We start from the raw sequence: 230,686 nt of genomic DNA, 5'->3' as shown, positions 1-230,686 counted from the left end.
ATGGTAATAACCCAGTACGGCTAATTGTACCCAGTTTCTTTTCATCAGATACTCGCTCTCATAACTCAGAACAATATTCTTCTCATCCATAAAGTTTGTAAATACGGGCTTCTTTCCTTCCGGAAGTACGATAGTCAAAACTTTTGAATGGCGATCACTGAACGGTACTATACTATATTGATGCATGATGTCATAATACTTATAGCTATACTGATGAATCATGTTGGTATGTTCTGCTGTATGCTTTTGCATGATAGCAGTATGCAGCGCATTAATCAGATTGGAAGAAATAGTAAAAGGAATATTGTTTTTAAGGGAATAATTTGCCAGATCAAGATAAGTAGGAGTAGAATTGCTGGATAAAGGAGTAGTATTGGAAAATACCAATGCTAATCCAGGGTAGGCACCAAGACCTTTACCTGATGAAGCTGTGGCCATGGTAATTTTCGACAGATTTAGGGTAGTGGTTCCAACAGAACTCATACAATCCGCAAAACATTGAACATGATAAGCAATGCATAGATCCGCAATCCCATCCAGGTTATTAAGAACACCGGTTGATGTTTCACAATGACAAAACAGTACCCAATGTATTTGACCGGAAGCCAATATAGTCTCAAGTTCCTGAAGCTCAAAGCGTTGCCCCCATTCCTTTACATGGGTAGTAAAACTGATTCCGATTCGTTCGGCCTGATTGATCAACCGGGAGCCAAATTCTCCGTTAGAAAGGATTAATCCTTTAGTTCCCAGGGTCTTTATCTGGTGCAACATTGCTTCATTGGCGAGTGTACCGCTTCCATTCATCACAAAAGAGTGACGAACAGATAACATATTGCATAAGGCGGACAGTGTATCGTCCAGGAGCTGACGGAAATGTAGTGACCTGTGAGAAATCGTTGGTGCACTAAGAGCATTTCGTACTTCCATAGAAATATTCACGGGTCCGGTACTAAGATTAATTTGTTCCAAAGTCATTGCGTAGGTTAGTTACAGTAATATACATGGGTTGAAAAAAGGCACCTTCAGTGCCAACCAATCCACCAAAGGGAACAAAGCCCAATTTGGTATATAATTTAGTTTGTCTGGTAGTTCCTGAAATCACAGCAGTATCGATGCCCTGCTTCAGCAGTTCGTTACACAGATGTTGTAGTAACCGGTAAGCTATAGAGATCTTCCTTTCAGCTATTTCTACACCCAATAATCTAATTTCAGCAAGCCGGGTATAAGGTGGGATTAGTTCATCCAGCTTCTCTACTTTTCCATCAAGAGAAAATGGTCTGATTTCATTATAGCAAACCATACCAATCAGATGGTTATTTTTCAATGCAATCAGATAGTTATTCTTAAAGTGAAATTTGTCTATCAGTTTTTTATCAGTATTAACGGGATGTTGAGGAATCTCTTCTACGAATAACCTGTAGTTTAATTCATGAATCTGTTCAAATTCATTTGGCTTATCCGCAATTTTAAAAATCATTGGGAATAAAGTTGTGGTATAGGTTATACAATAATAGTTGTAACAGTTTCACTATTGGCTATAGCTTAAATTTAAATAGTGCTAGGCAGATGCAGTAATTAAATTACAAAAAATTACCCTGACTGACAATTAAAATAAATTAATTCGGAAAATTTCAGTATTTCAGGCAATTAAAATAGCCTGAGAAGCATTTCCTTAATAAAAAATTATAGGCATTTTATCCTAACGTTACCCTCCTTTAATAATTCATTTTCACCCCTGAGTTGAGCTCTTATTTCTTTAAAGGTTTTTCTAAAAGATGAAAACAATCAAGCTTTTTTTCAGAAAGAAAAATAAGGAGATCGCCTAATTGTTTATCTGTTAATGTCTTTATATCCTGAAAATTACATTTCTTCTCAAGCAGGTTTACAACACAATCACAAAATTCCGTAGAATGCAGATAGGTAGATGCGACTGCTGCATAAGTAGTAATCCATATCTCGTTCTTCTCCATTTCTGTCCATTTCTGAGGTTGAGCCACAATAAGCCGGGAAAGATCTTCATTCTGAGGCTTAATTGTTCCATCAGGATTATAATAATGGTAATCCACCAGCTTATCATTAACATACATCCCTTTCTGTTCAACTTCTCCAGATTCATAATACGTCTGGTAACTTCCCATTTTCCTTCCAGACATAAATTCCCCATAACACTTTTTGTTTCCCGATTGATAAAAATACATCCACTTGCCTTCCTCTAAATTTTTTTTAAAATAACCTGTTTTCCAAACCTTTCCGTTTGGATAATAGGCACAATAAAAAGCATCTAACAGGAAGGTGGTGTCTCCCATAAAAATCTTGACCGTCGCCTGTTTTTGTCCACCTGGCCATTTCGAAAGAATTAATTCCTTAGGTTGACAGGCGCTTACTCCTATTACAATCACAGAGAAAATAAATAATTGCGATAAATACTCCTTCATGGCCTGATTTCTTACATTAACAAATATAATATATTTATATTGTAGAAAATACGTGTATACATTCTTGTTAGTTGTCCATTAAAAAGTTTTAATCCTCTGTAGAATGGTATTTATAGTTATCCTGTTTGTTTTAATCATATTTATGGTTGTGAAGTTTCTGACAGTATTCTTTCACGAACTAGGACATGCACTTCCAGCTTTAAAGTATAGCAGGATGCCAGTCATCATTTATATCGGTTCCTGGGGCGATCCAAACGGCTGCATCTACCTGAGTAGCAGAAACCTGGACATTTATATAAAGCGTAATCCCCTGGCATGGTTTCGGGGTTTATGTATGTTTGATCCAGAATATCTGACATTGAAGCAGCATATTATTTTAGTATTGGCCGGCCCTATTTTCTCTTTTCTGGTTGCTGGGGTCGCAACTACTATCGCTATATTATTTGATATGCATGGTTCTTTGAAACTTATCTCCGGATTATTTTTGTTATCTGCTATCATCGATCTTTTTCATAATTTATATCCAAGAACAATTATCCTTTCAGATTATAGAATAATAAGAACAGATGGCAGAATATTGATAGACCTTCTCCATGATTATTTTTCGGAAAAAGCTATGATGAAGAGTAACAAAAAGAGGAAAAACAATATTAGAAGAATGTAGACATCAACAAAACTATTTCCGGTATTATTAAAACTGAGGGTATTCGAACAATAGTATTTTTATTGTCGTTAATATCTGTATGAAATTAATAACTACCCCAAGCAAACTTGGCTTCATTGACACAGTGACCAAGATTAAGCAGCTCATAACAGACAACGGAGTAAAAGCTTTTGCTGTTATTGATCACAGTGCTGCCGCTGCAGATGCAGGTCTGCAATTACAACCTACTACCGTACTCATTTTCGGGAATCCTGCCGGTGGCACTCAACTGATGTACAGGAACCGCGAAATTGCATGGGCACTTCCTCTGAAAGTGCTCATATGGGAAGACGAGAAGAAGGTTACATTTGTGACTTACAAAAATCCGGAAGAGTTCAATGAGGAATTTAATTTACCTCCGGATGTACATGGTATTACAGCTGATCAACACAGATTTATACAGATGTTGGTCTCCAATGTGGCCTCTTAAATAAACAGAAATTGCTTAACACAATACAGCACTAAAGGCTAATCGCTCAAAATTAAAGCGTTTAGCCTTTAGTGTTAGATAGAAATTTTTTAATGCAGGATTGAAGAGGACACAATCTGAATATCGGCAAACTGCCATGCTTTATCAAAATCTGCTTTCGCTACTTTAGCCTCACTGTCTTTCTTCTGAGCTATTAATGAATTGTGTAGCCCTATCAACGCCCATCCATTCCTTCTCCAATTTTTCAGATCCTTACGATAAACTTTCTCCGCTTCGCTAAACTTGCCATTATCCATCAATATAGCACCAAGGTAATGCCTCACAGAAAAAAACCAATCAGGAGGTTCGTTATAATTTAAACCGTCTTCAATTGCAACCGCTTCGTTTAGCAGGGCTATGGAATTATTATACTGCTTTTCTTTTGCCGCCACTTCAGCCGATAATACTTTTATGGCTATTTGGGCCAGGTCGGCAGTTGTATTGATCTGCCAGATGGTAAGCTGTTTAAGGGTAGTATCTGCTCCCAATATTTTAAGAGTATCCAGCTCTTTTTGGGCATTGGAAGTATTATTCTTACCCAAATATGCTAATCCACGTGCATAGTGCCAGATTAACTTAGGATATACAAGGTCTTGTGCCGGGGAAGGAAGGGAAAGAATAGTATCCCACATACCAAACTTAGCAGCAATGTAATATGGAATTGTATAGTAATGCTGCAATGTGCCCCAACCCGGTAAACGCATTATTTCTTCAGATGTATGTTCCTGAAGTTTCTGAGCCGCTTCCCAGGCTAGCTTAGAATTTCCCTCCAGTGTGGCAGTAGCTGTGAGGAAGTGGTAATTATGCGGAAAATAACCAAGGGGATATGCTCCTTGAGCATGACAGGCAACCGTATACACACTATCTATCTCTACTGCATTTATATTGGAAAGAGAGCCTAAATGATAGTCGCCTGTATTAATATAAATATGCGAGGGCATATGCGCCAAATGTCCTGCACCTGGCACTAATGTATCCAACAATCGGGCACTTGCCATTGCTTTTTCAGGCGTGGCGGATGCTTCCATGGCATGAATATAGAAATGATGTGCTCCGGGATGCAGCGGATTGATTTTCATCAGGTGTTCAAGAACGGCCAGCAACTCCGGTGTCCAGGCTCTTGGTTTCTTTGTATCCTTGTCATATAAATCCCAGGGATGCAGATCCATTAAGGCTTCAGCGTACAAAGCTCCGATATCGGGGTCGGATTGAAATTGATTGTAAACCTTTTTCATAGCAGCAGCAAAAGCAATATCCAAAGATTTCCGATCTGCCGGAGCCGGCATTGCATAGCGCGTACTCAGCGCATCGATAAGCGCTTTTTCCTTTTGAGTACAGTTGGCCGATAACGATTTTGCTTTAGCAGTTGCTTCAAAGGCACGTTGGAAATTATCCTTTTCCATGCCTCCGTTATAATTAGGACCTAATACATAGGCAAATCCCCAATATGCCATCGCACAGGTAGAATCCAAGCGGGCGGCTTCAAAAAAAGACCGTGCAGCTTCTGCATGATTAAAGCCATATGTCAACATCATTCCCTGGTTAAAATACTCCTGCGCCTCTTTATTGTTGGTAGAAATTGAAAAATTAATTCCTTCCAATCCTTTTAACTTTGGCGCTTTTTTACCTGAAGTATACCAGGCTTTATCTGTTATTTTGGAAGTATAACAGCGAATATCCTCTGCTTTTGGCCCGGTTGATTGTGTTTCTCCTGTATTTGTATTGTTATTACAAGCAAGGAGGAATAAAATTGAGATTAAACAAAGATTGTTTGATTTCATTAGAAGCTTATTTGATTGATTTATTGAATAATAAGCTCCGCACTACAAAGAAATAAATATAGGTATTAGCGTGATTTTAGCAACACTAATATACAAAATATTTTACATCTTAATTGTATTAATAATGGCTGATTTTTTTCAAGCGTTTACCCCCGACCTTTTTATGGGGTCAGGGGATAAAAGTCATATTATTTACCTTCTGTGGATTTGGTTTGTTCCCAGTGAAATGGTTCAAACTCAGAGTTTTTATCTGTCCAGGATGGCTTCTTAACAGCGAAGATGATAAAAGGAGCGGCAACAACCACAATACATCCCAGAATCAGCACCAGGAACCAGACAGTATTATTACCGGTTTTAATCTGGCTGGGAGGAATGAAACTTAGTACAAATGCGAGTAATGATCCGCAAAAGCCCAAACCAGCTATTACCCAGATAAGGCCATTTCCGGTTTTTCCAATCCGGAATGGACGTACAGTATTTTTCATCTTATATCTCAGGGCAATTCCTGCTGCAAACATCAACAAATACATAATCAGATAAAGCAGTACGGTAAGCTGTGATAATATCTGATAAAAGCTTTGTACAGATGGCATTACAACGAAGAGCAAACTTAGTAATGTAACAGCTAACCCCTGTAGGATCAGAATATTTTTCTGAACTCCTATTTTATTTGTTTTTTGGAAAAAGGGAGGTAGATAACCTGCTTTTCCTACCACAAAAATACCTTTAGAAGGACCGGCTACCCATGTCAATACTCCTGCCAACACCCCGAAAGCCAATGCAATAGCAATAATGGGCGAGAACCATGACATGCGGAGGTAGTTAAAATAATTATCAAATCCTTCCAATAAACTTTGGGTAAGATTAATATCCTGCCTTGGAATAATAATCCCCAATGAATAAGTTCCCAGCACAAAAATGAGCACAGTAATAGCAGAGCCTATAAAGATCGCTTTAGGATAATTCTTAGATGGATTATTCATGTCTTTTACGTGGATACCACTCATTTCCATCCCTGCATAAAAAAGAAAAATTCCGGAAGCGAGCACCAGATTACTGAATTTAGAGAAATCGGGAAGAAAGTTGCTATGGAAGTCCATCTGTGATTCACCGCCAGTTAGTAAATATGCAATAGCCAATATAATAAGAAGTGCAGCAGGGATTATAGTACCAACCAACCCTCCTATTTTGGCTATCTTACCTACCCATCCCAGCCCTTTTAATGAAATAAATGTGGCCAGCCAATAAATGACTAAAACTACGGCGAGTGTGTAAAATTTATTTGATGCAAGCGCCATATCATTTGTATGATCCATTCCAATAAATGCAATGGCTACCGCTCCAAACGTTAATACTGTTGGATACCAAATAGTACTTTCTATCCATTGCAGCCAAATGGCAAGGAAGCCTAGTCGTTTTCCGAATGCCTCTCCTACCCATCTGAATACCCCTCCTTGCTTATCCTGAAATAAAGCCGCCAGCTCGGCAGCTACCAGCGCAGTAGGAATCAGAAATACCAATGCTGCAAACAAATAATAAAAGGCAGAACTCATTCCGTATTCAGCCTCTGCAGGAAGCCCTCTGAGTGAGACCACTGCCGTTACGTTCATAATAGCAAGTGTAAACACTCCCAATTTCACAGTACTAGTGTTTGCCATAATTTATGGATTTAAAAATTATTGCCAATTATTCAGACAAATAGTTAACAAATTCATACCCTAATCGCTTATTATAAATAAGGTTAAAATAAATTGAATGAAAACAGCAACTGCTGCTCCTGCTAATAAGCATCAGGGAATATATGAAGCATTAAATATCCTTGTTCTGCTTTTATCCATAATATTGGTTATTAGTATTTCCATAGATGCTTTTAAAAACCATTCTATTATTATTAGAGGTGTATATCTACGAATACAGCTATGGGTATGCCTGCTTTTTATTCTTGTATTCGTACTTAAATTAATCCTGACCAATAATAAATGGCGTTATCTACAGACCCATCTAATCTTCCTGATCATATCCATTCCTTATAATTATATTTTTTACCATTACCACATTAGCTTTAATCCGGAGATCACTTATCTGATACGTTTTATACCATTGATCCGTGGGGCTTATGCCCTTGCCTTAATAGTAAACTGGATATCAAATAATACGATAACTAGTCTTTTTACTTCTTATATTATCCTTTTAGTTGCAACCGTATATTTTTCCAGTCTTATATTCTTTGTTTTAGAACAAAATACCAATCCACTACTGACTAATTTTGGGGATGCATTATGGTGGGCATGTATGAATGTCACCACAGTTGGGTCAAATATTATTGCTACTACTACAACCGGAAAAGTGTTGTCTGTACTTCTATCAGCGCTGGGTTTGCTGATGTTTCCCATCTTTACAGTATTCCTCAGCAACATCATGAAAAATGCCAATAAGGATAAACACAATACAACAGACCTGGATTAGGTTTTATCCAGTAATAGTTACCTTATCCCCACTAAAAACTGAGAGTTCCAGCTTGTTCATAATATATTTTATGGCTAACTGTGCTTTCACAGAGTTACCCGCATCATCAATTGGAGGAGCAAAAGCAGCAATACCAAACAATCCCGGAAGCGTACCCATAACTCCACCTCCTACTCCGGTTTTTGCCGGAATACCGGAAGTATAAAGCCAATCGCCGGTATGTTCATAGAACCCTACCGTTGCTATCAGGGAAGTAATTTTAGAGGATGCTCCTGCATCAAAAACCTGTAGTTTCGATACCGGATTTAATCCTTTATTCGCAATCGTGGCACCACATATAGCTAGTTGTTGAGCTGTTATTCCCAGTGAACACTGGCGGGTATACAGATCCAGGGATTTATCAGGGTCGTCATACATCCGGTTATAATTTTTCAATAACCATGAAATGGAACGGTTATTAAAGTTAGTAGCAGATTCTGATTGATATAGTTCGTCTATCAGTTGTGGAGCACTGCCACAGAGTTCTGTAATATTTGAAACAATAGCTTCCCACTTCTTATCTGCATCCCCAACAGGCTGAATCATACTGCATGCAGTAATAGCACCAGCGTTAACCAGTGGAGTGGATGGGTGGTCCTTTTCAAGGAGTATCGCAAAAATTGAGTTAAACGGTAATCCGGTAGCATCAGCCCCAATTTTATTCAGCAGCTCATCTGTTCCCGATTGGCGGATTACAAGAATAGCTGTATGTACTTTGGAAACCGATTCTATTCCGAATTTATATTGTGTATCCCCAAATTCTATTGTTCTTCCATCGAGTAAACAAATGCTGATTCCAAACAGATTTTTATCTATGTTCGCCAAATACGGAATGTAATCTGCATTCTTCCCAGCTGTATTATTCCTGTACAACTGGTATGCCTCCTCTGCTGCAGCTTTGATCTGGTCTATAGTAATTGTTTTATTCATGTTGGATGAATTTCCGATGATAGCAGAAAAATAATTCACAACAGCATACGATAAGGTATGCTGTTGTGACAGACTTCTATTTTTTCTTTTTGCGGGAGCCAGTATGATCAAATACGTGTGAATCTACCGGTGTCTTTTTTTCCATTGCAACCCTTGTAGGAGTAGGATAAGTAAGCTTTTCCAGGTCTGCAATGGCGCTTTTCATATCATTAAGTAACATATCGGCCATATCCCGGCTGAAACCCTGTCTTACCACAATACGCATTACTACATAACTTTCTATATTTTCCGGAAGCGTATAGGCAGGAACCATCCATCCGTTTTGTTTTAATTTATCCTGCAGATCATATAATGTCCATTTTGCCGTTTTATTATAAGCAGGTTTCATATACCATATGAATAAAGGATTTACGACATCCTCACTATAATTGATGAAAGGTTTCATCTTTGCTATCTGATCGTGCAAATATTGAGTGATCTGCATACTATTTTTTTGAATTTCTCTGTAACCTTCGAATCCAAGACGGATAAATTGATAATATTGCCCCAGGATTTGTGCTGCAGGCCGGGAAAAGTTCAAGCCCACTTGTGTAATATCTGCTCCCAGATAGTTAACACTGAAATTCATCTCTTTAGGCAGATATTTAGCATCTTTCCAGACTATCCATCCGAGTCCGGGATACACCAACCCAAATTTATGGCCTGATGTGCTGATAGAAAGTACCCACTTCAGGCGGAAGTCCCATTTCAAATCTGGTTGAATAAAAGGTAAAATAAATCCACCAGAGGCAGCGTCTACATGAATGGGTATTTCGAGTCCACTATGTTTATTAAAATCATCCAGTGCTTTATCCAGTTCTTGTACATCATCATTTAATCCGGTCCAGGTAACACCTTGAATTGGAACAATACAGATAGTATTTTCGTCACACATTTTTAATGCTTCTTCCGGATCCAGCGTTGTTTTATCGATAGTTAGCGGAACCTGTCTCATTTCAATTTGCCAGAGTTGTGCAAATTTTTCCCACACTACCTGGAATCCTGCAGAAATAACAAAGTTGGGTTTGTCTGTAGGTTTATTCTGTTCCTGCCGGCGTTTCTTCCAACGAAGCCAAGCGGCAACACCACCTAACATACATGCTTCTGATGAACCGATTGCTAATGCTCCACATTTATACTTAGCTTGCTCGGGTGTATTCCACAAATTCGCAATGATATTAATGCATTTGGCATTCATTACAGCAATACGCGGATACTCAGTTTCATCGATGTAGTTGATATTTATTGCCTCATTCATTAATTTAGTGGCATATTCATCCATATAGGTAGTTACAAATGTTGCCAGGTTTAGGCGAGGTTCTGTTTGTGCATATGTTTCATCTTTAACCATCTGATATGCAATTTGTGGAGTAGTTGGCCCATCTGGAATCCTATCTACTGGTGAGGGTCTCAACATCTCATCAGAACTGTAAACTGCTGTTTGGGCATCGCCCTTTCTGAATTTGGAGTCTTTCATCTTTAATTGTTTTAAGGGTTTGTATTCACTACCACCTTCACCCTGGTAGATAGTTTATATTTATTCATGGGGCCCATTGGAGCATACAAAAGAAGAAAGAATTATACCAAATGAAAAGGCAGAGTATTAAATCATATAAAGACGTGCCTGGTCAAATCCGAACTATTGGGGGATTTTCTTCAATATTAAAAATACAGGAAATAAAAAAGAGGTTGCCTCATTATTGAGACAACCTCCAGGATATGGATTTATTATATTTAATTTATTTAATTAAAAGAATAGGTAAAGAAAATACCTGCAGGAAACTTAGTACTGTTTTGATAGTTTGCACTTAAGGCAACTCCATTACTAAAATTAAAGATACTAATGTTATTAACCAGGTAATTCAGACCAAATCCTTTAAGAGTGTTCATATAAACTTCTCCAGTAATCGGGTGTACTGCTATATTATTGTAGACGATACCGGCATTTTCAACCATTGTTTTGGCATCTACCATAAATTCGGTTGTTCCCATACTGAAAATATGACGGTATATTTTAGTACCGGCTCCACTGAAATAAAGAGTATCACCTTTTGCAGTAATTCCTGGAGTAGCACCAGAACCAGCGCTCACGCTACCAGTAGTGATGTCATTGGCTTTAATTAAAGAATAATCCCTGAAATTGATTTTCGAAATTTTAGCAGGTGAACCTACAGTAGAAATCCAGATATTTCCATCGCTGGCTTTTACTACACCACTAACATTTGCTTTCATATCCAGTGCATAGGTAATTGAATCCTTGTTCTGCTCTATTACATATACCTTTGAACCTGCGGCAGCAAAGATTTTATTATTTGAAACAGCCATGGTTAGCTTTGCAGCTGATCTGGAACCCTTGATATAGGTAAGCTCTTTGGTATTAGAGTTAAACCTGTATAACCCCGCATTATCACGAATGATTAAATTTTCATCGTTTAGTACGGCTATATGAGTTGGCCAGCTAAGTGTGGCTAACTCACTGTTATACGAAGCCTCTTTTTTAAGTGTTTCAGCATTCGCTACTACTAGTAGTCCATCATTCGCAAAAGCAGTTCCTTCTGCATTCTTATTTCCATTCTGGGAAATAATGTACATCTTGTTCTGACGAATAAATAAATCCTGAGTCACATTACCCAGTTTTGTACCATTTACTTTAAAATAGGCATCTTCAGTAATTGCACCATTAGGGCTGATAAAAATCAATGATCCATTATCTGAAGTCATGTTTCCTTCATTCAGAATAAATGTTCCATACTTGTATTTACCATATACTGTAACATTTGTCTGAGCAGATGTTTTTCTCTCATTCCTGGATGCACTTACAGTAATAGTATGACTACCTAAAGCATCAGAATAAAACTTAAAAATGGAATCTGCGATTCCTGCATCTTTTCCATCAACTGCCCATGAAAAAGTACTTCCTTGTGAAGCTTTCACTTTAAAGATTAAGGTATCTTCCTGTGCTACACTATTTTGAGAAAGCATGTTCTCAATTGTTACCTCCGGCGCAGGTAAAGACTCAATGGTATCATTTTTCGAACAGGATGCTGCTACGATGGCGATTCCCGCCCCTAATAATAAAACACTTTTTTTCATATAACTCTAAGACTAATTGACTATTCCCTTAACTGTATTTTCTGTTGCTAATTTCATCTGGTAATACAGAAGAGTACTGGTTTCCGTTTCCATTATTAATTTACAGTAGCGATGTTGCTACCCAACATATGCAGATCCTCTCCTTTTCCTACTTCAGTGGAGTTTTCTCCGAGCCAGCCATTTTCCTGATCAACTCCGGTATATATTTTTACAAAGTCGATACCCGGCAGATTCACTTTGTTACCATTTTTATCAATGGCCCAGTCGATATCGATACCTGAATTATCGTGAGGATTAGGGTAATTGTCGACATACCCATATTTATAGGCATACAGCACAAAATAGCTTCCCTGTCCGCTCTCTTCTATTCCATTTTGTGCCATACGAATACCTTTGAAGGTTATTTTCTCATCCTTTACCCATAAAGGATAATAGCTCTGTGCATGGTATGTATTCTTGATTTTATATCCTCGCTGGCCCTGATTATTTGACCACTGGATATAATTGTTGATACTGATAAACCCATCAGGAGTACCTGGAGTTTCAACAGTTGGACGGTGGTAGGTCATTTCGTAATTACGAATCGTACGGGTATCATTTTTGCTATTTACAGCAGAACTATACCAGAGTTCATTTTCAGCTGAAAAATTTCCACTTCCTTTAATCTCGTACCATTCATCATCATCTGGTTTCCCGTTTTTATTTTTATCATATGCAACCAATACAATTCCTGGTTCACAGCTTCCACCAAACGGGGCATTAGGGCGCGGGTTGGCATTGGCACCAAAAGCATTTCCATAAATCCTGAAATCACGTCTGCCCGCAACGTTTACAATGGTATGATCAAATCCTATTACTACATAACCGCCCCAGCCACCTAAGGTAATCAGGTTAGCATCTTCGCCTATCAGCTCTTTACCTACTTTGGTAAGCATCGTTTCATAAGTATCTCCGGCATTGTATTTCGGCAGCTCATTTACAAACTGGCCAGGTGCAGGCAGGTAATCAAATACTTTGTAGATAAATGGAGATTGTGGTTTAGCTGTTTGTCGTACCGTGATAAGTAATGTATCAACTAAATCTGCAGAGGAAACTTTCAACTTGTAAGTACCTCTGGATACAGAAGTAAATTGTGCTGTTGCATTATTAGCAGACAATCTGTAGAGATCTGAGGGTGCTGAGAGGATTTCCCATTTTACATCAGTCTTATTCGTAAATTTCTGAGATGCCTCCAGGGGTAGGATCGTGTTGGTAGTTGTTTCCCAGTTTAAATATTGTCCGGTTGTAATTTGAATTACTTTTTGAGAGATGTTTCCACGATTGTAGACCATAACTATCAGGCTAAATGTTCCCGGAGCTGCAGGGGCCTGAAAATTATATTGCAATGCATTGGCAACTCTTTGACCGTTAACAACCCATACAATGGAATCTGCTACATTCTCAATGACAGGTTTAAGCAACAAGGCTTCTTTTACCACTACATAATAATCTGCTTCAAGTCCGGTGATAACCGGTGGGGTATCAGGAGTTTCCACCTCTTTTTTACAACTGCTGATTAAAATCAGGATGCAGGATAAGTATGTAAGAAATTTAAATTGATTATTCATTTGTCAAATAAATTTATAAATTAAGAAAGCCGGGCACTAAATATGATTTACACTACTACAACGTCACCTTAACATTATCTATACACACATAGGCCGGGGTATTTAATCCATAGGTACCAGAATCGTTGCCTACCAGGTTGAATTCAACCCGCGTAACAGTACCTAAATCCGAAAGATCGAAATAAGTCCATGTAGTAACCGGGCTTACAACAGGTAAATGGTTATTGTATTTTGCCAGAAATATTTCAACAGGAGTACCACTATTAGTAGGTGTACTTCCATTATATCCATAAGCCAGCAATTTGAAATACCCGGCTCCTCCTGCTACATCTTTAAGTGGAGTTGCCACACCTACTGAACCAAATTTGTTTCCATTCATAATTACGCCATACGTATAAGAGGAAAGACATACATACATTCCTTCCACTGTTCCGCTACCACTCGTGAAATTCATTGTAGGACGGGTAGCATAACTAGAATTGTAGGAATCTACATAGCCAAACATTACAGCAAAATTGCTGCTACCATTGTAGCCGCCATTTTTGGCGCCACTTGTGCCAGAATAAACACTACACTGATTGAGGTAGGAATACCACCAATCACTGGTATCTGGCGGGGTGTTTGCTTTATAGTTCCAATCGGAAATTACAAATCCACCATCCCAAAAATTAACTCTGGAAGTGCCACCTGCTCCTTTGATGGCAAATCTAAGATTACTCGGAGAGTGCGTATAGGGAGCAATCTGGGTACCACCCCAGGCAGCATAGGTATTACCACCATAAGAATTAGTATCAGCCATATAGCTGCGACTTAAACCCTCAAAAGTGATGGTATAGGTTGTCGACAATAAGGATTTTTGGTTTGCTTTCAATGTTTCCGCCGGCTGGGATTGAACCGGCACCAAATCATTTTGTTTGGAACATGAAGCAGCTACAACAATACAAAGGATTGCGGCTATTGAGGTTTTGAAAAGGGTCTTTTTCATTAGACGAAATTTTTTGGTTAGATATTAAATCGGTTGCCCGGCTTTCTTCTAATTTTTGAGGGTTTTGTCTAAAATGGTTGATACCTGCAACATTCTTCCTTCATCCATGTTATAATCCACTATTTTTCCGCCAGCATTGATGAAATCCTGTTCAATAGGATAAACTACCTTTACAACTTTTACGAAGTCTATTCCTGGTAATTGAACGCTTTCTCCTTTACTGTTTACTGCCAGATCAATATCAATATTCAGCTTTTGAAAAAATGGAGGGATGCCAGTCAGATTTTTGGTAATACGCTTCCCTTTGCGTGTAAATGAGCTTTTCCATCCATCCAGGATCGCTACTTCTTTAGTATTGATATTTGTCATATTTAAACCCGGAAAAAACCCTCTGGTAGAGAATGTTCCTTCATAAGTCATTGCACTGGTGAATGTTTTGTTGGTTAAAATCTGGCCAGCAAAAGCTGAGTCCTGATTATCCTTCCAATCGAAATAGGTATATATTCTTTTAGCATCTGTAGTGGTTGAATCGTAGGTAAAGGTTATTGCATAATCAGGCATATCTTCCAATCCATAATCATCGTTTTTGATTTCATACCATTCGTCAGCATCCGGTTTCCCATTTTTATTACGATCGTATGCTACATAAACTGTTGGAGGATCAAGCCTTGAATAGGTACCGGCAATTTCCAGGTCTGGTTTGCCTGGTGCATTGGCAACGGTATGATCAAATTTGAAAGTTGCAGAACCACCCCAGGAACCAATAAATAATCCGGCAGCATCATCTTCTTTTCTTATCTCGGTAGCTTTAGCTAAAAACTCATTATAAGATAGTGGATGCTCGTCTCCAAACTTCCAACCATCAGCAGAACCAATAATAGACCAGTTGTGGTTTTTACCTGGTGAAGGAGCATATTCATAAACCATATAGGCATTTCTGATATACTGTTCAGGCTTTACAGTTATAGTGCGGGAAACTGTTGCCGATTGTTTACCTGCAATTGCACGGAAATTAAGCACATAAGTTCCTGCTGCCGGAGAAATAAAGCTAAGATTGTTTTGTTTTCCAATAATAGAATCACCAATAGACCACTCATACTCGAATCCTGATCTTTCTGGTCCGGAAACCGTAGGGGTGATTTCAATTACATTACACATAGAAACAGAAAGCTGATCATTCAGTGAAATAGCGATGGGTTTCTCAACAAATATTTTGAAAGATTGCTCATCTGTACCACCCTTATTATCCGCCTTAAAAGTAACTGTGAAATCACCAGACGTTGCAGCTTCGAAAGTATAGTTAACTTCTCCAGCAGCTGCCTGCTTTCCATTTATTAACCACGTATAGCCATTACCTTTAAGGTTAGTAATATTGGGTGCTAAAATAATTTTGTCTCCAATATTCAATACAATAGTATCTGTATTCACACCGGAAATACTTGGGGCCCGGTACTGTTCTTTTGTGCAGGAATATGCAACGAACATTACGACAATCAGAAAAAGGATTTTTTTCATATGTTAGATTTCAGTTTATCCTGGAATTTTGATTTATGATTTTGGTAGTAAGACAAAATGAGCGGGTATATCACCGGTACGTACACTCCATTTCTTTTTACCAGCTTTCGTAAAACAGTACAACATGCCAGGCGTCACATAATTACCTGCATCCGTTACATAAATATTTTTGGTAACCGGATGCACCATAATTCCATAGGGGATTTCAATTTCTTTATCTGTTCCATCAGTAATAAAAGATCGGCTTACAACCTTATGTGTACGTGTATCCACAATCGCATAAGTGACTACGTTGGAATAGGTTATATAACTCCATTCCGTACTGTATATATATAATGAGTCTCCATCCAGATAATAATTACTCACTGCAATAGGGATTGTATCCGTCACCTTCTGTGCTGCATTATCTATAAAATAGAGCCTTGATGGCAGCTGCTTATAATCACCTCTTGAGGTTACCCAGAGATCCCCTCGTTTATCCGCTATAATGTGGTCGAGATTATATGCTACATCAATTCGTTTATCTTCTTTAAAAGTGGCCACATCAATCACAGAAACAGTTCTTTCATACTTTGCTGTATTCCCGGCCCCCATGTAGCCTCCTGAATTAGCTACATATATTTTGCCATTCGTAATTTCAAGACCATCGGGTTGGAACCCAACAATACATTTATCTACAATTGAAAGTGTTGTAGTATCTACTTTGGCAACATATCCCTTTTGAGTATAATTCGGATTTATTTGAATTGGCCCGGCATAGGAAGTGATATATGCAAATCCTTTATCGAATTTGATATAACGGCAATTCGGAATTTCAATCTGTCCGATTCTTTTGGCGGTAATTGCATCCATAACTTCCACTTTATTGGAAGCATTTATTACTGCATAAAGTCTGTTACCATAAATAGCTATATCATTGCCTACATCTCCCAGTTCTTTAGGTACTGTGGGATTAACAGCAGCATAAATATTTCGTTTATACTTGCCGGTAGTATAATCGAAGTAATCCAGCGTACTTTTATTGCTCCCCATGTTTCCTTCATTAAGCAGGTAAAACCCCAGAAAACCATTTTGTGTAGAAGTATCAAGGGATGTATCTTCATTAATAAAGACTTCTACATCCTTTCTGCAGGATGAAGCCACGAAAATCAGCAACAGTAATATGTTCAGGAAGAGGTAACGCTTTCTCATAGTTCAACGGCTAAAATGATTTTAAAATTTCGTTTAGGCATTGGATAGTTCAATACCACTTCATAATCCTGGTTGAAAACATTATTAAGCTCTCCTGAAATTCTGCACCTGTAGCGTTTAAATTGAAAATTTCTGGTAGCGGACAAATCGCTGGTATACCAAGGCTGTTCGTAATTTTCCGGGATATTAGCCGAATTCTGATAACGATTCCCCACATAAATAAAGCTGTAGTTGAGTCGCCAGCTTTTATACTGAATACTTGAAATGAAGGATCCACTGTTCCATGAAATATAAGGGATCTGCCCACCATATGTGGTCTTTTGGAGTTCGGTACTCTTTCTCGTTGTATAATCCTGAGCTGCCTGATAAGTATAGGCAGTTCTGAAATTCAATAAAATTTCCTGAGGAAATGTGAAAACAAAATCAGAAACAATTTCTATTCCTCTAATCTCCACATCTCCAATATTCATCATCATCCAACGATACATTCCACTCCCCTTCGGAACGGCTACTATTTTATTGGTTACCTGGTTATAATAGAAATCTGTTTGCAAATGCCATTCACTAAACATAGAGCCAGTAAAACTCTTACGATAGGCAAAACCTAAATCATATTGGTATGTAAATTCCGGCTGCAGACTAATATTACCGATATCGGTATAATAGAGGTCGTTAAACGTTGGCATCCGGAAAATGTTTTTGTAAAATGCCCTTATGTTGAAATCTAGTTTGGTAAAGGGTTTATATGAGAGAAAGAATGCAGGAGTGACTTCATTCTTAGAAGGAGCTGCTACAGCAGAATCGCCAGTAGATGTATTTCCTCTGGTAACCCGCTCATTTACAAAGGTGCCCAAAACACTTCCCTGCATCTTCAGCTTCCCAAATTCCGCTGCTCCTGCCAAGGCCACAAGAGAAGTAAATCTTTTCGGAAATACAAATCCATCTAAATTAGAATTCAGGGTATTATATTGGAAATCTGTTGACAGATTGATATCAATCTTTTTCGACAAACTATATTTATTGGCGATAGATCCGTACCATTCCTGTTGATGAAAATTATTATCGATATACATTAAAGTGGTATCGGGGTTCAGGTAACGCATATAATCATTTGCATACTTAGCATTCACCTGGATATCGTACCCTTTAACTACGTTCTTTTGTAAAGAACCCTGTAAAAAGAAGTTTCTATCCCACTGCCTTTGAGAGCGTTTCCAAACATTATTGACAATAGCTCCCGGTATTCCTCTCTCTGAACCGTAGTAGTAGGCCTTGACATTCCACAAGCCTTCTTTCAGCGTTCCATATAGTCCACTTTCCAGTCTGAGGGCATTAATATCTCCATTTTGCCTTATAGCTGTAGTATCCCAGGCAATGGCTTTAGAGTCATGAAATATTCTTTTATATCTGAAGGGATAACGACCACTGGATTTTATGTATTCACTGCTGAAGGAGTAATTAATATTGTCTGTCAACTTTTTTTCGAGCAATATTGAGGGATTGATTAAATCGAATGACCCTGTTTTAAAAACACCTTTAAAGTTTGTAGTTTTTAAGGAATCAAATACTGGTTTCCTGCTCCGAAGATAGATAGTACCGGAAGATCCGTAGTCTTTGGCTGGTTGGAAAATCTCACTCTTCTGCCCATTATAAATAGAAATAGACTCAATATTATCCATTGAGAATTTACCAAGATCTATCTGCCCGTTTTGAGCATTTCCCAGTTGAATGCCATCATAGAATACCCCCATGTGGTTAGTTCCCAGGCTACGCATATCTACTGTTTTCAATCCACCAACGCCACCATAATCTTTTACCTGAACACCGGCAAAATAGCGTATTGCATCTGCTACTGAGAAGCTGTTTAAACTTTTCAAGCTTTCACCGGCAAGTTTTTGGGTAGGAATAACTTCTTTATATCCGGTGCCAGAAACAGTAACCCCACGTAAGGTCTTAACCCCTGCCGTATCTATGTGTGCAGAGTTACGGTAAGCTTTCTGTCCATACAGCTTGGGGCAAATAAATGCCAAAAACGTTATTAGCAACGTTTTTAATGCGTTTGACATATCAGGTCGATAATTGATTCCTCCGGTCAGTGACCAGACGATATACGAAAACAATAACGCTGAAACAATTTCAGTGTAAGCTTATTCAAAGCTTCATCCCTCGAAAGCCTTAAAATTCATCTGCAATGGCAGGTCTCCTGACTTGTTCTCACTTCGGGTAGCCTTCCCATCTTTACCTTGTAGAGACAGTGGCAAGAAGAAATCAAAGTGTTGTAATAGAACTTACAGTAGCGGGTCTGTTCAGGATTTTCACCTGATTCCCTATTAATCAACTTTTACAAGATTAATAAAAGTTGAACCATTACAATTTTGTGTATATAATTCCAAAGTGTAACGACTTCCGTCTAATACCACCCGAAATTTTAACAGGGCAAATATATAGATAATATTATTAAGGTTAGAATCTAATTTAGTTTCGATGGATTGATTTAAGCGTCTATCCTCCAATCTCCGTTGACTGGTTCTAAATATGATGGATGAACAATTGATGTAATTAAGCAAATAACAAGCAGTGTAAAAGAAAGGTATGCTCAGATAGTTAATTTCTTAAAAAAGTATTATTTTTCAAAAAAATATAATATGTAAATTATACCTAGCATATCTATATATACAAATTATTATCCTATATCAAGCTATATTCTTATTATGAAGCATATTTTACTTATATCCCTATTTTTCATTATTTCCAAAGAAGCAGTTTCACAAAAAATAACGTTAACTGATATATCAACTTTTTTTAAAGACACCGATGCAGGAGCCGAACGTTTATTATCGAAGGCATTTGATGTGGATATTTACAAAATTGAATCAGGATTTAAAAATTTTACATTTAAAGATGGCGATGAATCTATTTTACTGGAGGTTACAGAATCCCGTGAAATTGAAAAATCTCTGCGTAGTTGCTACAGCAAAAAATATCATTCTGATTTTGAAAAACTTAAACAGGAGGTTATTTCAAAAGGAAAAAAAATTGATTTCTACCTATCAGAGCAATATAGAACTTACTATACTGTTTATCTCTATAATTCAATTTATTTCCATTTTGGCAAAGGGGTTTGCACCAATAAGGACTTTACATATAAATACGATAGCTATTTTTGTACAAAGAGTGATATAAAATTTTGATCTTTAACTTTCTTAACTGTAACGCAGCAATCATAGGTTTACCATACCCTTGCAAGGCTTTGTTTTAAACAGAATTAATACCACATATAAGAATCTATTTCTGTATAAAAAATAATCATCAACCAATAAAATCGACCAAAAAGACCTGCCAAAACTTCTGCAATCGTTGAAATTTTAGGGCTTCCAGCAGTGTTTAATGCTAATTAAAATGCCGTAGATTTACAATACAGATATTATGTACGTATAAATAACCAGTACAGATATGAAAGTCTATAAATTCGAAGCCTTTACCAATGTCATTGAAAAGAATATACGCGAGGGTGTTTTCAAACCAGGTCATAAACTGCCGTCTGTACGCGATCTGAAAGAACAATATCAAACCAGTATAAGCACCATTCAGCACGGATATGAGTACCTGGTGGCCAGAGGACTAGTAGAAAGTGTGCCTAAATCGGGTTACTATGTGAGTAACAGACCAGACTTACTGAATCAGCAACCAAAGACGAAACATAAGCCGGTAGCAAGAGATGCTATTTTTAAACAACATCTCGGACTAACTACCTCTCAGAAAGCCGGACGCAATTTTTCTGAATTTAATGTAGCAGCACCCGGTGATCTGCTTATGCCCCAAAAATTATTGCTTCGTACCATGCAACAGGTCATCAGGGAGCAGGGAGCCGGTTTATTACGTTACTACCCTCCAATCGGATCTGGTGAGCTAAAAGAGAATATCTTAAAAAAAGCGGCTGTTCATCAAACGATTATTAATTATGATGAGCTACTGATTACCGATGGTGCATTACAGGCCCTTTACATCGCATTATCTGCTGTATGCAAGGCCGGCGATGTGATTGCCGTTGAAAGCCCCTGTGTTTTTTCTATCCTGGAGGTTATCAGGGTTCTCCAACTCAGGGTAATTGAAATCCCGGTTTCTCCGATAATTGGACCAGATGTTGATTTCTTGAAGAAAGCATGTCGCAAAACCACAATTCATGCTATCGTAGTAACACCCAACTTCCATAACCCAACTGGAAGTTTAATGACAGATGACCAAAAGCTGTCATTGTTGTCTGTGGCTTATCATTATAATGTTCCAATTATTGAAAATGATATTTATGGAGATTTGAATTTTCATGGGCAGCGACCTTCCACTATTAAGAAATTTGATGAAGGTGGATTAGTATTAACCTATTCCTCCTATTCGAAAACATTGGCCCCGGGAATCAGGCTTGGATGGCTGGCAGCCGGCAAATTTATGGAACGCGCAGAGCAGATCAGGTTTGCACTGGGAAGTACCGTCTCACCCTTGTACCAGGAAACTGTAAACCGTTTATTGGCAGGTAACAGTTATGACCGGCATGTACGTTCCCTAAGAATGCAACTGGCAAAGAACGCACATCTTGCAATCAATTTATTGTCTGACTTTTTTCCAGAGAATACAATAATCTCCAGACCGGCAGGTGGCTATAATCTCTGGGTAAAGATGCCTGATGCTACTGATATGCCCCAGTTCTACGACCAATGCGAGAAAATTGGTGTAAGATTTACTCCTGGATATACGTTCTCTTTTTCCGGAATTTTTGACAAATATTTCAGGCTGGTTTTTGCTGAAAAATTCTCCCCTAAAAGAATAGAAGCCCTCCGAATGGCGGGTAAAAGTCTCAGATAACATCTGTACTGCTTGGATTTTCAAATTGTGTATCATGTATGATTGAAAGAAGCATAATAGCTTTGCCGGTATAATTACGACAGGCTATGAACATCATCACGAAATTTACAGTGGTTACCAAACAGGGAATGGAAACGCTTTTAATGCTTACAAAAGACCTGGCTATAGAGAAGTTTTCATCTCTTATTAAGCAAAATGTATTGGAAAATTATATCCTTAAAAACTTTAATGAACAGGCTCTTGTTGCCGAAGTAAACAGTATTTCCAATCAATGGCTGGTGGTGTATGTTGATGATCAGCCGGCCGGATATGCCTGTATCACGTCGAAGGGTAAACGGCCAGAGAACCTGGAAGGTAAAAGGGCAGCCCGCATCCTCTATTTTGGTGTGTTGAATAAATATCCGGCCCCGGCGGTTAAGGATGCACTGCTGGAAAAATGTCTGAGTGTTTGTAAATCATATGAAAATATTTGGATAGATGAATATATTGATAATCCGGTCCTTGAACTTTTTGAACACAAAGGATTCATCAGGCAACCGGGAACCGGGAAGCTTGATGGGTTACCTTTAACCTCCGTATGTTTGATAATGTAATACCGGTATCTCTAAAATTTCACACTAACTTAATACACCAATAACTCTTAATTAACCATTTTTGTAGCAGCATATTTTCCTTTTATAAGCCTACAAACTATGAGATTATTAATTATTGAGGATGAGAAGCCTCTGACCAAAAGCATCCATAGTTACCTATTACAAAGCAATTATTTATGTGATGCCGCCTACAATTTTTCTGAAGGGCGCGAAAAACTGGAAACCAGTGCATATGACTGTGTGGTTTTAGACATCAATCTGCCAGGAGGAAGCGGGTTGGAACTTTTACAACTGATGAAAAGACGTAAGGTTGATGCTGGTGTAATTATTATTTCTGCCAGGAACTCACTAGATGATAAAATCAATGGATTACAACTCGGTGGGGATGATTACCTAACCAAACCTTTTCATCTGGCAGAACTAACCGCCCGCATTAACTCTATTATCCGCAGAAAAAATTTCGAAGGAAATAATATTGTAACGTTCGACAAACTAACTGTCAACCTTCTGGATAGAACCGTCAAATCTGGTGCGGCAGAAATCCATCTCACTAAAAAAGAGTTTAAGCTGTTATTGTATTTTATCAGCAATAAAAATCGTGTTGTTACCAAAGAAGCTATTGCTGATCATCTCTGGGAAGACTATGCCACTCTAGGATACAGCTATGACTTCATCTATTCACATATTAAAAATCTCCGAAAAAAACTGTTGGAAAAGGGCTGCCCGGATTATATCAAAGCGCTTTATGGTATGGGCTATAAGTTTTTGGCCGAAGAAAATCCGATGGCATGAAGTTGATCGTGCATTACAACAGGCATAATTTTATTATCCTGACACTCCTATTCATTCTTTCCGGTATTGCGAGCTATCTTCTAACCAAAAATGTGTTGCTCAGAGAGCTGGATGAGAGCCTGGAAGACTCCATGGAACAAATCAGCAATTACGTACAAACGCAGCACAAACTACCCACCCATACAAACTTCGATAATCTACTGATATCAACAGAAGTAACAGACAACCCGGTAAATAGGCCGATATTGACCAATGCCAGCGAAGATATCTCCGTTAAAGGGAAAAAACATCTTGGCCGTACGCTTACATTTGCTGTCATACTAAATCAGCAACACTACAACATCACCATCAGTAAGCCACTGGAAGGAATTAAACATATCACCCGGGCTGTAATGCTCATTACTATGACCATGATCCTGTTATTGGTGGCTATACTGGCACTCATGAACAAATTTGTTGTATCTCGTTTATGGCGGCCGTTTTACAGCACCCTTAACAGTCTGAAGTCCTTCCGGCTGAATAATACCAGCGCAGTAGAATTCAAAAAAAGCAACATAGATGAGTTCAGTATAATGAACGAACATCTTCAACTGGTGACCTCCAATGCCAGTAAGGAGTATAGGCTGCTCAAAGAATTTACTGAAAACGCTTCCCATGAATTTCAAACACCTCTAGCCATTATCAGATCCAAACTGGATGTCTTGATTCAGCAGGATAATTTCACTGAAGAACAAACAGAAATACTGGCAGAAGCATATAGTGCTGTTACCCGGTTGTCTGGATTGAGTCAGTCTCTGTTACTACTCACAAAGATTGAGAACAACCAGTACAGTGAACAACAGGAACTTGCCCTTCATGACATTCTGCAACGTAAAACCAGTCAGTTTGAAGAAATATGGGAAGAGAATGATATTTCGTATAGTCTGCAGGTTTATCCTTCAATTATCAGAATGAACCCCGATCTGTTGGAAATACTCCTGAACAATATTTTTAGCAATGCTGCACGGCATAATAAACCTGGGGGTGTAATTCATATCATTCAAAACAATACTGCCCTTCACATTTCCAATACTGGCACTAACTCCGCCTTAGATGGTGAAAAAATTTTTTCGAGGTTTTATAAAGAGGCGGTAAATAATACCAATAACGGTCTAGGGCTCTCCATTGTCAAGCAAATATGTATCTCCTCCTGCATCTCCCCTTCCTATGAATATAAAGATGGTATGCATCTATTTTCCTTTCATTGGAAATAACACTCTGCTTCTCCAGAAAGCACCCAGAATTGGATTCTAACTTGCGACACACTCAAGTCAGTATTATGAGCTTAAAACAAACAATTCTGTCAGCAATCCTTCTACTTGCTGCTCAATTCAGTTATGCACAAAACGCAGCCTCGCTCAAGGCTGTTGTTAGAGATGCAGACAACCGCCGGCCTCTGGAAAGAGCAACTGTAATCCTTGCTGTAACAGGTGCTTCCAAAAACTATGCTACAGGCCTTACCGATAGTACCGGCACGCTACACCTAAATGCACTGCCGGCAGCTAATTACCAATTAACCATTGGTTATGCCGGTTTTGAAACCTATCACGAGTCGATTATTATTAAAGCTACAGATAAAGGCATTATTGCAAAGGAAATACTACTTCGTACCAGTAGTAAAACTTTAAATACAGTTCAGGTAACAGGTAAAAAAGAACTGGTAGAAAACAAAATCGACAGGCTGGTATATAATGTGGATCGGGATGTCACCTCCCAGGGAGGTATGGTTACCGATGTATTACGCAAGATTCCGCAAGTAACTGTTGATGCTTCCGGCAATGTGGAGCTACTTGGAAATCCTAGTGTTCAGTTCCTGATTAACGGTAAGCCCTCTACTATGTTTGGTGCCAGCGTTGCCGATGCCTTACAATCTATCCCTGCTTCCCAGATTCAGAGCATTGAAGTAATGTCGAGCCCCGGCTCCAAATACGATGCAAAAGGAACCGGAGGCATTATTAACATCATCCTGAAAAAAAATAAAACTCAGGGGTTTGGTGGTACTATCAATGCTACCGCCGGTACACGGCTCGAAAACGGAGCGATCAATCTTTATTATAAAGGCAGTAACTTGTCTGTTACCGGTTATTTCAATGGTAGTGCACAATTGACAGCCAAAACCAAAACGGAAAATCAGCGCTTTGCTACAGATTCGTTTTCTACCAATAAGTACTATCTGCAACAAAATGGAGTGAATGACTTTTACCGTAACAGCTACCAAACCGGCCTGGGTATTGAATGGGATGCATCAGCGAAGGATAATATCTCTTTTTCATTAAGCTACAACCACTTTGGGAATAGCAATGATGGTATTATTCAACAATATAATAATACTAAAGACCTGAATGAACATTTAGTTTCAGAGGAGTCTGGCATCCGGAATGCCCTTACTAAGGTCAACAACGGATCACTTGATCTGTCGCTCGATTACAGGCATAAGTTCAGACGCGATAAACAACAACTCTCTTTCGTATTGTATAGCAGCTTGGGTACCAATCAATCTTCCTATTCCCAGACTCAACATAGCTTAGATAATGAAATTATTTCCGGTGGCTCCAGAAGCTATAACCCAGGTACAGACAGAATCTACAGCTGGGCGGTTGATTATGCCCACCCCATTACCAAAAATGTTTTACTCGAAGCTGGATTAAAAACTGAACAGGAAACACTTTCGAGCAGTGCCCAGGTTCTTTCCTATAATGTAGCTGATGAAAGTTTTATACCAGATGGACAACAATCCTATAGCTCAGTTTTTAAACGTCAGGTATATGCCGGCTACGTTTCCAGTACAATGAACCTTTTCGATTATTTAAATGTACTTGCCGGTTTCAGGTGGGAATACACCACCAACAATGCAAATTATGATAAAGCGCCCAATACATCGATTCCCGATTATAGCAATGCCGGTCCTTCCCTAACCCTTGCGCATACATTTAAAAATCAACAGACCCTTTCAGTAAGCTACTCCTACCGGTTGGAAAGGCCTGATTATCGGGATCTGAACCCCTTCGTGAATCTTGCAGACCCACACAACATTACAATGGGTAATCCTTTCCTTAAACCAGAAATCGGAAACGAGTATAAAATCGGATATAACCGAAATTTCAATGGAGATAATAACCTGAACATTGTGTTGCTATACACACATAACAAGCCGGACATTAAGTCTTATACTACTTTCCATCCGGAATATACCATTGGTGATGTGGTTTATCAAAATGTGAATGTTATTCAAAGAGATAATATCGCTTCAGAAACACGTATTGGCACCAATATTTCCGGGAGTCTGGCCCTTGGACGCGCAATTACCCTCAGACCAAATGTACAACTGTTCAGACGTGAAACCAATAACATCTATTCAGTTCCAAACAGGATTAGTGGATTCGAATATCGGGTTAACCTGAATACAAGCTGGCAAGTTACAAAAGACCTGGTTGCCGAAGCATTTGGTAACTATAAATCGGGTATCAAATGGCAGGGCAGACAAGCAAACTTCCTGACCTATACCTTCGCAGTTAAAAAACAATTGTTTAACAATAAAGGTAGCATTGGCCTGGTCGCTGTAAATCCTTTCACGCAGTATCTGAAACAGAAAACAATCCAGGAAACGGCTAATTTAACCGCCAGCAATGTGTTATACATCCCTTATCGCTCCTTTGGTGTAAACTTCATGTATAAATTCGGAAAAATGAAAGTGGCTAAGTCAAAAGATGCAGAAAATCTTCTAACCAAACCACCTGTAGAATAATTGTTCACTAAAAAAGAATCCCCGGAACAAGTTCCGGGGATTCTTTTTTAGCGCTCTTATAAAAATATCAGATGCTTTTATTTAGTAATGGTGAAAGTATCCAGTTCTTTTCCTTCTTCTGATATCTGGCGGAAAATTATTTTATTTCCATCTACATCAGCTACGGTAAAAGAGTGAATAGTAGAAATAAATTTGTGAGTGAATTTCTGCCAGGAATCTGTATCCTCCTGCTGCTCTTCATTGTAGAGCTCCTGACCACCAGCTCCGGTAACCAAATAAATAACTCCATCAGGTTTGGTGTGCGATTGCCCGTCGAAATTTTTATCCAGCGTCCATTTGCCCGGAACTACGCGACCGCGGATAGTCTTATTGTCTTTACCCCCTACCAGCAATGTACCTTTTTTCTCAGGTGCAAAATGCATTGGGAAAGTACGCTGATAGTTGTGTACGTGACCATTTAGTACAACATCTACCTGTCCTGCTTCCAGAACGGGCGATAATAAACGCATCTGTTGCTGTTCGAAATGATCTATGGAAGAACTGAATCCAGGGTGATGAAACACTACTATTTTCCATGCAGCGTCTTTAGCAGATTTCAAATCATTGGTCAACCATTTTATTAAAGTACTATCGGTCCAGTCAACATAGGTATCTGAATCGATAAACGTCCAATGGATATTTCCGTAATTAAAAGAGAAATTGCTCATTACAGGGTATGCTTTCCCTGCCGCAGTTTCAAAAGCAATTTTATTTTCAGGAGTTGCTTTGATAAAAGGTACAACGGCACTACCTTCTGCCGCCTGTAAACCATTCAGCGGCTGATCCCAGAATGCATAATAAGCAAGAGCATCCGGATAACTATTCAGATCTCTGGTATCTCCATCGTGGTTACCCATTGCTGCTACAAAAGGGATAGAACGCATAAGAGGCGCACCTTCAGCGTTGGCTGAATCGGCATTGTATACCGGCCAGAATTTAGTCCGGTATTCTGAAATCAATCCTCTTTCATAAACTATATCTCCGGGTACTACTACCAGGTCGGGTTTAACATCATAAGCCTGTTTCGCAAGTGCCTTAGCACTTGGAGTACCTGCACCGATATCACCGAATGCAACGAAGCGGAAAGATTGATTTTTTTCCTTAGGTGCTTTTCCTTTGGCAGTAAAAACTACCTTTTTATTTTTTAGTACACGATAGTCAAATTCATTCCCGGCCGGCAAACCACTAATAAGTGTTCTGTAAACATAGTGTGTACTTACATTTGCCACTGCCACCCGGGTAGCTTCCGGGTGGGTGGTTTTTCTCCAGTTGGCAGAACCTACAGTTTTCAGCTCTACTTCCCAATTGGCGCTGCTATCGCTATGCCACAACAATTCCAATGAACTGGCAGAAGGCTGATAACCTATCTGTAGGTAAGGTGGTGTAATAAAAGGTTGGCTGTTTTGGGCTTTCATTCCCTGGTAACCCAGGGATAATCCCAACATTAAAAAATAAGTCTTCTTCAGCATGATTTGTTATTTATTATCAATGTTTGTTGCCGTAGCCATTCAATTGGTAGCAACCCATATCTTTTCCGGGAGGTGTAATCTCTGTAGCACCATAAATTGGATCTACCGGCACATCAGATCTCGGTGTAAATCCTGTATAGCCTTTGCCCACACAAGGAGATGAAGGCTTCAGATGGAAATCATATTTTCCCACGAAAGAAATATCCCTTAGGTTAAGTCCGGCTGGCATAGGACAAGGTCCATTTACAAACTGCGGGTTATTAGCTCCGAGTATGGCAGCATTTGCCGTATAGGCGGTACCGGGAGTCCAATTTGCCGGTAAAAAAGTAGCAGGTGAAGGAATATCGGTAGCCGGAGCTTTGCTGATGCAAACGCTGATGGCAAGAGATGGATAGATATTGTTGGCAACCGACATTGAGTCGGTATACGTATAGTTATATCCGTAGCTCAGGTTGGCAGTATCTGCAATGGGGTTCTGTACTACGCGCAGGCCAAATTTACAGTTCACAATCAGGTTATTGTACGCCATACCACCAGCTCCTTCTTCAAAATTGACAGAACCTCCACGGCCAGCGGATGATCTTCTGTAACCACAGTTCACGATGGTGTTATTGTACATCCTCATGTTACTGTTAGGAACTCCGGCTATAGCACCGGCATTTGATAATTTCGGCCCGTTGGTTGCCATTCCGATACAAAGGTTATAAGCAAAATCTCCTCTTAATCCGGCCTTTCCGTTCATAGCTTCTCCACCGGTATATCCGCATTTTTCAAAGGTATTACGCATGATAGATACCTTACCGCCCAGGATACGGAGTGGATCGTCTACACTCCCATAGATCCATGAATCCTCCAGTACAAAAACGCCGTTAGGGTTCTGGAAGAACAGCGGGTAAGGACTGGTATAGATCTGACGGATACCACTGGCAGCCGGAATGGCTGCACCTCCAAACTCAATACGGGTCCATTTCATCACCATCAGCGGACAAGTAGGTCCTCCGATGATACCTACCCATTTACCACGTAAAGCCGGATCGTCGTTCGGGTCTGCACCATAAGTATCTGTTTTCTGCACACCCGGATAAGTGAACAGGTTTGGTTTTTCCTGAGTACCCAGTGAGATCAGCGTTCCTCTGACACCCAGACCGTAATTGCCGGTGAACTTAATAGTTACTCCCTCCTGAATAATGAGGGTATCATGTTCATTCACAAAAATATCTCCGCACACGGTGTAGGTTTTCCCTGCCAGCATAGTGCCTTTGATAGCATTGTTCAATGGATCGGAACCCAGACAAACGGCATCACTCACCGGAGCGGCAATAGCCAGAGGCGCTTTATACAGGTCTTTTTTATCTACCACCTTGTTACATGCAGCGAGGCCTGTCAACAGCGACAATAGAGCAACAATATTATAAATGCGATATTTCATACAGCTTTTTTTAAAGTTTGTATCTGAACCCAAATAAGAAGGAAGTTTTGTAATAGTCTTTTTGTACCACAATCTTGTCATTAGGCGTAGACTGCTGGCTCAACGGAACGCTGGTTTTTTCCAGATAGCTGTTGTAAGCCAGATGCATAGCGGTAACATTAGGAGTATTTGTCAGGTTATTGATCTTTCCGTAGAAGGTGAACTTCTTGTAAATACGTTGTTCGAAGGAAAGATCTAGCTGGGTAGTTGGTTGCAGCCAGTAGTGCAATCCGGCATAGGTATTCAGAATGGCGAGTCTTTCACCGGTATAAACCACTGCTACCTGGAGATCGGTACCTGTTTTAGTGTTTTTGTATAACAGGGAGAGATTACCGATATGGTTTGCCTGCCCTTGCATTGGTCTTGTTTCAGAGATATATTTATCGGTAATACCCAATTGCGGATCACGGTATTTATACAACATACTGTCGTTGGTAATACGGGAATGGGTATAGGTATAATTGGCAGAGATACCGAAGGAACCAATGTATTTGATAAATACTGCTTCAAAACCATAGTTGGTAGCGGCAGTACCAATATTAACCGGTTTAAATACCTGGGTATTGTAGCCAAACTTCCTTACAGACAATTCGATCGGGTCATCAATTCTTTTATAGAAAACACCCAGTAACAACTGATCTGCCTTACCAGGGAACAGTTCATATCTGAAATCAAAATTATTGGCAGTTGAGTGCTGTAATCCTTCAGGATTACCTCTTTCCTTAAACAGCTCATAGTTATCCGGCCCATCAGGAATCAGTTCGGAGAACTGTGGTCTTGCGATCGCTTTGTAATAAGACAAGCGTAATGTTTGCTTGCGGAGCAGTTGATATTTCAATTGCAAGCTAGGCAACAGATCGGTGTAAGTAATCTTTCCATCTTTATAATCTGCCGTTGCCGGTAATTGCGTATTGTATTGCTGATAGGTATGTTCTACTCTCAGTCCGCCCAATGCTTCGAGTTGATTCGTCAGTTGCCATTTACCCTGTAAGTATGCAGCAGAGATATCTTCGTTGAACGTATAGTTGTTACCGTTTAACTGGGCGGTAGCATCAGATCCGATGAAGGTAAACTTCGCGGCATCTACGCTGGTAAATAACTGGTTATTACCATTAATACGCAGTGGATTTAGGGTATAGTAGTTATAAAAGTTATCACGGTTTTTATGACGGTATAATACACCACCTTTGAGCTCAAAAAACCTGTTCAATAATTTTGTTTCTTTGGTATAGTTGGCATAAAAAGACAGATCCCTGTCGCTGTTTTGCATCCAGCTGCGATTCATAGAACTTAAGATATCATCTCCATTCAGTTTCACCGTACTTCCTGTTCTATCAACGCTTAAGCCCCCATGAGAGAAGGACGTTTGGTCAGGAATACTATTCTTTGCAATGGAGTAGGCAGCAGACCAATCGAACTTGCTGGTGTTGTTTAACTGGTGTTCACCTTGCAGCGTAGCATTATAGATAGACTGATACTGCCAGGTGGTTCTGCTGGAATAAGAAAGGGTTTGGTTTATGGCATTGGTAGTGTCGTACGACTCTCTGACCTGCCGATCGTCCAGATTCACATATGTTGAGAAGAGGGAGATTTTATTCCGTTGATTGAAGCGGTAATCAACCTTTCCACTAACCCCAATACGTTGGGTTTGAGTAGAATATTTTCTTTCTCTGAGATATTCAAAGGAAGGGATATTATCTACGTTTGGAGTGGTGGCCGTACTAAATACGGAAGTAGCTGTTCCTCTATATTGGTTTTGATAGCTACCAGATAAAATCACGCCCAGTTCTTTGTTCTTACCAAAGCGGTTACCAATGGTAAGTCCGGCTGTGGTATTGATTGGTGTGGATTTAGAATTATAGTTCATATGTCCGAGCGGGAACTCCGAGTCCTTCGCTGCATAGGTAGCACCATTGATCTGATTGGGAGATCTTTTGTTCATGGTACTGGTAGAAAAGGATTGAAAAGGTTGTTCACCGAAGATATTATTATACCCTCCGGAGAAATTTACCTGTAATAATTTGGAGGCAGGGGCATCTTTCATCACCAGGTTAATGGTACCGCCAATGGCATCGCCTTCCATGGAAGGAGTAAGACTTTTACTTACTTCCAGTCTTTCAAGTAATTCTGATGGGAACAAATCTAATGGGATGAAGCGACTTTTATTGTCGGGGCTTGGGATCTTAATATTATTCACTAAGGTATTGATATAGCGTTTGTCCATACCCCGGATGATTGGGTAACGGCCTTCCCCAGAGCTACCTTTTTCTATAGTTACACCACTGACTCTTTGCAGCGCATTGGCAACTGTGATATCTGGTAATAGCTGTAATGTTTTGGAAGAAAGGATATTAACAACCTGATTAGCATTTTGCTCGAGGTGCCTGGTACCTGATTCTTCGTTTTTGCTACCTACTACGGTAATGGCAGATAAATCGCTATACAATGGTTTAGCCTGAATATCGACGACTTCAATATCATTATCTGATTTAATGTGAATTGGACCAGCCTTGGCTATTGAATAACCTATATAAGTGGCCATGAGTTCATAGTCACCAGGTTTCAGGTTTTTAAAATGGAAAGATCCGTCCAGTTTTACAACTGCTTTGCCGGAAATTCCTTTCAGTACAACGGTGGCGCCTACCAGCGGTTCACCTGTTGCGGCATCTGTTACCCGACCTTTAATCGTTTGCGAGTAGGCCTCCATTGTAACAGTTGCAAGAATTGCTGAAAAAATTAGTTTGGTAAATTTTTTTGCAGTGGCCATAAGTAAATTTTAGCTCTGCAAATGTGATGAGTAATTAGCTCAGAAGCTAGAAGGGGCAATGGATTTCACGTAAACATAAAGAATTCATCATACTAGGTTAACAATTTCCCCAGAATGTCTCCAAAATTATTATTTAGAGTAATTAAGGTTGTCTATTATTCAATAAAATCATGGAACCAGACATATAATATTGTAGTTCAAACAACTTGGACAAAAATCAATCGATTACAAATATCAAAGTCTAACTTATCTACTTCTAAATGTTGTAATTGTTTGTTTTCTCAGGAATAATAACCGTAAATGAATTTCGTTTTAATCACCTAACAAAAGATGTTTCAACCAAAGTAATGTTATCTATCTAAATAAACCTCATGAAAATTTTATCCACGTTTCTTATTCTATGTTTTGTATGCCTGTTAACCGGCCCTCCTAAAGGTAATCCGAATTATGACTTCAAAGCATCTATCATCAATGCGCTGGAATTCAGACATCGCGATACTGGTGTATACAATTCTATGGTTGCCAATAGTCTTTGTACGTCGGGTTATTATCAGGACGCAAGACATTATGATTCATTAGGACGAACATTCAGATCAGTGAAAGATCTCTATTTTTCTGAATGGGATTTTAAAGAAGCTGATAAAATTATTCTTGAAAACGCTGATAAATACAGGGTAACTATGTTTAATGAAGAACACATGCGCCCTGAACACAGACTGTTTGTTAAACGTATGCTGGCCCCACTACGCCAGAAGGGCTATAGTATCCTTATGGTAGAAGGATTAAAATATTTCAATGAATTATCTAAAAATCCCTGCCCGGTGAGTACTGACGGGAAATACATCAACGAACCAAATTACGCTCAGCTGCTACGTTATGCAAAACGATTGGGTTACTCTGTTTATGCATATGAGGCGCACACCACCACAACCTGGGATGACAGTATAAAACTCGATAAGTATGGATCGATGAAATATATAGCATACAATCCACCAGATTCAATGTCTAAAATTTATGATCAGAACGGGTTGAAAGAATATATATTTTCAGGGGAAAGAGAAAATCAGCAGGCATTAAATGCGTATTCTGTGATTCGACAACATCCTAATGCAAAAGTTGTGATGATGGTAGGTGTAAAACATATCAGTAAGGACGAGACGATGATGCAGGGTCAACTGAATAAAATGTTACACGATTCTATTATAACTTTCGACCAAACGGATCTTAATAACACTGCCAATTTTATAAATGCCGGTACTAGTGATACCCTGAAAGCCCGAATGCCATTAATTGCCATGAATAAGGCTACAGGTAAAACATACCATATTCCTTCAAGCTTTCCACCGGATGTAGATTTTAATATAATCAACGAAATGGTATATGATTCGCTAGGTAGGCCAAGCTACCTGTTCAAAGATCCGGAGAAAAGGAAAACCTACTATTTACCTAAAACAATACTTAAAAAATCTCCGATTCTGGTAACAGCTTATTACACTAACGAACTGGAACAATTTCGAGAAAAGGCCATTGCAGTTGATATTTTCCAATATGATAATGCTGATCAAAAAATACCATTATTATTATTTCCGGCAGATTATACAATTGTATATAAAGAATCGAATGGAGAATTTCATCAATACCAGGTAAAAATTAAATAAATATACTAAGCATTAAAGTATCCCTGCAACAGGAAATAGAAAATTCCAATAATTAAAAGATCTGCTGCTACAGCCATCAGGCAGAGTGGCCACCAAAATACTGTCCAGAAGTTGAGGATTCTTATGCTATCAGGATTATCTGATTTAAATATAAATGTAGTAGTTTTTCCTAGTGTCCATTTTGGGTTGGAAGAAGCAGTAGAATGTTTATAAGTAATTATTTCATTTCTGCGGGTACGAATCTCGAAAACAGGATAATACAAAATTCCGTCATCGTCATTTGTTTCTACAAGCTCAATAACGGTTCCTACAGCTTGCTCGTTACTTTTTACAAATTCCCGTAAATTATTCAAACTATTAATTCCGCCTACTAACAGTAATATACCAACGATAATAAAAATAAGATATATGGTCATCTTCTTTGTTTAGTAAATAAGTCAATTAAGTTAGTTTGCTCTGGAGGTATTGAGGTCATTTGATCTTAACATTGGATTTAATAAAAAATAACCAGAACCGAAAATAATCAATGGAATAGCTATGGCTATAAAGAATAACGACCAACTGAAAATCCAGAAATAGCTCATCATTCTGGGGGAATCCGGATGTTGGGGATCGTATAAAAAAGTAGCTTTTTCTCCTACTACCCAGGCAGAAGGATTACTTGCAGCGGGAAGGCAGTAGGTGACAGGATTATCATTTTTAATTTCTATTTCAAAAATCGGTGAATAAGCACCATCATTTTCTTCCAATGAGGTAACAGTACCAATAGCACGCGTACTTTTGCCAAGGAAATCTATTGTTCGTTTAAATTCATATATTGAAATAGCAAGAAAAATTACTCCAACTACCAACATGAGTTTATACACCATAGGATAATTTTAAGTCGAAAAGTGAAAGATAGCTTAAATGAAAATACCAGGATTTTTCATTTAAATTTAAACCGATTAACAACTGTAGCAAAATTATAACTAAATGAAACCTCTCTATACCACTATTTTGACCTTATTTACGGGCTTATCGGCATACCCTCAGAATTACTCAAATCATCGGCTTCTTCAAAGCAAAAATCAATCGCAACTATATTATGTAGACATAGAAAACAACGAAGCAAAAGTATATCCGACCATCCGTTCTATTGATGTCAAAAAAGGAGTTTTGATGACCACTGATACTCTTCAGCAACAAGCAGATGGTTCCTTTACTGGCAGACGATTTCGTATTATGCATGAAAATAATGAATTGTTTCTGGTCAATCTATTAGGAAAGATTCAAAAGCACCGGTTAGATTCCGTTACGGAACCGAAAGTTGCTTATAACAAGCTAAACAGGGCCTATTACCTTAATCATTATTCTGCTATGAGTGAGCGGTTGAACAATGCATTTCCATTAAACCACATTAACTTCAGGGAGGCATACTACACATGGGAAACTATTCCCACGGAATTAAAGGAAATGGAATATAGGCAGTTCCGCACCTTTACAGATAACCGGTTAAAGGAGATTGAAGATAGTAGTTCTACAGTACATGATAAATATACCAGAGTTACCAATCATATTATTGAAAATATCAGGCAACTAGACTATACGGCATTAAAAGACAGTATTGCTCAACTACCCGTAGTGTATCCGAACGAAAGCAAATATTACGGAAATGTGATCAATGCATTAGTCGTTTCACAACCTGAATACTTTCTCCGTCTGGCTGAAGACCAACCCGAAAATCAGTCATTAATGTTTTTCTATGCAACAGACAACAAACAGGCGCGGGCAAGCATCGATAGTGTTACAGGTCATGAAAAAATCAGGAAGGCTTTTATTAAGGAGCAGAGGTCAAAAAAGCTATTTCCTTATACTTCTGTTGGAATAGCAGCGCTGGGAGCCGGACTGCTGGTATATGTAATACTGATCCTATAATTAATGCTATGGTAATTTGGCTGCAATTTTTTCGGGCATATACTTTAATATCTGATGAATAAGTTTCCATTTTATTCCCGGTACAATTGTGAATCCATTTCTTGCATTGATGATGGCTCGTGCAATAAATGATGGTTCCATAATTAAAGATTCCCGGAGTTCTAGTCCGGCTGTCATCTTACTACGAATATAACCAGCTACGATTACATTCACAATTACTTTTCTGTCAAACAAATATTGTCTAAGTCCAGCCAAATACTGTGTGAATGCAGCTTTAGTGCTGCCATAAACAAAATTACTTTTACGTCCACGTACCCCGGAAAGAGAAGATAATCCTATGATCCGTTCGAGATGATTATTGTTTTTATCTTTTATTATTAGGTTGATAATAGATACTGCGCCTGCATAGTGTACCTGCATCATGCGATAACTACCTTCCCAGTCGACCAATGCCTGTTCATTTGTTACCTGGAATCCTGCAGCATAAACAACAATATGGGGTTTGTAGGGTAATGCGTTATAGAAATTTGCATGTTCTTCAAAAGCAGTGGCATCGAAGTAGCAGATTGTAAGCTGTTTTGGAGGAGCATTTCTCGAGTCCATAAATGATGCTATCTCTGAAGTGCTGCGGGATGCTGCAATTACATGATATCCTTTTTCGAGATAAAGTAAGATAGCTTCTTTTGCCACATCGGAATTGGCGCCGAGTACCAGAACAGTTTTGGACATATGGTGAGCGTTTATTGTTAAATGTTGTACTGCCCTGGTTATGTTTAATCTATAAGATTTATAAATAGTAAATAATCCACCCTTGCTGGCAGAAAGCACTGAAATTATGCTTTTGTTTTTGATCTGGATATTTTACGATCTTTTTTAGATACAGAGGAGGAAGAAATTTTTTCTTTTGTGTGCTTTCTTGCTTTTATAAAATCTGTTATTGCTTTTTCATCTTCTTTCGTTAAAGGTCCTAACCCTCCAATAAAGTCAACATCCAATTCAGCTTTACGTTGTTTCATCTTTTTAGTTTTTGAAATATTTATCAATTAGCTTTAATGCTGCTTTCGTTTCAATAATCATACGTTGGCCACCAATATGAATAGCGCCTAAACTTTCTATATAATGATCGATTAACTGAGTCTTTGACAGAAAAGAAATAGTACCGTCAAAGCCCCTTCGAAAAGATACGCGACAAACGAATGCGACGAGATTTCCAGGAACACCTGCGTACACTTTAGCTTTTCCTTTGTTGAAGGGGGCACTTTCGACCAAATGCATATAAATATGATCACTTTTCACCTCCAAACTAACCAACCCTTGAACTATTGTAATATTGTTTACAATTGTTAACTTATATACTTCACGAGCAGGCTGCCTAAATTCATCTTTCCAATCGAATTGCCATCCGTTCTTCTTTTAAACTGCCTTTAAATCTTCCTTTGTAACCGGCAAGACGTCTGTAGGAAAACTGTCTTCTGTAATAACATTTTGAATTGAATTTGTAAGTTTATCAATCTCAAAATCTAAATGAATTACCTGTTTTCTTTTCATTAAGCGAATTTACGAAAAAAAATGCCTTGTCCAATATTCATTGACAAGACAAACGATGCGTTCCATTGCTATTTTGGGTAAAATGCAAGGCAAATTTCCTATGGCTATCATATCCAGGTAAAACCTTAGAAAAGGTCACATACATTAAAATATTTAATTATTTAAATTACAAATGTTTTAGCCCTACAATTTTGACCAAATCCACACTTTAATAAACAAATCCAAAATAAAAAGAAGTGTATCAAAGTAATTTCTACCCTATTTCGGGTATTTGAACGGAAAATACTTGTTTAGTTAATTTTCACGGCTTTTAAACTCCATTTGATACACTTCTTTTTATTACTATATCAATCAATAACCCGGATTCTGCAGGAACTCATTCTTTGTTCTGTCGATCTGATCCTGTGGAATTGGTCGCAATACATGCGCGGATTTAATATTAGCACGAGCTTCATCATTATGTAGCCGCACCCTTTCCAGGAGTTTATGGGTTCTGACAAGATCAAACCAGCGGAGCTGCTCTCCTACCAGTTCACGTCCTCTTTCATCGAGCAGAAAATCTATACTCATGTTGGCGGGCCCTACTTTCATGGCGTCGCGGTGCGTCTGAGTTTCTGTATCTGTAGTTCCAACTCGTGCTGCTCTTAACCGCACTACGTTCACCAGATTGGCTGCAGTTTGTGGGTCGCCCTGCATCAGCATCGCTTCAGCCTCAATCAGGTAAGTTTCCGCCAGCCGAAATGCGATAAAGGGCCTTACTCCCGAAGCCTGGTTATCTGGTCGTAGAGCATCTGCAAATTTGTTCAGAGATGGGTAGAGCTTTTCTGTATATAATCTGGGTGGTACCAGCATATATTTTTTGCTTGCAATTTCCGCCGCTGATACGTCAAATCCCGGTAAATAAATGGAAGTATCACCAAGATTCAGTGTAGAAGTTGGAGCGTTGGTAAACCATACAGAAGTGAAGAATTTTTCATAGCGGGTATCGTGTACACGCTCCTTGTACAGCGTATCCAACAGGAACTTGGTAGGTCTGAAACGCTTCCATGGAGTGCCATTGGGCAAATCGCGTTTCATACCTGGTAATACATCGTATTGCATCAGGAAAAACCGACAGGCATTATTATCCGGATAATTATAAAGCGGATCGGTGGTAAACTGTGCAGCCCAAATAGTTTCGCTATTGTTTTCCTTTCCCTGCGCCCAAACTAATCCAGGATCGTCCAATAATTTAAATCCATAGTTTTTAATCACCATATCGGCATATTTAGCTGCATTTTCGTAGTCGGTTGCCTGTGCGGCCGCCGAAGATGCCCGGGTGAGATATACTCTTGCCAATAGATGTTCCGCTGCCGGCCTGGTAGCTCGCCCCCATTCCGATTGGGAAGCCGGCAAATCCTTTTCAGCATCCAGCAAATCATTGATCACAGCAGTAAATACTGCCGATACCGAGTCGCGATGCGCTTCCCGTAAAATATCGGTATTTTCTTTCAGACTTAAAGGGATAGCTCCAAACATCTCCATCAATGTAAAATGATAGTGCGCACGACAGAACTTAGCCTCAGCAATTCCTTTCTTTTTAGTAGCATCATCCAGATCTTTGATTTTATCTGCCCGGCTGATTACAACGTTGCAGGTATTCAATGTCTGATAAAAACTATTCCAGACTTCTCTTACATGATCATAACGTGAATCGAGTTGTGAGGTATATTGACTTGTAAACTTATAGTTACCATCCGAGCCGTTGGTTATGATATCGGTACCAGTTTCAGTTAGTGTCATTCCTCTTTCTGAACTATAGAAGTTGCGCATCGACACATAGGAACCATTCACTGCAGTCAGGAAACCAGCCTTTGTATTATAAAAATCATCTGTTGCATTGGTTACTACCTTTTCATCCAGCATTTTATTACAGGAGATAGTAGCCATCAACAGCAGCAGCATAACAGGAAATATATATTTCATAACGTTTTTCATTTTAATGATTAAAACTTCGCATTAATACCGAATTGCAGCATCCAGGTGGCAGGAGCATCGATCCCTATTACAGTTACATCTTCCGGATCAATACCTTTCCATTTCTGACGATAAGGAGCTAAGATCAATGGCTGCTTTACCCCTACAGTAAATCGTAATTCCTGCATCTTCCAGTCACGTATCAGCTTCTCAGGTAAGGAGTAGGCCAGCGTTACATTACGAATTTTGAAGAATGACCCATCAAAGTAGCTGAGTGATTGGAAATTACTGGGCCTTTCCTGATTGGCATTCGGGCGCGGAAAATCGTTAGAAGGATTAGCCGGGGTATTATAAACAACATTCAGGTTGTTATAACGGCCAAACAATGTGTTGTAGTTAGAATAGAAATCGCTACGGATCATACTACCCCAACGTGCAAACGCCACTACAGACAATTCAAAACCTTTATAGGAAAAACGCTGGGTAGTTCCCGCCTGCCATTTGGCTTCAGGAGTTCCCAGAATCTGCCGGTCGTTCTTCGCGTCTATCACTGTATCTTTGTTTACATCTTCCAATCTGATCTCTCCGGGTTTTACACCATATTTGGCTGCTAAAGCAATGTCTTTGTCCTGCCAGATTCCTATCTTTTTAAAATCGTAATACACAATAGTAGGCTGACCAACAAACCATGCATTTCCAATATCTGCAGTTCCACCTTCTCCCAGCGACAAAATCCTTGAGCGGTTACGTGAATAGTTAACATCCATTTTCCAGGAGAAGCCCTTAGGATTATCTATCACAGTAGCCGAAACTCCTATCTCCAGCCCTCTGTTCCGGCTGGTTCCCAGGTTCATTAACACCTGATTGAAGCCATTACTATAAGGCAATGCCTGTGGCATCAGCAGGTCGGTGGTATGCTGATTATACCACTCAATTACCCCACTGATACGGCCATTGAAAAAGCCAAAATCAAGTCCTATATCTGTTGATGTAGTAGTTTCCCAGGTAAGGGTAGGATTACGCAGGTCGGAAGGTACATAGCCCAGAACCCCTTTATTTCCGAAGGAATATGGAATCCTTTGCAGAGCACCCTGCGTAGCATAAGGAGTGATACCGGTATTGCCTATACGACCATAGCTGGCACGTAGCTTCAGGTTATCTATCACTTGTATTCTTTTAAATGGTGCTTCGTTCATGATGTTCCACCCTACTGCCACAGAAGGGAAATAGCCCCATTTTTCTCCGGGAGCAAAACGGGAGGAGCCATCAGCACGTAAAGTGAGTGTTAACAAGTAACGGTCGTCGTATCCATAGTTCAGACGCCCCATGTAGGAGAGGATTGTCCAGGTACTTAAACTGCTGCTCAAACCGGTAACATTCAGTGCCTGCCCCAGATTAAAGTATTGCTGGGATTCTACCGGGATTCCTCTTACGTTGGTACCTCCCATATCGGTAGTTTGTCGTTGCACACTATATAAGCCAGTTACACCGATATTATGTTTCTTCACCAGTTTATTGTAAGTAAGGAGGTTTTCGATGGTATATGCAACTACTGAAGCGTTATTTTTGGTAGCAGTGGCATCACCACCACCGATCAGAAGGTTCGTATTATTTTTCCCCTGGAATAATCCATAATTGTAGGATTGGATATCCGGCCCTACGTTGAGGCGATATTTTAATCCATTGAGAATTTCTACTTCTCCGTATAAGCTGGTGAATACACGCAAACGTTTCATCAGTTCGATGCGATTACCATCTACGTAATCGAGTAATGGGTTGGGTTGCTGGTTATCGCCTGTTGGGTAGGTAATCAGCTTACCATTATCATCATATGGAGCTGCAATAGGTAACATTTTAAGGGCATTATCAATGCCATTGTAGGTTTCACCAGTGCGAAGACTGTATGAACCCAGAATAGATGCGCCTACTCTAACCCTGTTACCTATACGCTGATCCAGTGCCACATTAAAATTATAACGTTCAAAGCTTTGTAGTTTCAGCACCCCCTGGTCTTTAAAATAGCTCAGCCCCATGCTATACCTGGTATTTTCTGTACCACCCGAAACATTAATACCATGGTTGTTTTGGTAGCCAGGCGAAATCATGAGTTTTTGCCAGTCAACATCCACCCCTTTCTTGATATTGGCATATTCTGTAGCGTTGAAAATCTTCTGATCTGAAGCGTCGGGGTTATTATCATCGTATTTTCCGATGGTGCGGTTAGCATCCCGTCGCATTTCCGTGAAGCGTGCGGCGTTCATCATATCGGTTTCGCCGAGTTGATGTACGATGCCATAGGAGCCACTGTAGGAGACTACTGCTTTTCCTGTTTTACCTCTTTGTGTGGTAACGAGGATGACACCATTTGCACCTCTGGAGCCATAAATAGCTGTAGCAGAGGCGTCTTTCAAAATATCCATCGATTGTATTACACCCGTACCGATATCGTTCAGGCTACCGGAATAAGGAATTCCGTCAACTACATAGAGCGGATCGTTTCCGGCATTGAGGGAGCGTGACCCACGAATCCTTACCTGTGGCTCATCTCCGGGCTTAGAGCTGTTATTTATAACTTCTACCCCAGGTGCGCGGCCTTGTAAGGCCTGTTGCGGATTAGTTACAGGTACATCCTGGATCGACTTTGCATTTACACTGGAAATGGCTCCGGTTACATCCGTTTTCCGCTGTTGGCCATATCCGACGACTACAATTTCGTCGAGTTTTTTGCGATCGACTTCCAAAATAATGGAAACGATTGCACGACTATTGACAGGTTCTTCATGTGTAACAAAACCAACAAAAGTATACACCAATACTGCGTTGACAGGATCGTTTACCTGCAACCTGTAATGTCCTTTCAGATCGGTGACTGTACCAATATTTTTGCCTTTAATGGCAATGGTAACTCCTACCAATGGTGATTTTTGGGCATCGAGTACATTTCCCTCAATGGTAATAGGCTTTGTTTGCCCCCCGGTAAATTGATACAATAGCAGACATGCTATCAGACATAGGAAACGTGAAATGGGTTTCTTCATAACGTTAGATTGAGGATTAAAAGTTGGGTTTAAGTCAGATTTTGGATACAAGTGATGTTAATGGGTTCACTACTCAGGTTCTTCAGGGAACAAAATAGTAAAACTTTAGAATTATGCAATCGTTTGCATTGATTTTTATTTTGAAAACCTATAAAAGTTCGTGGCCGGCAAGGAATATCAATCAATTAGGAGTTTACAAATGGAATCATAGATTGATTATTTATTACTGAAACCTATTATTATGTTGATGAAGGATGATATTAGGAAAGGAATTTCAGCTTCTATTTTGGTTTGGTGACCAGACAGTATCTAGGTGAGAAGGTTAGCAGAGATATCTATTATCAACCTATAATAATATCTATAAGGTTATTCCAATAGAAACAGGAGAACATCAATAATTCATGAACAGTGATTGTTCAGGTTATAATAAGAATAATAACGAAAATGATAACCAGGGAGTTTTCAAATAAACAAATTAAAACCTGCTACCAAAGCAGGTTTTAATAGATGAATGATCTTAAGAATGATTATGTTTTTCAGGAAAATAATATTATTTAAAAAATGGATATCACACGATCAAACAGAACCTTATAATTTATAAATGTGTAGGGTTGTTCCTTTAGGAAAAACTTTGACATCTACTAAATTCAGATAAAGAGGATCTTCAATCCCATCAAAAATTCTCAATCCACTACCTAATGCCACCGGATGAATAAATAAGTAGAATTCGTCGATAAGTCTGGCCGCAATCAGGCTCCTCATAAATTCTGCACCTCCTATTGCTGAAATAGGCTTTCCTTCTTCCGCTTTAAGCTCATTGATTCCCTGTACCAGGTCTCCTTCAAAAATCCTCGCATTGGCCCAGGAAAGTGCAGCAGGTGATGGATCAGGACCCGGATCATAGCCCTTATAACCATTTTTGGTAAATACAGCTTTGGGAATTTCGTTCATAGGTCTGGCAAACGCATCGGTAGAAGTTGGCCAGTAGGATGCCGTACCCTCAAACGACTTTCTACCCATAATAATCAATCCGGCAGCACTACACTGCTCCAAAGCCATAGCCTTCGACTGTTCATCACCGGTTTTGAAAATCCAATCGAGCGATCCACCGGGGCCGGAAACAAAACCATCAAGCGACATCGACATCTTCATCTGTAACTTGCGCATAATTTTTTCTTCAAATGTAAAGCCCATCACCAAACCTGGGGATGGGCCAATGCGACAATCACAGGGGAATTTGCGTCAATTATCTGTGATCAACTCCTTTTATAACAATCCTGTAATTAATGTTGGTATTATTCTCAAATAAATATTTGTATTACAGAATCTTTACACAGAAAAAACCAGCAAGCGCTTCTGTTCAAACTACTATCCTATGCTTCTACAGCTCTGCTGATTTTGCGATACACAAACTCATGGTAGATATGCCGGCGGCAGAATCTTCCTGGTGTATCAGAGTTAACTAATTTCACATATAATGCCTTAGGTACATCCAGATATTCATAGCTACTGCCATCCTGAAACTGAATTTGCAGGGTTGTTTTACTATAACTAAAATCATGGATCATGCTGGCAGTGATGGTTGCTGTATATTCAGGCAGCGCAGCTTCAATAGTCTCCGGAGCGATGCTTACCAGAAAATGATATGCCTCAATTAATGCTTTACTCTTTGCTTCTGCTTCTAATTTCTTCTCCTCTTCCAGCCCCACGAATTTATCGGGATGCCATTCCTTCATCAGGTTTCGGTAAGTTGACTTTAATTCTTTTAGATCTGTAGCTTTGGTTACGCCCAACAGTTTTCTGTAGTCTGCTATTTTACTCATTATAGATTGTGTTAAAAAATAAACAGGCTGATCATAATGAGCAGGCCACTATTTATTATGAATTGGCCGCAAAATTATGGCAAATTAATGTAATCTCATTGTCAGATTGCCCAAATGGTACGTAATACATAACATATAATGGTGGAATTCAATTTCAGGTGGATTTAAATTTTACAATCATCAACATGATTCTGAAATCACAAACACTCGAGACAAAGAGTTACAAAAATTATTGCGCTATTACCAAGGATTCAACAATAGTTTCTCCTAACTACTTATCATTTTAATTCCTATCTTTAGCCGGATTAATTCAGGAAATACTATTCACATACTTCTAAATAGTAGCAACTTAGAGGTGCAATAACATTATAAAACAGATCCTTTAAATACTGTTCTGTCAGATTGTAGCAGCTGACAGAAAGTCGATGACGTTATATCCGTCCTTCAACTTTTCTCCAAAAACTAGTGAATATATTGGAAATCGTGATACTACTTAATAGTAACTGATTTTCGGTATAAGAATTACTAATGTAAATACTATGCAGAAAAAAATTGTTTATGCGCTGCTACTGTTCCTTGTGATTCAACTTAGAGTATCAGGTCAAATACAAGGTTCGCAAACAAATGTAAAGTTCGATATTGCCAAGGCTCCCGCTCCTTTGTTCAGAGATCCTGTATATGATGGAGCTGCTGATCCAACAGTCATCTGGCATAGCGCTACAAAGAAATGGATAATATTCTATACTGCTCGTAGAGCTGCTTTAGATTTAAAGGGAGTTGCCTACTGTTACGGAACCTCTATAGGCATCGCTGCATCCGCGGATTATGGCAAAACCTGGACCTATGAAGGCACAGCAAACCTACCGCAACCCGATACCGGGTTAAATTCATTTTGGGCCCCACAGGTATTTCAAAATCCCGACGATCAGCTTTATCATATGATTGTTACCTATATCAAAGGCGTTTATGATTATTGGGGCGGAGAAGCACAGGTATTTCATTATACCAGTAAGGATTTAAAAACCTGGAAGAAGCTTAATGATATAGGGTTAAGAGGCTGCATTGATGCATCTGTTTTCCGGTTACCCGATCACAGTTGGAAAATTTGGTACAAAGATCAGCAAGGCGTTACATCCTCCGGCACAAGTAAAGACCTTAGTCACTGGACTTTTAATAATACAGCCGAAGTAAAAAACAGAGGACATGAAGGTCCGGTAGTGTTTTACTTTAATAATGCCTATTGGATGATAACTGATCCTACCTACGATGATTATACCGGACTTGACGTTTTTCGTTCTGTTGATGCTACTCACTGGGAATACAATAACACTATACTCAACACACCAGGAATAAGACCAGATGACATTGATCAGGGCAGGCATGCAGATGTAAAAATTGTAAATAACAAAGCATACATATTCTATTTCACTCACCCAGGCCGTGTATACCCGGGAGAAAAAGAAGAAGATAATGATAATAATCGCTGGAGATATCGCCGGTCGTCCTTGCAGGTTGCCGAGCTGGAACTGGAATCAGGAAAAATGATTTGCGATAGAAACAAATATGCCCTTTTAAAAAATATTCCGGCAAAAAAAATACCTCAATAATTAACCTTCGATAGAAATAAATCGCTGAGCAGATAAAACCCAAGCTCAGGATAAAATAAAAATAATATGCGCAAAAATTGGATTAAAAACTCGGGTCTGTGTTTATCAGTGGCATTTGGCTGCCTTTTCTTAGCTATGGATCGGCCTAAGCCCGATGAAAATATTACAGTGATTGACAATATACCACGAAAAGACAATAATAGATTCTATCCGGGTAACCGAAAACCTCTGCAGCCCGAAGCACTAATCAAATTACCTGTAACAGCTATTCAACCAAAAGGATGGCTTTTAGAATACCTTAAACGGCAAAAAAGCGGACTTACCGGACAATTAGGACATATTAGTGCCTGGTTACAAAAAGAGAATAATGCCTGGTTATCTAAAGAAGGGAAAGGAGAATTTGGATGGGAAGAAGTTCCCTACTGGCTAAAAGGCTATGCTAATATTGGTTACATTTTACGCGACAAGGAAATAATTGATGAATCCCGCGTTTGGTTAGAAGGTGTATTGAACAGTCAGAGAAGCGATGGAAATTTTGGGCCTACTACAGTAGATAGCAATGGGGCGGAAGATTTCTGGCCCAAAATGATCATGTTGTATTGCCTACAATCGTACTACGAGTATTCGACAGATAAACGTGTAATTGAATTCATGAAGAATTTTTTCAGGTACCAGCTCAACTATCCTGAAGATAAATTTATCAGGCAGTTTCATTACTGGCAGGGCCTGAGAACAGGCGACAACCTACATAGTGTATTATGGCTTTATAATATTACCGGAGATACCTGGTTATTGGATCTGGCAAAAAAAATACATCGTAATTCTACTAGTTGGGCAAATCGGAATAATGAACACGTAACTGGTATTGAGGGCAGTGAACGACCAACATGGACGCATTTGTTACCTGATTGGCATAATGTAAATATTGCCCAGGGATTCAGGGAACCAGCCATATATTATCAATTATCCGGAAATAAGGAAGATTTGAAGGCAAGTTATGATGTTCATAAAATAATCCGCAACTATTTTGGACAGGTTCCAGGAGGCTTATTCGGCAGCGATGAGGTGGCAAGGCCTGGCTTTATTGATCCACGTCAGGGAACCGAAACCTGTGGGATGGTGGAAGAGATGAATAGCGATGAAGAAATGCTAAGAATCACAGGAGATATCCGCTGGAGCGATCAGGCAGAAAATGTTGCCTTCAACTCCTACCCTGCTGCAGTAATGCCAGACTTCCGTTCGCTTCGTTATATTACCAGCCCCAATATGGTGGTGAGTGATGCTTTAAATCATAGCCCGGGCATTAATAACTCCGGTCCATTTCTAATGATGAACCCATTCAGCTCCCGTTGTTGTCAGCATAATCATTCTCAAGGGTGGCCATATTTTAGCGAAAATTTATGGATGGCAACTCCTGATAATGGAATTGCGGCCACATTATATGCCTCATCGGAAGTAACTGCAAAGGTAGCAACAGGAGAAACAGTACAGATCGACGAACAAACGAACTATCCATTTGATGATCAACTGATCTTCACCATAAAAACCAGGAAAAACTCGAAATTTCCACTATATCTACGTATTCCGTCCTGGTGTGAAGAAGCGAAACTGGAGATTAATCATGTACAAAAATCGATTAAGTCTAAGGGTGGACAGTATATCAGGATTGAAAGAACCTGGGCCAACCAGGATCAGGTAATACTCCATTTACCTATGAAAATAGGTATCACAACCTGGAAAGAGAATAAAAACAGTGTAAGCATTAACTATGGGCCATTGACGTTTTCTCTTAAAATAGCGGAAACTTACCTGCGAAAAGAAAGTAATGCTACTGCAATTGGCGATTCGAGATGGCAAAAGGGAGTAAATGCAGAAGCCTGGCCTTCTTTTGAAATACACCCTTCTTCCACCTGGAATTATGGTCTTAACTTAAATACAATTAGCCCATTAGATGGAATTGTAATAGAAAAGAAAAACTTTCCGGCTAATAACTTTCCATTTACTATAAATGATGCGCCAATTCAATTGAAAGTGAGTGGCAGAAGTATACCTGAATGGAAAATTGATAAGTATGGTTTGTGTGGCGAGCTGCCTGCAAGCCCTGTTCGCAGCGCTCAACCTACTGATACAATTACGCTGATACCTATGGGGTGTGCACGTTTGCGTATCAGCCAATTTCCGTTGATCGATGCAGAATCCGCGAAAAAATAATTAATACTAATATTACAACAGCGGATTGTAAATAACCGGACTATAAATGTAAAATCTTAGGCCGTCCTCTGTATACCTTGGGATAAATTCATACAGAGGGCAGCCAGTTTTTGAACTGCAACTACATTTATAAAAAACAGATATAAAGGTCGATAAAGAATATAACAATTATTGATAACTAATTACCTTCCACTATCTCCTTTATTCTATTTGTCAATAACACTTCTCGCTGTTGTATAAAATTTCCGAATTGGTTAAAGGATAAATCAACATTTTGGGGTATTAATAATTGTTCCCTAATGCCAGCATTAAACTTTTCCTGTTGCTCAATCCAACCTTTCAACGCACTCTTATTTTTCGACTTATTTTGTTCTTCAGACAAAATTGTTAAATTCAAAACTGAATTTTTATATTCATTACAATAATCAATATTTAATTCAGTACAATTTTCATAATTATAAGAAGCGAATGCTTGAATAGGATGGAGATGATCGATATTAGGGTTTTTAAATTCAAAATTAAACTTTGGGAAAAGCAATGAAAGCACATAAAAACTATCCATATTATCATATGTAGTTCTCAAAATAGTACTTATCCGTTCATCATCAATATGAAAATTTTTATTCGATCCTTTAAAACCTTCTTTAATAAACGAAAGCGGGAATGCTCCACTAACATTCTCTGTAATAATTTTTTTTAATCTCAATAGAAACCCATCGGTACTTCCACTAAATAATTTATTTAATAAAATAATATGTAAATATTTTCTAATCAACTCTTTGTTTTCATTATGTTTATTTTCCTTGTTTATTTGGCTTTCCAGATTATTGAGGTATAGATAATAAATTACAGGTATGACTGCATTTTTAGCTCTCAAAGAATAATTATTAAATGATAGTGACTTTGCCAGCTCAAATGCTGATTTAATACAATTTGTTATTCTACCCCAGTTGATCTTTATCTTGTTAATTGTATTCGCACCAAAATTATTTAATACGAATCTTATATCGCCCGAAACAAGTACCAAACTAGTTTTTAAAATAAAATCCTGATCAACTTCAAAGCCAAATTCCCTGATCTCACGTATTACACTATCTATCTCTTCTCTGGCACCTTTAGATGAATATTCCTGATCCCAAGATGCCGAAATTATCGACATTAACAGATCTGCAAATGACAACTTTGTACCACCAGAATTGGTTCTAATAAACTCATATAATATTTTATCGAAATCCTGTTCTTTCTCCAGATAATAATTAATCAGAGGTTTGTCATTTATCAAGCTATACAATTTGATGAGAGTCTCCCCGGGAAATCCCGAAACATCAAGTTTCTCATCTGTAAGGTATTTAACAACGTCGGCTAGCTTCGTAAATCCCAATATCTTACCTACTTCAAACCAGTGGCATAATACTTCAACATCATTACCCGTAGCACCCTCTACTTGTTTTATTTTATTTTCATTTTCTCTTTGATCATTATTGTGAATTAGAAATCTAAAATCGTAAACTTTCTTATCTTCATCATTATCCAGAGGATTCAACAAATCCAAATACAGCTTCCTTGAAGGGTAGTTCTTTTCGTCTTCATGATAATTCTTTTTTCGATATACATACTGCTTAAATGCATAACTTCCCTTTAGCCCCATGTACAAACTATTCAATCTCTGCTGTCCATCTATGATTGCATAAAAATCTTTATAGCCAATAGTTGCTCTCTCTTCATTGTTACCTCCTCTATATTCCACATACTTCTTTAAGAAGTCATAAAACCGAAATTGACTTTTTATATTCTGATCAGTGACTGACCAAAACATAAAAGTGTTTATTGGATACCCTTGCATAATCGAATCGAAGAGAAACTCGATTTGACGAGTACTCCAAACAAATCGACGTTGAATAGATGGTAAAAGATAATCTCCATGATCTATATGATCAATTGCAGCTTTGATGGTTAGGGCTTTTTCTAATTCGTTTGACATCTGTTTATTCTTTTTATAATCAATTAATTTTGAATACATTCATTTAACAATTCACGGCCAAATTAAACTCCGACAGATTTTTTCATTGGGCAATTGGTATCGTGATATTCATTACCAAATTAGTAAGTCTTTTAAGATCCTTTCCAGGCTGCCCATTTCCCAAAACTCCTCTAATCACCAAGTGGCCAAATGCCTCATGTAATCTGCTCCCCAGTAGTTGGTATGAAATTTTGTTTTCAGGATCAGAAATCTCTTTTTCGTTTATACTATACAGTGTTCCAATATACTCTGAAAGCAAATGCTTAGTCAAATCATTCAGAGAATCGAAATATTCTCGGACTCCAGATTTATTAAGGATAAAATCCATGGCCATAGCAGTGTTAATTTTATTTGGTGTCTTCTTGGCGATCATATAGGCATCACTATTTTCAATAATGGAATCTATCTCCCCAAGAGTTTTTCCAGCAGGTTCATTTAAATATTTAACTGCTCTTTCATTATGTGCCACAGGGTGACATGAGTAAAATGCGCTAATTAAAGCGACTCCTATAATAATTAATTTACTTTTCATAGTTATTGCTAAATTATTCTGGACTTTTATCTTTAAGCATATAATTCCTTTAACCTATCTTGCAACCCTAAAAGGGTATTAAGGTTATTTTGCCTGTCCTCTCCTTCTGTTAGCAAATCCGCTGCTGTTAACTGTAAAAACTGAGCATTACATTCTTGCAAAAATTCTTTCAGATCATCCAGGTAAAGGGTTGCGATCTGAGTATAACTATTGACATAATCTAATAGCCATTTCAGTTTTGCTCCACAATTAGAAATCAATTTGCTTTCTGAATAGGTTGGTATTTTGAGGTTTTCATATGTTATATTGTATGAACTATAGTATTTATCCTTTAAGAAACTGAAAGACTGCCCATAAGTTGTATCTGGAATTATGTATACGATGCGACTCATACGTGTAACTAATAAGGCAGATGTACAAAAGGGACAGGGTTCCAGCGTTGTATAAATCGTCGCCCCCATAGGTATTTTTTCAGTTTTATTTGGCTGATTGAAGAGCATATCGCGATAATAACTCTCTACTGATTGTTCATCAGAGTTTCTTGGGCGTTTTATATTAATTCTTTGGATAGCCTCTTTAAGTGTTAATTGCTCTGCATGTAACATTGGATTGCATTCGGCATGAATGTGATTTTGCTTCTGCCCTATGACCTCTCCATCACAGTTATCTATGATTGCAGCAAAAATATTCAAGCCGTTGGAATGTGTAGGCTTGCCATCTTTGTGAATAAATTGGGTATCAAAATTTTTATAACCAATTGCCAGAAGGCCTAAAAAAACAATTGCATCTTTTTCAATGATAGGGATAACCATATTTTTAACATTAGAATTAACTGTAAATAATTATTTGGGTATAAAGAGTTCAATATTATTGGAAATAGAGATATTTCTAATAATAATCAATTAGAACATTTTTTCAAAATTTATTATTAAATTATTACATAATTTTAGTCATCATTCTTTCAATTGCATATTCTAACGATACTATATTAGCTATAACAATTGATATTCAGCAAGTTTGAATAAAACATGAAAAAAAACTATTCAAGACTTGCTTAAGCCCATTTTTTACTGTAAACTTGTATAGAAAGGTATTATTATCAACCCTATTTGTATTTAAAATTATTATTGAACTAATAATTACCTCATTAACAGTCGATAGTACGTGCACCTGGCCTCATAATTAGCAATCTTTTAAATCGGTAAATGTAGCTCCTTCCACATTATTGAAGTTTTAGCCTAAAGGATTTAACCTTCATAAATGGCGAGATAGATTCCAGTTTGAAAAATCGATTTTATAACATTCAACCAAAATCAGAAATAGCATCCTTTGTGTTTTTTGAAAAAACGATTTAGTAAAAAGATTCAACCACATAAAACCCATTTATAAACCTCTTTTCCTTTTTATTTAACTATTAAAAAAAGAACTATGAAAATTTCAGTGTTCGCCCTTGCCTTAGTTATGCTTGGGCTATTCTCAGGATGTATTAAAGAAAATTCTGAGAACAAACTTCAATCTATCCAAACAAATACCTTAAAAGCCAACCTACTGGCCGATCCTGTTACTACCTGGCAAGAACATTGGTTTGAACATCAGCAGTTATTAAATCGTGTATTTTTTGATACTAGTGTAGCTGTCTATTTCGATAATGATGTAAACAGCAGTATTACCTGGCCTAATTCCTATTTAGCACAGGTATGGAATTATACTAAAAACACTTATGGTGCTTTTGGAACCGAATCACGCCTTTATGCCATATTTCACAGTGGCAAGTATTCTGGTGGTCACCCTTCTACGTATATGGATGCCAGTCATGATTACAGAAATGTAATTGATGTTGGTTCTTCAGATCCCAATGCCTGGATAAGTGGCACTGGTAATGATATTGATCTTACTACCCATGAAGTTGGACATATAGTGGAAGGTGCTTCAAAAGGAGTCCATAATTCACCAGCCTTTAGTATATGGCATGATAGCAAATGGATGGAAATATATCAGTATGATGTTTATATAGGTCTTGGCCGCAGTAGTGATGTTACACGCTGGTACAATATGAAGATCACACAAACAGACTCCTATCCCCGCGCCGGCACTTATTGGTTCAGAGATTGGTTTTATCCAATTTATTCCAACTATGGCGGTAAAGTAGCCCTCAACCAATTCTTTAACTTATTAGCCCAGTATTTTCCAAAATCTAATTGGAATAATGGTGTAACCACCTATCCTCAGTATACCAGGGATATGAATTTTGGGGAGTTTGTACATTTCTGGAGCGGTGCTGCCGGCGCGGATTTAAAACAACTGGCTCTGAATGCCTTCGGGAATAAAGATGAACAAGGAAACGACTGGACAGCGCAATTAATCCAAGCTAAATCGACTTTCTCCGGGATTACATACCCTTCCAATGATATAACTAATCAGGGAACATTAACAGTAAGTAAAGAAAATAATTCCGGCGCCAGCTCAACAGAAGGCTCCTCCAAGTTGATTGATAATAACTACAGCACGAAGTTCTTTGTCAACAGTGTAACAACCGTTTCATTGCAGCTATTGTTTTCAACTGCACAAACAGTAAAATCATATACCTTAACTTCAGGTAATGATGCAATCGACCGTGATCCTAAAAACTGGGAATTGAGAGGATCTAATGATGGTAATACCTGGACTACCTTAAATACCCAAACTAATCAAACATTTTCTGCCCGAAATCAAACCAGGCAGTTTACTATCAGTAATTCAACTGCCTACAAATATTACGGCATATTTGTTTCTGCTACCAACGGTAGCCCGGATTTTCAATTAAGTGAGTGGAGATTGTTTAAATAAAAACAGAAAATCCGTCTCTACTCTGTAGAGGCGGATTTTTTTAACATTATATAATTATTATTTAGCTCTGTCCCTCTCCTCTTCATTTCCAAAATCACGCTGCTTTAACGTGATACTGTTTCTACCAAACTTATAGCTAATAGAAACTCTTACTCCACGGCTATCGCCATAGCTCCTGATGCTATTTTTTATTCCATTGGAAAAGTAAGTTATAACCGGTCGTTGCGCATTCAACAAGTCTTCGCCTGTAACTGTTAACGTCAGTTTCTTATTGGCTAACAGACATTTCACTGAAACATCCAGAATATTTAATGTTGAAATATGAAAGATCTGGTAACGGCCTGCCAATTGCAAAGCATAATTGACACCCAGAAAAACTGATTTCTGGCGATTCAAAGTAAAATCATTATTGCTGAATAAATATCCGTTATATCCATCAATCGATCTTACAAAATCCACTTTCGACTTAACATTCTGATAGTTTACATTGAATCCGGTCAGGCTATTCCACCACGCATATTTATTCAGATTGTAAGACGTTGAAATCCCAATCTGATAAGTATTTGCATAATTTAAAGGCGTTTTCCTGGTGATATTGGTTACATCATTTGTAATAGCTAGATCCTGGCCAAAATCTGTCACCCGGGAATAATAAAGGGAGTTAACCCATTGTTGATTCTTTACATATGACAACTCGATATTATTGATGTACGAAGGTTTTAGAAACGGGTTGCCTTCTGCATAAAAATATGGGTTGCTGCGAACAACAAATGGATTGAGGTAGTCAAATTCCGGACGGCGAATCCTGCGGCTATAATTAAGAGAGAAGGAATTATTCTCATCAGGCACATAAGTTAAATAGGCAGTAGGGAATAATTTTATATAATTGTTTGTATTGATTTGATTCAGATTTTCAGAGTACCCTTTTGTCTGTGTAGCTTCTACACGCATACCAGCCTGGGTTTCCCATTTGTCGGAAATTTTCCTGGCAGCAGAAAAGTATAATGCCTCATTATATTCCTTGTAATTAAAAACATTGGATTGATTGGTATTCAAAACCGGGGTTCCGGTATGATGATCGTAGACCACCAAATCATTATTGGTGATTGTATAGGAAAATCTGGCACCGGCAGTAAGGTTAGCCCATTTATACGGGAGTGTTACATCAGTTTTGGCTGCATAATTTTTAATTTTGTTGATGTTATTATTTTCGGAAGAAAAGAATGATCCGGGTATAATGCCTTTATGTTGATCCAGTTCATTACCTGAAAAGAACCGGAAATCGGTCTTTTGGTAGTCGAAATAATCCATATCTATTGTTATCTTCTTCCCCATTGTATCCAGAGAAAAAGAATGGTACCAGTTTAGAGAGCTCATTTGGGGCTTGCTGGCTGCTTTTACATCCGATGCCACAAAACCATCCATTATTGAAGTTTCACTATTAAATCGGGTCGTAAATGGCTGATTCGTTGATTGTCTATCTGTATAACTACCGAGATACTTGAATCCGGTTGTCCATTTATTCGTCAGTTTATAGTCTATCCCCCAGCCAGCGCTCAATATATCCCTTTGCGACCGGTTACGTGTTTGCTGTTGCCAGCGTTCTTTGGTATAAAATATCTGTTCGTCGGCAGTTGTCAATAGTTCTTGTTTTCCTTTGCTTACAGAGGCTTGAAGAGAAAGCCTGTTATGGTTATAATTGAACAATCCCTGCAGGTTTCCACCGGCATATGTCTTCTGCGTATAAGATGCTCCGATGCTGGCATCCCATGAATTAGTCCTGGCTTTTTTCAGTTTAATATTAATTAATCCACTATTCCCCTCTGCTTCATATTGTGCCGGAGGCGTAGTAATGACCTCTATGCTCCTGATATTATCTGCCGGGATAGATTTCATAAAATTGGCCAGGTCCTCCTTCGACATTCTCTGCAACCGTTCGTCTATCATTACCATTACTTCTCCTTTACCAACAATAGAAATAACATCATTCTGAATTCTGACACCTGGGGTAGATTTCAGTGCATCCAGCGCCGAACCACCTGTTGGCATAACAGCATTTTCTATATTAAAAACCAATCTGTCTACTTTTTGCTCAAAGATTTTCTTCTTGCCGGTAATCGTAATTCCCTGCAACGCTGTAACATCTTCAATTTCAATTACTCCCAAATCTCTATCTCCATCTACCAAAATCTCTCTATTCAAATATTCTTTTCCAAATTGTTTTACTATTAATCGATAAGCCTTCTTATCGGCTTTCATGGCAAATTGCCCCAAGGTATCTGTTATTGCCTGCTGAACCAGCACAGAATCACTTTTAAATAAACTGACATACATAAATTCAATGGGGGCGGCTTGTCGACCTACCAATTTCCCTTTAATGGTAAACTGTTGGCCCTGTGTATAGGAGTAGTGTAAAATTATTGCCAGTAAAATAAAAATCCGTTTCATGTGCTTTGAGTTAATGTGGCACAAAAATCAATGCAGCAGGGGTTATAAACTAGTTTTATCGACAAACCCCGTTCGTTTATCTACCAACCCGTTTTTACACCTTTTTCAAAATCAATACCTTTGTAAAAACAATATAATGCTGCATAAAGGGATATTATCGAAAAAGGCCGAACTACTTATCCATCTCATATTTTGGGTACTGGTAGCCTATTTTACCTTTGTAAAAAATCCATTCCATGCCCAATTATTCATCCCTAACCTGTTTTACATAACTTACATGATCGTGTTTACAGGCACCTTCTATTTTCATTATTTCGTTGTGATGAAACAGGTATTCAGATCATTTCAGTGGAAAAAACTACTTGCAGGCATCTTCATTTCTTACCTTTTTTTTACTGGTTTTAGATGGCTGACAGAACAGAGAATGACAGATATATTGCTTAACAAAACAAATTACATTAACCCCACCTTACTGAATTATATGCTCGATAATATGCATTATAGCAGTATGCCGATAATTCTTAGTTCATTTCTTTGGCTGGGGATTTACTTCATTCGTCTCTTGGAGTACAATAAAATCATCCTTGAAGAAAATAAGAATATCGAAATTAAGTTTCTAAAAGCACAGATAAATCCACACTTTGTATTTAATACATTAAATAATATTTATTCAATGGTGTATTTTCAATCAGATAAATCCCTGACCGCCATTGAAAAGTTAAGCCAGGTGATGCGATTCACCACCTACGAATCACAAAAAGAAAAGATTCAATTAGCCGATGAAATCAATTACATCAACGCATATATAGAACTGGAACAATTGCGACACCAGGAAACCGGATACATTAATTTTAGCAGTGAGATTGAAAATAAAAGCATTCAAATTCCTCCATATATATTATCCCCTTTGGTAGAAAATGCATTAAAACATGGAACAACTTCAAACCAAAACCCAATAGATATTACAATCACGGCCGATAATAATCAGGTTAACTTTAGGATCAAAAATGAAATTGGTATACAAAAGAAAGATAAACTGGGTGGAATCGGACTCGAAAATCTGAAAAAAAGGTTGGAAATTCATTACCCTAATGCCCACCAATTACAATTTACCAATGAAAAAAACTGGTTCACCGCTGAATTACTAATAAAACTAAGATGAAGAAGAAAATTAACTGTATCATACTAGACGACGAACCATTCGCTGTAAAGCTCATTGCAGATTATGTCTCAAAATTTCCGCAATTTAATGTACGCTATGCCGATAGTGATGTATTTAAAGCAATTGAAATACTGAATAAAGAGGCAATAGATCTTATCTTCCTGGATATACAGATGCCACAGCTAACAGGCATTGAACTAATGCAGTTGTTTAACCAGAAACATAACTTTATCATCATTTCAGCCTATCCCGAATATGCATTGGATTCGTATCAATTTCATGTAATTGACTTTTTGTTAAAGCCAGTTACCTTCAACCGCTTCTATCAAAGTATTGAAAAGTATAATCGCTGGCAGCAAACATTCCAAAACAGCGAATCAGATAATTTCCTGTTTGTAAAAGCCGACAGGAAACACTACAAAATTGCCCCTGATTCAATTTTATACATCGAAGGACTAAAAGACTATATCCGAATTCATACCAACGACGAAAAAATCATGGTACTTGAAAACATGAAAGACATCCTGGAAAAACTTCCTCCAAATCAGTTTGTTCGTATACACCGCTCATATATTATTCCTCTGAATAAAATCAAAATAATTGAAGGGAACCAGATTCAGATGATTGATGGCACATGCCTGCCTGTTGGAGAAACTTATAGGAAATTGGTAAATGATTGGGTGAGTAGGTTTTAGGAGGTTATGGTTTTCGCTTCTAACTTCTGTTAGTCGTGCATTACCAAACAATTACCGATTCTGTCAGGCGTATATCAGTTAACTTTCCGCCTTTTAGTAGTAGTTCGTTTATAGCATGGAACTCCGCACTTCGACCTCCGATTTTAATTACAGCATCTGATGTAGGACTATTACTAAAATAATCTTTTGTCACTGCCATTATTACAAGAAAAACCGGGGTTTCCCGATATCGTTTGCGCATGAGATTACCATTATCACAACGTTCTAAATAAGTCTCCAGCCATGCAACCTTCGGTAACCAACATCTAACAAAAGTAATTGGAAGGAAAATAAAGAGTAAAGGAGATAAATCTTCAGGAATACCGTTATTTGCAAATAGGTCCAGAACTTCTTCATCTTCCAATGATCCTGGATTGCTTTCCAATAATAAGATAGCTTTTCTGGCATAATATGCTACTACATCTTCATCAAATTCAATATTTTTATCCGAACTTTCTTCTTCAATTATTCCATAGGCTTGACCTTTACGGCCGAATAAGGATTTAAAGAAATTCATGTTATAAGTTTCATTATTAGATATCAATTTGCTTTAAATATATGATAAAACCAAATAGATAGCTAAGGCTTTCAGGCAAAGCTTGGAATTAGTTAAACAAATTATGCAAATATTCTAACGCATTCTTATCTTCAAAAAAGTAATAACATTTATAATCCAGTACAGTAAAATACAAAAATTATTATTATACCTTACTCGTTTCAGATATGATGTTATACACTGCAGCCCTTTAGTACTCAACTTAAAAAACAAATCCTATAAAACCTTAAACTATGAGTGTAGTTATTACGATTAATGCTTATCAGAAAGAGCCAGGCTGCAGGTATCTATCATCTCAACGGTTAAAATAATATCCTGCAATGAGCAGTGCAGGCAATAAATCTTTCTTTCATATTCTAAAATAATGAATTTTGTATTGGTAAGCTGTTTCAATAACACTGACCCTGGTTTTCGTATAACCTTTTTTGTTGAACTTGGGTTTGGGAAAATTGTTTGTAAATATAATGGTAAGGGAAGAACTGAAGTTATACAATCGGAACTCAACTAAAAAAGAAAAACCTGCGCCAGGCACAGGTTTTAAGACTTATTGCGATCCCGTTGAGATTATATCAAAGGCTCTATCAGAGCCACTTATCACGGATTTACAACCTTTCTATTGTAAATAGGTTATCTAATTATTTATATTTATGCTTAGAAATGACGATACAGAGAGGCAACCATATAATTGGATAGCCTCCCTGTTTTAAGTATATCTATCAGGAAATGTTATTTGTTAACCCACAGAGTCCACTTACTATCAAATTTATACCACTTGCCATCTGATCCTTCCCATTTCCATTCAGGCACCTCACTCCACTGCTTTCCATCAGTGCTCCATACGAGTTTACCTTCATGAATTTTCAACCATTTTCCATCTTTATCAGCCCACATGCCATCTTTAACCTCTTCCCACTTCTTTCCGTCTGTACTCCACCATAAGCTTGCTTTCTTACCAAGTTTGTACCAGTATGTTTTACCATCCTTCATACCTGGCCAGGTACCAGTAGCAGATTTCATCCATTCCCGTTTAATAGATACCGAAGTATTTACTAGTGTGTTATTATGTGCCTTCACAGTAATCACATTACTGAATGTTAGGAGCAATAACATACCGGCACTAATGAATCCAGATAATTTTTTCATAGTTTTCTGATTAAATATTAATGATGATTATATAATAAAAGGTTCAACAATTGAAAGTAGCAACATGCCAGTAAGTCACTAACTAATCAACGTTTTCATTTATAGGCTATTCGTTTAGCCGGTTAATATTTTAAGCTCAGGTCGATTCTGTCAATATCTTCATTTTACTATATAGCAATTTTGGATACTGTTCTGAATATGATTCCATAATAGACCAGATGATACTTTTTATCTGTTGGGGATAATATACGAGAAGACGGTTGGAATGGTTTGATTTTTCAAGAAAAATAACTGACAACAGTATGCCGAAACAAATGTTTTCCGAAATATTTATTAAATTCGTTATCATGCTAAAAAGGAAAGTATTATGATTGTCAATACCTTCAACGACCTTGTTTCTGCTATTCAGATGGGAGAAAAGGTAATTAGCATTACCCGAAGCATTTTATGCGATTACAGCATCTTATTGCCGGAAGGCGTAAGCCTAAACGGTAAACCGCAAGAAAATGGTGAATTACCTTTGCTTTCTTTCCAGCATTCCGATGGAATTGGTGTAAGTGTAAACAATTCAATTAGAAACCTCAATATTGATGCTCCTTCACATCACAAAGCCATTTTTAATACCACGGTAAAGCAAGATCTTGGTACGTTTATCTTTGAAAATCTGTTGGTAAAAGGCCAGGTTTCCGTTATCACGAGGGTTGGCGTTGAGAAAGCAAGCGTAATAATTAATGATGTGGACATTCATTCTGCGGATGCCCGACACTATTTAGAGCAACCACAGAAATATGGTGTAAATGTACTGCAAGGTGCATTGACGATTTACAATATCAATCCCAACAGTGACAGTCTTGTTTCGGTTGCGGTAAACAATTTAAGCATTGGCAGAAAGAATGCGCCCGTTTCGGGGAGTGGTGTTTTTATTTCGGGCTTTGGTGACCAGGGAGGCAAAACATTAATTTCAAAACTGCATACAAAAGCGGTATATTCTAATGGCAAAATACCTTTAGGTGTAGCAGATTATATCACAGCTGGTGTATTTGTGTTGTACGGAGCAAACGCCACTGAAGTAATAACTGATGGCGAAGTAATTACTTATGGTGTAAATGATATGGTTTTAGACGTTTGGGGAAGTGTAGACAACTGGACAAGCAACGCTCCTGTAATTTCTTACGGACCGAGTGGTGTGGGTTTTGTAAACTTTGGCACTGTAAAAAACTTTACTGTAAATGCACCTTTACAAACCTACGGGCTTGGTGCGAGAGGCTACAATCAATATGACGGTACGGTAGAGAATATTTACTTTCAATCTATTGAAACATTTGGAGATGGTTCGGTTGGTATTCAGATAAGTAAAAAAATTGGTAATCTTACCGTAAATGGAAATGTAACTACTCACGGTTCTATTGGTGCTTCATTGGTAAAAGGTGTATATTTTGACTTGCCAGCTTATGCGTTGAGTATAAAAGATGGCGGAGGAGCAACAACCATCACCATTAAAGGAGACATTTCTACTTATGGCGACAACGTAACTTCATATATAGTTGAACAAGGAGGCAGCCCGGGAGTATTAACCGTAGAAGGAAAAATTACTGCCAGTGGGAAAAATTCTCAAATAAAAAAGATATAGTAGATATACTTATTTATCTCAATAAATATCAAAGAAATTATTTCTTAAGTAGGTTATTATTTCAATAAACAATGAAAGCGGCCTGCCCAATGGCCAAGCCCCACGGAACAGAGGGCTTTTCTTTTATGAATAATCAGTAGTCATCAGGTTTATTGAACGTGTGGCCAAATGAATTGCTTCTGCGCTGATTATTTTCGGGCTGTTATAGTTGTGGGTTTACTCTAGAGAAAAAATGCTTCCAAAAATCCCTAAGTGCAACAGCCTCGATAAACAATATAATTTTAAAACGGTACAAGCTTCGAAAAGTTTGTGCCGTTTTTCTTTTGTGTCAAGTCTTAGAACGGAATTACATTGACGGTTGATAAGCACGTAGAAATGTAAATGGTTTGTTGTGCAAAAGGGCTAACATTGCTCTCTTTGCAATGTAACATATTAAAATCTTAAAGTGTTTTTGCTTTAAGTCCTCTTTGAAGAAGGTTGCAAACATTGACAGGCGTTATGAGAATGGAGTGGTAGAAGAAAAGAGGACAATAATAAGTTCGATGTTCCCTGAATTTTTGGAATTTGACGAAACACGACATCGAACTCAAAGAACTAATTTTGCGATAACTCTTATGTATCAGAATACCAGCAAATTAACGGAAAAAAAAAATGGAACAAGTCTTTCTTTTTTTGACTTGTTCCAAGAAGTGATCCCGTTGGGATTAGCTTCATAGAAAACAGTCTTACTTCCTCTTATTTAGTTTTATTTTAAATAGTTGATTTTCAAAATTTTATAACAACAACCAATTTTCTATCTCATTACCTTTATAACGGTTAACAGCATCGAACTCGACTAAAAACTCGACTAAAATTTTTTAGCTTATGCTGTTACCAATCAAATTAATCTGTCCAAAGAGCAAAGTGCGCAGGGATGGAACCTGCCTGATTTTTATCCAGTATTGCGGAAAAGCTGGCAAATCAACGTTATTAAACACAGAAATCGCCATCCCTCCAAAGTTCTGGAATCGTAAATTTCTCCGAATCTCCCCCGATCTCCCTGAAACATACGGGCAACCCCAACACCTAAACGAACAACTGGCAACGGTTTTGCGGCTGGCAGGTGATATTATTGCCCACGCAACAAAAGAGAAAATTGCAGATGTAGGCCAATTTGTAAAGCAGACCTTCTGCGCCGGCTTTGATGTAAAAAAGCTGGAATTGCAGGCCATTGCCAACGATCCTAACAGAATATGGATATACTTTTCCAGTTAGACGATTACATAAAATGCAAGACTGGCAACGTTTCAGACGGAATATTGAAGGTATTTAAAAACATGAAAGACCATATTGCAGCCTTTCAGGACTACCACCAAAAGCCCGTCACATTTGACTCTTTCGACTTTAACCTATATGATAGCCTAATTAAATTTCTTACCTATGAGTATATCCAGCGGCGAAGGTCTGAAGTTATTGATGGGAAAAAGGTGTAAATAAAAGGACTTAAAACCGCTACCGTAGGGAAAACCATTAAGCAACTACGTATATTCCTACGTGATAGGATGCGCCGCAAAATCATACCTATCATAGATTTGACTGATTTTAAGATACCAGATGAAGTAGCAGATGCAGTATATCTGACATGGCAGGAAATAAGCCGCATATACGCTATAGACCTTTCCGAACACCCACATCTTACTAAATACAGGGATTTATTTGTTCTTGGAAGTCTTACCGGGCTTAGGTTCTCTGACTTTTCAACCATTCAGCCGGAAGATATAAGACTTGGCACACTTTATAAGAAACAGGAAAAAAGCGACCAGTGGGTCGTTGTACCGTTAAGGGATGCGGCGGCAGATATTCTGTATAACCGCTTTAACCGCCAGATTCCAGCGGTCACCAATCCCGAATTTAACAGGAATATTAAGGAAGTAGCCCAACTGGCGGGGATTTGCGAGCTAATAAAATTTAGCCATAAGAAAGGAAACAAAGATATAGTACAGGTAAAACCAAAGTACGCATGGATTACATCGCACACCTGCCGTCGGTCTTTCTGTACCAATTTATACCACGACTCTATTTACATTAATAAAGTTATACACTTCTTCATAACCGATGCGTCCAACCATACGATTTGTAGTTCCATTGGCTGCATCCGTATTTAATCCGCACTTCAAGTTATTTAACAATACTCTTTCTGTAACCTCGTATGTTAGTACAGTTGCATAGCCATTTCCACGCTGATCTGGAACTGTATATAATAATCCTAAGTGAGGAACATCTTCAGAATCCAATATTTGGATGATGGTAGTAACGAGATTATTTGCTTTCCAAACAAAAGTATTTTGCATGGTACGAATTAACATTTCCTTATAGTATTTCACATCTCTATTGATCACTCCTGCATATTCTTCTAGTTGATAATTGCGACTCATATCAGCTAACAAGTCTAAATCTTCTATCTTGGCAAGTTCACATTATCCTGTTACCAAAGGCTTAGTAATCGCTAGTTTAGAGCACTCATAAATAATCCTTTCTTTTACAATTATATATTTCTGATTGGCTTTTTGTAATACCTGTTTGACAACAAATGATTGTCCAGCAAAATCACATGCTCCTATTTTATCCCACTTTATACTTTCAGCTACCAACGCTATCGCGTCATCCGTGTAATGATCTGAATAGATTAAAAAATTATTATCCACCCACAAACAAAGTATATTAGCTCCATTGTCATCGATCACGTTTTATCCTTCATAATATCCAATCTCTCCCTTATATACCATGTCTATTATAGTTATTAAATGTAATTGAGATAAGGGTGATTTTAGAATAAATTCATGATTTTTATTAATAAATATTTCAGGTCTGGTATATGTAATAATTTGAGCCATTTCAAGGTTTTATGAAAATAAGAATTTACTATCACCAACGTAATTTCACGAATATACATTTTATGTAATACATTTCAAATAATATCCATTTAAAAGATGATGAGAATAGACTATTTTCAAACTATAAAGGAAGTAGAGAGAAATTTAAATAATGGATGCAAGTGCGCAACTAGGCTGCGCACTTGAAAATATATATTTGTGATGTAGCTTAATATAGATTCACAATATCTTAATTTCAAAAGATGTCTATAGGAAATAAGAAACCGATTATTCAATCATTTCATCTGGAAGGTATTTGTAAAGTCATTGCAGATACAGATCAAGGCTTAAAAGGAACCGAAATTGGTCAAATATTGGCAGATTCTAATATCTGGGATACAGACCCAGGTATCACAAAGTGGAAAAGGCTTTATAATGCTTTTGTTTACCACATGAATACTTGTCAAGATTCAACAAAAATCCTTGTATTTCTATGCCGGGCAATGCATCCTTCAAGATACTTAAACAATACAGAATTATATCAATTTAGACTTAATGAATTAAATAAACAGTTATCGTTTATTGGTTATGAAATAACCAACACTGGGAAATACTCACGTATAAATGCCACTACTACTTTAACAGAAGCTCAACATAAAGCATCTCACTTTAAAAGCAAACTTGAAGCAAGAAATGTACATAAGGAAATCATCAAATTTTGTAATGCAGAGTTACTAGTAGAAAATTATTTCCATGCAGTCCTAGAAGGTGTAAAAAGTGTTAATCAACGCTTGCGTGAATTATCAAATTTACACGCAGATGGGGTTGAACTTGTTGATACGGCCTTCAAGGTAAGTGCCCCCTTAATAAGAATTAATTTATTACAAAATGATAGTGAAAAAAGTGCACATACAGGACTTGCAAATTTAATCAGGGGAATTATGGGTTATATTAGAAACCCGACTGCCCATTTACCTAAGGCATTATTTGTCATCGAGGAAGATGAAGCTTTAGATATGATGACAACAATTTCAATGATTCATAAAAAGCTAGACAAAACATTGTAGGAATTTAAAGGTATTAGGCAATACAAACATTTAAGTCCAATGGGAAAAAAATTATTTGAGAAAGGAGACAATTGGGTCACAAACTGTTTAATTAATAATTCTTATACAACCCAAAACACATGGGAAAGTTACGCCTATGGTTACAAGTTAGCCGCAGAAGCATTAGCCTTAAAGGTTCTTCAAGAGGATAATTATAGAGATAAATTAATTTTTCCGATAATATTTCTTTATAGACACTATATAGAATTGCGGCTCAAAGAAATTATTGAATATGGCAGTAGCTTAATTGACAAACCTAAAAAATTTCCTAAAACTCATGCTTTGTCTCATCTATGGAAGGATGCAAAAATAATTATAATAGAAATCTGGCCAGGTAGTCCTGAGGAACGTTTTACCGAAATTGAAAGAGCTATCGAGGCAATTTCCGAAATTGATAGACAATCAGATGCATTTCGTTATCCGGTGGATAAATCAGGAGGCCCTTCATTGGAGAATATAACAGTAATTAACCTCACGAATTTTGTTGAGATTATCACACCAATAGTAGAAATACTGGAAGGAATAGTTTGCGGCATTAGTTCATATCGAGATGATAAATATGATATGATGGAGCAATTATGGCATTACTTTCACTAGTATTAATTAAGTATTTGCAATAGAACATAAATAGATAATTATGTATGTTAGTAAAAGCGCGTTAATCTGTATAAAGTACGGGAAGAAAATTGAGGTTATACAATAGGAACTCGACTAAAACCTCGACTAAAAACAAAAAACCCGCGCTAGGCGCAGGTTTGTAAGTCTTCTGTGATCCCGTTGGGACTCGAACCCAAGACCCATACATTAAAAGTGTATTGCTCTACCAACTGAGCTACGGAATCTTTCCTTGTTAAAGGGAGCGCAAAGGTAGGAATTAAATTAAATATTCCAAATATTTCTTTAAAAAATTATTACCCAACGTACATACACGTAATAAAAATAGTTACTTTTATAGATATGGAACAACCTATCGTATCCTTTACTACTGCTGCCGAATGGGATAAATGGCTAGCCAAAAATCATGCTAAATCAGATGGTGTCTGGCTAAGAATTTATAAAAAAGATTCTGGGGTAGAAACTATTTATTATCCTGAAGCACTCGACGAAGCCCTCTGTTATGGCTGGATTGATGGCATAAAAAAATCCTACGACACAGAATCTTTTCTGCAAAGGTTTACTCCCAGGCGAACTAAAAGCATCTGGTCGCAGATGAATACGAAGCATATAGATCGACTCACCGCAGCCGGTAAAATGAAGCCTGCCGGCATTAAAGAAGTGGAGGCAGCTAAAGCCGATGGCCGTTGGGAAAAAGCTTATGCTTCCGGAAAGAATGCCGAAATACCGGAAGATTTCCTGAATGCCTTAAAGAAAAACAAGAAGGCTAAAGCATTTTACGAAACGTTGAATAAACAGAACCAGTATGTCATCTATTTTCGTTTACATAGCGCAGTGAAACCTGAAACCAGGGCAAAACGATTAGCAGCAATATTAGAGAAGCTGGAAAAAAATGAAAAATTTCAATAAAAAAGCCATCTGTTTATATCATACAGATGGCTCATACAATAGCTTTGTTAATATCAACCCATCGAATTGCTATAGATATGTTTTCCATCTTTTTTTGATTTGCGAACATACTTGCGTATAGCATCCTGAGCTTCCTGGGCTGCATCTGCTCCCTGTTCCAGCAAACGGCGACCTTGACGGGTTTTACGAAAATACATGGCAAGAGAAGCAGCCGCTCCTACTGCCGCTGCAGCGATTAATAACTTTTTCATATAATCCACAGTTTTGGTATGGACTACCCGACCCAATAGTCATGCCAAGGGAAACATCCTCTGCCGCAAATCAGCTGTAGCTCAAGCCTAATGAACTTCTTTCCCAAATGGAGTGAAGGCAAGTGACATCAGTTTAAAATGCTGACGCGCGAACGGAATCCCTATTATGGTGAGCGTTAATAACAATCCGAAGAAAAAATGTGTCAGTGCTATCCCCAAACCCGCACTTATTGCCCAGATAATATTCAAAATGGTAGATAAGCACCCCACACTGGATGGCATATGCCTGATTTCCCGGCCAAACGGTAACAGGATAAAAAACGCTATTTTAAAACATTGAAGGCCAAAGGGAATCCCTATGATTGTCAGGCACAATACAAAGCCGGCAAGCATATATTGTATAAATGAAATGAAACCTCCAAAGATCAGCCAGATAATATTTCCAATAAAATTCATAAAACAAAGATAATCTTCTATACAAATTTTAATAACTCTACTGATACCACAATGCATAAAAACAGGAAGCCCGGAAGTCGGGCGACTTCCAGGCTCCTCACCTTTTGACTAATACAGCTGTTACTGCTTCTTAAATTGCTTTCTGGTTAACTTCAGAAATAAATCCCCATAAAATGAAGAAGGTTCCAGCTGACTACCTTCTCCCCAGTTATTCCACGAATCAATTAACACCATTCTCAATTGCGGATTTACATTCTTCTTAGCCACATTACACAATGTCTGATACAATGCGCCACTATCTGCCCTCGCATAGGTTGGGTTGGTAGTGCTGGCATTCGAAATGGTTGGATCATATCCCGGAGAAACATTCGGGATATAAGCCGCCTGGAAGTTATCCTTAAAATATTGTGCTGAGTAAATCCATGCCTGATCCATCATCTGTGGTAACAGATAAAATCTGTCCCAGTTGCTGATCTGTGTACTGTATGAACTATGATATAGCGCATTAACCGTACCTCCTCTGAATCGAATATCATATCTGGCTGGTGGTGTCCATCTATCCTGCATACCTACAATGTAGGCGTCTACTCCCTGTGCCTTCAGCCTTGAACGTAAGGTATCATATACTTTCTTACTGCTGTCGGAGTTCAGGTTCATTGCATTCTGAATAAACAACATAGGCTTACCATCTACCTTCATGATATTGGCATCCTTGAGGTAAGGTGCCATTCTCACAAAGTCGTTGCAAAAGGCATCCAGGTTCGCTGCGCTCTTCTCTATTGGATTGGTAGCGCTTAAGCCGAACTGACCGGTATTCAGATTATATTGAAGTGCAAACTTCATTTTTCCTTCTGCATTGTTATCCAGGAAGTTTCTTACTGTTGCAGAATCGGAGCGATAGTTTCCATTGTCTTTGTTGGCTGAACGAATGCTGAAAACAAAATAATCGATACCTGCCTGAGCAGCAAACGCAATTTGTTTGGCCATTATTCCGGCCGGTGGATTTCCGTTGCTATAGTTGTATTTACCCAACACCGGATTATCTTTAACCTGTGTATTAAAGCCACCAAAAGTGTAATAGAAGCAACCTACTGTATAGTCGGCCGTTACTGGTATTTCCTCAATTTTATAGTTCAGAAAATTATCCTCCGCTGAAGGACCTGTTAAATCCTTCTTACAGGAAAATACAAATGCACTGATTGCAGAAATTGCAAATAATATTTTGAGACGTTTCATTGATTACGGTTTATAAGTCTGAGAAATCCTGAGTGGAATTTTTTGTTTCACGCATTCCTGTAAATAAGTTTCCCAGGTATTAAAAGGAAATGTAGCTCGCAGATAGGTGTTGTCATAAGCAACATCCGACCTGTTATTCCAATCTTTTGCCGCTCTGTTATCATCAATTGCAAAATGCAGTTTTGTATAGATGTCGAAATCATTTCCTCCTACTGCATTTAATAATTTCAAACCGCTATTATAGCCTTCCGGATTTAAAGTTGTTACTGTTGTTGGATAGGATCCCCTGCCTGGAATATCGGCATAGGTTGGTGTTGAAGAATAGGAAGAATATCCACCCGGATTAGTATGCGGTGGCAACTGCCATATCTGAGTTCTGCGTTGCAGGCACCAGCAATCAAAACCTCCGTCAGGGAAGTAGTTCAGCCATCTTTGTGCATATATTTTGTTGAGATTTCCAGTGCGTATTTTTGTATTTACAAGATGTAAATAATTCCAGTATGCATTTCCTTCTGTACCCCATTTAATACCATCTACCTGCATAAATGAATTCAAGGTTCCTGTTGTAATTCCCCAAACAGAGAAATTAGCAGCAATACCCTGGTTGTAATAGGTTTCGGCAGATCCGCCTCCTAATCCCCGCTCTGCTGCTTCTGCTTTTAAAAACAGTACTTCAGCATACGACATAAGAACAAAAGGCCTGGTAGCTTGCAGAATAGCAATATTTACATTGGAATAGGATTTCTGGTCACTTCCCCCTAAATCTACTCCCTGTGCAGCATTCAGGAAAGCATTCCAACCCGTTAATTTAGTATTGGCTAAAGGCATTCCTAAATAATCGATAGGAAACTGTACAATTCTCAATGAATCATCCGCAATACTTGGCAATGTGTCGGTAACAAATACACGATACGCTAAAGGAACTGTATCATAATAAGCCTTCATTCTGGGATCTGAGTAAGAGCGGAAGTAAGTACTGAAGAACTCACTCATTTTTGGTCCTGCTGAAGTGGAAGCCTGGTTGTAAGGCCAGGTATTATTATTTTTGATGTACTTCTGATAGTATGGGTTCTCATTCCCTGAAACTGTTTCAAATGGCATTTTCGCGGTTTCCGACTCACTGCCGATCAACAAACTTTCGTTGCTCATCACATCCCTGATATGTTCTTCTGCCAGCGATTTCAGCTTTTGATTTTCTATTATGTTCAACGCAATTTTCAACCTCCAGGAATTAGCCAGTTTTATCCATCTTGAAATGTCTCCATTGTAGATCACATCATATGTCAGTTTATCTCCGCTGGCATTCATTTTAGAAACAGCGTCCTTTAAGGTGCTCAATGCGTATACGTAAACTGAGTCTTCATTATCGAATAATACATTGCTTAGATAATCCAAATTGTTGGCCTGAGTACGAGGTACCGGGCCGTAAATTCCGGTAAGTATGGAATAGGTATATGCCTTCAGGATTCGTGCAATCTGTACTCTGTTACGGAATGCGGAATCACTGCTATAATTAAGTTCTACCTGGTTCAGGTTTCCCAGAACACCCTGATAAACATTTCCCCAGAACCCATTATCTGTTACATCATATCTGGATCCTGCTATCGCAAGGTGACTTAAATCCCAGAATCTGGTAGTATTCATATTCCCCAGTTGCATAACCAGTGTTCGTGAAGCCGCGAGTATCGAGGCTTCAGGGGTAGAGCGACTAAACTGCGAGTTATCGATATTCATCCCGGCAAAGTCTCTGGTACATCCCCAGCTTAGCATCAGGATCGAAAAATATATAAATAGTCTTTTCATGATTGTCGATTAAAAGGTAAGTTTCAGGTCAAAGCCATAAGTTGAGAATGGAAAGGAACCACCTAGTTCCAGCCCTTGAGCATTACCGGTAGACATAGAAGATTCTGGGTCTATACCTCTTGGTGTATTCTTGAAGATAGTCCAGAGATTACGACCTACAGCGGCCAAACGAGCCGATTTAATTGGTGTAGATTTTATCAGATTAGTAGGTAATGAATAACCAAAGATCAACTCGGAGAGTTTAATGCTGGATGCATCAAAAGTTACAGCCGGTGTATTATTGGTAACCATATCTGATTGGAAGGTCGTTGGGTTCATCCAAATGGTGCTTTTAGCACCCGGATACATTTTCCCATCTTTGTCTGTAAGGCCGTAATAAGCATTAGGATAAGCAGCACCTTTTGCTCTGTCCGGATCGGCATATTGCGTATTACCTTTAGAGTTGGCAAGCCCCTGCCCCATTCTTTCCTGATCATTTTCACCTAAAACTATAGCACTCATTAACCATTCATCTCTGCCATACAAACTTGAAACTGTTGATCCTGCAAAGTTTGCACGGGCATAAGAACCTGAATATAATTTACCACCCCATTTAACTGTTACGAGGAATGAAAGGTCAAAGTTTTTATACCTGACTCCGGAACCGATTGATCCCAGCCAATCCGGGTGGAAGTTACCCAGGTATACATTTCTATCGACAATCGTACGGCCATTACTTGAATTCACCAGCACAGTATCCCCGATTTTGGTTGGGCCCCAACCTACGATCTCTCCATATGGTCTGTCTTTCATTGCATAAACAACTGTTTCCAATGCTCCTCCTAATCTTACCTTATCCAAACCCGGCGTAATTGAAATTACTTTGTTACGGTTTAATGACCAGTTAGCTCTTAAGGTCCATTTCCAGTTTTTGTCCTGATACGGAGTTCCATTCAATGAAACTTCAATACCCTTATTCTGCATTTCACCAGCATTCATCATCCTGGTAGTATAACCTGTTTCGGTAGGCAGATTTGCTTCGATGATCTGATTGAAGGTATTTGACTTATAGATGTTGGTTGTTAACTGAATACGACTTTTAAAGAATGAAAGCTCTAACCCAACTTCTCTTGAAACGGTTTTTTCTGGTTTCAGATTCGGGTTCAGCAATTTAAAGTTTGAGCTGTTTGGCTGCTGTGCATAGCTCAAATATGGATTACCCATATACAATCCACCAACATACATAGTGTATAACATCAATGGAGGCGCAGCATTACCTACCTGAGCATACGAAGCTCTCAACTTTCCGAAGTTCAGAATACTTGATTCAGGCAGGAGGTTTGAGAATACAAAACTACCACTGACAGATGGGTAGAAGAAACTGGAATTACTTACCGGCAAGGTAGAAGACCAATCGTTTCTGCCGGTTGCCGACAAGTACAAAAGCTCTCTGTATCCGAGAGTTAAGTCTCCTAAAATCGATTGCACATTTGATTTTAAAAGAGATTCTCTTGATATAGGAGGAGAAGTAGTATTCTGGATGCTTGGCATGTCGTGAGTTAGCAAGGCATCAGTAGAAGTATATTTTGTCTGATTATTGTTCAACACATATTCAGCACCCACATTTGCACGAAGGGAGAAGTCTTTTCCAAATTTATCATTGTAGGACAACATACCCTGATAATCCCACATTTGATTGGTTTGGGTATTGGTATTATAGGCTCCTCTGGGAGTTTTCAAGCCACCAAGCTCAAGATAATTATAGGCATTAAAAGAAAGGATATCGGTAGATGCCTGTGTTTTGAAACTGAGTTTGTTGGTGAAGTTGATAGTTGCGGCTATACCGCCAATAATTCTGTTGCGCTTATCCTGGTTCGAATTTTCATACAGCATCCAATATGGATTCTCGGTGCTATTGGATGATCCTAATGTTGTTGAATTTCCATTGGCATCGGCCCAGGGAGTCATAGCATTCAGATCGAAACTTCTTGGCAGGTAAACATAAGCGGCCATAGGGCTGTTCTGATCCAGGTTCCGCACCATACGGTTACGGGTATTCTGGGCGGTATACATTACACGGGTTTCTATGTTCAGCCAATCCACTACTTTACGGCTGGCATTCATCTGCAAGTTATGCTTTTGAATAAGGTTGGCATTTTTCAGCACATCATTACTATTCGTATAGCCGTAAGACAAACGGAAGGATGATAAAGCATCAGCTCTGCTGATAGCCACGTTGGATGAATTTGTAACACTGTTCTTATATAAGTCGGTAATATTATTAGGTTTAGGAGAATATCCGCCTGCTAAAGGTTTGCCATTGAAGTCGTTATATGGTTGTCCGAGCATGGGCATACCCCAGGTGCTACTATTCTGACCCATTCTAACAGCACCGGTTCCTTTTATGATATTGTTTCCATTTCCAACCAGTTGTCCGTTTCCTCCTTCACCATATACATTCTGATAAGCCGGAAATTCTGCAATACTATTTACCTGCATGTTCTGGTTAAGGGAAAGCCCCAGGCTTCCATCACCAATTTTACCTTTTTTGGTAGTAATCAATACTGCACCGTTGGCAGCACGGGAACCATATAATGCGGCAGCATTAGGTCCTTGTAAGATGGTAAGGGTTTCGATATCATCAGGATTAATATCTGAAAGACCCATTCCATAGTCCAGCTTATTTTCATTTCCATCACCCATATCGTTATTGATAGGTACTCCATCAATTACATAAAGAGGCTGGTTGTTCTGGGTAATTGAGTTCTCACCTCTGATTACTACACGGGCCGAGCTACCTGGTTGCCCCATGTTTGTAACCTGGAGACCTGCAACTTTTCCTGATAATGCATTTGCAAGGGTCAGGTCTCTTGCTTCAGTAAGATTGTTGGCATCTACAGTTTGAGAGGCGTAGCCTATTTCTTTCTGAGTTTTGGTAAGCCCCATCGCACCTGTAATTACCACATTATTAAGGTTAATTGGTGATGGTGCCAGCAAAAACTGAACGGAAGTTCTGCCATTGAGTGGCATCTCTTTAGCCTCATATCCTGTCATCGTAGCCCGAAGTACGGTAGTGGCCGGATCATTTACATTGAGCGAGAAAGTACCGTCAACTAACGTGGCCGTACCATTTTTGGCACCTTTTACCAGGATGCTTACGCCTGGAAGCGGATTGTTTTTGTCGTCTGTGACCTTCCCCCTGATAAGGGTACGCTGGGCTATTGCCTGTGTAAAACAACAAAGCAATAGTAAGACTGGCAAGCAGAATCGAATCATTGATTGATAATTAATGGTTTAAAAAATTCGTGGAACTATATTTTGATCATATGGAGCTTAGCGGATTTGTGCTACTAGGAATTGTTAGGAAAGGGATAATACTTTCAAAATCGTGGAATCCAATAAGCCTTAATAAATCATGTTGCAAATCAATGAGGTAGGCGCTAATAAACTTATTAACGTTCGCATTAACGCCCGAATTAATTCTCAGAATTCCCTAAAAAAGTGGAAAATGATAGTTTAAGAAATGACTTCCTGGAAACTTGTGACAAATGTTTCTCCATAGATATGGAGATAATCCTTGCAGAATTTCTCGTAAACAGATTTGGCTAAAGTCAACCTATTTAACTGTATTAAATTCTTACATTTCCACCGAAGTGCATCTTCGTGAATCGGATCAAAAACAAAAATTGCATTGGCAATCTCAATATAGGTATCCGGAGAAGCTGAGGATGGTAATGAATTGATTTCAAAAAGTAAGATATCTAGGGCCTGGGAAGAGATTTCCGACTTTATATCCTCTAACCATGGATATTCTGTTCTGAAAAGGAAGGTTCCATCCTTAATAATAGCCAGTAAGGCCTGCAGATTGTTATAGTCTAATTTCTCTGCTCTTATCAGTGAGTAAAAAGTCTCGAGATCTACCCTTAATAAGGTAGGATCATATTCAAACTTCCATCTGTTATCTTCCCGCAGGATAACCCCTGTTCCCAACTTTTCAAGTACACCTTTTAGCTTCACCATATTAACAGAACGATTATTCCTGGCATCACGTTCCGATTTATCATGCCATAGGATCTCGTATAGCTTTTCTGTAGAAATTCCCTTACCTGTTCTGGCCGTATGAATTACAATCAACAAAAACATTTCCTTCACTAGCGGAGAGAAAAGATGTGTAAGGGCATTCTGATTCTTATCTGCCACTCTAAACTCACCAAACAGATGCAATTGTGCCTTAACTTCAGTTTCTTTCTCTTTAGGAATAACCATTTCAACTTCTCTGAATGCCTCTGGAGGTTCATTTACCATTACCTCATCGGAGATAACTTTATTGACCGAATGCTTTCTGGTTCTGAGAAAAAAATACAAAACAGGGATTGCTACGATAACCAGTAAAATCCAACCGATTGCAAAAGAAGTCCGTTGTTTAGCCACTTGTTCGCTCAACAATAATTGTTGAGGAGGGAAGGCCAGGGAGTAGATTTTTATATCAGTGGATCTATCTTTATTGGTAAGTTGAGTAATCGCCAGTAGTTGGTTGCTACGTGGACAATAAAATAAATCGGCTGTAGACAGGTTGTCAGCGAACGCATAGGGAATGGTATCTGCTGCCTTTTCGTAGATTGGTTCATTTAATGAACCTTTAATAAGCTGCAGGGCCGATTTATAACGATCGTTAGGGAAGATAAGTGCATAATAACTATTATCGGAAGTATCTATCACCATTGAGGTGGCAAATACAAATGCCTCACGGGGTTCGGGCAATGTGTAAATTTTCTTTATTTCTTTATTCCTGACATCAAACAGCAATAAATCATAGTAATACTTTGGATTAAGCATCTGCTCTCCGGAGTTACTGCCATAGCCTCCTAGTATGTAAGCCGTATCACCATTAGCCGTTGTACCTAAGGCAGCCAGATATCGGGGTTTGTAATCAGTTTGTTTGACGGTTATATTTTCCCAGGTTCTGTTAGTGAAAAGGCAGCGCTGTACCAGATTTTTATAGGTAAGCTGCCCATAACCACCAAGGATATATAATGCATTTTCACGTTGATTAATAAACTTATTGGATTGCCAGAACTGAGTTATATCGCCGGAATCTATAGGCTTATCCCAGGCTTTATTACCATACTGAAAACCAATAATTTCTCTTTTATCGATATGTACACTGTATAAAGTACGATTAGTAGGATGATAAACAGATTGAAAGCCCCTGGAAAGAAATACCGGTTTGGACAGCGCATCAGCAACGAGGGAATGATTCCTCAATAAATAGCGATGTATACTATCTGAACCTGTCATGTATACCTCTTCCTCTGCCGGGTTAAATGTATAACTGGCATTCCCCTTCACAGTAATAGCTTGTAATAATTGCCATTGCTGATGTAAGGGAGTTTCCCAAATCGGGTTGCTCACTTCAGCTCTACGACCTCCGATACTATCTGTAGCCCTGTCTCCTTTCAGCTCTCTTAACGGCCAATAAGCCCAAAGCTTATTTTTTTGATAAAGACTAATATCCTTGATTTTCATCGGGGGCAGGTCGCTGCTCTTAAAATTATTTACCTGGCATGCCCCAAAAGAAATATGGAAGCAGTGATCCTGTAACGTCAATTCGGAATTTCCTACGGCTTGTTCATTTACTTCTACGCTTAGCCTGGAACCATTGAATTTTAGTTTACAGGTGTTCCAGTCTCTGAACAAAAGATTTGAATCTATCTGAAAAGATATATTTAAATAAGTTCCACCCGAAACAACATTAAACTGCCGATGCAGGTGATTGTAAATAAGATCTATGTTCTGCCCATGATTATTGATCATTCTTAACAAATACCCGTAGTAAACAGACCTGTCGGGGAAAAAGCTAAACTGGAATGCAATAGCTGCATTCTCACTCAAACACAGCGGTTCGTTTTCATTAAGCATTAGAGAGGTTCTCTTCTCCTGAACCTGTTCAAAGGAAGAGAAAACCAAACCCTGTGCTTGCACGGGTATATGCGGAACAGTTAGCAGAAGTATAACGCCCCACAAAATTATCAGGACTTTTGAGGAAATATTCATGTCGGAATTCACTAAAGGGCACAGCTATCTTTAAATTTAAGCAACATTATCGCTTCATTTCATAACATGCAACAGACCCCGTTCTGGTTGATCAAAATTAACTTAAACTCATTTATTATTCGGCGGGGTAAAATTACGGGAAAAAACAGTAAGGACAAAGGTTTATAACGGATGTTTAATTTGAAGAATTTTTAAGAAGATTTTTGAAATAGTCTGATCAAAAATCTTCTTAAAAATCCATTCTTTAAATACTTATAAAGTTATTGTATTATCCTGCTCTGTGGCATCCATAAACAGATTGCCATGCAATCTTACTTCCTTTACCGGCTTATTTACAGGCAGCTTTAAATTCACTGCTGCTTTATCTTTCCAGATAACAGGTGTATGATGAACGCTTGTAGAACTTCCATCACGATAAGTAATCACAACATCAAAAGGAATAGCAAATCCACCTACGTTTTTAATAGCCAGATTTAACTCATTTTTTTGCTGCTTTGCAGAAACAATGCGCAAATCGATGTAATTATTACTGAAAAACCAATTATTCCAGAACCAATTAAGGCTTTGTCCATAGGCCGTATTGAAAGAATAAAAGAAATCCCATGGCATAGGGTGTTTTCCATGCCAGTTATTCATATAGGCATGCAAACATTTACGGAAATCTCTATCTCCCAGTAAATCCTTTAATGCCAGATAGGCCAGGGATGCTTTTCCATAGGAGTTATGGCTATATCCCGCACCACTAACCTGGGTTGACATAGAATTAATTGGCTGATCTTCTTCAGTTGCCGGATTATTGATATATCCGGCAACCCTGAACTCTCTATATGCTGCATCTGCCGCCTCTTTACCTTTTTCGGCAATAGCAATCAGGTATTCAAAAGTAGTGGCCCAGCCTTCATCCATAAAGGCATACCTGGTTTCATTGGTACCCATATAGAACGGGAACCAGGTATGAGCAATTTCATGGTCCTGTACAAATTGAGCAAAAGGCAGGTCATCACCTACCGACTCATCATTTACCATCATCGGATATTCCATATCCGCGAAACCTTGCACAGCTGTCATAACCGGGAACGGATATGGCACTCCAGGCCAGTTATGCGAAAACCAGTTCAGGGCGTGCTGGCCAAAGGTGACTGAATGATGGAAATCTGTTGCCGTATCGTTATAAGCAGCCTGGACACTTGCTCTTCTCATTGTGCTGCTATCTACAACAGTACTTGCAGCATCCCATACATAGTTTTTACTAACTGCATAGGTAACATCAGCAATATTATCAGCTGAAAAATGCCAGGTATTCCATTCCTGTTGGCGGGTCACTTTCCCTTGTGCCATTTCGGACCTGTCTGCAATATGTATTACCTTATCTGAGGTATATGAATTTTTCAGTCGGGTAGCAATTTCAGGTTGTAATACCTCTGTGAGGTTCAATAGATTTCCTGTTCCCCAAACAACATAGTCTTTAGGTGCCGTGATATTAACATCATAGTCGTTGAAATCGCTATAAAACTCAGCTCTATCTGAGTGTTCGAGAACATCCCAGCCATTATAATCGTCGTATACCGAAATTCTCGGATAAGCATAGGCGAGGAAAGCAGTAGTTGCATCCAGCATACCTTCACGCCCACTTAATAACGACAAATCGTAATGGTATTTAATGGCCAGCTTTACATGATTACCATGTAGTAAAGGTTGCTTCAGTTTTATATTGGCAACTGTTCCAATATCGTTATCGAAAGGTATAGTCTGACCGTCTATTACCAGGCTATCTATTGTCATCCCATTAGTCAGATAATCCTTTGCAACATAGCCCGATCTTGTGGCCTGTGGCTTGTGAATATTGACAATCATCCTCAATACTAATTTTCTTAAGGTATCCGGACTATTATTGACATAATCAATAGTAGTGAGACCTGTTACTTTTCTGGTAGGTGGATTTACATTGATGTTTAGCTGGTAGATTCCTTTATTTTGCCAGTAATTCTTTCCGGGAGCGCCGGTTAATGATCTTGTATTTTTCTCATAAGCCTTACGAATATTTCGGGGCATGTACAGTTCCTGGGCACTGGAAATAATGCCGGTTAAGCACAGGAATGCCAGTAAACATGGTTTCTTCATATAGCAGTTTATAGATTATTGGGGTTAAATTTATACAAACCTCCTCAATTAACAATTACCATTCATCCTAAACAAAATGGCATAAATACCCCCATAAAAAGGCGCATTCACAGACATACAAAATCAAATGAACTTATGACATTTGTATTATATCAAAAATGCAAAAATCATGAGTAATAATCTTGCGACTGGTTTTATAAATGAAAACGTTAAACCCAGTCAAACCCACCAAACAGTAACACAATCCGAATGGCTGGAAGCCAGAAAGAAACTGTTAATAAAAGAAAAACAACTTACCCGGCTTCATGATGAAATAGCCAAAGCCAGACTGGAGCTCCCTTGGGTAAAAATACAAAAGAACTATACATTCAATAGCCCTGATGGTACTGTTGGTTTAAGTGATTTATTTGATGGTCGCTCTCAACTGATTGTTCAGCATTTCATGTTTGGCCCCAATGATGCTGAAGGCTGTGTTGGCTGCTCATTTGGTGCAGATAGCATTGATGGAATGTTGGCACATCTGGAAAACAATGATGTTTCAATTACCGCCATCTCCAGAGCTCCATTAGCAAAACTCAATGCCTATAAAAAGAGAATGGGCTGGAAGTTCAACTGGGTATCGTCTGAGCACAGTGATTTTAACTATGATTTCAATGCTTCATTCCGGCCTGTGGATCTTGCCAAGGGTAATATTATCTATAATTATGAAACTATTGAAAATCCGTCAATTCACTGGGAAGACCTTCCAGGCATAAGTGTCTTTTATAAGGATGAGAATGGTGAGATCTATCACACCTATTCTGCATATGCTCGTGGAACCGAGTTTCTTGCAACTGCATTCGACTACTTTGATGTAACACCTTTAGGCAGGAAACCTGGCGATTTATCCAAGTATATTAAACGGCACGACAGCTATAGCAAAATGAATTCAGACAGTTCCTGTTGTAGTTCTAAATAATCACAAAATGAAATCATCCTGCGCTTGCCATACGAAAACGGGCATACGTAATAGCAAGCCCACAAGCACCACAGGCGCCAACGGTTTTGTAAAGCGGGTAAAGAAATCTGTAAGCTGGCTAATCCCGGGAATTACGCTGGTATTGATTCCTAAATGCCCAATTTGCCTGGCCGCCTATATTGCAATTGGAACCGGTATAACCTTATCGATAACGGTTGCTACTTATTTACGAATAGGGCTTGTGGTCTTGTGCATAGGAGTACTTGCCTGGGCATTGGTACGTACGCTGAAAACAAAAAATTCATCTTCAAATATCTGAATAAATTAAAAATGGTCTCGGGTTTACGAGATCATTTTTAATTATAGCTGTACGCCTTCAAATAGCAGTTTTCTGAATAAGGAAAGGGGTGAATCTTCACCCGGAGGTTGAATAGTACCATGCTGAGCAAAGCCTAATCGATTCAATAAATTTACAGACCTTTGATTTTCTGGCTGAGTGATAGCATAAACCAACGGTAGTTTAAGCTCCTGTTGAGAATACTCCAATGTGGCCTTGGTGATCTCATAGGCATAACCTTTACCTTCAGCTGATGGGAGAAAAGCAAATCCCAGATCGGGATGCTCCAGGTATCTACGTTTGAAAAGGCCACAAATTCCGATAGGTGTATTTGTTTCCTTCAGTACTACAACCCAGGCACCATATCCCTGCTCCTTGTACATTTTGAGCAGGTTATTCATAATGTAACGCTGAGCATCTGTTAGGGTTCTCACTTTCCTGTCACCAATGAACTTCAGCCAGGAAGGAGTATTGAGTAACGTTAAAACAAAATGATCATCGGAAGCCGCAAAGCTGCGCAATTGCAAAAGTTTGGTTTCTGTTATAACTGTCATCTTACTCTGAAAAATACTCATTTTGATTTAATGCTACAAATCTGTATCTAACTGATTTACCATTTTAATATAATCGTATTGCAGATCGGCATGCAAACTATCTATAGCTTTAACAGATTTCTTTAGCAGTTGCATATAGAGATTTTGAATCTGAACATTTCTATTGTTTACCATCCCTGATGCTTTCATCTTCTGACAGATGTATAACAGTAACTCTGCGTCCGTTTCCTTATTACCTACATAGCGTATATACTTGTTGGTTATACGGATGGTTTTTCTTAATTTCTTCTTCGCCAGGTAAGATTTATCGTGACTTATCTCTCTGAATGCTTCATCAATTTCTGTTTTAATAGATTCTACATATGTTGGTAAATCATCAGCTTCAAACAGAAGATAGGATAGTAATTCTTTATTATCCGCCTTAAATTTTGCCAACCGCAAACATAAAGCCATCAAACTGGCTGGTGGTAAAGTCTGTAATTCTTTTTTTATATCGCTGACCGATGCGGCTTTCATAATTACTCAATTAGTCTGCTGACTGGGGTTCGCTTTTACCCGCCAGCCAGGAATTAAATACGGTATAGAATACGGCCATAATTATGGCTCCTTTAAAAATCCCTGTAAATCCCCAGGCCGCCAGGCCACCAATCACCCCCAGAAACAAAACCAGAAATGGCAATTTACCACTTTTAGCAATCAGTAAAGGCTTTAAAATAGCCTCCCCTATTTGTAATCCAACCCCGTAGATGATTAAAAACAAGGTCATACCCGGATGCCCCTGGGTTGCCATCCAGATCATTACCGGAATCCAAATGATAAGCGGGCCTATCTGTATTAGTACAACGAAGAATACAAGTGCTGATAACCCTAATGCAAAAGGTACTCCGCCAATAGCAAATCCAATCCAAGATACAATTCCTGTAATAAATGCTGTTCCCATTACTCCAATAGAAACTCCTTTAACAGCCATAATGGTAGCATCCAGCAGCTCTTCTCCATCTTTCTTTCCTAATAAATGCTGAATAGTGGACTTAACAGGTCTGACTGCACTCTCACCTCCTACCAGGAAGAAAGCTGAAATAATAATCCCTATTACCAATTGAATTGCAGCGCCTATAATGCCGGCACCACTACTAATCACATGCCTAACAATGACGCCTACTTGTTTTTCATGGCCCGTAATAGTAGCATGCGGACTCTCCCGCAAATTCTGCCAGAAGGAATTAATATCCGGTCCCAGATAAGGAATATTTATTAACCAGGAAGGCAAAGGCGGCAAGCCATTCTGCCGGGTATCATTGATCCAGTCAACAATATCCCGCATGTGTGTGCTTATGGCACTGATGATATAAGTAACAGGTAGAGCAATGATAGCAACGAGAATAATTGCATATAATACAGCTACCAACTTCCGCCTTCCCTGCATCTTCACAACCATTTTTTCGAATAATGGGTGGAAAGACACTGAAAAGATCAATGCAAAGGTTAGTACTCCGAAAAAAATATGTAATACTTTATACAGCGCTATCAGCAAGCCTAGTAACAATAGCAATACCAGAATCGTTTCGATCAGATTTCTGGAGCCCTGGCGAAAATGCGCATTCATAAGCGGTACTTTTCAGTTATATGAATTTACTACTTATCCCTTATCTGTAACAATATGGGAACTACCTTGTTTAATTTATGAGGGCTCGTTTAAGAAAGACAGTTACTTCTTCATTTACATCGTCTAACTGGTACATCCTGAAATGGTGATTATATTGTTGCTGTCCAGGCACTTGCGCAATTTTTGTAAAGCAAAGATTGTCGTGATACGGTTCCTTAAACGGGAAAATAATATGCACAAAGTTCTTTCCTAACTGTGTTACCCAAACCTGACCAGAAGGTGTACCTATGCTAATCATTGATTTAGTAGTTCTTATAGCTACGGGAGTTAAATTGGCGCAGGCGGTATAAAACCCTTTAAGCAGAGCTAAGGTTTGATCTGACTTTCCTTTAAGGAAAGGGCTAAGTTGTGGGTCTTCAATGCTGTCAAATGGGTTCTCTGGCATTTTTACGGAAAGGTAGCTAAAAAAAATATGCCAGCCTGGAAAGGCCGGCAATACATATCAGGTCGAATAATAAACAATTATGCTAATGCAGCACCATCTCTGTGCGCTCGACTGAAGAGAGGTGCTGCGTATAGTGAACTATTTCTTTCTGGTAAATATGTAATCTCTTAAGTTAGTATCTCCTGTTTCCCAAACAAATTTCATCAGATGTTTACCTGCTGTCATTTTCAATGTGCCATGCAGGTAAGTCCAGTTACCCCAGCCACCAGTGCTGGTAAATGGAATTCTGCCTGTCTGGTTTACATCATCAATTTCAACATGCAATCCTCTGTCGCCGCCATTAGGAGTAGTAATAGCGATGGCGATATCCCACTCTCCATCTACCGGGGCCTCGATGGTATATTTTAACCACTCTCCATTTTCTGTAAAACCAATGTTGCCTCCGTTATTTTCAATATCTACACCTTCATTCGGACGGTATGTTCCCGGAATGTTATTAGGGGTACCATCATGATATCCCCAGCCTTCACCACCCAGATCGAAATCTGCGGCCTTCAGTGTAACTGAGCTACCAATGGCAGCAGGGAGCTGCAACGGTGTTCCATAGTAAGGGTTATACTTCAACCCTTCGGGATCTACAACTACAACCATTGTACGCCTGGCCGAGTCGAGCTTATAAACACTCGGATCTATAAGGTCTATTGCCAATGCTGCTTTCTTCCCGGGATTTACCAATAGGGATGATAGATTTACATTTACCGGGAAGCTGAGTGAATTATTAAAGTCTTTGAAGGCAATGGAATCTGGAAGGGTGATGTCGGCCCCCGTAAGAGCTACTGTATTGGGTAGTGCTCCGGCAGTAATCAGTTTTGAAACGGTATCCTGGTTAGGGCTTAATTTCAAATAAAACGATTTTCCTGCTGTACTGGTATAACTCACGCTTAATGGTACCTGCAGAATGCCTATTCCTACGGTGTAGTTTTTAGGTTTATCTACTGGTACGCTAATCGTCTTACCATAATCAGTAAAGTAGACATAATGGATCTGATCTATTGGTACAATGGCGGTTGTACTGATCTGAACAATTACTGTTTTCTTCTTTTCATCCAGTGCATTATTTTTTGATGGATCTTTCAACTCTACTGCCACCACCAGATTTTTACCATAATATTTTTCAAAAGCTCCCAGATTAACTTTTAATGAGAAGGTTGCTTTGTCGACCCCAAATGGGATGTTAATCAGGTAAGGCAAGGAATACTCTTCTGCTGAAAGTAGCACAGCATTGTTGAGCGTTCCGTTAGCAATCATATTGTTAATGGTATCGTTGTTAACACCAATACCAATATCAAACCTTGAAGGGGCAGCATCAGAGAGCTGTATACTCATGGGAATATCTACCGTCAGTGCATCTTTTGTGTAACTGGTATCTCCTGCCGGGATGCTAATTACGCCATTGTTGCTTGACAGGGCAGCATTAACCTTTTGTACATTAATTTGTTCTCCCTTGATATCATCCCTTTTACAGGATTGGTTAGCTATAGCAACAAATGCCAGTAGCAATGGTAAAGAGAATATTTTAGTATTTATCATCCTGATATCTTTAAGGTAATCTGGTTAGTTATTATTCATACTTACATAACGGGTAGTCCATACCTTCCCATCTAAATTCCAGCGTGGATCTACGGATACCTGCAACCAGTCCATTACCTGGCGGCATACATCTATAGACTGTGGCATAGTTTGAGCTACGTTATTTGGAGCGGCAGGACAGATGAGGTTATTAAATCCAAGCCAGCTATAGGTTCCATGAATCTGCAAATTAGCCACCGAACCACTTTGATCTTTCAGTATTGCGCCCTGCCCATCGGTTGCCGGCCAATAGCCGATCGACTGATCATACAACGGATGGCTTTTTGTCATAAATGTCTGGCAGGCATAATCTGATATAATCTTATCAGTTGCTGCAGCCAGGAAAATCTTAACTTCTGTAACATAGGCATCCGGAGCAGGATAACTTCCTATGTAAGGAAGGTACCCCAATGTAAGGGGAGCTGTATTATTTAGATTGCCGGAACCGGTAATATCTGAGGTATTATTGGCCTTTCCATCTGTATATGTTCTTACAGTACGTGAATTATTATTCATCGTATCCGTTACGATAGCTACCGCGATATCGTGCCAGTTTCCATCACTTATATCAGCACCACCTACAATAATATTATTGGTTCTTCCTGGCGCATTCTGCCCAATGTTTATTTGCCAGCCTTTCTGATTCAATACAATCGCCCATCCTACAATTCCTGCATCAAGTGAAGCTCTTTTAGCCAGGATGGAAGTATTGGAGTAACTATAGTCTCCATTTGCCCCTGGCATCACTTTAATCTTCATTTCTATAGTCAGGCTTTGTTTTTCACTAAAGTCAAAGTTTTTTGTATCATTAACTGTTGCATATACAGCATTCGCATCATTCCCAACTAAGTGTACCGCTTTACCGATATATCGATTTCCGGTGTAAGGCTTATCTATAAAGGATGGGAGATAATCCTGGGTATAATAAAGCACAAAGTTGTTGACAGCAGGATTACTTAAAATAGTATGGTCATCGTCGTCTGGTGAAATAGCAAAAGGTCCGCCATGGCTCGACATTACAACCACCATCCATTTCTCCTGAAGATAGGATTTACGCGCTTTTATGATATTCAGCATCTTTCCTAAATCATCATCAGCCTGTAACAAAGCGTTTTTATATTGGGGAGATGATAAGTCATACCCAAACTGCTTTCCTTGTTTATTAATGTTACTGTACTGTACCACCACTACACCGGCACTATCATTTCCCAATTCCGTGAGTGCAGCCTGGGTTGCTCCGTTATCATCATTAGCAAACAGCCTGTTATCATCTGAATCAGTGATAATTTTATCTCCGATTCCATCAACCGTTGTATAAGTGGCAATTCTTATGGATGGTTGACGGGCTTTAATATATTTAAAGAATGAAGGGAAATTCTTTAAGTTGGTATTATTAAGATCTGCCCCTACTGAGTGCTTATCTTTTGTAACACCAGTAAATATATCTGCGTAGGTAGTATAGCTATTGATATCTGCATCAGAGATAGAATTCCAGGCATAGATGGAATGATCTGTAAGTGCTGAGATATTAGTGCTGTTTAAATCGCGAACCGATTGTCCTCTTGCTCCATCGAGTATCACCATCAAAACTTTAGCCTGTTTGATGATCGCTCTGGTTGTATCATTGTTATTGCCTGGGGGCAAAACTCTTTCAAACCCTTTATTACAAGCCATCCAAAGTACGGAGCTTAGTGTAAGCAACAGCAGTGTTCTTCCTTTCGATATCCAATTATATTTCTGCATGTTCTGGGAATTAATCATTTTAATAAAAGCCTGGTAATGTTACCTACAGGTTGTTCATCCAATTTGCTAAAACCACCTGTGAGCAAGAGTTGTATCTGACCCGAAAAATTCTTTGTTTCCAGTACGTTAGTTACAACACCTTCCAGGTCACCGTTGGTATTATATCCTTTCAATAATGCACCTTGCTGATCGAGGATCATAAAGTTCCCTCTATGAACTCCGCCATAACTTCTGAAATAACCACTAACCACAAGCCAGCCATTCGAAAGCTGAGAGGCAAAAACATAAGAATCTATATTATTCTTCGTCGCTCCTTTAAATGTATTATCCAATGAACCATCTTCATTGATCAGGGCTAGGCCATTCTGTTCATGTCCGTCGAAGACATTAAAAGCTCCCGCCAGCGTAAAGCGGCGGGTAGCTTTATTATATTTGATAGATGAAATGTACTGATCTGCGCCGTTACCGGTTTTAAAAGTGCGGTCTATACTCCCGTCGTCATTGATGCGCACAATATTATTTACTGTCTCATTATTATACTTAGTAAAACGACCTACTAATATTACCTTCCCGTCATCCTGCATCAATGCATCGATTATTGGCCCATTTGGTCCGTCATAGCTTTTATGTGTTAACAGATTATAATTAAAAGAGGAATCCAGAGACCCGTCGGCAAAGAATCGTACCATATTCTTAATTCTAACTGAATCTATTGCCAGTGAGTCGCGTCGTCCTCTATAATCGCCATATCCGTACACCCTTTGCAGATAGTAATTAAAACTACCGACCGCCGTTATCATATTCCCCCGGGTAAATAATTTAGAGATACTTCCATCCACACCTCCATTGAAAGCAGGAACCGTATCCTGATCCATAAAGGTTCTTACAATCATACTATCCAAAGTACCATTAGTGTTAAGAACTGTTATGTTACTAACTTCACCCAGATGGATATTGTAGGAAGAAAAACCACCTCCGATTACAAATTTTCCATTAGGCAGGGTGGCAATAGTGGTCAGGTAACCACCTACACCATTTTCTGTAACGAGGGAACGATCCAGCTCTCCATCTTTAGAAGTAAGCAGGATACGGTTCAGAGGCTTTACTGTTCCTTTCTTTTCATAGTCGGAAAAACTTCCTACTAAGATCATGCGCCCATCTGGTAATGGCAGTACCCCACTGATATAATTATCTGCTCCAACCTGAGCTTTAAATGTATTATCTGCAGACACATTACCTGTTACCCGGAATACAGGTCCGAATACCACTCTATCGTCAATTGAAATTGCACCAACGCCGGTGCTGGCATTTTCCGGCACCTTGATCTGAATACCTGTGCTATCGATGCCTACTATTTCAGCTACCTCATTATTCAATAAAAAGGTGATGGAATTCTTATAAGGCACCAGCCCTGTAGCTTTATATTTTACGATACTTCCGGGAGCTCCCAGTCTGGGTTCCGGATAATCTGTACTCATTTTAATTCCCAATGCCGGACGGCCACCTGCATACGGATCTGAATAAACTTTATCTTTTGTTGTACAACTGCTGTTTAGAATGAGAAAGCTCAACACCATCAACAACAGGTAACAATTATTACGGCTCTTTTGCATAACGTTTAATAAATTATTTACCAGATGAATTAATTGCAGCCTGTACATCCAATGCAAACTTAATAGGGTCAAAACCAAAGTAAGCGTGTTGGGAACTAAGTACATGTACTACTCCATTATCTGTTAATATATTGCAGGATGCTACGTAAGAATATTTCCATCCCTGCGTTGGATTTGATATATCAGGTATGTATGCCAGACTCAGCTGCCTGTATCCCACATATTTCACACCATTGGCATCATTATAAATCACTCCGATATTCATTGGTTGTTTATCCCAGGAATAATAGGTCTGACCCGGATAATTGATTAATAAATTGTAATCGATCTGTGGATAATCTTTAAGCTGATTTGCACCATGAAACAGATAGCAACTCAAATATTTTCTCCAAATTGGAGCTGGTATCTCATTTAAAGCACGGATAGTGTCATATCCATTAGTATATAAAACCTGATTTGTGAAAATAATCAGATTGCTAATGCTGTAATCAGTTGGTGAAAAGAAAGTAATTTTATCAGATTTAAAAAGACTATCCATACCTGCCAGATTCACAACCGTAGCTACCGAATCGAACAAAAATGGTTGCGCATTCAGATAGTCTAGCACCGATCCTTTAAAATATGGATTTGCAAGTCCGGAATCGAGATAATAATCCTTCTCTTTCTGACAAGCTGAAATGCCCGCAATTGCAATGATCAGGATTAATAGATATTTTTTACGTAAACGCATAGTTGCTGATTTTTACTTTAACCAAAAGGTGTTAAGTTGGATAAACGGATTTTGATTTTGCACAGAAGCATCCAACGGCCAGGTCCATCCTCCCTGATCAAATTGCAGCTGGGTAAGTGGATAATAGCACCATTTTGCACTGAAGATTCTACCGGTTCGGAGCAGATCAAAGTAATAGTGCCCTTCTCCCATTAATTCTCTGGCTCTTTCAGCAAAAATGGCTTCTTTAAGTTCATCCCCTGTTACTCCGGTTACCGGAGAAGCTAACGCACGTTGTCTCACCAGGTTCATTTTTGCCATTGCCTCATCATCTCTTCCTCCTACTTCAGCCAGGGCTTCTGCCAGTAGTAATAACGCATCAGCATATCTGAAAATAATTACATTACCATCCGGGTTATAATCTTCCTGATCTGTGATTGCATAGACATTAATAAACTTCAGATATTGGAAATCTCCATTGTCTGCAAACATATTTTCATCAAACCAGGCCTGCACTCTACCATCTGGTAATCCGGGAGGGAAAAGCATTGTCAGAAAAGATGCCCTGTAATATGAATAGCTCCATTGGTGGGTTGCCACAGGTCGTTTATACGGGAAGTGTAACACCAAATCTGAAAAAGTATTATAACGAATAATTTCATTATAGTTTGAGTTCTGTGCTATTTCAAACAAACTTTCTTTAGTACGACCTTGAAACAACTGGCGATATTCGCTTAACTGGAGCAAATCATACTGTTTGCTATTTACCAGCTCTGTTCCGACATCAACTGATTGTTGAAAATATTTTTTAGCATTTGCTTTATCAAATCCTGCATTCCAGGCATCGAGCTCCATAATTAAAGTCAGCAAGGCCCCTTTAGTTGCTCTTACACCAACATAGGCTGCATTATTATAAGTCCATGGCAAATCATCTTTTACTTTCATCAGATCATCCAAACAATTTTTTGCCACTGTAACCATCTTTTCTCTGGGTAATGGATCTATATGATAGGCATCAGTAAAATAAGGAACATCTCCCCATACTCTGATCATCAACCAATAAGAGATACAACGCAGAAATACAGCTTCAGCTTTAAATCCTTTAATCTGGGCATCCGTTGCGCCCCCAATTTTTCTGACTCCCAGCTCATAATAAAGGTTATTGGCTGCCTGAATCACTTTATAAAACCCTTGCCATTTTGTAAGCTCTCCCCAATGATACAATCCGTCATTACCGCGTAGAGCAATAAATGTGGCCAGGTCGTTTTGCGAAACAAAGTGTACGTAGTTACGATCTTTAGTTTCCGGCGCTTCCGCCATCATTCCGGATCTGACATCACCTGCATTTGGCAGAAAAGGACAGGACCCTAATTTATCACGTAGTAATCCGTAAGTATCCCAAAGATTATTTTCAACATCTTCCTTTGTTTGTAAAAAAGCATTTCCTGAAAGTTTGTCCAATGGTTTTACGTCCAGGAATTTCTTGCAACTGCTTTGTCCGATCAGCAGCAGTGCTAGTAAACAGATAATCTTGCGATGCATGTTCAATTTCTTTTAGGTAAAAATTATCTTAAAACTGTACGTTAAGCCCAAAGTTCCAGGAACGAGGGATAGGATAACCATTAGACTGATCTCTTCCCAACGCAGATACGTTTTCAGGGTTAGGACCAGAATAATTGCTAAACGTTTTTACATTATTACAAGTCAGATAAAAGCGCACAGTATTGAGTCCATATCTGTGCGTCAGATTTTTATTCAGTATATATCCAATTGTGATTGTGTTGATTTTGAAGTAAGAACCATCTTCCTGGAATAATGTCTGATCTCCTCTGAATGGTTGAACGGCACCAGCTCTTGTATAATCGAAAGGATTAGGGTAAGATGCATCATTGCCATATGCTTTCCAGTAATTAATGGAATTGAAATCAACAATCGAACGTTGGTCAAATGGCTGGCCCAGATACTGTAATCTTTGTACCAATGCATCATTGATGATATCTCTTTTTGCAGTATAGGATGCATTGATAGTAAAACTGAAATTCTTATAGTTAAGTACCGATTGCACACCACCTGTTATCAATGGTTGTGAGTTACCGGCAATTGTGTAATCATTGTTATCCAGAATATAGTTGCCGTCTCTGTCTTCCCAGTATGGATCTCCGGCTTTAAAGAATACTCCATCCAAAGTATGATACCTTAATCCGGTTGCCGGATCAACTGGTACCGCATCTAAATTGGCATATACTCCTTTAGTAGTTAACAGATAATTGCTCAATGAATTTCTACCAACCCGGTAAACGATGTTTTGATTATTTTCAGATTGAATCAACTGACGGGCATCACCAGGCAGACGGGTTAGGATGTCTTTATTCATTGCACCATTCAGGCTGATGCTCCATTGAACAGTACTAACAATAGGTCTGAAAGTCAATGCCAGCTCATAACCATAATTCACCAGCGAAGTTTCATTGGTAATTACACTTTTGAAACCGGTTATATCAGGCAAATCCTTCCTACGAAGAAGATTGAGCACTGACTTGTAGTACATATCAAATATTACTTCAATTCTGCTTTTGAAGAATCCTGACTCTAAACCTAGATTATACTGAGTTGTGGTAGTAGGTTTCAGATCTGGATTAGGCATCTGATCGAAGTTGGAACCAATTCTTGGATTTCCGTTATAAGTACCATTAGGTGCATATGTACCATAGATTGCAAACAGATCTGCCATTGGTACAATGTTTTGCCCCCAGCTTCCGCGCAATGAACCATACGACAGCCAGTTTTTGTCTATCAACGCATTTTCCTTACTAAAGTTCCACCTCAGACCAATAGAAGGATTTTTAGAATAAGGATCCTTAAACCCGGTAGCCGAAGTACCATCCATACGATAACTTGCATCCAATACGTATTTCTGCTTAAAGTTATAAGAGAATGTACCGGCAAACGAAGCTGTATGGCCCTGAGAATAGTTCCCTAATAATCCACCTCCTTTTGATGCATCCTTACCATAGCCTAAAGGCCCCTGGTACTGATCGTTAGGCATACGTTCCTGGCGTATTATTCTGGCCTGCATACCTCTGTTATATATTTCATTAAAGCCCATTAACGTGAAGTTGTGCTTCTTGTTGATGCTTTTGAAATAGGTAAGGCTATTACGATTATACAGCGTAAAATTTCTGTCGTCATATGCTTCTACCTGTGAGTAGTCGCTATTTGCGGCGGCAGGAGTAAATTTATCGGTGGTATTGGAAGCGTAAGTATAACTAATGTTAGAGCCCATACTAAGTCCATCTATCAATTGATAACTGGCATCTATAGTAGTGGTAACATTCAGGGTTTTGTTGTTATTCTGTACTTCCAGTGCACCTAACAGGTCAGACGAACTTAAGAAGAAAGATGGATCAGGCATCAGTGAAGAAGTTTGCCCATTGTTGGCAACTCCGGTTTGTAATAATCCATTACCACTACCTAACTTCCTGTTACCAACCTGCGTGTTTAGCATAGCAAAAACCTTCAGTTTAGGAGTTGGCTGATAATTCATATTAGTGTTAATAGAATATCTGTCGAACCCTGTATTTCTGATAACACCGTTTTGGTGGAAATAAGAAAGATCTGTTTTGTAATTGAACGTTGGATCACCACCGCTGATATTTATATCATGTGTTTGGTTATATGTAGTACGGTAAAAAATACCCTGCCAGTTAGTTGAGCTATTGTAATAAGGATTCAGACTATCGGCCAGGAATGGAGTTTGAGATATTTTCAACCAATCGCTATAATTTCCATTCTGCATAATCTCTTTAATCCTGATTTGTCTTTCCATGTTACCACCCACTGTTTCTCTTAACTTCGGAGGAGTATCCATAAAGTAGTTACCCGTGTATCGTACTACCGGAACTTTGGAGCTACCACGACGGGTAGTAATAACGATAACACCATAAGCCGCCCTGGAGCCATACAATGCAGTAGCCTGGGCATCTTTAAGTACTTCAAGGGTTTGAATATCTTCAGGCGGGATAAGAGACAGAGGGCTAACCCCAGGTCCGGGAGTCTGGAATCCGTAGGTAAAGTTAGCATCTGCATCAACAGGCACACCATCAATTACATAAAGAGGAGAAGTTGGCGAAAGGAAGGAATTGCTACCACTACCGGTAACGGTAATATTAGAAAGACCACGGATTGCAACCATACCTCTACCACCGGGAGAACCTGTATTATTCTGAATATTCAGCCCCGGTACTCTACCTTGCAATAATTGTTCTACGTTGGATACCGGTACATCCTGCAGATCTTTACCACTTACCAGAATAGAGCTACCAGTAGTAAGTTCTCTGGTTTTACTCTGATATCCGATGATTACTGTTTCTGTAAGTTTGTTTTCTTTAACAGACATGCGAATATCCAGGCGCCTGCCTTGTCCGACTTTTATAGTATATTCCTTATATCCTATAAAGCGGAATACAAGGGATGCATCAGGGGATACCTGAACGGAGAAATTTCCTTTCGCATCTGTGACTCCTATCGCTTTAGTTGTTTTTCCAACCACCTCTAAGATACCCACCCCCATCATTGCTTCAGTTGTTTCCTTTTCGCTTACGGTACCAGTAACTGTAACTTTTGCCTGCTGCGCAGATCCCACCAACGTAAGTAGCATCATTGTAAGCATCCAGCATACAATTTTGGCAGATAAGCGGATTTTATAAAGAATTGTAGATTTATTTGGTTTCATAACACCAGATCATTTTTTTCAGAATGTAATTCAATATAGATACCTGGATCATTCATCTCTGAATCGTGGAGTATCACTTGCAAAGAAGAAGATCACTTCCCAATCTCCTTTCTGATATATGGCGAAGGAGAAATCCAGATATCCCCTTTGAATACTTCCACCAAATCCTTTTCTATCAAATGCAAATTCAACCTTGGTTTGTCTGCCATCTCCGGTTGTCCAGCGAGTAGGATAATTAACTACCGGTATTGGATAAGCTACATCGTAACGGATATACGTAGAGGTAGCTTTAACATTGAATCCGTGTAGCAGACTATCTAAAGGCCCGGTTCTGTTAAAATTGGCAGGATTCATTAGAAGCGAATCCTTATTTAAGAACTTAAAGGTTAAGGAACTTCCATCCCCGGTTTTCCGAAACATCACCCTAACACTATCGCTCTTGATTGGCAGCTCTGTACTATCCCCCAGCATATTGAAGACAACAGGATGGATATACTTCAATTGAGTTTTAGTGGTATCACTGCTACCCTTAATTTTTTCTTCCATTGGTTTACCTGTCAGTGGATTTACATCATCATCCGGACTATAAGGAATTCCCCATTGTGGAGTAAGGGTCAGGTCTTTGTACGTATTCGTACCACCAGAGTTGGATACTACCACATCAAATAAGTAACCTGGATCTGGTAACTGACGGAGCATTGTGCTATCTGCAGCATTCCATAAAATGAAATCACCGGATTTCTCTCTGATCTCAAAAACCTGATGGTTTTCCAATTTTCTCTTAGCATCTATCTCTGCAACAGATTTCTCATCCCCAGTGTAAGACCTGGTCCATACCCATACCGGAACCGTTTTCTCGAAGTCGTGTGTAGGTTCGCCTGTACCGCGAAGACGAACATTTACAATTTTGAACGTCAGGGGCGTTGTTGAATTATCTGTATTAAATACACGTGAATACACGGTAGTACGGCCCAAGGTTGGATTAAAAAGTACTTGAACAAATCCTGCTTTGGGGCTGATATAATCCAAATCCTCCGGCAGCCATTTTTTACAGGCACCCAGTGCTACTACCAATGTAGTAAGCAGACCGATGAAACTATATTTTTGGAATCTTGACATAACTTTCATCATTTAAATTCGCTAATCGTAAAAGACCTGATATTATAGTTGCCATTCTCCTCAAAGAATCGCATTACATGAATTCCTTTTTCCAGATGTATAGTTTGGTTAGTGGTAACATTTGTCCATGCATCCCATCCACCGGTATTAGGACAGGTCATTGAACCAGTTACATTTTGTCCATCTATTTCGAAATGGAAACGGTTATTACCATTCGGAGCATTAGGACTCGCCACTCTTGCAGTGAAGTAGTATTCTCCGGTTTTTAATACATTTATGGTATAATTCATCCACTCATTATCGTTAGTCCACCCAACGTTATAGCCACCACCTTCTTTATTTTGAGAGATATCTACCCCTTCATTAAGCCTATATTTACCGCCATTATTACTAGCGTCGGAATCATGGTATCCTACTCCTTCTCCTCCTTCGTCAAATTCTTCAACCGGTATGGTACCCGGAACCGGATAATGCTTACTTAATGGCAGGAAGCGCATAAAGCGGAGATTAAAACGAGCAAGGTCATAGCTTACTTTCAGTACGTGTTTTCCTGCGGGTAAGTCTCTCGTAATAATTTCATTTTCAACCCAGTTCTGGTCACCGCCGGTTCCTTTGATCTTAATACCACCAGTAACAGGATTATCGTCTATCTCGAGGTGAAGCGTACCACCACCTTCGGCAGCCGATCTGTTGGCAGCAGCGCGGATAGACAGTCTGTATTTTCCAGCTTCGTTGATGAATACAGTATATTTCAACCACTCGCCGGAGTTGGTCCATCCAACATCATAACCATTTTCTCCATTTCCTGAATCCTCAATATCTACCCCTTCACGTGGTCTGAATTTTCCTCCATTATTCGTAGGGTCGTTATCGTGATATGCAACGGATTCACCACCTTTGTCGAATATTTCAAACCCGATTGTACCAGGTATTGGTAACGGATAGCCATAATATGGAGAAGGCAACGTTGGATTAATACGGCCAATAAATTCATCAAAACCAAAAATGTGATTCCGGTCCATTACGTTTACCAATCCATTGGAAGTTTTGATATCAACAGCCACGGTATTACTTGTACTCCATTGGCGGATATAAATCACTCCTTTGGTATTACTGAATTCAATAACACCAGGGCCACCTTCCACATAGCCTTCCGAACGGGTACTTTTATATCTTCCATGCATCATAAAGTTGTATCTGCTATAGAAATCAATCCCATCCTGCCCCGACATGCTATCTGAAGGGATAATTCCTGGAATCAGATAGGTGGAAACCATAGAGTCTAACTGATACAATGGAGAAGTAGAGAGATATAATAACGGTCTTCCCTGGGCTTTCCGGAGGTTATTCATATTTGAAATAGCTTCCTGGAAACTTGCATTGGTAGGGGCGAATACAGTATATATACCTTCCTTCAAACTATCTGTTAATCCAACTTTATCAATAACGTATAGAAAAGAATCATAAACACCAGGTTGACTCTTCAACAGATCGTAAGTGTTACCGGCAAATTCGCGGACAATATTCTGGTGTTCATAATATCCGCTATCTTTCTTACAGCCAGCATACAAGAACAGTATTATCATTACTGCTACCCCACTTAATCGAAAGAGCATCTTTTTCATGAGAAATAATTTGTTCATTTATGATTGGTTATCTGTTTAGCCAGTAAGGCTGTTGTGAGATTAATTTATTCTGAGACAGTACATCATCAGCTATTGGCCAGTATATTCCGCCCTCCCTGATAAGTTTGAGGAAAGCCGCGTCATCATACTTCAGTTTATGATACCTGATCAGATCAAACCATCTCCACCCCTCTCCCATAAGCTCTTTACGACGTTCTTTGAAAATGGCGTCGATCAGATTACCTTCAAGAGTTGCGTTATATCGACTCAATTTTCTCAAGTCACGGATCTGATTTAATTGTTCAATGGAGCCGGACTGATTACCCAGCACTGCCAGTGCTTCAGCTCTCAACAAAATCAGCTCTTCAACCCTTGTAAAAATGATAGCACTTCCATATATGCGGAAGTCAGGATCCACAGCCCCTCCATCCTGTAATACTTTAATTTTAGAAAAGACAGGAATATGACTGTTGAAGTTTGTAAAGTATCTGTCGGTAGTTGGAGCACCTGTAATACTATCCAGCGCGAAACGCTCATCTGTCAGCTGATCAAATAATCCTAACACTGTATCTTTAGGTACATAGATTTCAGGAAGGTTTTTAGAAACCAGTGGAGCAGCTAATGTTAAGGCTTCAATATGGCCGGAATAGGAAGCCTCACCGTTAGTATATTCGGCGTTCAGATTCCAGATTGGAATGGGTTTATCATTCCTGTTTGAATGCCCGGTAAAGATGCCATCTGAGCTAGTAAGGTCTTCTGTTTTCAGAACGTTATGAGGCACTTTACCGGCATTATCCAATACGAATCTTGTATACGCTTCTACCATTGAATATTTAGCCTGCCATGCGGCAACGTGTGCCATTACTGCATAAACACCCAGTTTTTTAATCAACACATAATTCCATTTATCGCCACCTGCATTGTAATAGAGCCCCTGTTGCAGCGGATCATCATTGCTATATTTATAGGGAAGTCTATCTGCAGCAGCCTGCAATTCCTGTTCTATAAAAGCAAGTACTTTTTGCTGGGTTTCTCTGGGTTTGTTGGCAAATTCGCCATCATGAGAAGCCGTAATCAATGGTACATCTCCCCAAAGCCTAACCAGCCAGAAATAAGAGAAAGCACGTAAAAATCGAACCTGTGCCATATCCACATTCATGTTCTGTTCACTATACTTAGGATCTCTTGCTTTTACATCTCCTACATGCTCCAGGAATAAATTTGCAGCATTAATAACTGCATAGAATCTACGCCAGTTAGAAAGATCTTTCAGAAGATCCATTGGTGCATGCAGGTTATTCTTAACAATAGCTTCCAGATCTTGTCTGTTTACTGAGGCAAAATCACCATTTCTCAATTCACCATACATCCAGTAGGCATTGTTATTTGCCAGTGCAGCACGCATTAATCCATACACTCCGATCAGGGCAGACCTGGTATCTTCATGCGAATTCCACATATTTGATTCTGCAACAGTATGGTTAGATTCTATATCTAACAGTTTCTTACATCCTGCAAGGGGCAGGCAACATAAGAGCATCAGTGTGCACCATTTCGTTACTCTGCTACTGCTGATTGAAGGAGTTATATTCTTCATCCGAATTTATTTTTGCAGTACTTTAAAAATCCATTTTTACTCCAAGTGTGTATGTCTTGGCATTTGGTAAACCATATCCGTTATCTACTCCATTGAAGTAAACCAATTCAGGATCACGACCGCTATAAGGAGTAATGGTGAACAGATTGCTTGCCGTACCATAAACGGTAAGTCCGTGTATTGGAGAACGTTTGCTCCAGCCACGCAGCTTTGTCAGGTCATATTGCAGGGAAACATTTCTCAGCTTGAGATAAGAGCCATTTTCCAAAAACAGATCCTGGTCTACTCTGTAAGGCACTACCTTGCTCCATGGATCATAAAGCGGATAACGATTGTAATCCCCAACTTTTTGCCAGAAGGTTATTTCCTTAATGGCCTCCATTGAGATCTGTCCTTCATGGTTAACAAAATCGAGTCTGTTTGCCATATCCTGATTGAGGATTTGTCTTCCCAGTGCGAAGTAGAAAGAGAAACTAAAAGTAAAATTGTGATAGGTCAGATTACTACCAAATCCGCCACTGATAGTAGGGAGGTAATGACCTTTCATTACTTTATCATCATCGGTTATACTATAGTCGCCATTTGTATCCTTCCAGATAGGATCACCTGCTGAAATAGGCATGCTTTTATAGTTCAGTCGTCGCTGTGTTTTAGGATCAACCGGTATATCTTTTTCTCTGTTATAAATACCATGATTTTCTAAAAGCCAGAATTGGTCAATAGCTTTACCAACCATAAGCTTACGTGCATTAACACCACTTCCTACTACCATTTCCTGTACTCCACCCGGCAATGCCAACAGGGTATTCTGATTGTAATTTAAATTGGCATAAGGTATCCATTGCAGAGCACTGGCAGATGAAAGTGCATTTACCTGTATGCTTACATCAATACCTCTGTTCCTCACCTTCAATCCATTTTTGTAGAATGAAGTATAACCATATTCATAACCACCGGGAATATTTAAGAGCATATTGTTATCGATCTTATTATAGAAGTCGAAAGCCAGATTAACGCGATGATTTAACAAAGCAGCATCCAACCCGAGATCCAGTTGATCAGAATAAGGCCATTTTATGCCTGTACCAATGTAGCCGGTACTATAAGGTCTGGAAATTGCCGGTAAGGCATTATAGCTATACAAATACGTATTGTTGCTGTAGAAAAGGTCGGAAGTATATTGAGGACCTTCACCAAATTTATCGTCCGTAAATAACCTGGCAATTCTTCCCCAACTTGCATGAAGTCTTAGATCACTTAACCAGTTGATATCTGGCTGCAACGCATTTTTAAGATTATAACCCAGTGAGAAAGTTGGTGAAGTATACCACCAATTATCCGGTTGGGCGCTGGATGATCCATCGGTTCTCAGTAATACGGAGAAATCGAGATACTTATCGAATTTGTAAGCTGCACGTCCATAAAACGATAGTAAACGGTGACGTTGTTTATCCAGGAACATAGAGGTAACAGCAAACTTGTAAGCTACCGGATTTAAATAGTTACCCTGATTCGGATCAGAATAAACAAGGTTTAGCTTTATCTGATCATTAGGACCATTATAGGCATAACTGTAGTTATAGCGATTGTAGTCTGATTCAAATATCTGACCGGCTTCAAGAGATAATTCGTGCCTGTTATTGAAGAGGTGATGAAAATTAAGTGAATTACTAATTCCTACTCTTTGGTTATAACCAAAGTAGTTTGAAACGTAGTTTACTGTTTCCATGATAGTTCCAGGGTAGAAGAGATCTCTTGTACCTTCATTATAATCGGCATATAAGCTGGAGGTGAAATTCCAGTCTTTGGAGAATTGGGCTTTTAATCTAAAAAAGCCATTCAGCACATTCACACGATTATTATCGAAGCTCTGGTTGAACTCATTCAGGTATGCGGCGTATGCTGCCTTATTTGGAGCCAGTGGGGAAGTAAGATCAGGCAAATATTGTACTTCATCAAATCTATCCCTCAAAGAACGGTTACGCCGGCGTTCGAGCCTGGTAGCATTAATCATGGTCGACATCGTAAGCCAGGGAACAGGCACCATGTTAATTTCAAACATAGCATTATACCTGTCTAACCTGGTATTGTCGCCCGGATTTTGCGTCTGTTCATTTCCTGCAGCAAATCGAAAGTTGGCCAGTTCAGTACCACTCGACAAACTTGCATTGACACCACGGGTAATTTTATTCTTATAATACAGATCAGACCAGTTAGCAGGACCATAATATGCAGCATTTGCGGAATCTCTCAGGTACATTGGATAAGTAAGGATTCCCTCCAGGGCAGCATACCGATCATAATACGGCTGTCTGAAATTATTTTCGTATTGGGCATTGGTAGTAAAAATATGCGGCTTTTGAGCAACGCCCATCCAGCTGTTAAAAGCAATTTTTCTACCTCCGATAACCGGGGCTTTTGTTTTAATGGAAATAACACCCCCATTAACAGCTCTCGGGCCATAGATAGCAGCATCAGCATAATCCTTCAGCACTTCAATAGAAGCAATGTTATTAGGATCAATTGCTGCGAGTAAATTAGTATTAGGACCAATACGATTGAAATCATATTGCTTGATATCATAGGCAAATGGATGGTCCATAATTAGTGGAATACCATCGAGCACCACCAGTGGTTGTGCATCATTTACATCTTTGTGTGACAACATAGGGATGGCGGTTCCTCTGATCAGCATACCCATTTCGGTTCCCGGTTCACCACTGGGTTCCTGGATATAAAGACCGGATACCTCGCCTTTTACCATTTGTTGTAAAGAGGAAAAGGGATAAATAGCTGCTTTTTGCAGATCTATGCTTTGTTTTCTGAATACAGTCAGTTTATATTGATTGGTATCCACAGGTATATTTGCCTTACGGATACTGTCTTGCTTTGCCCTACCGGTCAATGGCTTCACTGTTGAATCTTGCATCCCCTGAAAGGTTCCGGATATTGACACATCAACTTTCATTAACGCGCTTTTAGGAGAAGCCGAAGCAGTGCCAACCGCACACCCTATCAGAAAGCCTAACATGCAACGTTGCACGATGAAATGCATATAGAAATATTTTGTGTATGAGAAATAATTATACAGCCTGCTTTACCAGGTTACATTAACAGAAACTCTTAATGTATTGGCTAGCGGATGAAGCGGATCTCCACCTGCCGGAATCATATATGAAAAGTCTAATCCGGCTATCTTATACTTAAGCCCAAATCCGGCTGTCAGGTATTTTCTGTTGCCTTTCGTTTTATGTTCGTTGTAATACCCTGCACGAATTGCGAGCAGATCTCCATACTTATATTCCGCACCAGTAGAGTACATTAGTTCATGTAACTCTTCTTTAAACCCACCGGGAGCATCACCAAAAGAACCAAATACACCGCTCAATAAACCTTTTTGCCTGTAGTCTGGAATCCCGTCTTTATTATTATCTACAGTATCCGGAGTTGGAGCCAATAGTTTGTTTATATCGATAGTAAGCCCCAGGGAATTCTTTTCATCGAACTGATAAGTGTAACCAGCGCCGATGCCCAAATTGGCAGGCAGAAAGTATTTATCGTGCGACTCTTTACTATAAGATATTTTAGTTCCTATATTGGAAATTACAGCACCGAACCTCCAGGTTCCCTGCTGATCTGCATCATATTCCTGGGTAGAGGTATAAGCAATGCTTATATCGCCGGCAAAGGCATTTCCCGGCCTGTAGCTTCCAGAGCCTCCGGGCTTAGCACCAGTTGCAAGCTTGGAATGTATATATCTGAAACCAACCCCTATTCCCCAATTGTCTGTGAGTTTACGGGCATAACCAGCTTCCAGTGAGAATTCTCCCGGCTTCACAGTTCCCTGATCCTGGCCCTGAAAATCCTGTAACTGAATACTACCCATATTGAAATAGCGGAAGCCTGCACCAATTACCTGAGTTTCATCCAATCTTTTAAAAGCAGAAAGATTTGCCAAATACACATCACTGGCCATAGATCTTAGCCATGGAGTAAAATTGGCAGCAACTCCTCTCTCTTCCTTTATAAAAGCAAGTGCCGACAGGTTATGGAAAACAGTATTTGCATCGGGCGATAAGGCAATGCCAGCATCTCCCAATGCCGCACTGCGGGCATCAGGTGCAATCCTTAAGAAAGGAACTGCTGTACTGATTGCATTGGTACGCCCATCGGTATTCCCATACATTATCTGCGCTGTTCCTGACCGAGCTATTAGTAACAGAGAAATACAAACTATTCCCCTTACTATTGGTTGATAAAAACCTGCATACATCATTTCAAAAATTTTAGAAATCATGACTCTCTGACATTAAATCTCTGAGCCTATCTGGCAACAATCATTTTTCCTTTAGCAATAGAATTTCCTGATTCTACTTTTACATAGTAAATACCCTCTGCCAGTGTACTGGTATTAAACTGATAATATGTATAACCACCCTGCACTACTGAAGTATTTACTACAGTTCCCTTACTATCAGTAACAACTACACGAAATCCTGTCTTTGTTGTAATCATTCCCGTCCAGCTAATGCGTACTACATTAGAAGCAGGATTTGGAGTGATTGAAAGCTTAGGAATTGGCAGATTGGTGTTGATTAAAGAAGTATCTCTGGCTTCCTCACTGATAATATATTTACCAGTAGCTATGGCAGATGGCTTCATTCCGGCTTTATATGCAATGGCATTAATAACGACACTATCTTTCACTGAAATCAGCATATAGAATACCTGTGAATTTTCGTCGGGAGTGGAGCCATCAAGGGTATAATGAATAGAAGCATCCTTTGTATCGGTATACAAACCCACTTGTTTAACCCCTGTATAAGTACCAGGAGCAACACTAAATTTTGGAGTACTTACTGTAGCATCATTTCCTATTATATAAGTAGCTTGTGTAGCTTTCGAATCTGTAAGTCCATCCAGTGTAGCATAAGCTTTCAATGTAGTACTGCTATTAATTTTCACAGGAGTAGAATACACCGGTGAATTGGAGTTCAGTACTTTATCATCAAACGCATAATAAATAGTTGCACCAGGCGTAGCAGAAGTAATAGTAACTTCCTGTGCACTATTATAGGAACCAGCAGCAAGGCTGAATACAGGATCCTTTACTCCTTCAGGCAATATGGTATAAGTGCCTGCCACCACCTGAGAAGGGGAACGACCTTCCTTAACGGCAAACACTTTAATTCTGGTAGTAGTATCGAGATGTAACTTACCAGTATAAAGAGTTGATGAAGTGGTAGGAGTACTACCATCGGTGGTATAGTAAAGGGTGGAACCAGGAACATTGACACTGATATCCAGATCTACCGATCCGGTATAGAGCCCCGCAGACGGAACGAAAACAGGCTTTGGCAAAGCCGGAGGCATTACAGTTATGGTAGATGTTGAAACCTCAGACACAAACATGCCTTCTTTATATGTACTGGCTTTGATTACAAAAGTATATGGAGCGGTAGTTGATACAGTAAGTTTCCCACTGGGGTCATATACTGGCGAATTTATTGTTGGGATGGTTCCATCTAAAGTGTAATGTATTACACCGCCCTCAGTATTAGTGGAGAATTTAATTTCAACTTCCCCTTCAAACAATCCCTTATCAGGAGTGATCTTTGGTCTTGCAGCTTCAGGAGGTTGCATGGCATATAAATAATTAGCCAATACCTGTTGCTGTGGCAAGCCAGGAGCCTGCCATTTAAAATACATGATATTTGCACCACCTGTATTTTCAAAATACTCAATTTCTATAGGATAGAGTTTTCCTGCTTCCAGATCAACCGTACCAGAAAAATCATGACAACAATTTCCATTATTGTCCATAATTACTTTTCCCTTATCTGCACTTCTGTTTGCAAAATCCTTAATACTGAATTTCAGGCCATCATCGGCATTCGAATTAAACGTATATGTTCCCGTAACAGGAGCTTTGAGCATTCCAATCCAACGAATTGAAAAATAATCATCACTCAGGCCATAACCAGGATTTCCATTGCCCCAGTTAACAGAAAAGGTAGTATCATAAACACCTCCTTGTTTCAGTGTGGTAAAATGATTATTATCATTTTTATCCTGATAATAATAACCAATTAAGCCCCGCACTGTATCGGCAGGTGGCGCCGGAGCATATTTTAATACGCTCGTTGCCGATGGCCTTACTTTAGCATATGCCATGCAAACCAGCAGGCACAAAAGCATAAACAACGCACATTTAAATTGTTTCATATTCAATGAAGAATTTTTAATTCAGAAATCATACAACACATACAACTTTTATTAGCATTCCTAACAAATAAAATGACATGCGATATCCCGCACCTATCGGATAGGTGAAAAAAAACAGACAAAAAGCTCCCTGAAAGGCATTAATGTCCTTTCAGTACTGATAAATGCTTTTATCAGTGCAGTGAAATGCTAAGAGAAATTCATTTTAGTATTTGGCTATTAGGCATGAGAATGCCACTTCCTCTTTAATGGATCAATTTTAGTTGATAAAATATTGCTCTACGCCAAACTTATATTACCGGATAGGGGTATCCGTAAATAATGCCGCCAGCACAGGAATAAAAAGGGGTATAGGAATAACCACCTCAGTATATCCTGAGCAAATAAAATGAAATACAAATAGCTGATTTGTTCAACAGTCATTCATGGAGAGTTCTACTGTAAATATTTCCGGGATTCTTGCATATTGCAGCATGGTAGGAAACTGCAAAGCATTAACATAATGTGGAACCTGAGGAAAACTTGTACAATTGAACCTGAGTAATGAGCGCAACAAATGCCTAAAACGTGGAATCGTGGAATTTTTCTGTCGTCAAAAGTAATATTATATCATAGTCTTAAATAACAGCTTTTAATTTTTTTTACTAAGTGAATGCTAAAACGTTTTAACAATACTAAAGTACGATGTGTTATTTAAATTCCAAAGTTTTTATAAAAAAATTTTGATCATGAAAAAAGAAGTGCGTATAGTCTGTAACGTGACTATACGCGACCAAATGCATTATTTCCGCAGCGGTATATTCTCATCAAATTCTTTCTTACCATGAAACCATTTCGCAGCCTGACCCGTTAACCATAAATAATAATCGCTGCCCAAATCATCATCAATACCAACAAAACCAACTTCTCCATTCAATGGCAGATTTGAAACCGTAGCACATTTAAATATTGCAGTACCTTCATTAACTTCATCAAACATTGCTACATACAACATTTCAGCTCCTGCTTTCTTAGCTGCCGCAATCTGTTGCCAGTAAAATGCACCCCTCTCCCTTGCTGTACTATTGGCACGTGGACCATTCATGTTCTTCCAGGAAAATCCGGGAAATGCTAATGGTGCATAATCTACTCCGGCTGCTTTACACCAGGCTACATCAGCTGCTAACAGACCTTTAAACTGGTTATAACTACCCCCGTTATATCTGCCAACAAACCATGGCATTAGTATATCCGACTGTTTAATCAGTTCATGCAAAACGGGATCACTAACTGCATCCTGCCTCAATTCCCTCCAATATGTTGGAACTCCTAACATTACACTAAATCCTTTTTCCTTCAAAGCCTTTACTATTGTTTCTGCTTCTTTTAATCCATATGCCCTATGATCATTAAACCCAACTCCCCAGACTACTACCAGGGGTTTATTATTATGATGCAAATATGTTGGCACTTTACTTCCCTTTAACAATCCATATTCGGCATCCAGCTCGTCAATATCCTTAAGCAAGGTTTGCTCTTCCCCTGGTCTCATTCCACTTAAATCATACATAACACAGATAGCGCGATCATATTTTATTGCCGCTTTCATTGCATGTTGTAATACTGTATTAAAGTGACGTTTACCACTTGGATTTCTGATCTCCGCAATAAATCGTTGCATAAATACTCCATCCAATCCGTATTCCTTCATCCATTTAAAATGCAGGTTTACAGTGCTTTCGTCATTTGCGCTAAACACAGATGCGGGCTTTCCATCGGCATAGCTAAATGCTGTCTGATAGGTTTTGGAATATTCTCTTACATCTGGCCAGAAGTCGATTTCACAGGAACCCGGAGCAAAAGTTCCTCTTCGCTGATAATGATACCATCCTCTGCCGGCACTATCGCCCGGCGCATTAAACCAGCCCTGATAACCAGCCATCACTAACCCTTTATAAGATGGGTATCGATACTTGTTTTGAGCTAAAGATGTACCTGAAAAAAATGTAACTAAAAGTAAGGTGATTACTAAATACCTGATTGCCATTTTAACTTTTTTTTGAACTATGAGTCGTGGAACTAATAAGCGTTATGCAACGCAACCGGGGAATAAAGATATAGGTTTGGCAATACGTGTAGGCGTAATTGTGAGCAACGGCAAAAAGCAGGCAGCGAAATGCTACCTGCCATCTGTAAAAGTTATAAAGATAAAATCCAGTCTTTGGTACTTGTTACTTTTGCCTGTTTTGGAAAGATGCGGTTCACTAAAAACTCATGTATATCCGTGTCTCTGTCGCCACATGCATCTGCAATAACAACCATGTTATAATCTTTATCAAATGCCTCTCTCACTGTACTTAAAACAATTCCGCTGGTACTGAGTCCGGTTAGTACCAGTTGTTTAATACCTTTACTCCTGAGAATAATATCCAAACCACTGCCAGCAAATGCGCTGAATCTTTTCTTACTTACAACTATATCACCTGGTTGCGGAGCGATGGAGGGATGAAAATCAGCAGTTGGCGTTCCTTCAACAAACGCACCTGATTTTGAGATCATCCCAAATGTTTCATTAGCCGGATTAATTTCAGGGTATCCTGGTCTGAACGCTAATCTCACATATATTACCGGAATATCAGACTTCCTTGCTGCTGCAATTAATTGCTGAAGGTTCTCCAATAAAGCAGGTGCATCTTTATAGGTTTCAATCATTGGTTGTTGTATATCCATTATCAACAACGCCGTACCTTGATGAATTGTAGACATATTATTTAGTTTGTTTGTTTTTAAGAATTGGAATTAATAACAGTATAATTACCATAGCTGCTATTAAAGAATAGATGGCTAATTGGTGCAAGCCAACATCTGTTGCGCCGGCTTTAAACTCATGTTTCAACCTTGATCCAGCGATAATTGCACCGAAATATCCTACTGTTCTGAAAAGACCAAAAGAGATACCCACCTGATCCAATGGTGCTGCTGCATATAAGGTAGCCTGGTTCGCTATTGTCATCACTCCAATAGCTATCCCAATCAGAACAGAGGTAATTAATGCAATCCAAAGAGAAGCCTGTGCATTGATCAGAAATAAACCACTGGTTGCAAAGGCAATACTAGCCGTTCCGATAATGAGTAATTGCTTATAATTTCGATTTTTAGATGCCAGTAGGCTGGTGACCATAGCCGCCAGGGATAGTGGTAACATCATTAAACCTACTTTAGATGGATTGATGTGTTTAGTTTGTTCGAGCCATTGGGGTAATCCGTAGAGTGTCAGATACATGACGAAGGTAAGAGCTACCTGCCTTAGAAAGGTTGTACTCAGTAGTTGATTCATTACCAGCAACCGCACATTTATAAATGGATTGGTATGTCTTAACTCTATTCTTATGAAATAAAATAATAGTATAACAAGCGCTGGAATCACCAACCATAATTTAACCGGATAGAGTAAGGTCAATAAAAATGAAATCAGTAATACAGTAAATACAATTACTCCTTTTATATCTAAATCACTTAATGTAGTATTATGCAAAATTTCACCAGCCACATTTCTTTTATTCTCCACTACCAGCAGTAGCATGGCCAATAATACTACCGGGATATTTACCCAAAAGATTCCGATCCAACCATAATGCTCTGTTAAAATACCTCCCAGAAAAGGACCAAACACTAAAGAAACCTGTGAAGCTATTGCTATCACACCTAAAATGACTCCCGGTACTTCTTCATTCTCCTGTGCATATCGTTGTCGTATCAACGTCATAGCAGAAGGGTAAGCGGCGGATGAACCTAGCCCCAATAAAATGCGGGAGACGATCAACCAATTAAAATTTCTAGCAGAAATTCCAATAAGTGCAGAAATTAATATGAGTATGAACCCGGCATAATTCACTTTTCTTGCACTATATATATCGGCTAGTCGCCCCATCAAAGGCTGCCCGATTGCCGATGTAAGATATAGCGGCACAATTAACAAGGCACCTGAACCAACGTCTTTACCAAAGGCAGCACATACGGTAACAATAGCAGTAGCAAGCATGGTGGAGTTCAAAGGATTAAGCATATTGCCTATTACCAATGGCGCCATAAACCATACCGTACCACTTCGTTTGCCTTCAGTCATTTTATAAATCTGTTAATGTTGTCAGATAGGTCAACGCTTCTTTCATTACTTTTTTCTGTGCAGGAGTAAAGCGTTCTGATATCGTTTCTGCCAGCCACGCTTCACGGGCTTCCCTGCTTTCCAATACTATCCTTTTCCCTTTGGCCGTTAATGAAACAATCGTTTTTCTTTTATCTTCTGATGCACTATTTCTTGTGATATATCCCAGTCCTTCCAACCTTTTTAATATCTGTGACAGGAATTGGGAAGAGAGATTGAGCTGTGCCCCGATTTCAGATGGATAAAGTGTTTCATGGGTCATCAGCATACTTAATACATTTCCTTCTGCAATAGATAATGCATCAGGAATATTAGCCTGCTTACGTAATCTTCTACCCAATAAAGTAATTAAATGCCGCAAGGCTTGTGCTATTTCCTGATCCTCTTTCGAAATCATTTTATCAAAGTTATTTTGCAAAGTTACTTTGGTAATTTCAAATAAAAAAATTGCTGCCAAAAAAACCTTGACAGCAATTTTAATTAGTTGGTAATCAGTTGAATTGTCCTCTTACTTCTTTTAAATGTAACACAACCCGTTGCCCTTTTTCTATCAACCATTTATCGTACTCTGCTATAGCCTGCAACCGTAATGCTTCCGTTATAAATCCTGCCTCAACTACCTGCGGACCGCGCAAGGCTGCAACCTTTGACCAGATCCCTGCTTTATCAGTAAAATTAGCCGATGATCGCTCATACACTTCGTTGGATGGGAATACTTCAACATTGGATAATCCTATTTCATGAAAAATTTCCGGCAAATGATCGGCAATGGCATTATCCATACCTGCATCTTTTCGCCACTCAAGAAAAGCCGAGTAGAAAAGCTGCATACTTTCAGGAACATCAGGTTCCCATTCCATCTCCTCATGATTATAGTCGAGAATCGAAATACTTCCACCGGGCTTCAACCATTTCAAAAAATGTTTTAAAGCTACAGCCGGATTATTTAGCCATTGTAGCACCCTGGCTGATACCAGTAAATCGAATTGCTTTGCTGGTTGAAAGGTAAAGAGATCTGTCTCCAATAGTGTCAGATTAGGAATATCTGCAAAATCTTCTTTGCCCTTTGCAATTAAATGCGCACTATTATCGATACCAGTAACAGTACCATTCTCTCCTACTTTCTCTGCAATTCCAGCCGATATGGCGCCTGTACCACAGCCAATATCCAATACGTGCATACCTGTTTGAATAAACGGAACAAGTGTGGGGTAACTATTTGTCAGGGTTCTGCTATCAAGCACCGCATTTGTACCAGTTGGCATCTTAGCTCTTTCATATGCTTTTTGGGTCATTATTTCTTATTTTTGAATAAGATAGAATTAATATTTTTATAGTCCTACACTCCCCAATATTTCTTCATCTTCAATCATAAAAAAATGGACGAGTTTATTTTGCTTTTCAGGCATCAGGATGGTAACAAAATTGCTTCCCCGGAACAAATTCAGCATTGGATGCAGCAAACTAAGGAATGGGTAGATGGTATTGTAGCACAGAATAAATTTGTTGGAAGCAATGGTATATTATTCGACGACAGTAAGGTGGTCAGGCATAACGGTGTAGTAACTGATGGCCCTTTTGGAGACACCAATGAAACTATTGGAGGCTACGTTATTGTAAAAGCCGATTCAATTGCTGAAGCTGTAAGCTTTGCCAAAGGATGCCCCGTTTTACAGGGCGAAGCCAATACAGTAGAAGTAAGGCGATTAGCAAAATCTAAATGATTACTTTTATAACTCACTAACTTACAAATACTTATATTATAACCTCAAGGTAGATTGACTAAACAATTGGCTCATCAGAATGTTAAATAAATAACATTTTAGCCACTAGTCAATCAACAGCTCATGTTACATCATTTTTTCCGAGCCTTCTTATTATGTTGTTTAGCACTTTCTGTTAATGCACAACAAAAAACATGGCCCAAAGAAATACCTGTTTCCGGTGGAGGAAAAATCACTATCTATCAGCCCCAGGGAGAAAAACTGGAAGGGAATCGTCTCTCTCTGAGAGCAGCGGTTTCTGTGCGTCAGACTTCTAAAAGCGAACCCGTCTTCGGCGTTATATGGGCAGATGCATTGATAGAAACTGACAAGGTTGATAGAACCGCTACGCTTGAAACACTTAAGATAACCCGAATCAAAATTCCGGATATCACAGACAACAATAAATTAGCTCAGTTTTCTCAATTACTGGAAACTGAATTTCCCAAATGGAACCTTACCATGTCGCTGGATCAGCTGCTTACCTCTATTAAAGCAGAGCAACAAATCCGCGATGATAACCTGAATAATAATCCACCTGAAATTATTTATCGAACCAGACCTGCTATGCTGGTAGTACTGGATGGAGAACCCAAAGTTGAAATGGATAAAGATTTACAGATGGAGAGAGTGGTGAACTCACCCAACCTGATCATCAAAAATCCAAACGACAAACAATACTACCTGTATGGGGGCGACTTCTGGTATTCATCCAACAGTATTACCTCCGGATATCGTGTGGTAAAGAACTTACCTGCTAATATCCGGTCTGTTGATCAGCAACTTAAGGAAAAAGAAAAGGAAAATAATGACCAGGAACGTAAGCTCACCAATCCAACCCCCATGGAAATTATTGTGCGTACACAACCTGCAGAATTGATTCAGACCGACGGACAACCGACGTATAAAAACATCCAGGGAACATCCCTGCTGTTTGCAGATAATACATTGGATGATATATTCAAGGATATTACTGACCAGAAAACATATGTACTCTTAGCAGGAAGATGGTATAGTGCACCTTCCCTCGAAGGAAAGTGGACTTATGTGCCTAGCGATAAATTACCTGCCGATTTTGCCAAGATCCCGGATGGTTCGGATAAGGATGGAGTACTTGCCAATGTTGCCGGTACTTCTGCGGCCGAAGAAGCTGTTGCAGATGCACAAATCCCACAAACCGCCAGAGTTGAAAGAACCGCCACCACTAATGTTACGTATGATGGCGCTCCGCAATTTACAGGGATCGAAAATGCCGGGCTTTCCTTTGCCGAAAACAGTAACATCACTGTTTTAAAATCAGGCGATCTTTACTATGCTGTAGATAACGGTGTCTGGTACGTTAGTAACAGCCCTAACGGCCCCTGGAGCGTTAGCACAGAAAGGCCACCGGGAGTTGATAATATTCCTCCTACCAGTCCGGTTTACAATACCAAATACGTGTACATCTATGATGTAACTCCGCAGTATATCTATACAGGTTATACACCGGGATACCTCAATTCCTATATTTACGGCCCTACAGTTGTGTGGGGTACCGGCTGGAGATACAGACCATGGTTTGGACACTACTTCTATCCACGTCCTTTAACGTGGGGTTTTGGAGTTAGTTACAACCCGTGGACCGGTTGGAATCTGGGCTTTAACTGGACCTTCAACTTTGGGTGGAGCAATTTTTACTATTACTCAGGTGGATTTTACGGAGGATGGTTTGGACCTCCTCTCTATCGTCCACCGTACAGACCATGGGGCTTTAATGGTGGCTACTATGGCAGACCGCGCCCCCCTCATTGGAACAATAACAGGCCAAACATTAATGTAAACAGGCCTATTAACCAGACGAGACCCAATCGCTTGCCTCCGGGGGCAACAAATAATCTGTATAGAGATCGCCAGAATATTCAGCCTCAAACAAGGCCTAACAGGTTGCCTCCCGGAACTAATCCTTCATTGCCTAACCGTGGTAATAACAATACTACATTCCCTAACAGGGGGGATAATAACAGATTACCTAACAGAGGTGATAACAACAGGTTGCCTAACAGAGGTGATAACAACAGGTTGCCTAACAGAGGTGATAACAACAGATTGCCGGGTGGTAATAATCCTTCATTGCCTAACAGGGGTGATAATAACAGGCCTGGTGGCAATAATCCTTCATTGCCTAACAGGGGCGATAACAACAGGTTGCCGGGTGGTAATAATCCTTCACTCCCTAACAGGGGTGATAACAACAGGTTGCCGGGTGGCAATAATAATTTACCACAGCCCAACAGGCCTAATGCCAGACCTTCAAGGGGGCAGAATAATATCATATCTGATGGGGATGGAAATATTTACAGAAGGAATCAGGGTTCCTGGCAACAACGGCAGAATAACAGATGGCAGCCTGCAGCTCCTCAGCAGCAGCAAAATATGAATCGCATTCAAATGCAACGTGATCGCGGTGGTATGAGAGATCAGAATTTTAGCAGGCCACCTCAAATGCAAAGACCATCAGGTGGCGGAGGTGCAAGACCATCAGGTGGCGGGGGCGCCCGACCTTCCGGAGGCGGCAGACCTTCAAGGGGAGGTAGATAAAAATCAATTACTTATAACAATTAAAATAATCGAAGCGAGTGGAAACATTCGCTTCGATTTTTATTTTATATCAATAGGTTGCTAAAGTTTTCCGGTAAAAAGTTTTTTAGTGTCAATATGACAATTGTAAAAATAATTACTACATTTGTTTACGATGCAATCGATAGTATTATTACTCGTTATGAATATTATCAACCAAAAAAAACTATTCAGCGCCTTTGGGCGAACTATGCACAATGGCATTCAGGTCATGCCATTACTTGATCTAACTTGATTTGTAATAGAATAAAATCATTTTCCGGGAGCCAGTCCATCAATTACTGGCTGGAGAAGTTATGCCAATTAGCACTATTTAATTAAATCTCACTGTTATGAATTTCATCAACCAAATTAACTATTCATTGCCTGGTCGCATTCCATGATTAATGGCACCTATGTTGTGCCATTAATCAATCTAAAAATTTCTAATTATATCAAATTCACATTCCGGGAATTGTACATCAATTACCGGCTGGAAATGTTATGCCTTAAATCTCATATTTATGAATGTCAGTAACCAGATAAATTATTCAGCTCCTTAGTTGCTTTCAATGTTTGATGGCTGCTATGTTGTACCATTATTCAATCTAAAACTTCTAATCATAATCAAATTCACATTCCGGGAATTGTATATCAATTACCGGCTGGAATTGCTATGCCAGTAACAATCAACTTATCTTAAATCTCACAGTTATGAAAATCAAAATTCCTTTTGTATCGCTGGTGATTTTCCTTGTGTTGAGTATAGGTAACACTATCCTAGCTCAAACTGGTCAATACACTATCAGAGGAAAGGTGGTAGATGATAAGGGCAATCCACTGCCTGGAGCTACCATTAAAGTAAACAACACGGCACATGGTACAGTAACAGATGCCAATGGAACGTTTACAGTTGCTATAGATGGTAATACTTCTATTACCGTTTCATTTATTGGTCTTTCTCCCAAAACTATTCAGGTAAGCAAGGAGGGAGAAAAATTATTTCAGATCACCCTGAATGACAATGGTAAACAATTATCAGATATTGTGGTAGTTGGTTACGGTACTCAAAAACGTGCTGATATTACCGGTGCAGTAGTTTCAGTACCCAAACAAAGACTTTCTCAACTTCCTGTTACCAACGTAATGCAGGCTTTGGAAGGTGCTGTTGCCGGTATGAATATTACTACTACTTCTTCCGTTCCAGGCCAGCAACCTACCACCCTGATTCGTGGCCAGAACTCCATCACTGCCGGTACCGGTCCTTACATCGTAGTAGACGGAATTCCATTCAGTAAACAAGGCGGTACGATGAACGACATCAACCCAAATGATATCGCTTCAATTGAAGTGCTAAAAGATCCTTCTGCTGTTGCTATTTACGGAACAAACGGGTCAAATGGAGTAATTCTCATCACTACTAAACGCGGCGCCAACGGCAAACCAATAATCAGGTACAATGCCTACGCCGGCAGAGAAAATATTGCTCATATTCTGAAACCAAGAACCGGTGAAGAGTATACTCAAAAGTATGCCGACTATCTGAAACAAACCGGTCAAACTCAAACCAATCCTGTTCCTAACTACGGTGAGCTGGAAAACTACAATGCCGGTAAAACCATCGATTGGCTGGATGTAACTACTCAACCTGGTATTCTGCAGGATCATAACCTTTCAATTTCTGGTGGTACTCCGGATGTTAAATACTATGTGTCTGGTGAATATATGCATCAGAAAGGTGTGATTAAAGGCTACCAGTACAAACGTGTAAACGTACGCTCCAATATTGATGCGAACATCACACCATATCTGAGTGTGGGGATGTCGAGCTTTCTGACCAACAATAATATGGACGGAGGTCGCATAAACCTGTTATACGCAACGGCTATGAGCCCTTATGGCAAGCTCTATAATCCTGATGGTACTTATGCCATTTATCCGATGAATCCGGAGCAATTATATACCAATCCAATGTTGGGATTATTAACGGATCGCATAGATCGCAATACCAATGTTAACGGTAACGGATATGCGGAAGTTAAATTCTCCGGTATTTTAAGCGGATTAAAGTATAGGTTGAATGTAGGTTATACTTATCTGCCTGCCTCTACTGGCAGCTATATTGGAAGGGCTGCAAATGATATGGTAGGCACAGCAAGCTTGTATAATGCCGAAACAAATAGTTATACAATTGAAAACATTCTCACCTACAATAAGGACTGGCAGAAACACCATATAGATTTTACAGGTTTATATAGCTCTCAGGAAGCTAAATTCCGCTCTACTACCAGCGGTGCTGTTGGGTTTGTAAATGATAAGCTTGGATTTAACAATTTAGGAGCTGGCGCTACTCAAACCAGTAACTCGCTGGCCAACAGAAGAGCGCTGATTTCACAGATGGCACGTATCAATTACTCCTACGATAGCCGCTATTTAGCAACATTCACCGCCCGCAGGGATGGCTCCTCTGTATTTGGTGCCAACACCACAAAATTTGGAGTCTTTCCAGTAGTGGCATTAGGATGGAATATCAGCAACGAATCTTTTATGAAATCAATTTCTGCAATCGATAACATAAAAATTCGTGGTTCTTATGGTAAATCAGGAAATGAGGCTGTGGATATGTATGGAACAATTACAACAGATAATACCGGCCGCTCACCCTTCAACGGAGTTAGCACCATTGGCGCATTTCCGGGCAATCTAGGTAATGCCAATCTGCAATGGGAAACAACTACCGGTACTAACCTGGGTATAGAATTCTCAGTACTTAAAAACAGATTATATGGTAGTATAGATGTTTACGATACCAAAACAAGCGGACTCCTGTTGAAGAGAAGTTTACCTATTATCACCGGTTATGGAAACGTATTGGATAATATTGGTAAAACGGCCAACAAAGGACTTGAAATATCATTGAATTCCCGCAACCTCACCAACACGGCTCTTACCTGGGAAACCGCCCTGGTATTTGCTACCAACAAAAATAAAATAGTAGATCTCTATGGCGATAAGAAAAGCGACCTGGGTAACAGATGGTTTATTGGTCAGCCTATCAGCGTAATCTACGATTATAAACTGCTTGGTGTATGGCAAACCGGGGAAGATCCTTCCAAACAAGATCCCGGTGCTAAACCCGGTGATCTGAAATTTGAAGATATTAACGGCAGCGGAGGTATTACCGCCGATGATAAAATTATTTTAGGTCAGACAGCCCCTAAATGGACAGGTGGTATCACCAATACTTTCCATTACAAAAACTTCAACCTGAGCATCTTTGTACAAACTGTGCAGGGTGTTACCAAAAACAATCCTGATCTCAATTATGGAGATGAAACAGGTCGCAGAAATACACCGGCTGAAATTGGCTACTGGACTCCGGAAAATAAAAACAATTCACGTCCGGCCCTCTCCTATAACAATACACGCGGATATGGCTATGCATCTAATGCAAGCTATACCAGGATCAAGGATGTAACAATCAGTTATGTATTCTCACAAAAGCTACTTGATCAGCTACATCTGGGTAGCCTTACCATTTATGCTAGTGGTAGAAACCTGTATACATTCACCAACTGGATAGGTTGGGACCCTGAAAATAATTATGCAACAAGAGGAGTTGGCGAATGGGTTAACAACTATCCTACTGTTCGCGCTTTTGTAATTGGTGCTAATATTTCACTTCGTTAAACTATGCTGCTATGAAAAAAATATTCATTACTACTTTTTCCCTGGCTGCCTTTATACTCTTTTCTGGTTCATGCAGTAAGAGCTTTCTAAATGAAAAGCCTTATTCTTCTTATACTCCGGTTACGCTAAACGATTCATTAGGATTTGAAGCATCACTGGTAGGAATCTATAATCATATAAGTACTATCTTCTCCTGGTCTGATCAGCAGGGCTGGCCAAGTGTATGGCAGGTAGGTACAGATGTGGCCAATGCTACTGCCAATCAGCAGGGTATAGAAATCCCCTATTACAATTATGCACAACTAACGTCAACGGATGGAGCTGCCGCAAGAATCTGGAACAGGTATTATATACTAGCCAATCTTACCAACACGATTATAGATGGAGTTGAAAGTCCAACTCTTACCAGCATCAGCGATGCCGGTAAAAAAGCGATAGATGCAGAAGCAAAGTTTTTTAGAGCCTATGCATATAACAACCTGGCTACATTGTTCGGTAAAGTTCCTTTAGTATTACATCCGCTTACCGGGCCTAAAACAGATTTTACCCGCGCTTCACTGGATGAAGTAAATAATGCCATCATTAGTGATCTGACATTTGCTATCACCAACCTGCCGGATATTGATGCCGTGAAGTCGAATTCCAAAGGAAAAATGTATGGCAGAGCCAATAAGTATATGGCGATGCAGTTACTTGCCGAAGTTTACCTTCGTGCCGGCAAAGGTGCTTTAGCAGAAGAACAGGCAACAAACATTATTAAAAGCGGCAGGTTCAGTTTAATTAATAAACGCTATGGAGCTAAAAGTAATTTACCCGGCGATTATTATTCTGATATGTTCCAATATGGTAATCAAAGAAGATCTCAGGGAAATACAGAGGCCATTTGGGTGCTGGAGCAGGAAAATCCTGCAACCGTAGTTGGTGGGATTACCGACAACCCTCAGCAAAGAAGGGTCTGGGGAGCAGCCTACTACAATATTTCAGGTATGGTTATCTGCGATTCGTTAGGTGGACGTGGAATCGGGCGCTTGCGATTAAGCAACTGGGTACTGTATCACTTATACGACCACGGGGATATTCGTAATTCTGAATATAACATCCGCAGGCAGTATTATTATAATGATCCGACTAAACCTACTCTTTTCGGAAAACCTGTACCATTCACTGATCCGGATTCATTGTATAAAATTTGTCCGAGTACCACTAAATGGGGGCAGTTCGATCCGAATGATACGTTTGGTTATGCGATGATTAAAGATTTTATGTTGATGAGGTTGGGAGAAACTTACCTATTGCTTGCCGAAGCACTGGTAGCACAGGGTAAAACCCAGGAAGCAGCAGATGCCATTAATGTGCTGAGAACCAGGGCGCAAGCACCTGATGTAAAAGCGGGTCAGATGACACTGGACTTTATACTGGATGAAAGGGCCAGGGAACTGATAGGAGAAGAAAATCGCCGGGCTACTCTGATGCGTACCGGAACCCTGGTCGACAGAGCGATTAAATTAAACAGCGGAGATGCGCAGAAACCAATCACTGGTTTAACTGCTACCAACCTGTTATTGCCTATTCCTTTGTCTGAAATTCAGCTGAATAAGGATGCAGTATTAGACCAGAACCCGAACTATAAGTAATCCCGGGTTTCTCGCAGAGAAGCAAAGATTAATATTAAGGGGCAAAGATTTTATTAAAGAAAATAAGGATTAAAGCTGATATTTTAAGAATTTTGATTGTTTCCATTTATAACGGAAACATCTCAGTAACTCTTTAAAAATCATTATTCCTTATTTTCTTTAATAAAATCTTTGCCCCTTAATATTAATCTTTGGGCCATTGCGAGAAAAAATTTCACAAAATACTTGCAAACTTAAACGTTTAAGCATACTTTTAAAAAATGAAGAAGGTATCACTAAAAGACATTGCTACTGCGGCAGGCGTTTCCACGGCGCTGGTGTCTTATGTGTTGACCAACAAGGAGAAAGAAGCCAGAATTGGCGAGGAAATGGCGAAAAAGATCCGTGAAATCGCCCGCCAGTTGAATTATCAGCCTAATCATATAGCCAGAAGTTTGAAAAGCGGAAAGTCTTTTACTATTGGGTTGATTATGGCCGATATTTCCAATGCATTCTTTGCCAGCATTGCCAGGGTCATTGAAGATGAGGCAAAACGTAACAACTATACGGTAATTTTCGGCAGTTCCGACGAGAATGTAGACAAGTCTCAGGATTTGATCAATGTATTGCTCAACAGGCAGGTAGATGGACTGATTATTACCCCCACAGAAGGGTCAGAGAAACAAATAGCCTGGTTACAGGAACAGAAGGTACCGTTTGTACTGATAGACCGTTACTTTCCAACTTTTCCGACCAATCATATTGCAGTCAACAATTTCGAATCGGCCTATGAAGCTGTGGCACATCTGGTACATGCCGGCAGAAAGCGAATTGGGATGATTGCCTACGAAACCACCCTGCATCATATCAGTGAACGAAAAAGAGGTTACCTGGAAGCGATGAAAGATCATCGCATGGAAGGTGCAGAAAAGCGGCTTAAAACCGCCAGATATGCCCACCTGAAAACCGACATCCGTGCAGCTATTGATCAGCTTTGTACGGGCCCTGAACGTGCAGATGCTATTTTCTTTGCTACAAACAGTCTGGCAATTGAAGGACTGAAATACATTAATGAACTGCGTATACGCATTCCCGATATTCTGGCAGTAATTGCATTCGATGAAGGCGAAGCATTCGATTTATTCTATTCGCCTGTTACCTATATCCAACAGCCAATTGAACAAATGGGGAAAGAAGCTGTAAGAGTGCTGCTGGAACAAATCAAAGATCAAAAGAAAATAATTGAGAACATCTATATTGATACAACACTGGTAATTCGCCAGTCCTGTGGTACCAAGCACTAATATACCGGGCAACCCGCTTGCCCTCCAGTTAAATGCTTGATTTCCCAGGAAGGTAAAACCAGGATGATGATTATTGAATTACTATTGCTTAAACGTTAAAGCACCTTATTAAGTACACGCATTATGAAAAAGCTATTTCTGCTGACTTTATGTGCCAGCCTATGTACAGCGCTGTATGCACAACAACCATTTAACGGCTTGGATATGAATATGGGTAACATATTCCGTCTTTCAGACGCGAAAACCCGTTCTATCAGCCCTGAAAACTTTAGCGGTCAACCTGGTAAAGGTGGTATGGCTACCCTCGAAGAAGGTACCGCCAGAGGCGCTGCCAGAGATTTAGGACAAGGCTGGAAAGTAAATCCATACATCAACATCGAACCAGGTAAAACTTTTACCCTTGCCGAAATCACCGGTCCTGGTTCTATTCAGCACATCTGGATGACTCCTACCGGCAATTGGCGCTACTCTATCCTCCGCTTCTACTGGGATGATGAAACCACTCCTTCTGTTGAAGTACCGGTTGGTGATTTCTTCGGAATGGGCTGGGGCGAATATGCTCCTCTCAACTCCCTGGCGATCTGCGTAAACCCGGGATCTGCATTCAACTGCTATTGGCCTATGCCTTTCCGCAAAAAATGTAAGATTACCATGGAGAATATTAATACGGAAAGAATGACACTGTATTATCAGGTAGATTATACCTTAACCAATGTACCAGATGATGCAGCTTATTTCCATGCACAGTTCCGTCGTAGTAACCCGGTTCAGGGAGCTAATTTTACATTGATTGATGGTATTAAAGGTAAGGGTCAGTATGTTGGTACTTATCTTGCCTGGGGCGTGAATAACAACGGCTGGTGGGGAGAAGGTGAAATCAAATTCTTTATGGATGGTGATACCAAATTCCCAACTATCTGCGGCACAGGTACTGAAGACTACTTCTGTGGCTCCTACAATTTCGATACTAAAGGCCGGTACCAGGAATTCTCTACTGCCTATGCCGGATTACCACAGGTAATTCGCCCGGATGGACTCTATAAATCCCAGCAGCGCTTTGGCTTATATCGCTGGCATATTATGGACCCCATCCGTTTCGAAAAAGAATTGAAAGTAACTATCCAGGATCTTGGCTGGCGCAGTGGTGGCAGATACTTACCACAACAGTCTGATATCAGCAGTACAGTTTTCTGGTACCAGCGCGAGCCTCATGCTCCATTCCCTGCCTTACCGGCAAAGAATGATCTTGAAGTGAATTGATCTCATTAAAAAATATATTTCATGTCTACAGGTTTACAGTTGATAGGAAACCAGTTTTCAGGTGAAGGCGCGCAAACATTCCGCGCCTTCAATCCGAAAGCTCAGCAATGGTTAGAACCTACCTTTAAAGAAGCTACTACTAAAGAAATTGATCAGGCAATGCACCTCGCTGCAACTGCCTTTTCGCAGTACAAAAAAACAACAGCGCAACAGAGAGCCGGTTTTCTTTATGCGATAATTGAGGAAATCGTGGCATTGGGCGATGAACTAATTAATACTGCCGCTAATGAATCAGGCCTTCCCCTCGCCAGACTGCAGGGAGAGCGCGACCGCACCACCGGCCAGCTTAAACTCTTCGCTGATCTGATCACTGAGGGTTCCTGGGTAAATGCACGTATCAATTCCGGTACTCCGGATATCCGTCAGATGCAAATACCCATTGGCGTTATCGGCATCTTTGGCGCCAGTAATTTCCCGCTGGCTTTCTCTGTAGCAGGAGGCGATACCGCCGCTGCACTAGCTGCTGGTTGCCCGGTTGTTTTTAAAGCACATCCTGCACATCCTCATACTTCTCATCTGGTAGGAACTGCCATCATTGCAGCTGCAAAACGCAGCCAGATGCCTGAAGGCGTATTTTCACTAATTCATGGTGCTACCAATGAAACCGGCCAGCATCTTGCTGCTCACCCTTCTCTTTCCGCCATAGCATTCACAGGTTCTTTCAGAGGTGGTAAAGCACTATATGAAACGGCTACACGCAGGCATACTCCTATTCCTGTATATGCCGAAATGGGCAGCGTGAACCCTGTCTTCTTCCTGCCTGGTATTTTGGCCGAAAAAGGACAGGAATTAGCTACTCAATTCCTCCAGTCAGTTACCCTGGGAGTAGGACAGTTCTGTACTAATCCAGGCCTCTTCCTTACCTATGGTAATGCACAGGAATTCTTAACGAAGCTACAGGAGAACATCACCAGCATTCAACCTGGTGTAATGCTTACCAATGGCATTCTTCAGGCATATCAGACTGGCACGCAAAAACTAAAAACTGAAGGCGCAAAACTATTTGCAGCTGCTCCTGAAGCGGCACACCAGGCCAATGCACAGCTATTCGTGATAGATGTACCACAGGCAATAGCCCAGCCTGAGCTATGCAGCGAGATATTTGGACCTTCCTCGGTTCATATCACTGCTTCCAGCCAGGAAGAACTATATCAGTTTGCAGCTTCACTGGAAGGACAGCTCACCGTTACCATTCATGGAACCGCGGCCGATCTGGAACAACATGCCGGTTTAATAGATATCCTCAGAGAAAAGGCAGGCCGATTAGTTATAAACGGATTTCCTACAGGCGTTGCCGTTAACCATGCGATGGTTCATGGTGGCCCTTGGCCAGCATGTACTCCTGCTGCCGGCACTTCTGTTGGCACGATGGCGATCTACCGCTTTTGCCGGCCGGTTTGCTTCCAGGATTTCCCTGCATTTCTTCTGCCAGCCGAATTAAAAACTGAAAATCCATTGGGCATATGGCGTTTACTGAATGGTGAATTCTCCAAATCTAATGGTTAGCATCTTATCAAATAATCTCTCATCTTATGGAACTTGGCTTAAAAGATAAAATCATTATAGTAACAGGTGGTGCTAAAGGAATTGGAGCCGCCATAACATCTATCCTCGCACAGGAAGGCGCCTTTCCTGTTATCATCGGCCGTAGTGCTTCCGATAACCTTCAACACCTCGAAACCATCCGTAAGGCGGGCGGAAACGGCGACCAGGTGGCTGCTGAACTTACAGACCCACTGGCCTGTGAACAGGCAGTAAAATCAATTGCAGAGAAATATGGAAGAATAGACGGACTGGTAAATAATGCCGGTATTAATGATGGTATTGGACTGGAAAAAGGTTCCTACGAAGGCTTTATGCAGTCGCTGCACCGGAACCTCGTTCATTACTACCTCATTGCACATCATGCCCTCCCCTATCTGAAAGTCAGCAAAGGAGCTATTGTGAATATCAGCTCCAAAACAGCCGAAACGGGGCAGGGAAATACTTCTGCCTATGCTGCCGCAAATGGTGGAAGAAATGCATTAACAAGAGAATGGGCCGTAGAACTGCTTCCCTACAGTATTCGTGTAAATGCCATTATCGTTGCAGAATCATGGACCCCATTATACGAAAGCTGGATCAATACTTTCGCAGATAGAGATGCCAAACTAGCCAGCATCGTTCAACGTATTCCGCTGGAAAAAAGAATGACACATCCGGAAGAAATAGCACAGATGGCCGCTTTCTTACTGTCGTCCAAATCGAGCCACACAACCGGGCAACTAATCCATGTAGATGGCGGATATGTGCATCTCGACAGAGCTTTGGTTTAAGGATTAAAACACGTGAAAATGAAACAATCAATTTTAAGCATCCAACCCACCGATAACGTTTGGGTTGCACTTCAGGATATTCCTGCCGGAACAATACTTACTATCAATAATCAATCTGTAACTGCCTTACAGGCAATTGCTGCAAAACATAAAATTACGGCCAGAGATATTGCCAAAGATGGCCATATCATTATGTATGGTGTACTCGTTGGTATTGCCAATGAAGATTTACCGGCAGGTACACTCATCACTACAAAAAATATTCGGCATGCTTCCGATCCGTTTGCCGTAAAAACAGACAGAAAGCTGGATTGGACGGTACCACAGACCGAAAAATGGAAGGATAAAACCTTCATGGGTTATCACAGAACTGATGGTCGCGTTGGTACAGGCAACTATTGGGTAATAGTTCCGCTGGTATTTTGTGAAAACAGAAATGTAGAACTGCTACACGATGTACTTACCAAACAATTGGGATACCAACGCCCACATCCATACGAAAAAATGCTGGAAGAATTGTTGGCTGATTTCAAAGTGGGAAAATCTACCAGCTACCAAACGCTTACCGAAACACTTATCACTCCTACCCGGACCTTCGAGAATATCGACGGAATAAAACTGCTTACACATACCTTAGGATGTGGTGGCACGAAATACGATGCCAGAACCTTATGCGGGCTCCTGGCGGGTTATATTACACATCCTAACGTTGCCGGAGCAACGGTACTGAGCCTGGGATGCCAGAATGCTCAGATATCTATGTTGAAGGAAGAAATTGAAAACAGAGTTCCGGGCTTCGACAGAACAGTAATATATGCAGAGCAACAACAGGTTGGTACAGAAAAAGAACTGATGGCACAAGCCTTGCAACAAACCTTTGAAGCACTGGCAAAAGCCAACAAACAGGTAAGGCAACCTGCTCCCCTCAGTAAACTTTGCATAGGCATGGAATGCGGTGGCAGTGATGGATTTTCCGGGATCTCCGCTAATCCGGCAGTAGGGCTGGTAGCAGATAAACTCATTGCCTTAGGAGGAAGTGTTATCTTATCGGAATTCCCTGAGTTATGCGGAGTAGAGCAGGAACTGAGCGATCGTTGTATCAATACAGAACTAGCCTCCAGATATCTGCAATTAATGCGTGATTACGCCAGCAGAGCAGAAGCATTAGGATCCGGATTTGATTCCAACCCTTCTGCCGGCAATATTCGTGATGGACTGATTACTGATGCAATTAAATCGGCTGGTGCAGCCAAGAAAGGTGGCGCATCTCCGGTGACAGATGTATTGGATTACCCTGGATGGGTACAAAACCCCGGATTGGCATTGCTCTGTACTCCTGGTAGTGATATAGAATCTACCACTGCCGAAGTAGGAGCTGGTGCAACAGTTGTATTATTTACAACAGGACTGGGCACACCAACCGGCAATCCTATTACTCCGGTTATTAAACTTTCTACCAATAGTAAACTGGCTGCCAAAATGCCCGATATCATTGATATAGATACCGGTAGCATTATTGAAGGAACCAGTACATTGGAGCAGATGTCTGATCAAATCCTGGAAATGGTTATTGCAACCGCCAGCGGACAATATCGTACAAAAGCACAGGAACTGGGGCAAGACGACTTCATTCCATGGAAAAGAGGTATTTCTTTATAAAAATATTCATCTAACAATTAATTCTACGCTATGAAATCTATGCTAATCGCTGGTTGTATTACCGCTGCAGGTCTAACCGCCTGTAACAGTAGTACAGAATCTAAAACCGCCAATACTTTTGGAGAGGATGTAGCTTTTCTGAAGCAACATTTACAAAATGTAATCGTACTCACACATCCTGATGGTAAAAGCCAGGTAGTAGTAACCGGCGATTATCAGGCAAGGGTTATGACCAGTACTACCGGTGGTAATGATGGTAAAAGTTATGGATGGATCAACTACAATCTTGTAAGTGCTCACAAACTGAATCCGCATATCAATGCATTTGGTGGTGAAGAGAGATTCTGGCTTGGACCTGAAGGTGGGCAGTATTCTCTCTTCTTCCCTGCCGGTAAAACATTTGAATTTGATAATTGGCAAACGCCTCCGCTGATAGATACTGTGCATTATCAGATGACTGCCCATAGCGATACTTCTGTTACCTATGAACAAAGTGGTGTATTGCAAAATTACAGTGGCAGCAACTTCCCTGTAAAAATCACCCGTTCTGTGAGATTACTTGGGCAGGTAGATATCAACACGGCTTTAGGTTTTACATTACCACAGGGAGTAACAGCTGTAGCTTATGAAACAGATAATGCAGTTACCAATGTTGGCGACAGTGCATGGCAACAACAAAATGGATTACTGAGTATTTGGTTATTGGGGATGTTCAGACCTTCGGATCAAACCGCTATTGTTGCACCTTTCAAAGGGATCGAAAACGCTAAGGGATATATTACAGATGATTATTTTGGAAAGATTGCAGATAAAAATCTGCTTGTTAAAGATAGTTTGCTTCTCTTCCGTGCAGATGGAAAAGCCCGCGGAAAACTAGGGCTCTCCCCTGTTGTGGCGAAATCAGGAGCAGGAAGTATAGACCTGGAACATAATACCCTTACAGTTCTTTTTTATGAAGTCGTTCCTACAGGAAGTTATGTTAATTCTAAATGGGAACTACAGAAAGAACCATTTAAAGGCGATGCCGTAAACTGCTACAACGATGGGCCACTAGCCGATGGAACACAAATGGGGCCTTTTTATGAAGTAGAATCCTCCTCTGCTGCCTTACCATTAAAACCAGGTGAATCATTAAAATATCGTCAGACTACCATGCACTTCGAAGGTAGCAAAGAAGCTTTGCAATCGCTGGCTACACAATTATGGCAACTGTCGCTCGACGATGTTCAACATTTCCTAAACAACAAATAACAATCATGGATATCATTCGTTTATATAAGACTAAAAGCAGTATTATAGCCAGCTATCAGGATGCCTATTACCTGTTAGATGGCTCCTGGAACGAATTAGTAAATCGTTCATCTTTATTTCAATTCCTTCATTCTTCAATTCAAAATAAAACTGCTATCAATAAGGCAGATGCAGAAAAATTGCTGGCCACTGAACTACTGGCTCCCATTGGTTCTCAGGAAGTATGGGCAGCCGGAGTAACTTACTACAGAAGCAGAACAGCCAGAATGGAAGAATCGGAAGATTCAGGAGGTGCTACTTTTTATGACAAAGTATATATCGCCGAACGCCCGGAACTTTTCTTTAAAGCTACGCCACACAGAGTTTCAGGGCATAACGATATAGTATATATCAGAAAAGACTCGTCCTGGGATGTTCCTGAACCAGAGCTTACTTTGTTCATCAACAGTAAAGGAAGCATTGAAGGATATACAGTTGGAAATGATATGAGCTCACGTAGTATAGAAGGCGAAAACCCTTTGTATCTGCCACAAGCCAAGGTATATGAGAAATGTGCTGGTATGGGTCCATGTCTGATGGTGCCTTCCACTCCTATTCCGGCGGATACTCTTATTAAAATGTCGATCTACCGTAACGATCAGCAGGCGTATTCAGATAGTGTTCCTATCAGCCAGATGAAACGCAGCCACCAGGAGCTGGTAGATTTCCTTTACAGAGGATGTGCGTTCCCGGATGGATGTTATCTGATGACAGGTACCTGCCTGGTACCCGATAACAGCTTCACCTTACAGGACAACGACAGAGTAGAAATATCAATTGATCATATCGGGCAATTAATAAATCATGTAGAGACTTATCAAAAATAACAGGATATTATAAAGTAATTCAGGGGTTGACCAAAAGTAATTGATGGGGTTTGTAAAAAACAGGCTGATTATTACTTTGTGTCAGCCCCTGAATAATTAAGTAAAGAGGTTATTGTTGAGAAACAATTTATGAAGAACGAACATTACCTTAATCTTACACTTCTATTTGTGTTATAAGAAGGAAAATATTTGCCGTGTTTATCTCCAAAAATATTTTTGCCATTATCTTTGATAAGACTCTTTAAAGCTGAATAAAATGCATTCAAATCATTTTTAGATGTTCCTATTTTTGATTGAGCTGGTTTTATTCCTTCCACATTATATATATAATTACTATCATAATTTACAGGTTGGTATTTTCCAACAGAAGCATATTCGTACAATGAACTAGGAATCAATATTTTTGGAATAAAATCCAGATATGAGTTTGGAAGCTTATACTCATCTTTATAAAGTGGTAAATGAGGTATTAAATCACCACAAGATTCGACTCTCAAATGATCTATCTCATTTTTATCTTCATATTTCAATGCAAATTGACTACTTCCTACCCTAGGTGAACCAAATGTAAATACTTTTAATTTTTTCCCAGGTTTATTAATAGTGATCATTCGAGCTATTAAAGTAGCAATGGCCCCACCTTTACTATGCCCAGTAAGATAAATGGGCTTATTATTATTTAGCGCATCTTTTACAATTTCGTCTCTCACAATATCAGGATAAAATGCATTAGCAGCCTGATAGAATGCAGTATGAACATCAGTTCCATCCAGAAACTTTGTCCAATTGGCTTGTAGATTATTAAGCCCATCTACCCCTCCATCTGTTCCTTTAAATGAAATAACCGGGATTTGTCCAGCTTCAGTTTCTGCTGTTGCCACGAATCCGGTATGTGACACAGGAAAATTTGGGTGGCCAAGATTAACGTTTTGACTATATACTTTCAAATTCGAATATATTGTCTTAATTGTCGAACTATTACTAATACTATGCTTATTTGCGTCAATAGTACCATTATTAATCGCTCCTGCTAATGAGGATGCATCCCACATATGTAATATCATCTTTTCCATGATAATTTGAATTTGACTCTTATTTTATTTAATAAATTCCAGTTAATGTTACTTTTCCTCCACCTGCAATAAAATACCCCACAACCAGCAAAGTTTCTTTTGCATTTATATCATAAGTATACTTTCGAGAACCTGTTCCAAACAATTGATCAATCTTCGGCTCATGATCAACTAATGATCCATCTTTTATTAATTGCAGACTAAAGTGATTCGGGGTATTTGGCTTGCCCTCAACCAGTATCTCGCATTTTTTCCAGGTTTCTGTGGCATCAAGAAACAAGCGTTCCATGATCGTTACAAAACCACCATCACTCCATGATACAGATTTGGATTTAAGAACACTAGACTCTTTATAGGTACATTCAACTGTGATAGAACCAATTGCGTCATGAGCTACAGGTATGTCACTCGACATCGTTCCTGTAACACTAAAGCCTTTATCGGAATTTATAGATTTTGTTTTCACTTTTGTACCATGAATGTACTCATCAAAAATTTTTTCATCATTAAGATAAATTGTAAATTTTTGCGCAGCACCTGTAGGGAAATATGAATTCTTCCCATTAATTGTTATGGTACATTCTTCCCAATACCGGTCCCCATCAAAATTTAGTCTTTCGATCTTAGACCAGCCATCAGTACTATCCTCCCATGTTTTTTCTACTGTTTTCATACTTTTTATGTTTTAAAGATTAAGAAATTATTAATAATGAATCATTACTCAATTCAAAATACCGGCTTCTTCTAACAACATAATCACTCCCTCCGAATAAGAGTTCCTAAACTCTTATAATAACTAACTAACTCAATCTGCCGGGTTATTCTATGTATTGCCAGTTATCAATACCTCCTAAAATTAATTAGGTACTTCAATACACTTTTGAAGTGCCCATATATAATCGAAACTCATTTTTCTTATAGTAAAAGTCAGGGAAGTAGAATTTTTTGGGGTTCTATTTCCTATAATAGTACACACATCTTACAAATGCGCGAGTCCTTACTAGTATTATAAATACCAATAACAAAAGGAATAAATATCTTTAATAAATTTAGATCAGCTGTGCTATTCCAACGTACCGGATATATGGGGTAAAACCTGAATGCCTGGATGACACTCTAAGTACTCACCGAGTACTTAAAATATTGTGGCAGTTATGATCTGTTTGAATGATTAGTTGATACCATTATGTAGTTGCAACCAAATTGCTCCTACTCTTTATGGTCACTACAGAAAATATTGAACTGAATCGCTTCATCCGGGCAATAGAATGAAACACTCTGCTCAGGACACACGAAAATCGAGAACATAAAATTACAGTTGGAAAATTTCGATTTTCTTTTGGGGGATTAATGCCTTCAAATGTACAATCACAGGATACTACAGAGACATCAAACAATATAAGGATTTTGCTCATGTTGCTTTTATACTATGAGAAGAATTATATCAGGTATTTATGAGATAATCGTTATTTCAAAACGTTCAATAAATACTTCTTTTAATACTCTCCTATTAATACTGTTTATTTTCTACCTACTTGATAATTAGAGTTGCAAGTATACTACTAATGTATTATTCCCCAAAAAAAATATTAGGAATACTAATTAAAATCAGATTAAAAATAATTACTAAAAACAGTTATCTATTTTATAATTGATACCAGTCTTGAATAGAATATTAATAATTCTTTGAGATAAGTAATAAATGTAAAATAAGAATTGATGTATGAACGCAAACGATTCTCTGGAACATTATGAAGAACTAGTGTGCACAAAAAAGTGCTGAAAATATCACATCTGATAATTTGCAGCACTTCTCAATATTAATGTTTTATCAAACCTTTTGAATACCTAATGCTTTTCCCGCTACCATAGCCCGTTTTACTGCTATCTCACCTTTTGCAACTTTCAGTGATACTATTCCTTTTTGATAACTTACTGTTCCAAAACCTGTGTTCGTAGATATAAAGCTGGTAAAATCTCCAACTTTTGAATCAATATATAAAGTTTTATCTACCGCATCGTATCGCATACCTGTTAAGGCCTGTAACAAACCATAGCTCGACATAGCTCTTGCATACCAATGGCCGCATTCATATTCATTAAACGGATTGCGTACCGTACCATCATAACGCTGACGGCAGGCTTTTACAATTTCAAGGCCCTTATTTACTTCTCCGTGAAAAATCAGATGCGACGCCGCCTGATATTCGATACCTGTCCAAACTTCATTACTATAAACAAATGGCAATGAAAGTTTACCTCCTTTAGGCCAGGAACACAGTAACAATCCACCTTCTTCACCTAACGCAAAAGTGGGGCGTTGAGGATTAGAATGTTTACTAAGATCTTTTTTGAAATTGTATTTATGTACCGCAACCAAATGACTTTTTATTTTATTGGTATCAATTGGTTCATCCAGTCCGCATACTTTTGCGATCCATGATCCTAAAATACCGTCGGATAAACATCCTTTGCCATATTGATATTTAGGTCCTTCCTTTTTCAGAAGCTCCACTGCTTCAGGAGCATACTGTGTAGCGAATGATTGTGCCTTTACCGGGTCAGGAGCCTGTAAGCCAGTCCATTTAATCTGCTGAATAAAGAACTCACCATTATACAGCTCCTGCTCCAGGTAAAGCTTTCCATTGTTCAATAACGTCTGATAGGTAGCAGCATCCTGCTTCAGATGTTCGTTCATCCGAATAAATGCAGTAAGCGCACCCAGATAAAAAGAGGTAGCCATACTGGTTGGCCCCCAGAATTCAATGTCGTAAGTATTGTGATGTGGCTCTTCTATAACCCCTTTTCGTTTAGGGTCCCAGGTTTTAATACAGTAATCCATACTTATCTTCACCAGTGGGAAAATCTGAGCCAACCAGTTATTATCACCGCTAATACGCCATTCGCGGTATACTTTCATAATTCCACCCAGTTGTCCGTCTGCGGCCGAATGGAAATTATGCACTAAGGGAGAGATTGGAATGTTAGCACGAAAGCCCTGATGTCCTTCTGCGTTTTGGTTTTCATTAAATTCGGTATGTCGTAGGCTTCTTTCCAGGGCCGGGAACAGATGAGGCACAGCCTGCGCATAATTCCACACGTGTGTGCAGGAACCATGGCAGCTTCCCCAGTTATCGCCGCTACCTTCCCAGCACCAGAACCTACCATCTGCCTGTCGCATGACGGTGGGCGATTTCAGGATAGTAAGATTTGCGGCTACAGCTTCGAGTACCTCGGCGGGTAAAGAACTTTTATAAAATGTATCAGAGAATAATTGAGTGTTACTTTTTAGTTGATCGTATTGTTGTTCCCAGTATTGTGCTACTTCTTCTATATTGGCGAAACGTTTGCTATACCAGGGTTTATAGAAGGTAGTAGCACTGCTTTTACCGCTGGCATCATCTCCGATCCGTAATCTCGAATCCGGAACATACCATGCCATTAATAGCCTGATAGTCTTTTGTTCTCCAGGTTTCAATTTAAACGATACATATAAAGATCCGCCAGGAGCATCATTTTCAACGGGTGCTGAATTTCTGGTTTCAGCATCTGAAATAGTATTCCATACCATCGTGAGTGGATCAAACCATCCACCTCTGAACCAGCAGTGATCTACTACTGCTTCACTGGTTGTATAAATAGCAAACTCTCCTTTCTTCTCGGCAGCATTGGGCATAGCATCCTGCGACAATACAAATCCGTTTCGTATAGGCTTTATAGTATGTCCATTGTCTGCCTGCCTCATAAAATTACGGGCATGATAGGAAAATATGAATTCTTCAGTTTGCAAACCTTTGTTGGTTATCTGATATTCTAATCCACCTACCGGCATACTTGCATGGTCTTCATCGCCCGGAATAAATGGGCTCCAGCCTTTTATTGTAACTGCAATTGGTACATCGGGGTCCTGCAGCTTAACTTCTGCAAACGGGAAGTGGCTGGAGAATTCAGCGGAGTGGTAGCGCGGCAAGCCCCAGCTTGCACCGCCGGTACCACCTAAGCCAGTATCGCGCTGGCCGAATTTTTTCCAGTCGGGCACCAGTCCTTCCAGTACTCTGGCATAAGCAGGTTTCCCTTTTACAGATAAAGCGGCAAATAGAGTTGGTTCGTAAAAGATTTCCGGGTTATGGCGAATAGACATATGTGAGATAGCACCAGTTCCTTCCAGGCAAAACATGCCGGTTCCTATTCCACCAATTGGAAATGCTATTCTATTATTGTTTTTTCCTTTGTAAGTATCATTGAAGCGTCGTGGAGCTATGGGCTTTTCAGCATTCTTCTGCTGAGTTGCAGCGCTGGCCACGGCGGGTATGGCGGAAGCTCCTAAACAGGTTACAGCTACATTTCGTAAAAAAGAACGTCGGTTATTGCGTTTGTTCATACTGATAGTAGTTTGCTTTGTATACCAGCGGTACTAGTATATCTACTTACTGGCATAGTGTTTTCATTCGTGGAAATCAAGGCTTAAACGATTAAGCTACAGTTAGTGATAAAGCTATAATAATTTCTGAGAGAATCAAAACTAATTTTGGAGCATTGATTGAATTTTTAGGCTAATAGTATGGGCAGCTATTAATAAACAATTGTTCTTCAATTTAATAGTTAAAATCGAATGAATAAAAAAGATTGGAATACTATCTGTGAACACATCTATACATGCACTAAACCAAGATTATCAATAAAAGAAAAAAATGTTTGTCTGCATTATTAAATACCAGAAAACCGAAACTTCTTACTATCATATTTAATCATCTACCTAAATAATTAAGTATACCAAAGTTTCAAAGACAATTGGATTCTTCTTCCATCCATCATTTCAATAAAATAATTCTATTCAAATTTCATATAACCCTTCTATGCTTTAAGTCTTTGCCTGATAAGCATCGACAACTGTTTCAGCGGTTCATTTACTTCTTTATGAGTACAGGCATACCAACGGCGCTTACGAAGTGGAGATTCGAGTGGTACAAGGGTAAGCTGATCGCATAAATAAGGTTGTACAGCCCATCTGGCCATCACAGTGATACCCATATTAGCTTTCACCATTTCAATAATTGCCTCTGTTAAAGGAACTGCCATAATTTTTTTAGGTGGACTCAGTTGAAGATAACTTTCCAATACTGAACCAGTGTTATTTCCAAAATTGTATACGAGAACGGTTTCATCTTTTATATGAGAATTCTTAATTTTTTTCTGAGCAGCTAAGCTATGTCTGGGGCTCATAACTGCCACTAATTCGTCATCAAACAAGGGAGTATACCGGAAATTATCATTAGTCTTGGTTCTGCTAACAATAGCAAGATCCAGCTGTCCGTCTTCCAGGCATTTCATGGGCCGCTGAGTTGCCGGTATTACTATTTGCACAGTTACCTCAGGGTGTAATTCCTGAAATATCTGCAATATTCCTGGCAACCAATGGTAAGTGGTATAACACTCCGTGCTGATTCTGATGGTTTGCTTTCGACCCTCTTTCAGCATTTGTAATTCGGTCTTTAGATTATCCATCATTGGCAAAACTGCTTCTGCCTGTTCAAGTACTTTTCTTCCCGCTTCCGTGAGAATCATTCTTTTACCGGAACGATAAAACAATTGGAGCCCCAACATACTTTCCAGATCCCTGATCTGATGACTGAGAGCAGATTGTGTAAGATGCAGTTTCTGAGACGCCTTAGTTACTGAGCCCTCTGTAATAATGCGACGAACAATTTGAAGATGCTGTAAGGTAATCATTAGAAATACTCATTATTATATCAAAAATAATTCACTTTTCTCATAATTCAGTGCAGTGTACTTTTGATTCAACAAAATAAACTAACTATGAAAGTTCAACGTTTAGGATGGGCCGGCGCAAAAATCACCACCGCCAATCGCACTATTCTGATTGATGCAGTCGAGAATTTCAGCAATGGAAAATACTTTGTAATTGATAATCCGGATGCCAGCTATCGCTTCAGCCATGAAGAAAAGGCAGACTATATCATGATCACACACATACATAAAGATCATTACGATAAAGACCTGATTCTTAAAATGCTAAAGCCAGATGGAAAGATCATCGCTTCTTCATCATTTGCGGATATATTGAAAGAAGACGGGCTTACTCAAATTCTATCTTTAGAACTGGACGAGCCATTTACAGATGGCAAAGTATCTATTACTCCAGTATTTGCGATGGACGGAATAGGAGAAAAACAAGTTTCATGGGTAGTTGAACATGGAAACCATCGCATTTTACATGGCGGAGATACCATATGGCATAATCAGTTCTGGGCCATTGGTAAAAAGTATCAGTCCTTTAATGCCGTACTACTACCTGTAAATGGAACCATTATGCGTTTCGTGAAACCAGCCAGCCCCGTGCCAGGCACCTTAACTCCTTTACAGGCTGTAACGGCGGCGCATATACTAAATGCGGCTACCTTAATTCCAATACATTATGGCTTCAATAAGCCAGGAGTATATGAAGAGTACCCTGATGTGGTCGGGAATTTAAAAACTGCAGCCAGTGAACAATCGGTAGATATAAGTTTTCTAAAAGCTGGCGAAGCAATGGAATGGAATTAGCTTTTTTCCTGGGTTCTCCTGATAAATATGAAGCCGGTGAGTCCACCTGCATACCCCAATATACCAGCCAGCAGCATAATCTTCTGATAGGCATTAATAAAACTTTTATGGTACGATGTAACTATCGCGGCATGTTCGCTGGCTGGTATATTATCTGGTACTTTGGCATTACCGAGATTTGCTGCCTGCGCCATAATTTCATTATAGGCAGTAGTATCGAGATTTAGCACATGCAATTGTTGCATCAACGTATTGATGAAAAACAAGGAGACCAAAGCTCCAAATATTGCCACGGCAAATACCCCGGCAATTCTGCTTATCGCATTATTTGTTCCGGAAGCAATTCCCGAAAGATGATCTGGTAACGACCCCATAACCGTAGCAGTTAATGGAGCAACGGTGAAAGACATTCCCAGCCCAAGTACACAGATACCGGGAAAAAAGGTGCTCCAATAATCGCTATATCCATTTGTCTGGTCTACCAGGGAAAGCATCAGCAATCCAGTTCCCGCTATCATTGGTCCGAAAGTCAGAAATAAGCGTGGCCCCCATTTATCAGCCAGCCCTCCTGCTACTCTGGCTATCAGGATCATTAATACTGTAAATGGAAGAAACGACAGGCCCGACTGGGTTTGGGTATAACCCTGCACCTGAATCATATTCAATGACAAAAAGAGCATCCCTCCATTTAACCCGGCGTATAAAAACAGGGTAAGCAGATTGCAACCGCTGAAGGTTCTGTTACGGAAAAGCGATAAAGGCATCATTGGGTTTGAACTTTTCTGTTCTGCCCGGATAAATGCAAGCATAAAAACGATTCCACCTATAATTGATCCATAAACGAAAGGATCCCTGAACCCTTTCTCCGGCATTCGCAGAAATCCGAAGGTTAGTAAGGCGAGTCCGCATGCTATCAGCACAGCGCCGAGATAATCGATCTTTCCATTATCTTCTTCATCTTTATTCTCAGCTACCTTAGTGGCTAAGATCAATAATGCAATGATACCTATGGGCACATTAATAAAGAAGATATATCGCCATAAGCCGGCATCGGCTAAAACACCGCCCAATATTGGTCCACCCATCGTAACCAGGGTTGTAACGGCCGACCAGGTGCCAATTGCACTACCTCTTTCCTTGTCATTAATTGAGGAGGTAATTAATGATAAACTACCAGGTATCATTAAAGCCCCACCAATGCCCTGAATTACTCTGAATATGATTAGTAATGCAATAGTTCCGGATAAGCCACAGGCGGCTGATCCAAAAATAAAAATGGCAATACCAATCATAAAGATTTTCTTTCTACCCAATTTATCGCCCAAGGCACCGCCTATTAGAATTAAGGCAGCCAGCATCAGCAAATAGGCATTTAATACCCAGAATAATTGAGCGCCTGTGGCGCCCATACTTCTTTGGAGTGCAGGTAATACAACATTCAATGCAGTAGCATCTATAAAGGCCATGGCAGATGCCATGATGGTAGAAGCCATCACCCATCTGCCTGCCGCACTATTTAAAGCGATATTACCCATCAGGATTAATTTTTACCAAGGAACTGGAAAGGCTTAGATGGTACAAATGATGCCACAGCATTGCCGGCATAAGTTTCCCCATTCACCAGGCTCAACTTCTTTACACCACCAGCCTCACTAAAATCTATATCCTTAAAGTTTACCCAAAAGGTATTAGGCGTCAGCGCTGTTTCAAAGAAATATACAAGGTTCTTTTGATCTGATACAGAACGCCAGCGGGTAGACGAAATATTTGGTTGCCCCGGAGTTGAAATACCATAAGGTACTGAGCAATTACGGATTACACTGAAAACACTAGCCACGGTTACCCTGGTATTATCTGTACGCGGTATAGCATTAATATAAAATGATGCTCTTACAAAACGATCAGCAGCCCTGTTGGTACCCGGCAGAAAAACAGTACCGCCTATTTGTTTCCAATATTCGTTTAAAGCCAGTTGCTGATCATAAGTAGGTGAATTGGTCATTACAATATAAGAGGTATCGTGATGAATAACCACCTTCCCTTTTATAAACTCAAAAACTGCATTATCTCCTGAAGGATCTGAGATCGATAAATGCAGGGTAGCTAACCGATTCTGACCTGGAACATCATCAGAAATTATCTGGAAGGTATTTCTTCTGGTAGCATCTACCACCTCGCTGACAGTAGCAAAGTTATCTAAAACATATTGCACCCAGGCTGCAATGGTTAGTCCAGGGATTTTGGTATCTCTTACCGGAAATTCGGATTCTCCTAACCATAATAGATTAGCTACCAGGCCTTTTTCATTCATGCCATCTGAACTACTGATTTCATAAGCACTTGCAATTACACTTCCGTATTTGGAAGTCCATTTGATAGAATTGGTTCCTGCCTCTCCATTGCGTTGCATTCCTCTGGGAAAAATCCATAAGTTAGTGCCAATATCCTCACTCCAGTCCATGGACCTTGCTGTTAGTATTTCATGATTTAGTCCTTTGTATACGACTCTGGTACAGGCAATACTAATAGCAGAGGCTAACATTAATGCAACAGTGAGAATAACTTTTAAACGTCTCATATCCTTATTTTTTGATAAGGATAACACACTACTTCTGGTAAATGTTGTTTAAAGGCAGAGTGGGTTATTAACAAAAAGGGCAGGAAATTAATTCCTGCCCTGAAATGATTTTAAGAAGGTAACTGTGGAGGGGTATTATCTGATTCTGTTGATGGTTTCTCTTCCGAAGGTAATGAAGCTTCATCACTAGCTGGTGTTTCTTCACCAGCTGGTACTTCACCTGTAGTAACAACCTCTTCAGAGGTACTTCCTTTACGCTTGAATAATTTCTTAATAAAACCAAAACAAGCTGCAATGCCTAACAGGATGAATTTCCAAAAAGCACCTAAATACTTTAGGATAATGACAAAGAACCCTGCTTTTGCTAATACTTTACCAGCTACCAGTCCACCAATTGTCCATGCTGCAATCTTATCTACTTTGGGATCAAAATCGGCGTAGGCATTACCGTCAGTAAACTGGGCCATGGTTAATACTTTGTTGATATTGGCTTTTACCAATGGTAGTTCCTCCATAGTACATACTGCATTCAGGGAGAGTACTCCATGTCTTCCTAAAATTCGGATATTGTAATTAAGGGTATGTACTTCTTTACCGTTACCGAATTCGATTTCTTTAGCCCAATGCAGTACTTTTTTCTCTTTATCATAGAATGGTTTCTGAGCCCAACCAACGAGGTGAAATCTTGAATATCCGGCTGCCTCTCTGGCTTTATTCTCTTCAGCTTCACCGTCATGGATATTCTTTAGCATCTCGTCATAATCAATCTTCTCTGCATCATCATCTTTAATAAATCCAAGGTCTTCGAATTTTACTACAAAAGCGTAGGTACTATCAGTAAGCGGACCGGTATTTTCAGGAAAAATCATTCCCAATACATTTTTGGCCTGGTCTGGCGGATTATTCCAGATTTGTACCAATACCTTCTCACTTTCCTGACTGTTTAGAAATCTGAATCCCGGAGGGATATTGATGGTAGCTTTTCCTCCGGCTAATTGGATGATTCCTTTTTCAAAGTGTAATGAATTGTTCACTGAATCAATGTATTTTTCATACAGAGCTTCAAAAATTTCGGTGCTGTCTTTGACAGGGGTAGCCTTAGTAACAGAACTGCATAGTAATGTTATTAGTGCCAGGTACAGGAATTTGCGCATAGGTAAATAAGGATTTGAGATATCAAAGTTGTACAAAAAATTAAAAAAAAGAAACTTTATTTAAGGTATTGAAATCAAGGGTAGCTTTGCATTATAAGCCAGTTCTTTTGATAAACTTTTATGAAAAATGCTGGATAATAAAGATTGTTGTTGTGGTATGGTAATAATCATTGAGATTTTTTGCTCACTTGCAAACTCCAGTGCTCCTTTTACAACATCTCCGCCCTCAACATAATAGAACGTTGGATGATAAGGCTTTAAGACATCAGGAATCCAGTCATTGCTTCTTTTATCATTTGCCATATCTACCACATATACGGTAGGTTTTAATTTACTAAGAAGAAGTTCCAAACGTCCAAGCGTTTTTTTGGAAAATACTTCCTGGTCGGTGGCAAAAACCACGCTGTTTATTGATCTGCCTACCAATGTTTCCTGAGGTACGATCAGTACAGGGTATTCGCTTACCTTCAGTACCTGTGAAGTATTACTACCCATGAAGAGGGTTTCCAGACTTGATTTACCGGAAACTCCCATGGCAATGATATCTATACCTTTTTCCTTACATAATCCATTGATTCTTTCTGGCAGATAAACATCTTCAGCCAATACTTCTACCTGGATATTATTGTTGGTCATCATAACTTCCAACTGATCATGTACCAGGCCTAAGGCCTCCATAGTTTCAACAAAAATCTCATTATCTACCTTCGGGGCAGGCACCCAGAAATCGGACCCCTGGGCAATAGTACGATAGGCATTATATAAAATTACCTTTTCAATCCCTACCAGACCAGCAAAGTTTACTGCATATTCAGCAGCTCTGAATGCTGCCTCTGAAAAATCGGTTAATAGAAGCATGGATTTCATGGAGCCATAATATTTATTCCATGAATACACGAAAAGAGAGTCTATTGTTTAGGAAAGGCAGATTTACACTTACTTAATGCGGGGTGAACAAAAACAGAAGCCCCGCGTTGCCGGGGCTTTGGGTAGATTTATAAGAATTTTCTAAGTCCAAGTATACAACCCATATGCATTCCATCATGATAAGCAGCAAAAGCCAGCGCATCATCAATAGAATTGATCGGAATACCGGTGCCGGTAGTCCACGGAGTATAATGAACAAAAGCGTCGGCTGTATAGTCTTTCTCAATCTGATCTACAGAAGCAACCAGTAATGCTTTGATTTCTGCAATTTCTTTTTCATCAGCGTCTCCCAATGGAGTAGTACCGTTTGCATATCGCGATACCAGAATAGGATCTACGCACATAGGCATCCCGGCTCTTTTATAGCATATTGCTTCCATTGACACCAATACATGCCCGATGTTCCAGATAATATTATTCTTAAAGCCTTCCGGGATCTTATTTAAGGTGGCGGTAGAATTACGGTCGATCATTCCGATCAATTGTGTTCTGGATTGACGGATGATGCTGATAGAAGCGTTCATAATCTGATATTTATTTAGGATTTACAGGAGTTATTGCGTAGGAACAGCGATGTTGGCCGCTCAACATATGATCTACTCTGGTAACTGTAACACTTTTACCAAATAAGGCCTGGAAAGTATTCAGTTCGGCATGACAAAATCTGGGGCAATTCATTGCTGCGCCGCCAATCGGGCAGTTATTTTCGATTAGTAGAAAGCCATTTTCAGTTGATTCGTAACTGGCCATATATCCTTCCGCTTCTCTTAAAGAGGCCAGGCACTTAATCTTTTCTTCCAACCCACTAATTCCTTCCAGCTCTTTACGGTATTTATCCTGGGCATCCTGACAGTTGGCATCTACCAGGTTTTTTACGGCATCTTTGCCCATGATATGCTCCATTTTCGAAAGCAGTTTCTGAGCCAGTTCGGCATGTTTATCAGGAAATTTTGATTGTCCGGCCTCACTGATAGACCAAATCTGCTGTGGGCGGCCTCTTCCTTTGCTTTCGCTTCGAAAATCAACCAGCCCTTCACTAGCCAGCTTTAAAAGCTGATGCCGCGCGCCTTCCATCGTCACATTCAGCTCCTCCGCTATATTGCATAGGGGCTGTGGACCGTTAATTTTCAAAAACAATAAAGCTTTATTCACGTCTCCCATCAAATTTCCCATAATAAACAAAGTGTTTATTGTGTTTACAACCTCAAAAATATCCAATTTATCGCGTATATCAAAATGCCGGCCCCTAGATTAAGCCCCTTTTATAGGCCTCTCTTACCAATCCTGCTACGTTTTTGATCCCTAGCTTCTGAATTATATTTGAGCGGTGTTTTTCGGCGGTACGTGAACTAATCGATAATCGTTCTGAAATTTCCTGGGTGCTCATTTCTTCCGCAATAAGTTTAAGGATTTCCGCTTCATTTTCGGTAAGCGGAACCTCGCTATTACTAATACGTTGACGGGTAATCGCTTCCAGTACAAGCCTTTCCTCCAACTGGGGGTCTATAAACCTGTTTCGTTCACTAAGAGCCTGAATCGCCTGTCTGAGGGTATTAATATTAGTATTCTTCAACAGGTAACCTAATGCTCCGCTTCTTAACATCTGCCAGACCAAATGGGAATTATCATGATTGGTTAACGCAAGAATCCTAAGATCAGGATAATATTTCAGAACCTCCCGACTAAGCTCTACACCATGAACATCAGGCAATTGTATATCCAACAATAATATATCGGGTTGTTCATGTTGTAATAACTCCAGTAAAGTGGTTCCATTAGCGCATGTAAAAAGCACCTGGATTTCCGGGATTTCGGCTAACATAGTTTTTAGTCCATCAATGATCATAGGGTGATCATCTGTAATAGCAACCTTAATAGACACTTTTTTTATTTTAGATTGAATACCATATTCACTTTGGTTCCCTTATTCAACTGGGTTTCCCATTCAATTTGTCCATTTATCTTAAGCACCCTGTTTCTGACACTTTCCAGTCCGATTCCTTGTTTTACATTTCCTAATTCAAATCCGCATCCATCATCCTCCACCTGCAGGGTCAACATATTGGGGCTAGTATTTAAAGTAACAGTAATCAGATTGGGTTGTCCGTGCTTTATTGCATTATTTATCAGTTCCTGGGTAATCCTGTATACTCCCAGTTCAAATTCCGCCGTATATCTTTCTGGTAGCGCATTGCCCTTGTACACCACCTTAATCTTCTCATTTTCTATATTCCGGCAGTAGCGTTGCAATGCTTCATCTAAACCGTAGTTTAGCAGAATTTCGGGCATCAGGTTGTAGGCTGTTTTACGTACTTCACTGGTTGCATCATCCAACAGCGATAAAGCCTGATCGTAATGGCCTGAATTCTGAAAATCCTGATGCTTTTCCTGTATTGCGCTGAAATGCATCTTTGCAGCTGCCAGCAATCCGGAAACTCCATCATGTAATTCACGCGCTATTCTGCTACGTTCCTGTTCCTGAGCGCTGTTTATTAAATGTAAAGATCTCCAGTTTGTACGGCTGATAGCTGCCTGAATCTTTTCATAGGACGTATTTTCTTCGGCCAACAAACGTTTAAGACTACTGGAAGAAAGCCCCACCTTTGCCGCAATAGCTTTGGCAACTGGTTTGACTTCATTATGCATATTTTCAATAATAATACTCCTTACAGTTGCGGTATAAGGACCATCACTATGAATTCTTTCTAATTCCTCCTGTGCAAATTTTTCGAGTCCGGCTACCAGGGTAGGATTGTTAAAAATATGCACCATATCAGCTACCGACTTATCATAAACCAGACTATTGGTCTTTGAATTAGGTCTTACCTCACATTGTAATGCTTCTTCATAATGCCTTAGTAAAGAAGGAGATATATTATGCCGGATGGTAACCATTTTAGGATTCACGTCGCTCTGTGTAGCATGGCGGATACCCTGGCGATTATAGGTTAAAGTCAGGTCGATCAGCTGTTTCATGCCTACAGCATGAACCGGGGAAGTTAAATTTGGCTTATAAACGAGGTTAAACGTGTTTTCATCTTCTTCTACCAGGTAGGTAAATAAAGTATGAAATACTGGTAAGTACTTTTCAATCTGTTTGCTACCTTCACGCACAGTTTTGCTATACCTGTAGATCTGGCCAACAACACCCAATGAATCCAGATTAGATTTTTCCCCGATATGTAATCCCAGTAATTCATCACCAATAAACTTAATTCCTACACGAAGCAACTTAGTGAATACTAACGGGGAAATATGATGATGATTGTTTTCAAGACATGAAATATCTATCCCTGCATCACGCATCAGATCTGCAGTTGAGAGACCCAATTGCTCATAGTTAATTAGCAATAACTTAATTCCTTCAATGGTCACGGTAGGGTGACGCATTGAGGGGAGGACGGATAATCTCATACAATTAGGCAAAGCCGAATAATAGGTTCTACAGGCTACAATATTAAGAATTGTTGACCAGATTTAAAAGGTGAACATCCCCAAAACTATATCAGTCTGGCCGGTAACTGCCGGATATGTTATCAATATTTAATTTTATTACTTTTGCAGAATGAAAATAACATTGTTTAGACCCGTAAATGCCCAGGAATTAGCATTAATTGAAAAATCAGGATTTCGTGCCTTTCCACCACGTCTTACAGATCAACCCATTTTTTATCCGGTTTGTAATTTTGAATATGCCAGACAAATTACTGTAGAATGGAATTTTCCTGCCTACGGAAATGGTTATGTAACTGAGTTTGATGTAGATTCAAACTTCCTTGCTAAATACCAGGTAGAGAATGTTGGTGGAGTTATTCATAACGAATATTGGATTCCTGCCGAAGATCTGGAACAATTCAACCAACATATTATTGGCCAGATTCGCGTTGTATTTAAGAAGGAGGATTAATTAATTCTTCAACCAACGCTATAGCTTGCACTAAAGGCTGCTCCCAGTTCCCGGAAATTTCATGTTTTTTTAATATTCACTCAATATTCTGTTTTAAACAAGAACTGGGATCGGGATATTTATTGTAAAAAAAACGAATTTACTTTCCGAATGAAAGTAAATAGAGAGCATCATTTTCGATTTTTTCAAGTAGCTTAAAATAAGCCACATGAGGAAACTCCAACTGGGCAATTTAATACCGAAGATGCAGTAATCTGGAAACTTGATTCCTTTAGGATAAAGGTAAATGTTGTCCAACCAACCTTAAATCAATTTTTGTCAGCGCCATTATTTTAAGTTAGAATTAGACAATTACTGGATAAAAATTGAAAACCTATCTATTATACTTATTCGTCATGATTTACCATTTGCCGGAATAACTTCCATTGACCACTATCATCTTTCTTCCAGATATTTACACTCTTTCCCAAGTTAAGCCCCCCATGGGTATCAGAACGCCAACGAATAGCATAATATCCATGCTCCAATACAATATTGTTTCCTAAATCGATTATATTTGCCGCACTTATTACCAGCGAATCAATTGCTACCCCAGGCCCTTCATGATCTACGAAATATGCTTTCACATTTTCAATTCCTTTTTTCATTGGTTGAAAATAAGGCATATAAATCGCGTCTTTAGTAAATAAGGTGGCATGCTCCGCTCCTTTTCTTTCTTTAACACAATCAGTGATAGTCTGATTTCTTAATCCTATTTCCTTTTGAACAGTTGCAGAAACTGTGGATTTAGGCAAAGCGGCAGGTTGTATCTTTATTTCAGGGAGCTTAGCTTTTTCGATATAATCATTGGCACCCCAGATTTCAGAAATAATGTTCATCCTATCAGGACCCTTTTTCCAGACTCTAAGGTACTTGCAATCGTAGTTCATCGAATCCTTTCCTTTTTGAAGATATCTGTCTGTCAGCGTTCCAATTTCAATTACATAATGAGGGGTAGACTGAACATCAATAACTTTTCTGACTTGCAGTTTCTTCCCGGTAGCTTTCATCCATTCATTAAAATACTGTCTGATTACCGGCTTCCCGTAAAGTGGTTTATGATATTCAGGCATTGCCACAGCTTCCTCTGCATAGTAGCTCAACAACTTTTCTGTATTGCCTTCTGCAAACAATTTCGCTATTTCATGATTTACTTTTTGGAGATCATTGAGTTGTTGTGACTTTCCTTCAAAGGAGAAAATGATGCAATGGCAGAATATTAAAAGAGAAAAATAATTTGGCATATCTGATTGCTTTTATAGAAATATAAATAAAAAGAGGCAGATATGAAGTTTGATGCAGTAATACAACAGTATAATACAAAATTACATCCTAAGAGGGCAATTTAGACACAATTAAGTATCTTTATAATCAAAGCTTTTTCTATGAAACATCTAACTATTCTTGTTCCGGATGGGAAAAACAATCTTAGCAGTATTATAGGGGCTTACCAGCTATGGATGAAGGCCAATGAATATTGGAAACAAAAAGGGAAACAAACACTTTATAAAATTGAATTGGCCGGTATTTCAGAAAATATAGAGTTTAATGATGGTTTATTTACTGTTAAACCTCATACAAATATTATCAACCTAAAAGAAACAGACCTGATTATCATCCCTTCATTGGATCATAATTATGAAAATACAATTAGTAACAATGAACCCTTAATACAATGGCTTTCTGACCAATACCAGAAAGGATCAGAGATTGCCAGTATTTGTACCGGAGCTTTTCTGCTGGCAGCATCAGGACTATTGAATGGCAAAAGCTGCTCTACACACTGGATTGTAGCTGATAGCTTCAGGAATATGTTCCCTGAAATCAATTTACAAGCCGATAAACTCATTACCGATGAAAACGGACTTTACACTAATGGTGGAGCCTATTCATTTTTAAACCTGATGCTTTATCTAATTGAGAAGAAATATGATAGGGAAACAGCTATTTATTGTGCGAAGGTTTTTCAGATTGAAGTAGACAGGCAAAGTCAATCCAGCTTTCTGATTTTTAAAGGTCAAAAACAACATACCGATGAAGTGGTGAAAGCCGCACAAACTTATATAGAAGATAATCTGCAAGAAAAAATTTCTGCAGAACAACTCTCCTATCGATTTGCTGTAGGCCGCCGGCAATTCGACAGACGTTTCATCAAAGCAACCGGTAACACTCCACTTGAATACTTACAACGGGTAAAAATAGAATCTGCCAAACGTACTTTTGAATCGAGCAATAAAAGCATAAACGAAGTCATGTACGAAGTAGGTTATTCTGATGTAAAATCTTTCAGGGAAGTATTCAGAAAAATCACCGGTATGTCGCCACTCGAATATAAAAACAGGTATAACAAAACAGCGGTGGTTTAGACATTCAGTCTATTTCCGGTAGTAATGTAATTCAGCCATCCTCTACCGAAATTGCTTATCCATCCCCCGGAGCAAGCATTGTAGCATTCAACTGAAGGCACTAATCCTTTATGCGTAAGGCGAACTTCCGTTTTGCCGTCTTTGGGTGTGATATCAAAAATCACGTGGTGCCCCGTCCACTCATTTTTATCTTCAACGAAATTCAAAAAACTATCAGTGATCAGCCAAACAATTTTTTGGCCAGGAACTATCTCCACCAATTTTTGTTTGCTGTAGTGGATATCCTTAAACCGATAAGAAAACTCTTCGTTTAAAGTTTTCGTATCCCCCTCAATTTCTCCATTCCACCAACCACGAACATCCATTATTATATCAAATACTTCGTTGGGCGACTTATCAACTAAATGACTAATCGTAAAATCCTTTTCTTTCATAAAATTCAATTTTTATAGTAATAAAATTACTATTGGCAATACTAACAGCCGGGGGGCAAATTGGACTTTATACAGGCGAAAATCGGACAAACATTCTTTTTATTATGAACTTAAATTTCAGATACAAATTCGATCCATTACTTAAAATCCTGCTACTATGGGGTAAGGTCTGCCAGGAACGTCGGTGGAGCTATTAAAAATAAGCCGGTCGACCACTAATCTTCTGGCTGGCAGCTATATATAAAATTTAAATCTGATAGTGGCCATGCCTATAGCAACTGGGATCCCCAACAACCTGATAATTTTAACTGGGGAATAGGGATCTTTATAAAATGATACTACATCTTATTTATAGTGCTGCTTAAAGCCGCAGACTTATTGAAACATCCCCTCCATCAAGATCCCAAACATGGGATATTTCAATATCAATATTCATTTCTTTCAATGCCTTATCAATTTCAGGAATTAAATTACTACGTTTAAAATAGTGCCATTCATCTATTACACTATCAGACGCTTCCGAACCAAAATAGAAATCGAATCTTTGTGTTCCATCCTGGTTAAGCATTCTTTGATGAAGAACATCATAGAGATTTTTGTCTGTTATTCCGGTAAGAAAGGTACTCATGATTATTTTACGATGTTTAACACTTAATGCGGGTATTTCCAGAATATCCTGATCCTTATTTTCCTCCCTGATTATTCTGTCGGATATTAATCTCATTATTCTATCGGGGTAGGAAGTTTGAACATTTTCCCTTAATGTGAAGTCGTCATTTAACATGGCAACATCACAAATATGAATAGAATAGAACTCGTTGTCTCTTCTGTCATAATAATAGGATTCTTCAGAAAAACCCGGCCGGCTAAACGCCGAAATCAACCAATCGTATATTTGTTCTTTATCCATTGTCTTACAAATTAGCAAATTTGTAATAATGTTTAATCAATAATACCTTCTTATCAAAAACTAATTCAATTTTATCAGAAGCTAGTCAATCTACCTATCCTGGCCTATTTTAATCAGCCTATATTCGAACGTTATGGAAAACAACCTGTTTCAATCTAAAAAACACTATGAGGTATTAGATGGACTAAGAGGATTTGCAGCTCTGTCTATAGTTATATTTCACCTTTTCGAGTTTATTTCGCCCGATTATTCTAAAAGCCCAATAGGACACGGTTTTTTGGCTGTAGATTTTTTCTTCTGCCTCTCGGGTTTTGTTATTGGCTATGCATATGATGAAAGAGCGCCTAAACTTGGTCTTAAAACATTTTTCCGCAATCGTCTGATCCGCTTACATCCTATGGTAATCTGGGGTAGTATAATCGGACTACTAGGATTTCTATTTGATCCATACATTGGTGCAGAATCTGTTGCGCAGGCCGGAATTATCAATATTCTGGCGGCCTTTATCTGTTCACTACTCATGTTACCATATCCATGGCTACCAGGAAGAGGAGGAGGATTGTTTCCTTATAATACACCTGCCTGGTCATTATTTATGGAATATATCATCAACATCGTATATGCTTTTGTGTTGTTACGCCTTCCTAAACGCTGGCTACTTGTTTCATTAGCTTTCTCGACCATCTGGATAACCGCAGTCGCCAGGTACAGAGGATGGATTATTACAGGATGGGATGCACCTACTTTCTTCGATGGTTTCGCCAGGGTATTCTTCTCCTTCCTTGCCGGGTTAACGATTTTCCGCTTTAACCTCGTTATTAAGAACAAACTGAATTTCCTTATTCTTGGTGCTTTACTAATCGGGGTGCTGATTTTCCCTCACAAGGAAAACGATTGGGCTACCGAAATGATCCTGGTAATTATTGGCTTTCCATTCCTTCTGTCACTGGGTGCTGGGGCACAGGTAAGCGGATGGTTAAAGAGCCTGTGTATATTTACCGGTCGACTCTCCTATCCGTTGTATATGACGCACATTTGGGCATCCTGGCTATTTGGCAACTATCTTTTCAAAGCCAAACCCTCAACTACTGAGATTTCCGTTGTTGCCACCATAATATTTTTTGGTTCTGTAGCTCTAGGATATATAGCACTGCGATTTTATGATGAACCAATAAGAAAATGGTTGACAGACCGTTGGGGCAGGAAAAAAGAGGAAGCATTACCAACTAAAGAATTAACTACTTCTGAAGTATAAGAAATTTATAACCTAAAAAACCGTTTCCATCAGGAAACGGTTTTTTAGTATTAGAATGACGGAAGAATCGCTATTTATTCTCCGGTAAGGCCACAAAGCGAATACAATTAGTTCCGCTTAGGTATTTTTTAGACGCTGCTTTTATTGAATTGCCAGTAATCTGATCCAATCGTTTTTCAATATCTGGTAATGCTTTCAACTCTTCTTTTCTTTCCACTTTTCCAACAATATACTGCATCCAGAATTCATTGCTTTCTATCGTTAACTCTACCTGCTTGCGATTTCCAGCTTTAAACTTCTGTAATTCATCACTGGTAGCTCCATTTTTTTGCAAATCTGCAATATCCTGACTAACCAATCCAACCAGATGTTCTACATTCTCAGGTGCGCACCCGAAAGATACATTAATAGAAAAACGCTGATCCGGTTCTCTCGACATTCCTCCCTGAACTGATGGCGTATAAACTTCTCCGGCCTTTTCTCTTAAACTGGTGAGCAACCTGTATTGCAGAATTTCCGATAAAGCCTGTAACTGTAAGCTCTCTGTTTCGGAATATTTACAGTCACCATTATACACCAGCATAACTGTAGCCTTATTTTCTTTCCCTTTTCTTACAGTCTTAATCAGTTTTCCTTTCGGTAATTGTGTATGAATTACAACTGGTTTCTCATTTCTATTCAATGAAGGCAAAGCACCCAGATATTGTTCCAGTAATGGCAGAATACTATCTGTATTGAAATTACCAACAAAAACAAAATTCGCTTGTGATGCATCTGCAAATCTGTCTTTATAAATGTCGAATGCTTTATCAAGACTGATACTATCCAGTCTTTCGAGCGTAGCCGGACTCGTTCGATAATGGTAACTACTCAATACATTATTGATGGTATCTCTAAATACCACACCAGGGTTTTCGTACTTGTTCTTAATTTGTTCTCTCGACTGTGCCATAGCATTTTCGAATAACACAGTGTCTTTACGCGGAGCAGTATATCGCAGGTAAACAAGTTGTAAGGCTGTCTCCAGATCATCCTTGCTACTACCACCATTAACACCCTGATTTCGGCCACCGATATAAGCACCAACTCCAGCTGTTTTACCATTCAATATTTTTGACAATTGAATTGGTGAATAGTCGGCCAGGCCACTACCTCCAATAATTCCGATTGTATTTGAAGCAGTCGGGAAATCCTCGTTGGAATATTTATTTATTCCTCCGGGAGCAAATGATACAAACTGAATCTGATCGTTCTTATAAGAGGTAGGTTTAAGCCAAACTTTCACTCCATTGCTCAAGGTAAGCTGTTCTACACCAACAGCAGGAATACTGGTACGAGCAACTACCTTTCCTCCTTTCGGGATATTTTTAAGCAGAGAATTATTAACGGTAGAATCTTTATACTGCACCAATGTTGATGAAGCAATTTTCGCTAACCAGTTATCTATCGTCTTAGCATCCGGCAGATTATTTTTTTCCTTCTCAGGTGCTAAGATTAAAATATCTCTGTTTATATTTTTGATATATTGATTGGCTACCTGGGTCAGATCATCAACTGTGATACCGGGTAATGACTGTTTTACAAAGTTGTATTCCCAGTCAAACCCCGGAGCGGCAGTTCCGTTGAGGAACAGCTGCTGATATTCGCTAACATAGCTATTTGATGGTACTTTGCTTTTTTCGCGCAAAGATCTTTCCATGCCGGTCATATAGCTTTGTTTGGCGCGATCCAGTTCGGCTTGTGTGAAACCGTAGCGTTTCACCAGCTCGATCTGTGACCAGGTTGCAGCAAATGCTTCTTCCAGCTTACCCGGCTTGGCGGTAACGGCAAACCCAAATTGTTCGAGGCCACCGGTTAAGCCCCCAATACCCGCTTTAACTCTAAATGGAGGATTAGCCTGTTGGCTTAACTCACCCAGGCGGCGAGACAATACCTGGTTAAACAATGCTCTTTTAATCGCATTCAGGTATTCTGTGGTTGTTTTCAATTCAGTTCCGGGGTGCTTTACAAGCAACTCCAGTTCTGTGCTTGTTACTTCCGGATCTGTAACAACGAGAAACTGATTCTTACCGGTAAGTTCTATTTTATAGGCTGGTCTCGGACGTTCGTTTGGTGGATTTTTCAAATCAGCGAATTGTTTTCTGATTTGTTGTTCCACCAGATCAACATTGATATCTCCAACTACGATAAGCGCCTGTAAATTTGGGCGATACCAATCCTTGTAAAAACGCCTGATTACATCTGTATCGAAATGTTTTAGTATACTATCTGTACCGATTGGAAGTCGGTATACGTATTTCGAATTATTGAGTAACAGCGGCATTGTTTGTTTCTGTATCCTATCTGCCACTCCTTCACGTAAACGTTTTTCTTCCAGAATAACACCTCTTTCCTTATCTATATCATCTGTTTCCAATGAAGCTTCCTGGGCCCAGTCGCGCATGATATCAAGCCCTTTGCTGATCAGGGCAGGATTATCAGTAGGAATGGGTAACTGGTAAACCGTTTCGTCGTATGACGTGTAGGCATTCAGATCGGCCCCGAATCTTACCCCTATTTTCTGCAAATAATCTATCAGGTCATTTTTAGGAAAATGAGTGGTTCCATTAAAGTTCATGTGTTCCATAAAGTGAGCCAGTCCTTGCTGGTCATCATCTTCCAGGATAGAACCCACTTTATTGACCAGGTAGAATAGAGCACGTTTTGCCGGTTCATTATTCTTTCTGATATAGTATGTAAACCCATTGGGTAACTGCCCTGTTCTTACGGCTGTATCTAATGGTATAAGCTGAGCCTGTGCGGTACATTCATTTGCTAACATGAACATCAAACCGGCAGCAAGCCAATGACGATAATGCATAGTTTATCTTTTTGTTGTAACGTATTCCTTAAAGCATTTCCAGTATTCCTTCATTCTCGATGATGATCATTCCCTGCCTGTCGGCGGTAATACCTTTTTCGAGACGATAGGTATACTGGGGAACATTTGCTTTCATAACAGTAGGGAGAAATTCGAACTGGATCTGACTGCCTTTTTCCATCAGCGCATGTCCTGCTTCAAAAATATGAGTTGATATAATGAAGAAACAGTCTGTAAACGCGGTGAATGCGTCGGTTACAGCCAGAGTGGCATCATAGGCATCCTTGACATTAGTTCCTTTGAAAAGTTCATCGAAAATGACAAAGATCGATTTACCTGCTGCTACTTCTTCTGCAACCTTTTTTACCCTCAGTACTTCTGCATAAAAATGGCTATAACCCATATTTAAATCATCCGGTACATTCACAGAAGAATAAATTCCGTCCAATACAGAGAACTCCAATTCCGAGGCAGCTACCGGAAAGCCCATATGAGCAAGATAGATCATGATACCGGTGGCTTTCATCAGGGTCGATTTTCCGGCCATATTTGCACCGGTAAGGAATAAGATATTGCTCTTACGATTGAAAGAAAGCGGGTTAGCCACAGCATTGCTGAGGCCAGGATGTCTTACATCCTTTGCAATCAGGATATTTTTCTCTTTTGGCAGTGCTTTGGCATAGGTGAAATTCCTTTCATTTGAGACTTCTGCTACTGTGATGAATAAATCGATTTCGTAAGTCAGTTCCAGTAACTGCTTTAACTGGTCACGAAATACTCCAGTGAGCAAATGATGCAACTTTACTGTTTGCAGAAAAGATCTATTTTCAGTTGCCAGGTTTAGTCCGGAGTCTTTTAAAATATTCAGGAGTATAGTTACCCATTTGCTCCAGGGAGAATTTTTATCGCGCCCTTCTAACTGAAGTCTGGCAGCTAGTTCCTTGCTGGTTTTCAGCATCTGTATGCTGCTTTCAATACCTGTCAGCTCTAATTGATAAGCATCATCTTTCACCAGTACTTCAGCCACTTTCTTTCTGCCGGTTTTAAGCAGAGCCAGAAAATAACTGTCATCATTGCCCTCATCCAAATAAGATTCCATACGTTGGAGTACGGAATCTTCAAATGGGAAGGATATTTTACTGGCGCTGAAATAACGGAAGGTTGCACTTCTGCTGTTAATTTTATCAGGATCGGTTAATGGATGCTGAAACATTGAATCCAGTAACTTCTCGGCTCCTCTTGTTTTTACCTTGTTAAAAAGGTTAAACACAGAAGCGGGATTATATTTTCCGAGAACAGATAAATCGTCGAGCGTTTGTTTGTCGGCTATCAAGTTCATTATATGCTTCTTTACTGATTATTTCCTGGATAATATATCCAGGATGCCCTCATTTTTTATAATTATCATACCATGCCTGTCGGCTGTAATACCTGGTAATAGCTTGTGAGTATATACCGGCTTATTTCCTTCCATTAACGTAGGTAGATATACGAAATTGATATTCTCACATTTTTCTTTAAGCACCTCTCCTGCCTCTATAATGTGAGTAGACACAACAAACATGCAGTTTTTCCTACGTGCAACCGCACTGGTTACAGCAATTGTAGCTTCATAGGCATCTTTTACATTGGTACCTCTGAATAACTCATCGAAAATTACAAACAGATATTTATCTCTGCTCAATTCCCTGGCAATATTTTTAATCCTTAATACTTCTGCATAAAAATGGCTGGCCCCGAGGGTCAGGTTATCTGGTAGATTGATGGTAGTAAAAATTCCATCTCTTACAGAAAATTCCATCTTCGATGCGGGTACCGGAAAGCCCATTTGCCCCAGGAACATAGCAATACCTAATGCCTTCATGAATGTTGACTTCCCGGCCATATTAGCCCCTGTCAGGAAGATAACATTACCATCAGGAGTGATTTTGAGAGAATTCACAACCGGCTTTGTTAATCCGGGATGATAAAAATCTTCCAGTACAACAGTCTGGAGCTCACGCTCCAGAGCCACGGGAAAAGTAAACTGTCGGCTTACCGCAATCCTGGCAACTGATAAGTATACATCTGCCAGATATATACGCTGCAGCAATTGCTTCAAACTATCACGATGCCTGAAGCGAAGTACTTTATCGTACTCCGCTACTTGGGCAAATGACAATTTATTTGATGTAACGACCTTTAACAAAGGTTGCAACTCTTCTATTTTCAGTAACTGATCAATAGTTTCCAGTTCCTTACTATAAGGTATTTCAGTAACGCGCTGTCTGATGCTATCAGCAAAATTTACAGTGGTCTGCAATATATTAATAAGGCTCTCAACCCCTTTCTCAATAGCCTTAAACGCCGTGTCTCCGGTGATAAGGCTATTGAGTTTTCGACTTAGGGTATCTGGCTGATCAGTAAGCCGGCTACGCTCATCTGTATTTTGCAGGTACTGTTCTGCTGCATCAAACCAGGTTGCATCATAGGGGAATGAAACATCTTTTGATGCAAATGCCCGAATAATAGAACTCCGGGCATTGATTGCCTTTACATCTGCTAATGGATAACGGAACATTTCTTCCAGGAGCTCAGAAGCACCTCTGGTGTAGGTTCTGTTAAAGATCGCGTATATGCCATCATCATTTCTCTTCCCGAAAATATTCAGGTCGGTCAACGTTTGTTTATCGGTCATCAGGCTCATACCAGCTAATTTTATTTTCTTTTTCTCCTGATCAATAATATAGTGCTGCCAATCAGCAAAATTCCAGGTATTACCCACATTAGCCCATATCTTACAACTTTCAGGCTTTCCTTGGTAAGTTTAATTTCATTGTCGGAAGACGACGGGCGGCTTACATCTACAGGTACAGTACCATAGGATAGCCAATGGAACATCCCCGGAATCAGGGAGAAGTTAGATGCACCATAATACTTAATTGGTGGTTTCATACCGGCATTGCTGATACAATCTGCATCTCCAACAATCATGATACGTTGTTCCTTACTTCCTACGTTTCGTGACAATGCCATGGCGGTTACAAAACTATCTACTCTCTCACCGGACGCAACATCCACAGTTGCAGAATCATTTACGAAATCTATAGTTTGCAATTCATTCCATGTTTTCATAGTATCTACCGTCTGCAGTACTGGTATGGCCTTGAAACCTTTATTTTCAGCCAATTCGAGTCCGGCTGCTTTAACCATTCCCACATATCTGCGTTGTTCTAACATCATTCTATATACTTCAGCCAGTTCTTTGGCAGCAGCAGTTGGTACGCACATTACAGCATTGGCTGCAATATCCTGTTTAGGTTGTACAAGTTGGCCTGGAACTGTTTTCACTCCAAACTGATTGATGAAAGATTCCATAACAGCAGAACCTGGCTTCAGTGTTACCACCAGATTTCCTCCATTGGCAATGTAGGTATCGATTTTCTTTTTGGTAACAGAATCCATTGCCTGTTGCATATCGGCAATAACAATGATATCTACTTCCTTAGGAATTTGTTTATCTCCTGTGAGGTCCAGATTTTCTACATCACAACCCTGATTGGTAAGTGCATAGCGGAAAGTTTTTACAGAAGAAAAGAGTGTATAGTCTTTGTTTCTTTCTCCTTCGATCTTTCTTTCACCTTGTCCTTGCAGGAATCCAATTCTTGGCAGTTTCATTACCATTCGTTTGAATACTGCGGTAACTTCTGCTTCGTCAGGGAACTTCATCATATCGTCATAAATCCTCAGGAAGGCTTTCTGACCATTTTCTCTTTCAACCAGGCGAACGAAGGTGTTTCCTTCATCGGTAAGGTTGATTTGTTTTTTAATCTGTTCCGGAGTCAGGAAAAGATTGATATCCAGATCGTGGAGCTCAGCTTCTTTCTTAGCCATTTCGGCCAGTGACTTATTCTTATATACAAAGTCGAGACGTGGATTATTACTTGGTTTATCGTAGTAATAAACGTATTTCAATTTTGTTTCAGGCTTAAAACGGATATATTGTTTTAGGCGTTGTTTATCTTCATTTACCTGAGTAGGTGCGCCATTATAATATTCTCTGTCGAGCAGGTTTACGTAGGTAGTAATGGTTAGTCCACCGTCTAGCTTTGCCATCACCTGCTGACTTTTTGGAGTCAGTGTATTACGCTTGGTTTCAGTAGTATCGTAGTAAGCCATAAATATTGGCCTGGATGTTACGTATCCGAGCATCATAGCTGCGAGTACAACAACTAAATATTTGCCCCATACCACTGCGAAGGATGAATGAGTGCGGTTTGCCTGTAATTTTTGGATACTCAGGGTAAGGAACATGCATATTACAATCAGGAAGTACAACACATCTTCAGAACAGATCAGCCCATAAACCATTTCATTGCAACGGCCCGAAATTGATAGCCAGTAAGTGATATCACGTACAAAGCTGATATCCTGCCATACTTTATTCATGTAGCTGAGCATAGCCAGTAATACCAAAGTACCTAATGCTGCAACTACCTGGTAAGAGGTGAGGCTCGACATAAACAAACCTATGGCACTATATGCGCACATCAGTAAGTAGATAGCCAGAAGGCCAGACCATACGGAAGGGAGATCAAAATTAGGAATTGTGCATAATCCGATTATTACATAAACCATGATTACACCTGTAAGTATCAGGCTATAGATCATCATCGCCAGGAATTTACCACGGATGATCTGCGAGGAAGTTACCGGAGAGGAATAGAGTAATTTGATAGAACCGCTGCTTAGTTCCCGGCTCATAAGCCCCATTGTAAGTAAAGGCATATAGAGGTACAGATAATTCTGAACGGCAGATAATAAGCCAAGATTGCCCGTGAATATATTGGCAGTAATAAATCGGTTAGCGAAGCCCATGTTCTGAGCTCTCAGAATCTCCTGAAGGCGGCCTGCAAACATCATCCCAGTCTGGAAGGTAAAGACAATCAATATCATCCAGGCAATAGGCGAATAAAACAAGGTAAATAGTTCGGCCTTGGCTATTTTATAAATTCGTCTCATTTAATATCTTATTATCAGATTTTTATTTGATTTGTTTTTTCGACAAACGAGCAAATACTGCATCCAGAGAGCTTTTCTCTATCATCAGTTCCATAAGTCCCCACTCATTGCTTACGCTGGCATTTGCCAGTCGCTGTGCTGTTTTCTTCTCTCCATCATAACCTAATCTAAAGCGGTAGGGAGTTAACTGTTCTACAGACCGGATACCTTCTATCTGCTGTAATACCTCATTTAATGGCGGCGAATCAAGGGTCACAACAATGGTATTAGGTTCGATATAGTTATTAAACATCTCTATACTTCCGGAAAACACCATTTGTCCTTCTTCAATCATTTTGATCTCCCGGCATGCAGCCTGTACTTCTGTAAGGATGTGAGTCGATAACAAAACAGCTCTATCAACTGCGATTTGTTTGATCAGGTTACGCACCTCCACAATCTGGTTAGGATCTAATCCGTTGGTAGGTTCGTCGAGCACTACAAATTTTGGATTATGTACGATTGCCTGTGCAATGCCTACACGCTGCTGATAACCACCAGAGAGGTTACGTAACAAACGATCTCTGAAATGCGCAACTCCACAGCGTTCCAGTGCTTCCTGTACGGCTTTCTTCACCTGTTTTTTTTCTACCATCCTCAGGTCGGCACAGTAGGTAAGATATTCTTCAACAGTAAAATCCTGATACAGCGGTAATTTCTGAGGCATAAAACCAATATTTCGTTTAGCCTCTACCGGATTATCTTTCAGGTTGATCCCATTGATATATACTTCACCTTTCGATTGTTTCAATACTCCACAGATAATGTTCATGGTTGTAGACTTACCGGCTCCGTTAGAACCTAATAAGCCAACCACTCCCTGACTGCTGATTTCAAAATTTATATCTCTGACTGCCCACTGGGAAGCGTACCGATGAGATAAGTTTTCAACTTTTACGATGGTGTTTTCCATTCATTACGGATTGTTTATTAAATAAAATAGCAGGCGTAAGCTTCTGCTTACACTAATAATGGATTGTATTATGATTTGTAATTGCTATTGATATTTCCGTCGCCCGGCCCTGATAGCCGGACGACAGAAATAATCAGGATCAATAGGTAGCATTAGCTATAGCACGTACGTCTATCTGATATTTTGATTTGAAATAATTTACAAGGATGTCGAACTTCTGCTTAACTAATGGGTAAGCCAGGTAAGACTGCATCTGAGCATCCGTGCGTGAAAGTATATGCAGGAGGTAAGAACTCAGATCACTCGGCTTTGCATTTGGCCATGAGTAAGTACCATAATACCATTCAGAAGCAACGGTTCCTGTATAGGAAGTAGGTAAAAATCCACGCTTTCTGAATGCATCTACGTTTGCCGGGTTAGCAGCATTAATAGGAGAAGTCGGATACGTTACATAGTCACTTACTTTATAGAAAGCATCCGGAATATCAAGGATTTTATTCTGCAGATAATAATTCCATATAGCACCTATAATTACATTTCTCTTGGCTATTTTCTGGTCAGACGTCATCGTACTTAAAGATGCATTCATACCTGCAAATGTTATAGATTTGCCTACAACTTTATAGTCGAAATACAGATACTCCATACCTGGAGGATAGCCTGCACCACGATATTGCTTAATACTATCTGCCATTAATACACGATAGGGAATACCTTCAGATTTTTTAAAATTATCCGGTAAAAACTTCAACCAGATATCATTTAAATAATTCAACATATCCATTGTATAGGCAGGATTACCCAATACAACTGTATCGATTTTAGAAGATGCAGTACCAGCAGATTGCATCCACTCAAAATCTTTCTGCGTGTATATATACAGGAAATAGGATCCATAGCTTTTATAAAGCTCAATGATCTTATCGTTGGCTTCCTTAGGAGCATTTCCCTGTGGTAAGGTATAATCTTCCCTGATCGGAACAGGAGGCCCGATCTTTACATCTTTCTTACATGAAAACAACATCATGCAGAAGATGCAGTTGATAATGAATATATGCTTCATGTTATGATTTATTACTTGTTAAAGAATTAATGACCAACTCTTTCCGGCATTGTACCGGAAGCGTTTTGTTTCAGTTCAGGATTTCTGATCAGCAAACTGTTTGGGAATGGCAGTGTATACATCGGATCTTTTGCCGCCAGCTTGAATTCCTGTATGGATTCACCCAAAGCATTCTGATAACGATGCGTAATTTCAGGCATGCCATAACGGCGCAGATCGAACCAACGGAAACCTTCAAAGCAAAACTCCTTACGGCGCTCTTCTCTGATAGCCTGCAACAACTGATCTTTATCCGTAATATTTACATCAGTATAGCCGATGATACGGTTACGTCTCAAATCATTCAGATCTTTCAGTGCTGGTCCGGGATTATTCAATTTAACATTTGCCTCTGCCCTGTTCAGCAATGCTTCCGGAGTACGAAGCGTTTGCGCCAGGTCTAAACCAATCGGAAGTTTTGAAACTAACGGAGTAAGGCTTCTGTCCTGTACCTGAATACCTACATTAATGCGTACATCCTTTGGATCGAACGTTGCACGGAATGGGATAGAAGGAACATAAGTAGTTTGATTTGGTTGGGTATTACCTCCAAACAACCATTCAACTTCCGGATTATTGTAATTCAACCAGGTAGTTGTATATCCGGTTAAATTAGCAATCTGGCCTCCCTGTTCAAATACTTTATCTGCTTCTGCACGACTTTCATCCCATTTCTCCATATATAAATAAACCCTTGATAAAAGAATATGAATCGCAGGTTGATTAATATGATAATCCTTACGTACAATAGGTAATGCGTCCATTAACCGGGAAGCTTCTTTAAGATCAGCAACTACCCTGTTGTATACTTCTGCAACAGTAGCTTGTGGCATAGAACCAGCCACAATACCTGAATTAAGCTTTAACGGGATACTTAAAGCCTGAGGATTTTGAGTATAAGGCTCTCCGTACAGATTCACCAATCGGAAGTAATACAGCGCGCGTACAGCTAATGCTTCTGCCTTAACCCTGTCTTTCTCCTGTTGACTACCAATCGACTGATCAATATTTTCCAGAACAGCATTACAGCCCATAATCCATTTATAATATCTGAAATAAGCTGTAGATCCCGGATCTTCAGCAATCAGATCGCCCAATCCATTTCTATCTGCCAACCGGGGTTGCCACGTAAAAAGCGGGAAGTATTGAATTGCAGGATTTGTACCTATTACCGTGGCTTCTCCGTTTGCATATTCCCAAAACAGATCTACATCATCATCCAGGAAATAAACAAAACCCATAGGCTCAGAATTATCCATATATCCCGAACCCATCAGCAATTCTCTGTAGTCAATTGCCGTTTTAGGAATTACATCACTTTGTGACTTCTCCTCCAGAAATTTTTTACAACCGCTTAAGGTTACTAAACCTGCAAAAGCAGTAATCATGAATATTTTAAGTCTCATACGCTTCATTGTTAGAATGTCATGTTAAAAGATATTGATGTCATTCTGCGGGCTGGCCATCCGGCTGTTTCAGGATCATATCCTCTCCACTTTTTATCAAATGTTATGAGGAAAGGATTGGTCAGACTAAGAGAAGTACTTAAACGCTTAACGTGTACTTTCTTAAGTAATTTCTGATTGAACTCATAATTAAGAGAAAGCTGGCGGCAACGAATAAAATCAGCGCTGGCAACCATATAATCAGACTGATTAAATAAATCGTATGGCGACATATAAGCAGGCGTCAGTAAAGGCAATGTAACTTGCATTCTATTAGGATTACCTGTTGGAATTGCAGGAACGTTGGTAAACTGCTCATCTCCCGGTTGTTTCCAACGATCATTCAAAATACGAGGTACATTTTGTTCCGGAGTTGGAGCCCCACTTTTGTTGTAATAAACAGGAGTGCGCTTGCTGGCTCCGAAAGCCATTGCAAACTGAGAATAGAACGAGATATTCTTATATCTGAACATGGTATTGAAACCACCGGAGAAATCAGGTTCCAGTTTTCCCGATTTTACCAGGAAATCCAGTTGATTGGAGGTTGGTTTAATGTCCAGATTATTGAAAGTAGGTCGTCCAGTCATATGATCTAACCCTTTATATGCATAGGAATAAAAAGTAGAATAGGCTTCACCGTTAACAATTGCAGAACCATTCAGAAAATCGGCCAGCGAATTAACTCTTTGGTTCTCCTGTAGTTTGTTTCTTGCCAGACCGGTATTCACAGAAAACTGCCACATAAAATCTTTGGTACGTACAGGAATTAAGTTGATGATCAGATCATAACCATAGTTAATCATCTGAGATCCGAAGACAGTAGCAGCGTTCATTCCATTTTCAACCGGAACTTCTCTTGAAGCCAGGATGTTACTGTTTTTCCTGTACCAGTTGGCAGTGGCATTAAAGCGACCATTCCATACAGAGAAATCGATCCCCAGATTCCAGGATTTAGTTTTTTCCCAACCCAGATCTGGATACGGCAATGATTTAATGTTGAGTGTATATTGTTTGAAAATGCTGCTCAAACCACCATCAGTTGCAATCAGATAAGGAGAAACTGCTTCCACCGCATTACCCTGGAAACCATAGGTAGCATAGAGATCAAAAGCATTCAGCCATTTTTGTTTGCGCAGGAATTCCTCATTTGCAACGCGCCATCTGCCACCTACTGACCATGTAGGTTGGAAGCGTTTATTTTTATCCTGTCCGAAACGGTTGGAAGCATCCAGACGCGCATTGAAGTTGAAAATATATCGTTGATCGTAGCCGTAAACTGCCGAGAAATATTCGCTCAGGTAATTACTCTGCTGGTTTACAATCCTGGAATTAGTGCGCATCAGTTCATTGAGGTTCGTAGCCCCAAAACTGGAAAGCATAACAGGGTTTAACGGAACCGGTGCAAAACTTTCTCCGCGATAGCGCAAATAACCGTAACGGGTATTGGTACTTCCTTCCTGTAAAGAAGACCGGGCCTCTATACCACCTTGTAAAGTGGTGTTGTGGCGGGTACCAAACAAGCGATTATAAATCAAACTATTCCTGAAAGTATATCCTTTATTGGAAGCATTTTCCAATTGTACTAATCCTCCGAAAGGTATACGGCTGGCTAATTCCTGAGGAGAATTCGACAATACACTTCCGAATTCATAGCCTCTTGTTTGCGTAATATAGTGAGTTAACTCAGTTGCATATGACTTAACATTAGAGGATGCAGAAGTATAGGATAACAACCCCTGGTAGTCTAATCCCTTAGCTATTTGGTAACGAACATCTACTGTACTGGCGAGTGTTGTAGATAAATTTCTGTTGCCTGAGTTATTAATTTCATTTTGAATATTATAGAGGTATGAAAATTTGCTAGGAATAACCGTGCTGGATTCTCCAAGTTTCTCATGGTAGAACAGAGTTCCATCATCATTATACATAGGAATAGTCCTGGAAGTTTTATAGGCATAATCAAAAGGATTTACGCCATATGCAAATCCATTTGTTTCACGTATAGTTCCATTCAACAGGAAGTTCACAGTCATACGCTTTCCGAATCTGAGCGTAGTATTGGAAGATGCAGAAAAAGTACTGAGATCATTTCCTTTTGCCTCGCCTTTTTGCTGTTGCATGCTGAAGGATGTTCTGTTAGTAATCTTTTCAGTACCTCCTGAAATGCTTATGCTATGGTTCTGATTAAATGAATTACGGAAAAGCAGCCCAAACCAGTCGGTATTTTGCTGTTCCATTTTTCTATATTTCTCAACATACGTTGCATAATCTATTTGCTTATTCTGAAGTTGCTGGATTAAAGCACCGTAGCCAATCGGTAATATGGTATTGGTATAGCTGTCGCGAGCCTCGTAAATATCTTTAGACAATTGCATTAGTTCCTGGGAGTTCATCAGGTCGTACATGCCATAGGAAGGTCTTTGACCCACAGACAGATTGGAAGTATAGGAAACTGCCAATTCGCCCGGACGTGCTTTCTTGGTAGTAAGTACGATTACCCCATTTGCAGCCTGAGAACCGTAGATTGCTGTTGCGGAAGCATCTTTTAAAACGGTAATAGTTTCAATATCGTTTGGATTGAGCCAGGAAATTGCGTTGGATGCAATTAGTCGAAGCTCCTTCACATCACCGGCCAATGATCCGTTTCCATTGGGAATGGGTAAAGGATCGCGCTGAATAACTCCATCCACTACCCAAAGTGGTTCCTGATTACCTAATAAGGTAGAAGTACCGCGGATACGGATTTTAGGATTAGCACCTACCTGACCAGATTGCACCATTACAGACATACCAGGCACTACGCCCTGTAACATCTGATCGATACTGGTTTCACCTGCGACTTTAATATCATCAGCTTTTACTGAGAATACAGAACCTACATAACTGCCTTTATTTACGTTCATGTATCCGGTGATTACTACGTTGTTCATTTCATAATCCTTGCGGTTCAACGTAATATTCATCACCAGGTTATTTCCTTCGGTAACTAATAAGGAACTAGCCTGAGTCTTATTAATAGCATAGGCTGTATAAACACTACCTGAATTTTTCACCCCTATTTCCATTGATTCGTAACCAAGAATAGAAAGTTGAAGTACGGTTTCTTCGGGCAGGTGAGTAAAATAGAAAGTACCATCAGCAGTAGTAATAGTACCTCTGACGGTATTTTTAATACGAACGGAAACTCCGGGAAGTGGCTCACCGTTGGAATTTTTGATGGTACCTGTTATGCTGATAGGAGGAGCATAATTGTTTGAAGCCTTACGGGAAAGAACTATGGTTTTATCCTTAATAAGATAAGTAACCGGAAGATCTTTAAGCATGGCGTCAAGTAAGTCTTTCAGCGGCATATCTTTGGCTGAAAGAGAAACAGTAGCACCTTCACCGATAGTATTGGTATTACTAAAAACTACATAACCTGTTTGTTGCTTGATGGCAGAGAATACGTTTTTGAAAGGTATAGTTTTCCCGGATATAGTAACAGTTTGCGCGTTTCCCGCTGCGGCAGCCTGCAGGATAACAGTTGTTAATAACAGTACGGTTAGTCTCATGGCGAGATAGATTTTGGTTAGGCCAAATTGCTTCCCCTGACAATCGGGGGGCCAATAGCATTTTTTTTGCATAAATTGCACAAGATTTGGTTGTTAATAAATGAGAATTCCAATAGACCATTTAAATACAAACCAGGTCAAATCCACCGTCACGGCCGCAATCCGTGACGGTTTTTTTTAGTGGTTGGTCTTTTTTTACGATATATATAGCCGGGCCGGATTATTCCAGCCTTTAATATTTTATCCTTAAAACCTGATTTTATTTGTTTAACACAATTAATTTCCGACCTTCTACACGAAAGTCAACTTCTGTTTTCTTTAATATGTCCAACAGATCTGTCAAAGGAATCTGTCTACTCATTTCCCCGATAAATCGGGTATTAGGTATACCATTTTCGTATACTACTTCTATATTATACCATCGCTCTAATTGTCGCATAACCTCCTCCAGGTTGGCACCATCAAAATTAAACAGGCCATATTTCCATGCGAGGATCTTATCTAAATCTTTAATTTCTGCTACTGTTATCTGTTTGTTGACAATCGTTGCCTGTTGGCCAGGATTTAATATTTTACTCTGATTGGCTATTGGCACCCCTACTCTTACACTACCATTTACCAGGGTAGTTTGTATAGAATGCTCATTCTCATATGCATTTACGTTAAATGAAGTTCCCAGTACTTCTATAGCTGCTTTATTATCTATACTAACAAAAAATGGTTTGTCTGCATCCCTGATTACTTCAAAATAGACTTCTCCCGAGACCGTTACTTTTCTTTCCTTACCCGTAAAGGCAGTAGGATAGCGGATGGTACTTGCAGCATTGAGCCAAACCTTTGTGCCATCCGGCAAAGTAAGTTCAAACTGCCGTCCCTTAGGGGTAGTCATTATATTATATTGTACCTCTGCGTTGCCGGCTGAAGTAGGATCATATACCAGTTTCCCGTCTGCCAGGACTATGGAGGCGCCATTTTGACTGGCAATCAGCCCCCCGGATAATGTATCCAATACTACCTGACGACCATCTGCCAAGGTGAGTATAGCGCCTTGCTGACCAGGCATTATAGGTGATTGATTTGTTGCCAGGTTAGTGGGTTGTTCCTTTGTATGAACACGGTAATAATAAGTACCTCCAAGAACCAATACAGCAACAGCAGCGGCCCATCCCCATTTTTTCAGGAAGGATACTGGTTGTAATTCTACTATTTTAGGATCTCCGAATGCAGGGATCTTTGCACTTATTTTCTGAGCAATTCTGTCGGAATCGTAAGCATAGATTCGTTGCAGATGAGTAGTCAACTGCTGTTTATCAGTCATTTCTGTAAAGAGATGACGGTTGTTGTCGGAAGCGTTAATCCATTCCGTTAATTCTATATGTTCTTCAGCACTCAGGCTGTCTTCTAAATATTTGCCTATAAGTTTGGCAATGTAATTATTGTATTCAGTCATACTATCCACTCCTACTAAAACAACTAACTCTTTCTTTTATACCGGTCAGTCCTAATTTTTTTTTACCGGTTCAATATTGTAAGGGCGGAAATCAATACAGGTAAGGAAAGTAACTCATTTTTAAGGATGGCTATACGTAATAAAGAGACGCCTTTTGCTTTTTGATTTAGGACAGTCTGATAAGCCATTTTCAATTCTTCGGCGATTTCGGGAGCGCTTTTACCATCAATGATGGATAGTCGCACTACCTGCCGGCATTGGGGAGGAAGTTTTTCTATTTCCCGGAGGATCATTTGCATAACCTCCGTTTTGATGTAGGCATTTTCTACATTCTCGGAAAACTTATCGGCTACTCTTTCGATAGAATGATGAATATCGTCATGCCGCTTCTGGGCTTTGAGATAATTGAGTGCCTTATTTTTAGCTGCAGTAAATAAATATGATTTGAGCTGGCCTAGCGAAGGGAAATCCTCTTTTTTCTCAAAAGCATTTATAAAACATTCAGAAACAATGTCCTCCGCTGCCATAGTATCTTCTACCAGCTGTTCTGTAAAAAAACAAAGTGTTCGCTGGTATAGCGCATATACCTGGTGCAATGCTTTACGCTCCCCCAGCTGAAAGGAATTAATCAGCTCAAATTCTCCGTATGCTTCGATTGTCGACAATGCGTTTGTTTAGATTCAATTGGTACCACAAACTATGGCAAAAAATTTCAAAGGTGCAAGACCATTGGTCAAATAATTAAAATATTAATTTATTACATATAATATCAGATGCTCAGAATTCCTACTAAAAATACCCTGCTGGCGCTTTCTCAAATATTTTATTACATTTACCACCGTTTATGAATTTTTGAATACGAAGAGAACTTTTGCGATGGCCTTGCCTCCTCATATTAATGAATCAACCATACTGCTTGATGCGGCTGCCGGAAACGAACGTGCCTTTGCCACTCTATTTTATTGGTACTACCAGGAACTTGGCAGATTTGTAGGTAAGATGACTGACTCACAGGAGTTAGCTGAAGAAATTGTGCAGGATGCATTTGTTAAAATCTGGCTACGCCGCGAAACCCTTGCCCAGATCGATAATTTCGGAGCATACCTCTTTACCATCTGCAAACACGATACTTTTGCCGCCTTGAAGAAAATTGCCGCAGAAAAAGTCTTACGCGTTGATCTCGAGAAACATCTGACCGAAGAAAATGATCCGAGCCAATGGGATAAACCTACAGATGAATACAGAGCCTTAATCGCCGAAGCCGTAGCCAAACTACCTGCCCAACAACAAAAAGTATATATGATGAGCCGTTACGACCGGCTTAAATATGAAGAAATAGCCCATCAGCTTAATCTTTCTGTCGTAACTGTCAAAAAGCATATTCAACTCGCCGTTCAATTTATTCGTAAAGATGTAGCTGCCCGGAAAATAAGCTCAGGTATTGTTCTGATTTTAACGACCCCGCTTATTCTGAAATAAATTTTTATTTTTTTTCTTCCGCATTACTACCTTTTTCGTCTTTTTCCCCTCATTACTATAAACGTCCTTTAATTGTAACCATGCTTATGCAGGATAGGTTTAAATATTTATTTGATCAATTCACCAACAAACAAGCCACTGATGAGGAATTAGCAGAATTCTACCAGCTGGTCGACCAAGGGAAGCACGACGATCTCCTGCAGGAACTGATGCAGGATTTCTATCATCAACATCCCAATAATGAATCAACCGGGGATTTTTATCTGCCAGGGGCAGATAAAAGAATGCTTGAGAATATCTTTCAGGCAGCAGCAAATCCTGCACCTAAAAAATTATCTGTCAAATATATTCGTATCGCCGCCGCTGTGGCAGCCATAGCGCTTATTCTCATCGTTTGCCGGATTTACCTTATTCATCCAACCCCTCCTCAGGCAAAGTCAGAACAGCCTGCAAAACAGGATATTGCCCCCGGTAATATGGGAGCCACTCTTACACTTGCCAACGGAAAAACAATCAGGTTGGGAGACACACAAAACGGAGAAATCGCCAAGGAAGCAGGTATTGTAGTACGTAAAACCGCAGATGGACAATTGGAATATGATCTTCAGAATTCAAATACCAATGAGCATACATTAAATACATTATCAACCAGCCGGGGTGAAACCTATGCCGTTATTCTTCCGGATCATTCTAAAGTTTGGCTCAATGCGGCCTCAAAGCTTACTTATTCATCGCAACTACTGGAAAATGGTTTAAGGAAAGTAAAACTGGATGGAGAAGCCTATTTTGAAATAACAAAGGATGCTGCACATCCCTTTATTGTAGAAACCAGAGAACAAACACTGAAAGTACTGGGCACCAACTTCAATATTAATAGTTATGCCGATGAAGCCAAAACCAGTACAACTTTGCTGGAAGGCAGCGTTGCCATACAATATGGAACAGAGAACAACGTAATATTAAAACCAAATGAACAAGCCATTTTAATCAACCAAAAAATTACTGTTAAAAATGTGGATGTAACTGATGTAACAGCCTGGAAAAATGGACTCTTTGTTTTCAATAATGAGAGTCTTGAGAGTATTATGCGCAAAGTATCCAGATGGTATAATGTGGAGATAGTATATCAGGGCAACCTGCCAGCACTCCAGTTTACCGGCGCACTCTCACGTTCAAAAAATCTGTCTACCCTGGTTGGCATTCTGGAAGCTCCGGGAGATATTCATTGTAAAATCGATGGAAGGAAAATAATAATATCTAAATAAAAAATTGTCATTCAATCACCAACCAAAAAAACGGTTCCCGACGGCCATCGGGAACCGAATAATAATGGATTGCCAATTAAATAATGTGTCTTACAACATTCAATCACAATCAACCAAATGTATGAAATTTTACCAAGTATTTAGACAGGGATACGCCAGTAGTACCATTCTCCAAATTTTGCGTATTATGAAACTCACAACGCTTTTTACACTCTCTTTGCTAATACAGGTGCATGCCTCCACCTATGGGCAAATGATTACGCTTAAAGAGAAAAACACACCTTTCGAAAAGGTCATTAAAAAAATCAGGGAACAAACCGGTATCGATTTCTTCGGAAATGCCCGATTAATCGAAAATGCCAACCCGGTGACCATCGATGTAAAACAAGCCAATATTACAGAAGTACTGAAACTTTGCTTCGCTAATCAACAACTCGATTACACCATTGCCGATAATACGGTAATTGTGAAAGAAAAAAAGACAGAGGAAGCTGCTCCTTTATTTAAAGTGATTTCAGGAACCGTCAGGGATGTAAAAGGAAATCCACTTCCCGGAGTGAACATTAAGATCAAGGGCAAACAAACCGGTACCATCTCCAACAACGATGGTACGTTTAAACTGAATGTAGACGAAGGTGATATCCTTATCTTCAGTTTTATCGGGTTTAAACCAAAAGAAATTGCTATAAGATCGGGAGTTCCCGCCAATGTAGTACTGGAAAATACCGAAGAAGCTATTAAAGATGTAGTAGTAACCGGGTATTTCGACCGCGATAAAAAGAGCTTCTCAGGTGCCTCCCGTACTATTACCCGGGCCGAAATACAGAAATATTCCAGCGCCAATATTTTTGCTATCATTCAAAATATAGACGCAGGCTTTAAAGTACAGCAGGATAATAACTTCGGTTCTGATCCAAACCGAATCCCTGAAATGACTATCCGTGGCCGCGGTAGTTTCCTGAACGAATCAATTGCCCCGGTATTTATAGTAGACGGATTTGAGATGTCGATTCAAAAAGTATTCGACCTCGATGTAAACCGTATCGAAAGTATTACCCTGTTGAAAGATGCATCTGCTACCATCCTGTATGGTTCCAGAGCTGCCAACGGAGTTGTTGTACTGGAAACACGCGCACCGGCAGCCGGCAAGCTAAGAGTAACTTACGACCTGAAGCCAACGATGGCCATCGCCGACCTGAGCGACTACCACCTGATGAATGCTTCTCAAAAACTGGAATTCGAAAAATTTGCAGGATTATATACTGCAAAAGATGCCGATCTCAATACCCGAATCAAAAACCAAAGAGCCCTGGATGCCAAATACAACGACAGATACCGTGAAATAACCAGAGGGGTAAATACCGACTGGCTTTCTCAACCTACTCAAAATGCACTTTCAGCAGCTCATTCATTATTTGTGGAAGGAGGAACCAATGAGCTTCGATTTGGTATTGACATGAACTACAACAATGCCAAAGGAGTAATGAAGCAATCCGGGAGGGATCGTTACGGCCTGGGCTTCAACCTTAACTATCGTATAAAAGATAAGATCACCATCCGCAACTATGCATCCTATAGTGGAGTAAAAGCAACTGAATCACCATTCGGAGCTTTCTCTCAATACACTGTCCTCAATCCCTATGAAACACCTTTTGATACCTTAGGTCGTTACAGACCATTCCTTTCAGATAATATTGTAAACCCACTTTACAATGCATATCTGCCTTACAGGAACTGGACTAAAACACAAACATTCAGTGATCAGTTAAACCTGGATTGGTTTGTGAACAACGATTTCAGAATTGGAGGATCTTTCAAAATCCAGAAAGACAATATCAATTCAGAGTTATTCAATTCGCCCCGTTCATCTATCTACCAAACAATTAAAGCAGTAGGAGAAAGAGGCCAACTGGCCCTTAGTAATGGCGAGGCGATAGACATGACAGGCAATATTAAGGTATCCTATAAAAAGAAAATTGATAAACATACAATTCTCTCTGCTATAGCAGCTGAAATGGCTCAATCGCAAACCTCCTCCTACAGTTACCAGATCACAGGTTTCCCTGATGACCGTTTTTCAGATCCTTCCTTTGCCATTCAATTTAAGAAAGATACCAAACCGGTCAGCGACGAAGGAAAAACCCGTTCAGTAGGCGTGCTGGGAAATCTGAACTATATGTATGATGATCGCTACTTTGCCGACTTCTCCTTCCGCACAGATGGTTCTTCACGCTTTGGAGCCAATAACAGAATTGCACCTTTCTATTCTGTAGGTGCAGGGTGGAACATCAATAAGGAATCTTTCTGGAAGACCAATAAAGTACTTAATGAGTTAAGGATCAGAGGATCATATGGAGTAACCGGTAACCAGGAATTTTCGGCATATCAGGCCAGAACTACTTATCAGTTCTTAACAGACAGGCTTTACTATAATACAGTTAGTGCTACATTACTTGGATATGGCAATGAAAACCTGCAATGGCAAAAACAATATATGACCAATATAGGTACTGATATGGTTTGGTTGAATTCGAGAATCAGAATGAGTGCAGAATATTATATAAGGAAAACAGATGGTTTACTTACCGATATCACTGTAGCTCCCTCTCTGGGATTTCCTACCAACTCCTATAAAGAAAACCTGGGAGAAATTCAGAATACCGGTTATGAATTCAATCTGAATGCCATCATCTTCAAACAAACAAATAACAGACCAGAATGGGCTGTTTCACTCATGGGTGCCAGCAATAAAAGTAAGTTGCTGAAGATTTCTAATGCATTGAAACAAACCAACAAGGATAATAACGCACAACTCTACATCCCTAAAAATGTATATGAGGAAGGCGAATCTATGACCGCTATAAAAGCTGTACAGTCATTAGGTATAGACCCAGCTTCAGGTAAAGAAGTATATCTGACCAAAGACAGACAGATTACCTATGCCTGGAATGCAAACGATAAGATCACTTCGGGAAATACCGAACCTACCTTATTCGGAAATATTGCCACCAATCTTGCTTTCAAAGGATGGAACCTGAATATGACCTTCCAGTATCGTTACGGCGGGCAGATCTACAATCAAACACTGGTAGACCGGGTAGAAGGCGCCAATCCAACCCAGAATGCAGATATACGTGTGCTTGAAGAACGTTGGAAAGCAGTGAATGACTGGTCATTCTACAAAAATATTGCAGAAAGAACCCAGCCATATATTTCAAGTCGCTTTGTGCAAAACGAGAATACACTCACACTCACGAACCTGTCGCTTTCCTATGATTTCAGCAGGGCATTAATCAGGAAGATTGGCCTTGAACGAGCCAGATGCAGTTTTTATATGAACGATGTATTACGCTTCTCGACCGTTAAACTTGAAAGAGGACTTACTTATCCTTTTGCAAGAAGCTTTGTATTTGGTTTAAATGTATCATTCTAATCTCCTTCCGTCATGAAAAAAACGATTATACTCATACTTACCGCAATAGGTACCCTTTCACTACCTTCCTGCAAAAAATGGCTGGATGTAAATCCACATGCCCAATTGGGAGCAACAGACCTTTTATCGACCAGCGAAGGATATCGCTCTGCCCTGGCAGGGGTTTACTATAACCTTTCACAGAATAGTTTATATGGAGTAGAGCTTGAATTTGGGATGATAGATGCTCTTGCCCAATACTGGAATATCACGGCTCCTACTCATAATTTATATGAGGCATCCAAATTCAATTATAAAAATGCTGCTGTAAAAACCAAAATCAATGAGGTATGGAAACAATTGTATACTGCAATTGCCAATACCAATTTTATTTTAGCCAGCCTGGAAAGCACCAATGCCGCTAAGATTACCCAATATAACCTGATCAAAGGAGAAGCACTCGGATTACGTGCCTTCGCACATATGGAGCTCTTAAAAATGTTTGGTCCGGTTACGAAAATAGATGGATTCGATAAACCTGCCATAGCTTATCGTAAGCAGTTCGACCATGCAGCTTTGAAATTCAATACCTCCAGAGAAGTATTGAATTTTATTGAGGAAGATTTGCAAGCAGCAAAAACACTATTGGCCAATGATCCGATTAAAACACTCACCCGTTCGGGCAATGGAAATACCGATGCACTGAATTATGATGGCATACTCGATCGCCGTGGCTCCCGCATGAATTACTATGCTGTACTGGGTTTGCTGGCACGTAACTCCCAACTAAAAGGTGATAACGATGCAGCCTATAAATATGCTACTGAACTGATCGATGAAGTAAAAGTCAACCAGGCAATCAGATTTACTGCAGCCAACGAAATATCTACGCCAAGTATAGAAGCATTCAGAGATATTAAGTATACATCAGAGATGATCTTCTCCCTGTATATCGTCAACCATTATCAGACTGCCGGGCCATATATGGGATATGCCGATTATACATATAATTCCAATAATGTATTGCTGGTAGATTATAACCGGATGAAAAACTTCGTGTATGGCACAGCGGAAGATTACAGGCTAAAGTATTGGTTCCCTTCTGCCGGTACTCCCCTATTCCTGAAATATATTGCCGCCCAGGAAGTTAGTGGCTTGGGAGTTGGATATTATCCTGAAGTATGTTTGCTACGCCTGCCAGAAATCTACTATATCGCAGCCGAAAGTAAAATTGGGAAAGATAACCAACGCGCATTGGATCTGCTAAATGAAGTTCGTGCAGCCCGTGGACTTAAAACACCACTTACACTTACGGATTATGGTAGTGATGATGCAGTATTAGATGCTTTAATCAGTGAAGAGCGGAAAGAATTTTTGGGAGAAGGAAAACTATTCCTGTTATATAAACGCCTGTATAAAGATATCATCATTGATAATAATTCCAGGATAACAGCCTCCAATACCATCTTCGTGTTTCCTATTCCTGACGAAGAATATGAATTCAGTCCAAACATTAAATAACGCCAACCATGAAACTACGTATATATATAATAGCCTTAGCGGCAATAGCTGTCAGCTCCTGCAAAAAAAGTGATGAACTGATGTACAACAGGCAAGACAGTTATATTTACTTCACATTGCCTTTTAAACTAAATCAATATAATGTGGAACTGGCAGAGAGAGTAGACAGTATCAGTTATTCCTTTGCATTTGATCTACCTAATACAAATCAATATACCTTTAAAGTGCCGGTAAGTATTACCGGAACTACTCAGGCTAAAGACAGAAGTTTCAATATTGAAATAGATAAAGAAAATACCACAGCAGTAGAGAATATCGACTACGTACCATTCAGCACTACTCAGGTAGTACGGGCTGGCAGGGTTTCAGATACTATTTACATTAAGGTAAACAAAACACTGGCTCTTTCTACTTCTTATAAACAATTGGTGTTGAAACTCCACTCAGGAACAGATTTTCAGTTAGGTGCAAAAGAATATCAATCCGCAAAAATATCATTTACGGATATTCTTGAACAACCAAAATGGTGGAAGACCTGGCAGACAGTATTTGGCACATATTCAAAAGAGAAGTATAAACTCTGGATCAACCTGTACAAAAAAGGTGTAGACCCATCTCCGGATGTTTACGATAATACAAAAACCTACTTCTATTATTGGGATAATATGCCAACGTTCACCGGAGTGAGTACTTTCCCAATATTATATATGTATGTAAAACAGTTGAAGGATTTTCTGCTTGCCAATCCTACATACATTGATAATGATCCAACCAAGGAGCGTGTGACGATCCCTTATAATTTCTAATAATTTACTTTATGAAATATCTACTTTATATATCTCTTATATTAATGGTTGCCTGTTCGAAAGATAAAGGCAATTATGATTATCAGACTCTGAATGATGTTGTAATAACAGGAATAAAATCGGGCCAGGACAATGACAATATTTACAATATTGTTCAGGGAACCAAGTTGATAATCAATCCTGACGTTACCAGAAAATTGAATCAGGACCCTGATTTAAGCTATACCTGGGAAATAGGGAAAGATACAGTTGGAACAGATAAGAATCTCGATGTGACGATTAATCTTCCATTTGGCAAAAACAATGGCAGATACACTGTAAAAGATAATAAAACGGGTGTCAGGTATTTTACGGATTTCATTGTAAACGTAACTAGTCCGTATGGCAAGGGCTATTTTATTCTGGCAGAAAGCAGTACCGGCAATACTATGATTTCATTTAAATCGTTGATCAATGCCAGCGATCCGATCATCTCTACGGATGAAATTGCAGGAGTTAAATATGGAAAAAAACCCGTTAATATTATGGGTTACAAACTTTATGCAAGTGGACCAAACGATTATAAGTGGCAAGTGTTTGTGACCAGCCAGGAAGGTCCTAATCCAACTGTTTTCACAGATCTTACCTCCTTTGTGCCACAGAAGTTCATAAATGCAACCAGTTATCTGGAAGGCCAGAACTTTAGTTTTGCACCAACATATGCTACTACCTTTACCTCCAGCACATTAAATTTCTTTATTTCAGGAGGTAAGCTCATCACCTATCGTAAAGGAATATTATACAGACCGGCAGCACCGGATGATGCAGATGACTATCGGCTGGCGCCCTGGATTGGCACTATTCTGACTATCCATCAGAGTGATTTTATCGGATATGATGAAAAGAATGAACGTTTCAGACACTTCTCTGTTCAGCCAACCGATGTAGTATCCGGCATTTATGGCGATCGTTTTACCTATGACAAAATCTCTGAAATCCCTGGCTACCATGATGCTACCAAAGGGCAGCACTTCTTTGCAGGTGGAGGTTGGAATGTGAGTACCACACAAACAGCTGTAGTAAAAGCCATATTAAAAAGTGGGAATAAACTACACTTCTACACTTTACCAATGGTTTATAAATCACCGGCTACCTCTCCCTATATTCCGGTAATCACAAAAGATGCAGAGTTTGACCTTCCGGGCGGACTTTTAGCAGGTGCTACTGCCACATTATCGGCCGTAACCTTTGATTGGTATATATGTAACGGAAATAAAATTTACAGAGCCAATTCCATTACCCCTACACTCAACGATGTTATTACATTACCTGCAGGAGCCGGCGAAATAATAACTGTCAGACTACTTGAAAATGATACGAAGCTGCTGGTAGGTACCTATAAAGAAAATGCCAGCGGCGATAAGAAAGGTAGTTTGTATAAAATTGACATAGCCGGACAAAAGATCCTGGAGGCATATGAACTCGTAACAGGTAAACCGGTAGACATTTTTGTTGCCGACTAATTTCAAAAACCAACCATAATTTCTATTTATGCAAAAGCAGACCAAAACCCTGTTACTTACTGCACTTCTGACGGCGCCATTATTTGGCGCCGCTCAGGAGAATCGCCCATTTACACTTTCAGGGAAAGTAGGCGATTATCAGCGCTCTGTCAATCACCTCATCTATCTGACATTTCAACAAAATGGGAATGTAATTAAAGACAGTTGTGAACTTACTAATGGTGAATTCACCTTTAAAGGAAAGATTGCTTACCCTGTAAAGGCCACGCTACGTTTAAAAGCCGCCGATGACGTTGAAGCCTATCATGCACAAACACGCATATTAAAGGATTACGAGCAGACATTTTATTTAGACAATGGCACCATCACTGCATCGGCTCCCGGAACATTAAATACAACAGTTATTACAGGATCAAAAGCGGAAGATGACTGGCAAACTGTAAATAAAATACTGAAACCCTTAAATGAAGCATCCAGCAAGTTATATACAGAAGAGGGGAAACCTGCTTATACATCCCGCGATAGCGTAGCTATAAAAAAGTATAATACTAAATTATTTCAGTTGGAAGATGAGAAAAAGGATGCAAAGAAAAACTTCCTTTTCACGCATCCTAAATCCGGAATCGCATTAGACCTGCTAAAAGAGTATACCATATATATACTTGAGCCTGCTGAAATAGAGCCATTCTTTAAAAAGCTTTCGCCGGCTTTAAAAACTTCAAAAGAAGGTGTTGCCTATGCAACGCGTATACAACAATCCAAAATCACTGCCCAGGGTGCCAAAGCTCCAAATTTTAGCCTGAAAGACAGAAATGGTAATACTATTAGTCTGACATCCTTAAAAGGTAAGTACGTATTGCTGGATTTCTGGGGCAGCTGGTGTGGGCCTTGCAGGCAGAGTCATCCTCACCTGACAGAGGTATATGCTGAGTATAAATCAAAGGGATTTGAGATTTTGGGTATTGCAAATGAAAGAAGCAAAGACACCGACAAAAACTATCAAACCTGGACAAAAGCTATGGATGAGGATAAGATGACCTGGATGAATGTACTTAATGCTAAACAGGATGGAGAGGAAGATGTAACGATGAAGTACAACATTAATGCTTTCCCGACCAAAATTCTGATCGACAAAAATGGGGTGATAATAAAACGGTTTGTGGGTGCTGGTGTTGGTACTCAGCAAGAGCTAGATGAGATATTAAAGTCAAGACTTTAATAATTAATAATATTTAATAAGTAAGCCAGGTACCGGACAGTGCCTGGTTTTTCTGTTTTAAGATTGTTAAAATTCTGAATAGGGGTAAAGGTATTCTAAGATGTCTTTCTAGTAAAGTGACTGTTTAGTAAGTACTTAGGAAGAGTCATTAACAGGCAAATAACACTTTAATTATTTCTAAACATTGTGAAATGTTGCTATTAAACGTTATTTTCACCGCAATTGCTCCTAAAAGAGGAGTAGTTTTAAACTATTGCCACTTGTCATTTATAATTTATTATTGCCTACAACCTGTAATATATGGACTTGCGTTATTGCCATTCCCTGTATTATATTTTTTATCTGATGTCATGTATGTTTTGCTTTACTACGTCCTTTCCTACAGGAAAAAAGTAGTGATGAGTAATCTTCGTGCCTCATTTCCAGATAAAGACGAAAAAGAACTGAAACGCATCTGCAAGGATTTTTATCATTATCTCTGCGATATGTTTTTGGAAACATTTAAGACACTCACCATCAGCAAGGCTGAAATGGTGAAGCGTTGTAGTTTCAGTCAGGCTACCATTGACTTGTTTGATCAGCTGGCTAAGGAGGAGAAGAATGCAATCCTTGTAATGGGGCATAAAGGCAATTGGGAATGGGCCGGCAATACATTCAGTATTCTGTGCAAGCAACAATTATATGTGATCTACCACCCACTTGCCAACAAACGATTCAATAACCTGATGTATAAAATGCGTACCCGCTTTGGCACTAAGCTGATAGCTATGCAGGATACATTCAGGGAAATGGTGAAAAACAGGAATATCGTAAATGCAACAGCGTTCATTGCCGATCAGTCGCCACAGCCTTCTACAGCGCAGTGGGTCGATTTCCTGCACCAGGATACTCCGGTTTTCAAAGGCACAGAAAAGATTGCCCAGAAAATGAATTCCCCGGTAGTATTTGTATCTGTGACAAAAGTAAAAAGAGGTTATTACAGTGTAGAAGCTTCTGTATTAATAGACACACCTGCTAATCAGAACGAGGGAGATATCACAATAGCGCATACTAAGAAGTTAGAAGAAGATATAAAAGAACAACCTGCAACCTGGCTTTGGTCGCACCGTCGATGGAAGCACAAACGTAAACAAACCTTAGAGACCACCTTGTAAACAACCTATTCAAATAAACTAAAACCTATGCGTGAAGGAAAAGACCTTATACTGGCAACGAAGCCGTATGCCAGTGAAATCAGGTCCAGTAGCTGGATCCATTTAATAACCACTATGGTACTGCTGATTGCTGCACTTACGTGCACGCTGGCATTGCCATTTCTTATAGCAAAATTATTTGCCAGTATCCTTTCAGGCTTACTTATTGTACGGTTATTTGTAATCTACCACGATCATCAGCACCATACCATTCTGCAGCAGTCTCCCATTGCTACAGCTATTATGACCGTTTTCGGGTTATATATCCTGGCTCCTACCAGTATTTGGAAAAGATCTCACGATTATCATCATAAACATAATTCAAAATTATTCAGCGCCAGTATTGGCTCCTACCCTATTGCTACGCGCCAGAAATTTGAGCAGATGAGCAGTAAGGAACGCAGAGCATACCTTGTAACCAGGCATCCTATAACCATCCTGGCCGGCTATCTGACCATGTTTTTCCTAGGAATGTGCCTGCAATCGTTTCTTAGCAGTCCACGTAAACATCTCGACAGCCTTTTAGCTATGATTCTGCATATTGCAGGAAGTGTTGCTGTTTTTTACTTCTTTGGCTGGCAGGCATGGCTACTGTTTATGGTTATTCCGTTTACTATTGCATGTGGTATTGGTGCCTATCTTTTTTATGCCCAACACAATTTTCCGGGAGTTACCTTTAAAGAAAATGAAGACTGGTGCTACCATGATGCCGCATTATTGTCTTCAAGCTTCATGGTAATGTCGCCAATCATGAATTGGTTTACAGCCAACATAGGCTACCACCATATTCACCACCTGAATGCACGTATTCCTTTCTACCGCTTACCACAGGTAATGGCAGAAATCCCTGAACTTCAAAACGCTAAAACAACCAGCCTGAAAATCAAAGATATTATCGCTTGCTTCAGACTCAAAATCTGGGATCCAAAACTTCAACGCATGATCTCCCTCCGGGAAGCTAAAAACATGAGAAAGTTTGGATACCATGTAGCACAGCAGCAGGCTGCTATTGCTTCTTAAACAGAAGGCATATTTAGGGTAATTTGTATTATTGCTGTAGATTTATGTAACTATGGAACATAAACCCGATAATACAGCCCTGAGAACTGCATTATGGAGAGCAATTCATAGCCAAGTTGATGCTCCTCCACATATCATTGAAGATGTAGTTGGATTAGAGTTAATTGCTCCGGACGACAATTGGAAGCAGCGCCCCGATATGCATCCTGATTTTACTAAGCGTTTGCGTGCATCTATCGTTGCAAGAGGGCGATTTATTGAAGATCTGATTATCGATCAAAGTAAAAAAGGAATTAGTCAGTATGTTATTCTGGGCGCTGGTCTCGATACGTTTGCTCAACGCCGGCCAGATATCGCCTCATTACTCCAAATCTTTGAAATAGACCAACCCGAAACTCAAGCCTGGAAACAACAACGACTGAAGGAAACAGGATTGGGTGTTCCTTCATGGCTACATTTTGTATCAGTTGATTTCGAAACTACCTCCTGGTGGGATCAACTGCTCAAATCTGGATTCGATGCCAGCAAACCTGCCGTTATTGCCTGCACAGGGGTTACATTATACCTGACCTGGGAAGCTATAATGGCTACTCTTAAGCAAATTAACACGCTGGCTCATGGTTCTACCCTTGCAATGACCTTCTATCTACCAACTGAACTAATGGCGGAGGAAGACAAACAATTACAGCTAATTGCTGAAAAAGGAGCCAGGGAAGCCGGTACCCCATTTATTAGTTTCTTCAACCAGGAAGAAATACTGGCAATGGCGAAGGCAGCAGGATTTAAAGATGCTCACACTATCTCTACCAGAGAAATGGAAGGTTTGTATTTCGCCAATAGAACAGATAATTTCCTGCCGGCAAGCGGAGAAGTATTCTTATTGGCTACCACTTAAAATAATAAGAGATTTCCTTGTAAATCTGATTTTTTTTTTCGAAGTTAGTCCTTCGTTTGTGCTTCCTTATTCGCAATTTATCTGTAGCTCGATTATAATATTCCTTTCGCAAAAATCCACTAATTAATAAGTAGCACAATCATTACTTAAACAATGATCTACTAATGAGAAAGACATTCCTTTTCATTATCGTGCATTTATGCTTTATCAATACATTTGCCCAGCGCATTCCAAAAGCACTTATAATAACCGGTAACGGCAACCAGCCCACTTTAATGGAAAACTATCCCCCCTGGTTACACGAATTCCATAATTCTGAGGTAATAGAAATACTTAAGGGTATAGTTGATATAGATACAACCACTAACCTTAAAGATTTAAACAATAAAAACCTAAGTAAATATGATTTACTAATCAGTAATTCATTATTCCTGGTTCCTGAATCAAATGAATTAGAGGCTATTTATCAGTTTGTAGCTGGCGGTAAATCTTATTTTACCTTACACTGTGGAATACTCAGTCTATTAAACTGGAATAAATATGAAGAGTTTTTAGGTGGTATTTTCATTGGGGGCCCTTCATCCGAGCCTTCAAAATTCAGGGTGTATACCACCAATGAAGAATTTTGGGGCTATAAGTATACATTCCGAAATATACAGGAACATCCTGTTTCTAAAGCCGTAGAAGATTTCGATATTGAAGATGAATTATACTATTTTCAACCCAACACTTCCAAAATCGAAGTTATTGCCAGAGCAGAAAATCATCCGGTTATGTGGTGGCACCCTGTAGGAAAAGGAAAAGTAATGAGCCTTACTTTAGGTCATGATTTAACAGCTAAGCGTAATACCGGATACCAGGAATTATTAAAAAATGGTGTCAGGTGGCTTACCGGATATCCGCTTATCTATCCACAACACACACCGGTAATCTCTAACCGAAGCTTAACTTATATTAATTTTCTTCCCTTTTCTCTAATTACCGGAGAAACCAACAATACCTCTGTTCAATCAATTCAAAATCCATCTTCCATATTTAAACTACAGAAAGCAGATAACGGACAATACAATCTCTCTCTGGATGGGAAAACAGGTTCTGAAGCATACACTATATCCGTAAGTAATGCAAAAGGGATGGTCACAAGCAAACAATTTAATCTTTCGGTAATTGAAGATGGTTCCGGCAATTTAGCATCCTATTTTGGTAATACTATTACCGGCACTACTTCCGAAAATGATAACTCCATATTTCATGTTAGTAATATTATAGATGGAGATAAATCAACCAGATGGTCTAGTCACCAATGTGAACAAGCCTTTGTATTACTCGATTTGAAAAAGGAATACAAAATCAAAAAATTAATTATTCACTGGGAAGCATCGTATGCAAAACAATATGATTTACTGGCTTCCTTAGATGGTGAAAACTGGAATAAAATACATTCAGTAATTAATGGGGCAGGTGGAGAGGAAGAATTAAATTTCACCCTCTCCAATGCCAGATTCCTTAAACTGGATCTAAAACAGAAACCTCCGGGAAAAAGGGGATACTCTATTTACGAAATGGAGGTTTATTAATTTATATCTGAAATTTTGTTTACACAGAAAAAATTCTCTGACAGACAACCTTTTCCCCTCAGGAATTGTTAATGCTGTTTGAATTTTATTTAGGTTGATAAACAAATATTTCATGATTCGTTTCCCATGGTACTGTATAGCTCTGCTAATATTTACCTCCTGTTCCAATCCAAATAATACCGGGTGCCAGGACTCAATTCCTCCTGGAATTGCAAAGGCTATTCCTTCTATCGGTAAATGGATGTACGAAAAACAAGACAAACCAGCTCAATGGCTTGGTTTTAAACTGGGTGGCAAAACGCTGTTTGAGCCAATCAATATAATTATTGTTGATACTTTATCTACTTCGGTAAACGACTCCCGTAAACTGATAATAAAACAGTTCAGTACAGCCGGATTCAATATGCGACCAGGCCATACGTCCACCTATCAAGGGATTATGAATAATCAATATTTCCCCCAATTACCAGATTCATCAAGCAATGCGGCCTTTTCAAATTACTTATGGACTTTCACCAATGACCATACACGTTTATTCGGCCCATATTTCAAAGATGGTATCTATATCTGGATTGGCGCTGCCAGCAGAGAGCGGGGCCTGTCGCATGATTATATTACATTCAAAGGAGCAGAAAAAGAATATACAGAGAAATTGGTAAAATTCGCAGCAGTGAAAAAGCTGGGATGTTTCGATTTACATAATAAACAAAACAATGAAACCGATACTACAGGCGATCATGATGGATTTGCAGTAGTGTTACAAATCCAGTAAAATGATCACAATACGCTTGTTCTTATTAATAAGTATTCTATCGTGCTTCTTAGAGGTAACTGCACAGGAACACTATGAACTTAAAGTGATAGTTTCGGATAAGGAGCATACCTTTAGTAAAGATGTGGTTTCCAGGCAGCTAACCGCCCAAACGCAGATCAGCCCCCGGAAAACATTAGGCTTCTTTACAGACCGCGACGAAAACATTCCTTTCTATTTTAGCTGTGTTATGTTGGATTCTGCTTCTGACAAAATATCAACCGGCGACTATCCCCTACTTCGGGTACAGAATGATATGCCCGTTCCAGTAAAGGGTCTGCTGAAAGGCGGATTTCTGGCAATAAAAATGAATGATAAGGTTATTGCTAACCCCGAAGAATATACTTCCATGCCAGGCAGTAAAAATGTTATCACTATCAAAGAGATAAATGATAAAGAAATAAAAGGCATCTTTAATGCCCGGATGGAATGTACGTCTGATACGACCAAACAACTTGATGTAAGCGGTTCATTTGTTATCAGAAACCCGGAATACAAATAGCTTTAATTATTACCTCCAACTCTTTGCCGTTCGGCATCTGCCCCACCGGGTGAAGGAAATACAAATGATATAAAGCAGGAAACCTTACTACGTGTAGATCATCCGAAAAGAATCATAAGAATAGCAACTAAGAAGTATGCTTTACTTTCTTTCAAAAAAAATTCTATCTATTTAAATATAAAATTTGTTTTCTAAATTATAATTTGCAACTTTGTTGCATAAATGAACAAACTGAAATTACATATAATAGAGGCCAGTAAACAGGCAATATCCTTGCTGCTACTGGTTTCCTTTATGTATGTTACATTTCTCCCACTAATTCATTCTCATACCTGCACAGAACATTATGAGAATTTTATGGATCATAAATCCAGTTCTGTTTCTTCAGTCTGTAAAGGATGTAGCGACTATGCACATCATCAGGGAAAAGAATTTGATTTACCGTATCCTCCTGTTTTTACTTCATTACTACCTGCCCCTATAGAATATAGCAGACCAACCTGCGCGGGAATCTATAAAATGACTCTCAATGCCTTTAGCAATAAAGGCCCACCTACCTTATTTTAATTCCTGTTATCCATCATTTTCAGGTAGCCACTCCTGTTAGTACTCACTATCTAATTTTTGCATTTCCCAACGGGAATGCGGTCTAATTCTTCTTTGCAGGCAACCACCTGTAAGGCTTACTACTGTATGCTCAAGAAATACTATATTCTGCTACTATGGCTATTAATTGTGGCCATTGCAGATGCACAATCTCCCGTTCAGAAAGAACACGTTCTTAAGGAAGTAGTCGCACAAGCTAATCGTACAGAGATTAGAAAAAGCGAAGAATCATTAAATATTGAAATCATAAAGGCCGACTATATCCGGCAACATCTGGGAGGCAGCCTTATGAAATCGCTGGAGCGCCTACCTGGTATTAAAACAATTGGCATTGGTTCCGGCCAGTCAAAACCCCTTATCCGTGGCCTGGGATTCAACAGAGTAGTGGTAGTTGAGAATGGGATCAAACATGAAGGACAGCAATGGGGAGCAGATCATGGTCTGGAGCTCGACCAGTTTGCCACTTATCAAGTAGAATTGATTAAAGGCACTGCCTCTTTCATGTATGGCTCTGATGCCATCGCCGGAGTAATTAACACAAATCCTGCACCTCTACCTTCTATAAATACAATTGGCGGATCTGTAGATTTAGTAGGCAAATCTAACAACAACCTATATGGCGGCTCAGCAAACTTATACGCACGGAGCAGGAAATGGATGATCAATGGGCGTATTACTTTCCAGGAATATGCCGACTACCGCGTGCCCACCGATACTGTACACATATACAACTATGCTGTAGGATTACATAAAAATTTTCTCAGAAATACAGCCGGGAGAGAATCAGGTCTGCATCTTTCCGGCGGCTACATCGGAAACCAATTTAAATCTCTGTTTTATATAAGTAATGTATTCAACAAAAGTGGATTCTTTGCCAATGCACACGGGCTGGAACCCCGCAGAGTAAACACAACCCTTCACGACAAATCTAACAGAGATATATTACAGCCCAGCCAGGAGGTAAATCATTTTAAAATCATCAATAGAAATACTCTTGAGCTTAATCATCACCGGATTGAAATTGATCTTGGCTATCAGAAAAACTTCAGACAGGAGTATAACCAATACGTTAATCATGGTTATATGCCCCCTATTTATCCCGATACCCTAAATATTCCTGTTAACCTCGAAAGAGAGTTTAACAAACAAGTTTATTCTGTGAATTTACGGGATTATTTCCAGGTTGGCCTTCATGCCTTTACTGCCGGAATCAATAGCGAATACCAGGATAATAATATTGGCGGCTGGAGCTTTCTGGTGCCAGGATTCCGGCAATACAATACGGGTATTTTCCTATACGATAAGATTACAATTAATAACTCTTTCTTGCTGCATGCCGCCATGCGTTACGATTATGGCATGTTGAAAATGCAAGAGTATATAGATTGGTTTCCTTCAACCATAGATCAAAACAACGAAACTATCTCTCAAAAACTAACAAGAGCAGAGAATCTTCAAAGAACCTTTCAAAGCTGGGTTTGGTCGGCTGGTCTGAATTATAATGCCGATAAATTCAATACAAAACTAAATATTGGAAAAAGCTTCAGGATGCCGATTGCAAAGGAGCTATCGGCCAATGGGGTAAACTATCATTACTTTAGCTACGAGAAAGGTGATCCTACCCTGGCTCCCGAACAATCCTACCAGGTAGATCTCAGCATGGGTTGGAACGCCAGCAAATGGTCTGTATTAGTAAGCCCTTTTTATAACTACTTCCCCAACTATATTTATCTCAATCCTACTCCCTATCATGATTACGATTATGGAGCCGGTAATCAGGTGTTTCAATATGCCCAAAGCAAAGTGCTGAGGTATGGAGGTGAGATCCAGGCCAAGTATAAAGTCATAAAAAGCCTTACAACTGAGGTTAGTGGAGAATATTTGTATGCAAAGCAATTGTCCGGGAATAAAAAAGGATATACCCTTCCTTTTTCACCGCCACAATCAATCCTTCTTAATCTAACCTGGTCGCCCGCTTCAGGAAAGTATTTTTCAAAACCCTACTTCTCTCTGGATTACAGGATCACAGGTTCTCAAAACAATATTGTTCCGCCAGAGAAAAAAACACCTGGTTACCAGGTATTCAATTTTCAGGCAGGCAGCAACATATCTCTAAACAAACAAGAGGTACAATTGAGTATGCAGGTACAAAATATTCTGAATACCCGGTACCTGAATCATACAAGCTTTTACAGGTTGATTGAACTACCCGAACAAGGGCGAAATATTGTTCTGAGCCTGAGATTTCCTTTCAAAATAAAAGAAGAGAAAAATTAATAATTATGAGAAATCAAAATTTTTCAAAGACCCTCATTGGTTGTGGTCTGCTAGGTTTGATGTCTTTAAGTGGCTGTACAAAAGATGATAAAGAAATCGACACCGAATATCCGACCATCGATGTTACGCATGCAGATGCATTTCCCAAACAATGCAGTGTACTAACCCGGGGAGAAACAATTGTATTTAAAGCCTTGCTGAAAGATAATATGCAGTTAGGCTCCTATTCCATCGATATTCACCACAACTTCGATCATCACTCTCATAGTACAGAAGTTAACAGCTGTGAAATGGACCCCATTAAGGGCCCTGTCAATCCCTTCCTCTATATCAAATCCTTTCCTATTCCGGATAAGGTTTCCAGCTATCAGACGAATACAGAGATTTCCATTCCCGGAGATATAGATCCGGGCGATTATCATTTCATGATTATGCTAACGGATGCTGCAGGTTGGCAAACTATTAAGGGCTTAAGCATCAAAATCAAGTAATCAACTCTATTTATAAACAATAAAAACAAACAATGTATGAGACGTATTTCTAAATGGTTTATTCCGGTAGTTGTAATGTCAGTTTTATTTACCGCCTGTACTAAAGACAAAGAAGAGGTAGCACCTGGTCCTTCTATGGACGCAATTGAAATTGGATCAGGCAATAATAAGATTGCTTATACAGGCTCCGACATCCATGTAGAAGCACAGGTAACTGCACCTGGAAATATTGCCAGTATACAATTAACTATTCAGCCGGTATCAGGCACTGGATGGAAATATGATTCTGTATATACTACCGGTTTTGCGGGTTTGAAAAATGCCGAATTTCATAAGCATATCGTGATTCCGGCCGAAACTGCTACCGGCCAATACCGCCTTCACCTGGTAGTAACTGATCAGAAAGGAATGAAGAAGGTATTTGATTCCGACATAGAAATTAAAACCGATCCTTCACTGCCTACCGCTATAGGTTTTGAAGTAGCACTCGGAAGTGCCGGCACCGATCTGCACCTGGAAGCTGATATTAATGCCCCCAATAAGATTGCTAAAGTTGAAGTGGAGATCCATGGCAAGTGGGAAAAAACTATGAGCTATACAGATGCAGCAATGGTTGGACAATCGACCTATCATCTGCACAAACACATTAATGTCAGTGAAGCGCCCGCAGGACATTATCATGTGCATCTGAATGTAATTGATCAGGCAGGAAAACAAAAGGAATTCGAAACTCATTTTGATAAACCCTGAGTCTCAAAGGTGGGGGAGCAATCTCCCCTGCCTTTTACTTCAGAAGCTCCGAAGGTGAGTGTCCAAACTGTTTTTTGAATGTAAAAGAAAAATGCGATAAATCTTCAAACCCTAAATCCATATAAATATCATTGGGCCTTTGCCGCTTTTGAGTAATAAGGAAATAGGCTTCCTGTAATCTTCGTTGTTGCAACCAATTGCGCGGAGAAGTATTAAAAATCTTCTTAAAATCTCTTTTAAAGGTAGCAAGACTTCTACCAGTCAGATAAGCAAAACGCTCGAGCTTCACATTAAAGTGATAGTTCTTCTGCATAAATTCTTCCAGATTTAATTTATGCGGCTCTGAAAAATCAAACAATACCTTTTTCAGATTCTTATCATATGCAAACAATAACATTAATGCTTCTTTCTGTTTTAGTTCCAACAGTTCGGGGGCTTTGTTCTCCAATAATTCTTTATACTGGAGCAAAGATTCCATGAAGTAGCGTAGATGTTGTGAGTCAGACAAATTTATGAATGCCGGAGTTTTGTATTTTTCATCTAAATGAAATCCCTCCTGCGCACTAACTGCCTTAAGCAAATCTTCCCCAAACTGAATCGACAATGACTTGAACTCTTCTGTTTCGGTAGGTTTTTTCATAAACTTCAGCAACTGATTCTTCCGGGCAAGATAAACATCCCCTTTTTTGAAAACTCGTTGTACTGTACCATCATTCAGTTCCATTTCTCCTGAAACAATCATCGACAAGCTATGATTCAATACAAACTGTTCTCCTTCCCTGAAGGCATTGAAATAGCAGCTATAGTTTATATAATTATGATCTTCAGACATACTTTATAATTGTGATTTATGAACATAGCCTTTGCAGGCTATGTTCATAAATATAAAACTTAAAGAATAATTGACTTCGGTTCGAGGTATTCTTCTAATCCGAATGCCCCAAATTCTCTTCCAATCCCTGATTGTTTAAATCCTCCGAACGGAGCCAGGGGATCATGTTTAAATCCATTTATACAAACCCTGCCTGCATCAATTTGCGATGCCACACTCACGGCCCTGCTTTCGTCGGCTGAGGTTACATATGCTGCCAGTCCGTAAACGGTATCATTAGCAATTGCAATTGCGTCTGCTTCATTTTCATATGGAATAATAGAAAGCACCGGCCCAAAAATCTCTTCCTGTGCAATACGCATATTGTTACGCACATTGGTAAAAATTGTAGCTTTTACGAAATTTCCGTCCTCTAATCCTTCTGGTTTACCTACGCCTCCTGTGAGTAAAGTAGCACCTTCATCCAGGCCGATCTGAATATAGCTTTGTACACGTTCATATTGTTTTTCAGACACCATTGGGCCAACATTTGTTGCCTGATTACCAGGGTTACCTACTACCACTTGTTCGGCAGCCGCTTTAGCAATTTCGTTTACTTCCTGCAGTTTGGATTTAGGTACCAATAAACGTGTTGGAGCAATACAAGCCTGACCACTGTTCATATATGCGCCGAAAACGGCCTGTGGAATTGCCTGGTTAAAATCTGCATCCTCCAGAATAATATTCGGCGATTTTCCGCCCAATTCCAATGTTACACGTTTTACGGTATCAACAGCAGATTTGGCAATTTGTTTTCCGGTTACGGTACTACCGGTGAAGGATATTTTAGCGATATCGGGATGGTTAGTGATTGCACTTCCTACAACATTTCCCAAACCATTTACCATATTGTACAAGCCTTTTGGCAATCCTGCTTCATGGAAACATTCTGTAAGCAGTTGGGTTTGAAGTGCGCTCATTTCACTTGGTTTCACCACTACAGTACAACCTGCTGCGATAGCTGTTGCCAGCTTACTGCAGATAAAACTATTGCTTGAATTCCAGGGGGTAATAATACCCACAACACCTACAGGAGTCATCTGCACCAGTGTATGTCCGGCTGTTCTTTGAAATTCGAAATGTTGAAGTGTCTCAATAGCATTATCGAAAGAAGCCAGTGCATTTTGTACGCTCATTGTACAAAACTGACGTGTTCCCCCATACTCCAGGATCATCACTTCTATTAGTTCATTTTCCTTTTTACTTACAGCAGCTTTTAAATTTTTAAGAAGATTGATACGTTCTTCAATACTTGTTTTAGAAAATGACTCAAAAGATTTTTTTGCAGCTGCAACAGCTAGTTGAACATCTTTTTCATCCCCGAGTGTTACTTCTCCGATCTTTTGATGATTAGTTGGATTGATCAAATCAAAGATCTGTGTTCCATTGAGTGTTACAAACTCTCCATTAATGTAACCTTTATTAATACTTTTCATATTCTTTATATTTACAGGTACAAAGTTCAGCTAACCTGGATAAATTCACTTTGTTATACAGCTCAAATTTGCTTTGTTGTATGGCTCATTTTTATTTTCAAAACAATTGAAAATCAACATAATACATTAAAAACAGTATTAACCGCAGCTTTTTAGCGATCTTAAAAAACAGATATCTTTTAATTATGAAATCAAGCATTCTGTGCGTTACATTAATCGCCCTGTTCATTTTAACTTCCTGCCATCAGTCAGCGATCAAAAGAGAAAAAGCAACTGAAATATTTAATGAGGGTATTGCCATTAATCTGGAATCGATTGAGGCACAGAATAAGCAGGATTGGGAAAGAGCATCCGATCTGAATAAACAATCAATTGCTAAATTCCTGGAGGCATACGAAATAGATTCGAGTTACTATGTTATCTTTAGCGCTTTAGGACATTGCTATTATATCGACAAACAATTTGATGTAGCCATTCCATTTTTTGAGAGATATCTTAAGATTGATGATAAATCAGCTGTCTCTATCCGGGAATTGGGGTTGTGTAAAATTAACAAAGGCAAAATAGAAGATGGTAAATCTGATATTGATAAAGCATTTGTGCTTGATACTTCTCAGACAATCAGAACAATGACCATACAGGACCTGGAAGGCATTTCAGATCTTGCATTTGAATATGGAGATGCTTATAGGAACGAAGGAGAAATTCAAAAAGGTAAGGACTATAAGAACTTTTCCGTAATAGTGTTAGCGTTGGCTTTTGAGTATAATAAAAATGACGACAGAATCAGGGAGAAAATAATAAAGCTGGCAAAGGAAATTGGAAACCGGGAAATGGAGGAAGCATATAAGAAAAAAATCTAGCGCCAGATTAAACAATAGGCCAATTTTTCTTGCAAAAAGCCTTAAATTGTTAACTTTTATCTTATCTAGTAATCAGTTACTTTACTTATAGAATAGTATATTTGTTGTATGATATCTAAGCTTCTTGTAAAGAATTTTGGGCCTATTGAGTTTGTAGATCTGGATCTTCGAAATGTAAATGTTTTCATTGGCCCTCAAGCCAGTGGCAAAAGTGCTTTGGCTAAATTGTTGACAATACTAAAAGCCCCAAGGAAATTTTTGAAAACTCAGAAATTAGGTAGTCCTGTAAATGACTCCAAGATTATTTCCTTTATTGAGGCACTTGAAGATTATAATATATCAAGTTTTCTTAAAAAAGATACAGAAATCATTTTTTCATCTGAATTACATGATGTAAAATATAGTAATGGGCAATTAGATTATACCCCAAAACTTCTTCAGAAGATTGATACAATTGAAGAACTTAACTTAAATTTTGCGGATAATAAGAATGCATTAATACTTTTAATCAAGGAAATTACTGACAAATTTATTTTTATCAACTTTAAGGTTCAGGATATACTCGATAAGACTGATAAAAATACTTTTAATCCAAAAAGTGCTCAATATCTATCTAAAGAAAATACAGCTCATATTATTGAAGTTTTAAGAAAAACAGAAATGGATTTAAGCACAAACACAGCTTTATACATTCCTGCTGAAAGGAGCTTTATTAATATTATAAAAAATTCGTCTCTTAATTTACTTCTCAATAAGGTGCCAATACCCAAGCATATTTTAGCTTTTGGAGCTGAAGTAGAGAAGTCTGTGATTCATGAAATTGATTTAAGTTTTTTACACGAGAATTTGAAATATAAAAGCGTTAATGGTGAAGATCGAATATTCACCACCAACGAACATAGCATCAAATTAATTGAAGCTGCATCTGGTATTCAAAGTGTTTTACCTATATTAATTCCAGTTTTAAATCATTATGGAAGTACTGGTCATAGATCATTTGTTATAGAAGAACCTGAGTTAAACTTGTTCCCTTTGGCGCAATATGAACTAATTAAAAAACTTGAATCTACACGTAGAGAAGCATATTGGGAAGATTTTGGTTCTATACATACCTATACCACACATAGCCCTTATATTTTATCAGCTCTAAACAACTTATTATTTGCTAATAAGGTTATCTTAACTGGTAATCATTCTTTATTTAGAAAAGATGAACGACTATCCTTCGAACAACACAATGAAATTAAAGATACTGTATCAAAAATAGTATCATCGAACATCCACCCTAATTCCTTTACAGCATATCAAATCTGCAATGGCCGCGCCGAATCTATACTTGATGAGGAAAGTGGGCTTATCAAAAACAACTATATTGATGAAGCATCTGATTCATTAGCCGATGATTTTGATGCCTTACTTAACTTAAATAAGCAATGGAGCAATTCTTAAAAGATTATTTGGGTGATTGTAAATATACCCATCTGTCTAAATGTGAGTTTCAAGGATCCTATATAAGAGTAAATAATCCCCAATTATTTATAGCAGACCCGGGAGATGAATTTCCCGTTAAAATAGTAACAAACCAGGAGGAATATCAGCTAACAGTTGAAAACCCCAATTCCGTAGACTTATGTGTGGTCAAAACTGATAATTGCTTGTTCAATGATGATATCCAAAAAAGTGATTGTATTGTTTTTAACGATACCAATTTTTATCTGGTTGAAATAAAAGAAAATTCCTCCGGCAATAGAAATAAAAAAAGGAATAAGGCTGTTGAACAACTTTCCTCCACCCTTGAAGCCTTAATTAATGCCGGAGTAAACTTATCTAATCACGATGTGAAAGCAATAATTTGTTTTTCCAGAAGCGATAATTACCCAATAAGAGCATCAGCTAATTCTCAAAGAGCTAACTTTCAATCTAAATTTAATGCTAGTTTGGAAGAAGGTAATACAATAATCATGTAGCCCTACACAAACACCAACTGTCTGTTATAATTCATTTTAAATTCCTTCGGTGTACATCCTTTTCTACGCTTAAACAGTTTATTGAAGTTTGCCATATTATTAAACCCGCAATGGTAGGCTATTTCAGCAATAGTAAGTTGAGTAGAGATCAGCATCCTGGCTACATGCCCCAACCTTATCTCCATCAGGCTTTCGGTAAATGTAAATCCGGTATGCGACTTAATAAACCGGCTAAATGACGCTTCCGACATATTCACTATCCTGGCTATTTCGGTTAGGGTAATCTGACTCGAATACTTTCGGTTCATATATTCGAATGCCTGCTCCAAACGCTGGCTTTCATGTGTTACTACATCCTGGCTAAAAGTGGCATCTGATAGTAATTTATTGTTCCGGGCGGTAGACAAATCGTGCAATAATGACAATAATTGAATAAATGAATCAAATCCGCTCAATTTCTCCAGTTCAATAATTCGCTTACTCACCTGCTCCACTACCTGTGGTGAAAATGCAATTCCCCTACCCGCCTGCTCCAATAATTTTTTGATGGAACGCAACTGGTCTTTCTCCAGGAAATTTTGGGAAAATAAGTCTTTGTGAAACTGTAATGTGATCTCTAATACATCTTCATTGCTATCTTTTTCCGTAAACCATCCATGTGGCAGATTAGGACCAATTAAAACCAATTCCGCATTTTCGATATACCCGATATGGTCTCCAACTATCCGTTGTATTCCTTTCCCTCCAATTATCAGGTTAAGCTCCATTTCCTCGTGTGAATGCAACGGAAAGGTAAAAGAACGCTTCCTGCGGGAAAAAATAGAAAAACAATCATGAGACCCTAAAGGAGTTATTTCCCTCATCACTTTCTTAAACATGAAACTTTCGTTCAACATGGAATTTATTTTTAAGCCATGGTTTGTTGTACCGTTTCAATATTATTAAGGTCACCAGAATACCCCTTGATTTAAAGTGCAGAATTCTTGAAATATAGTCCAGATTTCAAAACTAATTTTTACATCTATTTAATAATCAATATAATAAACATATAAAACAACAAAATTCATTTTCTCATAACCCGTATGGATATATTTGAAGAGATTACAAAAATTTTATCAACCAGCTTTTATCCACGTAGTCGAATAATGTGAATTTGTGCCAGTATGCCAGCGTATTTAAGAATTAAATTATTTCTGCTGCTATTCCTGACAAGTATTTCAGTTTCCATAGCGCAGTCTGTCAACTATAATTTCTATAACATTTCCACTGATAATGGTCTTCCAACGAACGACTATCAGAAAATCTATTACGATTCCCATGGCTTCCTGTGGCTCGCCTCTTTCAACGGACTTTTTCGCTGGGATGGATATACAATTACCAAATTCCTCCACAACGAACAGGATAGCCTGACCCTCAATAACAACATCGTCCACTCTATTTTTGAAGACAGTAAACATCACCTCTGGGTAGGAACCATAGATGGACTACATCTTTACGATGCCAGTCTGGATGTTTTTCGTCGCATCCCTCTTACCAAAGCCAATGATAAAATTCCGGTAAATGCTATGCTGGAAGATGAGAAACATCAACTCTGGCTGGGTACCTCCAGTGGATTATGCCGGTTCGATTCCAATAAAATGCAGGCAGAATGGTATTTGAGCAAGGAAGTAGAGAACATTATTTTTTGTCTCGCCCTGGGCCCTGATCATAACATTTGGGCAGGAACCTTTAACCAGGGGATCATAAAATTCAATATTCAAACCCACCAATTCAAATATTTCAGGAATAACGATCAAACCCCTAACCTCCTTTCCAGCAACAAAATTCAATGTATCCTGCTCGACAGGCAACAAAGGCTTTGGGTAGGAACTGAAGACAGAGGCGTAACCGTACTCGATCAAAATGCCAGACAACTGGCCAGCTTCGATAACCTTTCAAATGGGGGGAATTCCGGACATAGCAACATTCGCTCCCTCTATGAAGATAAAGCAGGAACTATCTGGATAGGAGTTGGCCGGAAAGAAGTTTGTATTGTAGCTCCTGGAACACTGCAACCTAAGCCCGTAAACAGTAAATCCCAGAATAACGGACAAATAGAGCTTTCAACCATAACTTCCATAACTGAAGACAATTTCGGAAATACCTGGTTTGCTTCTGCCGGAAGTGGCATCTTCAGTACCAATAAAAACAAAAACCTTTTTACAAATACACTGGGGCATTCCAATGCCTTACCGGGTTTAAGCACTACTGTTGTAACAACTCTCCATGAAGACAAACAACATAAACTATGGATAGGCACTGCCGGTAATGGACTAATCAGCTATGACCCTGCAAAAAACGGAGTATTAAATACAACCGCCCTATATGGCAACCTCGCTGTGAATGATATTGAAGAAGATGAAAGCGGCAACCTCTGGATTGCCACATGGACAGATGGCCTGATTAAGTATGATCCTAAAACAGGTCAGAAAATCAAATTCCTGCACGATCCTTCCAACAATCAATCTTTGATCAATAACGATGTAAAAACTCTCCTGGTCATGGATAGCTTATTGTGGATCGGTACTCATGGCGAAGGAGTATGTATCTATGATCTGCAACTCAAAACCTTTACACATTATAAGAATAATACCCGCTATCCTTTTAATATGCAATCACCCGCCTGGGTAAATCACTTATTTAAGGATCAGTACCGCCGTATCTGGATTAGTAGTTATAGTGGCATCTTCCTGTATGATGGCAAACAATTCAGGCAATTTCAGCATACCAGCGATAGTAATAGCATTAATAGCAACTCTGTGAACATGGTCACTTCAGATACAGAAGGCAATATCTGGATTGTTACAGAACAGGGGCTAGATCGCTTCGAGGAGGCAACTGGACATTTCATTCATTATAACTCCAGATACCAGTTACCGGTATCAATGAAATCGATCGCCTGCGATGATCAGCAAAACCTTTGGATTGGGAGTAATGATGGGTTATTATGTTTACAGCCCTCCACAGGCAAGATTACACGTTTTGATAAGAATGATGGGTTATCTGAACAAACCTTCTTTCAAAAGGCGGCACTTAAAGCCAGTAACGGATGGTTATACTTTGGAGGCCCCAAAGGTTTCTGTACGTTTAGTCCGGGGAGTATAGTACCTACTCCTGCTCCTGCATATTTCTATTTTAAAGATTTATACATTTTCGGAGACCAGCAAAAACCCGGTAAAGTCGGCAGCACCCTTAGCCGTAGTCTGAACCTGACAGATACGCTTACCCTCACACAAAAGCAATCTTTCTTTACCATTGCCTTTGCCGCTATAAACCTCTACGCTCCGGAAAAAATTAAATATAGCTACAAACTCGATGGTTATTTCAACGATTGGATTGAAGTAGTAGATGAAAGAAAAATCTCCTTTGCCCATTTACCTCCCGGTTACTATAAGCTACAGATAAGATATACTGATATCTATGGCAACTGGCTACCTCCTTCCAAAACACTGGTACTTAACATACTACCCTACTGGTGGCAAACCTGGTGGTTTTACGTGTTATCTCTCCTGTTAGTTGTTATTGGCGTAATAACAATTTTCTACTGGCGTGTAGCAAATGTTAAAAAACGAAACAGGCTGTTGAAAGAAGAAGTAAAAAGACAAACAGCCAAGTTACAGGAGAGCCATACATCGCTGTTGATGCAACACGATAAAATATCCATGCAAAAGGAAAAGCTGGAAGCCTCCTATGCAGAAATAGTCAGACAAACAGATAAAATCCTCGTTCAGCAACTGCAAATTTCTGATCAGAATAAAGAACTGGAAATTGCGGTAGCTCAATTGGAAAAATTAAATACATCTAAAGACTACTTCTTCTCCATTCTGGCACATGACCTAAAGAACCCTGTTGCGGCCCTGAAAGAGTTATCAGGCTACTTATATAACCATATGTCGGAGATCGACGGCTCGGACCTGAGACAATATCTCAGAAATATGCATGCTTCATCTACAAACGTTTTTGAACTCCTCGTTAATCTACTCAGCTGGTCTATGTCTCAATCCAAGCAACGGCAGATTAACCGTGAAACCTGCGACCTGTCAGAGATTCTGCGTACCAATATTAACCTTTTAGAAAATCCTCTAACCAATAAACATATTCAGCTCATCAATAACAGCCAGAATCATTGGATCTATGCTGATCCACAGATGATGGATGTTGTTGTTCGAAATCTGCTCTCCAATAGTATAAAGTTTACAGAATATAGCGGTACAGTTACAATCAATAGCCAGCAGGATAACGATAATATCATTCTTGAAATTATGGACACAGGAATAGGTATGAATACCAAGATGCTGGAAAATTTGTTTGATGTTGATAAAAGCCTGGTTAGCAGAGGCACCGCAGGCGAAAAAGGAACAGGACTGGGCCTGGTTATCGTAAAGGATTTCCTGGATGCGAATGATGCCACCATAGAGGTAAGCAGTACACCTGGTAAAGGTAGCCTCTTTACGCTTCGCATTCCTGCAGCAGAGGCACCTGAAATAAAAACTTCACAAGCAGCAGCAATATCGCAGAACCTTCCTTCTGCCTGGCAGCAGCTAAGTACCGATAAATTCCTTCAGTTTAAAGGCAAGAAAATACTGCTGGTGGAAGACAATAAAGAAATGCGTGATTATCTACGGTTACTACTGTCGGAAGTTTTTGAAATATTTGAAGCCGGGGATGGAGATACGGGTTTTAAAATGGCGCAACAAGAACTACCGGCTGCTATTATTACCGATTTACTGATGCCTGGCATAAATGGAATACAATTCTGTAAGCAGATCAAAACTGCAACAGCCACCAGTCATATTCCTGTTATCATTCTTACAAGTCAGGATACCAGCGAAATGCAGGCGTCAGGCTATGAAGCCGGGGCTGACGCATTTTTATCAAAACCTATAAATCCCGATGTTCTGGCTCAGGTGTTAATGGGTCAACTGCAAAAACAGGATAATACATACAAGCGTTTACGTGAGCAGATCTTTAATGATATGCCGCTTAGCACAGATATCCAGCAACTATCTGAAACAGACAGGGCTTTCATCCAGCAATTAATAGATTATATAGAAGAACAATTAGGCAATCAGGAGCTTGATGCCAGAGCAATTGCCAAAGCATTATACGTAAGCAGAAGCTTATTATACAATAAAGTAAAAACCCTTACAGGTCAAACCGTCCATGAATTTATTAAAGCTATAAGACTTCGTAAAAGCCTGCAGCTGTTACTGGAGGGAGATATGACTATTAATCAGATAGCTTTTGAAGTTGGATTTAATAGTCACTCATATTTCGACAGATGTTTTATAAAACAATATGGAATGGGGCCTAAGGAATATATCAGCAGAAAAAAAACAATCAAAACATAGGAGTCGATAGAGCTCTAAAATTGACCAATTAAAATTATGCCCGCATGTTAGCATTATAAATTAACAAATAAGCATTAATCAGCAACCCGGCATCATTCTACCTTTGGTAGAATGAAACGTTACTTAAAAGTTATTCCGTGTTATGCCCTCTTATTGACTTCTACTATTGTTTATGGTAAAGATAACGCCAACGATTCAACGAAGATCAATCATATCCGGCTCGAAACCAAGCAGATAAATCTTTACGAAAAAACTGAATGGAGCATAGATCTTACAGCGCAATATACCAACCCGTATGATCAGCACCAGGTGAAACTAGACATGCTGCTCACATCACCAGCTGGTAAACCTTTATTACTTCCGGCCTTCTATGATGAAAGCACACAACAGTGGAAAGCAAGGTTTACACCTCAGGAGAAAGGAAATTATACCTATCACTTCGAACTAACAACAGGTAAACACACAACTCAAAGTACAACATCAGAGTTCTCTGTAAACAATAGTAAGGGTAAAGGGTTTCTGCATAAAAACGATTTATGGACCTTTAGGTTCGATAATAACGAATTGTTCAGAGGCGTTGGAGAAAACGTTGCATGGGAGTCGCGCAGTTTCGAAAATGATAAATGGACTTACGATTATTTGCTCTCCTCACTGGCAAAGAACGGTGCTAACTTTTTCCGTACCTGGATGTGTTACTGGAACCTGCCACTGGAATGGAAACAACCTCGTAATACCAAACGATATACAAGTTCAGACAGCTACTTCAACCCTGGTGCAATTAGGCGGATGGACCAACTGGTAGAAATGTGCGATTCGCTTAAGTTGTATTTTATGCTAACGATCGACTGGCATGGCCACCTGATGGAGAATGGTGGTTGGAAGCATAGTGCATATAATAAAGCCAATGGAGGCCCTGCAGCTACTCCTGCAGAATATTTTACCAGCAACCAGGCCATGGAGCAATACAAAAATAAGTTGCGCTATATTGTTGGCAGATGGGGATACAGCACCAGCATTGCAGTCTGGGAGTTTTTTAATGAAGTAGATAACGCCGCATTCACGCAGAAAGATAGTATTATTATTCCTCTCCCAACTATCGCACAGTGGCATCTCGAAATGAGCAGATACCTGAAAGATATAGATCCATATCAACACCTTGTTAGCACGAGTGTTTCTCATCGTGAGATCATTGGACTTAATAGCATTCCGTATATCGATTTTAATCAGAAACACATCTACAAGCATACCGAAAAGATCCCTGGAATCTATCCGGATTATATTCAAACTTATAACAAACCATATGTTGTTGGAGAATTTGGATACAGGTGGGAAGATCAGGACCCTAAATATGCAACTGAAGCCAACTATGACTACAGAAGAGGATTATGGTATGGAATGTTTAGTCCTACCCCTATTCTGCCAATGACATGGTGGTGGGAATTGTTCGACAACCAAAATATGACGCCCTATTTACAAGCTGTCAGCAATATTAACCAGCGCATGTTACAAGCAGGAAAAGGCAATTTTGAACAGGTAAACATCTCATCTCCTGTTTTGGAAACTTACGCAGTAAAGTGTGGCCAAACCTACTTTGTATATGCACTTAACAATACAAACAACCCACAGGTAGCGGAATTTAATTTACAGGTTCCGGCAGGATATAAATTACAAACATTCGCTCCTTTAACGAATCAGTGGAAGGATCAGGTGTACTCAAAAGACATTAAAGTGGCAAATACAACAATAGCCGGACGCGAAGAAATGGTGTTTATTTTCTCTCCTCAAAAATTAACCTTGAAAAAGCCCTAATCCATCCTATAAAATTTGATTATTCCACAAAACTAAAAAGTTATGAAAAAAATCGCATCCGTTATGATAGCGCTCTCTTTATGCGCTACAATGAGCTGCAAAAAAGATGTTGCTGCTGATGCAGGCAATACCCCCACTGTTGCAAGAGCTGCTGTTCCTCAAAGCGCTTTTAATTTATGGGGCACTTGTAATGGAAAACCTTACCTCATTTCCGGAAGTAATGGTATCTGCGTTCCTGTTGGTAATTGTAGCACTGATATTGATGCTGCCCAGCAAAATGGAGGGCAGAATGCTACCGGTTTGCAATTCTATGGCTGCTTTAAAGGTGGCAGCAATGCCAATAGTAGTGCCAGCGAACAGGCAGTTTTCCTATGCGACAATGTTACCCAATGGAACGGCAATGAGATGGGATTCGTTAAAACGCTGAACGATAATGTGCTTAAAGGGTATCTGCAGGGAGGAGGACAATACATCTACCAAACTATCTCAACAAACGACAATGGATACCACACCTTTAAATGCCAGGCTAAGAGCAGCAATGTTCATCAGGTAGATTTTTATGTTGATGGTGTCTATAAATTTACATTAACCAACAACAGTGGGTCCTATTATAATAACTGGTACTACTTTGTTGGCACAAACCACTGGTATGGAGGTTCTAGCCCTACAGGCCAGCAAATTGAGATGTATAGTATGACAACTTTCTAAATAACAGCAAATCGCTTAGGGCCTAAAGGTGCATCATTTTTGATGCATCTTTTTTATTTATTGCTCTTAACAGAGATACCGGCTTGTAAACTCCATCCATTCCGATATGCTGCATTCAACCGTGTGTTGGCCGTTCCATTTTCCCGCAGATACAAAGTTTCTGCACCATGCCCGGTCTCGAAATACTCATAATTCAAAGATGTAAACCAACCAATATTTTTTGTGATGCTATACCTAACCCGTAAACTCGGATTAATACTAAATCCCTTGGCGTTATGCTCAAAACTTAAAGGATGTTGGAATGTTTGAATCAGGTTCCAATTTCCGGCAGCATAATAGGTTAACTGACGATATTGCAAACCTGGCGACACAGTTATCCGCCCAAGTGGTAAATCTGCTATCCCGCCAATCACAATACCTTTCCAGGTATTTTTATAAGTTGAAGATAGGTCTGCCGGCGTACTGGCATCAGCAGGCAACAAATAATTAAGTTGATTAGAATTATTGTAACCCAATTGAACAGTGCATATTAATTCCGAATTACATAAAAACGTGTATCCAATACCGGTATACCAATCCTGTAAATATCCTTTAGCTGCAGAAAAGTTTCCTTCATAAGTTATTTCTGTCCGGTTATCGGCTTTATAATCCTTGTCTGTAGCGCTTCCGTTAATAGTTCCTGTTTTCTGGTATGCAATATTCAGGCTCCAATGTTTAAAGGGGGAACTACTGACCGATAACTTTGTTCCTAATCCGGTTTGTTCTTTCCATTTAAGTTCGGATAGAATATTGGGAGAAGTACCGGCGCTATTTCCGGCCACCGACCAGGAATTGTTATTTATAGAAGCCACTCCGGAAACATCTATCTGAAATATATACGGCTGTAAAGCAGTAGCCTGCTGTGCAGCTGCAGGATATGAAATACTGCAGGATACACAACAGGCTACAAGAAATTTTGGAAGCTTTTTGTTTATTTCCATCCAGGCATTTTTTCCAGCGTAATTACATTGTCGGCATTATACAATTGTTGAAGTTCGCTGTTTGAATTTTTGTTGAAGGTAAGTTCAGACCAACTCATAAAGAACACCCAACTGCTTTGATTTCTCAACTCCGTAACCGTAGGCAGTTTATCACATTCACCGATTGCAATAGGTTTTCCTTTTGCAATCCGGTACATCACCTCGTACTTTGCCTGTGTATAACCGGAACCATCATAAACATCCAACGAAGCAATATCGAAGTAGGAAGCACCTGGGTTATAATTAACGGCATCTGTGGCTAAGGATCCAAAATCCTGGATATTCCATACCCAGATCAGGTTGGTAAGTCCTTTGGTTTTGGTCAGATAATCGTGTAGCCATTGATAGAGCTTTACAGTGCCGTTAGGCCCCGGGCGTCCTCCCCACCAGAATTTCCCCTGGTTCATTTCGTGGAATGGTCGCCAAAGTACTTCTACTTTTTGGTCTTTAAGTTGTTGCAGATAGACAGCAATTTCATCTACCATTCCTTTCCATTTGGTATTGAGTGCGGTTCCTTCTGTACAGAGTTCTGTCCATTGTGCATCCGATAGGCCACTCAATACTCCTTTGCCATCTTCCCAGTTACAGGGAGCGCCGTAAGCAGGATTACAGGCATGCCACATAATGTTCACAACTGCCCCCTTCTTCCATTGACGTATAGCCTCATCTATCATCATCTGGCGGTTGTTGATATTATCTTGCTGAAAAAGAAAATCGCCACTCCATAATGCCGGATATTTTCCTGTGGTAGCATTGATTTCATTCGTCCAGCGGGCGGGAGTACTATTAGGTTCCCGGTTATGAATACCCGACAGGGTTTTCTTCCCCGAAATGCTGTTGAGGTAGTTGATCGTTTGAAATTGTGATGGCTTCACTGTGTCAACCGACTTATTTTCCTCCGCAGCAGGACTATTTTTATTACAGGCTCCAAAGCCAAGCGCTATTGCTAGTATGAATACGTTAAAGGTCATTTTTTTCATGGTGGTACTTATTACTGGTTTCGTTTAACATCAATCCAAAATCTGCGCGGACGTTTCACAAATTTGTCCAGATCTGAATAAATATTACCCCAGTCGTCAGTTCCCGTTAAAGTAAAGTCAAAAGAGTTATCTGTAATTTTCTTGCTCAGGTTATTGCCCAGATCAATAGTCTTAGCTCCCTGAAATGCACCGGAAGTACGTTTTCCGTTTTTATCAATGAAAATGACTACGTTGTTGATATAATCACGTTCCCAGGTGCTTTCTCCTTTTGGTATAACCCTGTATACGTTATTAAGATCCAGGGCCGGGTTGGCATACATAAAGTTGGCGTAGGCACCGTCTGGTCCTGCACTGTTGGTAACCTTACCGGTAGTTTTCCCATCAGTAGTAACCCCACTAAACTCGAAGGTTATTGTATTATCCAGTTCTTTATCCGGAGTATCGGTACCAGCCCAAACCCATGGCTTATCTTTGAGGTTTATTACACCACCACCGCCATATTCTGGTCCTGTTCCTCCGTATAACACCAATGCCTGTACGGAATAGGTTCCGAGCAATGTTTCCTCGAATGGTACAATTTCCACTGTCCACTCCCTGGTTGTACCAGCTTCTGAGGTAACCGTATACTTAAATTGGTTATTATTTTTTGTAAAGTCAATAGCCTGACCATTAGCCGGCGAAATAGTTGCCTTATAGGAAGTTTGTATTTGTGCCACCACTTTACTCAGATCGGTATTGGCCTGCAGCAAAACTTTAACTGATGCTTTGGAGGCAGCACGATCAATGGTAGCCGGACCTACCTGCACCAGGCCATTGCCGAGAGTTATAGCTTCAATGGCACGCTCATTACTGGTTACTCCTTTAAAAGGATCTTTGGTACAGGAAGCAAACAGCAGTACCAGGCAAAAATAATATGAGATATGTTTCATGAATCAGTTTATTTTTTCATTAATGGATTGGTGTCCAGCTCCCGTTGCGGAATAGGGAAGAAATAAGCACCGCTTGTAATGGTTTTACCATATTGTTGTACCAGTACTTTTTCCATGGTATTGGTTCTGCGAAGATCAAATAACCTGCTACCTTCGAAAGCCAGTTCCCAGGCACGTTCCTGAATTACCGCATTTCTGAAGGAAGTAACATCCATATCCGGGCGCAGATCACCAATATCAGCTCTTCTGCGAATTTTATTAACTGCTGCATAGCCATCGGTGGTTGGGCCACAGGCTTCTGCATAGGTCAACAAGATGTCAGAGTACCGGATAATCGGTGAATTTGCACTACTCGCATCTCCAATTCGTTGTGCATCTATAAATTTCCTGGTGAAAGGACGTGAACTACTGTTGATATCCAAATTATAAGTTTGACCGGCATTGGTATACTTAGAAACAATCAGCTGTGTTTTTCGTCTGTCAACATCCGCATAACTAAAGTAAATAGCAGATTCAGTACGGAAATGCCCCCAACCCTGTCCGATATCAATAGTAGCACTATCTGGCTTCAGTTGGTTGTAAGGAATAGTCATTGGTCGATCTGCCGGCAGAAACATATTGGGCAATTTGGAGAAACTACCCTCTCTGTCGCCGCTCCTATCTACTGCTGCATCAAAAATATGTTCGGTAACTGCTGCTTTTTTATAAATATCAATGTTGAAGATATCCGGAAGATTGTCTGTAAATCCAAAAGTCTGTTGCCCATTAATCACCTTATCGGCATAGAGTTTTGCCTGGGCATACATATCATCTGTATTTTCTACAAAATCATATCCCGGAGATCCGGATACTTTGGAGGAAGCCAGGTGCAAATAAACCTTTGCCAGCAAGCCTTGTGCAGCAGGTTTGTTTGCCCGGCCTTCGCTTATGCGGTTCTTTGTTATCAGCGTATCGGCTGCTTTCAGATCGCTGATAATCTGAGCATAGATTTCCTTCATGGAAGATTTGGCAAGGGGGATCTGTGATGCGTCTTCGATAGTGGTAGTACGTAAAGGAACTTCCCCAAACATGCGTACCAGGTTGAAGAAATGCAGTGCGCGCAGAAAATATCCTTCTCCGGTGATCTGGTTACGTTCGGATGCATCCATTCCCTGAATCTTTGGAACATTTGCCACTACAGCATTTGCACGGGCAATACCCCGATACATATACGTCCAGATATTATCGAGATCCGGATTAGTAGAGGTAGTTCTGAGTTCATCCAACTCAAAATTCCCAACTCCTGCATCTCCTTTCTGGGTAAGATTTTCAGTAGGTAATTCGGTGGTTAAATAATAGCCTCTTGAATAATACCCTACTTCCGGCAGAATGGAATAGGCATAAATAATTGCTGCTCTTGCATCATCCGGTGTTTTATAATAGGTCTGAGAGTTGATCATCCCATAGGGTTTCTCCTCCATTTTGGAGCAACTACCCAGGATGCTTACACTCAATATTACAGGTATGATATATTTGAAAGTTTGTTTTTTCATGTCGAAGATTTTAACGGATTAGAAAACTACATTCGCACCTAGTGAAACAGCACGTGGTCTTGGATATGCACCGCCATTAATTCCGCTTTCCCCTACTTCAGGATCAAATCCTTTGTTGAATTTGGTGAATGTATACAGGTTGTTGCCTGAGAGATAGAGACGCAGGCTCTTTACATATTTCACTGCATTTGTTTTCAGATTGTAACCAACTGTTACGTTTTGGATACGCAGGAAAGATCCATCGGTAAGGTAGAAGTCAGAAGCTCTCCAGCCACGGGTACCATTAGCTCTCGGATATTCATTGCTTGGATTATCTGGCGTCCAGCGCTGTAACCATCTGCTAGGCGTCATCTTCTGGAAATCCCAGACATCTCCACCTTGTACTCCGTATAATTGCAACGACAAATCAAATTGCTTATATTTTACATTAGTGTTGATACTATAAATGAAATCAGGATTAGGATTACCAATGATAGTACGGTCGTAAGAATCTACGATACCATCAGGTTTACCATCAGGACCTGAAATATCCAGGTATTTGATTTCGCCTGGCTGTGCATCTACACCAGTTAAACCAGCTTTAATACCCTCATCAACGCTCTGAATAATTCCGGCAGTTTTATAGCCATAGAAAGCGAACATAGGTTGACCAACCGTATAAGTACTGATCTGCTGACGCACCGATTCATACAACGATCCGATAAATACCTGGTTGCTTTCGCCCATCGATACAACCTTGTTCACGTTTTTGGTAAACATTCCACCAATATTCCAGGTAAGTGCACCTTTATTTATAACATTGGCATTCAACCCAATTTCAATCCCACGGTTTTGTACTTCACCATCATTGATCCACTGACGATCATAACCGGCAGATGGAGCAATGGTTTTCAGACGAAGCAAATCGCTGGTTTGTTTTACATAGTAATCTGCACTAACGGTAAATCGTTGATCAAAGAATCCAACATCTATTCCGAAATCGAGTGATCTGGTAGTTTCCCATTTCAGACTATTGTTACCTAAGCCCGCAACGATAGTACGCCCCTGCTCATCATTAGCTCCTGCAAGTCCGGGCCCGAAACCTGTTTCAAATGCAGAACCAGTGAAATACTTGTAGGAACCGTAGCGGTCCAGGGTTTGGTAAGGACTAATCCCCTGGTTACCTGTAAGGCCGTAGCTACCTCTCAATTTCAATTCAGAGAACAGGTTCATATCCTTAATAAATTGCTCTTCTCCCGCTTTCCATGCCAATGCAGCAGATGGGAAGAATGCCCATTTATTGTTGGACCCGAATTTCGTAGATCCGTCAGCTCTTGCTGTCAATGTAAGTAAATAGCGATCTTTATAAGCGTAGTTACCACGTCCATACCAGGAAGCAAGATTATAGCGCTGCAGGTCATTAGAAATAAGCATCGTTCCTGCAGTAGCCAGGTTTTCGTTCTTCATTACATCATTCACAAAATTCTGTCCGGTAAGGCCACTATACCTGTTTTCAGTTTTCTGAAAAGAGTAACCTGCAACGATAGTTGCCTTATGATCAGTACCAAAATCTTTGGTAGCAGTAAGATAGTTTTCAGACAACAGATCGAAGTAGTTACCATTGTTGATGCTACCGTAACTGCCTTTATTATCTAACGCCCGCTGGGTACTGTTTTTAGGATCATATTGGTCCTGAATACTGTTACCGGATTTAGCATTGATGGAAGTACGGAATTGTAACCAGTCTGTGATTTTGGCATTCACATAAAGGTTACCCATGAAATCTGTTGTTTTTGAAGTATTGAGCAGTTGATTTGTTAAAGCAATTGGGTTACCGAAGTCGGTATTGCTATTGCGGAAATAGCCACCACTGGAATCATAAACAGGCCAGATACGGGATCTGCCTACGCCAAGTTGCTGCCCCGTATTCTTTGTATAGGCAAGAATGATATTGGTACCGGCAGTTATTGCGTTGGTGAGCTTCTGCTCGAGATTTAAGCGGGAAGTATATTTGTTATAGTTATTATTGATAACCATTCCCTCCTCATTATAATAGTTTCCGGAGATGGCGTATTTTGTTTTTTCATTACCACCGTCTGCCGTTAATGTATAGTTCTGTGAGTAAGGTTTGCGATAGATCAGGTTTACCCAATCTGTATTAATAGGCCACTGTGGCTTATTAGGATCTAACCCTCTCAGTTCAGCAATAGAAGGGAAATATACCATTCCATTACCAACAGGTCTGTAGATTCCGATATAAGGCACATCGGAAGGAATGGCCCCACCATTGATAGAAGATTCATTTGCAAAGGTTGCATCTTCAACCGGATCGCGCCAAACATCTGGCTTATTAGACAGGAATGACTTGGTTTGAAGAGTATTAAAAGAGATGCGGTTCTGTCCTTGTTTTCCTTTGCGTGTAGTAATTACGATTACGCCATTGGCACCACGGGAGCCGTAGATAGCTGCACTGGAAGCATCTTTCAACACTTCAATAGATTCGATATCTTCGGGATTGATCTGTTTCAGATTACCAGCATCTCCCCATGGATAACCATCAACAACCAATAGCGGATCTTTGGAACCGTTGAGTGAACTGGCACCACGAATACGAATAGTAGCACCGGCACCAGGAGCGCCGCCGCCAGTGGTCACCTGCACACCTGCAATTTTACCCTGCAGGAGCTGATCTACAGAAGATGAAGGTGTTCTGTTAAGATCTCCACCCTTTAAGGTGGTAACAGCACCTGTTAAATCACTTTTCTTTACAGCACCATAGCCCACTACCACCACATCATTCAGATTTCCGGGGGCATACGACATATTCACCACAATACTGTTCTGCGTTGTAAGAGGAAATTCTTTTGTTTGCATACCGATGTATGTAACAATGATAGTTTTTCCTTCTGCCGGAACGTTCAGCGTAAACATTCCATCACCGTCGCTGACTGTAGCTGTTTTGGTTTCTTTTATAACCACGGAAGCCCCGGGGAGTGGCTTAGCCTGGTCATCTAGCACTCGTCCTGTAATTTTTCTCTGCTGCGCATTCACAACAATTGTTGGTAGGCATAGGAACAGAAGAACACTACAGCATGCAATGAAATTTTTCATAACGCATTCAGTTTTTTAAAACGTAGAAATAATGCTACAAATATAACTTGGTTATCAAGGCGTTTTTGGTGCTTTTCGATCATAGTATGATCCTGAAACGATATCGGGGGTACTTTGGCACCTATCTATTCCACTTTAAAATACTTGCTGGCACAAGATTTCATTACATTAATATTAAATTGCTCCAATAGTTATTTAAGTATTACAATTAGGGTTAACAGGTGTTATTTCAAGTTATGCATTCAGTGCATCCGAAGGTAGCCCCAACGGCTTAGCCTGCATATTGAAATAATTTTCAACAGCACACAGCCAAGTTACTTCTACAATTTCCTTATCGTTGAAATATTGTTGCAATTGCTGATAGCAATCATCTGACGCGTTTTTCGTATAGGTAACAGATTCAAGATACTCCATCATTGCTTTTTCTCTTGCAGTGAATAAATCACTCTCCCGGTAATTTAACAGTGAATTGATTTTCTGCTTATTAATATTGCCTTTAATTGCCAAATATTCATTGGTATTTGAACAAAAAGGGCAATCATTCAGGTTAGATACAAAGCTTTTGATGAGGAGTTTTGTTGGAGTATCCAAACTTAGTTTTTTTTCAGTTTGTATAATTTTTAGCATTACGCGTAATATCGGAGTACTTCGGGCATAAATAACCTGAAATGCACTGAGAACTTTACCAAATGTTCTGCGGGAAAGAAAGTAGGCTAGTCTAATCAGCCAGGAATTTGGTTTGGTAATAGGTTGTAATCGCATAGTCATTATCATTTATGCGAAGTTCCTGTAAGTAGGCGGGAAAGCTTTTGACAATTATCAAAATCCTATATCTTTCTCATTCTGCTAAGTGTTTCCTGTGTAATACCCAGGAAAGAAGCTATCATTCCCAGTGGTACCCTGTTTAATAGGCCAGGTTGTGTGGCCAGTAAATTTTGGTATCGTTGGCGGGCTGTAGAAAAATGTAGCTCATCGAACCGCTGTTGCATTAAAATAAGACCACTATTCACTAACAATCGCCCTAAGCGCTCTATTTCGTGGTAGCGGGTAAATAACTTTTCCAGTTCATCATATGGCAAGGCACAAATAATGCCGGGCTCCAGTAACTCGATAGATCTGATGTCTGGCCTTTGTGTTAAAAAACTAACCAATGAGCAGGAAATCGTATTCTCCGGGCTAATCCAGTCTGTAACATCCTTTCCATCCTTGATATAAAAAGTTCGGGCTAGCCCCTGTTCAATAAACCAGATATAACGACAGATAGTTCCCGCGCTCGTAAGAATATGTCCTTTAGAAAATTCCTCCCGAATAATAATAGCTCTCAATGCCTGCTTTGCTTCAGGTTTAAGATTTACGTAATTACCAACAAATGCGAGAAATGAGTCCATAACACCTGATAAACGATTAAGGTTTCAAAGATAAGTTATGAATGGCCGACTAACATCAGACACCCACCCCAAAATACAACCATAAAAGAAAAATACATTTTTGAATACGATCTCTAATGTATGATAATAGCATAAGTCAAGGTTTCCGGCAATAGTTAGATTAAAGCCATCAATTTTTAAACCATGAAAATTGAACCATAAATTCTTTCGGATAAATTTGATCAATCTCCCTGGTATTTTGCTAAAAATCAGTATCCATGAACTTAAGATTCAAGTATTTTAAACAAAGAAATTTCTCTAAAATATAGTAAAAATTCACCTCTAATTAATCTAGTTAAACATTATTTAAGGATAACCGGTATAAATAAACGGGGTAGTTGTTTTTGTTATGGAAGATTGACGAATAATTAATTCCCAAATAAAACCCTTTGTTATTTATTATTAAACCCATAAAATTAACCAGATGAAAAAAAACATCCTATTTCTATCATTAATTGCATTTTTCTCCTGTACAAAAACTGATACACAACAATTAACCCCAGTACCAGACATTGAGAGTGAGATTTTAAGTAAGAAAACGTATGCAGAATTTGAAAGTATACCAATTGAAAAGAGAATCGCCCTTGTCAATTTCTTTGATACTGCAAGTATTGAAAGAAGTCAAATTATTAAAACTAAAATTGCCTCCTTGCAATCCGTTTTAACTCCAAAAGCAAAACCCAATAAAAATAAACCTCTGGCTTCTGTATCTGAACCTACAACGGCAGAATTACTTTGGCTGGTTCCTTTAAATAGCAATACTCCTGGGTTCGATTATCTGGAAGACGACTCTGATCCAGGGCATACAGAAGTTAACTCCAGTATCGAATTTAGCTATAAGTGGCAAATGTTTGATAATATATTTGGCTTCTATTCTATATACTCAAGAGAACGATTTAAAGTGAAAAAGGATTTAAACGGTAATTACTTAATTGAATCACTTCAACATATGTCATCCTTTATAGAAGGATTTACATTCGGTGTTACCTGGACCGAAACTGAGGCATATATTTATTCTGGGCAGTATAATGCATTTTTACATGTTTCCGGAATCCAGGAATACCTGGGAGTTAGTTTTGAAAAGAATAACAGTCGTTATGTCAATGCGGGAGTAATATATTCCAGCTATGGAGGTCATTATTAATGGTAATTTTTCACCATTTCCCCCACTTGCAAACTAAAAAATCATGATCAAATTATCTTGTACAACAATCTTTCTTCTAACAAGTTTGATTTCATTTTCACCTCAGAAGAAAAATCAAAACAATACCGGTTTGTTTGTTTTTCATTATTTGGCAAAAGGGAAAATAAATGATAAGTTCTCAGAAATAAAACCTCCTGATACTGTATATTATAACAATGATTTTGGAATTGAAAGCATGTTGCGTACTGAAAGTAAACAAAATCCACAGGGGGAAATTACCAATAAAATAGAACAGAATGGTTACAACCTGATTGACATTAGTAATAAACGCTTCTGCAAATTTTCATCATTATCTGAACTGGAAAGGAGTAGTAAAGATAAATGGTTATCTATCGACCAAAAAAAGATTGGAATTAAGTTTGATTATCCATTTTACAGTAATGAAAAATTTATAGAAAAGGATACAATTATAGATAATAGGTCTTTTAGGCTGATCCGCTACATTTCCAACGAAACTAGAACTAAAGGAGCTTTTATTACCCTATACATTGAACCCGGCAAGTCGAGCCCTTTACCATTCTATAGTATTCAACCAACTTTTAGCGGTCGGCTACATCAAATTTTCATTGTGCCTCCTGCCCAATATGAACAGCTGGGTGAAACAATGCTGAGATTTGATTATCATGATATCCCAACAAATTCGCCAGTATTGGGAATATTAAAAGGCCTGAAAAAGGAGAATACATAAAAGCAAACTATATCAGGTATCAATGTCAATTTTATTGATACCTGATTTATCCGGCTCATTTAATTAATAACCTTCACATTCTTTTCCTTTAGTTGCAGTGTTTGCGCTTTAGATAATTCCTTATCTGTCACCAGTGCGGTAAGCATTGTAAGAGAGGCAAATTTGAGATAACTATCCTTACCAATTTTGGAAGAATCGCACAGTACAAATGTCTGATCCGCACAACTTATCATTGCTGAGCTAATACTTGCTTCAGTTTCACTATGAGCGCTCAGACCATACTTTACAGAAAATCCGTCTGTTCCAATAAACGCTTTATTGGCATGATAGGTTTTTAAATGTGCAACAGCTCTATCCCCATGAATGGCTTTGCGTGGGCCATCCATTTCACCACCCGCAAGATTTACGCTTATACCATTTGAATCCATAAACTGAGCTGCAACAGGCAACGAATTGGTGATGATGCGCAGTGGAGTAATATCTTTAAGATAGGCGCACATAGCGAAAACCGTACTGCCACAGTCCATGAAAATAGTATCCCCTGGTTTCACAAGTGCCGCCGCCATTTGCCCGATATATTTCTTCCGGGATGCGGAAACAGTTTCTTTATCTTCATAGGCAGTAAAGGGATGCCTTGGTTCTGCCTTCATAGCACCACCATGTGTTCTTATAAGTAACCCTTCATCTGCCAGCATTTGCAGGTCGCGACGGATAGTTACCGCAGAAATCTCCATTTCATCGGCAATTTCCTGCACATCCATACTTTCCTTCTTATCCAGGATCCTGAGAATTTTCTTTTTTCTTTCCTGATATCCCATTTTCATGTATATTTGATAAAAATAATCAAAATTGATCAATTTCAATCATTGTTATGCAACCTCAGATAAAAATTCTCTCTCAGGAAATATTATCAGATAACTGGTATACTCTTTATAAGGTTACCTATGATTATAAAGGCAGGACTGGCACCTGGCAAACTCAATCAAGAGAAGCATATGACCGCGGCAATGGTGCAGCAATTCTGCTTTATAACCCGGCTACAGGAAATGTAATCCTTACTAACCAATTTCGGCTACCAACCTATATTAACGGCAACACAAGCGGAATGCTTATAGAAGCCTGTGCAGGACTGCTGGATGAAAATAATCCCGAAGAATGTATACGCCGCGAAGCCGAGGAAGAAACCGGCTTCCGCATTCAGGAAGTAAAAAAAGCATTCGATGCTTATATGTCGCCCGGTTCTGTAACGGAGATACTTCATATGTTCGTTGCTGAATATAGCCCGGAAATGAAGATCAGTAAGGGAGGTGGATTAGAACACGAACAGGAGGAAATTGAAGTCCTGGAGGTACATATCAGCAAAGCCTTAGCAATGATTGAATCCGGAGAGATCAGAGATGGGAAAACAATAATGCTGCTACAGTACGTAAAATTGCAAAAGCTCCTGTAAGAAAAGAAGCCATCTCTAAAAAGAGACAGCTTCATTATTATATATGCACAATTGAAATTAATTATTTCAGTATCCACATTGGGAGTGCCTGATTATCATCTCCACCAAACTGACTTTTCAGTGCGCTGCTAATATTCTCAGCATTGTAATCCAGTTCCTTTTGAGGATACATCCATCTTAGTGGTAAAGAAGTTGGAGGTGTATTCAGGTTAGTGCTGGCATTAATAGTAAATACAGGATAGCCTGTACGTCTGTTTTCATACCATGCATTGTAATCTGAATTCTGGAAGAATCCTGCAATATATTTTTGAGTGATGATTTGTTTGATCTGATTTTCTGTAGAACCGGTAAGTGCTATTGTTCCAGGGAAAGCATCGATGTAGGAAGCATCTAATGCCATACCATGAGTATACAATACAGGTACATACTTTACCAGGAAATTCATATGGCTCTTGATACCATTTGCATAGTACGTCTGAGCATCAGTACCGGTGATCCAGCCACGTACAGTAGCTTCTGCCAGTATGAACTGAATATCCCAGTAGTTCAATAAACCTACTGGTTCTGCATTATACATTTCTTCGTAGCGTTTGTTTACCCCGCATGATTTACCAGCCTTCTTTGTGGAAACGATAGTTGACAGTTCATCTGCCGGATCCACTCCCAGGTATGCACTATATTCAGAAGCTGTTTTACCTGCATCAATCTGCGCTGAAGATGGTTCTGCCATGTAGAACAAACGCTTATCCGAAGTAGCCTTCATTGGATCTAACAGATATGAAGACAATGCAGGATATGCAAGGAAGGAATTCAACTGTGCAGGAGTGTTGCTCCATGGATAACAATAACCGGCAGATGCTGTATAGGTAACTGCAAAGTTATCGTTGAAATCTCTCATCAGCGGACGTGCTGCCACTGTTTTGAATTTATTGATGATATCCAGATCTGCATCCCCCACTTTTTTAGAAAGGCTGATCAGCACATATAGCTGAAAGCTGTTTGCCAATCTTCTCCATTTATCAATATTTCCCTGATAAATAAAATCGCCCGTAAAATTTACACCTTTGGAAAACAACAGATCTGCCTGATCCAATTCATTTAAGATACCTTTGAAAACATCTTTCTGTGAATCGTATTTAGCTTTAATAACCCCTGTAGATCCTTGAATCGCCTCGGTATAAGGAATATCTCCCACCTGCATCGTTGTTTGGAAAAACTGCCATGCACGTATAAAATGACCAAAACCCTCAAAGGTAGTTTTCAAATCTGCATTCGTTGCATTTTTAATCATCGGATCTACATCCCGCAACACCAGCAATCTTCCAAAATCTACTCTTACCATTTTATTATACTGGTAATCACTTGCCAGCTCCGTCCAGCCAATATATTTACCTAACGTAAAAGGCTGACGGAAATTTGTTCCTGAAGAGATATCTTTTGAAGTTATAGCTGCCAGCATATTGGTTGCCAGCCATTCTGAAGAAGCCGAAGATGGCTTATCAGGATTGGTATTGATCGTATCAAACTTTTTAGTACAGCTACTGAAGCCGAAACCAGCTACCAGTGCTGCAATAACAGATATTTTAGATATATGCTTAGTCATGTTAGTATTTTTTTAGAAGCCAACCTTAACGTTAAAACCTACCATGCGTTGAGCAGGAGCGTTCATTAGTTCGGTATCAACATCCGGATCTGAGTATTTGAATTTGGTGAACAGGAACAAATTCTGACCAGTTAATGCAACTGAAGCATTTTTAATTCCTGATTTACCGAACCATGATTGTGGAACTCTGTAGCCGAGAGAGATTTCACGTACTTTAACAAAGCTCTTATTCATTACACCGGTTTCGTAAGAGTTACCCCATTTACGTGCATAGGCCTGATAACTTACAGGAACATCGTTAGGAGCATACTGGCGGGTATCGCTGGTTATACGGCCATAGTTGTCATAGGTAACAGAACCACTTACTACTTTCACGCCATTTCCAACATAATTTTTCAAACCTTTAACTACCTCGTCATAACGCCATTGATTATCTGTTTCAGGGTTAGCACCGGTATCAAACATCTTAGCATAGATGTAATCATACATCACACCACCAATACGACCATCGATAGTAATACCCAGGTTCCAGTTACCATATGAGAAGTTATTGATGAACCCAAACACAAAATCAGGATCAGAATTACCATACTTCTCTGTATAAGTACTCAGCATAGGCAACCCATTCTGGTGAATTACATTACCATTAGGATCTCTCAGTGCTTTCTGAGTATAGGCTACTGCATCCATACGTCCACCTGCTACTGTCCACAGATTTTTTGCAGAATAAACCGGGTCTATATCCACAAAGTATCTGTTCTGAGTAGAGAAGTTCACCATAGAATTCCATTGGAACTTACCTTTCTTCATTACTGTACCGTCTAAGGTTATTTCCACACCGCGGCGAGCATAAGTTTCACCGGTATTAATCAGCGTAGTGGCATAACCTGACGATGGAGCAAGGGTTTGCTTGATCTGGTTATTGTAGTACAACTTAGTGAAGTAAGCTAAATCGACGTGCAGGCGTTTGCTGAACAAATAGGCTGCGGTACCAAACTCCCAGGTACGGGTTGTTGTAGGCAGTAAATTACTTCCTGCCAGATTATCAGGAGTAGAAGCTGTAGTATTTCCCCAGCTGTTATTAATGGTATACGCAAGGTTATTGGCATATACATCCAGCGGAGTTTTAGTCATTGTCCATGAACCTCTAACCTTCCACATATCAATCCATTTAGGCATGTGGAGGAATTCAGACATCAGTACAGATGTTGCAACAGAAGGATAGAAATATGATCTTGCATTTTCTGCCTGCGTTGAACTCCAGTCATTTCTTCCGGTAACATCTACGAATACTGCACTGTTCCAGGAGAGAGTAGCTTTAGCATAAACAGAATTGGTTTGCTTAGCCCAAGTACCGTAGTTGGTGATAATACCATCTACACCGGCAGTAGTTGAAGGTACTGCATTAGCTAAAGAATACCAGCCCGGAACTGCCAGACCATTTCTGGTTTTAGCCCCCTGCTCTCTTTGTTTATAGTAGAAGATACTTGCACCACCCAACGCGTCGAGGTTCCATTTGCTACCTATTTTTTTGTTATAGGTCAACAACAGGTCACTGTTGATACTGTTACCCCAACTTTGGTTCTGACCATACAGTCCTTTACCACTGAAGTCGAAACCAAAGGTGTTACCAATTGTCATACCTCTGGTAGAATTGATACCAGCAGGATTTTGAACAATATCTTCATTTTTATAATAGTCATAACCATTTCTGAAAATCAACTTCAAATCTTTTGTGAAGTTGTAATTCATAGTCAGACTTGCATTCAGTTTATTTTGTTCTGTGCTTCTCAGCTTTTCGTAAGCAATCAGGTATGGGTTATCATACCAGGCATTATACAGCCAGTTTTGCTTTTGGTTTTGAGTAACCCAGTAGTCTTTATATTGACGGATATCGTAATCTGGTCCTGTCCACATTAAGATTTGGTAGATATAACCCTGCTGGTCATAAGCACTACCCCAGAGCTGAGGAGCAGTGGTACGGGTATAACCCATATGACTTTCCAGACTGAATTTATCACCGGCTTTTAATTCGCCGCTCATAGTATAATTAATGATATTCAGTTTCTGGTTAGGGAACTGACCTTTATTATAGATATGATTCAGACCAGCTCTGAAGAAACCATTTTGTCCACCTTTGGTAACGCTTACGCTGTTATTGGTAATCAGACCAGTTTCCAGGAAGTTTTTGAGGTTGTTCTTACCACTTGATACCAGTGGCATTTCCTCGTTTTGTTTGGTGATTGGGTTCCATTGCACGGCAGTTTGACCAATATCCAGTTTAGGACCCCAAACATAGTCGGTATTGATTTTACCATCAAGACCATGACCATAAGAAGATTGAACATTAGGGAGTGCCAGGTAACCGAGGTTGAACATGGTGTTACTGTTTACATCCACTGTCAGACGATCTTCCTTGCTACGTTTGGTGGTAATCATAACAGCACCGGCAGCACCTCTTGCACCATACAAAGCTGCGGCGGTAGGGCCTTTCAGCATGTTAATGCTTTCGATATCATCTGTAGGGATATCGCGTAATGTCATATTTCCATAAGGTACTCCGTCAATTACCAGTAAAGGGGTTTCACCACGCATTTCCAGTTTGGGAGCACCATTAAATTCAGTTGAGTTTTTTACAGTAAGGCCAGCCACCTGTCCGGTAAGGGAAGTACCAAGATCCACCCCTTTCACGGTTTGCATACTGGTACCTTTTACTGATTGTACAGCATAGCCCAGTGCTTTTTCTTCACGCTTAACACCAAGTGCGGTTACAACTACTTCACCCAGTTCTTTGGTCGACTCCTGCAATTTCACATCTATAGAATTGCGGGTGCCTACAATTTCTTCACGGGTAGAATAACCTATTGAAGAAAAAGCCAGAATAGCGTTTGGGCCTGAAACGGTAATAGCATAACTACCATCCGGCTTGGTCATAGTACCGTTACCTGTACCTTTTTCCATAATCATAACATTAGGAATAGGTTGAGTAGCATCGGTTACGACACCAGTTACTTTAATTTTCTGATGCGCCTGGCTGGTAACCTGGGCATCATTATCATTTAATTTCTTAGGTGCCTGATATTCTCCTACCCTGTCTTTCTCTACAATAGTGTAGTAGTTGGGTTTTACATAGAGGAATACCAGATCATTAGGATAAAGCACTGCTTTCAGTACATCCTCCAACGACTTTCCGGCAAAATTGGTAAGATTGTAGGTGGTCGTTTTCTTTTTAACTACCTGCGGATCATAGACAAAGTCTGTTTTATACTCGCGGGTAATAGCTTTCAGGGCATCGAGTACAGGAACAGCTTTCTGTGCATACACCTGGCTTGTTGCAGCCAGAAACAGTACGACAAGCAACCGCTTAAAATAGCGCAGCGTCATAGTTGGCGAATTTAGTTTCATTAATTAATGTGGAATTGGTTCCGTTTATGGTGATAAGTGACAGGAACAGAAAAAATTACCCCACCATCAGATAATTTTTTTTTCTCAGGTAGTTGGAGCATCAAAAATGCCTCTAAACGGAATCCGACACGACAATACACATACATCATTGACAATCAATCAATTAAAACAATTTCGATAAATATTAACAGGGATAGATCTAGTGTAGCAACAGATTTTTAGGGCTCTCGATAACAATAACTTAACAAAAGAACCTGTCTTTTCAGTAAATACAACAGGTTGATAGTTTTCTTTTTCGATAATTTTGCAACCTATTCCAACAATCTCTGAACCTAAAAATGGACAATCCGGTTTTTCAACATATTATTAATGGCGACATAGAAGCCTACTCCGGATTGTACAAAGATTATTACAAACGGTTTTATAATTACGGCAGGAAATTTACCAGCAATACATATCTGATTGAAGACAGTATACAGGAGGTATTCCTTGATTTATGGAACAGGCGTGACAAACTATCGCATGTAGAATCACCCAATTTTTATCTCTATTCATCATTTCGTTACGTTCTCATCAAAAAAATCAGGCAGCACGATAAAATGGTATTTAATCAGTCTGCAGAAGAAGAATACGAATTCTCTATCGAGAATGTAATCGTCAGTAATGAGTTAAATGAGGAGCTGCAAGTTAAACTACAAAAAGCAATTAAAACACTTACGGGCCGTCAGCTGGAAGCTGTGTTCCTTAAGTTTTATGAAAATCTTTCATATAAAGAAGTGGCATCCATTCTTAATATCTCGGTAAAAGCAACATATAAGATCATGGCAAGGAGTCTCTTAGCACTAAAAGAAAAGGTTATGATCTTGTTGTTATTATTCTAATATTTGCGGTTTATACAATTTGTATAAATTTTATAAAATAGTTTGGGGTAAAAAAAGCGGAACCGGGTACTATATAAATTAGAATGAAGAAAGAATCCATAACACATAAATATGTTAACTATAAGGAAAGCGATTTTCTTACGGATTCCTATTTCCAGGAATGGGTGTACCAACCATCTGCCGACCATGAAGCATTCTGGCTGCAGGTAATCAACACCCTTCCTCAGCAAAGGGAAGCCATAGAAAATGCACGCTTATACCTGAAAAATATTTCGTTTGCAACCCATACACCCTCCGATGAAGAAGTTGAAGCTTCATGGGAAAAACACCTGCAGCTTATTCAGACCATCGCTCAACCAGTTGAAAAGCCTGTTGGAAAAATACATACACTTCGTCGCACCCTCATCAGAGCTGCCGCAGTGATCACCGGGTTAATCATCATTTCAGGGGTCTATTTCTTCCTAAATAATTATCATAACGAACAAATAATCAAAACAGGTTTTGGCGAAACACGCCAAGTTACACTACCCGATGGTTCGCAGGTAGACCTGAATGCCAATTCAAAAATCACCTTTAACGATAACTGGAAAAATGGTAAGAGCAGAGAAGTTTGGCTGGAAGGTGAAGCCCTTTTCAATGTAACACATATCAATAAAGATACTAATCAAATAAAATCCGGCGACAAATTCTTAGTTCATACCAAAGGCCTTACAGTCACTGTTCTGGGTACCGTGTTTGACATCAGACAAAGACGCCAGAAAACCGAAGTGGTATTACAAAGTGGTAAAATCAAACTCTCATTTGATAACAATAATCAGGATATCATTATGTATCCTGGTCAGATTGTAGCATATAACGATTCCGAAAAGAAATCTACCACTGCCAGTATTGCACCTGAAAAATTCAGTGCCTGGAAAAATCAAAAGCTGATACTGGAAAACCCTAAAGTGGAAGAAATTCTGGTATATCTTGAAGATAATTTTGGCAAAAAAATAATTGTGGAAGATAAAGAGATGAATACCAGGTCTGTAAACGGCCCTATTCTCATCTCCTCACTGGATGACGCATTGTTCGTACTTTCTACAATACTGAATACACAAGTTGAGAAACCCGACAGCAGCACAATAATATTGCGTTCCCGCATATCCAGATAAAATTTTTTTTCTTTTCTATGGGGTAAGATAATAGTATTGCATCACTATATACCAAAGTGAAGCTATTAATCAACATTCCATGAGAAAAATTTTAGCTGCAATATTTTGCATTTGCTGTTTCAGCAACACCTTTGCCCAACAATATCCTTATCACAATGATATTCAGGCGTTTAAAAAAAAGGATTCCATTAATGCCCCTAAAGGCAATGAAATTCTTTTTGTTGGTAGTTCCTCCTTTACATTCTGGCAGGATGTAAACAACTATTTTCCCGGCCATTACATTGTTAATCGTGGTTTTGGCGGTTCTACCCTTCTGGATGTAATTCATTATGCCGATGATGTAATCTTTGCATATCATCCCAGGCAAATCGTTATCTACTGCGGAGAAAATGATCTGGCTTCCAGCGATACCGTTAAGGCTCCTGTAGTGCTGAAACGCTTCCAGACCCTCTTTTCCATGATCAGAAATAAGATGCCTGATGTTCCGGTTACCTTTATTTCAATAAAACCTAGTCCCAGCAGGGCTAAACTTATCCCGGAAATGCTGAAAAGCAATAAAGCCATTCAACAATTTCTCGCCAAACAACCTAATACCTCCTTTGTGGATGTATACAGCAAAATGCTTAATAAAGATGGCTCTATCAAAGCCGAAATCTTCAGAGCAGATCAGCTCCACATGAAACCAGAAGGCTATCGCATCTGGCAAAAAGCTATTGCCAGCCACCTGGTAGATCAGTCTATCACCACTTTAAAAGCAGCTACTTTCAATCTGCGCCTCAACATTGCCTACGACAGTGCCAACGCCTGGCCTCACCGTAAAGAGATGGTGAAAGAGCTTATCCAATATCACAATTTCGATGTATTTGGTGTACAGGAAGCCCTTATCGATCAAATGCACGACCTGGAAGCAATAGGTACCTATTCCCATGTTGGCGTTGGAAGAAATGATGGTAAAGAAGGCGGAGAGTTTTCTGCTATCTTCTATAATAAAGAAAAATATGACCTGGTAAAATCAGGTAATTTCTGGTTGTCGCCAACTCCTGAAACTCCTTCCAAAGGATGGGATGCAGCTTATATCAGAATCTGTACCTGGGCTCAACTGAAAGAAAAATCTACCGGAAAGGAATTTTATTTCTTCAATACGCATTTCGACAATGAAGGTGTTCAGGCCAGAGAAAACTCAGCAAAGATGATCCTGGAAAAAATTCATGAACTCTCTGATAAAAATACTCCGGTAATCATCACAGGCGATTTCAATTCCAGCCCTGAAACGAGCGCATATGGCACAATAGTAAAACAATTCAGGGATGCTAAACTGGTATCACAAACCAAACCATATGGACCAGACAGCACCTTCCAGGACTTTAAATATCATAACTGGACAAAGGTTGTTAAAGAAGGACGAATAGATTTTGTTTTTGTGAATAATAATATTGAAGTGCTCAATTATGCTGTGCTGACAGATTCCAGGGATCTTCGTTTTCCATCGGATCACTTCCCGGTAGTGTGCACCCTTCGTTTTTAATTAGTTTTTCTACACGATTCTGAGATGAGATTTTTAAGATTACTACTACTATTGGCAAGTAGCCTGCTATTCAATGCAGCTATTGCCCAAAATCAGCAGCAGCAAATGAAAACATTTGTTGATGGGCTGATGAAGAAAATGACATTGGAAGAAAAATTGGGGCAACTCAATCTGTTAACTTCCGGTGAAGTTGTAACCGGTTCTGCTGTGAGTACAGGTGTAGAATCAAAAATTAAAGCCGGGCAGGTAGGTGCCTTGCTGAATATGACGAAAGTTGATGATATCCGTAAAGCCCAACAAATAGCTGTTGAACAATCGAGGTTGAAAATTCCTCTGCTCTTCGGATTGGATGTTGTTCATGGTTATAAAACTACTTTTCCGATACCATTGGCACTATCCTGCTCCTGGGATATGAATATGATAGAAAGAAGTGCCCGCGTTGCTGCCATAGAAGCAAGTGCAGACGGAATCAACTGGACATTCTCTCCGATGGTAGATATAGCGCGCGATGCGCGTTGGGGAAGAATTGCAGAAGGCTCTGGTGAAGATCCTTACCTGGGCTCACAGATAGCTGCGGCAATGGTAAGAGGTTATCAGGGGAATAACTTTTCTGAAAACAGTAACATTCTTGCCTGTGTAAAACACTTTGCGCTTTATGGTGCAGCCGAAGCCGGAAGAGATTATAATACCACCGATATGAGCCGGGTGAGAATGTATAACGAGTATTTTCCTCCGTACAAAGCGGCCATCGATGCCGGTGCTGCCACCGTAATGACTTCCTTTAATGAAGTAGATGGTATTCCGGCTACCGGAAACAAATGGTTAATGACAGAGGTACTTCGTAAACAATGGGGCTTTTCCGGTTTCGTAGTAACAGACTATACAGCCATCAACGAAATGATGGCGCATGGGTTAGGCGACTTGCAAACTGTTTCTACCCTGGCACTCAAAGCCGGAACAGATATGGATATGGTAGGAGAAGGATTTACAGGTACTATTGCCAAATCATTAAAAGAAGGCAAAATAGATCTCAATACCATCAACACCGCCTGCCGCAGAATCCTCGAAGCAAAGTATAAACTGGGCCTCTTCTCCGACCCTTACCGCAATTGTAAAGGCGACAGAAAAGCAGAGATTTATACCCCTGAAAAACGAATGGAAGCACGTAAAGCAGCTACAGAGTCGTTTGTATTACTTAAGAATCAGCAACAGGTACTACCGCTTAAAAAACAAGGTTCTATTGCGCTTATAGGCCCACTCGCCAATTCAAGAGTAAATATGACAGGTACCTGGTCGGTATCCGCCGAGCTTACCAAACATCCTTCCCTGTTAGAAGCATTACAGACAGAAGTTGGTAATCAGGTAACAATAAATTATGCCAAAGGCGCTAATCTCACTGCCGACTCAATGCTTGAAATCAATAGTACGATGTTTGGCCGCTCTCTAAACAGAGATGCACATACCGCAGCTCAACTTCAAAAAGAAGCATTAGAGATTGCTGCTAAATCTGATATCATTGTTGCAGCATTGGGCGAAGCGTCTGAAATGAGCGGCGAATGCGCAAGCAGAACCGACATCGGAATTCCTGATACCCAGAAAGAATTACTCGCAGCATTGGTAGCAACCGGTAAACCTGTGGTACTGGTACTTTTCGCAGGCAGGCCAATGACTCTTGGATGGGAAAATGAGCATGTTCCTGCTATCCTGAATGTTTGGTTTGGCGGTTGCGAGGCCGGTGCAGCAATTGCTGATGTTTTATTTGGTGATGTAAATCCTTCCGGTAAGTTAACTACCAGCTTCCCTCAAAACGTAGGACAATTACCGTTATATTATAGTCAAAAAAACACTGGCCGTCCACTGGCCGGCGATGATAAATGGTTTACTAAGTTCCGCTCCAATTACCTCGATGTTTCCAATGATCCATTATATCCTTTTGGCTACGGACTTAGTTATACGACATTCTCCTACAGCGATATACAGCTGTCTGCTACTCAATTCAAGCCAGGTGGTAGTATAAGCGCTACAGTAACAGTAACCAATACAGGAAAATATGATGGAGTAGAAGTAGTGCAGCTTTACACTCGTGATATGGTAGGAAGCATTGCTCGCCCGGTTAAAGAGCTGAAAGGATTTCAACGGATTGCATTAAAAGCGGGAGAATCCAAACAAGTAACTTTTACCATTACGGAAAACGATCTGAAATTTTTTAATAGTGAATTGAAGTATGCCGCAGAACCAGGGGAGTTTAAGCTCTTTATCGGTGGCAACAGTCGTGATGTTAAAGAAACTGGTTTTAGTTTATTGTAATCATTATTCTTGCATGATAAACCTAAAGCTGCCACTTTGCCGTGGCGGCTTTTTTATTTCTTATCTAGATAGGGTAACTAATAATATATAGCAATAATTCGTATCTTCCTGTCATGGCACCAGACTATCATACTATTCGTGGATTCAAAGGCTTATGGGCCAGAGTATCTATTCCACTCTCCCAGCAGCATGAGAAATATGCTACAAAAGCAGAAGAAGTATTTGAAGAATTTCTTCAGAATATACCCTGTAGTAAAAAGACTTTACTCGGATTTACCATTTATATTGAACCCGATATAGATTACTCCAGACAATCTGATACAGCCATGGAATTGGGCTGGGATTTGCAATGTCATATTGATAATAAAATATTCAATAAAGCAAAAGTTCAGGAAAAACTGAGCCTGGTGCTTACAGCATGTCAATTGCTTCTCGATTATAAAGCGAATCAACCAGGTTATAGAAAGCGGCGTATAGACTACGCAGGTCTTGCACGTAAATTGCAACTGTTTCTAAAAAAGAAAAAACTTTATTATAAGGATAGTTCATTCTTCATTAAACCAGATGCAAATACTCAATTTAGAATCATTTCAATTACAGGCCCATATGCCGATAAAAAGCTGCTTAAATTTGATCTGCATAAACTTGAACCCTATATCAATGATAAACTTGCTCAACAAAAATATGGAGGAGAACTTAGATTGATTTATTTCAACTTTGGAATATATAAATTTGATGGAGTTGCTACCTCATTTTTCGAAAATAAGGAAAAGCTTACCTATAGCAGTATAGCAAAATCAATTTTTATTACCAGAAGTATAGATTACAACATTATAATAAAACTGAATAAAGATAAGCTGCTAAACTATTACATAGAGCTCTTTAAAGAAAATCTTAACCTAATAGATGATTCAAAAAAAATCCCAAAAAAATTTAATTATATTTCCTTAAAAGAATCACTCATCCAAAATCTGGATATCTATAAACCTTAAAGTTTAAATGAAACCCCATATCCTTAAGTATAGCTCAATACTATTTATTGGCATCCTTGCTCTATGGATAGTCATACACAGGCTTTCTTTAGGCATTCCTGCTTATATACCAGATTTCCAACTATAAATCCACGATTTGAACACAACAAACCCTGATTCGGCTACATAAATTTCTTTAGGCATAACCATCTTTGTATCATTAACTCAATATAAAAATTAAGTAATGAAAACAAAGAAAGTATGGTTTGTTACAGGAGCATCCAGAGGACTTGGCCTTAGCCTTGTAGAAAAATTACTAAAGGAAGGATTTATGGTTGCTGCTACCAGTCGGGATTCCAGGTCATTAATTGCTGCTATCGGGGAACCCTCAGAAAACTTCCTGCCATTAGAAGTAAATTTAAACGATAATGAAAGTGTAAAAGAAGCTATTAATAAGAGCATTGCCCGGTTTGGCCGGCTCGATGTTGTGGTTAATAATGCGGGCTATGGTCAGATAGGTACACTGGAAGAACTTACAGATGAGGAATCAAGGGAGAATTTTAATGTAAATGTTTTCGGTTCATTAAATGTTATCAGAAATGTGATGCCATTCCTGAGAGATCAGAAATCAGGGAACATTTTTAACATTTCCTCAATTGGGGGCCTGGCCGGTAACTTTGCAGGTTGGGGGATTTATTGTGCTACCAAGTTTGCAGTAGCCGGATTTACTGAGGCCCTCGCTGAAGAGGTAAAGGAATTTGGAATTAAAGCCACCGTTGTATATCCCGGATATTTTCGTACCGATTTTCTGTCCAGTGGATCAATTAAAACTCCAAATCAGCCCCTACCAGCCTATGAGGATGCCCGTCGATCAGAGCAGGCTCATCTGCAACAAATCAATGGTAATCAAGTTAATGATCCTGCAAAAGCTGCAGAAGTATTGATAGCTGTAAGCCAGGCTGCCAATCCGCCTGTTCACTTGTTGCTGGGAGTTGATGCTACCCAAATCCTGACAAACAAAATTGAGCTGCTTACAGCTGATGCTGAGCAATGGAAAGAATATACTTTATCCACTGCTTATTAATAATTTTGCTAACAGAATTTTGTAAAACAATTGATATGTCGGAAACATTTCGCTTTAATTCGATACCTGAGTTTCATTCATTCTGTAATTTACCGAAGCCAGAACATCCACTAATCAGTCTGATTGATTACAGCAAAGTGCAATACCCATTAGAGGGTGCTGAGCTCAAATGGATTCAGAATTTTTACTCCATTGGATTAAAGCGGAATGTAAACGCCAGATTTAACTATGGCCAGCAGCAATATGATTTTGACTCCGGTCTGTTATCGTTTATTGCTCCTCTTCAATTTTTGAAATTGGAAGTCAATCCTACAGCTGAGGTAACTCCTACAGGCTATTTACTTCTCATTCATCCGGATTTCCTTTGGAATACAGCATTAACTAAAAAGATAAAATCCTACGAATATTTCCAGTATTCAGTAAATGAAGCGCTGTTCCTTTCAGATAAAGAGGAAAAGTTGATTGTTGATTTGTTTCAAAATATAGAAAGGGAATACAAGTCAAGTATCGACAAGTTTAGTAAGCAGATAATAATTTCACAGATAGAAACATTGCTTATTTATTCAGAACGTTTTTATGAACGTCAGTTTATTACTCGTGAAAAGTCGAATCATGAATTAATCGAACGTTTCGAGCAAATACTTTCTGAATTTTTTGAACCTAAAGCCCTTAAGGAAAAAGGTATTCCAACTGTTACAACACTTGCTGAACAGTTAAATATTTCTGCCAATTACCTGGGAAGTCTGTTACGTATTCATTCACAGCAAAGCACACAGCAACATATCCAAAATAAGGTGATAGATTATGCCAAGGAAAGATTAAGTACAACTAATTTAACAGTGAGTGATATTGCTTATGAGCTTGGATTTGAGCACCCACAATCATTTAGCAAGTTATTTAAGGCCAAGGTGAAACAATCTCCTGTAGAGTTTAGGGAAACTTTTAATTAGAATATAAGGATATATGTATATTTATATACAATCCTTATATTTTATGAAACGTATTTTATCTTTTCTTGTACTGCTAACAATATTAGCTACCCCATTCTCGTCAAAATCCCAGGAGTTGGTAAAAGGAAAACTAAATTTCCTGAAAGGAGTAACAGATCTTAAAGTATCATTTATTTACGACAAGCTTATTGTAGGAGAAGATGGTCGGGAGGCCAGTTACATTAAGCGTAAGAAAGCCGAAAAAGAAGCCAAGGAAGCCGGAAGTGGTGCTGCCTGGGAAGAAAGTTGGTATGCCGACAGAGAAAAACATTATGAGCCTAGCTTTATCGAACATTTTGGTAAATTCTGCGACATTAATCTAACTAAAGACAGCTCCGTTGCTTCTAAATATGTAATGGTAGTACATACTAAATTCATTGAAATAGGCTATAACGTTGGTATAAAGGCGAAAAAAGCAGCAGTTAACCTGGAAGTTGAAATTTTTGACCAGGCCAATATGAAAAAATCGCTCTGTAAAATTATGCTGGATGATATGAAAGGAGGAGGAGGCCAATTTGCTACAGGACCACGAATTGGTGATGCATATGCCAAAGCAGGAAAAGAAGCCGGAAAATTGATCAGAAAAAAAATGGATGATAAATAACATCCGAAACTTTATAACTACTTCTATTGCCCGCTTCTGGCGGGCATTTTTATTATATTGAATAGCTAAATTATTGATGCCCTTTGTTTTAGCTTAGAACACCCTAGTAGTCAACCTTGTTGAACTCTACCATATCACCCACGTACGTGGATATCTGAAATGCATATCCACTCCCCTTCCATGTTAAAGAATTGTTACGCGCTGAGGGATTTCTATTTCACGCACGAATACATATTATAGCAATCACTAGTCTGTATTCTATAACACTAATTCCAACTGTAATGCGTTCATTTATCCCTGTAAAAATGCGTTTAGCCATGTTAGTAGTTCCATTGCTGATCATGTCATGCAAAAAGAACAACAATGCTGAACCGGAAAAATCGAAAAAGTATGAGCAGGTGACCGGTACCTGGATCCAGAAGGACATAGTTCTGGCAGTATCAGCAAAGCTGGCCGGGCAAAATCTTCCGGCTGGTACCAGTCTTATTACTCTTGCTCCGGCCCTGGGTGCAGCAGGTGCCATGATTACCTGCACTACTAAGAACAGCTATCAATTTAATGCTGATGGAACCTTTGCCATTGATGGGTGTACAGATTTGATACTACCTCTGACAGGCAAAAGTGGTACCTGGAAACTGGATGTACATGATGCGGTGTTTTTACTTACCTCCCAGAAAGGAGACAATGATCCACATTGGATTCAGAACCTAAGTAAAACGACCTTGGAACTGTCTCTTACAGTCACTATTCCGAACGTCGCTACCGCTCCGCTAATTTTGAAACTACAGCGGCAATAATGGCTAAAAATAACAATAAGATTATCAGTAATTCCTTGTATCTTGTTTAAGCCCATCAGATATTTGCGATCATTATGGAAAGTATCGTACAGGATATAAAGAATGGAAATATCGAGCGCTTTAAAATGGTATATCAATTATACCATACAAAGCTTTATTTCTATGTGTTGAAATGTACACATTCTGCTTACCTGTCGGAAGAAACCGTGCAATTATCTTTTATATTACTTTGGGAAAAAAGATCAAAACTATCTACCAATTTTAATATATCCGCACAACTCTTTCGTATAGCCAAAAGCGTTATGATCGATCTGCTCCGCAAACAACAAGTCCACAACCGACATATTGCCTCAATGCTCCAGGAGCAGCCAGACTGGCATATGGAAACTGATATCACTATTAAGGAAGAACTAAAGCTGGTATTTAATAGTATAGAACAATTATCTCCTATCAGGAGAAATGTTTTTAAGCTAAGCCGACTTGAAGGCCTTCCTCATAAAGAAATAGCCAGACAATTATCTATTTCACCCAAAACAGTAGAAAATCATATTCTTCGGGCGGTGCGCCAACTCAAAGATTCACTTTTGATTATTAGCATCCTCCTGATCCGTCTCCTTTTCTGATTACAAATTAATTATTGCAAACAGTGAGGGGTTTACTGTTTTGAAACGAATACATAGATATGAAGCATCCAGCAACATTACTCGAAAAGTTTTTCCGTGGCGAATGTAACGAAGAAGAAGCATTAGCCGTAAAGGACTACTTTACGGAAAATCCTGAAGCGTTGCTACCCTGGCTTACAGAGAAAAGCTGGTACGCTTTTCATCCAGTGTCAGAACTGCCCGCCGATTTATCTAACAAAATGCTGACTGTTATTGAAAATCACTCATATCACAAACAGTCAATAAAATGGCTTACCTATAAATGGATGGCCGCAGCCGCAGCTATTGTAATACTTGCTACAACCGGGATCTGGTGGGCACAGCAACATCATCCCACTGCAAAACAACCAATAGCAGCACTTCCGGCAAATACCATCCAGGCAACACCTGTATATGCTCAGCAAATCAATCATACTAAAAAAACAATGCTGCTGAAATTAACAGATGGAAGCACCATTGAACTGGCACCACAAAGCCAGATAAAATATGAAGAGCCATTTGCAAAACATAACAGGTCTATCTCCCTGCATGGTACTGCCCTTTTTAAAGTAGCTCCTGATAAATCCAAACCCTTTACCGTAAACGCAGGCCACTTCGGCACTACGGCACTGGGAACAGTTTTCAGAGTTACTGCCATACATGGTGAAAAAGGCAACATACATATTCAACTGATTAGTGGGAAAGTAATAGTGAAACCAGATAGTTTGCTAAGCAGCAAAGGTATTAAAGCTACCTATTTAATGCCCGGACAGGAACTATCCTTCGATCAGCTACGCCTGGTGCCTGTAGCCAAAACGAAAAAAGAAGTAGTGAAAACCGAGAATCAAATTTTCACCTTCCAAAACGAACCGCTGACAAATATCTTCGGATTAATGTCTGAGAAATTCAAAGTAAAAATTCATTATCAGCAAAATGCCATTGCAGATATGAGCTTTACCGGAACTTTTGATAGTAGTAAAGAGTCGTTAGCTGATTTTCTAAGTACCATTAGCACATTAAACAACCTTACTATGAAGCAAACAAATGAAGCTATTTACATAACACAATAATCTTTTACTAACGTATTCTAAAATCTGGCCATTGCGCCTCTCTAAAAAGAGGGCATGTAATTCCTTTGCCTAATAAAAATGAAATACTATGCGCGAAAAAAAACGACTATCTCTGATCAGTCGCCCCACCAAAACAGTATGGCTGCTACTTTTGCTACAACTGTGCATCGGTAGCCTTTCGGCGCAAAATGCGCATCCTACTGCTGTCGGCATTATTAAAAATGAAAATAATGAACGTCTGCCTAACGTAACTGTTCGTGTAGCCAACGCCGGAAATGAAATATTGGCCAGCACACTTACCAACGAAAAAGGTATGTTCACTTTTTCAAAACTGCCAGCAGGAGGTCCCTATCATTTTATTCTATCACAGATCGGATATGTATCTGATACGCTGCACGGCTATACAATTACAGATTCCAGCAGATTATCCCTTTCCGTTGTTCTGAAAAAAAAAGTAGAAGAACTGGGGCAGGTACTCGTAACCGCCCTGGGTATTAAAAGAGAAAAGAAAGCGCTGGGATACTCGGTTGAAGAAGTAAATGGTAAAGAATTTGGAAGAGTAAACCAGGAAAACTTTCTGAATGCTATGTCAGGAAAAGTAGCCGGAGTTACCATTAACTCCACCGGTGGTGCAGGGTCTTCCGTGAGCATGGTAATACGTGGTGCCACCTCCCTCAGCAGCGATAACCAACCATTGTTCGTAGTTGATGGCGTTCCTATAGCCAATACCGTTAATAATATCAGCAAAATAGGTAAAGACAACATGGTGGATTATGGTAATGCTATCTCTGATATCAATATGGATAACATTGAAAGTGTAACCATCCTTAAAGGCCCGAGTGCCGCCGCTTTATATGGTTCCAGAGCCGGTAATGGTGTGGTGCTCATCACCACTAAAACCGGTAAAAAAGTGGATCGCACTACCGTAAATGCTTCCTTTAATACAGTATTCGATAAACCTTACAAGTTTCTTAAATGGCAAAATAAATTCGGTTCCGGTCAATTTTCCGGTATCCCCGTATCCCGTAGTGGTAACTTGCTGACTAACCCCTTCGGTTCTATAATCTCGGAAAATATAGATGCCGCTTTCGGTGCCGAATTAGATCAGGGCTATGAAGAAGTACAATGGAACAGCCCTTTGGATAAAAACGGTAAGCCTATTCCTATGCCATTGGTATCACACAAAGACAATGTAAAAAACTTTGTGAATACCGGTATTACTAATGTTGCCAATGTATCACTGGCCAACAATAATAATAAGGTAGCTTACCGACTTGCCTATGCCAATATGAATAGTAAAGGCATTATTCCAAATACTGATCTCTATAAAAATGCATTGAACCTGAATTCCAGCCTCCAGGTAAATTCAAAATTCAGCCTGAGTAGCAATATAGATTTCAGCAGAACTAATTCCAATAACCGCCCGGCCGGCGATCGTGGCGCCAATCCACTGCAAGCTGTATACAGCATCTCTCCGCATATCGATGTTCGCGACCTGAGAGACTACTGGATGCCCGGACAGGAAGGAACTCAACAACGTACTCAGGCCAATGGCGTTTTCAATAACCCTTACTTTCTGGCGTATGAAGTTAAAAACGGATTTGTCAGAGACCGTGTATTCGGTAACGTGAGAGCCGACTGGAAAATTTTACCTTCTCTTACATTCATGGCCCGGTATGCACTTGATACCTACAACGAAAAAAGGGAAACAAAAATTTCAACCAGCTATCTCAATAATCCCGGTGGTGCTTACGGTATCATCAATCTAAATAACTTTGAACGCAATATCGATGTATTGCTGACCTATAAAAAAGATTTACGCAATTTCGATTTCACCCTCTCTGCCGGTGGAAACAAACGTTATCAAACCGGTAAAAATATCAGCAACGCCACCAAAGACGGTACAGGCCTGAATACTCCCGGTGTATACACGATTCAGAATATAGCTCCGCAAAACCTCGACTATAGCAGCAGCTCATACGAAAAAGGTGTAAACAGCGTGTATGCTATGCTGAATGTGGGCTATAAAGGAATGGTATATCTCGATATCACCGGACGTAACGACTGGTCAAGTACTTTACCTGACGCAGCAGCTTATTTCTATCCTTCTACTTCTCTTAGCTTGTTGGTTAATGAAATGCTGCACGTTACCTCCGATAATATCAATCTGATCAAACTCAGAGGAAGTGCTGCTCAGGCAGGTAATGATGCCTCTCCTTATCAGTTACTGGCTACACTGTATAATGCAGGTGCATGGGGCAATATTCCTCGTCTGAGTACTTCAGGAACCCTATTAAATCCTTTCCTGAAACCTGAAATTGCTACCTCATATGAAGGCGGGCTGGATGTAAATCTGTTCCATAACCGACTGAGACTGGCTGCTACCTATTATATGGTAGAAAACAAAAACCAGATCTTCAGTCCTAAAACGCCTCCATCCTCTGGCTATTCCTCCCGTAACATCAATGCAGGTCTGTTGAGAAGCCGTGGATTGGAACTTACACTCGGTGGAACACCGGTTGATCGCAAAAACTGGAGATGGGATATCAATGCCAATTTCACTCATAACCGTACTAAAATCATTTCCTTACCAAACGATCTGCCTTACTACACACTTTGGGAAGAAGGTAAAGGTGGGGCATGGACTTACGTAGGAGAAGATATAGGAGATATATACGATGCCCAGGTAGTAACTGTTACCGATAAATCATCGCCGTATTATGGTTATCCGATTTTGGATAATACAGGAAAATGGCAAAGTATAGATGCTATC

175 protein-coding genes, 1 tRNA gene and 1 riboswitch (2 of these 177 only partly in view) are annotated in these 230,686 nt (G+C 39.5%); of the genes, 76 read left to right on the top strand and 100 right to left on the bottom strand.

Annotated elements, in window-relative coordinates:
* The 3 genes from DVR12_RS14665 to DVR12_RS14655 all read right to left on the bottom strand — a co-directional run.
* Positions 1 to 975, bottom strand: the 5' portion of a protein-coding gene (locus DVR12_RS14665) for an aminotransferase class V-fold PLP-dependent enzyme (protein ID WP_116976536.1). The gene continues 60 nt to the left of window position 1, outside the view; the window shows 975 of its 1,035 coding nt (coding positions 1-975); the start codon lies at positions 973 to 975; its stop codon lies off the left edge, out of view.
* Complete coding sequence (locus DVR12_RS14660) at positions 956 to 1,477, bottom strand: GNAT family N-acetyltransferase (RefSeq protein WP_116976534.1); 522 nt, start codon at positions 1,475 to 1,477, stop codon at positions 956 to 958. Before DVR12_RS14660 ends, DVR12_RS14665 begins: the two co-directional genes overlap by 20 nt.
* Before the next feature lie 271 nt (positions 1,478 to 1,748).
* Positions 1,749 to 2,435 carry a toxin-antitoxin system YwqK family antitoxin gene (locus tag DVR12_RS14655; RefSeq protein ID WP_116976533.1) on the bottom strand — a complete coding sequence of 229 codons (687 nt, stop codon included), beginning with the start codon at positions 2,433 to 2,435 and terminating at the stop codon, positions 1,749 to 1,751.
* A gap of 142 nt (positions 2,436 to 2,577) precedes the next feature.
* Here DVR12_RS14655 and DVR12_RS14650 point away from each other — a divergent pair, with 142 nt between their 5' ends.
* Both DVR12_RS14650 and DVR12_RS14645 read left to right on the top strand, forming a co-directional pair.
* Complete coding sequence (locus tag DVR12_RS14650) at positions 2,578 to 3,099, top strand: zinc metalloprotease (protein ID WP_147323462.1); 522 nt, start codon at positions 2,578 to 2,580, stop codon at positions 3,097 to 3,099.
* A gap of 79 nt (positions 3,100 to 3,178) precedes the next feature.
* Positions 3,179 to 3,568 (top strand): DUF302 domain-containing protein, encoded by a 390-nt coding sequence (locus DVR12_RS14645; RefSeq protein ID WP_116976529.1) that lies wholly within the window; start codon positions 3,179 to 3,181, stop codon positions 3,566 to 3,568.
* A gap of 89 nt (positions 3,569 to 3,657) precedes the next feature.
* Here the strand turns inward: DVR12_RS14645 and DVR12_RS14640 are convergent, their stop codons facing one another.
* Both DVR12_RS14640 and gadC read right to left on the bottom strand, forming a co-directional pair.
* Entirely contained in the window at positions 3,658 to 5,388 is a 1,731-nt protein-coding gene (locus DVR12_RS14640) for a tetratricopeptide repeat protein (protein ID WP_116976528.1), read from the bottom strand.
* A gap of 188 nt (positions 5,389 to 5,576) precedes the next feature.
* Positions 5,577 to 7,046 (bottom strand): putative glutamine/gamma-aminobutyrate antiporter GadC, encoded by a 1,470-nt coding sequence (gene gadC, locus DVR12_RS14635; protein ID WP_116976526.1) that lies wholly within the window; start codon positions 7,044 to 7,046, stop codon positions 5,577 to 5,579.
* 97 nt (positions 7,047 to 7,143) lie between these two features.
* On the opposite strand from gadC, the gene DVR12_RS14630 reads away from it, so the two are divergent.
* Positions 7,144 to 7,854, top strand: a complete 711-nt coding sequence (locus tag DVR12_RS14630; RefSeq protein ID WP_116976525.1) for a potassium channel family protein — start codon at positions 7,144 to 7,146, stop codon at positions 7,852 to 7,854.
* A gap of 3 nt (positions 7,855 to 7,857) precedes the next feature.
* On the opposite strand, the gene glsA is transcribed toward DVR12_RS14630, so the two are convergent.
* The 8 genes from glsA to DVR12_RS14590 form a co-directional block, all read right to left on the bottom strand.
* The gene (glsA, locus tag DVR12_RS14625) at positions 7,858 to 8,823 is read right to left on the bottom strand and encodes a glutaminase A (RefSeq protein WP_116976713.1); all 966 of its coding nucleotides are present in this window, start codon (positions 8,821 to 8,823) and stop codon (positions 7,858 to 7,860) included.
* A 76-nt stretch (positions 8,824 to 8,899) separates the two neighbouring features.
* Positions 8,900 to 10,339 (bottom strand): glutamate decarboxylase, encoded by a 1,440-nt coding sequence (locus tag DVR12_RS14620; protein ID WP_116976523.1) that lies wholly within the window; start codon positions 10,337 to 10,339, stop codon positions 8,900 to 8,902.
* A 266-nt stretch (positions 10,340 to 10,605) separates the two neighbouring features.
* Positions 10,606 to 11,955: a DUF5074 domain-containing protein gene (locus DVR12_RS14615; RefSeq protein WP_116976521.1), complete on the bottom strand. Its 1,350-nt coding sequence runs from the start codon at positions 11,953 to 11,955 to the stop codon at positions 10,606 to 10,608.
* Between the two features lie 95 nt (positions 11,956 to 12,050).
* Positions 12,051 to 13,562: a hypothetical protein gene (locus DVR12_RS14610; protein WP_116976519.1), complete on the bottom strand. Its 1,512-nt coding sequence runs from the start codon at positions 13,560 to 13,562 to the stop codon at positions 12,051 to 12,053.
* A 55-nt stretch (positions 13,563 to 13,617) separates the two neighbouring features.
* A complete protein-coding gene (locus DVR12_RS14605) occupies positions 13,618 to 14,547 on the bottom strand; it encodes a DUF4465 domain-containing protein (RefSeq protein ID WP_116976518.1) in 930 nt (309 codons plus the stop codon).
* 48 nt (positions 14,548 to 14,595) lie between these two features.
* Positions 14,596 to 16,062, bottom strand: a complete 1,467-nt coding sequence (locus DVR12_RS14600) for a PKD-like domain-containing protein (RefSeq protein ID WP_116976516.1) — start codon at positions 16,060 to 16,062, stop codon at positions 14,596 to 14,598.
* A 33-nt stretch (positions 16,063 to 16,095) separates the two neighbouring features.
* Positions 16,096 to 17,253, bottom strand: coding sequence for a YncE family protein (locus DVR12_RS14595; RefSeq protein ID WP_116976514.1), 1,158 nt, complete (start codon positions 17,251 to 17,253; stop codon positions 16,096 to 16,098).
* Complete coding sequence (locus tag DVR12_RS14590) at positions 17,250 to 19,319, bottom strand: TonB-dependent receptor (RefSeq protein WP_116976513.1); 2,070 nt, start codon at positions 19,317 to 19,319, stop codon at positions 17,250 to 17,252. The genes DVR12_RS14595 and DVR12_RS14590 overlap by 4 nt, the downstream gene beginning before the upstream one ends.
* Positions 19,320 to 19,429: 110 nt before the next feature.
* A riboswitch (cobalamin riboswitch) is annotated at positions 19,430 to 19,637 on the bottom strand.
* Positions 19,638 to 19,964: 327 nt separating this feature from the next.
* Between DVR12_RS14590 and DVR12_RS14585 the strand changes: the two genes are divergently transcribed.
* The 6 genes from DVR12_RS14585 to DVR12_RS14560 all read left to right on the top strand — a co-directional run bounded on the left by DVR12_RS14585 (position 19,965) and on the right by DVR12_RS14560 (position 27,282).
* Positions 19,965 to 20,444, top strand: a complete 480-nt coding sequence (locus tag DVR12_RS14585) for a hypothetical protein (RefSeq protein ID WP_116976511.1) — start codon at positions 19,965 to 19,967, stop codon at positions 20,442 to 20,444.
* A 262-nt stretch (positions 20,445 to 20,706) separates the two neighbouring features.
* Complete coding sequence (locus DVR12_RS14580) at positions 20,707 to 22,113, top strand: aminotransferase-like domain-containing protein (RefSeq protein ID WP_116976509.1); 1,407 nt, start codon at positions 20,707 to 20,709, stop codon at positions 22,111 to 22,113.
* Positions 22,114 to 22,199: 86 nt separating this feature from the next.
* Entirely contained in the window at positions 22,200 to 22,706 is a 507-nt protein-coding gene (locus DVR12_RS14575; RefSeq protein WP_116976508.1) for an N-acetyltransferase, read from the top strand.
* A 99-nt stretch (positions 22,707 to 22,805) separates the two neighbouring features.
* Entirely contained in the window at positions 22,806 to 23,498 is a 693-nt protein-coding gene (locus DVR12_RS14570) for a response regulator transcription factor (RefSeq protein ID WP_116976507.1), read from the top strand.
* Positions 23,495 to 24,751 (top strand): sensor histidine kinase, encoded by a 1,257-nt coding sequence (locus tag DVR12_RS14565; RefSeq protein ID WP_116976505.1) that lies wholly within the window; start codon positions 23,495 to 23,497, stop codon positions 24,749 to 24,751. Before DVR12_RS14570 ends, DVR12_RS14565 begins: the two co-directional genes overlap by 4 nt.
* Before the next feature lie 65 nt (positions 24,752 to 24,816).
* Complete coding sequence (locus tag DVR12_RS14560) at positions 24,817 to 27,282, top strand: TonB-dependent receptor domain-containing protein (RefSeq protein ID WP_116976504.1); 2,466 nt, start codon at positions 24,817 to 24,819, stop codon at positions 27,280 to 27,282.
* 77 nt (positions 27,283 to 27,359) lie between these two features.
* Here the strand turns inward: DVR12_RS14560 and DVR12_RS14555 are convergent, their stop codons facing one another.
* The 3 genes from DVR12_RS14555 to DVR12_RS14545 are packed head-to-tail and all read right to left on the bottom strand — an operon-like array spanning position 27,360 to position 33,025.
* Entirely contained in the window at positions 27,360 to 28,790 is a 1,431-nt protein-coding gene (locus DVR12_RS14555; protein ID WP_116976502.1) for a metallophosphoesterase, read from the bottom strand.
* Positions 28,791 to 28,806: 16 nt separating this feature from the next.
* The gene (locus DVR12_RS14550) at positions 28,807 to 30,219 is read right to left on the bottom strand and encodes a hypothetical protein (protein WP_116976500.1); all 1,413 of its coding nucleotides are present in this window, start codon (positions 30,217 to 30,219) and stop codon (positions 28,807 to 28,809) included.
* A gap of 10 nt (positions 30,220 to 30,229) precedes the next feature.
* The gene (locus DVR12_RS14545; RefSeq protein WP_116976499.1) at positions 30,230 to 33,025 is read right to left on the bottom strand and encodes a TonB-dependent receptor; all 2,796 of its coding nucleotides are present in this window, start codon (positions 33,023 to 33,025) and stop codon (positions 30,230 to 30,232) included.
* Positions 33,026 to 33,396: 371 nt separating this feature from the next.
* Here DVR12_RS14545 and DVR12_RS14540 point away from each other — a divergent pair, with 371 nt between their 5' ends.
* Positions 33,397 to 34,683: a hypothetical protein gene (locus DVR12_RS14540; protein WP_116976497.1), complete on the top strand. Its 1,287-nt coding sequence runs from the start codon at positions 33,397 to 33,399 to the stop codon at positions 34,681 to 34,683.
* 5 nt (positions 34,684 to 34,688) lie between these two features.
* On the opposite strand, the gene DVR12_RS14535 is transcribed toward DVR12_RS14540, so the two are convergent.
* On the bottom strand, positions 34,689 to 35,099 hold the full coding sequence (locus DVR12_RS14535) for a DUF3592 domain-containing protein (protein WP_116976495.1): 411 nt from the start codon (positions 35,097 to 35,099) through the stop codon (positions 34,689 to 34,691).
* A gap of 30 nt (positions 35,100 to 35,129) precedes the next feature.
* Positions 35,130 to 35,552, bottom strand: coding sequence for a DUF3592 domain-containing protein (locus DVR12_RS14530; RefSeq protein ID WP_116976493.1), 423 nt, complete (start codon positions 35,550 to 35,552; stop codon positions 35,130 to 35,132).
* A gap of 103 nt (positions 35,553 to 35,655) precedes the next feature.
* Here DVR12_RS14530 and DVR12_RS14525 point away from each other — a divergent pair, with 103 nt between their 5' ends.
* Positions 35,656 to 36,597 (top strand): hypothetical protein, encoded by a 942-nt coding sequence (locus DVR12_RS14525; RefSeq protein WP_116976491.1) that lies wholly within the window; start codon positions 35,656 to 35,658, stop codon positions 36,595 to 36,597.
* A gap of 6 nt (positions 36,598 to 36,603) precedes the next feature.
* On the opposite strand, the gene DVR12_RS14520 is transcribed toward DVR12_RS14525, so the two are convergent.
* The 7 genes from DVR12_RS14520 to DVR12_RS14490 form a co-directional block, all read right to left on the bottom strand.
* Positions 36,604 to 37,326: an SDR family NAD(P)-dependent oxidoreductase gene (locus DVR12_RS14520; RefSeq protein ID WP_116976712.1), complete on the bottom strand. Its 723-nt coding sequence runs from the start codon at positions 37,324 to 37,326 to the stop codon at positions 36,604 to 36,606.
* Between the two features lie 104 nt (positions 37,327 to 37,430).
* Complete coding sequence (locus DVR12_RS14515; protein ID WP_116976490.1) at positions 37,431 to 37,613, bottom strand: hypothetical protein; 183 nt, start codon at positions 37,611 to 37,613, stop codon at positions 37,431 to 37,433.
* A gap of 4 nt (positions 37,614 to 37,617) precedes the next feature.
* A complete protein-coding gene (locus DVR12_RS27795) occupies positions 37,618 to 37,872 on the bottom strand; it encodes a hypothetical protein (RefSeq protein ID WP_199417114.1) in 255 nt (84 codons plus the stop codon).
* 624 nt (positions 37,873 to 38,496) lie between these two features.
* The gene (locus tag DVR12_RS14505) at positions 38,497 to 40,110 is read right to left on the bottom strand and encodes a RagB/SusD family nutrient uptake outer membrane protein (RefSeq protein WP_158563277.1); all 1,614 of its coding nucleotides are present in this window, start codon (positions 40,108 to 40,110) and stop codon (positions 38,497 to 38,499) included.
* Positions 40,111 to 40,130: 20 nt separating this feature from the next.
* Positions 40,131 to 43,139 (bottom strand): SusC/RagA family TonB-linked outer membrane protein, encoded by a 3,009-nt coding sequence (locus tag DVR12_RS14500; protein WP_116976487.1) that lies wholly within the window; start codon positions 43,137 to 43,139, stop codon positions 40,131 to 40,133.
* Between the two features lie 588 nt (positions 43,140 to 43,727).
* Positions 43,728 to 44,306 (bottom strand): dihydrofolate reductase family protein, encoded by a 579-nt coding sequence (locus DVR12_RS14495; protein ID WP_116976485.1) that lies wholly within the window; start codon positions 44,304 to 44,306, stop codon positions 43,728 to 43,730.
* A gap of 206 nt (positions 44,307 to 44,512) precedes the next feature.
* Positions 44,513 to 44,962, bottom strand: coding sequence for a KTSC domain-containing protein (locus tag DVR12_RS14490; protein WP_116976484.1), 450 nt, complete (start codon positions 44,960 to 44,962; stop codon positions 44,513 to 44,515).
* Between the two features lie 539 nt (positions 44,963 to 45,501).
* On the opposite strand from DVR12_RS14490, the gene DVR12_RS14485 reads away from it, so the two are divergent.
* Positions 45,502 to 46,569 carry a glycoside hydrolase family protein gene (locus tag DVR12_RS14485; protein ID WP_116976482.1) on the top strand — a complete coding sequence of 356 codons (1,068 nt, stop codon included), beginning with the start codon at positions 45,502 to 45,504 and terminating at the stop codon, positions 46,567 to 46,569.
* 66 nt (positions 46,570 to 46,635) lie between these two features.
* Positions 46,636 to 48,780 (top strand): beta-L-arabinofuranosidase domain-containing protein, encoded by a 2,145-nt coding sequence (locus tag DVR12_RS14480; protein WP_199417113.1) that lies wholly within the window; start codon positions 46,636 to 46,638, stop codon positions 48,778 to 48,780.
* 178 nt (positions 48,781 to 48,958) lie between these two features.
* Here the strand turns inward: DVR12_RS14480 and DVR12_RS14475 are convergent, their stop codons facing one another.
* The 3 genes from DVR12_RS14475 to DVR12_RS14465 all read right to left on the bottom strand — a co-directional run bounded on the left by DVR12_RS14475 (position 48,959) and on the right by DVR12_RS14465 (position 52,144).
* Positions 48,959 to 50,761, bottom strand: coding sequence for a DUF262 domain-containing protein (locus tag DVR12_RS14475; RefSeq protein ID WP_158563276.1), 1,803 nt, complete (start codon positions 50,759 to 50,761; stop codon positions 48,959 to 48,961).
* An 82-nt stretch (positions 50,762 to 50,843) separates the two neighbouring features.
* On the bottom strand, positions 50,844 to 51,332 hold the full coding sequence (locus DVR12_RS14470; protein ID WP_116976478.1) for a hypothetical protein: 489 nt from the start codon (positions 51,330 to 51,332) through the stop codon (positions 50,844 to 50,846).
* A gap of 32 nt (positions 51,333 to 51,364) precedes the next feature.
* A complete protein-coding gene (locus DVR12_RS14465) occupies positions 51,365 to 52,144 on the bottom strand; it encodes a deaminase (RefSeq protein WP_116976475.1) in 780 nt (259 codons plus the stop codon).
* 616 nt (positions 52,145 to 52,760) lie between these two features.
* Here DVR12_RS14465 and DVR12_RS14460 point away from each other — a divergent pair.
* Positions 52,761 to 54,158 carry a discoidin domain-containing protein gene (locus tag DVR12_RS14460; protein ID WP_116976473.1) on the top strand — a complete coding sequence of 466 codons (1,398 nt, stop codon included), beginning with the start codon at positions 52,761 to 52,763 and terminating at the stop codon, positions 54,156 to 54,158.
* 57 nt (positions 54,159 to 54,215) lie between these two features.
* On the opposite strand, the gene DVR12_RS14455 is transcribed toward DVR12_RS14460, so the two are convergent.
* A complete protein-coding gene (locus DVR12_RS14455) occupies positions 54,216 to 56,606 on the bottom strand; it encodes an outer membrane beta-barrel family protein (protein ID WP_116976471.1) in 2,391 nt (796 codons plus the stop codon).
* Between the two features lie 136 nt (positions 56,607 to 56,742).
* Between DVR12_RS14455 and DVR12_RS14450 the strand changes: the two genes are divergently transcribed.
* Positions 56,743 to 57,768 carry a sensor histidine kinase gene (locus DVR12_RS14450; RefSeq protein ID WP_116976469.1) on the top strand — a complete coding sequence of 342 codons (1,026 nt, stop codon included), beginning with the start codon at positions 56,743 to 56,745 and terminating at the stop codon, positions 57,766 to 57,768.
* On the top strand, positions 57,765 to 58,463 hold the full coding sequence (locus DVR12_RS14445) for a LytR/AlgR family response regulator transcription factor (RefSeq protein ID WP_116976467.1): 699 nt from the start codon (positions 57,765 to 57,767) through the stop codon (positions 58,461 to 58,463). The genes DVR12_RS14450 and DVR12_RS14445 overlap by 4 nt, the downstream gene beginning before the upstream one ends.
* A 40-nt stretch (positions 58,464 to 58,503) precedes the next feature.
* On the opposite strand, the gene DVR12_RS14440 is transcribed toward DVR12_RS14445, so the two are convergent.
* Positions 58,504 to 59,019, bottom strand: coding sequence for a hypothetical protein (locus DVR12_RS14440; RefSeq protein WP_116976465.1), 516 nt, complete (start codon positions 59,017 to 59,019; stop codon positions 58,504 to 58,506).
* A 765-nt stretch (positions 59,020 to 59,784) separates the two neighbouring features.
* Positions 59,785 to 60,201, bottom strand: a complete 417-nt coding sequence (locus DVR12_RS14435) for a hypothetical protein (RefSeq protein WP_116976464.1) — start codon at positions 60,199 to 60,201, stop codon at positions 59,785 to 59,787.
* A 367-nt stretch (positions 60,202 to 60,568) separates the two neighbouring features.
* On the opposite strand from DVR12_RS14435, the gene DVR12_RS14430 reads away from it, so the two are divergent.
* Positions 60,569 to 61,831: a hypothetical protein gene (locus tag DVR12_RS14430; RefSeq protein ID WP_116976462.1), complete on the top strand. Its 1,263-nt coding sequence runs from the start codon at positions 60,569 to 60,571 to the stop codon at positions 61,829 to 61,831.
* Positions 61,832 to 62,695: 864 nt separating this feature from the next.
* Positions 62,696 to 63,085 (top strand): Arm DNA-binding domain-containing protein, encoded by a 390-nt coding sequence (locus DVR12_RS14420; protein ID WP_116976460.1) that lies wholly within the window; start codon positions 62,696 to 62,698, stop codon positions 63,083 to 63,085.
* Positions 63,086 to 63,873: 788 nt separating this feature from the next.
* Here DVR12_RS14420 and DVR12_RS14405 read toward each other — a convergent pair.
* Entirely contained in the window at positions 63,874 to 64,245 is a 372-nt protein-coding gene (locus tag DVR12_RS14405; protein WP_116976454.1) for a GNAT family N-acetyltransferase, read from the bottom strand.
* A gap of 42 nt (positions 64,246 to 64,287) precedes the next feature.
* Positions 64,288 to 64,554, bottom strand: coding sequence for a hypothetical protein (locus tag DVR12_RS14400; RefSeq protein ID WP_116976452.1), 267 nt, complete (start codon positions 64,552 to 64,554; stop codon positions 64,288 to 64,290).
* Positions 64,555 to 64,946: 392 nt separating this feature from the next.
* Here DVR12_RS14400 and DVR12_RS14395 point away from each other — a divergent pair, with 392 nt between their 5' ends.
* Both DVR12_RS14395 and DVR12_RS14390 read left to right on the top strand, forming a co-directional pair.
* Positions 64,947 to 65,750, top strand: a complete 804-nt coding sequence (locus tag DVR12_RS14395) for a TIGR02391 family protein (RefSeq protein WP_116976451.1) — start codon at positions 64,947 to 64,949, stop codon at positions 65,748 to 65,750.
* Positions 65,751 to 65,789: 39 nt separating this feature from the next.
* Positions 65,790 to 66,386, top strand: a complete 597-nt coding sequence (locus tag DVR12_RS14390) for a hypothetical protein (protein WP_116976449.1) — start codon at positions 65,790 to 65,792, stop codon at positions 66,384 to 66,386.
* Positions 66,387 to 66,558: 172 nt separating this feature from the next.
* On the opposite strand, the gene DVR12_RS14385 is transcribed toward DVR12_RS14390, so the two are convergent.
* A tRNA-Lys gene (locus DVR12_RS14385) sits at positions 66,559 to 66,631 on the bottom strand.
* Positions 66,632 to 66,746: 115 nt separating this feature from the next.
* Here DVR12_RS14385 and DVR12_RS14380 point away from each other — a divergent pair.
* On the top strand, positions 66,747 to 67,313 hold the full coding sequence (locus tag DVR12_RS14380; RefSeq protein WP_116976447.1) for a YdeI/OmpD-associated family protein: 567 nt from the start codon (positions 66,747 to 66,749) through the stop codon (positions 67,311 to 67,313).
* 53 nt (positions 67,314 to 67,366) lie between these two features.
* On the opposite strand, the gene DVR12_RS14375 is transcribed toward DVR12_RS14380, so the two are convergent.
* From DVR12_RS14375 to DVR12_RS14345, 7 genes are all read right to left on the bottom strand, one after another.
* The gene (locus DVR12_RS14375; protein ID WP_116976445.1) at positions 67,367 to 67,564 is read right to left on the bottom strand and encodes a hypothetical protein; all 198 of its coding nucleotides are present in this window, start codon (positions 67,562 to 67,564) and stop codon (positions 67,367 to 67,369) included.
* A gap of 87 nt (positions 67,565 to 67,651) precedes the next feature.
* Complete coding sequence (locus DVR12_RS14370) at positions 67,652 to 68,020, bottom strand: YccF domain-containing protein (RefSeq protein WP_116976443.1); 369 nt, start codon at positions 68,018 to 68,020, stop codon at positions 67,652 to 67,654.
* A 120-nt stretch (positions 68,021 to 68,140) separates the two neighbouring features.
* Complete coding sequence (locus DVR12_RS14365) at positions 68,141 to 69,256, bottom strand: glycoside hydrolase family 99-like domain-containing protein (protein WP_116976442.1); 1,116 nt, start codon at positions 69,254 to 69,256, stop codon at positions 68,141 to 68,143.
* A gap of 3 nt (positions 69,257 to 69,259) precedes the next feature.
* Positions 69,260 to 71,059 carry a SusD/RagB family nutrient-binding outer membrane lipoprotein gene (locus DVR12_RS14360; protein WP_116976440.1) on the bottom strand — a complete coding sequence of 600 codons (1,800 nt, stop codon included), beginning with the start codon at positions 71,057 to 71,059 and terminating at the stop codon, positions 69,260 to 69,262.
* A 9-nt stretch (positions 71,060 to 71,068) separates the two neighbouring features.
* Entirely contained in the window at positions 71,069 to 74,314 is a 3,246-nt protein-coding gene (locus DVR12_RS14355; protein ID WP_116976438.1) for a SusC/RagA family TonB-linked outer membrane protein, read from the bottom strand.
* 240 nt (positions 74,315 to 74,554) lie between these two features.
* Positions 74,555 to 77,092 (bottom strand): kelch repeat-containing protein, encoded by a 2,538-nt coding sequence (locus DVR12_RS14350; protein ID WP_116976437.1) that lies wholly within the window; start codon positions 77,090 to 77,092, stop codon positions 74,555 to 74,557.
* A 252-nt stretch (positions 77,093 to 77,344) separates the two neighbouring features.
* Positions 77,345 to 79,213, bottom strand: coding sequence for a M1 family metallopeptidase (locus DVR12_RS14345; protein ID WP_116976436.1), 1,869 nt, complete (start codon positions 79,211 to 79,213; stop codon positions 77,345 to 77,347).
* A gap of 169 nt (positions 79,214 to 79,382) precedes the next feature.
* Between DVR12_RS14345 and DVR12_RS14340 the strand changes: the two genes are divergently transcribed.
* A complete protein-coding gene (locus DVR12_RS14340) occupies positions 79,383 to 80,171 on the top strand; it encodes a DUF899 domain-containing protein (protein ID WP_116976435.1) in 789 nt (262 codons plus the stop codon).
* A 7-nt stretch (positions 80,172 to 80,178) separates the two neighbouring features.
* Positions 80,179 to 80,490, top strand: a complete 312-nt coding sequence (locus DVR12_RS14335) for a hypothetical protein (RefSeq protein ID WP_116976433.1) — start codon at positions 80,179 to 80,181, stop codon at positions 80,488 to 80,490.
* Between the two features lie 41 nt (positions 80,491 to 80,531).
* Here DVR12_RS14335 and DVR12_RS14330 read toward each other — a convergent pair whose 3' ends face one another.
* The 21 genes from DVR12_RS14330 to DVR12_RS14230 form a co-directional block, all read right to left on the bottom strand.
* On the bottom strand, positions 80,532 to 81,083 hold the full coding sequence (locus tag DVR12_RS14330) for a GNAT family N-acetyltransferase (protein WP_116976432.1): 552 nt from the start codon (positions 81,081 to 81,083) through the stop codon (positions 80,532 to 80,534).
* Positions 81,084 to 81,095: 12 nt separating this feature from the next.
* Positions 81,096 to 81,578 (bottom strand): hypothetical protein, encoded by a 483-nt coding sequence (locus tag DVR12_RS14325; protein ID WP_116976431.1) that lies wholly within the window; start codon positions 81,576 to 81,578, stop codon positions 81,096 to 81,098.
* Positions 81,579 to 81,588: 10 nt separating this feature from the next.
* On the bottom strand, positions 81,589 to 82,668 hold the full coding sequence (locus tag DVR12_RS14320; RefSeq protein ID WP_116976429.1) for an AI-2E family transporter: 1,080 nt from the start codon (positions 82,666 to 82,668) through the stop codon (positions 81,589 to 81,591).
* A gap of 70 nt (positions 82,669 to 82,738) precedes the next feature.
* Positions 82,739 to 83,113 carry a hypothetical protein gene (locus DVR12_RS14315; protein WP_116976427.1) on the bottom strand — a complete coding sequence of 125 codons (375 nt, stop codon included), beginning with the start codon at positions 83,111 to 83,113 and terminating at the stop codon, positions 82,739 to 82,741.
* Between the two features lie 138 nt (positions 83,114 to 83,251).
* On the bottom strand, positions 83,252 to 84,703 hold the full coding sequence (locus tag DVR12_RS14310) for a carbohydrate-binding protein (RefSeq protein WP_116976425.1): 1,452 nt from the start codon (positions 84,701 to 84,703) through the stop codon (positions 83,252 to 83,254).
* Between the two features lie 24 nt (positions 84,704 to 84,727).
* A complete protein-coding gene (locus tag DVR12_RS14305) occupies positions 84,728 to 86,485 on the bottom strand; it encodes a DUF4983 domain-containing protein (protein ID WP_158563275.1) in 1,758 nt (585 codons plus the stop codon).
* Positions 86,486 to 86,499: 14 nt separating this feature from the next.
* Positions 86,500 to 88,098 carry a DUF5008 domain-containing protein gene (locus tag DVR12_RS14300; protein WP_158563274.1) on the bottom strand — a complete coding sequence of 533 codons (1,599 nt, stop codon included), beginning with the start codon at positions 88,096 to 88,098 and terminating at the stop codon, positions 86,500 to 86,502.
* A 13-nt stretch (positions 88,099 to 88,111) separates the two neighbouring features.
* Positions 88,112 to 88,828, bottom strand: a complete 717-nt coding sequence (locus DVR12_RS14295; protein ID WP_116976419.1) for a hypothetical protein — start codon at positions 88,826 to 88,828, stop codon at positions 88,112 to 88,114.
* A 12-nt stretch (positions 88,829 to 88,840) separates the two neighbouring features.
* Complete coding sequence (locus tag DVR12_RS14290; protein WP_116976417.1) at positions 88,841 to 90,349, bottom strand: RagB/SusD family nutrient uptake outer membrane protein; 1,509 nt, start codon at positions 90,347 to 90,349, stop codon at positions 88,841 to 88,843.
* Between the two features lie 28 nt (positions 90,350 to 90,377).
* Positions 90,378 to 93,539 (bottom strand): SusC/RagA family TonB-linked outer membrane protein, encoded by a 3,162-nt coding sequence (locus tag DVR12_RS14285; RefSeq protein WP_199417112.1) that lies wholly within the window; start codon positions 93,537 to 93,539, stop codon positions 90,378 to 90,380.
* Positions 93,540 to 93,587: 48 nt separating this feature from the next.
* A complete protein-coding gene (locus DVR12_RS14280) occupies positions 93,588 to 94,658 on the bottom strand; it encodes a DUF5007 domain-containing protein (RefSeq protein ID WP_158563273.1) in 1,071 nt (356 codons plus the stop codon).
* 8 nt (positions 94,659 to 94,666) lie between these two features.
* Entirely contained in the window at positions 94,667 to 96,283 is a 1,617-nt protein-coding gene (locus tag DVR12_RS14275) for a carbohydrate-binding protein (RefSeq protein ID WP_158563272.1), read from the bottom strand.
* Positions 96,284 to 96,311: 28 nt separating this feature from the next.
* Positions 96,312 to 97,880: a RagB/SusD family nutrient uptake outer membrane protein gene (locus tag DVR12_RS14270; RefSeq protein WP_199417111.1), complete on the bottom strand. Its 1,569-nt coding sequence runs from the start codon at positions 97,878 to 97,880 to the stop codon at positions 96,312 to 96,314.
* Positions 97,881 to 97,902: 22 nt separating this feature from the next.
* Entirely contained in the window at positions 97,903 to 100,935 is a 3,033-nt protein-coding gene (locus DVR12_RS14265; protein ID WP_116976411.1) for a SusC/RagA family TonB-linked outer membrane protein, read from the bottom strand.
* A 42-nt stretch (positions 100,936 to 100,977) separates the two neighbouring features.
* Entirely contained in the window at positions 100,978 to 102,177 is a 1,200-nt protein-coding gene (porV, locus tag DVR12_RS14260) for a type IX secretion system outer membrane channel protein PorV (protein WP_233522391.1), read from the bottom strand.
* A 26-nt stretch (positions 102,178 to 102,203) separates the two neighbouring features.
* The gene (locus tag DVR12_RS14255) at positions 102,204 to 104,105 is read right to left on the bottom strand and encodes a chitobiase/beta-hexosaminidase C-terminal domain-containing protein (RefSeq protein ID WP_116976408.1); all 1,902 of its coding nucleotides are present in this window, start codon (positions 104,103 to 104,105) and stop codon (positions 102,204 to 102,206) included.
* Positions 104,106 to 104,886: 781 nt separating this feature from the next.
* Positions 104,887 to 106,131, bottom strand: a complete 1,245-nt coding sequence (locus DVR12_RS14250) for a glycoside hydrolase family 71/99-like protein (RefSeq protein ID WP_116976406.1) — start codon at positions 106,129 to 106,131, stop codon at positions 104,887 to 104,889.
* A gap of 152 nt (positions 106,132 to 106,283) precedes the next feature.
* A complete protein-coding gene (locus tag DVR12_RS14245) occupies positions 106,284 to 106,850 on the bottom strand; it encodes a cysteine hydrolase family protein (protein ID WP_116976404.1) in 567 nt (188 codons plus the stop codon).
* Position 106,851: 1 nt separating this feature from the next.
* Complete coding sequence (locus DVR12_RS14240; RefSeq protein ID WP_116976402.1) at positions 106,852 to 108,210, bottom strand: MFS transporter; 1,359 nt, start codon at positions 108,208 to 108,210, stop codon at positions 106,852 to 106,854.
* A 1-nt stretch (position 108,211) separates the two neighbouring features.
* Positions 108,212 to 108,646 carry a MarR family winged helix-turn-helix transcriptional regulator gene (locus DVR12_RS14235; RefSeq protein WP_147323461.1) on the bottom strand — a complete coding sequence of 145 codons (435 nt, stop codon included), beginning with the start codon at positions 108,644 to 108,646 and terminating at the stop codon, positions 108,212 to 108,214.
* Between the two features lie 94 nt (positions 108,647 to 108,740).
* Positions 108,741 to 109,544: a class I SAM-dependent methyltransferase gene (locus DVR12_RS14230; RefSeq protein ID WP_116976398.1), complete on the bottom strand. Its 804-nt coding sequence runs from the start codon at positions 109,542 to 109,544 to the stop codon at positions 108,741 to 108,743.
* Positions 109,545 to 109,628: 84 nt separating this feature from the next.
* Between DVR12_RS14230 and DVR12_RS14225 the strand changes: the two genes are divergently transcribed.
* The 11 genes from DVR12_RS14225 (at position 109,629) to DVR12_RS14175 (ending at position 126,625) form a co-directional block, all read left to right on the top strand.
* Positions 109,629 to 109,973 (top strand): YciI family protein, encoded by a 345-nt coding sequence (locus DVR12_RS14225; protein WP_116976396.1) that lies wholly within the window; start codon positions 109,629 to 109,631, stop codon positions 109,971 to 109,973.
* A gap of 123 nt (positions 109,974 to 110,096) precedes the next feature.
* Positions 110,097 to 112,589: a hypothetical protein gene (locus DVR12_RS14220; protein ID WP_116976394.1), complete on the top strand. Its 2,493-nt coding sequence runs from the start codon at positions 110,097 to 110,099 to the stop codon at positions 112,587 to 112,589.
* Between the two features lie 732 nt (positions 112,590 to 113,321).
* Positions 113,322 to 116,297, top strand: coding sequence for a SusC/RagA family TonB-linked outer membrane protein (locus DVR12_RS14215; RefSeq protein WP_116976392.1), 2,976 nt, complete (start codon positions 113,322 to 113,324; stop codon positions 116,295 to 116,297).
* Positions 116,298 to 116,308: 11 nt separating this feature from the next.
* Positions 116,309 to 117,931: a RagB/SusD family nutrient uptake outer membrane protein gene (locus DVR12_RS14210; protein ID WP_116976390.1), complete on the top strand. Its 1,623-nt coding sequence runs from the start codon at positions 116,309 to 116,311 to the stop codon at positions 117,929 to 117,931.
* Between the two features lie 260 nt (positions 117,932 to 118,191).
* The gene (locus tag DVR12_RS14205) at positions 118,192 to 119,214 is read left to right on the top strand and encodes a LacI family DNA-binding transcriptional regulator (RefSeq protein ID WP_116976388.1); all 1,023 of its coding nucleotides are present in this window, start codon (positions 118,192 to 118,194) and stop codon (positions 119,212 to 119,214) included.
* Between the two features lie 123 nt (positions 119,215 to 119,337).
* On the top strand, positions 119,338 to 120,474 hold the full coding sequence (locus DVR12_RS14200; protein ID WP_116976386.1) for a glycoside hydrolase family 172 protein: 1,137 nt from the start codon (positions 119,338 to 119,340) through the stop codon (positions 120,472 to 120,474).
* Positions 120,475 to 120,495: 21 nt separating this feature from the next.
* A complete protein-coding gene (locus tag DVR12_RS14195) occupies positions 120,496 to 122,040 on the top strand; it encodes an aldehyde dehydrogenase (NADP(+)) (RefSeq protein WP_116976384.1) in 1,545 nt (514 codons plus the stop codon).
* 26 nt (positions 122,041 to 122,066) lie between these two features.
* Positions 122,067 to 122,849: an L-fucose dehydrogenase gene (locus tag DVR12_RS14190; protein ID WP_116976382.1), complete on the top strand. Its 783-nt coding sequence runs from the start codon at positions 122,067 to 122,069 to the stop codon at positions 122,847 to 122,849.
* An 18-nt stretch (positions 122,850 to 122,867) separates the two neighbouring features.
* Complete coding sequence (locus DVR12_RS14185) at positions 122,868 to 124,508, top strand: UxaA family hydrolase (protein WP_116976380.1); 1,641 nt, start codon at positions 122,868 to 122,870, stop codon at positions 124,506 to 124,508.
* 30 nt (positions 124,509 to 124,538) lie between these two features.
* Positions 124,539 to 125,759: a DUF6786 family protein gene (locus DVR12_RS14180; RefSeq protein WP_116976378.1), complete on the top strand. Its 1,221-nt coding sequence runs from the start codon at positions 124,539 to 124,541 to the stop codon at positions 125,757 to 125,759.
* Positions 125,760 to 125,764: 5 nt separating this feature from the next.
* A complete protein-coding gene (locus DVR12_RS14175) occupies positions 125,765 to 126,625 on the top strand; it encodes a fumarylacetoacetate hydrolase family protein (protein ID WP_233522390.1) in 861 nt (286 codons plus the stop codon).
* A gap of 143 nt (positions 126,626 to 126,768) precedes the next feature.
* Here DVR12_RS14175 and DVR12_RS14170 read toward each other — a convergent pair whose 3' ends face one another.
* The 4 genes from DVR12_RS14170 to DVR12_RS14155 form a co-directional block, all read right to left on the bottom strand.
* Positions 126,769 to 127,698 carry a lipase family protein gene (locus DVR12_RS14170; protein WP_116976376.1) on the bottom strand — a complete coding sequence of 310 codons (930 nt, stop codon included), beginning with the start codon at positions 127,696 to 127,698 and terminating at the stop codon, positions 126,769 to 126,771.
* A 28-nt stretch (positions 127,699 to 127,726) separates the two neighbouring features.
* Positions 127,727 to 128,371: a hypothetical protein gene (locus DVR12_RS14165; RefSeq protein WP_116976374.1), complete on the bottom strand. Its 645-nt coding sequence runs from the start codon at positions 128,369 to 128,371 to the stop codon at positions 127,727 to 127,729.
* 1,158 nt (positions 128,372 to 129,529) lie between these two features.
* Positions 129,530 to 132,079, bottom strand: a complete 2,550-nt coding sequence (locus tag DVR12_RS14160; RefSeq protein ID WP_116976372.1) for a GH116 family glycosyl hydrolase — start codon at positions 132,077 to 132,079, stop codon at positions 129,530 to 129,532.
* A gap of 473 nt (positions 132,080 to 132,552) precedes the next feature.
* On the bottom strand, positions 132,553 to 133,428 hold the full coding sequence (locus tag DVR12_RS14155) for a LysR family transcriptional regulator (protein WP_116976370.1): 876 nt from the start codon (positions 133,426 to 133,428) through the stop codon (positions 132,553 to 132,555).
* An 87-nt stretch (positions 133,429 to 133,515) separates the two neighbouring features.
* Between DVR12_RS14155 and DVR12_RS14150 the strand changes: the two genes are divergently transcribed.
* Positions 133,516 to 134,262, top strand: a complete 747-nt coding sequence (locus tag DVR12_RS14150) for an MBL fold metallo-hydrolase (protein ID WP_116976368.1) — start codon at positions 133,516 to 133,518, stop codon at positions 134,260 to 134,262.
* On the opposite strand, the gene DVR12_RS14145 is transcribed toward DVR12_RS14150, so the two are convergent.
* From DVR12_RS14145 to DVR12_RS14110, 8 genes are all read right to left on the bottom strand, one after another.
* A complete protein-coding gene (locus DVR12_RS14145; RefSeq protein WP_116976366.1) occupies positions 134,259 to 135,797 on the bottom strand; it encodes an MFS transporter in 1,539 nt (512 codons plus the stop codon). The genes DVR12_RS14150 and DVR12_RS14145 overlap by 4 nt on opposite strands.
* A gap of 5 nt (positions 135,798 to 135,802) precedes the next feature.
* Positions 135,803 to 136,840 carry a linear amide C-N hydrolase gene (locus DVR12_RS14140; protein ID WP_116976364.1) on the bottom strand — a complete coding sequence of 346 codons (1,038 nt, stop codon included), beginning with the start codon at positions 136,838 to 136,840 and terminating at the stop codon, positions 135,803 to 135,805.
* A gap of 110 nt (positions 136,841 to 136,950) precedes the next feature.
* Positions 136,951 to 137,994 (bottom strand): DUF2167 domain-containing protein, encoded by a 1,044-nt coding sequence (locus tag DVR12_RS14135; protein ID WP_116976362.1) that lies wholly within the window; start codon positions 137,992 to 137,994, stop codon positions 136,951 to 136,953.
* A gap of 60 nt (positions 137,995 to 138,054) precedes the next feature.
* Positions 138,055 to 138,861, bottom strand: coding sequence for a universal stress protein (locus DVR12_RS14130; protein WP_116976360.1), 807 nt, complete (start codon positions 138,859 to 138,861; stop codon positions 138,055 to 138,057).
* Positions 138,862 to 138,989: 128 nt separating this feature from the next.
* Positions 138,990 to 139,445 carry a DinB family protein gene (locus tag DVR12_RS14125; RefSeq protein ID WP_116976358.1) on the bottom strand — a complete coding sequence of 152 codons (456 nt, stop codon included), beginning with the start codon at positions 139,443 to 139,445 and terminating at the stop codon, positions 138,990 to 138,992.
* Between the two features lie 10 nt (positions 139,446 to 139,455).
* On the bottom strand, positions 139,456 to 140,094 hold the full coding sequence (locus DVR12_RS14120; protein ID WP_116976356.1) for a helix-turn-helix transcriptional regulator: 639 nt from the start codon (positions 140,092 to 140,094) through the stop codon (positions 139,456 to 139,458).
* Positions 140,095 to 140,167: 73 nt separating this feature from the next.
* Positions 140,168 to 140,803: a response regulator gene (locus DVR12_RS14115; protein ID WP_199417110.1), complete on the bottom strand. Its 636-nt coding sequence runs from the start codon at positions 140,801 to 140,803 to the stop codon at positions 140,168 to 140,170.
* A gap of 5 nt (positions 140,804 to 140,808) precedes the next feature.
* The gene (locus DVR12_RS14110; protein WP_116976354.1) at positions 140,809 to 142,335 is read right to left on the bottom strand and encodes an AraC family transcriptional regulator ligand-binding domain-containing protein; all 1,527 of its coding nucleotides are present in this window, start codon (positions 142,333 to 142,335) and stop codon (positions 140,809 to 140,811) included.
* 151 nt (positions 142,336 to 142,486) lie between these two features.
* Between DVR12_RS14110 and DVR12_RS14105 the strand changes: the two genes are divergently transcribed.
* Entirely contained in the window at positions 142,487 to 142,828 is a 342-nt protein-coding gene (locus tag DVR12_RS14105) for a hypothetical protein (RefSeq protein ID WP_116976353.1), read from the top strand.
* A gap of 386 nt (positions 142,829 to 143,214) precedes the next feature.
* Here the strand turns inward: DVR12_RS14105 and DVR12_RS14100 are convergent, their stop codons facing one another.
* Positions 143,215 to 144,111 (bottom strand): YybH family protein, encoded by an 897-nt coding sequence (locus DVR12_RS14100; protein ID WP_116976351.1) that lies wholly within the window; start codon positions 144,109 to 144,111, stop codon positions 143,215 to 143,217.
* A gap of 141 nt (positions 144,112 to 144,252) precedes the next feature.
* Here DVR12_RS14100 and DVR12_RS14095 point away from each other — a divergent pair, with 141 nt between their 5' ends.
* The gene (locus tag DVR12_RS14095; RefSeq protein ID WP_116976349.1) at positions 144,253 to 145,233 is read left to right on the top strand and encodes a GlxA family transcriptional regulator; all 981 of its coding nucleotides are present in this window, start codon (positions 144,253 to 144,255) and stop codon (positions 145,231 to 145,233) included.
* On the opposite strand, the gene DVR12_RS14090 is transcribed toward DVR12_RS14095, so the two are convergent.
* Together DVR12_RS14090 and DVR12_RS14085 are read right to left on the bottom strand one after the other, a co-directional pair.
* Complete coding sequence (locus DVR12_RS14090) at positions 145,230 to 145,667, bottom strand: SRPBCC family protein (protein ID WP_116976347.1); 438 nt, start codon at positions 145,665 to 145,667, stop codon at positions 145,230 to 145,232. The two genes, DVR12_RS14095 and DVR12_RS14090, sit on opposite strands and share 4 nt — an antisense overlap.
* A gap of 361 nt (positions 145,668 to 146,028) precedes the next feature.
* Positions 146,029 to 146,577 (bottom strand): hypothetical protein, encoded by a 549-nt coding sequence (locus DVR12_RS14085; RefSeq protein ID WP_116976345.1) that lies wholly within the window; start codon positions 146,575 to 146,577, stop codon positions 146,029 to 146,031.
* A gap of 133 nt (positions 146,578 to 146,710) precedes the next feature.
* Between DVR12_RS14085 and DVR12_RS14080 the strand changes: the two genes are divergently transcribed.
* The gene (locus DVR12_RS14080) at positions 146,711 to 147,832 is read left to right on the top strand and encodes an acyltransferase family protein (RefSeq protein WP_116976344.1); all 1,122 of its coding nucleotides are present in this window, start codon (positions 146,711 to 146,713) and stop codon (positions 147,830 to 147,832) included.
* Between the two features lie 70 nt (positions 147,833 to 147,902).
* On the opposite strand, the gene DVR12_RS14075 is transcribed toward DVR12_RS14080, so the two are convergent.
* The 10 genes from DVR12_RS14075 to DVR12_RS14030 form a co-directional block, all read right to left on the bottom strand.
* Positions 147,903 to 150,692, bottom strand: a complete 2,790-nt coding sequence (locus tag DVR12_RS14075) for a M16 family metallopeptidase (RefSeq protein WP_116976342.1) — start codon at positions 150,690 to 150,692, stop codon at positions 147,903 to 147,905.
* Between the two features lie 28 nt (positions 150,693 to 150,720).
* Positions 150,721 to 152,031 (bottom strand): MutS-related protein, encoded by a 1,311-nt coding sequence (locus tag DVR12_RS14070; protein WP_116976340.1) that lies wholly within the window; start codon positions 152,029 to 152,031, stop codon positions 150,721 to 150,723.
* A gap of 18 nt (positions 152,032 to 152,049) precedes the next feature.
* Positions 152,050 to 153,378: a MutS-related protein gene (locus DVR12_RS14065; protein ID WP_116976706.1), complete on the bottom strand. Its 1,329-nt coding sequence runs from the start codon at positions 153,376 to 153,378 to the stop codon at positions 152,050 to 152,052.
* Between the two features lie 11 nt (positions 153,379 to 153,389).
* Entirely contained in the window at positions 153,390 to 155,693 is a 2,304-nt protein-coding gene (locus DVR12_RS14060; RefSeq protein ID WP_116976338.1) for a Gldg family protein, read from the bottom strand.
* A 22-nt stretch (positions 155,694 to 155,715) separates the two neighbouring features.
* Entirely contained in the window at positions 155,716 to 156,645 is a 930-nt protein-coding gene (locus tag DVR12_RS14055) for an ABC transporter ATP-binding protein (protein ID WP_116976336.1), read from the bottom strand.
* 139 nt (positions 156,646 to 156,784) lie between these two features.
* Positions 156,785 to 157,708 (bottom strand): hypothetical protein, encoded by a 924-nt coding sequence (locus DVR12_RS14050; RefSeq protein WP_147323460.1) that lies wholly within the window; start codon positions 157,706 to 157,708, stop codon positions 156,785 to 156,787.
* A gap of 26 nt (positions 157,709 to 157,734) precedes the next feature.
* Positions 157,735 to 159,153, bottom strand: coding sequence for a RagB/SusD family nutrient uptake outer membrane protein (locus tag DVR12_RS27790; RefSeq protein WP_199417109.1), 1,419 nt, complete (start codon positions 159,151 to 159,153; stop codon positions 157,735 to 157,737).
* Between the two features lie 11 nt (positions 159,154 to 159,164).
* Positions 159,165 to 162,743: a SusC/RagA family TonB-linked outer membrane protein gene (locus tag DVR12_RS14040; protein ID WP_116976331.1), complete on the bottom strand. Its 3,579-nt coding sequence runs from the start codon at positions 162,741 to 162,743 to the stop codon at positions 159,165 to 159,167.
* Between the two features lie 259 nt (positions 162,744 to 163,002).
* Positions 163,003 to 164,193, bottom strand: a complete 1,191-nt coding sequence (locus DVR12_RS14035; protein ID WP_116976330.1) for a FecR family protein — start codon at positions 164,191 to 164,193, stop codon at positions 163,003 to 163,005.
* Between the two features lie 62 nt (positions 164,194 to 164,255).
* Positions 164,256 to 164,858, bottom strand: a complete 603-nt coding sequence (locus DVR12_RS14030) for an RNA polymerase sigma factor (RefSeq protein WP_116976329.1) — start codon at positions 164,856 to 164,858, stop codon at positions 164,256 to 164,258.
* Positions 164,859 to 165,045: 187 nt separating this feature from the next.
* Here DVR12_RS14030 and DVR12_RS14025 point away from each other — a divergent pair, with 187 nt between their 5' ends.
* The 17 genes from DVR12_RS14025 (at position 165,046) to DVR12_RS13945 (ending at position 185,519) form a co-directional block, all read left to right on the top strand.
* The gene (locus DVR12_RS14025; RefSeq protein WP_147323459.1) at positions 165,046 to 165,672 is read left to right on the top strand and encodes an RNA polymerase sigma-70 factor; all 627 of its coding nucleotides are present in this window, start codon (positions 165,046 to 165,048) and stop codon (positions 165,670 to 165,672) included.
* A gap of 86 nt (positions 165,673 to 165,758) precedes the next feature.
* A complete protein-coding gene (locus tag DVR12_RS14020; protein WP_158563271.1) occupies positions 165,759 to 166,937 on the top strand; it encodes a FecR family protein in 1,179 nt (392 codons plus the stop codon).
* Between the two features lie 187 nt (positions 166,938 to 167,124).
* On the top strand, positions 167,125 to 170,370 hold the full coding sequence (locus DVR12_RS14015) for a SusC/RagA family TonB-linked outer membrane protein (RefSeq protein ID WP_158563270.1): 3,246 nt from the start codon (positions 167,125 to 167,127) through the stop codon (positions 170,368 to 170,370).
* Positions 170,371 to 170,382: 12 nt separating this feature from the next.
* Positions 170,383 to 171,870 (top strand): RagB/SusD family nutrient uptake outer membrane protein, encoded by a 1,488-nt coding sequence (locus tag DVR12_RS14010; RefSeq protein WP_116976323.1) that lies wholly within the window; start codon positions 170,383 to 170,385, stop codon positions 171,868 to 171,870.
* 8 nt (positions 171,871 to 171,878) lie between these two features.
* The gene (locus tag DVR12_RS14005; RefSeq protein WP_116976321.1) at positions 171,879 to 172,676 is read left to right on the top strand and encodes a DUF4843 domain-containing protein; all 798 of its coding nucleotides are present in this window, start codon (positions 171,879 to 171,881) and stop codon (positions 172,674 to 172,676) included.
* Between the two features lie 11 nt (positions 172,677 to 172,687).
* Positions 172,688 to 174,178, top strand: coding sequence for a PKD-like family lipoprotein (locus DVR12_RS14000; protein ID WP_116976319.1), 1,491 nt, complete (start codon positions 172,688 to 172,690; stop codon positions 174,176 to 174,178).
* Positions 174,179 to 174,206: 28 nt separating this feature from the next.
* Positions 174,207 to 175,397, top strand: coding sequence for a TlpA disulfide reductase family protein (locus tag DVR12_RS13995; RefSeq protein WP_116976318.1), 1,191 nt, complete (start codon positions 174,207 to 174,209; stop codon positions 175,395 to 175,397).
* Positions 175,398 to 175,588: 191 nt separating this feature from the next.
* On the top strand, positions 175,589 to 176,551 hold the full coding sequence (locus DVR12_RS13990) for a lysophospholipid acyltransferase family protein (RefSeq protein WP_116976316.1): 963 nt from the start codon (positions 175,589 to 175,591) through the stop codon (positions 176,549 to 176,551).
* Positions 176,552 to 176,578: 27 nt separating this feature from the next.
* Positions 176,579 to 177,610 (top strand): fatty acid desaturase family protein, encoded by a 1,032-nt coding sequence (locus DVR12_RS13985; protein WP_116976314.1) that lies wholly within the window; start codon positions 176,579 to 176,581, stop codon positions 177,608 to 177,610.
* A 52-nt stretch (positions 177,611 to 177,662) separates the two neighbouring features.
* Positions 177,663 to 178,505: a class I SAM-dependent methyltransferase gene (locus tag DVR12_RS13980; protein WP_116976312.1), complete on the top strand. Its 843-nt coding sequence runs from the start codon at positions 177,663 to 177,665 to the stop codon at positions 178,503 to 178,505.
* 164 nt (positions 178,506 to 178,669) lie between these two features.
* The gene (locus DVR12_RS13975; protein ID WP_116976310.1) at positions 178,670 to 180,082 is read left to right on the top strand and encodes a ThuA domain-containing protein; all 1,413 of its coding nucleotides are present in this window, start codon (positions 178,670 to 178,672) and stop codon (positions 180,080 to 180,082) included.
* A 112-nt stretch (positions 180,083 to 180,194) separates the two neighbouring features.
* Positions 180,195 to 180,854, top strand: a complete 660-nt coding sequence (locus tag DVR12_RS13970) for a hypothetical protein (protein ID WP_116976308.1) — start codon at positions 180,195 to 180,197, stop codon at positions 180,852 to 180,854.
* Position 180,855: 1 nt separating this feature from the next.
* A complete protein-coding gene (locus DVR12_RS13965) occupies positions 180,856 to 181,395 on the top strand; it encodes a hypothetical protein (protein WP_116976307.1) in 540 nt (179 codons plus the stop codon).
* 222 nt (positions 181,396 to 181,617) lie between these two features.
* Positions 181,618 to 181,962, top strand: coding sequence for a hypothetical protein (locus DVR12_RS13960; RefSeq protein WP_116976306.1), 345 nt, complete (start codon positions 181,618 to 181,620; stop codon positions 181,960 to 181,962).
* Positions 181,963 to 182,088: 126 nt separating this feature from the next.
* Positions 182,089 to 184,278: a TonB-dependent receptor gene (locus DVR12_RS13955; protein WP_116976705.1), complete on the top strand. Its 2,190-nt coding sequence runs from the start codon at positions 182,089 to 182,091 to the stop codon at positions 184,276 to 184,278.
* Positions 184,279 to 184,283: 5 nt separating this feature from the next.
* Positions 184,284 to 184,769, top strand: coding sequence for a DUF4625 domain-containing protein (locus DVR12_RS13950; protein ID WP_116976305.1), 486 nt, complete (start codon positions 184,284 to 184,286; stop codon positions 184,767 to 184,769).
* 36 nt (positions 184,770 to 184,805) lie between these two features.
* Positions 184,806 to 185,519: a DUF4625 domain-containing protein gene (locus DVR12_RS13945; RefSeq protein WP_116976304.1), complete on the top strand. Its 714-nt coding sequence runs from the start codon at positions 184,806 to 184,808 to the stop codon at positions 185,517 to 185,519.
* Positions 185,520 to 185,553: 34 nt separating this feature from the next.
* Here DVR12_RS13945 and DVR12_RS13940 read toward each other — a convergent pair whose 3' ends face one another.
* A complete protein-coding gene (locus DVR12_RS13940; RefSeq protein WP_116976303.1) occupies positions 185,554 to 186,351 on the bottom strand; it encodes a helix-turn-helix domain-containing protein in 798 nt (265 codons plus the stop codon).
* A gap of 59 nt (positions 186,352 to 186,410) precedes the next feature.
* Positions 186,411 to 187,826, bottom strand: coding sequence for an aldehyde dehydrogenase family protein (locus DVR12_RS13935; protein WP_116976302.1), 1,416 nt, complete (start codon positions 187,824 to 187,826; stop codon positions 186,411 to 186,413).
* 185 nt (positions 187,827 to 188,011) lie between these two features.
* On the opposite strand from DVR12_RS13935, the gene DVR12_RS13930 reads away from it, so the two are divergent.
* The 3 genes from DVR12_RS13930 (at position 188,012) to DVR12_RS13920 (ending at position 190,656) form a co-directional block, all read left to right on the top strand.
* A complete protein-coding gene (locus DVR12_RS13930) occupies positions 188,012 to 188,689 on the top strand; it encodes a tetratricopeptide repeat protein (RefSeq protein ID WP_116976301.1) in 678 nt (225 codons plus the stop codon).
* Positions 188,690 to 188,797: 108 nt separating this feature from the next.
* The gene (locus DVR12_RS13925) at positions 188,798 to 190,138 is read left to right on the top strand and encodes an AAA family ATPase (RefSeq protein WP_116976300.1); all 1,341 of its coding nucleotides are present in this window, start codon (positions 188,798 to 188,800) and stop codon (positions 190,136 to 190,138) included.
* Positions 190,123 to 190,656 carry a hypothetical protein gene (locus DVR12_RS13920; RefSeq protein ID WP_116976299.1) on the top strand — a complete coding sequence of 178 codons (534 nt, stop codon included), beginning with the start codon at positions 190,123 to 190,125 and terminating at the stop codon, positions 190,654 to 190,656. Before DVR12_RS13925 ends, DVR12_RS13920 begins: the two co-directional genes overlap by 16 nt.
* 2 nt (positions 190,657 to 190,658) lie before the next feature.
* Here DVR12_RS13920 and DVR12_RS13915 read toward each other — a convergent pair whose 3' ends face one another.
* The gene (locus DVR12_RS13915; protein ID WP_116976298.1) at positions 190,659 to 191,552 is read right to left on the bottom strand and encodes an AraC family transcriptional regulator; all 894 of its coding nucleotides are present in this window, start codon (positions 191,550 to 191,552) and stop codon (positions 190,659 to 190,661) included.
* A 267-nt stretch (positions 191,553 to 191,819) separates the two neighbouring features.
* On the opposite strand from DVR12_RS13915, the gene DVR12_RS13910 reads away from it, so the two are divergent.
* The 3 genes from DVR12_RS13910 to DVR12_RS13900 all read left to right on the top strand — a co-directional run bounded on the left by DVR12_RS13910 (position 191,820) and on the right by DVR12_RS13900 (position 198,563).
* On the top strand, positions 191,820 to 196,046 hold the full coding sequence (locus DVR12_RS13910) for a two-component regulator propeller domain-containing protein (RefSeq protein ID WP_116976297.1): 4,227 nt from the start codon (positions 191,820 to 191,822) through the stop codon (positions 196,044 to 196,046).
* Positions 196,047 to 196,157: 111 nt separating this feature from the next.
* Positions 196,158 to 197,855, top strand: a complete 1,698-nt coding sequence (locus tag DVR12_RS13905) for a DUF5060 domain-containing protein (RefSeq protein WP_116976296.1) — start codon at positions 196,158 to 196,160, stop codon at positions 197,853 to 197,855.
* Positions 197,856 to 197,897: 42 nt separating this feature from the next.
* Complete coding sequence (locus DVR12_RS13900) at positions 197,898 to 198,563, top strand: hypothetical protein (RefSeq protein WP_116976295.1); 666 nt, start codon at positions 197,898 to 197,900, stop codon at positions 198,561 to 198,563.
* Between the two features lie 53 nt (positions 198,564 to 198,616).
* On the opposite strand, the gene DVR12_RS13895 is transcribed toward DVR12_RS13900, so the two are convergent.
* The 7 genes from DVR12_RS13895 to DVR12_RS13865 form a co-directional block, all read right to left on the bottom strand.
* Positions 198,617 to 199,543 carry a hypothetical protein gene (locus tag DVR12_RS13895; protein WP_116976294.1) on the bottom strand — a complete coding sequence of 309 codons (927 nt, stop codon included), beginning with the start codon at positions 199,541 to 199,543 and terminating at the stop codon, positions 198,617 to 198,619.
* The gene (locus tag DVR12_RS13890) at positions 199,534 to 200,562 is read right to left on the bottom strand and encodes a glycoside hydrolase family 26 protein (protein WP_116976293.1); all 1,029 of its coding nucleotides are present in this window, start codon (positions 200,560 to 200,562) and stop codon (positions 199,534 to 199,536) included. The genes DVR12_RS13895 and DVR12_RS13890 overlap by 10 nt, the downstream gene beginning before the upstream one ends.
* Before the next feature lie 11 nt (positions 200,563 to 200,573).
* A complete protein-coding gene (locus tag DVR12_RS13885; protein WP_116976292.1) occupies positions 200,574 to 201,491 on the bottom strand; it encodes a DUF5018 domain-containing protein in 918 nt (305 codons plus the stop codon).
* Between the two features lie 8 nt (positions 201,492 to 201,499).
* On the bottom strand, positions 201,500 to 203,023 hold the full coding sequence (locus tag DVR12_RS13880) for a RagB/SusD family nutrient uptake outer membrane protein (RefSeq protein WP_116976291.1): 1,524 nt from the start codon (positions 203,021 to 203,023) through the stop codon (positions 201,500 to 201,502).
* Between the two features lie 18 nt (positions 203,024 to 203,041).
* Complete coding sequence (locus DVR12_RS13875; protein ID WP_116976290.1) at positions 203,042 to 206,113, bottom strand: SusC/RagA family TonB-linked outer membrane protein; 3,072 nt, start codon at positions 206,111 to 206,113, stop codon at positions 203,042 to 203,044.
* Between the two features lie 234 nt (positions 206,114 to 206,347).
* The gene (locus DVR12_RS13870; protein ID WP_116976289.1) at positions 206,348 to 206,875 is read right to left on the bottom strand and encodes a carboxymuconolactone decarboxylase family protein; all 528 of its coding nucleotides are present in this window, start codon (positions 206,873 to 206,875) and stop codon (positions 206,348 to 206,350) included.
* 65 nt (positions 206,876 to 206,940) lie between these two features.
* On the bottom strand, positions 206,941 to 207,501 hold the full coding sequence (locus DVR12_RS13865; RefSeq protein WP_116976288.1) for a Crp/Fnr family transcriptional regulator: 561 nt from the start codon (positions 207,499 to 207,501) through the stop codon (positions 206,941 to 206,943).
* A 463-nt stretch (positions 207,502 to 207,964) separates the two neighbouring features.
* Between DVR12_RS13865 and DVR12_RS13860 the strand changes: the two genes are divergently transcribed.
* Complete coding sequence (locus DVR12_RS13860; protein WP_116976287.1) at positions 207,965 to 208,684, top strand: hypothetical protein; 720 nt, start codon at positions 207,965 to 207,967, stop codon at positions 208,682 to 208,684.
* 43 nt (positions 208,685 to 208,727) lie between these two features.
* A complete protein-coding gene (locus DVR12_RS13855; protein WP_116976286.1) occupies positions 208,728 to 209,432 on the top strand; it encodes a hypothetical protein in 705 nt (234 codons plus the stop codon).
* 59 nt (positions 209,433 to 209,491) lie between these two features.
* Here DVR12_RS13855 and DVR12_RS13850 read toward each other — a convergent pair whose 3' ends face one another.
* A complete protein-coding gene (locus DVR12_RS13850) occupies positions 209,492 to 210,250 on the bottom strand; it encodes a DeoR/GlpR family DNA-binding transcription regulator (protein WP_116976285.1) in 759 nt (252 codons plus the stop codon).
* 53 nt (positions 210,251 to 210,303) lie between these two features.
* Between DVR12_RS13850 and nudK the strand changes: the two genes are divergently transcribed.
* Positions 210,304 to 210,882, top strand: a complete 579-nt coding sequence (gene nudK, locus DVR12_RS13845; RefSeq protein WP_116976284.1) for a GDP-mannose pyrophosphatase NudK — start codon at positions 210,304 to 210,306, stop codon at positions 210,880 to 210,882.
* Positions 210,883 to 210,943: 61 nt separating this feature from the next.
* Here the strand turns inward: nudK and DVR12_RS13840 are convergent, their stop codons facing one another.
* Both DVR12_RS13840 and DVR12_RS13835 read right to left on the bottom strand, forming a co-directional pair.
* Entirely contained in the window at positions 210,944 to 212,485 is a 1,542-nt protein-coding gene (locus DVR12_RS13840; protein WP_116976283.1) for a SusD/RagB family nutrient-binding outer membrane lipoprotein, read from the bottom strand.
* 12 nt (positions 212,486 to 212,497) lie between these two features.
* Positions 212,498 to 215,869 carry a SusC/RagA family TonB-linked outer membrane protein gene (locus tag DVR12_RS13835; protein ID WP_158563269.1) on the bottom strand — a complete coding sequence of 1,124 codons (3,372 nt, stop codon included), beginning with the start codon at positions 215,867 to 215,869 and terminating at the stop codon, positions 212,498 to 212,500.
* A 359-nt stretch (positions 215,870 to 216,228) separates the two neighbouring features.
* Here DVR12_RS13835 and DVR12_RS13830 point away from each other — a divergent pair, with 359 nt between their 5' ends.
* The 12 genes from DVR12_RS13830 to DVR12_RS13775 form a co-directional block, all read left to right on the top strand.
* Positions 216,229 to 216,771 (top strand): RNA polymerase sigma factor, encoded by a 543-nt coding sequence (locus DVR12_RS13830; protein WP_116976281.1) that lies wholly within the window; start codon positions 216,229 to 216,231, stop codon positions 216,769 to 216,771.
* A gap of 83 nt (positions 216,772 to 216,854) precedes the next feature.
* Positions 216,855 to 217,925, top strand: coding sequence for a FecR family protein (locus DVR12_RS13825; RefSeq protein ID WP_116976280.1), 1,071 nt, complete (start codon positions 216,855 to 216,857; stop codon positions 217,923 to 217,925).
* A gap of 79 nt (positions 217,926 to 218,004) precedes the next feature.
* Positions 218,005 to 219,450: an endonuclease/exonuclease/phosphatase family protein gene (locus tag DVR12_RS13820; RefSeq protein ID WP_116976279.1), complete on the top strand. Its 1,446-nt coding sequence runs from the start codon at positions 218,005 to 218,007 to the stop codon at positions 219,448 to 219,450.
* Positions 219,451 to 219,474: 24 nt separating this feature from the next.
* Positions 219,475 to 221,757 carry a beta-glucosidase BglX gene (gene bglX / locus DVR12_RS13815; RefSeq protein ID WP_116976278.1) on the top strand — a complete coding sequence of 761 codons (2,283 nt, stop codon included), beginning with the start codon at positions 219,475 to 219,477 and terminating at the stop codon, positions 221,755 to 221,757.
* A gap of 113 nt (positions 221,758 to 221,870) precedes the next feature.
* Entirely contained in the window at positions 221,871 to 222,749 is an 879-nt protein-coding gene (locus tag DVR12_RS13810) for a hypothetical protein (protein WP_116976277.1), read from the top strand.
* Between the two features lie 223 nt (positions 222,750 to 222,972).
* Positions 222,973 to 223,812 carry an SDR family NAD(P)-dependent oxidoreductase gene (locus tag DVR12_RS13805; protein ID WP_116976276.1) on the top strand — a complete coding sequence of 280 codons (840 nt, stop codon included), beginning with the start codon at positions 222,973 to 222,975 and terminating at the stop codon, positions 223,810 to 223,812.
* Positions 223,813 to 223,847: 35 nt separating this feature from the next.
* The gene (locus tag DVR12_RS13800) at positions 223,848 to 224,762 is read left to right on the top strand and encodes a helix-turn-helix domain-containing protein (RefSeq protein ID WP_116976275.1); all 915 of its coding nucleotides are present in this window, start codon (positions 223,848 to 223,850) and stop codon (positions 224,760 to 224,762) included.
* A 43-nt stretch (positions 224,763 to 224,805) separates the two neighbouring features.
* Complete coding sequence (locus tag DVR12_RS13795) at positions 224,806 to 225,405, top strand: hypothetical protein (RefSeq protein WP_147323458.1); 600 nt, start codon at positions 224,806 to 224,808, stop codon at positions 225,403 to 225,405.
* Positions 225,406 to 225,686: 281 nt separating this feature from the next.
* On the top strand, positions 225,687 to 226,202 hold the full coding sequence (locus DVR12_RS13790; protein WP_116976273.1) for a DUF5004 domain-containing protein: 516 nt from the start codon (positions 225,687 to 225,689) through the stop codon (positions 226,200 to 226,202).
* 74 nt (positions 226,203 to 226,276) lie between these two features.
* Positions 226,277 to 226,825, top strand: a complete 549-nt coding sequence (locus tag DVR12_RS13785) for an RNA polymerase sigma factor (protein WP_116976272.1) — start codon at positions 226,277 to 226,279, stop codon at positions 226,823 to 226,825.
* Between the two features lie 59 nt (positions 226,826 to 226,884).
* Positions 226,885 to 227,913: a FecR family protein gene (locus DVR12_RS13780; RefSeq protein ID WP_116976271.1), complete on the top strand. Its 1,029-nt coding sequence runs from the start codon at positions 226,885 to 226,887 to the stop codon at positions 227,911 to 227,913.
* A gap of 88 nt (positions 227,914 to 228,001) precedes the next feature.
* Positions 228,002 to 230,686 carry the 5' portion of a SusC/RagA family TonB-linked outer membrane protein gene (locus DVR12_RS13775; protein ID WP_116976270.1) on the top strand. Its footprint extends 771 nt past the window's final position, so only the first 2,685 of its 3,456 coding nucleotides appear in the window; its start codon is at positions 228,002 to 228,004; the stop codon falls past the right edge of the window.

The sequence above is a fragment of the Chitinophaga silvatica genome, from assembly GCF_003419895.1.
Classification (GTDB): domain Bacteria; phylum Bacteroidota; class Bacteroidia; order Chitinophagales; family Chitinophagaceae; genus Chitinophaga; species Chitinophaga silvatica.
This window is presented reverse-complemented; position numbering and strand designations above follow the sequence as displayed.

Bases quoted from the DNA above. Each gene is read 5' to 3' on its own strand.
- DVR12_RS14460 (WP_116976473.1), top strand. From the start codon at position 52,761: ATGAAAATTTCAGTGTTCGCCCTTGCCTTAGTTATGCTTGGGCTATTC.
- DVR12_RS13790 (WP_116976273.1), top strand. From the start codon at position 225,687: ATGCGTTCATTTATCCCTGTAAAAATGCGTTTAGCCATGTTAGTAGTT.
- DVR12_RS14155 (WP_116976370.1), bottom strand. From the start codon at position 133,428: ATGATTACCTTACAGCATCTTCAAATTGTTCGTCGCATTATTACAGAG.
- DVR12_RS14645 (WP_116976529.1), top strand. From the start codon at position 3,179: ATGAAATTAATAACTACCCCAAGCAAACTTGGCTTCATTGACACAGTG.
- DVR12_RS13960 (WP_116976306.1), top strand. From the start codon at position 181,618: ATGAACAAACTGAAATTACATATAATAGAGGCCAGTAAACAGGCAATA.
- DVR12_RS14325 (WP_116976431.1), bottom strand. From the start codon at position 81,578: ATGAAAGCCGCATCGGTCAGCGATATAAAAAAAGAATTACAGACTTTA.
- nudK (WP_116976284.1), top strand. From the start codon at position 210,304: ATGCAACCTCAGATAAAAATTCTCTCTCAGGAAATATTATCAGATAAC.
- DVR12_RS14215 (WP_116976392.1), top strand. From the start codon at position 113,322: ATGAAAATCAAAATTCCTTTTGTATCGCTGGTGATTTTCCTTGTGTTG.
- DVR12_RS14290 (WP_116976417.1), bottom strand. From the start codon at position 90,349: ATGCATCGCAAGATTATCTGTTTACTAGCACTGCTGCTGATCGGACAA.
- DVR12_RS14040 (WP_116976331.1), bottom strand. From the start codon at position 162,743: ATGAGACTAACCGTACTGTTATTAACAACTGTTATCCTGCAGGCTGCC.
- DVR12_RS13820 (WP_116976279.1), top strand. From the start codon at position 218,005: ATGAGAAAAATTTTAGCTGCAATATTTTGCATTTGCTGTTTCAGCAAC.
- DVR12_RS14140 (WP_116976364.1), bottom strand. From the start codon at position 136,840: ATGAGACGTTTAAAAGTTATTCTCACTGTTGCATTAATGTTAGCCTCT.
- DVR12_RS14440 (WP_116976465.1), bottom strand. From the start codon at position 59,019: ATGAATTTCTTTAAATCCTTATTCGGCCGTAAAGGTCAAGCCTATGGA.
- DVR12_RS13870 (WP_116976289.1), bottom strand. From the start codon at position 206,875: ATGCGATTACAACCTATTACCAAACCAAATTCCTGGCTGATTAGACTA.
- DVR12_RS13915 (WP_116976298.1), bottom strand. From the start codon at position 191,552: ATGTTGAACGAAAGTTTCATGTTTAAGAAAGTGATGAGGGAAATAACT.
- DVR12_RS14500 (WP_116976487.1), bottom strand. From the start codon at position 43,139: ATGAAGAAACCCATTTCACGTTTCCTATGTCTGATAGCATGTCTGCTA.
- DVR12_RS14615 (WP_116976521.1), bottom strand. From the start codon at position 11,955: ATGAAAAAAAGTGTTTTATTATTAGGGGCGGGAATCGCCATCGTAGCA.
- DVR12_RS13880 (WP_116976291.1), bottom strand. From the start codon at position 203,023: ATGAAAAAACAAACTTTCAAATATATCATACCTGTAATATTGAGTGTA.
- DVR12_RS14340 (WP_116976435.1), top strand. From the start codon at position 79,383: ATGAGTAATAATCTTGCGACTGGTTTTATAAATGAAAACGTTAAACCC.
- DVR12_RS13935 (WP_116976302.1), bottom strand. From the start codon at position 187,826: ATGAAAAGTATTAATAAAGGTTACATTAATGGAGAGTTTGTAACACTC.
- DVR12_RS13980 (WP_116976312.1), top strand. From the start codon at position 177,663: ATGGAACATAAACCCGATAATACAGCCCTGAGAACTGCATTATGGAGA.
- DVR12_RS13835 (WP_158563269.1), bottom strand. From the start codon at position 215,869: ATGACGCTGCGCTATTTTAAGCGGTTGCTTGTCGTACTGTTTCTGGCT.
- DVR12_RS13900 (WP_116976295.1), top strand. From the start codon at position 197,898: ATGAAAAAAATCGCATCCGTTATGATAGCGCTCTCTTTATGCGCTACA.
- DVR12_RS14360 (WP_116976440.1), bottom strand. From the start codon at position 71,059: ATGAAAAGACTATTTATATATTTTTCGATCCTGATGCTAAGCTGGGGA.
- DVR12_RS14185 (WP_116976380.1), top strand. From the start codon at position 122,868: ATGAAACAATCAATTTTAAGCATCCAACCCACCGATAACGTTTGGGTT.
- DVR12_RS14390 (WP_116976449.1), top strand. From the start codon at position 65,790: ATGGGAAAAAAATTATTTGAGAAAGGAGACAATTGGGTCACAAACTGT.
- DVR12_RS14530 (WP_116976493.1), bottom strand. From the start codon at position 35,552: ATGGTGTATAAACTCATGTTGGTAGTTGGAGTAATTTTTCTTGCTATT.
- DVR12_RS14015 (WP_158563270.1), top strand. From the start codon at position 167,125: ATGAAACTCACAACGCTTTTTACACTCTCTTTGCTAATACAGGTGCAT.
- DVR12_RS14515 (WP_116976490.1), bottom strand. From the start codon at position 37,613: ATGAAACAACGTAAAGCTGAATTGGATGTTGACTTTATTGGAGGGTTA.
- DVR12_RS14090 (WP_116976347.1), bottom strand. From the start codon at position 145,667: ATGAAAGAAAAGGATTTTACGATTAGTCATTTAGTTGATAAGTCGCCC.
- DVR12_RS14235 (WP_147323461.1), bottom strand. From the start codon at position 108,646: ATGATTTCGAAAGAGGATCAGGAAATAGCACAAGCCTTGCGGCATTTA.
- DVR12_RS14480 (WP_199417113.1), top strand. From the start codon at position 46,636: ATGCGCAAAAATTGGATTAAAAACTCGGGTCTGTGTTTATCAGTGGCA.
- DVR12_RS14060 (WP_116976338.1), bottom strand. From the start codon at position 155,693: ATGAGACGAATTTATAAAATAGCCAAGGCCGAACTATTTACCTTGTTT.
- DVR12_RS13895 (WP_116976294.1), bottom strand. From the start codon at position 199,543: ATGGAAATAAACAAAAAGCTTCCAAAATTTCTTGTAGCCTGTTGTGTA.
- DVR12_RS14375 (WP_116976445.1), bottom strand. From the start codon at position 67,564: ATGAAAAAGTTATTAATCGCTGCAGCGGCAGTAGGAGCGGCTGCTTCT.
- DVR12_RS14200 (WP_116976386.1), top strand. From the start codon at position 119,338: ATGAAAAAGCTATTTCTGCTGACTTTATGTGCCAGCCTATGTACAGCG.
- DVR12_RS14590 (WP_116976513.1), bottom strand. From the start codon at position 19,319: ATGTCAAACGCATTAAAAACGTTGCTAATAACGTTTTTGGCATTTATT.
- DVR12_RS14010 (WP_116976323.1), top strand. From the start codon at position 170,383: ATGAAAAAAACGATTATACTCATACTTACCGCAATAGGTACCCTTTCA.
- DVR12_RS14560 (WP_116976504.1), top strand. From the start codon at position 24,817: ATGAGCTTAAAACAAACAATTCTGTCAGCAATCCTTCTACTTGCTGCT.
- DVR12_RS14245 (WP_116976404.1), bottom strand. From the start codon at position 106,850: ATGTCTACAATTCATCAAGGTACGGCGTTGTTGATAATGGATATACAA.
- DVR12_RS14580 (WP_116976509.1), top strand. From the start codon at position 20,707: ATGAAAGTCTATAAATTCGAAGCCTTTACCAATGTCATTGAAAAGAAT.
- DVR12_RS14620 (WP_116976523.1), bottom strand. From the start codon at position 10,339: ATGAAAGACTCCAAATTCAGAAAGGGCGATGCCCAAACAGCAGTTTAC.
- DVR12_RS13975 (WP_116976310.1), top strand. From the start codon at position 178,670: ATGAGAAAGACATTCCTTTTCATTATCGTGCATTTATGCTTTATCAAT.
- DVR12_RS14370 (WP_116976443.1), bottom strand. From the start codon at position 68,020: ATGAATTTTATTGGAAATATTATCTGGCTGATCTTTGGAGGTTTCATT.
- DVR12_RS14125 (WP_116976358.1), bottom strand. From the start codon at position 139,445: ATGAACGCTTCTATCAGCATCATCCGTCAATCCAGAACACAATTGATC.
- DVR12_RS14275 (WP_158563272.1), bottom strand. From the start codon at position 96,283: ATGAAAAAGATGCTCTTTCGATTAAGTGGGGTAGCAGTAATGATAATA.
- DVR12_RS14475 (WP_158563276.1), bottom strand. From the start codon at position 50,761: ATGTCAAACGAATTAGAAAAAGCCCTAACCATCAAAGCTGCAATTGAT.
- DVR12_RS14135 (WP_116976362.1), bottom strand. From the start codon at position 137,994: ATGCGCAAATTCCTGTACCTGGCACTAATAACATTACTATGCAGTTCT.
- DVR12_RS13850 (WP_116976285.1), bottom strand. From the start codon at position 210,250: ATGGGATATCAGGAAAGAAAAAAGAAAATTCTCAGGATCCTGGATAAG.
- DVR12_RS13810 (WP_116976277.1), top strand. From the start codon at position 221,871: ATGGCACCAGACTATCATACTATTCGTGGATTCAAAGGCTTATGGGCC.
- DVR12_RS13855 (WP_116976286.1), top strand. From the start codon at position 208,728: ATGATCAAATTATCTTGTACAACAATCTTTCTTCTAACAAGTTTGATT.
- DVR12_RS14110 (WP_116976354.1), bottom strand. From the start codon at position 142,335: ATGAGATTATCCGTCCTCCCCTCAATGCGTCACCCTACCGTGACCATT.
- DVR12_RS14660 (WP_116976534.1), bottom strand. From the start codon at position 1,477: ATGATTTTTAAAATTGCGGATAAGCCAAATGAATTTGAACAGATTCAT.
- DVR12_RS14600 (WP_116976516.1), bottom strand. From the start codon at position 16,062: ATGAAAAAAATCCTTTTTCTGATTGTCGTAATGTTCGTTGCATATTCC.
- DVR12_RS14640 (WP_116976528.1), bottom strand. From the start codon at position 5,388: ATGAAATCAAACAATCTTTGTTTAATCTCAATTTTATTCCTCCTTGCT.
- DVR12_RS14240 (WP_116976402.1), bottom strand. From the start codon at position 108,210: ATGACTGAAGGCAAACGAAGTGGTACGGTATGGTTTATGGCGCCATTG.
- DVR12_RS14095 (WP_116976349.1), top strand. From the start codon at position 144,253: ATGAAACATCTAACTATTCTTGTTCCGGATGGGAAAAACAATCTTAGC.
- DVR12_RS14465 (WP_116976475.1), bottom strand. From the start codon at position 52,144: ATGGTTATCCCTATCATTGAAAAAGATGCAATTGTTTTTTTAGGCCTT.
- DVR12_RS13925 (WP_116976300.1), top strand. From the start codon at position 188,798: ATGATATCTAAGCTTCTTGTAAAGAATTTTGGGCCTATTGAGTTTGTA.
- DVR12_RS14430 (WP_116976462.1), top strand. From the start codon at position 60,569: ATGATTGTCAATACCTTCAACGACCTTGTTTCTGCTATTCAGATGGGA.
- DVR12_RS13875 (WP_116976290.1), bottom strand. From the start codon at position 206,113: ATGAAAAATTTCATTGCATGCTGTAGTGTTCTTCTGTTCCTATGCCTA.
- DVR12_RS14230 (WP_116976398.1), bottom strand. From the start codon at position 109,544: ATGACCCAAAAAGCATATGAAAGAGCTAAGATGCCAACTGGTACAAAT.
- glsA (WP_116976713.1), bottom strand. From the start codon at position 8,823: ATGAATAAAACAATTACTATAGACCAGATCAAAGCTGCAGCAGAGGAG.
- DVR12_RS14550 (WP_116976500.1), bottom strand. From the start codon at position 30,219: ATGAAATATCGCATTTATAATATTGTTGCTCTATTGTCGCTGTTGACA.
- DVR12_RS14150 (WP_116976368.1), top strand. From the start codon at position 133,516: ATGAAAGTTCAACGTTTAGGATGGGCCGGCGCAAAAATCACCACCGCC.
- DVR12_RS14505 (WP_158563277.1), bottom strand. From the start codon at position 40,110: ATGAAATATATATTTCCTGTTATGCTGCTGCTGTTGATGGCTACTATC.
- DVR12_RS14610 (WP_116976519.1), bottom strand. From the start codon at position 13,562: ATGAATAATCAATTTAAATTTCTTACATACTTATCCTGCATCCTGATT.
- DVR12_RS14065 (WP_116976706.1), bottom strand. From the start codon at position 153,378: ATGAGCCTGATGACCGATAAACAAACGTTGACCGACCTGAATATTTTC.
- DVR12_RS14120 (WP_116976356.1), bottom strand. From the start codon at position 140,094: ATGGGAAATTTGATGGGAGACGTGAATAAAGCTTTATTGTTTTTGAAA.
- DVR12_RS14570 (WP_116976507.1), top strand. From the start codon at position 22,806: ATGAGATTATTAATTATTGAGGATGAGAAGCCTCTGACCAAAAGCATC.
- DVR12_RS13985 (WP_116976314.1), top strand. From the start codon at position 176,579: ATGCGTGAAGGAAAAGACCTTATACTGGCAACGAAGCCGTATGCCAGT.
- DVR12_RS14160 (WP_116976372.1), bottom strand. From the start codon at position 132,079: ATGAACAAACGCAATAACCGACGTTCTTTTTTACGAAATGTAGCTGTA.
- DVR12_RS14295 (WP_116976419.1), bottom strand. From the start codon at position 88,828: ATGCGTTTACGTAAAAAATATCTATTAATCCTGATCATTGCAATTGCG.
- DVR12_RS13785 (WP_116976272.1), top strand. From the start codon at position 226,277: ATGGAAAGTATCGTACAGGATATAAAGAATGGAAATATCGAGCGCTTT.
- DVR12_RS14405 (WP_116976454.1), bottom strand. From the start codon at position 64,245: ATGAGTCGCAATTATCAACTAGAAGAATATGCAGGAGTGATCAATAGA.
- DVR12_RS14035 (WP_116976330.1), bottom strand. From the start codon at position 164,193: ATGACTGAATACAATAATTACATTGCCAAACTTATAGGCAAATATTTA.
- DVR12_RS14335 (WP_116976433.1), top strand. From the start codon at position 80,179: ATGAAATCATCCTGCGCTTGCCATACGAAAACGGGCATACGTAATAGC.
- DVR12_RS14190 (WP_116976382.1), top strand. From the start codon at position 122,067: ATGGAACTTGGCTTAAAAGATAAAATCATTATAGTAACAGGTGGTGCT.
- DVR12_RS14535 (WP_116976495.1), bottom strand. From the start codon at position 35,099: ATGACCATATATCTTATTTTTATTATCGTTGGTATATTACTGTTAGTA.
- DVR12_RS14280 (WP_158563273.1), bottom strand. From the start codon at position 94,658: ATGTCAAGATTCCAAAAATATAGTTTCATCGGTCTGCTTACTACATTG.
- DVR12_RS14075 (WP_116976342.1), bottom strand. From the start codon at position 150,692: ATGCATTATCGTCATTGGCTTGCTGCCGGTTTGATGTTCATGTTAGCA.
- DVR12_RS14050 (WP_147323460.1), bottom strand. From the start codon at position 157,708: ATGAAGCATATATTCATTATCAACTGCATCTTCTGCATGATGTTGTTT.
- DVR12_RS14130 (WP_116976360.1), bottom strand. From the start codon at position 138,861: ATGAAATCCATGCTTCTATTAACCGATTTTTCAGAGGCAGCATTCAGA.
- DVR12_RS13930 (WP_116976301.1), top strand. From the start codon at position 188,012: ATGAAATCAAGCATTCTGTGCGTTACATTAATCGCCCTGTTCATTTTA.
- DVR12_RS14330 (WP_116976432.1), bottom strand. From the start codon at position 81,083: ATGAGTATTTTTCAGAGTAAGATGACAGTTATAACAGAAACCAAACTT.
- DVR12_RS13965 (WP_116976307.1), top strand. From the start codon at position 180,856: ATGATCACAATACGCTTGTTCTTATTAATAAGTATTCTATCGTGCTTC.
- DVR12_RS14345 (WP_116976436.1), bottom strand. From the start codon at position 79,213: ATGAAGAAACCATGTTTACTGGCATTCCTGTGCTTAACCGGCATTATT.
- DVR12_RS14080 (WP_116976344.1), top strand. From the start codon at position 146,711: ATGGAAAACAACCTGTTTCAATCTAAAAAACACTATGAGGTATTAGAT.
- DVR12_RS14255 (WP_116976408.1), bottom strand. From the start codon at position 104,105: ATGAAACAATTTAAATGTGCGTTGTTTATGCTTTTGTGCCTGCTGGTT.
- DVR12_RS14555 (WP_116976502.1), bottom strand. From the start codon at position 28,790: ATGCTGAAGAAGACTTATTTTTTAATGTTGGGATTATCCCTGGGTTAC.
- DVR12_RS27790 (WP_199417109.1), bottom strand. From the start codon at position 159,153: ATGAGACTTAAAATATTCATGATTACTGCTTTTGCAGGTTTAGTAACC.
- DVR12_RS14545 (WP_116976499.1), bottom strand. From the start codon at position 33,025: ATGGCCACTGCAAAAAAATTTACCAAACTAATTTTTTCAGCAATTCTT.
- bglX (WP_116976278.1), top strand. From the start codon at position 219,475: ATGAGATTTTTAAGATTACTACTACTATTGGCAAGTAGCCTGCTATTC.
- DVR12_RS13795 (WP_147323458.1), top strand. From the start codon at position 224,806: ATGAAACGTATTTTATCTTTTCTTGTACTGCTAACAATATTAGCTACC.
- DVR12_RS14655 (WP_116976533.1), bottom strand. From the start codon at position 2,435: ATGAAGGAGTATTTATCGCAATTATTTATTTTCTCTGTGATTGTAATA.
- DVR12_RS13990 (WP_116976316.1), top strand. From the start codon at position 175,589: ATGTTGCTATTAAACGTTATTTTCACCGCAATTGCTCCTAAAAGAGGA.
- DVR12_RS13995 (WP_116976318.1), top strand. From the start codon at position 174,207: ATGCAAAAGCAGACCAAAACCCTGTTACTTACTGCACTTCTGACGGCG.
- DVR12_RS13910 (WP_116976297.1), top strand. From the start codon at position 191,820: ATGCCAGCGTATTTAAGAATTAAATTATTTCTGCTGCTATTCCTGACA.
- DVR12_RS14270 (WP_199417111.1), bottom strand. From the start codon at position 97,880: ATGAAGAATATAACTCCTTCAATCAGCAGTAGCAGAGTAACGAAATGG.
- DVR12_RS14195 (WP_116976384.1), top strand. From the start codon at position 120,496: ATGTCTACAGGTTTACAGTTGATAGGAAACCAGTTTTCAGGTGAAGGC.
- DVR12_RS14540 (WP_116976497.1), top strand. From the start codon at position 33,397: ATGAAAATTTTATCCACGTTTCTTATTCTATGTTTTGTATGCCTGTTA.
- DVR12_RS14210 (WP_116976390.1), top strand. From the start codon at position 116,309: ATGAAAAAAATATTCATTACTACTTTTTCCCTGGCTGCCTTTATACTC.
- DVR12_RS14265 (WP_116976411.1), bottom strand. From the start codon at position 100,935: ATGCATTTCATCGTGCAACGTTGCATGTTAGGCTTTCTGATAGGGTGT.
- DVR12_RS14380 (WP_116976447.1), top strand. From the start codon at position 66,747: ATGGAACAACCTATCGTATCCTTTACTACTGCTGCCGAATGGGATAAA.
- DVR12_RS13860 (WP_116976287.1), top strand. From the start codon at position 207,965: ATGAAAAAAAACATCCTATTTCTATCATTAATTGCATTTTTCTCCTGT.
- DVR12_RS14595 (WP_116976514.1), bottom strand. From the start codon at position 17,253: ATGAGAAAGCGTTACCTCTTCCTGAACATATTACTGTTGCTGATTTTC.
- DVR12_RS14605 (WP_116976518.1), bottom strand. From the start codon at position 14,547: ATGAAAAAGACCCTTTTCAAAACCTCAATAGCCGCAATCCTTTGTATT.
- DVR12_RS14220 (WP_116976394.1), top strand. From the start codon at position 110,097: ATGTTACATCATTTTTTCCGAGCCTTCTTATTATGTTGTTTAGCACTT.
- DVR12_RS13780 (WP_116976271.1), top strand. From the start codon at position 226,885: ATGAAGCATCCAGCAACATTACTCGAAAAGTTTTTCCGTGGCGAATGT.
- DVR12_RS14470 (WP_116976478.1), bottom strand. From the start codon at position 51,332: ATGAAAAGTAAATTAATTATTATAGGAGTCGCTTTAATTAGCGCATTT.
- DVR12_RS14450 (WP_116976469.1), top strand. From the start codon at position 56,743: ATGCTGCATAAAGGGATATTATCGAAAAAGGCCGAACTACTTATCCAT.
- DVR12_RS14085 (WP_116976345.1), bottom strand. From the start codon at position 146,577: ATGGATAAAGAACAAATATACGATTGGTTGATTTCGGCGTTTAGCCGG.
- DVR12_RS13905 (WP_116976296.1), top strand. From the start codon at position 196,158: ATGAAACGTTACTTAAAAGTTATTCCGTGTTATGCCCTCTTATTGACT.
- DVR12_RS13865 (WP_116976288.1), bottom strand. From the start codon at position 207,501: ATGGACTCATTTCTCGCATTTGTTGGTAATTACGTAAATCTTAAACCT.
- DVR12_RS13945 (WP_116976304.1), top strand. From the start codon at position 184,806: ATGAGACGTATTTCTAAATGGTTTATTCCGGTAGTTGTAATGTCAGTT.
- DVR12_RS14205 (WP_116976388.1), top strand. From the start codon at position 118,192: ATGAAGAAGGTATCACTAAAAGACATTGCTACTGCGGCAGGCGTTTCC.
- DVR12_RS13940 (WP_116976303.1), bottom strand. From the start codon at position 186,351: ATGTCTGAAGATCATAATTATATAAACTATAGCTGCTATTTCAATGCC.
- DVR12_RS14300 (WP_158563274.1), bottom strand. From the start codon at position 88,098: ATGCAAAAGAGCCGTAATAATTGTTACCTGTTGTTGATGGTGTTGAGC.
- DVR12_RS14310 (WP_116976425.1), bottom strand. From the start codon at position 84,703: ATGATAAATACTAAAATATTCTCTTTACCATTGCTACTGGCATTTGTT.
- DVR12_RS14070 (WP_116976340.1), bottom strand. From the start codon at position 152,031: ATGAACTTGATAGCCGACAAACAAACGCTCGACGATTTATCTGTTCTC.
- DVR12_RS13885 (WP_116976292.1), bottom strand. From the start codon at position 201,491: ATGAAACATATCTCATATTATTTTTGCCTGGTACTGCTGTTTGCTTCC.
- DVR12_RS14055 (WP_116976336.1), bottom strand. From the start codon at position 156,645: ATGGAAAACACCATCGTAAAAGTTGAAAACTTATCTCATCGGTACGCT.
- DVR12_RS13830 (WP_116976281.1), top strand. From the start codon at position 216,229: ATGGACAATCCGGTTTTTCAACATATTATTAATGGCGACATAGAAGCC.
- DVR12_RS14005 (WP_116976321.1), top strand. From the start codon at position 171,879: ATGAAACTACGTATATATATAATAGCCTTAGCGGCAATAGCTGTCAGC.
- DVR12_RS14565 (WP_116976505.1), top strand. From the start codon at position 23,495: ATGAAGTTGATCGTGCATTACAACAGGCATAATTTTATTATCCTGACA.
- DVR12_RS13970 (WP_116976308.1), top strand. From the start codon at position 180,195: ATGATTCGTTTCCCATGGTACTGTATAGCTCTGCTAATATTTACCTCC.
- DVR12_RS14420 (WP_116976460.1), top strand. From the start codon at position 62,696: ATGCTGTTACCAATCAAATTAATCTGTCCAAAGAGCAAAGTGCGCAGG.
- DVR12_RS14285 (WP_199417112.1), bottom strand. From the start codon at position 93,539: ATGAAACCAAATAAATCTACAATTCTTTATAAAATCCGCTTATCTGCC.
- DVR12_RS13825 (WP_116976280.1), top strand. From the start codon at position 216,855: ATGAAGAAAGAATCCATAACACATAAATATGTTAACTATAAGGAAAGC.
- DVR12_RS14525 (WP_116976491.1), top strand. From the start codon at position 35,656: ATGAAACCTCTCTATACCACTATTTTGACCTTATTTACGGGCTTATCG.
- DVR12_RS14455 (WP_116976471.1), bottom strand. From the start codon at position 56,606: ATGAAACGGATTTTTATTTTACTGGCAATAATTTTACACTACTCCTAT.
- DVR12_RS14365 (WP_116976442.1), bottom strand. From the start codon at position 69,256: ATGAAACGTCTCAAAATATTATTTGCAATTTCTGCAATCAGTGCATTT.
- gadC (WP_116976526.1), bottom strand. From the start codon at position 7,046: ATGGCAAACACTAGTACTGTGAAATTGGGAGTGTTTACACTTGCTATT.
- DVR12_RS14445 (WP_116976467.1), top strand. From the start codon at position 57,765: ATGAAGAAGAAAATTAACTGTATCATACTAGACGACGAACCATTCGCT.
- DVR12_RS14225 (WP_116976396.1), top strand. From the start codon at position 109,629: ATGGACGAGTTTATTTTGCTTTTCAGGCATCAGGATGGTAACAAAATT.
- DVR12_RS14520 (WP_116976712.1), bottom strand. From the start codon at position 37,326: ATGTCCAAAACTGTTCTGGTACTCGGCGCCAATTCCGATGTGGCAAAA.
- DVR12_RS14175 (WP_233522390.1), top strand. From the start codon at position 125,765: ATGGATATCATTCGTTTATATAAGACTAAAAGCAGTATTATAGCCAGC.
- DVR12_RS14495 (WP_116976485.1), bottom strand. From the start codon at position 44,306: ATGCGCAAGTTACAGATGAAGATGTCGATGTCGCTTGATGGTTTTGTT.
- DVR12_RS14145 (WP_116976366.1), bottom strand. From the start codon at position 135,797: ATGGGTAATATCGCTTTAAATAGTGCGGCAGGCAGATGGGTGATGGCT.
- DVR12_RS14395 (WP_116976451.1), top strand. From the start codon at position 64,947: ATGTCTATAGGAAATAAGAAACCGATTATTCAATCATTTCATCTGGAA.
- DVR12_RS14020 (WP_158563271.1), top strand. From the start codon at position 165,759: ATGCAGGATAGGTTTAAATATTTATTTGATCAATTCACCAACAAACAA.
- DVR12_RS27795 (WP_199417114.1), bottom strand. From the start codon at position 37,872: ATGCATTTGGTCGAAAGTGCCCCCTTCAACAAAGGAAAAGCTAAAGTG.
- DVR12_RS14355 (WP_116976438.1), bottom strand. From the start codon at position 74,314: ATGATTCGATTCTGCTTGCCAGTCTTACTATTGCTTTGTTGTTTTACA.
- porV (WP_233522391.1), bottom strand. From the start codon at position 102,177: ATGATTTCTAAAATTTTTGAAATGATGTATGCAGGTTTTTATCAACCA.
- DVR12_RS13840 (WP_116976283.1), bottom strand. From the start codon at position 212,485: ATGACTAAGCATATATCTAAAATATCTGTTATTGCAGCACTGGTAGCT.
- DVR12_RS14315 (WP_116976427.1), bottom strand. From the start codon at position 83,113: ATGCCAGAGAACCCATTTGACAGCATTGAAGACCCACAACTTAGCCCT.
- DVR12_RS14435 (WP_116976464.1), bottom strand. From the start codon at position 60,201: ATGAAAAAATTATCTGGATTCATTAGTGCCGGTATGTTATTGCTCCTA.
- DVR12_RS14250 (WP_116976406.1), bottom strand. From the start codon at position 106,131: ATGGCAATCAGGTATTTAGTAATCACCTTACTTTTAGTTACATTTTTT.
- DVR12_RS14650 (WP_147323462.1), top strand. From the start codon at position 2,578: ATGGTTGTGAAGTTTCTGACAGTATTCTTTCACGAACTAGGACATGCA.
- DVR12_RS14165 (WP_116976374.1), bottom strand. From the start codon at position 128,371: ATGAAAACAGTAGAAAAAACATGGGAGGATAGTACTGATGGCTGGTCT.
- DVR12_RS14320 (WP_116976429.1), bottom strand. From the start codon at position 82,668: ATGAATGCGCATTTTCGCCAGGGCTCCAGAAATCTGATCGAAACGATT.
- DVR12_RS13800 (WP_116976275.1), top strand. From the start codon at position 223,848: ATGTCGGAAACATTTCGCTTTAATTCGATACCTGAGTTTCATTCATTC.
- DVR12_RS14585 (WP_116976511.1), top strand. From the start codon at position 19,965: ATGAAGCATATTTTACTTATATCCCTATTTTTCATTATTTCCAAAGAA.
- DVR12_RS14105 (WP_116976353.1), top strand. From the start codon at position 142,487: ATGAAAATAACATTGTTTAGACCCGTAAATGCCCAGGAATTAGCATTA.
- DVR12_RS13890 (WP_116976293.1), bottom strand. From the start codon at position 200,562: ATGAAAAAAATGACCTTTAACGTATTCATACTAGCAATAGCGCTTGGC.
- DVR12_RS14575 (WP_116976508.1), top strand. From the start codon at position 22,200: ATGAACATCATCACGAAATTTACAGTGGTTACCAAACAGGGAATGGAA.
- DVR12_RS14490 (WP_116976484.1), bottom strand. From the start codon at position 44,962: ATGAGTAAAATAGCAGACTACAGAAAACTGTTGGGCGTAACCAAAGCT.
- DVR12_RS14170 (WP_116976376.1), bottom strand. From the start codon at position 127,698: ATGGAAAAGATGATATTACATATGTGGGATGCATCCTCATTAGCAGGA.
- DVR12_RS13950 (WP_116976305.1), top strand. From the start codon at position 184,284: ATGAGAAATCAAAATTTTTCAAAGACCCTCATTGGTTGTGGTCTGCTA.
- DVR12_RS13805 (WP_116976276.1), top strand. From the start codon at position 222,973: ATGAAAACAAAGAAAGTATGGTTTGTTACAGGAGCATCCAGAGGACTT.
- DVR12_RS14630 (WP_116976525.1), top strand. From the start codon at position 7,144: ATGAAAACAGCAACTGCTGCTCCTGCTAATAAGCATCAGGGAATATAT.
- DVR12_RS13920 (WP_116976299.1), top strand. From the start codon at position 190,123: ATGGAGCAATTCTTAAAAGATTATTTGGGTGATTGTAAATATACCCAT.
- DVR12_RS14305 (WP_158563275.1), bottom strand. From the start codon at position 86,485: ATGCAGAAATATAATTGGATATCGAAAGGAAGAACACTGCTGTTGCTT.
- DVR12_RS14100 (WP_116976351.1), bottom strand. From the start codon at position 144,111: ATGCCAAATTATTTTTCTCTTTTAATATTCTGCCATTGCATCATTTTC.
- DVR12_RS14000 (WP_116976319.1), top strand. From the start codon at position 172,688: ATGAAATATCTACTTTATATATCTCTTATATTAATGGTTGCCTGTTCG.
- DVR12_RS13955 (WP_116976705.1), top strand. From the start codon at position 182,089: ATGCTCAAGAAATACTATATTCTGCTACTATGGCTATTAATTGTGGCC.
- DVR12_RS14485 (WP_116976482.1), top strand. From the start codon at position 45,502: ATGCAGAAAAAAATTGTTTATGCGCTGCTACTGTTCCTTGTGATTCAA.
- DVR12_RS14350 (WP_116976437.1), bottom strand. From the start codon at position 77,092: ATGAATATTTCCTCAAAAGTCCTGATAATTTTGTGGGGCGTTATACTT.
- DVR12_RS14180 (WP_116976378.1), top strand. From the start codon at position 124,539: ATGAAATCTATGCTAATCGCTGGTTGTATTACCGCTGCAGGTCTAACC.